Consider the following 230686-nt stretch of genomic DNA (forward strand, 5'->3'; position numbering starts at 1 on the left):
AAAACTTCCTGGATCATTGCTAAAGGAATTGGTTTTTGTGAAATACGATATTTTCTAGGTGTAGTACCAAAGGCTTTTGCGAATGCACGAGTGAATGCTTCTTGAGATGAGAACCCATACTTTATTGCTATATCAAGTATGCGTTCGTCTGTATCTCTAATATCTATGGCTGCGCGACTTACCCTTCGCCCTGTAATATAATCTCTTAAAGTCATTCCTGTAATTGAATGAAATTGATTAGAACAATAATAAGTTGAGTAGCCAATTTGCTTAGATAGGCTTAGCAAGGGTGACCTTTTTTCAATATTTTTCTCGATCCAGGTTATCATTTTTTGAACTGTCTCATTCCATTCATACATTATGGCATTCACTCCTCTCTATTTATATATTCTTCTAAGCTACTTCTGATATTTACTTATGTATTCTTCTATAAGTTTGACTCTTTCAACTCTCCCTCTCCTTCTATTTGCATTTAATTGCAAGTTTACTGGAGGTACTTTTATTTTATAGCTATTCCAAGTTAGATCTTCTAGGTTTTTCTTAGCATAGGGGCCGCAATCTATTGGTTCAGGCTTATCTAAACATTCCTGAGGCTCAGATGCAATATCGATTCTTGCCTTAAGAAATATTACTCCAAAATCCTTTGTTAGCCATCCATTAGTATCAACTATTGGCTCTACTATACAATCAGTAAAAATCTCACTTACTTTATCTATATCTCTTGAATCAACCATTATATCTATATCGTGGGGATTTAGCTTTATCCCTCTTAAGCAAGCAGCGCAGCTCCCCGTTAACCACCAATCTACTCCACTTCCTTCGATCCTTTTCAGAAACTCAAGTAGTGCTTCTTTCCAAGGAATCGGTCTAAAGTATCCAAGCTGGCTAAACATTTCTTCTGCATATCTCTTGTAATTTGATTTTATCTTCTCCAGATTTTCTATATTCTTAGAAAATTTCTTTATATAGCCGTCTTCATCCTTCTGATAAAAACACATTTCTAATACTTCTTCATATTTCTTATCATAATTATAGACCCTAAATATAACGTCGTCACCATATTCTTCAAAAGATATTTTCATATATTATCCCTTCCCTTTCATTCTATAGATTTTTGCTAAAGCTAAAAGTAATAAAGAATCTACTTAGAGAATATCATAGGAAAAGAATTTGGTTTTGATTTGAGTTGTGATATGTTTTTCTTATAATCAATTACATTTATAATATTTTGTCAAAAAGAAAAACCAAGCCTCCTCGGTTCTAATCTGTATTCGAATCTATAGGCAGTTTTTCTTCTATAGTTAATGGAAAATCTTTATCTTCAATGTCATAATAATATTCAGCAACTGTGCTGTAATCAGTTGATTTAACGTCCTTTATATTTAGAGTAATATATATGAACAGTATAAATTGTCCTATAATAGAAAAATGGGAAACCTTTAAGATTCTCCCTTAAACCATCCTTTAGTGCATCGAATCGTTCTGTAGAAGGTTTATAAAAACTTTATATTCATAATCCATCCGAGTATTGCAATTACAAAAATATAACATGCTAATCCTAAAACTAAATTTCTTTCAATTATTAACGTTTTTGTTCCAAGAATAATCAAAATTATTTCAATTGGCAGTGCTACAACCTTCATAAAATTACCTCTTTAAGCATAATTTATTTTCACCATACACAAATGTTTGTTCGTTGTAAATAATGGTAATATTACTATTTTGTCGTATTGCGTCGAATTATGCTATAATATTACATAAAAGGGAGGAGAATTCATGAAGGCAACTGGTGTAGTTAGAAAGTTAGATTCACTAGGTCGTATTGTTATTCCTATCGAATTAAGGCGAGTAATGTCTATTCAATCAAATGATCCTATAGAAATATCTATTGATTCTAATTCTATTGTTATTGAAAAATATATAGACCGATGTTATATTTGTAGTAATACAGAAGATTTGAAAGTCTTCAAAGAAAAGCATATTTGCCATGATTGTATCGATAAGTTATAAATCTCTAGAGTTAGAAAAGGAAACTACTTTCAAAGTAGTTTCCTTTTTTTCTACGTTAAGTTCTGTTTTAGTGTTGTTTAAAGTCCAGACATTTCCGACGTCTCTAAACTGGAGCCAAAAAGAATACTTACTGCCAGTGCTTTGCACCCAATGAAGAGATATCTACTAATCTTTTGTTAGCTGATATCAGACAACGTTAACATCACTGATTTTGAGAATAAAAACTCTTACTATGCTTTTATTCTTCATTTTCTTTACATGTCTGACATTCTCTTAAATACCAAGAGAATTTTGTTCCACACTTACAAGTCCATTTTTCAGTCTGTAATTCCAACCACTTCTCCTCGCAAATGCTTTTTAACAAATTAAGGTTATCTATTGATTCTGCATGATGTGGTTTCCCGTCGCTATTAAATCTTATTAATTTTTCACATGGAAAATCATTGCATTGGCTGCAATATTCAAATCCTTTATTCATTGCACAGTCCCTTATATCACATTCTCCACATTGATTTTCCAGTCTGCATCCAGGGCAAAATCTAAGTGGTTCATTCTTCAAACGGTCATATTGTGTCGGCATATGTGCTATATGCTCTCTATTATTTTCTTCAAAAGCAACTTTAAAACTACACGCTCCACAATAAAGCCCGCAGTAAGCTATTAATTCACTTGCCATAAATTCATACCTCCCAAAATATTAATTCACTACCTTCAGTCGCTTATTAGACTTTTAAAGTTCCTATCCACCCAAAATTTGTGCAAAAAGGCACGATAAATCCGAGTCCGATTTCAGCTAATCTATGTGTTACCGACTACTTTACGGCGATAGTGCTTCGAAATAAGTATATTACACGACTAGTTGTGTCGGTAATACTCTCCTATATATTAGACATTCTTTTTCACATTATATCATATTTTGTAAATATTTGGATTAATAGTATTATTAGAACACATACAAAATAGAATAGAATTTTAACTCTTTTATCATTCTCCGCTAAACTATTATTCTTTTTTTCTGAATATAAAGAAGACCAAGTTTCCTCGGCTAGATGACAATGGGGAGGGAGTTACTGTCATCTTCTTTTCCAAACGTAACCCCTATATACTTTATACCTCATTAACCATATTCACCGTTTTAACCCCATCAATAAACCCCTGTTTGTAGATTATCTTGAAATACTGAATATCCGCTTCATTTATCTTTTCTTCATAGCTAAATATTAGAGACCGATCTTCCTTAGGTAAAGATTTTATTATTTTTCTAATTAAATCGTTGCATTCCTTTTTTAGGTTTTCAACCTCCCTATCATTCCTTATTACCTGTTCGTCTATATCTGTTATTCTGTCGATAATAAAATCATCAAAATAGTTGCTTAGATTTTTTAGCATTGTGTTAGCCCCCCTTTTATAAAAGCATATGATCTTGAGAAATTAAAAATTTAGTCATCAAAACCAAATAATGATACTAGATACTACATTTCATTCTATATTACATTATGTAATATTTACTTAAGTATAAATTACAATTTGGAATGAGTTAAGATTTTTCTATCCATTTTGTAATATTCATCAAAATTTATTACAGTAAGTAGTATAATAACATTAAACACATTACGAGGGGTTATATTTATGCTTAACAATAGATTGCAAAGCTTAAGACAAGAAAGAAAACTAAAACAAAATGATATGGCCAAGAAGCTGGATATGTCTCAAAGTGGATATAGTCATTATGAGCAAGGTATTAGGATACCTGACGCAGTAACACTAAAGAAAATTGCTGATATTTTAGATACAACGACTGACTATCTGCTTGGCAGTACTGATATTAAGGACAAAGGATGTAACGATGTAGCACTGACTGATGATAAAACTGACAACCTAGCTGATGAAATACTAGAAATCTATATTAAAAAGGGCAAAATAAAAAAGGGTGAAAAACTCACTTTGGAGCAAAGAGAAAAGATCTTAAGAGAAATTGAAATTTTTATTGATATGAGTGATAGGCTTGAAGGTAATTGATTGTTTTCAATATTACCTTTGAGCCTATTTTATTTGTTATACTGTGGCATTATTTTCTCCTATAATTGAAAAAATAGAGTCATTCTCTATTCTACTATAAGATACTATTCCTAACTGCGGAATAACTAGTACAACAGCTATTAATTTTTGCCACTTATATTTTACCTACTTCAAAACAATTATTTTCGCTTCTTTAAAATTTCTACGAACCTTTACAAGTCTCATTCATAAAATAGTATTGCAAGTTTTATATATCAAAATCAAAATTAATGTTAGAGATAAGCAACTTTAAGGTTGCTTATCTAAATGATTTGAAGTCTGGCTTTTATAATTTTGTTATCCCAATAAATATAAATAACAAAATTATAAAAGCCAGACCCCTATTCGATCCCAGGTCTCAGTATTGTATCTCCATTTCCCGACTGCCCTTTTTCTTTTTAGTAATTATTTCTAATTTAAAAAGCTATATCATAAGCGCTTATTTAATCACTTATGATACAGCCCTATACTTAATTTTTTTGTTGAATTAGCATGTTTCAAGACTATAAGGACTTTTACCAAATTTCAGTTGCTACTAATCCCATCATCTTAAAACTTTAAAGTTCCATCGCAATTTCGTAGCCATCTGAAACAGCGTCTATTATTTTCCCCACTTGTTTCGCATCTCCAATGCGTGATATGTTATACCCAAGTTTTTTAACCTCTTCATAAATCTCTTGACCCACTGATTTATTACCCACAGCTGTAACAACAATATCAGCTTTAACTTGTTTTTCTTTATTACCAGTTACAACTTTGACGGAGGTTGAAGTGATTTTATTTACTCTCGTATTTGTCATTTTACGAACTTTAGCATCCTTTAAGCTGCCTAATAGACGTTTTCCACTAAGCATTTCTATATCTTTAACAATTTCATCTGCCATTTCGATGATTGTCACTCGATTTCCTTTTTCGGCTAAATATAGTGCAGTTTCTGCACCAACAAGCCCACCACCAATTACAACTACTTTTTTATCTCTTACCAGCTCTACCTCCCCAAGTATATCCCAAGAACTTATCGTTTTTTCTACTCCTTTTATAGGGGGCGTAAATGGTATTGATCCGGTAGCAAGTATCACCTCATCTGGATGGATACCTTTTATTTCTTTGATTGCATTAGTTATATTATATTTAACTCGAATTTGCAGCTCACGGATTCTCTTTTCAAACCACTCTGTAGCCCATGCTATAAATTCCTTATCTGGAGGTATCGTTGCTAATTTAAGTTGACCACCTAATTCACTGGTCTTTTCAAGAAGTATGACTTCATGACCAAGTTCTTTTGCAGAAATTGCGGCTTGCATCCCAGCAGGTCCACCACCTACTACTACTACATTTTTTTTCTTTTTGGGTACAACTTTATCCTCATACTCACGCCCTACTTCTGGATTAACTGTACAACTAAATGATTTTTGTATAGGTCCAGTAAGTGACTTATGACATCCTTCATTACAAGATATACATTTTCTTATTGTATCAGCCCTACCCTCCATAGCTTTCTTAGGCCAATATGGATCGGCGATTAAACCACGACCAATGGATACAAAGTCAGTGACATTATTTTTAATGATATCATCACAATACTCTGGTGTTCGTAGTACACCTGCAGTTGTTACAGGAATATTTAAAGCATCTTTAATTGGCGTTGCCAAGTGGGCTCTAAATCCTTCACTAAATCCTTGTGGCTCAACAATGGCTGCTTTTTTAAATGTTGGATCCATTCCAATACTAACGTCGATTAAATCTGCTCCTTCTTGCTCTAACATTTTAGCTAATTTAATGCCCTGCTTAGGGGACATTCCAAGACCTAAGGGCAAATAATCTCTTGCTCCTATTCTTACAGCGATAATAAAATCTTTACCACACTTTTCCCTAATTCCCCTTACTACTTTTCTTATGAGTCCACTACGTTTATTGAAGCTTCCACCAAATTTGTCTTTTCTGTTATTAAAAATTTTCACTTGTAGCTGAACAAAGATATAAATATGTGCGGCATGTAGTTCTATACCATCACAACCTGCCTCTTGCATATACATAGCTGCCTTAATGAACTTAGTTATCAACGCTTCTAATTCTTCTGTTGTAAACTCCTCTACTAATGATAATTCATTTGGTGCCATACTCATCATACGTTTAACAAGCGGACCATAGGAAACAGCTTTCACAGCTTGACCATCTAAAAGTTTTCCATGTGCTCCAATACCACCATGTCCTAATTGTGGTATTAACAAGGCTCCATGTTGATGGACTCTTTTAGCAAGTTCTCTAAATCCCTCAATATGCTTTTTATCATCCATAGAGGCTTCATGAGCCGATATTCTTCCCTGTTTATGATCAACACTGACCATGCCCGTCATTATTATGCCTGCTCCACCTTTTGCGCGTTCTTCATAGTAGGCTATTGATTTCTCAGTGAGTAATCCATCTTTCGTAGCCATATTGTCTTCCATCGGCGACATTATAATTCTATTCTTTGCTACTCTATTACCAATTTTTATTGGTTGAAATAAATTTGGATATAAATTTGCCACTACAATCTCCTCCTTGACATATCAATTTGACTTTTCGACATGTGTTGATTATAATACAGGTATAGTATATAATTCAATCAGCATTATTGAAGCATACGATGTTTATACAACAGAAATGACAATAATGTCGTAAATATTTTTGAAAGGAGTCTTTAATGTCAGATCGCCGTGTCAGAAGAACAAAAAAAGTATTAAAAGAAACATTCATTTCTCTCTTACAGAAAAAAGATATTCATCGAATCACAGTTAAAGAGATTTCAGATATAGCTGATGTAAATCGCTCCACATTTTACAACTACTACACAGATGTTTATGATATGCTTGACAAATTAGAAAATGAAGCACTTGAATTACTTGAAAAATTGATGAAAAATTATTATACACAAAACGATCGAGATTTATTTTCAAGAGCATGTTTTACTGAATTACTCAGTGTAATCAAAGAGAATTCATCATTGTTCAATCTGTTCTTTCTAGATGAAAATAGGGTCACATTTGCAGTGAAACTGCAAAACTTGATTTTTACAATTCCTTACGATAAAGTTAATTATGATAAGAATGTTGCTAACTATTATGTTTCTTCATACATCGCTTCAGGTACAACAGGGATGATTCAATGTTGGCTTAAAAACGAAATGAGCGCACCTATATCAGATATTGCTGAAATAATGAACCAACTGATGGAAAATAGTTATAATACCTGTTTGCAATTTGAAAGCAGACTATAACCTGAAAGGACTATTAATTCTCCTCTGACTGATGATACAATACATGATGCCGTTTATAGCCGGGGAGGGTCAGGGTAGAAAAGCTTAAGAAAAGAAAGAAAACTAATCCCAGAGCAAAGAGAAAAAATTTTAAGAGAAATTGAAATTTTTATTGATATGAGTGATAGGCTTGAAGGTAATTAATTGTTTTCAATATTACCTTTGAGCCTATTTTATTTGCTATATCTAGGAGTGTTATTTTCTCCCATAATTTTAAAAAATATATCTATATTCTAGTCCCTATAAGATACTATTCATAACTAATGTAACAGCCATTACTCCTTAACTCTTATATTTTACCTACCTCAAAACAATTATTTTCACTTCTTTAAAATTTCTACGAACCTTTACAAATCTCATGCATAAAATAGTATTGTAAGTTTTATATATCCAAATCAAAATTAATGTTAGAGATAAGCAACTTTAAGGTTGCATATCTATAGTTGATTCTAAAAAACTCGATCTACTAAAGGAAAATCCTTCATTACTTTTTTAACATATAAATTTGGATTTGAAGTCTGATGTCTATATTGTAATTTTAGAATCGAATATCACATTAGAGATTTAGGATTTTATCTTTAAGGAGATGAATGCTAATGGCTTACTCGGATAGAGAATTACTTGCTAGAATAATTAAGTGTGAGGCGGGTGGCGAAGGCGATAACGGTATGAAGGCCGTAGCTACTGTCGTAATGAATCGCGTTAGAGTACCTTACGGAGAATATCATAGAGTAAATCAAGGGGATATTAGAAAGGTAATCTATCAAAAAGGTCAATTTGACTGTGTTCGGTCGGTACTTGGAGGAGTAGCTAATCCTCAAACAATATGGGCTAGTCCCCCTGAACAGATACATTATGATATTGCTGATTGGGCTTTATCTGGTAATCGTCTATTTACCGTAGGCTATTCCCTATGGTACTTCAACCCATTTCAGCCAACATGTCCTTACGTTTTTCCTAGAAACGGAACTGGAAACTTGCAGGTTCAAGTAGGTGCCCACTGCTTCTATAACCCTACTGAAAAATATGCTCAAACTTAAGATCACTAAATTGCATAATTCTAACTTGGTAGAGTTGCATGGTAAATAAGGCATAGCTCCAGGGCTTTAAAAACTATCTTTAGATAGAATTTTAGGTGGTAATTATGCAGTTTGCTCTGATAATTTATATATAAATTAGGGAGGTCACGAATAAATGTATTCAAATTATTTTTTTAGAATGCCAATGTACCCAATGTCAAACAATCCTATAGGAGAAAATTCCATGATGGGTATGCCACATTATCAAGAGGATAGACAACAGGATGAGCCGACACCTATAGCAGGCTTTGGTACTTCTGGGGAACCAGATTTTCTGCTTCAGCCAGGCCCACCTGTACAAGATGACGTGAACTATACACAGGGCTATTTAAAGACTAAAATAGGTGAATATGCTAAAATTGAATTCCTGATCGGTACTAATCTTTTTATCGATAAAGAAGGAATTATAAAAGACGTTGGTATTAGTTACATTGTCATTGAAGAGGCCGGTACTGGAAACGAATTAATGGCCGATATTTACTCAATTAAATTTGTAACAATTTTTGAAGATGGTCCAACTAGACCTTAATGAATGTTATTTAGTTATTAAAAATCTAATAAGATCAAATCCCCTAGTCTTATTTCTCCTTTAAAATGATCAACAATGTAAAATGCCAGCACTTGATTTTGTGCTGGCATTTTACATTGCTATTCGTTTAATTCAAGAAACTTCTTTTCTCTTGTTAAAACTCCTCTTGAGTAAGTCGTTGAGTAAGTTTTATGTTTTTGATAATATGCCTTCAGATTGTATGGTCCCCTATTGTATTCAGAGAGAATTCTTTCATAGTTTTCTCCATAGGCTTCCTTTAAGATGCTTAAGTATATTACACCTAAACCAATATTATACTCTGGTTCAAATATTTTTTGGGGATTATATACTAATCCTAATTTATGACCGTATTTCTTGGCCAACCACTTTTCAGTAGAAGGTATGATTTGCATATACCCTCTATCATCATCTTCTCCTACTTCATACTGATTAAAATTACTTTCGAGCTTTATGATCGCTAGTATTAAAGAAGCTTTAATGTTAAACTTTTTAGAGTAAGCAGCCACTATAGCAGCTGTTTCTAAGTCTAAAGGGGTTTTATCAGCGATTTTTTGAACCTTATCCAAATCACTATCCAAATCCAACTCTATGTACTTTTGAACGCTTTGTAGCTCTCCTAAAACCTCTTTCTTTTCCTCGATCTCTTCCACTAATTTCTCTAGATCTTTAATCTTCTCATCAATTTCAACTGATAAAACAGAAAACTCTTTTTTCAAGTTCTCAGTCTTAGAAGTATATACTCTAGAGTTAGCTTTTATTGAGTATTGTGCGTAACTAATATATGCAGTATTTATGATTAGAATTATCAATATTAGTACTTTTACTAGTCTTTTAGTCATAATCAGAATCACTCCTTTCTTAAAAATTGTTTCAATTTATAAGCATCTTAGTTTTTGTCATGGGTTAAAATTCCTATGTATATCAAATACATGGTTCCAAATGTGGACTATTATCTACCATAAAACCCTAGGGTATATACCCCTTTCATTTTGGGTCAAATTTCTCTTAGAGAAATCACTCCAATAAAAAAAAGCATTTCCAAAAATGCTTTTTTCTATACCCGAGAAAAGATTATAATACATTTGGTGAAGCTTTGCAATATATTCCATCAAATTTAGTTAAATTTTCATAGAAATCTAGTAAAAAAATGGAGCTGTCAATATCCATACAAGCGCCTATTTTCAATACATTCATCACACGTTAAATTTCGAATAGAATTAGGAACTTTTTTTTGATTTTTTTACGTCTAAACGCCTATTTTTCATGGAAATTTATCCCAAATAAGTAAATTTGAAAAATAAACTACTGTTCATATTAAATCTATTTATAATCGAGCTTAAAAACACCCTTTACATTCTTTTCATAGTATTATATATTTTTATAGTGAAAATGATTACTTTTATGATCCAGTAAAGATTAGAAGATTTAAGTATTCTTTTTTTATATCTAAATCGGATTTTTTTCTATAAATGACCCATACTAAAAACCTAAGGAAAATCACATTTTCTGAAGCGGTCTATGACAAAGGATGGTTGTATCATGGGAAACAAAAAAATACCTAAAAGGATTTTTTTAATTCTTCTTTTACCACTAGCAATATTAATATCTTACATTGGTTCAAAGTTTCCTTATGCCATTGAAAAACTGTATTCAAACAGTATTTATAAACTTATTAACCAATCCCTTAGCCGATTTACTGGTGTATTTCCTTTTTCCGTGGGAGAGCTTCTGTTAATTTCCATAGTTATTGCATCTATTGCCGCAATAATTGTAATCATTATAAGAATTATCAAGCTTAAAAACAAAAGAATACATTTATGTTTAAATTTTCTCTTAAATACTATTATTTTAATAAGTATTGCATACTTTACATTCATAGTTATCTGGGGACTAAATTATCATCGATTACCCTTTTCAAAAATTTCAAGGCTTGATGCAAGGCCCTCTTCTACAGATGAATTAGTTATGGTATGTAATGATCTTATAGATAGAGCAAACAAGTTAAGAGTAGATATAGAAGAGGATTCATTTGGGGTGATGAATCTTAATTACAGTAAAAAGAAGGTTTTTACAAAAGCTACCGAGGGATATAATGTAGCGTCAAATCTTTATAGTGAGTTAGGAGGTATATATGGTAGACCTAAGGGTATTATCTTATCTAAGGGTTTGTCTATCTCAGGAATATCCGGCATATACTCTCCTTTCACCTCCGAAGCCAACGTTAATATAGAAATCCCTGATTGTATGATTCCTAGCACTACATGCCACGAAATGGCTCATCAACGGGGATTTGCAAGGGAGGATGAAGCTAACTTTATTGCATACCTAACCTGCACTATGCATCCTGATATAGAGTTTCAATACTCAGGAACACTTTTAGCCTTGATTCATTCTATGAACACCCTATATAAATACGATAGAGATGAATTCACCAAGCTTCGAAAAAGATACGGCGATGGAGTCAATAGGGATTTAATTTCTTTAAGTGAATTTTGGAAGTCCTATGAAGGCCCAGTAGAAAGAGCATCTGAAAAGTTAAATAATGCATACCTTAAATCTAATTATCAAAAAGATGGTGTCCGAAGCTATGGTAGAATGGTAGACTTGCTTATTGCTGAATATAGAAGTAAAGAAAGCAAAGACGACTAAAAGCCGCTTTGTAAAGTGCGTTGTTCATAAAAATAATAAGAGGGGTGTCTCACAAGATTTCTTTATGAGACAGCCTCTCTTTTACTTTATAATAATTTACGCCTCGCACAAATTATCTCTCATGCATGGGAATATAATCATTTCCTATATTCACGACCTCATATGCAGGTCTAAGGATTTTCTTATCACTAACAATCTGCTCGATTCTATGGGCACACCATCCTGGTACTCTAGCCGCCGCAAAGAGTGGTGTATAAAGCTCCTGTGGGATATTTAGCATTTCGTATACAAATCCAGAGTATAAGTCTACATTAGAACATATGAGTGTATCCTCGCCCTTTAACTCCTTAAATATCTCAATTGTTAATTCTTCAATGTTTTTATATAGATTAAATTCATCCATGGCACCCTTTTCAATAGCAAGCTCGTAGGCCTTCTTCTTTAAAAGCTCCGCCCTTGGATCTGACTTGGTATATACTGCATGACCCATGCCATATATTAAACCTTCTCCATTAAATACTTCTTTTTTCAGTATCTTTAGCAGATAATCCTTGAGCATACCTCTATCCTTCCAGTTCAGTGCATTCTCTTTGATATCAAGTATCATTTCTCTTACCTTAATATTTGCACCACCATGCTTTGGCCCCTTCAAGGCTCCAACTGCTGATGCTATGGCAGAATATGTGTCTGTTCCCGATGATGACACAACATGTGTGGCAAAGGCTGAATTGTTTCCTCCACCGTGTTCTGCATGTATTACAAGACATAGATCTAGAATTTCAGCTTCTGTTTTAGTATATTTATTATCTTGTCTAATCATGTGAAGAATGTTTTCAGCCGTTCCCATACCTTTTTGAGGTGCATGTATAAACAAGCTTTTTTTGCCAAAATAATGGGCTTTTGCCTGGTATCCATAGGATATTATTGTTGGAAACCTCGCTATTAGCTTTATACTTTGGAGTAAAAGATTTTTCACACTGGTATCATCGGCTGCATCATCATGGGAATATAGCACCAATATACTCCTCTGTAATTTATTCATGATATCCTTGCTTGGAATCTTAAGAATCATATTTTCTGTAAAGCTCTGTGGCAATGTTCTCCACTCATCAAGCATCTCATTAAATTCATCAAGCTTACTTTGAGTTGGAAGTTCTCCAAATAATAACAGATACACACATTCCTCAAAACCATAGCGCCTTTGTTCTTGAAATCCCCTAACAATCTCAGTAAGTTTTATTCCTCTATAAAACAATTCACCTTCAACCGCCATTTTTTCTTTACCTTCAAGCTTATATCCTTGAACATATCCCACTTTAGTAAGCCCTACTTTAACACCAGTTCCATTTCTATTTCTCAAGCCCCTTTTTATGTTATACATTTTATAAGTCTCTGGTCGTATATAGTTATTTTTCTCTGCTGTAATAGTTAATTCATCAAGTAACTTGGCAGAGGTTTCCTTAGTCAATTTTTTTACCCCCTTATTTAAAAGAAATACACTTCATTTTATCCCCTTATTCACTTTCATCTACCTAGATGTTGAGATTTTCAATTATAGCCTTAGTCATCTCAGTAGTCGAAGATGATCCGCCTAAATCCCTAGTAGTATATTTTCCTTCTTTGATGGTCTTATGCACTGCATCAACAATTGCCTTAGATTTCTCTATTTCTCCTAAATAGTTGAGCATCATGGCTCCCGATAATATTACAGCCGTAGGATTGGCTAGATTTTCTCCAGCAATGTCAGGAGCACTTCCATGAACCGCTTCAAAGATTGCCATATCCTTTCCAATATTTGCTCCAGGTACAAGACCTAAGCCTCCTACAAGTCCTGCACATAGATCTGATAAAATGTCTCCATATAGATTTGTAGTAACAATAACCTCATATTTTGATGGGTTCATTACTAACTGCATGCACATATTGTCAACTATAACTTCTTGTAATTCAATATCTGGAAAACTATCTGAAACCATCCTTGCACAATCTAAAAATAATCCATCTGTAAGCTTCATAATATTGGCCTTATGAACCACTGCTACTTTTTTCTTATTGTTCTTTTTAGCATATTTAAAAGCTTCCTCTGCTATTCTCAAAGATGCTTTCCTTGTTATAACTTTAATTGCTTCGGCTGTATCATCGTCATTTTGCTTTTCTATACCACTATATAGGCCTTCAGTGTTTTCTCTAAATATGACTAGATCAATATCCTCAAAGGGTGTGTTAATTCCACTTATTTTTTCTACAGGCCTTATATTTGCAAACAGATCATATTTTTTTCTAAGTAATACATTGATACTTCTAAATCCACATCCTATAGGAGTTGTAATAGGTCCCTTAAGTACAACCTTATTCTTTTCTATACTTTTGTAAACTTCGTCGGGAACAAGTACTCCTTTCTCCTTGTATACATCAGCTCCAGCATTTACAATATCCCAGTTTATTTCAACTCCTGTAGCATCTATAATCTGCTTAGCAGAGTTTGTAACCTCCGGTCCTATCCCATCCCCAGGTATAAGCGTAATATCATACATTTTATTCACCCTCTTTATTATAGTCATGCTATCTTAAAACTTAAGATAGATTTTGCTGAAATAATGAACGCTCATACATTCTTTCAGTGAAATTTATTAATCATTACAATAGCATTACTTTAGTCATTTAATTTTTTAGCGTAGTTTAAATATCCACCACACTTTAGAATTTCTACATCTCTCTTTGAGCCTTCAAATATTAAATCAATAGAAACTGCCTTTGATCTGTTAATTAATTCTACTTCTGTACCATTTTCAAGAGATTCTATAATATCTACTAATTCAATATTATCTAGTTCATCAAACTTATCATAATCATCTTTGTCTTTTAAAACTAATGGTACTATTCCAGAGTTTATTAGGTTTGCCTTGTGAATTCTAGCAAATGACTTAGCGATCACTGCCTTAACTCCAAGGTATAGAGGAACTAATGCAGCATGCTCTCTACTTGAACCCTGACCATAATTTTCACCACCTATGACAAAACCTCCATCGTTTTCCTTTGCTCTTATATGAAAATCATCGACGATAGTCCCAAAACAGTACTTAGATAGTTCAGGAATATTTGATCTAAATGGTAACAACTTAGCATTTGATGGCATTATATCATCGGTTGTGATATTATCTCCGGTTTTTAATAACACCTTTCCACTTATGTTCTTCTTTAAATCCTTGTTAACTGGAAAAGGCTTGATATTTGGGCCCATTGTTACTTCTAGTCCGTCTCTATCAATAGGTGGACATACAAAATAGTTTTCATACACGTCAAATTTATCTGGTAGTTCTATAGCTGGCATATCTCCAACAGTTGACGGATCAATTAGGTATCCTGCAATTGCTGAAACAGCAGCAGTTTCAGGACTGACTAAGTACACATCGGCACTTTTTGTTCCACACCTACCTTTAAAGTTTCTATTAAATGTTCGTAGGGAAACAGCGTCGGTTTTTGGTGCCTGGCCCATACCTATACATGGTCCGCAGGATGCCTCAAGTATTCTAGCTCCTGCTGAAATTAAATCCCCTAATGCTCCGTTATCAGACATCATCCTAAGTATATTGCTAGAACCCGGTGAGATAACTAAGCTCACATCGGGATGTACTCTCTTACCCTTTAGTATCTTTGCCACCTTCATTAGATCGGTATAAGATGAATTAGTACAGCTCCCTATTGCGACTTGATCTACTTTTATTTTTTCTATATCCTTAATTGAGACCACATTGTCAGGACTATGGGGCATTGCAGTCATTGGCTCAATATCATTTAGATCAATTTTTACTTTTTTATGGTATACTGCATCTTCATCAGCAGCAATATTCACAAAATCCTTTTCTCTTCCCTGCTTTATTAGGAATTCCCTTGTTACTTCATCACTAGGGAAGATCGAGGTGGTTGCCCCAAGTTCGGCACCCATATTAGTTATGGTGGCTCTGTCTGTTACGGATAGTTCCTTGACTCCTTCACCAGAATATTCAACAACATATCCTACTCCACCCTTAACACTTAGCTCCTTTAGTACATATAAGATTACATCCTTTGCTGAAACCCATGGCTTCAATTTTCCTACCAGTTCAACATTGAGTACCTTTGGAACCTTGAGAAAATAGTATCCCTTTGCCATGGCAACGGCAACATCTAAACCACCTGATCCAATACTAATCATTCCTAATCCACCACATGTAGGTGTATGGCTATCTGAACCAATTAAAACGTCACCAGGCTTACCAAATCGTTCTAAGTGTAATTGGTGACATATCCCATTCCCAGGTTTAGAAAATATGATTCCATACTTTGCTGCTGCCGTTTTAATAAATTCGTGGTCGTCGGCATTTTCAAATCCTGATTGAAGTGTATTATGATCTATATAAGCTACAGATAAGTCGGTCTTGATGTCCTGAATTCCCATGGATTCTAATTGCAAATAGACCATTGTACCTGTAGAGTCTTGAGTCAGTGTTTGATTAACCTTTATTGAGATTTCACTTCCTTCTATTACTGAACCCGATAATAAATTTTTCTCAAGGATTTTATAAACTAAACTTTTCTTCATTCAAACCACCCTTTCACTTATCCATAATCAAAATTATTGCGTTTTTGTAATGTATTATTGTATACAATTATACTTGTATGATTATTCAGTGTCAAGCAAATTTATTTATAAAATTATTAAAAAGGAGTCATTGGAGAAAGTATAAAAAAAAAGCGTCACAAACGACGCTTCAGATTGTAGATAAAGTCTACAAGATGATAGACTGTTGAGAAAGCTGAAGTTCGAGTCGTGCTGAAAGCAAGAGACCGCAGCGCATACAGACATACGTAAGGGTTCTTGCTTGAGGCAACGACGAAGAAATTCGGGTTTGTCAACAGTCTCAAGCGTCACAAACGACGCTTTTCCAACTCTAGATTATTGCTCTATTTACTTCATAAGTTTACTTTATGATACCCATATATATTTCTATTCACCAAAATTCCTATCGACTAATTCTTTGAGCTTAGCAATGGCTTCTTTTTCATCTGCACCTTCAGCAATAATTGTTAATTTATCTCCCTTTGCAGCTCCCATGCTCAATATACCCATAATGCTTTTTGCATTAAACTCCTTTCCATCCTTTACTATCTTTATATCTGATGAGTATTTTGATGCTACCTTCACAAATAAACCCGCTGGCCTTGCATGTAAACCAGCTTGAGCTCTTAATTCCACTTCTACCTTATACATTTTAATTCCCCCTAAGTTTATATTGTTGTTATCTATTCTTTAGTAAAACTTGTGTGCTAGATTGTATTATAGCTGTACGCTCATAAAGCTCACGAAACGAAAGTAGACTTTGAGGTTTCCTTTTGAGCGATTTTTATGAATCTGTTTTTACCTTGTGCTTCTAATTCAAAACAGGTTCATAGCATGAGCCAAAAGGATTCTCAAAGACTACTTGAGTACATAAAACCTTACAAGCGTACATCTCTATGTCCCTACACACAAAGCTGTATAAATTCAGATACTTTATTTTTCATATTATCCATAATCAAAGGCTCCATGTATTCTATTGCCTCTTCAGTAACATTATTTCCCTGAGGCGTAATCCAGCTGAGTGGAAAATATCTAATATTGTTTGCAACTTTAGAAGCTTGAACCATAAACGTCTCGACTTTATAAGGATTATTTTGCATCCTATTCAATCCAACCATAAAACCTGTATGGCCTTCCATTGAATACTTTACTGCCTCCTTACCAACTAATTCAGCTTCCTCTATGTCTATCTCCGAAACACAGTGCATAGCACACCGCTGAGTCACACCTAGCTCTAATACTTTGACCCTTGTGGTTATCCCACTTTCTATTATTAGATTTTTTAAGTAGCCTCCAACTCCCCCTAGTTGAACATGTGAAAATCCGTCATGCTTATTTGACGAGCTAGTATCAAAGATGTATTTCCCAGTTTCGCCTTTTATACCCTCTGAAGCTACTATATATACCTTATTGTTTTCCTTAAATCTATTCTTTACATCCTCTAAGAACTTCTCCTTTGAAAACTGAACCTCAGGCAGATATATAAAATCAACAACTGATTTTCCGTTTATCTTTGCAAGGGCACTACTAGCCGCTAGCCATCCAGTATCCCTTCCCATGGTCTCTAAAATAAATATCCCATTATTTGTATAGACACTTGAATCTAAATATGTTTCTAATGCTATAGTTCTTATATACTTCGCAGCGCTACCATAGCCCGGTGTATGGTCTGTATGGAACAAGTCATTATCGATGGTTTTAGGGATTCCAATGATTTGCTTATCAATCCCATTTAGCTTAGCGTATTGACTAAGCTTTCCTACCGTATCCATTGAGTCATTTCCACCGATATAGAACATAGTTTGAACATCAAGCTTGTCTAATATTTCGAACAGCTTAAAATAGTCATCGTCATTCACAGTAAAATCCTTCATTTTATATCTACATGACCCCAAGGAGGAGGACGGAGTGTGTTTCAAAAGATCTATTTCATTATTCGTTAACTTAGATAGATTAATAATTTTATTTTGTAAAATCCCTTCTATTCCATTAATCCCTCCATACACAGTATCATAGTGTTTTACTTCTTTATTCCCTTGTATTACACCAACTACACTTGCATTGATTACTGCTGTAGGTCCTCCTGATTGTGCAACTAAACAGTTCTTCATATTATCTCTCCTATTTCAATTTATCATAATTTTAACTATAGAAATCAAAATGTAAATTTATAAGTGCATTCTATATATATGAAATTATTTTCTTATAATAAGATAAATCGCTTTATAACTTCCGCAACTCCTTCATTTTCATTATCATGTTCTGTAATATAATTAGCATGCTCCTTTATATAAGAGCTGGAGTTTTTCATAGCTACCCCAAGTCCCGCAACTTTTATCATACTTAAATCATTTCTGTCGTTTCCAACTGCGATACATTCATCTATAGAATAACCGTAATGATTGGCTAATATTTTTAGGGCATTTCCTTTACTCACATCTTTTTGAGTGATTTCAATATTGTTGGCTTCTGAGCTAGTTATTTCATACTTGTTTAATCTCTTTAATCTGCCTTTTAACCTCTCTAGAACTAAGGGGTTTTCATCTACAAATGATATTATATATGTTTCAATATTATTCTTAGTTATATATCTAATAGGGTCCTTTAATAATCTTGCATCTACTCTAAATTCAGGATAAACCATTTGATTATATTCGTAGCGAATATATCTGGCAAATCCATCGATATTAGTACATATATAGTTTTTTAAATAGCTACCGTGACCAAAGCTAAAATATATGCCTTCCTTTTCCTCCCTAGCAACTGTGATAATTTCTATTAACTCATCTGAAGCTATTGGATATGAAGATATCACTTTCTCGTATTCAGTAATTAGCCCTCCATTGCTAGTAATAACTGGCTGGTGTTTATCGATTTGAACGTTATAGTATTTTGTTGGCAGATACATTCTAGCTGAGCACATAGCAAATTTTACGCCCTTAGCTATTGCTTCCTTTACTAATTCCATGGTTTGCTTTCCGATCTCTTCTTTCTTATTTAATAATGTACCATCTAAATCAACAGCTACTAATTTGAATTTCATATTTATCACCACCTTTACCAGTCAACTTTATAAATTAATTATATTATCTTCCTTTCGCAGCAATCAACAGGTCAACAATAATTATTAGTTCCACAATAATGAGGCAAAAAATATTGCCTATTTTATTAAGTTTTTACTACATCATTAGAGAAGTATAATTATAATTTCAGGCCCGTAAACTGTGATATAATTTAACAAAAATAGAGGGATGGGGAGTACAATGACTAACGATATTTTGCTTAAAAAATATAAATCTGAACTAGAAACATTAAGTTTTAACGAATTCACCAGCGAGACTGCTTTGGCCATCGGAAATCATCTAATTGATATTGCTAAAAACAACGGATACCAAATTACCATTGATATAAGTAGATTTAATCACCAGCTATTCCACTTCTCCTTTGACGGTACAACTCCCGATAAAGACCTGTGGATTACCCGTAAAAGAAATGTAGTGGAACATTTTTTTACAAGTTCAATTTATATGGCCACAAAGCTAGATCGCGACGAGACAACACTTTCTCAAAAATATGGATTGTCCGATGAAAAATATGCAGCTGTTGGTGGTTCTGTACCTATCATCCTCAAAAATGTAGGTGTCATTGGATCAATTACAGTAGCTGGTCTATCACCTGAAGAAGATCATAATTTAGTTATTAGCACTATAAGAAGGTATTTAAAATAAAGGAGATGAAATACATGAATCTAAACTTCAACATGCCTACGAAATTATACTTTGGTGTAGGCCAAGTCGAAATCCTGGGCGATATTGCAAAGCAATACGGAAGGAAATGTTTATTGGTTACTACTGCAAATACGCCTCCCCTTGATTCACTCTATTCTAGGATAAAAGATATTTTAATAAAGAATAATTTCGAAGTTGTACATTTCGACCATGTAATTCCAAACCCAACAACTGAAATTGTAGAAAAAGGTATCAAGTTACTAAAAGATAATAATGTAGATTTTGTTCTCTCTGTTGGTGGTGGTTCCAGTATAGATACTGCTAAAACCATCTGTCTACTGAATGGTCTTGATGAGATTCACTGGGAAGATGTATTCAGCACATATACTAGCCCCCATGCCAATTATGAGCCCTTGTCAGAAAAATATATCCCACACATATCTATACCAACTACTTCTGGTACAGGTTCTGAGGTGACTCAAGCCGCTGTTCTCTCCATGGGAGACGATAAAAATACTATTTTTCATCCATTAAACTATTCCGATGATGCTATTTTAGACCCTAGCCTGTTGTTAACCTTACCAAGAAAGCTTACTGCCTCTACTGGCTTCGATGCATTCTCCCATGCATTTGAAAGTTATATTAATTCAGCTGCTTCACCCTTTAGTGAGTTAGCTTCAATTGAAGCAATAAAAACAATTAAGGATTATCTAGTAAAGTCGGTTAACGATCTACAAAATATAGATTATAGAGAAAAGCTATTATATGCTCAAACCTTAGCTGGTATTGGCTTATCAAATGCCGGTGCATCGGCTCCCCATCCTTTAAGTGAAATTATTGGAGGCATTACTCACATTAGCCACGGAGAAGCCTTAGCCCTTGTATTTCCAGAATTTCTACGTAGTCAACATCATTTAAATACTGCTAAATTTGCCTGTGTGGCTAGAATCTTTGATGAAACTTTAAATACCGTATCCGATGAAGATGCGGCCGCTAAGTTAGGAGATATTATTGAAAAGTTCTTAGGTGATATTGGTCTTTATCTTCGATTTGAGGATTATAATGTCTCAGATGAACAGTTTGATTTAATCGTCAATTGCCCTGTTTTAGGTTTTCTACCCTTTGGTAGTAAAGATGATTTACAACGAATTATATTAAATTCTAAGGAACTAAGATAACTTACTCTAAATACATTTGAATATGTTAATAAAAAGTGATAGGACTATATATAGTCCTATCACTTTTTATTAATTTATCCCCTTATGACAGCAGAATCAAACCCTGAAATTTCAGATACTTAAGGGATATTGATATTTCCTTTTAGTGATTTCAATGAACCTTTTTTCACCTTTAAAATACACAGAAAACAGGTTAATTGCATGAACAAAAAGTAAATATCATAAGACTTCGCTGCAGTATCTAACTTAACGGATTAATTAAAAAAGGGGCTGTCTCATAAAGGTTTCTCATGAGCTCAGCCCTAGTGTGTTTCAGAATGAGTGAAGTTCAAGGTTTTGAAATTTCAACGGTTTGGCTAGTACTAACGTACGTGCCAAGTCGGTGAATATTTCAAATAACGCAGAAATTCGCCATTCTGAGACACCCCATCATTTATTTCTTTACTATCTATAGCAACTCAAATCCAGCTGTAAAATGTCTTAGCGACGTAATAGGTCCTTCATACACAAGTTTCATTCCCTTATATTGATCCCTGTTCTTATAGATTTCTCCAAGGGCATTTGCTATAACATCCATATGACTGTTTGTATATACTCTTCTTGAAATAGCTATCCTCATCGTTTCTAATTCTGGCCAAATCGGCGCTCCTGTTTCCTTATCCTTTGAACCAAAGGCACAAGCCCCTAACTCCACTGCACGTACACCTGCTATCTCATATAATGCACAAACTAATCTTTGAGATGGAAACTCATACTGTGGTATATGTGGGAAGAATCTTGCACCATCTACATAAACTCCATGTCCTCCAGTAGGCTCGATGATCGGAACTCCCTTTTCCTTTAGCTTATCTCCTAGATACTTTACTTGATTTATACGATACTCAAGGTACTGCTCATCACAAACCTCTTGAAGACCAACTGCTAGAGCTTCCATATCTCTTCCTGACATACCTCCATAGGTTACAAATCCCTCATGTACAATTGCTAATTGATTTGCAACGGCAAATACATCTTCATTTCTTGTAACAAATAAACCACCTATATTTACAAGTCCATCCTTCTTTGAACTCATTGTAGCAGTTTCACAATACGAGAACATTTCTCTTGTTATTTCCTTTATTGACTTGTCTTGATAACCTTCTTCTCTTTGCTTAATGAAGTATGCATTTTCCGCAAGTCTTGCACTATCTAATACAACTGGTATGTTATGCTGCTTAGCAAGCTCACTTACCTCTTTAATATTCTTCATTGAAACTGGCTGACCGCCGTTATTGTTGCATGTAATAGTTATAATAACTACAGATATATTTTCTGCACCCTTTTCTGCTATTAAATTTTTCATCTTAGTTATATCTATATTTCCTTTAAATGGATGTGACGCGCTTCCTGCATCCATTCCTTCATCTATAACGTAATCAACCGCTAAAGCACCTAAAACTTCAGCATTTCCTCTAAATGTATCAAAGTGCATGTTTCCAATAGCGTATTTTCCTTCTTTAGCATAGATCTTAGCCATAATATAGTCTGCTGCTCTACCTTGATGGGTTGGCTGTACATATGGCATCCCAAATACATCTTGAACCGATGCCTCTAAATTATAAAAACTCTTGCAACCGGCATAGGATTCATCTCCTAACATTAAAGCCGACCATTGATGTGAACTCATTGCCGACGTACCACTGTCGGTTAAACAATCTATATAAACGTTCTCTGCTCTAAGTCTAAATGCATTGTAACCTGCTTCCTTAAGCAGTTTCTGTCTTTCTTCCGTTGTAGTCTTTCTAATTGGTTCTACCATCTTTATTCTAAAGGGTTCTGCTGTCATAAATTTCATCTTTATTCTCCTCCTAAAATACTAATTAGACTTTATTTCTAAAGCTCAGGCTGCCCGCAAACCCGAATTTCTTCGTTGTCGCTTCAATCAAGAACCCTTACGTATGTCTATATACGCTGCGGTCTCTTGCTTTCAGCACGCCTCGAACTTCAAATTTCCAGGTAGCCTGCCATCTTGTTGACTTTGTCAACAATCTGACTTTATTTCTAAAGTGATAGTATCCCCTTGCTTGGCTTCACCTAGCTTGGATATATCAACCGATTTGTTTTCGAGATTAGTAATAACAACTGCTGTTATTAACGAAGGAATCTTATCCTTTATACTATCGATATCAACTTCAATCAATAATTGTCCTGCTTCTATCTTATCTCCAGTACTGACTAATAGGGTAAAGCCTTCTCCATTGAGATTCACAGTATCAATGCCAAAATGTATTAATATCTCATGGCCTGTATCGGACATAATGCCTATGGCATGCTTGGTTGGAAAAATTGACACGATTTCTCCCTTTACTGGAGAACACACTTTTCCCGATGTAGGATCTACACAAAATCCATCACCCATCATTTTTTGAGCGAAAACTGGGTCAGGTGCTTCAGTTATTAATTTAACCTCACCAGTTAATGGTACTAACCATGATAATTCCTCTTTTTTCTTGAAAATCTTTTTAAACATCTACTACTCACCACCCTATGATATAGTTCGTTGAATTCTTTATCGATAACTATTTTAGGTTATGTTTTTCAGCGGCTTCATCTATAGCCTTTCTACAAGCCTGAACTCCTGCAGTTATACCCTCAGGATATTTAAATATTGCAGAAGAAAGGATTACTACATCTGGATTACAAGCAATAAGAGGCTCCATGTTATTGTGTCTTAAGCCACCATCTATTGCTAATTCACACTTCGGATTCTTTTCATCGATCATTTTTCTAGCTCTTTTAACAAGGTCCACGGCACTTCTACGCCATCCCCAGTTATCTTTACCATCAGTTTCATCAACACCATGAACAACTATATGAAGTCTATCTATATCATAAATCGATTCCTCTACAAAACATAAAGGTGTATAGCATCCGAGTGTTAACCCAATCTTCATTCCAAATTCACGGCAGTAGTGGATAATGTACGCTAATTGAGCCCCAAGAAAATGCTCTGCCGGTAGGATTAACATATCAGTTCCAACATCAGCAAGTTTTTCAATAAATAGTCTGTCACAGGTTTCCGTATAGAAATGGCATTCAATCATTTTATCAGTGACCGGCCTAATCCCTTCTATAATCTGATGTCCACCCATTAATTGAAGATTTTTTAAATCGTGCATATCTGCAGCATCTGAATGTATATAATCTACTCCTGCATCTACTGCTTCCTTTACTACTCCTGCAATATTACCATAGTTAACATGTGCTAATCCTGCTGCAATTTTTATGTGTTTCATATAAAATCACTCCTTCTATTTTCTACATCCATAGTCTAGCATAATAAGCATTTTTCTGTTGTAAAAGTAATTGCCATTAATTATGGAACTTTTTTAAATAAGGAAATTGCATAATTACCATCATCAAAAACTAACTATCATATATAATTTTAAAACCCTAGAGTTTTACCCTATCTATTATGCAACCCTGTCAAGTTGGAATTATCTCATTTCTTCAAATGCTTGTCGTTCTGTGTTTTATAAATTCCCCTAAGAATTTTTCCGAACTTTTGCATATCGTCATCTATTAATACCGTAGGCAAAACTACAGTGTTGGTATCCAATTTTTCCTCCAATTTCTGAGTCGTAATAATAAGATCTATCTCGTCACGATTTATATCATCAATCATAGAAATTGGTATAACCTTTTGAATTCTAAGCTGGTTGAAATTATTTTTTAGTATCTCTATCATCAATTTAATCTCACTATAGCTTGAGTGATATACTACATAGGTAGAAAGGGGCTTCTTGCTGCGCTCAATTGCTGCTGCAATATGCAAGGCTATATAGCCTACCTCTTCTATAGGAATCTCATAGCTATAGTATTCTTCAAAGATCGACTTACTCTTTAGTGCTATCTCAAATGGTTCAGGATAGTTTTTTCTGATTTCATCAACTATTGTATTGTGAAAATCTAGACCATATTTGATTTTATTTGTTACAGACTTCAAATGATGAACTAATCCATTGTAGAAGGATTCTTCATCAGAAATCTGATAGCTCTCCTTTGTAAGTCCTATAATCTCCTGAGTCACTATTTTATTGATTACTAGCATCTTCTCATTTATATTCCAATCCATGTCATCGAAGTGAGTTTTAGATACAATTGTAATCCCAAACAAATACCCAATATCCTCAACAGGAATAGAAATATTAAACTCATCCTCTATTTCCCTAGCGATTTCAACCATCTTTTCATATTTACTTAACTCCTGAAGTTCTTTTAATGTAGATTCCTTCATGTCTGCAAATTTACCGTCCATCATTCTCGATATTGCTATAGAATATTTGATGGTTAATCTAGTTAGATCTGTAACAGTAAACTTAATATTAAATTTGTCCTCAAGCCCTAAAATAATCTTATTTACTCTTTCATAATCAACTCCAAGTATGTCCTCCTTCTGAGAGTAGGAGAAATAGTTTATTGAAGCATAATTAACATCACCAGAGCTATTTATATTTTCCAGCATTTCAATGACCTCATCGTAATCTTCACTTAAAAGGAAGAGATCCAACATGGCCTTTCTAATTCTTTTCTCTCCAGCCTGAAGGGTAATACCCTTCTTTTTATCATAAATAACTTCAATATCTCTTTCTTTAAGCCATTCTTTTACTCTTTCTAAGTCCTTATAAACCGATGGCCTGCTTATAAAAAGCTCATTTTGTAGGCTGGTAGTCGTTACTTTTTTATTATCAGCCAATAGCTGATTGAGAATATACAATTGTCGATCGCTAGATGTATATTGTTTGTTGACTTGGTTATACGATTTAATATTAGAAATCATCCTAAGTTTCGTTTTTTCATCACCTTCAATATATATCCCAACACCAGTTTTCTTAATGAGCTTTAAATTGTTCTCAATTAATATTTTCTCTACGCCCTTCAGATCATTTCTAATGGTCTTGTTTGATACATTCAGTTTATCTGCAATATAGGCAATTGTTTTAGTTTCACTGGCATTAATCAAGATCTTTACGATTTGAAGAATTCGGATATTCACAATATCACCTCGTATAATTATATTCTCAAAATCAGCTTAATAGCTTTATAGCTTCAGCATAAATAAGAAGAGCCTTCATAAAATTTTCTATATTAAGGCATTCATTAGCCTTATGTGAGTTTGCTTTATCAGTGGAAAAGGTGGGTCCAAATGCAACCCCTTGCTTCAACGCTCTTGCATAACTGGCTGCTCCCTTTGAAAATAACCTTGTCTCCTCACCGATAATACTTTTATAGGCCTTTTTCAAGGCTCTTACTAGTTCACTTTCGGGAGATACATAAAGTAATGGCATCTCCTTTATAGTGACTAACACCAATTTCTTTTCATTAGCTATACATTGAAGCTTTTTTACAATTTTTCCATAGTCTACTCCATTTGGATATCTATAATCAAAGGAGACTGTATAGCCTCTATCGTCTAATATGACATATGAAAGATTACTGGTGGTACCTCCAGTTTCTTTATCCTCATGGTGAATACCAAGCTTCTCACCGTATATCGAATCAACGAAATAGAAAGATAGGAATTCTATTAAGTCCCGAGATCGAGAATCTAGACCGGATATCCCTTCGAACTCCTTCACAAAGGTAAAAAGTGCATTCTGTCCTTTATGCGGATTCCTTCCTACTGCAGATACTCCCTCATAAATAATTTGTAATCTATTTTTTTCAATATAAGCTTTTCTATTTTCATTTATAGGCAATAGTTTGACTAATTTTTCTGGACTCTTTGTTGTAATATAAATCTCAGCCCTAGAGCATACCCTGATAATATCCTTATTTGATTTAATGGTATTAATGTTAATAATCCCATCATTTGTGGGGGCTCTCTTTCCACAATATTTATAATAACTAATACCCTTTTCACAGTTTACGATGGGAAAATCACCATCGGGTGAAAAACCATAGATAGGCATTTCATTGTATTTAAAATAATGCTCCATACATTCCCAGGTGGTTTCCTCCGCACCTCCGATAATAAGCCTAATACGTTTACTTGGTTTGACGTTTAACTCCTTTAATATCTTTAAAAGATATAGACAACCTAATATAGGTCCTTTATTATCATTTACACCTCTACCATACCAAAATCCATTATGTTCAAGCAAACTAAATGGATCGCTATGCCATTTCTCAATATTATAGATGCCGACGGTATCTACATGCCCTAAAATAGCAAGGGTTTCTGGACCATCTCCATAATCAATATGGATTGCGTAACCGTCAAAATCCTTAACTTCAAATCCTTCTCTCTCAGCGAATTCAATCATTTTATCAAAACATTTTCTAATCCCTATCCCAAATGGAGCATTACTTCTTTTGGTTGTTAAATCCCTTTCCGAATTAATTTCCACTAATTGAGCAAGGTCTTTTTTAATATCTTCTTTATAATCCTGTAATTTTTGCACTATGATCTCTCTGTTCATACTCCTACCCCTAAAAGTTTAGTTAACAAGGGGCTCTTCCTTAATAAGCCCCCTTGCTAGTAAAACTAGTTAATATTCAATGCCTCTTTTACAGAGGTTGCGATAGACATTACCCTTGGTCCATATATAATTTGTATGGCTTTATTTTTTCTAACGACTCCTTTGGCTTCTAAGTTTTCAATCCAGATTGAATCTTCAGCAACTAAGGACTCATCTTTAACTGTTACTCTAAGGCGTGTGGCACAATTACTTATGCTTTCAATATTCTCCATTCCACCAAGATGCTCAATAATGTTCTCTGTTAGGTTTACAGCCTCTTCTTTCTTATTCTTTTGCTTATCCTTATAGTCACTCTTAGAATATAGCTTGACATTTTCATTGTCATCTTTTCTACCTGGAGTCGGTATATTGAATTTAAGAATTGCCCACTTAAATAGGAAGAAATAAGCTGCAAAGTAAGCCGGTACTAATATAAATAGCGACATTGCATGGACTTTATGGGGTTGAAACAGATTAGGTATCATAAAGAACAATGCATGGCCATTTATAGAAACCTTTGTCATTTCCGCTAATACATATGCAAGTCCTGATAACGGTACATGTATTAGATAATATAATAAAGGATTTACGAATAAAAATGTATATTCAATAGGTTCTGATATTCCAACAAACATTACTGTCAATACTGCTGGAACCACAATTGATGCAACTAGCTTTTTCTTATGTGGTTTAGCCGTTGCATAAATTGCTGCTGCAGCACCAGGAAGTCCACCAAATTGGAAAAGAATCCTACCAGTCGTAAAGTTACGTACTATATAACCCGTTGCCTCTGGGGAACCTGCTTGGCCAACAATAATATTTCGTACTCCTTCGTAAACTATACCACCGATTTCCATTGTTCCACCAACACGGGTGTATTCAATTGGAAAGGCAATCAAGTGGTGAATTCCAAATGGCAACAGGGCCTTATCTGTTGCACCGAATAGGAAGGTTCCAAATAATCCTGAATTAGTAATAAGTTTTGTAAGAGCTTGTAATCCTGCAGCTACTACTGGCCAAACATAGTAAGTCGCTATACCAAGTGGAATAGAAAATAGAGTAATTAATATAATTACATATCTTGGTCCACTAAAAAATGAAAATACGTTTGGTAATTCTTTGTTATACCATTTGTTATGAATAGCAGCAGTAACAATCCCCGTGATAATACCACTGAAGATTCCCATATCAAAGGTGAAAATCCCTGCAAGATCTTTCCATAAAGCATTATAATTTTGAGCCTTCTCCATTGCCCAGCCTAAATTATTAACTAAATGATCTACGGTAGTTGTATCGGCATTCCAACCACTAGCTCCAGCATAGGTACTAATTACCGTATTAAAAGACATAAACATTACAAGTCCTGCAAATGCTGCCCAACCCTTTTCTCTCTTTGCCAAACCAAAGGCAACGCCCACGGCAAACCAGAAAGGTAAATATCTCATAATCATAAAGCCTATGCTTGCAATAACAGAAAATATAGTGTGTAAAAATGTTCCTTCCGTTAAAATATATCCTGTAAATGACATTGCAATACTTACATAAAAACCAACAAGTACAAGTAAAATAATAGGAATCATCATGGAACCAGCAAATGATTGTAGCTTTTCTCTCATAATCTCACCTCAAATATTTAGTTTTAATCAAGATAATGACTTGTAAAAATATTCAATTTTAAAATTTTTCTTAATTATCGATAATTAATAATTTAATTATATCTTGGAAAACGTTATACTTAAATATACAGCTTATAAAACTAATTACCACATTGAAACGGTAAATTCTAACGTTATATCTCAGAAAGTTTAACTTCAAGTGTAGAAAAAAGCTAGTTTTCACCCATAATAAAAGTACCATTTACATATTGTAAATGGCACTTTTTATCTCTTACTTTTTATTTTCTAATTCGATAGTCACACTACCTTCAACAGTGGCTTCACATGCTAACCTATACCCCTTATTAATCTTCTTTTCACTCAACAGCTTTTTTTCTGCTTTAGTTGGCTCAGATACCTTGCCTTCCAATACCCGAACAATGCACTTACCGCATTTCCCCTTACCCTTACAAGGAGCTTTGACCTTGAGCTTGGCTTCCTTAGCAACATCTAATACAGTTTTATCTTTTTTTATTTCTACATCTTTAATGAATTTGACACAATGACTCATATGATGCCTCCTATAAAAGTATATACATTTATACTAGAAATTTATATATAGATTTATACACTTATTTTATTTACTTTAATCATTTAAATTAGTTCAATGTAAAGGAAAAACAGCCCTTTAGGCTGCTTTGCTTATTTAGCTATTACTTTTTCAGCAACTTTTCCCATAGATATACATTCATCCATGCTTTTTTTCCTTAGCATCTTATAGGCATCGTCTTCGGAAACACCATGATTTTTCATTAATATACGCTTTGCTCTATCAATATTTTTTCTATCTGCTATAGTGTCTTCAAGCTTCTTTACCTTTTTTTCCAGTTTGTTTATCCTACTGGAGTTCATTATACTAAATTCTACAATTTGATAAAGTTGGTCGGGGTTGATAGGTTTATTTATATATGCATATACATTCATAGTCTTTAATCTTTCATAAAAGCTTTGACTAGGATTATTTGTAATAAAAACGACAGTAGACAATTTGTCTTCCTCAATGATAGATGCAGCATCATAGGACTTCATTCCCCAGATGTTTTCATCTATTATAACGAGATCCGGATAAACCCTTCTAGCTATTCTTATAACCCCTGCTCCGTCAGTTGCCTGATATATCTTATACCCTTTTTTGGCAAGTAACTTGCAAATCATTTTTCTAGATGTCTCACCACTATCGGCAACCACTATACTAAAATTGTTCATAGACTCACTCCAAATACGGCATATAACTATTATACAATTAATACAGAGATTTAAGTACTGTATATTTCTGATTATCCATAGAAAAATTAGTGTTTAACTTTATCCTTCTAAACTTTCTCTAAATAATCCCTGATGTATTCTTCTAGAATTTTCTTAAATATCTATCTAGCTCCCACTGAGAGATATATCTTGAATAGGCATTCCATTCATATAGCGCCGCGTCGGTAAACCTATTGAATATATGCTCTCCAATTGCATCCTTAATAACCTCATCCTTAGATAGCTCTTGAATTGCTTCATATAGGTTTGATGGTAAGCTTTCTATACCTCTTTCCGTAAGTTCCTCATCACTCATTTTGTATAGATTTTTTGTAACAGGTGCTGGTGGATCTATTTTATTCTTTATTCCATCTAATCCCGCCTTTAAAATAGCTGCTAAAGCTAGATATGGATTAGCCGATGGATCTGGATTTCTAAGTTCTATTCTTGTTGATTGGCCCCTCTTTGCAGGTATTCTAATTAATGGACTTCTATTACTTGCAGACCAAGCAATCATAACAGGCGCTTCATATCCAGGAACTAATCTTTTATATGAGTTAACCGTTGGATTTGTCAAAGATGCAAATGCCCTTGCATGCTCTATCACTCCACCTAAGAAGTTAAATGCTGTTTCTGAAAACTGCATATAATTACTCTCTTCATAGAAGGCATTTTTTCCCTCTAGAGTTTCCAATGACATATTAATATGCATACCTGAACCGTTTATACCGTATTTAGGTTTAGGCATAAATGTAGCATGAAGCCCGTGTCTTTGAGCAATAATCCTTACAACCATTTTAAAGGTCATTATATTGTCTGCTGTTGTTAGAGCATCATCATATTCAAAGTCTATTTCATGTTGTCCCGGGGCTACCTCATGATGTGAAGCTTCAATATGAAAGCCCATTTGCTTTAATGTAGTAGTCATTTCCTTTCTGGCATTTCCGCCTAAATCAATAGGCGCCAAGTCAAAATATCCCGCATTATCATGGGTTTCAAGGGATGGTTCCCCCTTCTCATCGGTATGGAATAAGAAGAATTCACATTCAGGTCCTACATTAAATACATATCCCATATCTGCCGCTTCTTTTATTACCTTTTTTAATACATTTCTTGGACATCCATCAAATGGAGTTCCATCCGCTTTATATACATCACATATCAATCTAGCTTCCTTGGAATGGCTAACCCATGGAAAAACTTCGAATGTAGATACATCCGGTCTTAAGTACATATCAGATTCTTCAATTCTCACGAAACCATCTATTGATGATCCATCAAACATTATCTCATTATCAAGAGCCTTTTCTAATTGTTCTATTGTAATAGATACATTCTTCATTACTCCCAGTATATCGGTAAACTGAAGATGAATAAATTCTACCTCTAACTCCTTAGCTTTTTTCAAAAGCTCTTCTTTACTATAATTGCATGACATTAAAACGCCTCCTTTAAAATAATAAAATTTTTAATAATCACCTTCATTTTGTCGTATTATTCTTCAATAAATACATTAAAATGAAAAAAGCGTCCACAAACAAAGGATACATAATCCTATAGTTGTGGACGCCATTGCCCAATAATTTGTTATTAAATTTATGAAACATATTGTATAACATTTTTAAAAATTTTTCAATAGTAATTTTAAAATTCTTAGATCTGGATTACAATATATTATTCTACTATACTTAAATCTGTGATTACTAATTTCATGATTTTTTATATTTCTATGCCTTTAAAACATTGGCAAATTATCTAAGTTATCATTTTTTGAACCATTGGGATTGCTTCTTAAAAACTCTCGTCCATTCTTAGCACGTCCAACATTTACCCCATCAATAATCCCGTGTTTTGCCATATTTAATGCCTCATCAATGGAATATACATTTCCATTTTCCAGCATAACATCAGTAATATCTCCACTATGATTTTTCTTCACTTTTATAATACTTGTAGTATCTTTCATAAAAATCCCTCCCATTCTATTCTTTGTAATACTATGCTAAATATACAATATTTTATGATGAAATTATTAACTTTTTATACATCTTATTCTAAGATTATTATATAAGAAATGAACTCAAAAAAAATAAAAAATGGAGACTTGGAATCTCCTTGCTTTGGTTAGTTCTTACTAAAGAAGTACTCGCAAAAAATCCCAAGTTCAACAGTTGTTAAACTTGGGATTTTCTCAAAATATACTAATTTATTCACTTTGATTAAATACAAATTTACGCAAAAAATCCTTTTGCAATATCAATAAGCTTTGAACCTGCAAATATACCTACTATACCTGCTATACCTGCCATTGATGGAGGCGCTGGAAGAGGTAACTTTGTCATTGTAAAAACAGCTCCTGTAATAATTCCTACTAGTAAAGCAACGATTTCTATTTTCATTATTTCCACCTCATTATTATTCTAAATATTTTTTTGATTATTTTAATATCACTAGTAAATCACTAGGATTTCTCTATATCATTTTAATTATTTCTTTCATAAGGCTTATGAACTTTTCCCTTGCCATTGCTGACGTTTCCATTACTTCGCTATGATCTAATGGCTGATCTAGTATTCCAGCTGCCATATTAGTCATACAAGAAACACCTATTACTTTTAATCCACTATGAACTGCTACTATTACCTCTGGTACTGTAGACATTCCAACGGCATCTGCACCCATAGTTCTAACCATTCTAATCTCAGCAGGTGTTTCATAGGTTGGACCTGTCATACATGCATATACACCTTCTCTAAGCTCGATATTTAATGAACTTGCAATTTCCTTTACCTTATCTCTTAAGTTAGAGTCGTAAGCGTTAGACATATCTGGAAAACGAGTACCAAATTCACTTAGATTTTTACCAATTAGTGGGTTATCAAATGCCAGGTTAAGATGATCATTAATAAGCATTAGATCTCCCGGTTTATATGCTGTATTTACTGCACCGGCTGCATTTGTAACAATTAATGTTTTAACTCCTAACAGCTTCATTACCCTAACAGGAAATGTAACTTCTTGCATATGATATCCTTCATAGTAATGAAATCTTCCTTGCATAGCAACTACTTTTTTACCTTCAAGAGTTCCAACAACTAATCTTCCAGCATGTCCCTCAACAGTAGAAACAGGAAAATGTGGGATTTCATTGTATGGAAAATACTCTGGATTCTCTATCTGGTCACCTATAGCGCCAAGTCCAGAACCTAATATTAACCCGATCTCAGGTTCTACATTAACTTTACTTAAAATATATTCTGCTGACTCTTTAATTTTCATTTGCAAATCCATAATTATCCCCTTCACTTTCTAAATCTAATTTACCTTAGTATCCGCTAGTACTACCTTTAGTACCCTGAGCTATGGCTATTGAAGAGCTTGCACCTATTCTTGTTGCACCAGCTTCAATAACAGCCTCTGCATCTTCCTTTGTTCTAACACCACCGGACGCCTTTACTCCCATTTCACTTCCAACAGTTGATCTCATTAATTTTATATTTTCAACAGTTGCTCCACCGGTACTAAAACCCGTAGAGGTCTTTACAAAATCCGCACCAGCCTCTTTTGATAACTCACATGCTTTTACAATCTCATCTTTAGTTAGTAAACATGTTTCAAGTATAACTTTAGTTAAGGCCTTTCCCTTTGAAGCATTAACAACTGCTCTTATATCATTTAAGACATAGTCATAATCTTTATCCTTAAGTGCTCCTATGTTTATAACCATGTCTATTTCATTTGCCCCTAGTTCAATAGCTCTTTTGGTTTCAAATGCCTTACAATCCATATCCATGGCCCCTAATGGAAAACCAACAACTGTACATACATCTACATCTGTACCTTCTAGCTGCTTTGCTACTAATTTAGTATATGCACTGTTCACACAGACAGATTTAAAGTTATACTTCTTTGCCTCTTCACAGACTCTTATAATATCTGCCTTTGTGGCGTCAGCCTTAAGTAATGTGTGATCAATCATTGATGCAATATTCATATAACGACCTCCATATTATATCTAAATTTCTTTATGTGAAATATAAAACGCCCCTTAGATAAATTAATACCTGAGGGACGAAGCAATTTTCGTGTTATCACCCTTATCCACGGATAAAAGATCCGTATTCGCCCTTTAACGGTGGCAAGCCGATGATTTAGAGGCTTTCATATTTCTATTTATTCTTATTAAAACTTAACAAATATTAATCATATGAAATCGGTTCCTCCTTTAAATAATATAGTGACTTTTTATATATTTGTCAATAGATAATTTTGTATATTTTTCACAATGTTTTATTTAGAATGTTTACAAAAAGTTTTAAATATGTCTCTAGTTTTGATTTTTCTAGGATTAGACTATGATTATCTTACTATATTTTACTATACTGAGAAAAAAATACTTGTTGCAATGTGTCGATATCTGTAGTATACTTTCATTCGTTAGTAAAAATCGAAGACGTCTTCTTTTCTCTTATCTCTCATTTTGCATTTAATATAACCAACAATTAAAAACATATTACAAGAGTTTAGTCTTGTTCGTAAGACCAAGGTATTATTATTGCCAAATGAGAAAACGGTTCCACATTTTTTTATTCACTGTACTGATTCTTCAAATAAATACTTTTAAGGAGGTTGTAAACAATGGACAAACTGATTAGTTTAATAGGTTTAATGGTTATGATTGGAATAGCTTACTTAGTTTCTGACAACAAAAAGGCAGTTAATTGGAAGTTAGTTGGTATTGGTGTAGCTATGCAGCTAGTTTTTGGTTTACTAATACTTAAGTGGGCACCAGGACAAAGCCTTTTCAATGTACTTAATGATTTAGTTACAAAACTACTAGATTTTACAAAAGAGGGAACCGCTTTCCTATTTGGCAATATGCTTGATGTAGAAAGCTTTGGATTTATTTTTGCCCTACAAATATTACCTACAATAATTTTCTTCTCAGCTTTAATGGCTGTATTATACCACCTAGGTGTTATGGAAAAGATAATAACTGTATTAGCAAAAATTATGTCAAAGTTATTAGGAACTAGTGGTGCTGAATCTTTATCAGCAGCGGCAAATATTTTTGTTGGTCAAACAGAGGCTCCTCTTGTAATTAAGCCCTTTATAAAAACAATGACTAAGTCAGAGCTTCTAACTGTAATGACTGGTGGTATGGCAACAGTTGCCGGTGGAGTAATGGCTGGATATGTATCTATGGGTGTTGAAGCTGGTCACCTTATTGCAGCTAGTATTATGTCAGCCCCAGCGAGTTTAATTATCGCAAAGATAATGGTTCCAGAAACACAGACTCCAGTAACTAAAGGAAAAGTAAACATACAGCTAGATGAACTTGATGCAAATGTTATTGATGCAGCGGCCAGAGGAACAAGTGAAGGTCTAAAACTTGCTTTAAACGTTGGTGCTATGCTTCTTTCATTCATTGCCATAGTTGCCTTAGTAAACGCTGTTATCGGATGGGTCGGTAGTGTAGTTGGTATGGATTACTTAAGTCTGGAATGGATTTTAGGTAGATTATTTGCACCTCTAGCATACCTAATGGGTGTTCCCTTACCAGATGCAGTTGAAGCAGGTAATTTATTAGGACAAAAAGTTGTTATAAATGAATTCTTTGCCTATGCAAACCTTTCTGAGTTAATAAAGTCTAATGCACTTAGTGAAAGAACTGTAATAATTTTAACCTATGCACTTTGTGGTTTTGCAAACTTCAGTTCTATAGGTATCCAAGTTGGCGGTATTGGTTCTTTAGCTCCTGAAAGACGTTCGGATATTGCGAAGCTAGGAATCAAAGCTCTTATAGGTGGAAGCTTAGCTGCATTTATGACTGCAACAGTGGCAGGAATGTTAATATAATTTTTATGATCGTGTCATAATATACATCCCCTGTATATTTAAAACCCCTTGATTAGATTAGTCAAAATGAATTCACCTTTTAGACTAAGTAATCAAGGGGTTCTATATTATTTTAGTAAAGAGTTAAATATTTAGGAAGCCCATTCTCAAGTGTTGGGTCTGGTGTACCCATAATAAGAGGCTGCATATATTCAATTGCATCTTCAGTAATGTTGTTCTTTTCTTTTGTAATCCACTCAGCTGGAAAATATTTTATATTATTGGCTATCTTAGCTGCTTCAATTTTAAAGGTTTCCATAGTATAAGGATTATTTCCTTCCCTCTTCATGGCAACCATAAAACCTGTTTCACCTTCTGCTGAATATCTTACAGCAGCTTTTCCAACCTCATAGGACTCCTCAAGGTCTGTCTTTGATATACAGTGCATTGCAGCTCGCTGAGTAACTCCAAGCTCCATTACCTTAACCCTTGAAGTAATGCCATTTTCAAGAATTAGTCTCTTTAAACAGCTGCCAACGCCTCCTAATTGTACATGTGAAAAAGCATCGTGAGCACATGAAGAATTGCTTTCGAAAAGGTATCTACCGCTTTCACCCTTTATTCCCTCAGAAACCACTATATATACCTTATTCTTTTCTTCAAATCTAGCCCTAACATCGGCTATAAACTTCTCATTGTTAAACTCTACCTCTGGTAGATAGATAAAGTCTGCTACCGATTCTCCATTTATCTTGGCAAGGGCTGCACTGGCTGCTAACCATCCCGTATCTCTTCCCATTGTTTCAATGATAAAAATTCCATTGTTAGTATATACACTTGAGTCTAAATAAGTTTCTAAAGTAGTAGTGGCAATGAATTTCGCGGCACTTCCATAGCCCGGTGTATGATCTGTGTGAAATAAATCGTTATCGATAGTCTTTGGTATCCCAATAACTTGTTTTTCAATTCCCTTTAGCTTAGCATATTCACTAAGTTTACTAACGGTATCCATTGAATCATTTCCACCTATATAAAATAGTGTACTAATGTCTAAGGAATCCATAACTTCAAATATCTTATTATACTCTGTCTCATCATCTCTGAAATCTTTCATTTTGTATCTACATGATCCCAAAGAAGAAGACGGCGTATGCTTTAATACTTCTAGATCCATTTCATTTAAATCTGATAAATCAACAATCTTTCCTTGTAATATTCCTTCAATACCATTGATTCCACCATATACCTTGTTATAACGCTTTATTTCCTTATTTCCCCTAACAACTCCAACTACACTGGCATTTATCACGGCTGTTGGTCCGCCAGACTGTGCTACTAAGCAATTTTTCATAATTTCCTCCTACATATAAAAATTCTGTATTTAGAAAATGATTAATCCAATTACAGAATTTATTAATTATCATAAGTATTCTTATTCTTATATATAGAGTTACAAGTAAATCTTAATTTATACATATCAAAATGTCCAATACTTCAGGGGATTTTTGATGTGTATAAATTAAAGTTTTGACTGAAATCTCTATATTTATATAAGAATATAGTAAAGGATTAATCCATAGTCAGAAGGCTATCGACCTTCTTGTAGATACTCTCGAACCGTATTTTCGAAAATATATAAATATTCGTTAAAAATTTGACTATTTTCTTGATTTCGCCCACTTAATATTACATGATTTCTCGACAATAGTCAACAAAGCAAATGTAGATACTCTCTTCAATTCACACCATAGGATTTTGATATTTTTTAGTTATAATTTTGATCTAAACATTAAAAACTAAGTAATATTATAGTTCTGCTATTAAAAACTTGATTCTAAGATCAAAATTGGAGGGATATATTGTGAAAAAAATAGATTTGACCTGGCATGAAGTGCTATCAAATAAAGGTTTTGATAGTTCAATTTCAGGATCCCTAATTGGCTTTATAGCTTGGGAAAAAGATAATATTTTTCCTAAAATGGGTCAGGAAATCAATGACGCTTTGTTAGGGTATGAAGGGAAGGTGGTTGCGAAGGATGTTATGAATACTAAGTATAATAATATTGGAATTTTATTTGTAAGTAATGACATATCTGATACAACGGCTAGTGAAGTCTTTGATGCAATTTTAGATTATGAGCACAAAGAGGTATACGATTTTCAGTAAATGAAAAAAGGGCTGACTCATAAATGTATCTCATAAGTTTAGCCCTAGGGTGTTTCAGAAATTCGCCATTCTGAGGCACCCTCTTTTCTATTTATTGCGCTTCTATTTCACCTATGTATTTAAATAGAGTTTCATTATTTTCTAAGCATTGAGGACCCATTATACTACCCTTTAGTCCATTTTGTCTCAGCCAGCTAAAGGATAAAGGACTTTCTTTATTTTGATCAAATTCAATTATTGTCTCTAATAGCATAAAACTTTTATTTGGCTTCTCTTTACTCACCTTGGCATATTTCTCCGCTTGATACATTACATCATCTACAGGCAGCCCCACCTCTACAACCTTGCATTTAAACATGATTTGTTTATAGGGTGCCCCCGTATAGATATAAACAAAATCTCCATCTTCTACTTTACTACTTATTGGCCAAGCTGTCTTAGGCTCCTTTGTAAAGGCTGAAATCACATCATAATACTTGGGATTTGCAGGATACAACCAGTGCTTCATATTTGTTCCTCCCCTCTATTCTCCTAGTATTTCTTTCTGCTTTTTCTTAGTAAGCGATTTAAACACTATTTCATAGGACACATCGATTAACTCTTTTACAAGCTTGTCCTCTAAATTCCCATCTAAATACACTGTATTCCAATGGGTCTTGTTCATATGATAGCCAGGTTTGATTTCATCAAATACCTCACGTAACAACTCGTTTTTCTCCTTATGATGCTTTAGGTTTATACTAACTCTGTCCGGTTCATGGATGTTAATCAGTCCAAACATTTTATCTCCCACCTTAAATACTGGAACCGGTATATTAAATGGTTTTTCAACTATTGCACCTGGTTTATTGAGAAAATACTGACGCACTTCTTCAATATTCATCATAATCACCTCATATATATTATAACTTTCTACTATTAAAAAGTAAAATTTCGATCATGGATTTAACTGTTTTTTCAAGAAGCTTTTACCAAAAAAAGTACCTACAAATAACTCCATTGCATAATTTTATAAGTACTTTATATTTTATTTGTATTATTAAAAATTTCAACCTTTTACAAGTTTTTAGATTAATATAAATTTTCAGAAAAATGTATTGACTTATTATTTTTATCTTGCTATAATACATAGAAACTAATAAATATTCATCCTCGCTTTGACGGAGACAGGTATTTTATATGCGCTATTACAGAGAGTCGGTGTTTGCTGAGATCCGATATTGCCTATATCATACAAATCACTCCCGAGCTGTATCTTCGAAAGATTTATCAAGTAGTTGATACCGATTTGGCCCCGATAAAGGCCTTGGTTTAGCTAAACTAGTAAGGGGCATCTTTTTAAGATGCAACAAAGGTGGTACCGCGGGTATAACTCGTCCTTTTAAATTGATTTTTAAGGGCGGGATTTTTTTATAATGAGTATATTTTATTGACGTCAAAATTGCTCATGACATACAAAAGATGATTATTTCGAATAAAAATAAAAAATCAAATTGGAGGGAATTGAAATGACTAAAAAAAGAGTAGAATTTAACAGAGAAGATAATAAGAATGTAAATGGTAATGATAATATGGAGGTTAGTGTTGATACTAGTTTAATGAAGGCTTTAAAGTACCAGGCTATTTCTGTTAATTACTGGGGTGAAGGTCCATCTGATGATGAATTATCATTAGGCTATGATTATTAGTTTGATTTCTATAAAACACAACTGGTAAGACACTTCTATCTTACTATGATACAGATAGAAACGTCTTACCAGTTAATATTTCTTTTTTAATTTTAAAAAATCGTTTTATTCTTTTCTAAAGTTCGTCCGCACCTTCAGAATTCTCTACACTTTTCTAATGCCATATTATGTATAATTATTAATTGAAGACATTGAAACTATAAACTTATCTCTTAATAGCTTATTATATATCAAATTGAGTTATACTATATTTTGAATCTCAGTATAGACTGTAAAAGCTCATTAGATATATGTGCAAGTTGATCTGCTGAAGCTGATATTTCTTCTATTGATGCTGTCTGTTCCTCCATTGATGCAGCCACCTCTTCAGTCCCAGCAGCATTCTCTTCAGTTATGGCGGCAATATTGTTTATCCTCTCACCAGCTATAGAGGATTTCTCATTTAATAATTTGCATGACACTGAAATTTCTCTAATGTTATCAGATACATCTGAAACTGCTTTTAATATGTTTTGAAAGGAATTAGAAGTTTGATACACTGCGTCCTCTTGATCGTCTACTATTATTTTTGCTCCCTCAACACCTTTAACAATATCATCTATTTCCACCGTTATCTCATTTATAATTTCACCTATATCTTTACTAGCTCTACTTGACTCTTCGGCAAGCTTTCGTACCTCTTCTGCAACTACAGAAAATCCCTTTCCTTGTTCTCCTGCTCTAGCCGCTTCTATAGCAGCATTTAGTGCTAATAGATTTGTTTGCTCTGCTATGGAACTTATTAGCTCAACTATACCGCTGATTTGCTTAGATTTTTCAGATAGAGCATAAACGCCATTTCCTACACTGTTTGCAGCCTCTTTATTTTGAATCATTTTATCCTTTTGATATTTTACTACATTCATTCCATTATCAACAATTTCCTTAGCTTGATATGTGAGTTCCTCTGTTTTATTAGTATTTTTAGCTATTTTATCTATTCCTATTATTAGCTCATTAATCATGTTACTTCCTTCTTGTGTAGATTGAGTTTGCTCTGTGGCTCCCTTAGCCAATTCACATATGGTAGTAGCTATCTGCTCCGACACTTTACTTGCCTCTCCTGTTGAAAACTTCATTTCCTCAGATGTAGACGAAACTGTCATTCCCATATCATTCATTTCTTTTATCAAATTCTTCATATTATTAATCATCTTATTAAAGTTATCCGCGAGTACTCCTATTTCATCTTTAGAGTCTATAGTAACTTTCTCTTTAAGATCACCTGATGCTATTACATTCACAACCTTTACCATGTTTTTAATTGGATTTGTAATTAGGTTAGATATATATAATGCAATAACAATAGATATCAAAATAATAGCTGCAATAATTACTATAACCCTAGTTTTTAAGCTTACTACATCCTTTTGTATTAGTACCTGAATATTTTCATGTAATTCCTCAATTAGTGGCTCAAGCTTATGTACTTTGCTTCTGTAACTTCCAGTTAATCCTTCTGTATTTTTCAAACCAATTTTCTTATCTATGGCAACTATTTCCTCAAATTTATTTTCATAATTATCAATAAACGATTCTAAATCGTCTTTCTCATTATCACTTATACCGTCTAATGAATTCTTGAATTCGTAACATATTTCCTTCAAAGCACTTAGATAATTTGTATCTTTCCTTAAGAAATAATCCTTTTCAGCTCTTCTCGCTTTTAACATTAAAATTTGTATGTTTTCACTTTCAGGCATATTTTCTAAAGCTGACTCAATACTGTGGATTTCATTTCTTAATTCACCAAGTAAACCATCGTTTTTGAAACCCCTTCTTCTTATCTGTTCAACCAATTGCATAAAATCGTTATGGTAACCTTGAGCAAATGTCTCTATGTCATCTAGCTTCTTTAGGTTTTCAGGATTACTGATAACAGCATTTTCTTTTCTAAATATCTCTATTGTCTTTTGAAATTCAATAAAATTTGCCTCATACTTATCAAGATATTTACTTTTGCCTGTCCTAAAGAACTCTGAATTAGTTCTTTCCCGTAGTAAAAAATCCTTTTCATTTTTCCTCAATTCCAAAGTAAGCTTAGTAAGTCTTTCATTATTTTCTACCAAAGGTATTCTCTGATCAACTATTCCAGTAATACTTATAAACGACACACTCCCTAAAATAATAATAAATACTATTAGAATCAAAAACCCTGAAAATATTTTTGATTTAATTTTCCAATTTTTAAATTTCATCTTACACCCATCCCCTGTTTAATTAGTTTTTCTATTTTCAGATTGTGCTTATAAAAGCCCTGAGGTATTGCTCCTTATCATTGATTAGATTTTACTTTTCAGAAATGACCTCAATAAAAGTATCCACAATTTGTCCGTCAAACTGAGTATATTTACCATTCTTGAGCTCCTGTACTGCTTCTCTTATACTTAAAGTGGCCTTATATGACCTCGGTGATGTCATGGCATCAAAAGCATCTGCCACAGCGATAATTCTTGATAAAAAAGGGGTTTCTTTCCCCTTTAAACCACATGGATAACCTAAACCATCATATCTCTCATGATGATATAGAATTATTTCTGCTGTATTATCAACTCTTTTTATATTATCAATAGCTTCAAACCCTTTTTTTGAGTGGGTTTTAATCATATCATATTCACTCTTGGTTAATTTACTGGGCTTATTTAATATTTCATCGTCTACAAAAACTTTTCCTATATCATGTAAAATAGATGCATTATATAAATCTTTCATATCCTTTTGGCTAAGGTCATAGGCCTTACCTATTTGAGCAGATAATTCAGAAACTCTTATGCAGTGCTCCGCTGCTTCATATGACTTCATGGCTAGAACATTTAGAAGTATTTCAACTGTCTCGCCCCTAATATAAAATCCATTCTCTATATCATATATCTTTGAAGAGATATTGTTTTTCAACACAAAGTCACCCCTTATTCGACTTTATTCCTATCACAATTTTACATTTTTTTCACTTTTTCCATTTTTATATTATACTTACCATGTAAGTATCTATCAATTGACAAACTAACTTGTCATATATTTGTCATTGACGAAACCCTCTTTTTCCTATAAAATCTTAAATTTAGTGCTTGAGTAGGATTGATTTCAGTACAATTATGTGTTTCTATAAGATTTGACACCATTACAATTTTCGACTTATTTTGAATTACTAAAGGATACGCTGTTATCACACCAATCATCCAATAACCATTTATTCGATAAGCCATAAAGGTAAAAATAGTACTTTTGTAACAAACATTCTTCAAGTACTTATTCCTCAAAATTCAAATTAATGTTTTTTCCAAAATATCCATCATACAAATCTAAAAGAAATGCGGGTGAAATCATGAATAATAAATTAGACTTTGGTAAATGTCTTGAGCAATTACTTGATATATTAAATATTAGTGGAATCAGAATAGCTAAGGCCATTAATGTGGATCCATCCTTAGTAAGTAAATGGAAAAACGGTAAAAGAGTAGTATCTCCTAACTCTAATTATCTTGATAGAATTTCCTATTATTTATCATGCAACGTCACTAATGAATCTCAGGAAAGATCAATAAGAGATCTCGCTACTAGTCTTAACATACCAGCACATTTTGAAAGGTCTATGCACCTAAAGGAATACATATATGAGATTCTGTCGACCGCCAATCAAACCTCTAATATAAAATATTGTAAGCCCAGAGTAGAAAACTTCTCAAGCAAAGTGAATATTGCATCGGAAAATATTGCCGATTTAAAGGTCTACGAAAGCCATCCATTTACCTTCAAAACTCTAAGCGCTAGTTATAATTTTCCCAAAAATTTTGAACTCATAGTTGGCCATGAGAATATTATTAAAGCTGGACTAGACCTTCTAGATTCTGCGGCTGAAAGCGCTTCCTTGATAAAAGACCCTATATATATAACTTTCTATACTAATTTTGATTCATTTTCTAACTTCGAAGAAACTTATTCAGAATGGATTAAAATACTAGATAGAGTCTTAGATAAAGGAAATAGAATAATAAAGATTATACGGCTAAATGAAAGTAATATACGCAATTTGAAAATCATTGATGAAGGAATCAATTGTATTAAGTCTGGAAGATACTATCCATACTATATTAAAAACTATCATTCCCTTAACGGCGCTGTAGAGTTTATAATAGTACCTGCAATAGGAGCCTTGATATGTCTAGGAAGTGATAGCTTAAATAGGTTTAATAATGCTTTTCTTGTAAAAGATAATGATGCTATAAACGTACTTAAGGGTCTACTTGATCAAACCCTTAAGCAGTCACTCCCATTAGCAAATACATATAATAATGGAAAATTAAATTTCTATCATTCTTTAACAAAAGCCGAAGAAAGAATAGGTAATAGATATCTTTATAATAGTAATCTAAGCGATATAACAGTCCCCCATGGGCTTTTCTCGAAGTACTTAAAGAAAAGAATGGATTTGTCTAACAATCAAATCTCAGATAGACTTATTTGCCATAAAAGAAGACTTGAGGCCTTCTCTCGTCAAATTAAAAACTATGTTTACTATGATATTTATTCTAAAAGTTCTATCGAGGATTTAATTAAGACAAGTAGTTATTTTAGATTTAAAACCGAACCTTCTGATGTACTTGAACATCTTGAAAATATAGTTCATATGTTGGAGAAATATGATAACTATAAAATCGGACTAATGACTAATGATTTAGCAGGATATTTCCCCTGTCCTTCATACATGATTAAAGAATCCCATTCTGTATTTTTGCAGTGTCAATCAATACAAAATGATAAAGCTACAGCAGAGGATACTAGATTTAAGAATATATTAGATATTTCTATCACTGAGCCTACACTGGTATTTTCCCATCAAAATCTTTTTATGAACCTTTGGGAGCAAATTCCTCCAATCAATAAAGAGAAAAGCTCAGTAATATCATGGTTTAAAAATCAAATTAAAAGCCTAAAATAAAAGGAAAAAAAACATTCCCGATTTTTATCAAGAATGTTTTTTTCTTTTACTTATTTAGAATTACTCATAGAAAATTTAAAACTCTTCAACAAATATTTTCCCATAATGTGTTCTTCCCATATCGTACTTGCTAAAACCAAACATACCATACTCAAAATATTTATCATTATCAATATACTCTATTACATCTTCGTCATTGATCTTGAAAATAAATCTATTACCTTTAGCTATCAATTCAAATTCATAGTTTTTATTAATCTCCCAATTATACTTAACAGTCAATAGCCGCTTAAGTCCATGATCATTCTTGATTAAAGAAACCCTATTTTCCCCATCAAATCCAATATGATAACCCATCATTGTACCCTTAACTCGAAAAGCTAGATTATGACTGAATCCAAACTGAGGATTAATATTTGCTACAATATGAACATCCTTAGCATAATAATTACCTGTATAAGCTTCTGCAGAGTCTATGGACATTCCCTGCATTATTCCACCTTCTATAGTCCATGCCCCTCTATTATGAACAAATGGTGTAACACATCCAAATTCAATACACTCGTTTTTAAAATCTATGCTATATATCCCTTTACCCTCTACTCTAAACTTGTCGATTATTATTCTTCCTAAATTTTTATTTTTTTGCCTTGTAAAGCTTTCTATAACAATACCTACTTCATCAATCATATGACCATTAGTATCTGGTATTTCAAACTCAATGTCATTCCATTTATTGTTTTGAAGTATCTGATAACCGGCTTTTAAGTCTTCCTTTGTCACAGTATCACGTACATATGTTGCTATTCCAATATCGTCACCATTCCACTTATCGAGATAAAGCTTCATACTAACTTTTTGACCTGGATATACTAATGGAGAAAATCCAGGACTATATCTTTCATCGTCGAAATCGTCCCTACGATAATATGGCTTATAGAATATTTTTCCCGACTTCCCTCTGTAAACCCTATCAAATAAAATCTGTAGAGCACCACTTCCGCTGTAGCTTATCTCATTAGTATGAGATATTGAAAAAAGATTTTCATTCGACGACCTAAATCCATGGGTTGAACCTGGTAAGTTGAAGTCAAAAAATATCTCTCCTTCTTTTCCACTTTCTAATAAATATCCTGGTATTTCTTCTTTAGACAATCCATATCCTAAGGCAGCTATCGTCTTAGCAAATGTCGGTATATCAATAACATTAAGATATCCCGAAATACTAGAAGCAACAACCATGTCATTTACAGGTCTTCTATATTTCCCTTTGATTCCCCCCAGACCTTGAGCAACTCCAAGGATAGTTCCAACGTTTCCTGCGTTACAATCTGTATCCCAACCACACATGGTTGCTATTTCAATTGTACTCGAAAAATCACCTTTACCATACAGTAATGATAGAATGCACACACCAGCATTAGGTATGATATGACAAACCCCTGGATATCGGTCGTACCCCCAGTTTGCAGTGAGATAATCTCTACACTTTCTAAAATCCTTAGGATTCTTTTCATAGAAGTTTATTACTGCCTTTGTTACTCTAGCGTACTCACAATTGTCTGGTATAACCGATAAGCCAGCATCTACAATTTTTCTTACATCATCAGTTTCAAATGCTTTAGATATACATGCTGCTATGAATCTCCCTCCATAAATACCATTTTTATCATGGGATACACTTGCTGCTTTACCAGCATATTCTGCGGCTTTATCAATATTTGAAGGCCAAACTAATCCCCACGAATCAATAAATATCTGTCCTCCTATTTGCTCTGCTAAAACCATTCCATTAAGCTGTGCTGAACCTGATTTAGGCGCCTCTATCCCGCTTTTCAAATTCAAATAAGCTGTATTTTCTGTACTAATACCATATCCACCCCACCAGAACATACCTTTACTCTCGCGAGTATAGTTAAGCCATGCTTTGCCGACATCCTGAGCCTCAAGTTCTCTGTCTTTAGCATAATCTATCAGAGCCCTGATAAAAAATACAGGTCCGTTAATATCATCATCGGCTGCGAAATTTTTATATTCTTTAATATAAGAGTCAATATCGCCATAGGTAGCCTCTATTTTCTCATAGGTCCATATAGTCGGTTCAACCGGCGCTCCAAGTCTAACACCAATTATCTTACCAAGTATCCCTGAATATACTTTTTCTAAATAGTTACTAGGTATAGCAGACATTTATAATCCCTCACTTTAAATCATACTGTCAATATACGCTGATATCTTTTTATTATTGTTTACATCATCACTAATAATTTTAGCTGCTGTTTTGGCAAATCTGCTCGCATTATCAATCAAATTGCATTTATTAATATTTTCTAATGTATCTATGTCTTCCTGTTTTATCATACTGCTTCCATACATCGCTCCCAATATTGACCCTATCATGACACCTATGGAATCGGTATCTCTTCCTGAGTTAACACCGTCAGTAATAGCTGGTAAGAACTCACCATCATGTAGTAAACAATATCCTAATGCTATAGGCAATTCTTCAATACTAAACAATCTGCTCGGTGTATAGTGATTACTTGGAGTACCAACTTTTCCAATCCTTCTAGATACGTCATCACCCATAGGAGAATATGTTTTGATAGTCTTATGAAATTCTCTTACTATTAAATCTTTATCTTCTTTATATTTCCTTAGACTTAGAGCAGTTTCACATATATCTCTTATGGCCATCTTAGTACCGTCCTTAGCAAAGTCTATGGCCGTCTCTACTATCTCTTTTATTGATACCCTTGGAACAAAGGCCTTAGCAACAGCCGCGGCTAAAACTCCTGCTGCCTCTAGACCATAACTCCATTGGTGCCCCATAGCAAATGAAACAGCTTCATCATAGGCCCCCTTAGGATTACATGCATTGACAATACCTATTGGAGATATATACATTGCTGCTCCACAATTGACCATATTGCCAATACCACCTTCCCTAGGATTACAATTTGATAGGGTATGCCTTATAAAAATGTATTTTTCAGGATAAAATAGTCTTTCTATTATACACGCTTCCCTTTGAAATTCTGGAATATATCTTTTTCTAAAGGCAATTTCTTTAACAAACTCATCTGCCATATCGTATGAATCTATATGCCTTTGTAAATTATTATAAACTTCCATCAGCGCAAGGGTCATTAGGGTATCGTCGGTTATTATTCCATGTCCCCTTACTTTATTACTTCTTTCTTCCGGTGGTAAATCATCCTTCCACCACTTAGTATCTAAGCCTTCAACCCTTCCGTACCTTTCTTTAATTTCTTTGTAGGAAAGCTTTTCTACAACTGCACCTAAGGCATCACCATATGCTGTTCCAAGTATTACTCCCTGTACCCTTTCATTAAAGCCTATATTACCCATCTCATCCTCCGAATCATTATTTTAGAACTGTATTTGCATATTCTGTTATCTCTTTTCCACCGGCTTCATACCAATCCTTCACAAAATTATCAAAGTCATCAATAGACTTCTTGCCAGTGATTATATCGGCTGTATATTCCTTATAAAGATTTGTCATGGCATCCCAGCTAGCTGCATACTCTTCTGGAATCAAGAAGTTTACATCTTCTATATAATATTCTTCGGCCTTAGCCATTGAATCTAGTGATGGCTCTGATAATAAAGGAGTTACAATCTCCACAGTTGGTTTCCATGAGTATACTTCAAAGAATTTTGCAAACCATTCTTGAGATTTCTCTGTTAAATGTACCTTATTATCTTTAACTTCAAAATGCTCACCTTCAAATCCTAACCTATCTAACATTTGCCCCTCATTACTTGCAAGAAACTCAATGACTTTAAATGCTATCTCTTTATTAGGTGACAATGATGAAATAGCAACTCCCCTGCTTTCCTTAGTTACATCGATAGGTAAATATCCCTGTCCCTTACCCTTAGCCGGTGGAAGTACTACTAAACTCGCTTCTTCACCATTGGTTTTTTTCATTTTTCCATCATAGATGTCTATTACTTTACCTGTAGAACCAATAATCATACCCACATTATTATCGTAAAATGCTTTTTCCTTCGTATCCCACTTTTTCGTCAGATACTCAGGGTCCAAAATGTTTTCTTTATATAATTTTTGATAAAAGGCAAGCTTCTCTTTTTCATATTCACTAACCTTACCGTAAATAAATTTCCCCTCGGAATTCTTTACCCAAGCCCCAGTAATCCCAAATGCTTGATTAAAAATTGAATCTAGCTCTAGAATTTTACCTGAAACAGTTACTCCATACTTAGGCAGACCATTTCCATCAAAGTTCTTTTCCTTTAATTCCTTTAGAAACTTATAGTAGTTGTCTATTGATGGATCCTCAAGCAATGTCTTTCCCATTTCACTAGCTTCAAACCAATCTCTTCTAACTACAGGTGCCTTAGTCTTAATAGGCTTTAACCAAATTAAGTAAGGGTAATTTTTCATTCTCTTTTTGTTATGGAGCTGCATAGCTTTTTGTACTATTTGAGATTTTTCTATATATGGTGTTAGATCTTCAAGTATGCCTTGTTCTGCAATTTGCTTATCCCCACCTTGGAAATAAATTATATCCGGTATATCGCCACCAAGTAGCAGTAGGTTTAGCTTTTCTGCATAGTTTCCTGATGGAGTTTCCACGATTTCAAATTTGACCTTAATCTCCTGCTTTGCCAAGCTCTTTTCTAATTCTTCTACATATTTTAGGTCTCCTGGATTTGATGGTGACAAATCCTTCATTACCATTCGTAGAGTAACTGGCTCACTACTCTTTTCTTCATTTTCTTTAGTCTCTTTTGATTGATTCTCCGTTTCACTTGTCTCACTAGTTGGCGCCGGTGCTTTTACCTCATTTGGTTTACTGCATCCAATCACTGAAAAAATTAAAGCAATGGATAATAATAAAGCAAACACTTTTTTCATCTTCTATTCCCCCTTAAAAATAATTTGAGTTTAATATTTCACTCCACCATCAAAGGTCCCCTTAGTAAAGTACTTTAATATTAGAGGGTAGAGCAATAGAACAGGAATCATTGCAATAATAATGGTTCCTGCTTGTAACGCATTATAATTCAATTGAGCAGCATCGCTAAATGAAAGTAGTTTGTCTGCTCCTATCATAGATGTCGTATCATCCAATACTACAAATTGCCTTAGAACTACTTGTAGAGGCCATTTTGATGTACTATTTAAGTAGATTGATGCCCTAAAATATTCATTCCAATGAAACACCGTATAAAATAATCCAATAGTTGCTATTGCGGGCTTTGCTAGGGGCAACATTATTCTAAACAAAATTGTAATGTGTGAGGCTCCGTCAATTTTTGCCGCTTCTATTAAGGATTCAGGCACCTCTTCAAAGAATCTCATAAGAATTATTAAGTAGTAAACATTTATAGCCTTATATAGTATTACTGATAAATAACTATCAATTAGTCCTAGTTTTTTAATAAGTAGGTATTCTGGTACCAATCCTGGTTCAAAGACCATTACAACTATTAGTATAGTTATTAATACTTTCCGTCCTATCAAGTTCTTCCTCGTTAGCACATAGGCCAGTATACTTGTCAATAAAATATTAAGGGTCGTTGCTGAAATCGTAATAAATAAGCTATTAAAAATACTTTTTAAGACATTTGGATTTGAAAGTAGTACCTTGTAGTTAATTAAGGAAAAACCCTTTGGTATAATTGTCATTCCCTTAACTTCATTTACCCTTCCTGGATCTGATAGAGATAGTGCCAAAATGTTTAGTATAGGAATCAGCATGACTAAGGTGAGTACAAATAGACCTATTAAAATGAGCAAATAAAGTACATTGGGAATTTTCTTTATCTTCATGGCAAACCTCCTATACTACCATATTCCTTTACCCGTTAATTTTTTTGAAACCAAATGGGTTGATGAAATTAATATGATACCTATTACACCCTTAAATAGACTCGCCGCCGTAGCATATGCATACTGTCCATTTGCTAATCCAACACGATATACATATGTATCTAATATATCTACCACACTGATGACGGAGTCATTCATCATATTGTAAACTTGATCAAATCCGGCATTCATAAAAAATCCTAGATTCAATATAAATACTGTAACTATTGTTGGTCTTAGCTCTGGAAGGGTAATATATATAGTCTGCTGCCATCTGCTGGCCCCTTCGACCATTGCAGCTTCATATAATGAATAACTTATCTTCGTTATTGCAGCTAAATAAATAATAGAATCCCAACCTGCACTCCTCCACATCTCTGAATATAAAAGTACCCATCTAATATGCTCCTTGCTAGTCATAAAATCCACAGGGGTTCCATTAAAAATCTTTATTATTTGGTTTACAGCTCCATTATTAGTTGATAGTAATGAAATCCATATACCGGCTATAACTACCCAAGAAAGGAAATGCGGTAGATATATAACCGACTGGACATATTTTCTATATTTACTTGATCTTATTTCATTAATGAGCAACGATAATACTATTGGCACTGGGAAGAAAATGAACATCTTCATCGAGCTAATGATAATTGTATTCTTAAGTACCTTAAAGAATGCTGGAGATTTAAATAGGACTTTAAAGTGCTTTAACCCCACCCATATGTTATCTCCAATAATCCTGTAATCTTGAAATGCCAATTTCATTCCTATTAGAGGTATGTAGTGAAAAATTATAAAATATAAAATGCAAGGTATAATTAGAAAATATAAAATACTATCTTCCTTTAATCTATTGATTATTCTCTTAATCTTTTTACTTCTGGTACTTAAAATGTCCTGCATCTCCCTGTCCCCCTTAAAGCATATTAAGTACAGCATTGAGTAATTGACAACAACTTTAACTCACCATAATTTTCATAAGAGGTGCATGCTGCTGAGCCCCGTATACATCCCTATCTCCAATAGTCCCAGATGATATATCTCTTAAAAAGGTTATCTTTATACCTAGGGCTTGATCAAAGAATACCAAACAGCTAATACTAGCCTCTTGAATACTATATAGCGATGCAATTTTTTCTTTTGTTAATACCTCTGAGTTTTTTACCTTTTCATACTTACTTTTATCATCGAATAATATATCGAGGGTTATTTTAAAAGGTCCTGAATTTTTACTCCTAATCACCTTAGCCATTTCATATAACTTATCCATTACTCCCCTCCTAAATATTCAATGTTAAATAACTCTGAACCGTCTTCAACCTCTATCAAATGGTATACTGAGAATTCATATACTGCTCCAAATTCGATATCGCTTGGAGAAAATGGAAAGGCTAGATTACCTGCCGTTGACTTCCTTCCTCTATAGGGATAATGTAAAAGAGTAGATCGAAGAGCTGCGCATATTGCGCTCGCCACTTCTTGAGTTTTTGCTAGAACCTCCATGAGTAGCCCTATTTCATAACCACTAAAAACTTCTGGCTCCTTTAGACCCATCACACCATTTTTCCCATAGTTGTAGAAGTTAATTTTATAGTCACATTTAGGAATTTCATTGAAATATTTTTGTACCTGCCCTAATATCGCTTTTTCAATTTCATCAATATTTTCTATCATAATAGGGTCTCTTACTCCTGCAACTACAAATGTTCTATAGGCTACCTTTTTAGCACCCTCTAGTTTTACGTAATATGGTCCGGTATATTCGATTTCACTTCCTGAGACTTTTACTACTCCATTACCTATCTCTTCAAAAGTACATTTTGATAGGTTCAACCTAATCCCTGGGCCAAGGAGAATATATGGGTGGTCCTTTTCATAGAAGGTGTGGGCAGCCACACTTATTGATGTACATCTTCTCTCACTATTTAATGGTCTTACTAAAAAATCATTTTCCCTTAAGATTCCTAAAATACAATCCTTTGTAGTTCCAGGTTCTGCACACAGAGCTCCGCACTCCAGTATCTTTCCTAAATGATAGGCCAATTCAGCCCTAAATCCGTTATGTATTCCAACTGCTGCAAAGGGTGCAGGGTCATAAGCTCTTCCACAGACAATTATCTTTATCCCCTTTTCTAGTACTTCTAAAATAGGCTCTACTCCCATTTGTCCTACAATCCCATTCGTTTCATCTATTAGCTCCTCTGTCAGACTGTGGGAATTATCTATAGTTAGTATTTTCTTATTACTTAACCGGTTTTTAACTATTTCCTTCGAAACATCTGACCATATAACAGCAATTTTTTCATTCATATCATTCTCTTGTAAAATTTCTTTGATTATTTCTAGTGTCCATTCAACATGGGGTCTTGCCCCTGCTCCACCAGCAGACCCTATGATAACTGGTATGTCGTTTTTTACCCCATGTATAAGCATCGGTATCAAGTCTTTTTTTACAGCCAACTTACTTACAATCCCTACTCCAGCTCCAAGCTTATGGGGACCTGCGTCAGTAGAGCCCGCATCAACAACTATTGCATGTGGCTCTAACCTCATACCCTCTAAAAAGGATTCTATTGGATATCCATATCCTAAAATCCCACAAGGAGATAAAATTCTACACTCAACCAATATAATCAACCCCAAATTTAGTTTCTAAATCAATATCTTACTTCAATTTGTTAACAGATTCCTTTACCTTACTTAAGTGGAATTTCATTGCCGACTTTGCTTTTTCAGCATCCCTTTCCTTCAATGCATTCAAAATATCCCTATGTTCCTTTATAAGCTGTTCTCTACGTTTTTCCCTTTTCAATGTTTTGTTTGCCAAGTCATGAATCATATCATAATATATGTACATAAAATTTGTCAGAATCGTATTCTTAGTAAGAGTAGCTATCCTTTGATGAAAATCTTGATCTGCAACTACATTAAAATCCTCCACATCCATTACTAAGCATTTCTCTATTTCTTCAAGTTCTTCATCAGTACATCTTTCTATAGCTAACTCAACAATCCTCGATTCCAAAGTTTCCCTTACTTCTAATAAGTCTAGATACGAAGCTTTTTGGAATGTCTCTAAAATTGATTCATGGAAATCCTTCTTCTCAAAAAACTCTCTGATATAGGTCCCATCCTTTGGTTTTCTGCTAATATAACCTTTACTTTGGAGAATTGTTAAAGCTTCTCTCAGTATTCCCCTACTTACTCCCAATTGCTTTGCAAATTCAGTTTCTGACGGGAATTTATCTCCCGGCTTTAACTCTCCACGTTCTATTAAGCTCAAAATTTGATTTACTACTTTATCTGATAATCTCTCCGATTGCACCTTCTGAAAAGCCATACTCTCACCTCTAGTCTAATGGTTTAATTGTTTAACAATATAACTAATTAAATAGTATTCATAATTTTATAATTTATGTTACTAATTCATTTTTTTATAAATAAAAAAAGAAAGCATCTACACTAACTAGTAGATGCTTTCTCTCTCTTTTTCATCTATATGGTTGGATATCATTAAATCTAATCAATGCTTAATTCAAAAAGATCCTTAATCTCTTCCTCACTTAACTTTGAAACAAGGGTTTCTCCTGGTGTGATTACAGATTCAATCAATTTCCTTTTCTTTTCCTGCAATTTATATATTTTTTCCTCAATAGTTCCCTTAGTTATCAGTTTCATTACATGAACTGTATTTTTCTGACCTATCCTATAGGCTCTATCGGTTGCCTGTTCCTCAACAGCAGGATTCCACCATGGATCGAAGTGTATAACCGTATCTGCACCTGTTAAGTTAAGCCCTGTTCCTCCAGCCTTTAGAGATATCAGAAAAATATTGCCCTTACCTTCATTAAATTCTTTAACGAGCTTTCCTCTTTCCCTGATATTAGTTGATCCATCAAGGTACTTAAACTCTATACCGTTTCTCTGCAGCATTGCTCTAATAATGCTTAGCATCGAAGTAAATTGAGAAAACAGCAGAATTCTATGGCCTCCCTCGATGGCTTCATTAATCAATTCTTCCAGAAGAAGAAGCTTGCCACTTGTTTCTTCATAATCTTCGATAAACATCGATGGATGACAGCATATCTGTCTAAGTCTCGTCAACCCAGCAAGAATCTTAATATGGCTTTTTTCGAAGCCTTTATCCCTGATCTCTTCTTCGATTTCTCCCTTTATCTTCTGAAGGTATGCTAGATATATTTTCTTTTGTTCATTTGTAAGTTGAACTGTTACCTTGTTTTCAATTTTATCCGGCAGTTCTTTAAGTACATCCTTTTTTATCCTTCTTAGAATAAATGGTCTTATGTATCTACTCAATTCCTTAAGCGCAGTATTGTCTCTACTTTTAACTATAGGCCTTTCAAATTTCTTCAGAAACTTGCTATGGTTTAAAAGGTAACTTGGCATTACAAAGTCAAAAATCGACCATAATTCAGTTAATGAATTTTCAATTGGAGTTCCTGTAAGTGCAAAATAACTCTCAGCACTTATTTCCTTTACGGATTTGGCATTCTGAGATTGAGGATTTTTTATGTGCTGAGCTTCATCCAGTATGCAAAATCTAAAATCTATATCTTTATATAAATCTATGTCTCTTCTAATAAGTGGGTATGAAGTGATTACAACATCATAATCCTTAACATTACTTATTATCTTCTCTCTTTCACCCTTTTTACCGGCTATAATGAGAGTCTTTAATTCTGGTGTAAATTTCTCTATCTCAGCTAACCAGTTGTAAACCAGTGATGTAGGTGCAACGATAATCGAAGGGTTATTCCCATTATCATTCCTTTCCGAAAGTAAAAAGGTCAGCACCTGTAGGGTTTTACCGAGCCCCATATCGTCTGCTAAAATCCCTCCAAATCCATATGCATGTAAGGTTTTTAGCCATTTAAATCCAAGTTTTTGATATCCCCTTAGAACATCCTCTAATTCACATGGAATTTTATAATCTATATCTCCAGGTTCCTTTATATTTTGAACCAATTCTTTAAACTTTAGATTTCTCTTAATGGAGTTTATATTTGACTCCTTGAGATGCTCATCTATATACAATGCTCTGAATTTAGGAATATTTATTACATCCTTTTCAAAGTCATTATGCTCTAAATCTAAATATTCAAATAGGCTTGACATTTCATGTAATTCTTTAATGTCCAATGGTAAAAATGCACCGCTTTTTAATCTATAGTATTTTTTCTTTTCTTTTAAAGAATCAAAAACATCCATCAGTTCAGAATTATTTATTCCTTCAACAGAAAAATTAAATTCTAGTAAGCTGTTGTGTGAGTTCAATCTTACTCCACCTGAAAATGAAGTAGAATCTTGAATTCTGACATTTTTAAAGCTATCTGAATAATATACATCTGCTATTTCCTGAATCATCGGTAGCTTGTGATACATGAAGTCAAACATTTTTTCTTCATCATCTAAATATATGTGGTTTTTACTAACTTTGAATTCTGATACTTCAAAAAATCCAAGTACTTCTTTTTCTTTACTAATATCCCTTAGGATTATTCTATCATCTATACGAACATTGTCTCTGTCATTAAATGCATTAAGTGTTATATCCCCATATATAAACTTAATATCTGCTGTAATATTGTTATCTACATTATCAAAATATATCTTTGGCTTAAGTCCCGGGTTGTAAAAGGAATCCTTAACCCTTTCATCTATCTTAATCTCACCAAGTTTTTTAATAACAGGATATACCTCTGAGATAAATCTTTCACTATATTTACTTGGAATTTTTATAAGATTACCATCTTGTTTATTAAGAGCTTCATAGAAGGGCTTTAGATTCCTTCTTTGATACTCAGTGATCCTGTAGATTCCTTCATTTGCAAAGATATATTCTCCTTCTCTATCGAGGGGAATTAAATTGTTTTCTAAATTCACCTCTAATTTGAGATCATTATTTTCCTTAGTCAGGAAAAAATCAACGGGTAAATCCTCGTGGTTTATTTTTATATCTTTATAGGTTATATTATTAATAACGGCATTAAAGTCCCTATCTCCCAGAAGCTGAAAAAGCTTCGTAATAGTACTTTGAGGTAAATTTGCCCTTTTACCGCTTAGAAGGCTGGGATTTTTATAGTGAAAGGACAAATCCCTTAAGGTTTCCTCATTATCATAAAGATTCTTTAGCATGTCGATTATAGGCTTATCTTCTTCTTTAAAGCAATATACATTTGGATCAAAGTTAAATTCCTTACCAAAATATAAAGGCTCTTTCCTTATAGTGCTTTCAATAAGCTTTTTAATACTTTTAACTACATAGAGTTTGCTTTCGCCTATTCTCAGGCTAAGGTATGCATCATTAAAAGCGCTATACCTACTTACCACTAGTTCAAAGGTTATTTCAAGATTCACTGGAATCTTTCTAGCGCTTTCTTGATAGTTAAAAAAATCTAAAATGTTTTTCACATTTTCTTCTTCCCTAAGATAGTCAAGCTCTTTTCTAATTTTCTTTTTTCTTACCTCAAAAAGTACTGCAACAATATGCTTACAATAACCCCAATACTCTTCATAGGCCGGGCAGTTGCAAGCTGCATCACAGAAATATCCATCTTCATCAAATTCGGCTTTTACTGAATAAGGAAATTTTCCTGCCACCACGGCAGAAAATGTATGGGTATTTTGGTCAAAATTGATTATTCGTGCTTTACCCTCTAAAAAATATTTTTCTCCTCTCGCGAAGGTCAGCTCATTCGTAGCAATATCCTTAATTTCTTCCCTTGATATATGTAGCATAGCTCACCTCACTTGTAGATTATCGACTAATTTAAAGCAGCCATACCTATATTATAAACATAATTAGCTCATATTTTAACAGTTTTTATTTAAAAAATCTTTGACAAAGATTCTGAGGGTTAATTTTTTGGGAACACATAACGGAAATTATATTCATCCACATTCATGAGAAGCTTATACTTTCCTGTGTGTCTGAAAAAGTCCCTAAAATTTATTAATAAATTTTAGGGACTTTTTCTTGAAACTCATTATTTATCTTTTTTCTTAGAACTTCATTATGTAATATATCATATCCTGTCATAGCTAATCCTTTCGCTCCCTTAATAGCTATTTCCTTTCCCCGCTCAGATATGGAAGCCTTAGTAAACTCTATTGAGTGGGCATTAACACTATTATCTGCAATAGACAAGTACGAGTGTATGGCAGGGACTTTTAATGTGACATTTCCAATATCTGATGACCCAACCTTTCTATCAGGGTCAGGATACCCCATTTCTTCACCTAGCTCAGCCATATTGTTCTTAAATGCTTCTCCCATAGTTATATTTGGATATCTCTCGGCGTATAATCTTCCTATATTAATAGTTGCCTTTGCTCCTGTAAGGACTTCTGCAGAATCAACTACTCTTTTAATCATTTTTATTAAATTATTCAATTCAGCTAGTGTTTTAGCTCTTACACTAAAATCACATCTTGCATGTTCAGGAATGATATTTGCCGCATCTCCCCCACTAGTTATTATTCCATTTATATTGGATTTCATATCAAATGTCGGTCTTAAAGCATCTATTCCATTAAAAACAGCTATAACAGCACTTAGCGCATTGATTCCATTCTCCGGAGATGAGGAATGTGCGGCCTTACCTTTGAATTCAACTGTAATCCTAGTTGCCGCTAGCCCACCCCTACCAATTATTGAACGATTTGAAGTTGGATGTATCATCAGGACATAGTCAATATCTTCGAACTCATTTTCCTCTAGTAGTATTATCTTTCCTCCACCACCCTCTTCCGCCGGTGTTCCCATTAAAATCACCTCTCCAGCTAAGTCTTCCAAAACCTTGCTTAGTCCAATGGCAGCACCTACTGAACAGGTGGCAATTATATTATGTCCGCATCCATGGCCTATCTCAGGTAAAGCATCATACTCTGCTAAAAAAGCTACCCGTGGACCCGGTTTTTCTGCCTTAAACCTCGCCTTGAATGCCGTATCTAATCTCCCAATCTTTTCACTCACTTCAAATCCATGCTTTCTCAAAAGTTCAATTATCCACTGTGAAGCTTTGTATTCTTTAAATGATAACTCAGGGTTTGCATGGATTTTTTCACATAACTCTAATAACTGATTTTCTATCAAATCGACCTCATTTTGTATAGTCCTCTTTTTCATGATCATTACCACCTTTTTTATAAGATGTGACAAGCTGCTTCGTGTCCATCCTCTATTTCCTTTAGACTTGGACTTACTTTCTTACAGATTTCCTGTGCAAATGGACAACGTTCGTGGAAATAGCATCCGCTAGGCAGATTAATAGGACTAGGAATTTCTCCCTTAAGCTCCAATGAATCAGTTATACTTTCTTCATTTATAGTTGGAACTGCAGAAAACAGAGCTCTAGTATACGGATGTACTGGGTTTGAGAAAATCTGCTCCTTGCTCCCCTTCTCTACGATAGTCCCTAGGTACATAACTCCCAACCGGTCACTGATATGTCTAACTACCGATAGATCATGGGCTATAAATAGGTATGAGAATCCATATTCATCCTTTAAATCCATCAATAGATTCAGTATCTGTGCCTGTATAGAAACGTCTAGGGCAGATACTGGTTCATCAGCAATAATAAACTCTGGTTCCACCGCAAGTGCCCTTGCGATCCCTATTCTTTGTCTTTGTCCCCCACTAAATTGGTGCGGGTATCTGTTTGCTTGCTCTGGCCTCAAACCAACCTTCATCAATATTTCTATACACTTTTCGTATGCTTCATCCTTACTAGAGGCTACCTTGTGGAACAACATCGGTTCCATAATAATATCCTTCACCTTTTGTCTAGGATTCAATGATGCATAGGGGTCTTGAAATATCATTTGTACATCTTTTCTAAGGGGAAGCATCTGGTTTGAATCCCAGTTAGTTATATCCTTGCCCTTATAAATGATACTTCCATCCTTTGGCTCTATTAATTTAATAATAGTTCTTGCTGTTGTAGACTTGCCACAACCACTTTCACCAACTAAACTAAAAACTTCTCCTTCGTTTACGTGAAAGCTTATACCGTTAACAGCATTTACTATCTTACTTTCAATTTTTATTTTCCCATTTCTAAACTTTAACTTATCTAAAAAGTCCGTAGTAAGATTAAACTTTTGAACTAAATCCTTAACCTCTATCAACTTAGTCAATCTTACATCCCTCCTTTAAAGGGAAATGACAGGCAGTACGATGTCCTTCTCCTACAATAATATTTCCTGGTTCTTCATCAAAGCATTTTTCCTTACTATATTTGCATCTTGGAGCAAATTTGCATCCCTTTGGTAGGTCAAACATGTTGGGTACCATTCCTGGTATTTGCTCAAGCCTATCTTGATTTTTGCTTAATTTCGGTATTGAATTTAACAGTCCCTCCGTATATGGATGGGTGGTATTGTTTATTATGTCATAGGTACTTCCTTCTTCAACTATTTTCCCACAATACATAACTACAATCCTATCTGCCATTTGTGATACTACGGCTAAATCGTGGGTTATAAGTATCAAAGATGCATCGTTATTTTTTACTAGTTCCTTCATCAACTTTAGTATTTGTGCTTGTATTGTAACGTCTAACGCAGTCGTAGGTTCATCAGCGATTATTAGTTTTGGGTTAGCTGCAAGTGCTATTGCAATAATAACTCTTTGCCTCATTCCTCCACTGAATTGGTGTGGATAAGACTTCAGTCTCATCTCAGGATTTGGAATCCCAACAAGTCTTAATAGCTCTATACATCTTTCTTTTCTCTGTTTTTCATTTAGATTATCATGTAAGACTAACATTTCTTCAATTTGATCTTGTACAGTGTACAAAGGATTTAGGGATGTCATAGGGTCTTGAAATATCATTGATATTTCCTTCCCTCTTACCTTTATCATCTCCTTTTCAGACTTTTTAACTAAATCTTCACCTTTAAATAGTATTTCATCAGCTTCAACAACACCGGGTTCTTCAACTAACTTTAAGATCGAAAAACTAGTAACTGACTTACCGCTTCCTGACTCTCCTACGATTCCTAGTATTTGGCCATTATCTAAGGAAAAACTAATTCCATCAACGGCTTTAACGATTCCTTTAAATGTATGGAAATATGTTTTAAGCTCCTTCACCTCTAAAAGTTTATTCCCCATGCTTTCACCTCTAAACTATTTTAACTTAGGATTTAACTCATCCCTTAAAAAATCACCAAGTAAATTTATTCCAAAAACTAATAGCATAATATAAAACCCTGGAAATACCGAAACCCACCATAGACCACTAAATAATACATCAAATCCATTTTTCACAAGTAAACCTAATGAAGGTTTTGTTATTGGAACCCCTACCCCTAGGAAGCTGAGAGTTGCTTCAGTTAAAATAAAATCTCCAACCTTAATAGTCGAAATAACTATGACAGATGTAAAAACATTAGGCAATACGTGTTTAAAAATAATTTGATGGTTTGGAAGGCCAATTACCTTAGTTGCTTCTATAAATTCCTTTTTCTTTACCGATAGTGTCTCGCCCCTGACTGTCCTTGCAAAAATAACCCATCCAACAAGGGTAAGTGCAAACACAAGCTTATCTACTCCCCTTCCAAAAGCTGACATGATGAATAGAGCTATAAGCATCGATGGAAATGATAATTGGATATCTGCAATCCTCATTATGAGAGAATCAATTCTTCCACCATAATATCCAGATAATAGTCCCAAGGTGGTTCCAATGATACAGCACAGTATAGTAACAGATAATCCAATAAATAGAGATACTCGACTCCCATATATTATCCCACTTAAAATATCCCTTCCTTGATCATCGGTACCAAGAATGAAACGTGAATCTCCACCTTCCTGCCAAACAGGTGGCTTATATGCATCGGCTAAATCTATTTCAGTTAAGTCATAGGGATTCTGAGGAGCAAATAGAGGTCCAAATATAGCTAGAAATAGGGCTATCAATATGATTATTGATCCGATTATTGCCGGTATATTTCTTTTATAGTTGTAAAAGAATTCTGAGGATCTAATTCTATTTAATTTTTCACCAACAGAAGTTTTTTCATTTGGTTTTGGGTTTTGTGATTTAGTAGACGTTGTCATTTAATCACCTCAATTCAATTCTAGGATCGATTACTGTATAAATGATATCTACAGCAAAGTTTATAACTACAAACATAACTGCTACCATCATTAGATAGGCCACTATTACAGGTCTATCCGCCATATATATTGAATCTATAAGTAGTTTACCCATACCAGGCCAAGCATAAATTGTCTCTGTTATAGTTGTAAAGGCTATTAATCTACCTATTCTTACGCCAAAGACAGTAACAACTGGTATTAAAGCATTTTTAAGGGCATGGCCAAATAGTACTTTTCTAGAGGAAACTCCCTTAGCCCTAGCAAACTTAACGTAATCCAGTCTCATATTTTCCTGCATACCGGCTCTAGTAAGCCTAAGTAGCATTGCAATATTACTTAAAGCAAGGGTAAATGCAGGTAATATAATATGCCTCCATCCACTAACAGAAAAAATGCTCAATCTCATTCCAAAAACTTCTATAGCTTCTCCTCTTCCTGAGGCAGGCATCCACCCCATCATCACGGAAAAAACGTATATCATCATCATTCCAACCCAAAAGGATGGTAAAGATATACCCAATATCGATCCAGCCATTATTACTTTACTACTATGCCTTTTAGGATAAGCACCAGCATAAACTCCTAGGGGTATAGCAAGAACTATGGCCATTATCATTGCCGTCATGACAATTTCTAGGGTTGCTGGAATCCTCTCGACTATTAATCCTAAAGCAGGCCTGCTAAAAACGTATGACTTTCCAAAGTTTCCGCTCAATATATCCTTAATAAAAATTCCATATTGAACATGGAAGGGTTTATCTAATCCGAGACGTTTTATTGCCAATTGTATTTCTTCCTCTGATGCATCTTCTGGAAGAAGCATTGATATAGGATCACCTATATAGTTTGTAAGTATAAATACAACTAGTGAAACGACAAATAATACAACAAACATTTGTAAAAATCTTTTGATGATGTATTTAATCATAAGTCCACCTCAATTCTAACAAGATGAAAAAATCTTTCAGTACTTAAACTTTTACAGATTATTCGCTGAAGAAAGGGGCTGTCTCATAAAGGACTCTCATGAGTTCAACCCCGGGGTGTTTCAGAAATTCGCTATTTTGAGACACCCTATTCAATAATATCCATATCCCAAGTAAGTATGTATTTATTCGGTCTTGGAGTATAGCTTATATTCTTTTTCTTTGCAAATAAGTCTTTTTGGAAATGTAGTGGGATGTATGCTACATCATCGGCCGCTATCTTAGCAGCCTCTGCTACAAGCTTTGCTCTTTCATCAACATCAGATGTCTGATAAGCTTTATCAATTAATTCATCAAGCTTAGGATTAGTGTAATATCCTCTATTAACATTACCATAGCCTTCTTTTAGACCGTATGTGTAAAGTAAATCTTTAAGTAATATAGCGCCTTCTCCACCGCTATCAGCCCAACCTGTCATACAGAAGCTGGTCTTATCCTCTCTTGTAGTTATGTGCTTAAAGAATAATGATTTAGGCATAAGATTCAATTCTAACTTTATCCCTACTTTTTGTAGATAACTTGCTACCGATTGTGCAATTTGCTCGTCATTTACATATCTGTTATTCGGCGCATCAAGGGTAATAGTAAATCCATCTGGATAGCCTGCTTCATCTAAAAGAGCTTTGGCCTTTTCTGGATCGTACTCAAGTCTCTTAATCTCAGGGTTATGTCCAACGAAAACATCAGGTATATATGATGTAGCAGCATATGCCTGCCCATTCATGACATTCTTTACTATTGTATCCTCATCTATAGCATGATAAATTGCCTTTCTAACCCTTATATCCTTCAATGGGTTTGGCTTTTGAACCATCGGAGATTCGTCTCTCCAACCATCAAAATTAAGGTATATAATTCTAAGGCTTGGCTGCTCTATCACATCTATGTCAGAGTTTGACTTCAATCTGTCGACATCTCTTACTGCAACATCTACAGTAAAGTCTACTTCACCACTTAACATCGTAGCCGTTCTAGTAGCTTCATTAGTAATCGGTCTAAATCTAACCTTTTCAATTGCTGGTTTTTCGCCCCAGAAATCTTCGTTTATAGTTAAATCTAAATGATCTTCCTTAACATGCTCAACAAATTTATATCTTCCTGTTCCCATAGGATTTAGAGCTATTTCTTCATCACTCATACCTTCAGTATATTCTTTGTCTATTATCATTACATTTTTCAGGTCTGATAGTAACAAAGAATACGGAAATGGAGTAACTAGTTCAATAGTATGATCGTCGATCTTCTTCATACTCTCAATATTTGCAACATAGCTCTTATTTGATGAAATCTCGTTATTTTTTGCTCTATCATAGGAGTATAAAACGTCATCGGCTGTAAAATCGTTGCCATTATGGAACTTAACACCCTTTCTAAGTTTAAATACCCAAGTCAAGCCATCTTCTTTTATCTCCCAGTTTTCTGCTAAAGCTGGTGTCGTTTGAAGCATAGCGTCATACCCAATCAAGGTGTCAAAAATGTGCATATTGATTGCATTTGTAACTGTTTCATCATAGTCATGTGGATCCATCGATAGTGAATCTGAAGCTAGAGCAATTGTAACCTCTTTCTTCTTCTCTTCAGTTGCCCCTTGCTCTTGTTCAGTCGTCTCACTCTTCGCAGGTGTTTTTTCAGCCGCAGTGTCATTTGTACTTCCGCAGCCAGCAAAAAGTCCTAGTACCATTAGTGATACTAGTATCATTGCTAATACTCTTTTAAACATGGTTTTTCCCCCTTTAAAATATATGTTTAACTTTATGTGCTAGACTACTTTGTAGCATAATAATAAGCATAGTCATGCTACTTTAACACATAAGAATTAAAACCCTAACCCCATCTCGATTTAGTCAAGAAATCTCTCTTCAAACTCCTTTAACTGTTCAATACTGTTTAAAATCCCTTCTTTAGATTCTATTGCCAAAGACGTAAGCAAAATATTTGAAATACTTATTAATCCTGTAATAGTATTAAAAAACAGAACAGAATTAGTCGAACATGTAAAAACAACATTTGCATACTTAGCAACCGGTGATTTCAATGAATCAGTTAATGCAATTACACTATTATTATTCTCTCTAAGGTATTCTACAAATCTTGTTACAAGCTTCGTGTAAGTTGGCAGTGATACAACTATAAACACACTATTTTCAAGTCGCTTGCACATTTGTAGACTTACTAAATTGTACGAGGTTATATTGAATATCTCTGCACTTATTCCCAAATGCTTTAATCTTAACAATAAAAAGTTTGCTACTGCTTCAGATATACCCGCTCCAATTAAGTAAACTTTCGACGCTTCCTTTATTAACTTAGTAGCATTTTTAATGTCGTTTACATCAATTTTATTAATTGCATCTTCAACGCAATTCATTTCTGAGTTTATGATCTCTGCTAAATTACTATCTATGCTCTCTATTTTGCTTAAGGCAGTGCTCAGTTTTTCTGGGTGCACTGACCTGCTTTTAATATATGCCTGAAATTCACTTTTTAAATCTATAAAACTGCTACATCCAATTTTTTTTGAGAAATTTAATATCGTTACCTCTGCTGTATTGACTTCTTCACTCATTTTCCTTAAAGTCATAAATGCAACCCTATTAGAATGCTCAAGTAAATAGTCAGCAATTTTCCTTTGAGTTTTGCTAAGGTTTGTATATTCACTTCTTATCTTATCAATTATGTCCACTTAGGCATCAGTCCTTTTTTGTCTATTGTGAATTTTTTGAAAATTTCGTTATTGAAATTATACTTTAATAGAAGTTTGATGTAAAGCGTATAATTTAATTTTTATATATTATTAAAGTGTTTGCTTTATTTTACTTCTATTCAAACATCATAAATTTTCAAAATAAAAACTCGAGGATATCGAATTCCTTCGCTCGGGTCAGATTTTTCTTCGAGAAATGACCTCAATAAAACAACCCTAAATTCATTTCTGAATCAAGGGTCTGTCTTAAAATATATTAATTTATTAGAATGGTCCAAAATTTATTAATACTGCTCCTATTAATAGTAAAGCTGCCAATGTCCATACCATAATCATAAAAGGAAAAATAAATTTAAACCACTTATTAAAGGATATTCTAGAATAGATTAAGAAAGCAACTAAGCCACCTACTGTTGGGTAACAAAGATTCGATAATCCATCGCCAAATTGAAAGGCAAGTATAGCAATCTGTCTATTTAAATCTATTATATCGGCTACTGGAATCAGTATTGGAAGAGTTACCATAGCTTGCCCACTACCCGAAGGTATAAAGAAGTTGATTAAGGTCTGTACCACGAACATTCCAACTGCTGTTATTGCTGGAGGCATTCCCTTTAGCAACGAAGATATCCCATAGACAATAGTATCTGCAATATGCCCGTCGGTCATTACAACATTTATCCCCCTTGCCAAGCCCACTGCCATAGCTCCAATAAATATCGCCTTTCCACCTTCTAATAGTTCATCTGCTATCTTATCACTGTTGTATCCTGCAAACTTTCCACCTATTATAGCTCCTATTATATAGGTTGCACACATTTGTGGAATTCCCCATTTCCACTTTAGTGCACCAACTACTATAAAAATAATGGTAATGATAAAGGTTAGTAGTACTAGTTTATGTCTTGAGGTAAACTCTATTTTCTCATTATTATTTCCGACCAGATGCTTAGTATCCATACCATATACAATACTCTTAGTAGGATCCTTCTTTATTTTTTTTGCATATCTCAGCACAAAGGCTATTGAAGCCGTTAAAAGTACCCCAAGTACTACCAGTCTGTAACCAAAGCCTGAGAACATTGGAAGTTCCGCTACGGTTTGGCCTATACCAACGGTCCAAGGGTTTGAAGGACCGGCTGTCCATCCAATAGCAATCGCTACTAATGATATAGAGATACCAACCAAGGCGTCATAACCTAAGGTCAGAGCAATACCTATGCATAGTGGAGCAAATGGAATGGCCGCCTCTAACATTCCAGGAAACCCACCTAGAAAGGCGAAGAAAACCATAATCGATGCTAATACCCAGGAATCCTTTTCCTCTCCAATAGTATCTGTTAATTTTAAAATTGCAGCTCTTATAGCCCCTGTTCCGTCAAATAGCTTGATTGCACCACCTATAATCAATATCATGATTATTAGAAATGATCCCGATTGAATACCCTTTGGAATTGCTGTAAAGAAGTCGAAAATTCCTACTGGAGTATTATCGATGAAATGAAAGCTTGTAGGGTCTACAACTTTTCTCCCATTTACTTCGATTCTGTTGTACTCTCCTGCAGGTACGATATAAGTTAATATACCAACTAAAACGATAATAGCGAATAAAAGTACAAATGCATGGGGAAATTTAAATTTTCCACCTTTTTTGGTCTTTGAATCAACCATGAAAGAACCTCCTTGTCATAATTTAATTTTTAGAATATTCCTACATATTTAATGATACAAAATAAAAATGACACAATTATAGTTAAATTGTGTCATTTTTATGACAAATAGGTATCTTAAAGCTTATAGTTGTACCTCTTTCATGTTCAGATTCTATAAAAATTTCTCCCTTATGGGCTTCAATAATGGCCTTAGATATAAAAAGTCCCAAACCATAGCCCTTTATTCTTCGATTTTCATTTACCCTGTAGAACATGTTAAAAATCTTCTCAAATTCATCCTCTTTTATTCCAATTCCATTATCCTTAACGATAAATCTGATGAAGCTTTCATCTTGTATTATTGAGATGTTAATCTTAGTGTCTGGCTTTGAATATTTTATAGCATTTGATATTAAGTTATTCCATACCCTATTTATTTTTATTCTATCTACATTAATCCTTATTGAATCATCTCTAATGTTTAAATTTCCTTCGAACTGTCTATTGGAGTTTTCAATATGAATTTTAGCATTTTTTAATAGCTCCTTAGCAAATTCATTGACATATACAGGAATTTTCGCCAAGATAAGTGACTTATTTACTTCATAGGCAGAATCCAATATATCAGAAGTAATATTTTCTATTTGCTCAGCCCTTAAATGTATTCTGTCTAGATACTCAGCCTTTTTCTGTTCCTCTACAACAATTCCAAGTTTTAGCCCCTTTATATATCCCTTTATTAAGGTTATTGGTGTTTTTAAGTCGTGGGATAACATAGAAATAAAATCTAAGGTACTGTTGTGGGTTTCTTCAAGATGGCCCGACAGCTTTTTAGTATTCATGGCTAAAAGATTACTTTCATACCTCATACTTTGAAATATCTTGTTTAGATTTATTCTCATTTTATCTAGTTCTGTACTTAATATAGCTATCTCATCGTTGGTTTCAATATTTATTTCATTTGAAAGGTTTCCATGTGCTAAAAGAGATATAGATTTTATAAGGGATTCAATTGGTTTCGATATGGATTTACCTAACATAAATCCAGTTAAGGTTATTATAGTTATACATATGAAGAATATTATTGCAAAATAAAACAGCATGTCTCTAATAGGTCTATGGAATTCTGATTTTGGAGCAGTTAATATAATTTTCCAATTATAGAGTTCTATCTCCGCGTATGCAATGAATTGCTCTTTCCCTTCAAATATTATTGTTTCAATTCCAGAACTACTCTTATTAATACTGTTTAGAGTATCCTTACTGACATTATTAAATATAGCACTAATAGATTTCATAATATAATCCTTATTTGGACTTGCTATGACATGACCCCTCTCATCAACTAATATGGCATATCCTGTATTGCCATAGCTTATGTCTCCAATTTGGGTTACAATCTCATCTATTGGAATATTTGCTGCAATTACTCCTTTGGTATTTTGTACACTTAAGGGTATAGCTATTGAAGTTACTAATTGATTTTTGTTTTTATCTATATAAATCGGTGTATTTACTAAAGTACCATCTTTAACAGCTAATTGATACCATGGTCTAGAGGAAACTTGATAATCTCGTGGTGGTTTCCAACCCATTGCATCAATCAATTTATTATTTTCAAAACCAACAAATATGCTATAAAAACTTTCATAGGCCTTACTAGAAGTATAGAGTATTTTTCGAATTTTTTCTTCATTGAACTCTTCTAGGCTTGAGATCTGAGCCGATGTATTTTTTAGTATAGCTGACCTTTCATTTATCCAAGATTCAATAATCTTTGCATTATACTTAGCAGATTCCAGTCCAATCTCACCTGCTTGTTTAGAAGTCGTACTTAATAATACAATCAGGCTAGCTGTACTAATAAAGAGAGCCGTTACAATTCCAACCAACAATAATGTAGTAGTAATCTTTGTTCTGATTTTAATTATCTTTAGCATTATTATCACTCTACCGTCTTATTTTAATTTTGCTTCAAAAACATACCCCACTCCCCAAACAGTCTTGACATACGAAGGATTGTCTGGATAGTCTTCTATTTTTCTTCTAAGTCTTTTTACCGTGGTAGTAACTACATTCTTGTCATAATAATTATTATTCCAAACGTTATCAAGTATTTGATCACGGCTTAAAACCAAATGCGCATTTTCAATAAGATACAATAGCAGTTTAAATTCCTTTGCAGTAAGATTTGTATCAACATCATCTTTTAAAACCTTATAACTATTCTTTAAAACCTTTATATTATTAAAAGAGATAATGTCATCATTTTTCACTACTTCCACTTTATTATAGTCCTTATACCTTCTAATATTAGCCTTTGCCCTAGCTATCAGCTCAATTGGATCGAAGGGCTTTGTTATATAATCATCTGCTCCTACACCAAGTCCAAGTATTATGTCTCTTTGAGAATTTTTGCATGTCAAGAACATAATAGGGACATTGCTTGATTCTCTGATTTTCTTACATAACTCTATTCCCGACATTCCATCCATATTTATATCTATTATCAACATCTTAATCGTTTCATCAAATTTTTCTAAGGCTTCTTCGCCACTAAATGCCTCGATAACTTGAATATCATAGATTTTCGTAAAATCCTTAATCATATAAATAATATCTTTTTCATCATCAACAATCATTATTTTATCCACAGTCTATATCACCTCAATTTATTTCTATGTATAAATCATCTTCAATTTCTTCATCATAATCCTTGTCCTATCTCTTACTAAGTATTACAATAGCTGCAGCCGCTACAAATAGAAAAGAATTTTTTTCATAAATGCCCCTTTCAATATCCTTTTGATACTTTCATTTAAATGTTAAATTCTGGTATGATATAACTATAGATTTTTCTATTTTTTACTAATGTATCATATTTATATAATAGGTTACAATATAACAAGTTAAATTTATTAAGGAGGATTGAGATGAAATCCTATAACAATAACCCTCAAATCAATCAACTATTAAGTAAAAAATATTCTTTGAAAGAGGAAATAGCCAATAGCATTACCCATGGAATAGGAGTTTTATTTAGCGTTGTCACTTTAACAATACTATTGGTCTTTGCCATTTGGAAAAAAAGTACTATCTCAATAGTTAGTTTTAGCATCTATGGTTTCTGCTCAATTTGTTTATATCTTGCTTCAACTCTATATCATAGCTTTCAAAAAGAGAAATTGAAGATGATACTAAGGGTTTTCGATCATTCTTCAATCTACTTGTTTATTGCTGGAACCTATACACCTGTAGCGCTACTTTGTCTCAAGGGATACTGGAGAGTTGGGATTTTAATAACAGTTTGGTTAATTGCAGTCTCCGGCATAGCTTTTAAAATATTTACATACAAGAAGTTTGATAAATACAAGTTTCTTTCTTTAATTCTGTATATTTTAATGGGCTGGTTAGTCGTGGTAGCAATCAAACCAATGCTAGAAGCAGTTCCCTTTGGTTTCTTAATGTGGCTTTTGGCCGGCGGATTATTCTACACTGTAGGTACAGTCTTTTATGCAATAAAAAAAATACCATTTAATCATGCTATATGGCACCTTTTTGTATTAGGCGGCAGTGTAATGCACTTTTTAGGTATATTTATATATCTTAGATAGAGAGGTGTCTCAGAATGACAGATTTCTGAAACACCCCGAGGCTATACTTATTAGATTGCTATGAGACAGCCCCTATTTCTCTATTGGCTCTCCGGATTTTGAGTATTCCAGCCATGACCCATCATATACCTTGACATTTTTATAGCCGAGTAATTGACTTAGTACAAAATATGTATGGGATGCTCTAACTCCCTTTTCACATTGAATAAATATAGACTTTTTGTCTGGAGTAACCCCTTTGGAGTCATAAATTTTTCTGAGTTCCTCAGCCCGTTTAAATGTTCCATCCTTGTTCAACGCTTCTACCCATTCAATCCATATTGCATCTGGTATATGCCCTTCCTTATATTCCTGCTTCGAACGTACATCAAGAACAACATATTCTTTGTCATCAAAACTTTTTTTAATGTCATCCAAATCTGCAATAAGTTTTTCATTTTTAGCTTTGGCAGTATAATTTGATTTTTCTGGCTTTTCTGGTAGTGAAAACGTTCTGTATCCTCTTCTTTTCCATTCTTTAAGTCCTCCATCTAATAATCTTACATCCTTATGACCATAGACCTTCATTGTCCACCAAAGTCTAGCTGCATAAAGTTCATCATTATTGTCATAAATTATAACTGTATCGCTATTTCTTATCCCTGCTTCGGAAAGTGCTTTTTCTATCTGTTTTTTCCCACCTATGAGTCCCTCTACACCATTAACAGTAGTTGTGATATCTGCTATACTCATTTTAATAGAATAGGGTATAAAATCATTTAAGGGTTCCTCATCAACTACTCTAACAACTTTAATATTGTCTCTACCTATGTATTTCGTTAATTTTTCTATAGAAACTATACTGCTTGGATAAGCATATTCTCTATATTTATTATCAAATCCTGCAACTTCATTTAACTCCTCCCTATCTTCTACTTCTGCTTTGTGATTTTCCATATTATAGTTTTGTGCACATGATACTAATAGTAGAATCACTAATACTACCGATAACATATAACTCTTTTTCATCATTCCAAACCTCCAGCTTAATAAATAATTTCTCATTTGTAGTATGTGTAGAGATATTATAAAAATCCAAGTTTTTTAAAACAAAATCCATTAAAAAATAAGTATGCAAATGTTAAGATATCATTTGTATACTTATTTTTTAATATGATTATTTGAGCAAATTGCATAATTACCATCTAAAAAAGCTTTCTATTATATATAGTCTTAAAAACCCTAAAGCTCTACCACATTTATTATGCAATTCTGCCAAGTTAGAATTATGCAATTGCCTCATTTATTAAACCTTACTATAGCTTTAAAGAGATCACCATCAATATTAATCTCCATATTTCCACCTTGAAGATCAACTATGCTTTTAGCTATTGCAAGACCCAAGCCAGACCCTTCAGTGCTTCTGGATTTATCTCCTCTTTTGAATCTATCAAAAATTTCCTCAACTTCAAAATCCATTTCATAGGCAGCAATATTCTTCATAGTTATTTCTATCATACTATCAGTCTCTATCATATTAATGTAAACTCTCGTTCCCGGCTGAGAATATTTTAAAGTATTACTAATAAGATTTTCAAAGACTCGCCAGGTCCTTTTTCCATCCAAATTAACGTATATCTCTTGGTTTGGAATATTCACCTTATAAGTTAATGAGGATTGTTTGATTTTCTCATCAAATTCTCCTAGGGCCTGCCTTAACAATGCAGCTACATCTATTTTTTCTATATTCAGCTCTATAGAACCACTTGATACTTTTGAGGCCTCAAATAAATCTTCTATAAGCACCTTAAGTCTCTCTGACTTTCTGTCTAGAACTGCAATATAACCCTCCATTTCTTCCTCGGACAAATCCTTCTTTTTAAGTAGATTTATATAGTTTATTATTGAAGTAAGTGGCGTTTTTAAATCGTGGGAGACATTTGTTATCAACTCCGACTTAAGCCTCTCACTCTTTATTGCATTTTCTACGGATCTTTTATAGCCTTCCTTCATATTGTTGATATTGTATGCCAGCCTTGATAAGTGACCTTTTCCGCTTTCTTCTATTACATAGTCTAAATTTCCTTCAACAATTTCATCTGTTCCTTTTATTATTCTGCTCAGTAACGCTATTTTTTTGATAATATACCTTGGAATTATAATCAAATACATAATTATATAAATCCATGAGGCTATAAAAGCAAAATCCATATATCCATAACCAATCATCACACCTGCTGGAAATAGGGCTATAGTAGCAGTAGTAATAACAATTACTTTAAAAAGAATTCCCTTTATAGAAAAACTTTCTTTAGACATATTTACTATTCCATAGATTATACCGCTTTTCAACTGTTCATTCAGCTTTTCCTTATCGCCTTTGAAGTTTATTATCTCCCTTATATTAAGAACTATATAAAATACATACACTGCCATAACTGTAAGCTTAAGAATATGATCAATGTTAAATGGCTTATTGAAGAAATTAAGATGAACACAATATTCATTCATTACGATGGTATAAATAATAAATATAAGAATTTTTATATCTATAGGTATCTTCTTATATACTATGTTTAACTTTTCAGTAAGCAAATTTGAAATTTCTGTCTTTTGTTTCATGTAAAACAATATTCCTAAGAATCCTACAATTAGTGTGATTAGTCCAGCTATTCCTTCCTTAACAACTCTATTTTTAAGAGAATTATAGTATTTATAATCGGCATGTACTTGACTAAAACCATCGGATCTGGTTGGAATTATAAAATATCCTCTAAAACCCTCTCGTTTAAAAGTTTCATTTAGATTTCTTAGATTAGTGTTGCCATTGTAACCTAGGGGAAACTTAACGCTATACAATGAGTTTTGTCTTATATAATCCTCAACATTTTCCTGAGATACTTTCTGTAAATTAGTATATAATTCATTTCTTCTAACATCTTTAATAAAGTACTTAATATTTCTCTTTCCATTTATGTATTGCTTTATTTCTGTATATTTTCCAGATATGATCTCATTCCTAAGCTTGGTTTCAGCTTTTACGTTTTCTTCTACAATCTTAGCGATTTCTTGATCTAGCTCATTTTGAAGCCGTTTTGCTTCTACATCGTCTCCCTCCATTGCTTTCCGTATTTCCTTTTTATATTTCCATTCTATTTCTTTCACTTTTTCATTGGTTAGATTTGTGTATCTTTCTCTTAGTAATGCTATTTCTTCATCATCTATTTTATCAGTATTGGAATTATTATTAAAATCCTTATAATCAACGTGGAAAGCCTTTATCATTTCAAAATAATTTTCTAATTCGTTGCTAAAGGACCAACTATTAAAATAAGGCTCTTTATTTACATAATGTCTTTTTATCATGAAATCACATATTGCAACTAAAGAAAAACCCATCATATATATACATAAAACAAAGGCTATTATATGAAAGTACTTATTTTTCAATTTTATATCCAATTCCCCACACCACCTTCAAATATCTTGGTTCTTTGGGATTTATCTCGATTTTCTCCCTTATTCTTCTAATATGTACCGGAACAATATTCTCTGCATTGTAGCAGGGTTCATTCCATACCTTCTCATAAATTTCTTTAATGGAAAATACTCTTCCCTTATTCTCCATAAAAAGCTCCATAAGCTTATATTCTATGGGGGTAAGTCTGACCTCTTCCCCATCAATGACAACCATTTTTGTTTTTCTATCCAGTACAAGACCCCTTACTCTTATCTCGTCACTGCCCTCATTATAGATCCCAAGATTTATATATCTCCTGAGCTGCGATTTGACTCTTGCAATCAACTCTAGCGGATTAAAAGGCTTTGTAATATAATCATCTGCTCCAATGTTGAGTCCTAGTATTTTATCTGTATCCTCAGATTTTGCCGAGAGCATTATTATCGGAATATTTTTCTTCTCCCTAATCTTAAATGTCGCTTTTATTCCATCCATTCTCGGCATCATTATATCCATTATTATGAGGTGTATATCTTCTTCCTCCAAAATCATCAGAGCATCTATTCCATCCTTTGCAGTATATACCTTAATGCCTTCATTTCTTAGATAAATTTCAATAGCTTCTCTTATCTCTTCATCATCATCCACAACTAAAACCCTATATTCAACCATATCTTCCCACCCTTTCTCAGTCTAAATTATATCATTTTTTATCCCTCCTTACCTTGATAACAACATTATTATATAAAGTAATTTTTACAAACAATCTATCGAACTTCTTACAACTTTCTTAAGAAATATCTTACACACGAAAAAACCGCATTGATATGTTTCAATACGGTCTTTTAAATAAAATCTATACATATTTTAAATACGTTCTAAGCATCTCCCATATAATTTTAATGTTTCCTTTAAACAAGAGAGAAAACTCTACTGCAAATAAGTATCCACATTCTTCACACAAGCCTTCTACTTCCACACATCTACCACATACGTATCTCTTTTTATCTTCGGAGACTATACATTGGTAACATGGTCTTTCCCAATTGTTTTTTATATACACATCTAAGGCGCTTTCCAAATTGAAAACTGGGATATTTCCCTTTATCATTTCTTTTATTTTATTTATGGCTACTACCTTTTCATCTCTACTTAAACTTAGATATTCAGTACCTTCGTAGGGAGTATGAAAGTTAAAGGATATAGATTTTATATTAGGATGCTCCTTTGCAAGCCTACCAACGTTTTCTACTTCTAAGTAATTCAGCTTATTTACTGCCATATAGATACATATGTTTGAGTTGTGGGCCCTACTTAGGTTTTTCATTATAGTATCGTAAGTCTCTCCCCTTATTAAATCATGGGCCTTTTTCATACCGTCAAGACTTAAAAATATAACGTCAGCCTCTGGAATATCCAAATCAATAGTCCCATTTGTTACTATGTTTACTATATAAAACCCAATCTCCCTTGCTTCTTTAATCAAATCTCTTATATTTTTCCCTTCATCCTCCCATAGCATTGTTTCACCACCACAGAAGAAAAGAATCCTTATACCCTCTCTAAAAAAGCTCTCCATCTCTTCTTTAATACTCTTATATGAGTACATCTTGTTGTTTATGTTGTTTACTGCACAATGTTTACAAGTTAAATTACAGTGGTCAGTTAATATTATCGTCCCCAAAATTGGCTTTTTCTCATTTAATATAATACTTCTAACCCCAAACCAAGTCAGTGAAATAAAATCCTTTATTTTCATTTTGGGCTCCCTTTATATCCTCAGGCTTTGAATCCATGGTTCCCCCATGGATCTTTGCCAGACATTATTTAAGTAATGAATAGAGTACTGCTTTTCTACAAAATGATATGCAAATCTCCCTAGATCCGTTAATACGAGATTGTTTCCTTGTTTCATTGTCATACCCAGAAGCTTTAGAGAGTTAAATAATAATCTGAATTCCTTCTTCATGTCTTTATGAAATAAAGCTTTGAATCTTTCCTCGTCGATGGCTCCATCATAGCATCTCCAGAAAATCCAAAATATCATTTTTTCCCTCTCAGTCATTAGATTTACTATATTAATCGGCAATCTATTATCATTTAGTGCTTTAATATACTCATCAACATTAAAGGTATTAAGATAAAAATAATTTCCAAAATGAGAGCTTGCTCCTGCTCCAAAACCAATAAAACTCTCTCTAGTTACCGATGTATATCTATTTCCATGATTTTTACCATAGGTCCAAATAGAGCTTCTTTCATACCCATGAGATTTAGATATCTCATCGATTAAATTAAGAATTTTCCTTTCCTCCAACTCATTAAACCTACTTAGCTTCTTCTCTTTGATTACCCTGCTCAGTTTAGTTAATGGAAAAACAATTAGAGGATATATAGAAAGCTGATCTATTTCATAGGAGTATACCTTTTCTAGATCATATCTTATATCATCAATTGATTGTCCTGGTATATTTGTCATTATGTCTACATCTACACATTTGAAATTGTATTTTTTGATAAGGGATAAAGCTCTATCAATTTCGTCTTCCCCATAACCCCTACCTAAAAATCTCAACTTCTCTTCGTTAAAAGTCTGGACTCCTAAACTGATAAGATTTATATTCATTTCCCTCAATTTACTCAATAATATGTCTGTGACCTCGTTAGGATGGATTTCTATCCCTATATCTCCCTTAAATTCATAATTTACTTCTATAAATTCTATTACTTCCTTAAGTTCTGATATTAATAGGGTCGGTGTTCCTCCACCTATATATATTGAGGATATTTTTTTATTACCTAGTTTTTCCTTATATAATGTCAATTCCTTAATAAGTCCATATTTATATGATTCAGCCTTTTCCCTCTTATATACTATCTTATTGTATGGACAATAGGGACATATACTTTTACAAAATGGAATATGTATATACACCCCTATGCCACTGTTTATATCATTAAAATCAATTAGCCCTTCTTCGTAACTCTTAAATGTGAACCTATCCTTCTTTCCCAATATCGTTCTTCTCAAAAGGTCTGTAATCATTGTGATCCCCCATTTTGACAAAGCTCACTTAATCTCTTTTCTATATATTCAATTTCAAAGGAGGAACATACCCTTCTATTTTCACTATCAAGTATTCTGTAATGGTTTGATATGATATTTTTCTGAATTTTGTAGTTACCTTGGTTTTTTATATCTTTCCACCAAATTTTGCCACCCATTGTACTATCATATTTTGCCTCATAATTCTTAAAAGCAAGAGAAAGTATTATATCTTCACCATCTCCCCCAATTATCATCTGAAGGACTTCGCTGTCTCTAAATATTGAACATACTGCAACTGCACCAGTCCATCCTAAGCTTGACCTCCCCTTCTCTATTTGAACTAGGGTTTTTTTAGATATTCCTACGATTTCAGCCATCTTATCTTGGGTAAAGCCCTTCTCATTTCTTATAAGTTTAAACTTCGAGTCAATCCTATCTATGAATTCTTGCCTATTCACACTATCATCTCCAAATTATACTTTAGTGTAATTTTACACTTTTTGAGTGTTTTTGTAAATAGCTCTTTATTAAAAATGTTTATAAATATAGTATTATTCAAAAACGATTAAGACCCTACTATTTTTCAGTAGGGTCTCAAACTGTTGACAACGTCAACAAGATGATAGGCTATCCGGAAATCTGAAGTTCGAAGCGTGCTGAAACCAATAGACCGCAGCGTATATAAACATACGTAAGGATTCCTGGTTGAAGCAACAACGAAGAAATTCAAAAATCTATATATTTCATAACTTTATTTACACACTCCTAGATCATTCATCTTTTCTATACTGGTGTCATAATATTAAAATCGCTATCCATCCTATCTCGTACCAATATGAGCGATTGCCACTTTCTTATATCTCCTACTATTACTATATCAGAACTATCTGGAATACTATTAGTTGTAAGGAATTCATATAGTATTTTCTTCGGCATTGTCACTGTTACAGCTGCATTCTCATCAAGTTGGTCACTTAAGCACCTAAATATTCCACGTTTAATTTCTGTTGAAGCTACTTCTTTTCTGTCAGGTATTATAAAGTTAATTTTGTAATCAAAGTCTCCGGCATTCAGTCCATCTATTCTTATACTAAGAAGATACAATACGTTTTCAAGGGGCAAAGCATTTAGAACCTCATCGGTTATTGTACCCCCTGGCATTGGGATTTTTCCAAAACGTAGCTCCCATGCGCCCATTAAATATTCATTTCTCCATGGACCAGATTCTGCTATATATCCTAATTGCTCAAGGGCATCTGCACAAAGAAGCTTTGCATCTCTATTATTTGGGTTTGCATATATAACCTGTTTAGTCACCTCTGCAACCCATTGATACTCACCTTCTTCAAAGGATTTCTTTGCCTTTTCTAAGACACTATTCTCGCCACCCATATATTTTACATATTTCTTTGCTGATTCCTCTGGGAGAAGTTTATTTAAATCTACAGGGTTACTATTATACCAGCCCATATACTTTTGATAGATAGCCTTTGTATTATGATTTACCGTTCCATAAAATGGGCTATTGTACCATTCTTCACATAGACTCTCAGGAAACTTAACCATTCTTCCCACATCTTCTAAGGTATACCCTTTGTTTATAAGTCTCAGAGTTTGATCATTCATGTATTGATATAGATCCCTCTGTTTTTCTAGATAATTTATACAATACTCATTACCATGGCGTGGCCAATTATGCACTTCAAATACTGATGTTAAATTATCTCCAAACAAATCTATGGCTTGCTGAATATATTTAGCCCAAGCAACGGGGTCCCTAACTTCTGCGCCTCTTAGCGTGTATATATTATGAAGGGTTGCTGTACAATTTTCTGCAATACACAGGGATTTTTCACTTGGCAAATAAATGTTCATTTCCGATGGTGCTTCAGTCTCTGGAGTTAATTGAAACTGCATAGTCACTCCATCAATTACTTTTTCTGCATACTTCCTATTTCTAATAGGTGATATTTCCTTTACCTTGTTTGTAAGAGACATCATTCCTAGGGAAGCATACTTTCCAATTCCAGAATCGATTTGCCCCTTCTCATCACGCGGTAATATCTCACCATACATATACACACCACGCCTTGACATCGCTACTCCGGCGTTTACATTTTCTTCAATCACTGCACTGGTAAACCCCTTTGGAACATAAACATCAACGTCCCTATCTGTACAGTTCTTCATAACACCTAGAACTCCACCATAGTGATCGACATGAGAATGAGTGATAATTATTGCTTTAATAGGTATATATCCGAAATGTCCATTTACTAGATTAATAGCGGCATTAGCCGTTTCTGTAGAAGTTAAGCAACCAATAATAATCCAACCCGTGTCACCTCTAATCAAGCTCATGTTAGCTAGATCAAACCCTCTAACTTGGTATATTTTATTTGTAACTTTAAATATCCCGGCATTTAGGTTTAACTTGGCCTGTTCCCAGAGTTTTGGATTAACTGTATCGGGCATTTCATCTTCTAATAGGAATTCATATCTTTCTAAATTCCATACAGGTATGAAAGAATTCTCCCTTCGAACTACAGGGAATTGTACGGCCTCAACGATATTCTCCTTAGCCAGTATTTCTTCTACTTTTAATTTATTCCAGTCAATATTCCTATACACTTTTTCATTTATCAACTTCGTTTTAGCTGTAGCTTTTTTTCTAAAGGGATTAAGTTCTTCAGTATACTCTTTCTTATTTTCGCAGTTCATAGTAGCACCTCCATTATACTACACTATATTTTATGCGAGATAATCTGCAAATGTGATTTATAGTGTAGTATACTAGTTGAAGGTACCTATGGATTTATATCCTTTAATCAATCTCTATTTCTACAGTTTTTGTTTGTCCATCCCATTCAACATCACAACCTAAGTTCTCTACAATAAATCTAAGGGGGATCATTGTCCTGGAAGTATCTGATATGAATGGTGCAACATCATTATTTCTAGTCTTACCATTTACTTTAGCTGCTTTTTTGCCAATCCAAAGTCTTATCTCTTTGTTATCTAATAAAACCCTAACTTCTCTATTACTACCATTCCAAGAGACTTTTCCGCCTATTGATTCAATAAATGCTCTTATAGGAAGGAATGTTCTTCCATTTTTTATAATCAGTTTTGTTCCCTTTCCAGGATCTATTTCTCGCCTCTTACCGTCAACTGTCATATATTTACTACCTACTTTAAGAATAATCTTTCTTTTTTTGTTACATGAGTTTGAACTTGGTCTAACAACTACCTGATTAGACGCTTGACCCACGGAATTATTTTTATAGACGGCCTTCAATATATAGTAATAGGTCCTATTGTTTTCTACATTTCTATCTGTGTATGAATTTCCTACTATAGGAAAATCAGTAATAGGAGTTTTTGACTGTTTTCCAGATGAGGTTCCTCTATAAAGGTTATAGCCTATCACATTCGATTTATTCGAACGGTTCCAAGAAAACTTAACATAGCCATTTCCTGCTGTTGCCCTTAGATTATACTTCTGGTTATCTTGAGTATCACCATCAACATCCATAAATTTAAATATTGTTCTTTTACTTACTTCCTCAAAGCTAGCTACAAGCTCTTTATCTTCATCCTCAATTCCTAAGAACTCCCCATTGTATGCTCTTAGTGCTATTCTATTGTTTCCAAGGTCAACAACCTGAAATTTACTTGAATCATCAATTCTACTACTATCAGCTTCTATTTCGCCGGATTTTCTATCCTGAACATCTATATATTTCCCATTGTGTACTCTCAAAGCTATCTTGTCATTTGTTGATTGAACTACTCTGAACTCCTCCCAGTTACTAGTTCTACTGCTTGTTGCATAGATTTCTTCCCCACCACCGTCTTCAGCAGATAAATACTTGCCATTATATGCTTGCAACGTTACCTCACTTGGTAATTTTAGCTTTGGAAAACTTATATTACTCTTTACAAATCTAAACTCCTCCCAGTTTCCAATCTTATCTCTATTTGCTACGACTTCTCCTCCGCCTCCATTCTCGGCGCAAAGATATTTGCCGTTATAGGCCTTAATTGCAAATATATCATCCTCTATATATTCTAGTTCAAAGGTTTCCCATTCCCTAACTTCATTTCGATCTGCTACAACTTCCTTTCCACCACCATTTTCTGCACACAAATATTTCCCATTGTAGGTCTTTAAAGCAAACTTACCATCACCTAAATCAATTACTTTAAAGCTCTCCCATTTTCCAATTTTGTCTCGGTTTGCTACTACTTCTCCTCCTCCACCGCCTTCAGCGCATAGATATTTCCCATCATATGTTTTTATTGCTACTATTACTGTATCATCTGATGTTCCATGTGCATGCATTGGAAGGACTGCTAAGACAATTAACATAGCAAATCCTAATAAAAAAATTGTAGCTAGATTTCTCAGTCTTCTTTCTCTCTTCATAAACTCACTCCTTTTAAATATTCTCTATTTCTAGGTATGGTAAATCTTGATTAGTTACCGTTCTTGAAAAAACTTTAAACTCATTATCATTATTAGTAATATTTGCCTGAAAGTATTCTTTTTAGGGCTAAATGTAATGGTAATGTAAGATAGTTACACTATTGTTACAAAAATAAATAAATTATTAACATAGAATATCTTAATCAATTGGACTTATTTTATAGGCATAAAAAAAGGGTGTCTCAGAATGGCGAATTTCTGAAACACCCCGGGGCTGAGCTCGCGAGAAACCTTTATGTGACAGCCCCTTTTCTTTATATTTAGATCTTTATTTATTCTTCCATTGCTTTATTTACATTTGCAAAACAATTTATACAGAAGACCTCGTCTTCAGATGGTTCCTTGCCGAATTTCTCTGAAAACCTTTTAATTGCTTCCTCAGCAGAAGTGGTTTTGCCCACTACTTCTTCTGCTGCTCTTAATTGGCTCCAAAACTCATCCATCTCTTTTTTATCGCATAATTCCTCATGGGATATTATATAATGTTCAGCGTCAAACTCCTCGATTTTCTCTATCATCGGAAATAATTTTTCCTTAGTATATCCATATACACCATTGTATTTAGTTCCATAGACACAGTCTCCTAAAAATACTACCTTTTCTTCTGGAGCATAAACTACTAAAGAATCATCGGTATGGCTTCCTTCGACTCCCTTTATAATACATGTTACACCACCTAGATCTATCTCAATGCTATCCTTAATGATTATATCTAAGTCACCTATGCTTAACTCCTTCCTATCGGGCATCTCTTTTTTTATAAACTCAACAGTAAAGTCTGAAAAAGTTCCATCCTTTATATATCCTTCTAGTGAAGCATCATCCCAATTGTACTTTTTCATCTTTTCAAAGTCTTCTTTTATATTTTCATGGGCAATAGTGACTAAGTCCATTTCTTTTATTCCAAATATATGGTCCCAGTGCCAGTGGGTTATTACTAAGTATCTCACTGGTGGAATGTCCAATGCTTCTATCTCCGACAAAAATTCCCTCGCATGTTTTGGTGAGTTCCCCGAATCCACAATCAAACTGTATTTATTACCACATATAAGCCCTAATGAAGGCCTGTCGGTTTCCTCGCTATGTGGCATATAGAAAACTCTATCCGTTAACTTCTTAATCATAGTATCCCCCTCTTTTAGAAAAAATTAGTTTTTTAATCAATAATTTCATTGTTTAGAATTTTATAGTATTTAGTCCACTATTTTTATTATACACTTTAAAAGCTGACAACGCTATGTCAGCTTTTGTTATAAATTTTATTTTTTTGCATTCTATTACTATATTTTATTAATATTACCATTTCCATTTTGGTTGTGATATAATTATCTCGCCTAGAAAATAACGAAATATTTGGCTACATCCATAGCCAAAGGAGGTAAATATATGATTAAAACGAATAAGGACAAACTAGTTATTCAATCAGTGCAGGGTAAAATTCATCATCCACTTGGACGTAATTACAGGGTTTCCCATGAAGGTGAACCAAGAATATTACCTGCTACCGGAGGTATAACCTATAATGTTCATGTTGGTGATCCGGCCTTTGGTTGGGAGTGTGATCACGTTGAACCAAGCGTTTCCATTCGTAATGAAACGAAGGCTGAAAATGATGCCATGATGAATCTCGCTTGTCCTGGTAACTTCGCAAGGGTAGTATCAGGTGGAGCAAAGGGAGCTGTTGGCTATGTCCTAGGAGGTCATGGCGGTATAGAACACACTATCATAGAGTTTACTGATGAAGACATGGAGAAAATGGCTGTTGATGATAAAGTCCTTATTAAGGCCCACGGCCAAGGACTTAAGTTAATCGACTATCCTGATATAGCTATGACTGGAATTGATCCTAATGTTTTTTCTAAAATACCGATCGAAGAAAAAGAAGGAAAGCTTCTATTTCCAGTAGTATGTACAGTACCTGCTGTGCTTATGGGCTCTGGTATAGGTAGCTCAAATGGTCATTCTGGTGATTATGACATAATGACACAGGATGTGGATTTAATTAAGAATTTAGGAATAGATAAACTTAAGTTTGGAGACTTTGTTTTACTTGAGGATTGCGATAATACCTTTGGAAGAGGATACCTTCAGGGCGCAGTTACAATCGGGCTTGTTATACATAGTGATTGTATTAAAGCAGGCCATGGACCTGGAATTGCTACTTTTATGTCCTGTAAGAAACCATTAATTGAGGCTAAAATTGATAAGAATGCTAATATTAAAAATTATGTAAGTAAATAACCTATAAACTGGAATGGGACTGTCTCATAAATATCTCTTATGAGTTCAGTCTCAGAGTGTTTTAGGATAAATGATTTTTTTGAAACACCCCTATTTCTCTTAACTAAGATCCTCATTTAAAACTTTCTTCTAAATTAAGACCTACCGCTTTTGCAATAGATTTTGCAATATCTGTATTATCTTTATTTCCTACAAACAATTCTGATTTCATACCTATTGCCGTTACTGGAACAGCATCGGCAGTATGCCATGAACTACACCATCCAATATTGGTCATTTTTGAAATAATCTGACTAATAGCTGAGCCAAAATCCCCCAGTTTCTCAAATTTATTATCATACTTTTTAGAAGATATTTGACTCAGTTCTCTTGTTAATTTTACTTTCTCTCCCTTCGAAAGTTTAATATCGTAAACTTTCTCAATATATTCTACTAGACCCTTAATATCATCAGGATTATTTTGATATCTTGGATATATTTCTCCGAACACCGAAGCCGTAACCCCGTCTATAGCATCTAGGTTTATATCTTTTTTCTCTAACCCCAATGTTAATCCCCCTGTTTCATGATCTGCTGCAACAACAATTAAAGTTTCCTTTGGATGTTGTTCATAAAATTTGAATGCCACTTGTATTGCTTCATCTAGGCCAAATACTTCATAAACTAGAGCAGGTAGATCACTAGAGTGACCAGCATAATCAATTTTTCCACCTTCAACTACAACAAAAAATCCTTCTTTTTCTTTAGACAATACTTTAATACCTGCCACTAACATCTCTGCTAAGCTAGGCTTGTTAGACCCCTGTTCATTTTGTCTATCAATGTCCATCGGAAAATAAGATAATGAAAACAGTCCCAAAACTTTATCTATAGAGTTTAAATCCATATCATACAATTCTTCTCTAGTATTAATAATGGTATAACCCTTTGCTTTAAACTCTTTCAATAGATTTCTATTATCCCGTCTAGTGCTTCCTGTCTCACTTTGAGGAATAAAAGATTGTGCCCCTCCACCTGCAATGTATTCTATACCTTTATATAAATACTGTACTGCAATTTCATCCTTCATCTTTCTACTCTTAACATGGGCAGCAAAACTTGCTGGAGTGGCATCCACAATAGATACATCTGAAATTAACCCCGTCGCCATTCCCTTTTTTTCTGCTGCCTCTAGTAAAGTTTTATATGGTGTTTTTCCATCTGGTCCAATTGATATAACTCTATTATTCGTTTTCTTGCCAGTTGCTAAAGCTGTAGCTGAAGCTGCTGAGTCAGAAATCAGCGAGTCTGCACTTTGCGTTGTAACTAAGCTAGTTATCGGTAAGTCATTCATTAATAACTTAGCTGTATCATCACTTTCTATATGTTGCTTATAATACTGACTAATTAATTTTTGATTTGATCCCATTCCATCGCCTATAAAATAAAAAACATACTTTACTGAACTTTGTTTCCCAAAGGCCCCTATCACGTCTTTGTTTAATATATTATATGATCTGACTGTATAGACAATGGATATTAAAATGCATAATACTATTAAACAATACACTTTTAGATATCTCTTTTTAGGCATAATAAGACTCCTTTGGTTTTTTAATTAATTCTAATAAATTATATTTCTTGAGTTATACTAATATACTTATTTTACATAATCTCCATTTCTTAAAGTTAATTTTTCCCACTCAACATTTTTTGTGCCCATCTAAAAACCCATGATTCAGTTCATCAAACCGAATCATGGGCTTTCTTAAATTCTCTTTTTTAAATTAAATACTATATTCCACAAATCCTTTAAGAAGAATTCAATCTCATCGTCCTCATCGTAAATTAGATATTTCTGATCCTTGATCCCTTTATTTTCTACAAAGTATAGTATTTCTTCTGCATTATCATTAACTTGAATTAGTAAAACTACTTGAATTTCTCTTTGATAAAGATTTGAATATTGCTCTAAAATATCATTAGTATTTTTAAAATTATCTTTTGTAAAATCAAGTATAAACTCACTGTTTGAGCTACTGTTTACACAATAGTAACCAGAAACCCTATTTTCAGTAATTTCATCGGTAGTAAATCCATAGCTCTCTATCTGTTTTTTGATATTCTCCATTTAACACCTCGTATGATATTTGACATGTGCTGTTTATAGCAGATTTCTATTTATTTGTCATACTTATCGACTACTTGATTATATCATATTTAATGAATTATTTATACTTAAACCTAGTCGTTTCAATAATGTTAAACTTGAGTTTTCCTTAAAAAACAGACTTGTTCGCTATATTGTTCTAAGAAATAGTAGTCCATTTCCCACAATCCCATACGTCGGTTACAACCTCCTTATAGAATTCAGGCTCATGACATACTAGAAGTATACTTCCTCTATACTTTTTTAACGCTCTCTTAAGTTCATACTTTGCGTCAACATCTAGATGATCTGTTGGCTCATCTAAGATTAGTATGTTAGTTGGTTTATTTATTAACTTACATAATCTTACCTTCGCTTGTTCCCCACCACTTAATGTGCATACATTGCTTTCTATGTGTTTGTCAGTTAGTCCACATTTAGCCAATGCACTTCTGATTTCAAATTTAGTGTACCCGGAGAGTTCATACCAAACTTCATCTATAACGCTGTTAGTATTTAATTCTTTAATTTCCTGTTCAAAATATCCTATTTCCTGATAATCCCCCACCTTCACTTTCCCGTCTAGGGGTTTTATTAGTCCCATTAAACTTTTTAACAATGTCGACTTCCCTATACCATTCGATCCAACTAATGCAATTTTTTGACCCCTTGTCATCTTTATGTTAAGTGGTATGCTTAGTGGCCTATTATATCCTATAACTAAGTCTCTTGTTTCAAAGATCATATGTCCCGATGCTTTGGCTGATTTAAATTCAAACTGAGGTTTTGGATTTTTTTTTGATATCTCTATTCTCTGTATCTTATCCAGCTTTTTTTGTCTAGATCTTGCCATCCCTGCGGTCGAAGCTCTTGCTTTGTTTTTTTTGATAAAGTCCTCAATCCTTGCAATCTCTTTTTGCTGTCTTTTATATGCAATGTTTAATTGATTTTTATTTATTTCATAAGCCTTAATAAAGCTCTCATAATTGCCTATATATCTCGTTAATGACTTATTTTCGATATGATATATTATATTAACTACGTTATTTAGAAATAGTATATTATGGGAAATTAATATGAATGCCTTCTCATAGCTTTGTAGATATCTTTCAAGCCAATCTATGTGCTCTTCATCAAGATAGTTTGTAGGCTCATCAAGCAGTAATACATCCGGCGCTTCTAAAAGAAGTTTAGCCAATAAAACTTTCGTTCGCTCTCCACCACTCAGGTCTGCAACATCCTTGTCTAATCCAATATTTCTAAGTCCAAGTCCCATTGCAACGGCCTCTATCTTTGAGTCTATACTGTAAAATCCATTGTTTTCTAGCGTATCTTGGATATTAGCTGCTCGTTCAAGGCTTTTGTTCATTTCCCTTTCATTCATTAACTCCATTTTATCGTATAAATTCTTCATCTCCGTTTCCATATCGAATAGACATTGAAATGCCTCCTGTAATACATCCCTTATAGATTTTCCTTCCTTAAGCTCCGTATGTTGGTCCATATAGCCAACACTAACTTTATTACTCCAATCTATTTTTCCTTCGTCAGCCATTATCTTATTAGTAATAATATTCATAAAGGTAGACTTTCCCTCTCCATTAGCTCCTACAAGCCCTATACGCTCGCCCCTTAATAATCTAAAGGACGCATTTTTAAATATTACTCTATCACCAAAACTATGGCTCATATTTTCAATCGTTAAAATACTCATTGTATACTTCCTTACTTCCATTTGAATTTGCTTGTCTCAGAATGGCGAATTTCTGCGTTATTTGAAATGTTCACCGACTTGGCACGTACGTTAGTACTAGCCAAACCGCCTAGATTCCAAAACCTTGAACTTCACTCATTCTGAAACAACCCGGGTGCTGCACTCATAAGATTCCTTATGAGACAGCTCCTCTCTTTATAAAATCATAGCATCTTTTTTGTTTGTCCTTCAAGTTCATAAATGATTCTGTATCAAAGTCGACCTTTTTAATAACAAAAACTCAAGGGGAATCGAACCCCTTTCTTTGGGTCAGATTTTTCTTCGAGAAATGACCTCAATAAAAAAATCGGTGTTTTGATTATCAAAGTGAATGATATCAAAATACCGATTAATATTTACACTATTTCTTTTTCTTGTCTAATTATTCTTCTAATGCTATGCTCAGTAAGGTAGTATTGGTTAGCTAGTTCTTTAACCGATATTCCTTGGTTATACCTCTCAAAAATCTCCCTGTTTCTTTCCTTTAAGCTATTCTTTACACCACTACTCTCTCCCCAAGCTTTCCTATTCTCCTGCTTTCTAGGTATATATAAATAACTACCATCTATATATTGTTGAATCAACTTAATCATATCTTCTGGTAATATATTTTGTGCTTTTTCATATTTCATAATCCTTGCTCCTATCTACATTTTAATTTGTAAACATTGAAGCAAAGACTACACAAAAATATTTTAGCCCGGATTATTCATGGGTAATACGGGTTTAGCCTAACTTAATCTAATAAAATCCGGCTCCGAACAAGACCTTGTTCTTTTTTCATGCAGTCTTTGCACGGAGCCTAATTCCGCAGTAAGCTGTATCTTATATTTCATACATAATCCTCCTATCAACTTGAATTCATATTGATAAATAGACTTGCAAGATGATTTTATCATATATACACGTCTATTTACAAGGCCATCAATGTATTGATATATAGCTGTAAAATACAAAGCGAGGCTGTCTCATAAAAGTTTCTTATGAGTACAGCCCCTTAGCAATTTAATACTACAATTCCATATTAATACCTTTGAAAACTTTCTCCGGTGTAATCGGCAAACTTTTTACATACGCCCCTACAGCATTATAAACAGCATGGGCAATTGCTGGAGGTGGAGTATTGATTACAACCTCACCTATAGATTTTGCTCCAAATGGTCCCGTTGGTTCATAACTGGATTCAAACTCTACCCTCATGTTTCCTATATCTTTTCTACAAGGGATTTTATACTGCATAAAAGTATTAGTCTCCATCTTTCCTCTATCACTATATATTACGTCCTCATACATTGCCATCCCAATACCCTGTACCAATCCACCTTCTACTTGAATTCTAGCAAGGTTTGTATTTATAACCGTTCCACAGTCCACAACGGCTACGTAGTCGATCAAATCTATCTCCCCTGTTTCCCTATCTACTTCTACCTCTGCAAAGCCTGCAATAAATGGCGGAGGACTTGTGTCACCACCAAAAAATCCATTCCCAATAAGCTGAGCCTTTCCTCCTCCTGATATTAAGCGAAGGGCAATTTCATCAAGTGATATAGAGCGTTCTTCATTTATGTTTTTTACAGATTCTCCATCAAATATGACATTCTCTTTCGGTGTATCTAACAGTTTTGCACCATATTCCACAATCTGTCCCTTAATATCTTCGGCAGCCTTAATTACTGCATTCCCCGTAACATAAGTTGTACTTGAAGCGTATGACCCTGTATCATAGGGAGAAATATCTGTATCTGCTGAGTTTACTATAATTTTCTCCATTGAAGTTTCTAGAACTTCAGCTGCCATTTGAGCTAGAATAGTATCGGATCCCGTTCCCATATCTGTGGCACCTACTAACAAGCTATAGAATCCATCATCGTTTAATTTGATTACTGCCGAAGCTGTATCTATGCCAGCAATCCCCGACCCTTGCATTGTTATCGCCATCCCTACACCTCTAACCTTTGAATCACTGATGACTTTTCTAGGGTATTTTTCCTCCCATCCAATGAGTTCCTTTCCTCTTTCAATACATCTATCTAGAGTAGAACTCTTTAGTACAACAGGAGCCCCTTCCTTCGATCCATCTAATACAGGATTTGCATCCCCTTCTCTAATTAAGTTTTTCTCCCTAAGCAATGATGGGTCCATATTTAGTCTCTCTGCCAAAATGTTTATTGTAGACTCGACAGCAAATCCTCCTTGAGTCGCACCATATCCTCTCAATGCTCCAGCTGTCATCTTGTTTGTATATACTGCCTTTCCAGTATATCTAACTGCTTTTGCTTTATTATATAGTGGTAGGGTTTTATGTCCTACAAGCATAAACACCGTTGAAGCATGCTCACCATATGCTCCCGTATCAGCTAAGGCATTGATATCAATCGCATTTATATTACCGTCTTTATCTGAACCTATTCTTACTTTTATCTCCATGGCATGACGGTTGGTTGTACAGCTAAAAGTTTCTTTTCTATCGTAAATAATTTTTGCTGGCTTTCCGGTTTTCATAGAGACTATAGCTGGAAAAATTTCTACAGCCGCAGACTGTTTACCTCCAAAGCCTCCACCAATTCTAGGCTTAACTACTCTAACCTTACTTCTTGGAATTTCAAGAGCTTTAGCCAAAATTCTTCGTACATGGAATGGAATTTGTGTTGAGCTCACAACAGACAATCTCCCATACTGATCTATATATGTAAATGCACGATAGGTTTCCATCATGGCATGGGCCTGCCCCTGTGTATAGTAGGTCTCTTCAACCACTACATCACTTTTTTCAAATTCCTTTTCAACATCTTCTACTTCAATCCTATACAAAGCAGCAATGTTTCTGTCCTTATTCATTCCTATATCAAAGTTAATATGAAGGTCATCTTCAGGATGGACTACTGATGAGTGTCCTATTGCCTTTGTAAAGTCTAATACCGGCTCTAAAACCTCATACTCCACCTCAATAAGCCCCATAGCCTTTAGAGCAGTCCTTTCATCCTTTGCTGCTATAATGGCAACTTCATCTCCTACGTACCTAACATATTCATCTAGAATTAGTCGATCATAGGGTGATGGTTCAGGATATGATTGACCAGCAGTGGTAAATCGTATATTAGGTACATCTTTATAGGTTAGTACACATTCAACACCATTAACCTTCTCGGCTTTTTCAACGTCAATAGACTTTATTCTAGCGAAGGCATGGGGGCTTCTTAATATTTTTACCGTCAAAGCATGATGATCATATAAATCGTCTGTATAGACAGGCTTTCCCGTTGCAATATCCATACCGTCAATTTTTGAGATTGGCTTACTTACATACCTCATTTTACTCTACCCCCAAATACTTTTTCACTGCCCTTAATTGTCCAAGGTAACCTGTGCATCTACAAAGATTTCCCGTTAGGTAGTGGATAATATCCTCTTCAGTGGGATTCTCAATTTCTCTCTTTAGCGCTAATACAGTCATTATAAATCCTGGACTGCAAAATCCACACTGCTCTGCACCTTCATTAACTAAAAAATATGCAAATTCACTAGCCTCTTCTTGAACACCTTCTATAGTTGTGATATCTTTTCCATTTGCTCTCACGGAAAGAGTTGAACAGGAGAGCACGGGTTTACTATCTAACCACACTGTACATAATCCACAGGAGCCTGTATCGCAACCCTTTTTAACACTTAAAAATCCATATTTTCTCAATGTATCCGCTAAAAATTCATCGTATGATGCCTCTAGTTCCATTGGCTGATTATTTATTGTAACGTTGATTTTCATGATAAGACCTCCATTATTGCTCTTTTTATAAGGACTTTACAGATAGATCTACGATATTCTTCGCTACCCCTCATATTACTGCCAAAAGTCAATTCATTTACTGCTATCATGGCAGCACGTTCAATCTCTTCCATCGCTTCATTGCTCTCAGATAAATAATAGGATGCTTCCTTTGCAATTTTAGCTCTCTGAGGTCTAGCTCCTACTACTATTCTCCAATCCTCATCTAGCTTTGAAACAGCTACGTTTAAGATGGCATAGTCACTCTTTGAGTTTCTAATCATCTGAAATGCTGCCTTTCTGTTTGTCTTTCGAATAATGATTTTAATCAGAATATCTTTCTCCGAACCATTTTTAAAAAACTCTTCCAGCAAAACCTGTCCACCATTATAAAGCACAACCTCAGCTTCAAGAGATAGAAGTGCTGTAAGGAAATCCGAAAATCCGTACCTAGAGTATACTGTTGCTCCCACAGTAACAATGTTTCTAAGCTGTACACCTACTATATGACCTACGGATTTTGATAATATACCATCAAAATGTCTTTTCAACACAGAACTTGTCTCTACTTGACGGAAAGTGGTCATAGCTCCTATTTCTATTGTGTCTTCACCTTCCCAAATAGAATTTAAATTAAGATTAGATAAATCAATTGCGGTTCCGATTTTTTGTGACCCCATTCTTAAAAATCCACAGCCACCTAGGATTTTATTGTTTCTTTTTTCTATTAAGGCCCTATATGCTTCCTCTAAAGTTTCAGGTAGTAAATAATCCTGTATGGTTAGCACTTGTATTCCCCCTCAAATAATAAGTTCCAATATATGGTTTTACCATATCAAATACATAAAAGGTCATAGATTTTATGACCTTTTCTTCTAGTTCTATCATTTTCATTGACTTATATCATTTTCTTAAGCTTCGATATCGTCAATTGAGCACAAAAAAATCTAGAGGCACCCATGAGAGACCTCTAGATTTAATGAATGTTTTATATATTAATATCAAAAAATCCAATATCTTCTCACCATAGGAGGATAATTTACGGTTATCCAGTAGAGACTCCCAGACCATATTTCTAGGATTATACGAGAGAATTATCATTCTTTTTCTATTTTAAAACTTTTTTAACACAAAACAAATATAACACATAACATAACAGATTTCAATAGATTTCTTGTATTTTCATGCACATAAATCTATTATTGTTCGTATTATTGTAAACAATATGCATATATCACAAATATATAATTCGTAATACTAGAAAACATCCAATTCATTACAATTTTTATATCTATTTATTACTTTTATTTCATATTAGTTATTATTACTACGTTTAAGGGTAAAGAATATTATATAAATATGTAAAATCTATAGGAAAGGAAGACATAAATGTCAAAATTATTTTCTAATATACAAATTAAAGATATGGAATTAAAAAATCGAATTGTAATGGCTCCTATGTGTATGGATAGTGCTGAAAGTGATGGAAAGGCAAATGAATGGCACTATATTCACTACGTGACACGAGCTGTTGGTGGAGTGGGTCTTATACTTTTAGAATCAACTGCCGTTGAAAGTCGTGGTAGAATAACCAATAAGGATTTAGGAATTTGGTCTGATAACCACATAGAGGGTTTAAAAAGAATAGTAAAGGAATGTAAAAAACACGGGTCTAAAATCGGTATACAATTAGGTCATGCAGGAAGAAAATGTGAAGTATCATCTGAAGAAATTATAGGACCTAGCCCTATAGCTTTTAATGAGGAATATATGACACCGAGGGAAATGAGCAAGGATGATATTAACGATGTAATAAGCTCATTTGTAGAGGGTGCTATTAGAGCTGATAAAGCCGGTTTTGATGCCATTGAGCTTCATGGAGCCCACGGCTATTTAATTGGTCAGTTTCTATCTCCTCTTACAAATAGGAGAGATGATGAATATGGAGGCAGCTTACCAAATAGAGCTAAATTTTTGAAAAAGCTTATCTCAGAAGTTAGAAAGGTATGGCCTAATGAAAAACCTATATTTCTCAGAATTTCCGCTGAAGAATATCACGAAGACGGTAATCACCCCGAGGACCTAGCTATGATTTTAAACTTGGTTAAGGCTCAAGGAATAGATGTCATAGATGTAAGCTCAGGTGGTGTAGTGCCGGCTAAAATAGAGACTTATCCAGGTTATCAAATTAAAATGGCTGAAATCATTAGGGAAACTGTTTGTCTTCCTGTTATTGGAGGAGGGCTAATTACTAACTCTGAAATGGCTGAGGAAATTATTACGAGTGATAGATCTGATTTGGTATACCTTGGAAGAGAGCTCCTTAGAAATCCTTATTGGCCTTTACAGGCTTCAAGAAAATCACAATCTGACGTTAAATGGCCTATTCAGTATGAAAGAAGTAAGGTAGTAAGAAAAAATGGCTTTTAAATATTTATATTGATTTGTAGTAAAAGGGGCTAAACTCATAAAGCTTTCTTATGAGTTTAGCCCCGGGATATTTCAGCTTAACTTTTTAATCTATTAATATAACTCTTGCCGGTGCAGCTTCAACATTTCGAATTTTTAGTGGTGGCGCATAGAGAGTATACTCCCCCTCTTCTACTTTATTTAATTTTAAGCCTTCAATAATTATAATACCATGACCTAACAATATTTTATGGGTCTCGTGACTAGGCTGATCTCTCTCTATTCCAAGAGCATCAATACCAACCCCTGTAACTCCTATGTCTTTCAAATACTCTGCCCCACTTTTTTCTAAGTAGATAAATTGAAAATCAAATTCTTTTGCAAAGGAGTTTTTTGTCTTAAACAAAATAAAATCTCCTTTTAGGATTTCCCTTTCTTCTAATACTTCCTTAGTTATCTTATCCACTACATAAGTAAGATCTAATACTTTACAGCTTCTTATAAGGTTCTCTAAGGCTATACTATCTATTGTTTCTCCTCCCTCTAGCATATGAAGCGGAGCATCTATATGGGTTCCTGTATGCATTCCCATAGCTATGATAGATTCATAGGAGTCTGACGCTGAATAATCCTTAGCCACCGTTAGTTTTGGTTTCTTCTCTTGCTTATTTTTATATACTATCATATCCTCAGAAATCTCCATCGAGACATCATATATCTTCAATTCACTCACCTCCCTATGGGTTTATCCAATTTCTATTATCCTTTTCTAGAAGCATATCAGATTCCTTGGGTCCCCAGCTTCCCGGTTCATAGTTTGAAAGTACAGTATCGGTATCATCCCATAAACCTAATGTCTGGTCTACAAATTTCCATGCATATTCAACTTCATCCCATCTAGTAAAGAGAGTAGCATCTCCCCTCAGTACATCAAATAGAAGTCTCTCGTAGGCCTCTGGAGAATTAATACCAACTTGACAATTTTGGCAAAAATCCATTTGAACGGGAATAATGTTCCTATGGCTCCCAGGCTCCTTGGCATTGAATTGAAGAAATATCCCTTCGGTAGGCTGTATCTTTATTACTAACATATTCGGTAGAACTTCCTTTTCTTCAAAATATAATATATTGTGCATAGGTTTAAACTGTACAATTATCTCAGTCGATTTCTTTTTCATTCTTTTTCCTGTTCTTATATAGAAAGGTACACCGCTCCATCTCAGATTTTCTACATCTACCTTAAGTGCTACAAAGGTTTCAGTATTTGAATCCGGCGACACTTTTTTTTCTTCCCTATAGCTTAATATCCTCTCATCCCCCGACCCCTTAGGCCCATACTGCCCTCTAATTACATTACCTTTTATTGCCTCAGGCTCGATTTTTCTAAGGGCTCTTAATACTTTTACTTTTTCATCTCTTATGGATTTTGCTTCTAAATCATTAGGCGGTTCCATTGCAATGAGGCTCAGTAATTGGAGCATATGACTCTGGACCATATCCCTCATCGCTCCTGCTTTTTCATAGTATCCTCCTCTATTTTCCACTCCTACGGTTTCACTAGAGGACATTTGGATATGATCAATATATTTATTATTCCACAGGGGCTCAAATAACATATTTGCAAAACGTATTACCATGATATTTTGCAGCATTTCCTTTCCTAGATAGTGATCAATCCTATAGACATTTTCTTCTTTAAATACACTAACAATTTTATCGTTTAAGTACTTAGCCGAAGTTAAATCTCTTCCAAAGGGCTTCTCTATAACTACTCTACTCCAACTATCGGTTTCTTCAATCATGCAAAAACTACTTATATTTTCCGCAATCGGTTCAAAGTACTCTGGTGCAACGGCCATATAATACATTCTTTTACCCTTTGCCTTGTGTTTCTCATCAATTTCATTTAAGTATTCATTTAATTCTTGGTAGGTCTCTGCTTTTAGAAAATCCATTTTCCTATAGTAGATTCTGTCTTTCAGACTATTCCATACTTCAATGTCTATATCAAATCTCGAAAACTGTTTTATTGAATTATATATTTCTTCCCTATATCCATCATTTGTTTTGCTCTGCCTCCCTATTGCAACAATTGCAGAGTCTTCTGGAAGCATTTTTTCATGCTTTAGATTATAAATAGCTGGAAGCAATTTTCTATGAGCTAAGTCTCCAGTCCCCCCGAATATAACCATTATACAAGATAAATCAAAACCTACATCCATTTATATCACCTACCTTAACTCTGCTACTTTTTTTCTACACTATGTCCTCCAAATTCATTTCTTAAGGCCGACACTACTTTACCAGCAAAGGTATCTTCCTGCTGGGACCTATATCTAATAAATAATGAGCTAGTAATAGTTTGGGCAGGAACCTTAAGTTCTAGGGCTTCTTCAACAGTCCAAAGTCCCTCTCCCGAGGAGTTTACTACACCCTTTATAGAATCAAGCTGTGGGTCCGACATAAATGCTCTTTCCATTAACTCCATAAGCCAACCTCGTATAACTGATCCATGGCTCCATACCCTTGCTATCTCCTTATAATTAAGGTCAAATTGGCTCTTCTCTAAGATCTCAAAACCCTCTCCTATGGCTTGAAGCATTGCATATTCAATGCCATTATGAATCATCTTCACATAATGACCCGAGCCGTTTTTTCCAGTATGTAAATATCCCTTTTCTACACAGATATCCTTAATTATAGGTTCAATGATCTCAAATACATCATCTTCGGCTCCTATCATCATACAAGCACCATTTCTCGCACCTTCCATTCCACCGCTAGTTCCAATATCAACAAATCTAATTTCCTTTTCCTTAAGGCTCTCATATCTTCTTAAGGTATCTTTGTAGTTTGAGTTTCCACCGTCTATAATAATATCTTCTTTATCTAATAGAGGAATCAATCTTTCTACTATCTCATCTACTGCTTTACCCGCCGGTATCATTAGCCAAATAATCCTAGGTGACTTTAACTCTTCAACCATTTCTTCAAGACTGTATACTCCTATTAATCCCTCTTTTTCCGCTTGTTTGGTTTTTTCTTGGGTTCTGTTAAAAACTAGGACCTGATGGTTATGTTCCTTCATATTTAATGCTAAATTATATCCCATTTTTCCCAGACCGATTATTCCTATTTCCATAAATGTCACTCCCTCCTAGATAAATAATACTCCCATACTATATTTATTACATAATATTAATAGAATTAAACATATAATTTCCGATAATCACTTCACATACAAGCATGTTTGTTTACAGTAGTTTTGAATACAAAAAGAGCCATAGCCCATGCAAATTGACTTTCTAATTCCAATTTGCTAAGGTTATAGCTCTATATCTTTTCACCGTATTTTTTATTTGAGTACTTAATTATCAAAATATATATCTGAGAACTCAATATTAATTTTTTCTGCAAAGTCATTGATTTTCTTATCAGCGACTTCATCACTAACGCAGTTTTCCTTAGATATACTTGAAACCGGAAGTTTTATTATAAAATCACTTCCCTTTCCAAGTTCGCTTACACAGGCAATATCGCCTTTATGCATTTCTACTAATGATTTTACCACGGATAAACCTATACCACTTCCTTCGTGTTCTTGTACATCAAAATCATTTATTTGCATGAATCGGTTAAAAATTGTTTTTTGCTTTTCCTCAGGTATTCCTCTTCCTGTATCTCTTACAGAAATAACAATATTTTCTAATCGCTCATAGATATTAACTGATATCATTCCGCCTTCTTTAGTAAATTTTACTGCATTAGAAAGAAGGTTTAACATAATTCTTTCTATTTTATCAGGGTCACAGGCTATAATTTTTTCTTCTATCTCCGTATCAAATAGGAATTTGATACCTTTATGCTCTATATAATCAACAATGGATAGTGAAACATCTTCAACAATTCTAACAATATTATAGTCTTTTAATCTTATATCAGAAAAACCAGAATCAAATTTTGTAATATCAGTAATATTATTGACTAATTTTATAAGCCTATAAGAGTTCTGTCTCATAATCTTTATATACTTATTTGGGTATTGAAATGTATTACGCCAATGTAATTCAACCAGTTGTATAGAAGTAAATATCAAATTTAAGGGCGTCTTCAGATCATGGGATAGGTTTGCAAGAAATTGCGCTTGAGCTTTATTTCGCCAAATGGCTTTTTCCTCCGAGCTCTTTGTAGATGATAAAATACTACAAAGGTTATAAATGAATATGGATGTCATAATTATAAAAAAACTCCCCTTGAAAGTTTGTATCTTATTCAGAAGAGATATATCATCAATTGTTAATAATAAAATTTTATCCGAAGTCATTATCCATAATTGGGATATAAAAATGTAACTAACTACTATTTTTAAAGGAAATATTTTTTCTTTGCCATTCATTTGCTTTGGGGAACAATAATTTGAAAAGAATGATTTTATGGTGCTCGTATTTTTTGTCATAACCAGGTGCCTCCCCTAATCTTTCTCCGTTTTCATTTGCAATAGTAAATTCCACAGTTAGCTTCATTATACATTATTTAAGTTTATATCACAATAAATAGGAATGTAAGATAAAAGATCTTAGCATTTCTTGAAAGCATCAATTAGCTGAATCCCGTCAATTACGCAGTTATGCATACCAATCTCAATACCAGGTTTGTTTTTTCCATGAAAATCACTTCCACATGTTATTAAAAGTCCATGCTCCTTAGCTTTTTTATATAAATGATCAATCTGGTCTTCAGTATGGTAATTATTAAAGATTTCTATTCCTTCAACACCTTCCTTAATAATATATTTAAGCATTTCTATATTACCTTTTAAGTTCATACCTGGATGAGCTATTACTGGTACTCCTCCACTTCTCTTAATGAGATCAATTGCTTCCTCTAAGCTTATATATTGAATTGGAACATGGGCGATTTTACCTTGAGCAAAGAAATCCCAATAGAAGTTTAGATATGGCATATCGCTCCGCTTTCCACCCTTTAAATATGGTTTTAATATTCGATTATTTTTACTGTTTCCCTTGCTAAGAATTACTTCTCCAATAAGCTCTCCTGAGGGGACTTTTCCTTTAGCTTTCCTAAGAACCTCTTCTTCTTCAACCTCAACACCGATTTTTTTCAAATTAGTAATCATTCTAGGAAAAGCATCCATTGATTTTCTAAATATACTCCTATTTAGTTCCTCAAAATCTTTTAAGGTATAGTCAATGTAATACCCTAGCAAATGCAAATTAACACCATTGTATGTGCAATCAATTTCAATACCTGGAATCACATCGATGTCTAGACCTTCACTATATTCAACAGCTTCCACTACCCCTTGTACGCTATTATGGTCCGTTATAGCTATTGTCTTCATACCTCTTTTTTTACTGAGCTGCAATATTTCATACGGGGTGAATTCTCCATCATCACTATAACTAGAATGAATGTGTAAATCAATCTTGTTCATAATTGCCCTCCTTTTATATCGCTCTTTTATTATCAACAGACTTTTCAACGTAAAATCGTCTATTATAGTAAATACTCATAAGAAGTGCAGCTAAACACAATCCACCTTGAATTATTAAGGTATTCTGGATTCCAAGATGGTCTGCCAAGTTTCCTGATAAATTGTAAGTTACGAAACCACTTACGCCTAAATATATCCCCATAGCAATGGTTTGAGCTGATGTTTTTAAGTTCTCAGGACTCACATCGTCAATCAGCCGCTTGGCAGTAAAAGTTGCGAGGGTATATGTAAACATTTGAAATAGACCTATGAAGACTAGCATGCTAACATGTCGAGTAAATGCTGTAATTAACATCTTAATGATAAAAATAAAGCAGCATATAATCAAAAGCTGTGAAGCCTTTAGTCTTTCCAACAATCTTTTTGAGTAGAGAAACATTGGTATTTCGCTAAAGGCAGCAATCATGAAAAATAAACCTATATCGCCTTTGTCTCCACCATACTTCTCAATCAATATCGGGACAAACATTGAGTAGGCCTGCATTGCCATAAACAATAATAGAAAGATAGTAACCACAGTCACATATCTTCCATTGGATAGCATAATCTTGACATGCTTTAAGCTCACTTTATTTTCATCAGTATTAACGGCCTTTTTAACATCATCAACCCTTATAATCATCCATATAAATATAGCTGATAAAATCAAATGAATTGTAATTAAGCTCTCCCAACCAAATTGATCTATGCACCTTCCAATAATTATTGCTGAAAGACCCCAACCCAAAGAACCAAAGGCTCTGACTAAACCGTAACTTTTCTTAACCTCATCATGAGATTCTAATACCCAACTGTCTATTAAGGACATCATACTAGACTGTATAAAACCTATAATCGGTAATATTATCAATTTTATTTCCACTACTTCTATTCTATATATTAGAGATACGGCTATGGAAAGCATAAGAGTGAGAATAAGAAACACCTTTTTAATGGTCTTCTTTAAATCGCATATGTATCCTGTAGTAAATTGACCTAGAATACCGTTTAACATCATAATTGACATGTAAAAACCAACTTGACTATTACTTAATCCAAGTTTTTTCAAATATGGGACTGTAAACCCTGCAAAAACTACAAGTACAGCATCAAAGAAAAAGTACATTCTTTGTAGCTTTCTAATTTTCCCTTTCATTTCTCCATCCCCCTTTCATGTTTGTTCATATTTATTTAGATATGTTAATATTTTCTTGAATTCAAGTTTATATTACCACATAGAATAGGTATATGCAATATTATTCGTTAACATTCATTAATTTTCGTGAACTTTCATGAATTTTACTTTACTGAGATTTTAATAATTGATATACTTATATAATATAAAAACAAATATTTACATTAATGAAGGATTTGGTATTTTTATGTTTATAGAAGAGCGTCATAATAGAATTATGCAGTTATTATCGGAACAGAAAAGGGTTGAGGTTTCTGAATTAAGCTCTTTATTTGACGTCTCCTTGGACTCGATTCGAAGAGATTTAAGAATTCTTGAAAAAAAAGGATTATTGAAACGTACCCATGGTGGAGCTATTTCCCTTGAGGAGAGCAGTGAAGCCCTTAGTTATTCTGATAGGAAAACAATCTATGAATTAGAAAAAGAGGAAATTGGCCAATTTGCTTCCACATTTATTGAAGAAGGTGATACCATACTAATCAAGGGCTCATCGACTTCAGCTGCTATGATTCCGCATCTATGCCAATTCAAGGATTTAACTATCTTCACTAATTCCATTGATATTGCATATCAACTTAATAGCTGCAAAGGTAACTTAAATACATTTATGATCGGAGGGATGATTGATCATAAATCTTCCAATACCTATAGTACTGAAACACTATCATTTATCCAAACTCTACATGTGGATAAAGCCTTTTTGTCTCCCTGTTCCATTTCGATGGAAGCTGGGATTTGTACAGAATTTATACTTGAAGCACATATTGATAAAGCTATTATTAAATCTTCAAAAGAAACCTATATACTTGCTGATCATTCAAAGTTTTTAAAGGAATCGCTTATGCAGATCGCTCCCCTATCCTCGGATTATGCAATTATCTCCGACTCAAAACTGTCGGATGAAGTTATTTCAAGATTTGAAAGCTATACCAATTCGGATATAGAAATTTTACGTGTAAAAAAGAAATGAGTCTAAAGTAAATCCTAGACTCATTTCCTTTTTTATTGTTATCTATAATAAATCTAATCTTCCATAGATTTATAGATTCTATCTCATAAAAATCTCCTATGAGTTCAGCCTCAAGGTAAGAAGCAGTCTCTTATCAGGTCAGTTATAAACTCGAAAAAGAATACACAGTCCCAACTGAGTTTTGAATAAATTCTTCTGGGAAAATCCTTGCGATTGAATGGATATCCCGCCATCCAGTACAGTGAGTTGGAACGATATATTTGGGATTAATATTTTCTAATTCTTTATATATTATTGAGCTATCGGGATTTTGATACAAATGCAATCCTCCGATGACCGCTAGTATTCTTTTCTCACCGGTCAATTTTTGTGCATGCCGTATAATATTGATTATTCCTGAATGTCCACATCCCGTTATTATTACTAATCCTGCCCCTCTAACATTTACTACAACAAACTGATCGTCAATTACATCTGGATCAGGCTGCCACCCACCTAAAGATTTCCTATAATGAAATGGTAATGTATTATCGTACTTAGGATCTCTTGGCACTGCTCCTGAAGCTATAATCATTCCATTGCCTAAGACTATAGGGTTTTCATTTGATTCTACTTTAAAACCCAACTCTTCTAAATCACTTTTCACTAGGGTTTTAAGCATAGTAAAGGGTCCATCCTGTGATTCAGAAAATTTACGTTCATAAAATGCCGCAGGATGTGCTACTACTTTGATGCCTTTTAGATTGAATTTTTTTGATAGTGCTGGCAAACCTAAAAAATGGTCTGCATGTCCATGGGTTATAACTACAGTCTCTATCTTATTAGGATCTATTTTCAAAGCCTTAATATTATTTACAAAACCACCTAGAGTAACTCCTGCATCAATAAGAATACATGCCTCATCTTTTCCAGATTTCGTTTCAATCATCATTGAAAAACCATGCTCTGCAATTGGCAGTACTCCATCATAGGCTTCCTTTGGAAAACTATATCGACGAGCAATTGAGTTTTTCTTTTCTTTAGCAAAGCTTCTATCGGCATTATTATCTACGATACTAGTTACACGTAATGAATCGACGTCTCGTAAGCTTACTTCTTCAAAAACATTCTTCATAAAAATCTACCCTTCTTTTAGTTGTCTCTATACATTATCATAACTATTTTCTTGGTTCTAATCTATACTATAAAAAGGTATGATCAGTTTTTTTATACTTTAATCATACCTTTTTAAGTTAGTTTCAACTACTATCTTAATCTATGGCTTGAGTTTCATTTATTTTATCATTTTTTTTTGCGAAAATAAGACTTATAACTATACCAACTACTATATTAAGAGCGAAAACAACAAATCTACTAGTTATAACCTTTTCAAGACCAGTGCTCATCCAAATAACCGTGGTAGCAAATCCACAAATTATCATTGGAACAATAGCCTTTCCTGATAATTTTTTCCAGAAAAGCGTCAACAGGATAATAGCCGCAAAGGAACATGCCACGCCTGCAGTGTACCAGTTAATAATTGTAAATACAAGTGCATTTGCTGTCATACCTAGAACAAGGCCAAGGAGACCACTACCGATTACAACTAATCTAGATAGTTTTACCAGTTGCTTCTCAGTTAATTTCTTACCAAGTGCAGCATGAACAATATCTTCTGATACAGAAGAAGTAACTACAAGAAGTAAGGAATCTGCCGTTGACATCATTGCCGCTAGAATAGCTGCAAGCATTACTCCAGCTAACCATGGTGGCAATAGGTCAGTTAGCATTTGAGGAACAAGTAGTTCACGATCTGTAATTGTTCCAGGTCCATACAAAACAATACCTAAAATACCTATTGCAAAGACACCCATGTAAGCAAATAGAGACCAACCAATAGCTATATTTCTTGCGGTTTTTTGCTCCTTTTCATTTCGAACAGCCATATATCTAGAATGTAACTCTGGTCGCCCTAAGGCAGATAGGATGAATGAGAAATTCGCAATAATTATCAAGAAAATAGGAAATCCAGATGCACCCTGTGTAATCGTATTATAGGCCGGTCCCGCATCAGCTAGTGCTTGAGATACGCTCAATCCACCAGCCTGAACCTTGATGAAAGCAACTATTGGAAGTCCTATAAATAGACATACCATTAGAAGCGCTTGGACAACATCGGTCCATACAACAGCGAAGAAACCACCTAAGAAAGCATATATAATGGTAAAAACTGCAACTAAGATCATAGCTTTAATAGGATCTACACCAAAGATTTTCATTAGAGTCTTGCCAGCTCCTGAAAACTGAGCTGCGATATAAAATGTTAACATAGCTGAGAATAACACACCGCATAGGAATCGAATCGTTTTAGCATTTTCACTAAATTTGTTTGAAAGTACTGCAGGCACTGTTAGAGCATCGTTCTCAATACTTACTTTCATCATATGCTTAGAGAGGAAAGACCAACCTATACTAGGTCCCAAAATCGATGCAATAACTAGAATTATTGAAGAAACTCCTTTTGCATAGACGAATCCACTTGCAGCAAGCACCATCCATACAGATTCTCCAGTTGCACGTTCTGATAATGCAAGGGCCCATCCAGGAATTTTTCTACCACCTAATAGAAAGTCTTCCTGCTTTGTATTCTTTCTAGAGTAATAAATTCCAATGCTGAGCATTCCCCCAAGATAAATTATAATAGTAGCTAGCATTATAGTATTATTATTCATTCAAAATTCTCCTTTCTTAAGTTGTATAAATTTGCATTTTATTAAACAGCTTTTAGAAATGATATAATGATTTTGATTAAGAGCATAAATATATAATAACATATTCTTTTATAGAAGAGTTTCATGTATATATACCTCTGAAAATAATCACTTAATAGGAAGAATATTTGTCTTTATATGCTGGAAAAGTTTTTCGATTTCTCAGTGGTATATATTAGATCAAATCAGGTCAATATATGCTATTAGAGCTATCGGAAACGATTTTTAAATGCTTTATTGAATAGAGCTTTTCTAGATAGATCTGTCATAGTAAGATTAGTACACAATTCATTTGGTTATTTAGAGTCTATAGAGTCATAAGTAAAAGATAGGGAGATCATGAAAAGTTAAAATGCTTGATCTCCTCAGCAACTGAGATTTTATACGTAGTATCAATATGTCTTTATAAAGAAATGGAAAATATATTATAGAGAGTTCCAAGGAAAACTAAGACTAGGCTTATCTTTGTGCGATTGCTTCTATCTCAACCTTAGCCCCTAAAGGCAGCTTAGCAACCTCATAACATACCCTTGCAGGCATTGCCTCACAATTATTTAAAAACCTACTGTAAATATTGTTTACTTCAGTGTAATCCGATATGTCCGAAAGGTAAATATTCACCTTTACTACATCGTCCCACTTAAGATTTACCTCACTAAGAATTTCTTCTAGATTTCTTAGTGTTTGTTCTGCTTGCGCTACTGTTCCGCCATCTACCAACCCTTTACTGCCTCGAGTCATTCCTATTTGTCCAGATATAAAAAGTAAATCTCCTGCCCATTTTGCTACAGAATATGGTCCTACTGCCTCTGGAATTTTGTCACAAGTTACTACTTTACTCATATACGCCTCCCCTTTCATTAGTTATATAAGTATAGTTAAGAGACATTTAAGAGTACGTGCCTCTTAACCATAACAATATTTTATAATTCCTCTATACGTTGATTACTGTAATTTCCTTAGGTGCCCTTGGAACTGATAATAACTCAGGCTTGCCAGATTCCGAAATAGCCCAGTTATCCTCACAGTTAAACATTCCATATGGCTTCTCTACAAAGTTTGGATTACATGCAAACGTCATTCCAGGCTTAAATACTATATCTTCAACGGCTGCTAAAGAAGGATATTCTGTAGTTTCATATCCAACACCATGACCTACACGACCTACGCCTAGAAGCTTAAGTCCTCTTGCCTTTACCTCAGCATTTACATGATCTATTATCATAGCAGGAGTATTACCTGCAACTAGCATATCGTCACATTCATAACGCAGCTTCATCATCCATCTATAGAAATCTGCCGCTTCTTCCGGTGGCGCCCCTACAAATGCCGTACGACATATATCACAACTAAGTCCACGATACTCTACACCAACATCTAGACATAATGTTACCCCTTCTTTTACAACCTGTGGAGTAGGTACAAGCACACTTCCACCAGTAGGTCCTTCACCTATGGCAACTAATAGGAACGTAACATTTTCTCCGCCCTTTTCAGCTATTTTTCTTCTAAGAATATTACTTATTTCTATTTCACTCATACCTAATTTTACTTCTGCAAAGGTCTCCATTTCAGCTTGTGCTGCGATACTTGCTGCGGTTTTAATATACTCAATCTCCTTAGGTGACTTAATAGATCTAAGTTCAAGGAAAACCTTAGAAGCATCTACAAATTTAGAATCAGACATTTGATCCATTATTTCATTAAAGGTTAGATAGTTTAATCCTAGATATTGTTCTCTACCAAGTTCACAGCCTATAACCTTACCATCAAGTCCCTTTTCCCTAAGGGTTTCAGCTATTAAATCAGCATGATTGATAAGACCAGCTTCCTTTATTTCTTGCACCCAAGAAGTATCATATACTTGCTCTACTTCAAAAGGCATAGTAATAAGCACACCCTCACCCTCTTGAGGCAATATAAATACATATGGTCTTATTTTATCTATACGATTTTGTACAGAGTTGTGTCCTGTGAAGTACATGTAATTAAGTCTCTCTGTAACAAGTAAACCATCAATGCCTTCTCTCTTCATTAATTCTTGTGCTCTACTCCATCTGCCTTGAAATTCTTCCTTTGAAAAATCGGGGTACCTTGGTATCATAACTTTACCTCCTAATATTTTTATATATTTTGATCCCTTAGCTTAGGGATTGAATAACTTAGTTTTTCTTACTAGACAACCTTAATTATTTCCTCAACAAGTTTTGCAGCTTTGCAAAGTTCTTCTTCAAGTATACTCTCCTCTGTAGAATGAGGATTAGTGATTCCACAGGCAAGTATTACTGTGTCTACACCCATGCCATTAAATATATTGCAATCACTTCCTGCTCCTGTACCCTTTATCACAAGTGGCACATCTAGATTTTTTACTGCTTCACTAGCTACCTTGAGTATGGTAGAGTCTTCATCTAAATGAAAGGCCGGATAGTTGATAGATGTTTTTATCTCGCAGGTTGTATTATATTTAGCTGCGGCTTCTGCAACACAATCACACATATGCTTTACCTGTGCCTTCATTTTCTCTTCCTTTAAACTTCTCACCTCTGAAGTAAACACTGCCTTGTCACATACAATATGATTGGGGCCACCTGCATTTATATAACCTACATTTGCAGTAGTTTCTTCATCTATACGAAGTAATTTCATGTTAGATATCGCCTCTGCTGCCACCTGTATTGCACTGATACCTCTTTCTGGCTCAACTCCAGCATGGGCGGCCTTACCGAATACCGTATATTCTGCAACTGTTTGAGTAGGCCCATATGCTATTATTCCCCCTACAGAGCCATCGCTGTCTAGAACATAAATCATCTCTGACTTAATCATATTAATATCTATATTTTTTGAACCAAGAAGTGCCTTTTCTTCACCTATAGTAAATAGTACTTCTATATCTCCATGCGGGGTGTCATCTTCTAGTATTGTTCTAATCCCCTCTATTATTGCAGATATACCACTCTTGTCATCTCCAGCAAGGATCGTGGTTCCATCGGTAAATATTTTACCATCTTTTCTTATGGGCTTGATTCCCTCTCCCGGTGTAACAGTATCGAGATGTGCACAGAAGCAAACCGACTTTTTGCTATCTACTCCCTTAAGAAATCCGTACACATTACCTACATTACCACCGCATTTCTTACCCGCATCATCTACGGTTATCTCGAACCCAAGCTCTTCAATTAGCTTGATTACATATTCTGCAAATTCTTTTTCATTAAGTGGTAGACTATCGATCTGTACCATATCCATAAAGCTCTGAATCAGTCTCTCTTTTTGCATAAGCCTCTCTCCCTTTAACGATTTGCTATCTTAGCTACTTCGGTTAAAAAGTCATCCATATCTTCTCTGGTATGGCAATGTAAAGGTGTGACTCTTACTAGCCCTGTAATACCAAATGATTCTAACATACGCTTGGAGAATCTAGAGTCATCTGTACGAGGATATGTAACTATTCCTACCTTCTCTAATTCCCTAGCAGATTCTTCAATGGTCATGTTGTCAAATCCCATACCTACTAGGAACTCTTTAGTAGTTAGATCTTCTACATCAAGGTAAACTGTTACTCCTGGTATACCTCTGAGTCCTGCAATTTCACTAGTACCATTGAGCATACGGTTCATAAGGGCACGTTCTTGCAGCTTAATCCTCGACATTCCCTCTACAAACAGCTCACGTCTATCATCACTATCTATATACTGGCTTCCTATCCAAGTAACATAATTGACAATCTCCGTAACTGCAGCGAACTGACCTGGTGCAGGACTTCCTACTGCCCAGCAATCCTCACTTACTGCTTCTAATCTGTGGTGAGGCAGGGTTGACAATCTATCGGATACACATCCTATACCTAAACCTCTATTTGAGAAGAATTTATATGGTGCAAAGTTAATCCCATCCACCTGTAGGTCCTCTACATCCATAACCCCGTGGGGTGCAAACTGTACCGCATCTAATAATACATATAAGTCTGGCTTTACCTTTCTAGCTGCTTCTACTATTGCTTTTGCATCTAGTATTGCGCCGGATGTATTAGAAGCATATATAAACGATAACAAGCAGGTATCCTTATCTATGAGTTTCACTATATCTTCTACATCACTTCCCCCAGTAGCTGGATTGGTCTTTGCTACTCTTAACTCTTTACCAGTTTTCTTCGCATAATATACGGCTGCGTCATAGGCTGAAGGATGATCGCCAGCCGTAACAACTACATTTGTACCGGGTACATTCTCAATAACCGCTCCTGTCATTTTAAATATTACCTGAGATGCTGAAATCTCTGTCAAAATACTTCCACTTTTAGCATTAAATATAATTCTTATGTCTTCCATGCCTTTTCTACAAATCTCATCTAAATATGATGCCGATATATCTCCCCTTTCTGAGCAATCTGGGAAAGAATCCATCCTTTTGAAAGCCTCTACTGTACTCTTAAGTCTAAGTGCTCCACCGCCATTATCAAAGAATAATCTACGCCCTTTATGTCTTGGGTCGTTATCTAAATAGAAAAATTTAGATTTAATCTGCTCTTGTAATTCATCCGAGAAGAATTCACCTTTTTCATATTTTCTAGTCACTATAACCCTCTCCAATTCATCTAAATTAATACCCGCGTAGTATTTAATAATATATTATCAAAAAATATAATACTCGAAAAGCTAATATATTTACTATATAATATAAGTATTACTTATATTATATAGCGGGAGGTATCTATGAATTATTATGAAGTCGAAGCTTTCCTTGCAATAGTCAGGACTCAGAGCATTAGTAAAGCCTCAGAGATAATACACATATCTCAATCAGCAACTAGTCAAAGACTTCAATCATTAGAGGATAATTTAGGAGTTACTTTGATCAATCGTAGAAAAGGTCATAGAAATATAGAAATGACTCTCAAGGGAGAAGAATTTCTGCCTATAGCAGAGCGTTGGATGTCTATATATCATGAAGCTCTAGATTTAAAACAAACTCAGTCTAAACTACATCTAGTTTTATCCTGTATGAGCAGTCTCAATATGCATCTATTCCCAAGCTTCTACAAACAGATATCTAATGGTAGTAAAGATAAATCCTTCAGTCTTGTTGTGAGAAATAACTGGTCCGATGAAATATATGACTTATTAAATATGCGGAAAATCGATATAGGATTTGTTTCAGAGCAATTTTCCTACAAAAATATCATTGTAGAGCCAATGTTTAGTGAGAGGTTATATATTGTCCGCTTAAAACATGATGAATATAAGGACAAAAAGTCCTTCCATCCTTCAGAGCTTGACCCTCAATATGAAGTTTTTTTAGAGTGGGATTCACAATATCTTCTATGGCACAACTACTGGTATAGCCCATCTATTAAGCCCTATGTCTATGTAGACATACCTCAACTAATACCAGACTTTCTAGAATGTGAAAAGATTTGGAGTGTAATACCCTCTTCTATCAAAAGTATCTGGGAAAGTAATGAAAGGCTGCAGTTCTTTGAGATAGAAGATCCACCACCGGATAGAATTACCTATAAGGTAACTAATAGATATCCTAAGGCTAGTCGTGTAAATACTATTAGAGTTTTTGAAAATTATCTACATGATTTTTTGAGTGACATAGATTATATAGATTTGATTGAATAGATTTTCTAAGCAAGATACTTCCTCCATATATAAATACAGTGGATTTGCGCTAGTTTCAAATTCAAAAGGGTTACAGGTTTGACTAGTTGACATTCTAATTTTAGTTTGTCAATTTATTGAGCCTGTGACCCTTTATTTTTTACTAGTTCTTTTTATAGCATATAGTATGAAATTATAGTCAAGTCAAAGTCTTTATGGTGTAAATTTAAACATGATTTATGCTTAACACATAGTTTAGTCCTTGCATAATATGTACTGAAAAAAATAGAAGTAAATTTGTTTAATTAAAGAGAAAGGATATGATTTCATGTCTAAATATGTAAATGACAATGATTGCGATTGTGTAATATGCGAACCTAAACATCCACTACCTAAAAAAGTACTCTTTGAATGCGGAAATCCCGGTGGTTCCATGACTTTTACTACTGAAGGTCAAAGCTTTATAGCTTCTTCTGTCGCAATAGATACAGCATGTCTGTGTAGTCCAAAGGTTACTGTTGAGTTTTCTAATATGGTTACTTTTAATATAGTTGATGGCATAGTCTCTCCCTTTGAGACACGTTTACAGTTTGAACTAGTTAAAGTATGCGAAAATGGACAAGAAATATCTTGTGCTACTCATATGTACGAAAAATTATTTTTTGATAATAACCCAATAAATATTCCGTTTACATTAACTGATTCATTCGCCTTCGTTTTCTGCGAATGCAGCACTTGTCCAGGATGTTGTAATTATTTTGTAAGGGTTACTGCCGATGTTATAAGCACAAATATACTAACTATGGAAAACAATGTTACGGCAACTGTTAGTAATGGTAGAATGAGCATATTTGCCTCTGGCTGCTAATATGTGATGGCATTATTGCTATAACTGTATAGTTCTTTTATATGATTTTTGTGAAAACCATTAATTTTTCAATCCATTTTCAACAAATTTTTATGAAAAGGAGTGTATTTACCTATTAAAAAGATTTGGGAAACTAATAGAGCTGAATTACTTAACAATAGAGAAATAGTTATGTCATATCAAGAAAAACAGGATGCAAGTCATTTGATAGGGAAGCACTATATTATTCCAATTAAATATGGTATGGATATTTGTGTTGAATTAACTCTAATATCGATAGAAAAAATAACGAGAACAAAAGAATTTTTAGTGCTAAAAAAACCTATATATAAAGACCTATCAACCCAGGCCCCACCTATCGATGTAATGATTAATAAAGATGGGATGTTTAGGCTTATTAACGGACACAGAAGATTAAAATCAGCAATAGCTAGGGGTGAAAAAAGTATATTCGCCAAAATCCATTATAGAAAAAGTCATAGAGATTTAGTCTTAGAGGCGTATCGTAATGGAAAAAATGTTCCTAAAGAAATTTTAGATTATTACAAGATAACCTTTGAATTGAAAGAAAGGATATGATTTTATGTCTACCTATATAAGTAAAGAGAAATGTGATATTAAAAAAGACAGTAAAAAAGAACAAGATTGCGCAAAGTGCCAACCTAAACACTCGCTACCAAAAAAAATACTCTTTGAATGTGGAATCCCTGGTAGCTCTATAACTTTTACTAGTGCAGGACAGAGCTCTGTAGTATCTTCTACATCAATAGATACAACATGTCTGCGCAAGCCGAATATTAAAGTCGAGTTTTCTAGTATAGTTACTTTCGATGCTGTTATTGGAAGCACGCCTCCACTTGTAACCCGCTTAAAATTCGAATTAGTCAAAATCTGCGACAATAGACAGGAATTAATTTGTGATACTCATATGTACGAAAGATTTTTTGCTGAAACTGGAAACATAGGCACCCCATTTATTTTAAGTGATTCCTTTACCTTTGTTTTCTGTGAATGCAATGCTTTTCCGGGATGTTGTGAATATTTTGTTAGAGTTACCGCAGATGCTATAAGTATAGATACAGTGACTATGCAAAACAATGTTACTGCAACCGTTAGTAATGGTAGAATGGGTGTATTTGCCTCAGAGTGTTAATCTATAGTAATCCTTTGTATTATAAATAATCTTTAAATGAGAGGAGTTCCATTATGTCATCAGCTATAAAAAAAGTAAAGTGCGATTGTAAAAATGATAAAGAAAAAGACTGTATGAAATGCGAACCAAAGCATCCCATACCTAAAGATATATTATTTGAATGCAGCCCCTCTAGCGGTTCCAAGACATTCTCCAGGCCGGATCAAAGTTTTACAGCAGCTTGTGTAACTTTAGATACCACGTGTATTTGTGACCCTAAAGTTAAAATTGAGTTTTCTTCAGTTGTAACCTTAAACATTGACACTACTAGTAGGGTTGAAGTTCGCCTGAAATTTGAGTTATTTAAAGTCTGCGATGATAGACCGGAGCTGTTATGTGGTACTTGGGTATACGAGAAAATACTTCCAGGACCCGTTGCTGAGTTTTTGCTAAACACAACCGATTCATTCAGTTTTATCTTCTGTGAATGTCAAACTTGTCCTGGCTGCTGCCAATATTTCGTTAGAGTTACTGCTGATAGTTTAAATGACATCCTTATAGCACGTGTTTCTGATGGAAGTATTGTTGCTATAGCAGTGTAATTTGATGTTTCTATGTGATTTTTTCTATAGAATCACTAATGTATTGAAAAATGAATTAGTTCAAAAAATTTTGGATTGCATAACATAAACGAAAAACCTTCACAAAGGAGGTTTTTTTTTTAGTCTGTTTAAAATAATAGGGTTGTATCAAGAGGTCTTTGTGATAAAATCTATTTTCGTTTTCACAATATTAAGGCAATCATATTTGCTCATATTATTTGTTTCACCACATATGATAATATCTGCATTTTCACAAGTATTATGGAATTCACTTGATATATATTCATTTTCCTTTGGCATCCATTCGTCTACCCATTTATCCTTCATATCTTCTCCATCTCTATCGATACCTCTTTTAAGTCTTAAATCATAATCGGCTTCAACCCAAATGTTTAAATCATAATAATCCCGTATTTCTTTCCTACCACTATAAATTCCTTCGATTAAAATAATACCCTCAGGTTTAACTTCATATTTTCCAGATACCTCATCTTTTAACCAATCATATTTTTGATAAAATGTTATTGAACCTTTTCTTAACGGAGTTAATACTTCCCTTTCTAATCTACTCCAATCAAAGCTACTTCCAATTTCAAGATTGTTATGATTTTCGTTATTTTTTTCAAAGTAGAAATCATCAAAATGTATAATCTGAGAATTTGACAGATGTCTGCATAAGCTGTCAGTAAAAAATGATTTTCCTGAGCCACCTGGACCGTCTATAGATATAATGATAAAATCTTTTTCTTTCAATTTCTTTTCAAGGAATATAGCCAGATCTTTATATTTAAATTTCATAAGTAGTACCTCCTATACACCATATATCTTATAGTTCTTTATAACATCAGCCCTCTTAGCTTTATACTCCACTTCAGCCGCTAAAATAAGCTAATATGCCTTGACTCATCTATCTAAATCAATGCATATTAGCTTAGTAAAAGTGCTGTTTTTAGCGAGTCGCCTTTAGCTTTTTTATTCCAGCATCTAATCCCTCTAAGGTCAGGTCAAACATAGGAAAAACTTCAGCAATCTTTCTAATTGTATATGTATATGGCCAATGTCTTTTCTGTATTGGATTAAGCCAAATACTTTTAGAATATTTCTTCCTTATTCTATTAAGCCATTCAATTCCTGATTTTTCATTGCTTATATCTAGATATACGTTTCCTCCACCATGGAGAAGCTCACCTTGAGCCATACTTGCATCTCCCACTATTATCACATGATAGTCGCTATCGTATTTCTTAAGTATCCATTCTGTATCAATAGATTTATTTCTTGAGCAAGAATGATCTGAGTAAACGTCGTCATATATACAGTTATGAAAATAGTAGGTCTGCAAATCCTTAAAATGATTAGATTTGTGTACAGCCTGAAATAGTCTGTTACATAGGTCACTATGCATCCACATCGATCCTCCAGAGTCCATTAACAAAAGTACTTTGATTGTATTCGTTCTAGGTCGATCCCAAACCAACTTTAAGTTTCCGGCATTATTTCCCGTTTCTTCTATGGTAGCATCTATATCTAGCTCCGTTTTAGCACCCTCTACTCTGCTAGAGAATTGTCTTAGTTTCCTAAAGGCCATCTGGAACTGTCGAATATCAAGAATTGTATCTTGGCGAAAATCCTTAAAATGTCTTTCACCGGCTATCTTCACAGCTGAACGATTTCTCGATTTACCGCCAATACGAATTCCAGCAGGATTAGTTCCCGAGTGGCCAAAGGGTGTAATCCCCTGTGTTCCAATCCACTTACTACCGCCATTATGCTCGGCATCTTGTTCCTTCAATCGTTCTTCTAATAGCCTCTTTACCTCTTCTAAAGAGTGCTTTACAATATGTCTATCTTCATCAAAATATTTTTCCGGTACCTCTTTATTTAACCATTCCCATACCTCTTCAGGAATCTGCTCAATCGTTTCTATATTATAGAAGTACTCTGCAAATGCCAAATCTAATCTATCATAATCCACTTCACTTTTAACCAGTATTGCTCTACAAAGATGATAAAAGTTCATGAGACTAGAACCACAAAGACCTTTATTTAAGGCTTCTAAAAGATTCATCCACTCATTTAGAGAAACATTTAACCCCTTATCACGGAGAAGATAGAAAAAGGTTGTAAACATGGCTTCCCCTCCTCTCAACTAAAACTTAGTAACATATATTAAAACTCATTCAGCTATTTATCAAACAAGTTTTCTGGCCAAACCATATTGCAACATATCGATGTCCTGATTTTTCTTAAGTAAAACACCTAAAAATGGAATTTCTTTCTCTATGCGCTCAGGCTCAATACCTCCTACTACTAAGGCTTGAATCCAGTCTAATAGTTCTGATGTACTCGGTTTTTTATGAAGATCCCTTAAACTCCTAATCCAATAGAAGGTTTCCATTGCCTGATCAATCAGTTCCTTCTCTAGATTTGGATAATGTACACGTATAATTTCCTCCATACCATCAATTTGAGGGAATTCTATATAATGAAAAATACAACGACGCAAAAATGCATCAGGAAGCTCTTTTTCAGCATTACTTGTTATAATAACAATTGGGCGCTTCTTAGCGGAAACAGTTTCTTTAGTTTCAGGGATATAAAAACTCATTTGATCAAGTTCCCAAAGTAGGTCATTTGGAAATTCTAAATCGGCCTTATCAATTTCATCTATTAATAGAACAACCTGCTTTTCGGAATTAAATGCCTCTCCAATTTTCCCTAGCTTAATATACTTCTTAATGTCTCCAACATTACTTTCTCCAAACTGGCTGTCATATAGACGTTGAACCGTGTCATAAACATAAAGACCTTCTTGGGCTTTAGTAGTTGACTTAATATTCCACACAATAAGCTCCATATCCATTGAGTCAGAAATTGCCTTAGCTAATACAGTTTTTCCTGTTCCTGGCTCTCCCTTAATCAAAAGTGGCTTTTCAAGAGCAATTGAGACATTTACAGCATGTTGTAAAGCTTCAGAGACAATATAATCTTCACTTCCTTTAAAACGGTTAAATTCCTTTACTACTGACATTGTTATATCTCCTCCCCATCTAATTCTATATATACTTACATCAACATATATTCTATCATAAAACTTTCAAACTATTAACTTTTATTAACAATTTCCCCTCCTATATTATTATCCCTTACAAAAATATAAAAGACTTGATCTCTTTATCTAAATCAAGTCTCTCGAAAATCTTATACCAAGAATAGCCCTATTCAACAAACACCTCAACTTTGTCTCCATTTTCATCTTCTACTTCTACAAGCTTGCCCTCAGCTCCGTTCTTGACAGATTTTATTATTTCTGCTAAATCTATGCCACTAAGCTGTTCGTCTAAATCTGCATGAAACTTGGTACCAATCTTTAATCCAATGTCTATTAAAGAAATAGGAATATTTACATTAACCTTTTGCTTTCCATCTTCACCATTAACTCTTACCCTTAACCATTTAGCGCCTTCAGTTTTCACTATTTTTTCCTCTGCATGCTCTAAAGCATTTAATAGCTCTACCCCTTCATCAGCAGTAATTTTACCTTCCTCAATCATTTTTAAAATTTGCAGTTTTTCTTCTCTCATTTTAATTATCCCTCCAAATGATTTCATATTTTTGACTTAAAAGAATGACTCAATCACTTGCTTAAAATTCTTAAATTATCCCTTAAGCAATTTCAATGCTTCTTCAGATGTTATTTCACCTTTACTGAGTTTCTCAAGGATTTCCTTTTTATTTAGAGTTTCTTCAGATGATCCTGGATTATATCCAAGTGCCTGTATTACATTATCAAGGTTACGTCTAACTGTTGGATATGATATGCCAAGCTCCTTTTCTATTTCCTTTATATTCCCCCTATTTTTTATAAAAACCTCTACAAAGTATTTTTGCTCTTTAGTAAGATAGCAAAACTTACAGAGTTCAAACTCTCCCCTTAGGGATGTACCGCACCTTTTACAATCAAGCTCCGTAACCTTAAGGCTTGAAGAGCAAATAGGACATGTTCCTAATACTTCTTTTTTCATTAAACTTCCTCCTCTAAATCGTATAAATTTCTACAAGGTTATCATCCTCATACACTTCTACTAGCTTGCAGGGTGGAGTAAACCTTAAACTTGAAAATATCATTTTTAAATCCTTTACATCAATCTCTTTACCCTTTAATTTCCTACCTGACCTTTCACTTCTCTTTGTTCTCTCTTCATCTCCACTTTTATAATGATATCTAGAAAATTTGACTGCAATGAAAGCAAACTTCTCTATGATCCAAATAGGAATTGCCGGGAGGTTTATTCTAATATTTTCTTCCTTCGAATATATCTTTATTTTTATCTTCTTTGCATATTTTATCTTTCTATTTTCCATTGGTAAGCTTCTCAACATCTCAGCTGCCTCTTTGCTTGTTAATTCTCCTTTTTCCACCTTACGCAGAATTTCTCTTACCACTTCCATATTAACACCTCAAAATCAATTATTAATTTATTTAATTTTATAGTTAATATTTTTGATATTAACTATATATTAATATAATTTATTTATCAAGTCAATTGATTTTTTAATTTTTTTAATGTTTTTATTAATAATATTAATATCATTATTAATATTATTAATATTTACTTTCAAAAACAAAAGATATGTTTTTTAATCGGTATTATTGGGCTGTCTAATTTGGATTCAATACCTATCATATTCTTTCAGATGCCAGTACTATATTCCCCATGAGATTACTCTAACATAATGATAATCATATAGTTTAACTTTCTTTGTAAGTACAATGGCTTGTCCAATAGCAAATAAAGTTTACATATCAAAGTTAATTTATACGCATCAAAGTACTCACCATTTATGAGAGTTTTGATACGTATAAATTATTATTTTTTTCCAGTCTCTATCTCTTATCTCTCTATTTTAGTGACGAATTTGCTCCAATCTTCCTCAGATATTCGTCATCACGAGCTTTGTATTCGATTACTTTATCTCTACTTTTTTTGTACTTCTCAATAAGTTTTTTCTTACTTAATAGCTCATCACCCCAAAATAATCCGCTATCTTGTTTTAATAAATCATAATCCCGGTTCAATATTTTCAATATTCGATCTACTTGCTTAAGGGTTCTCCAGTTACACCACTTTCCAGCTATATCAATATTAACGTCTAATACATAAGATCGAAAGGATTCTAATATATATAATCGCTTTAAACTATCCTCATTAGTTAATCCTAATTCACACCGCTCAATAGCTCTTCTCATCCAGATAATAATATCATCGTTTGCCTGCTGTTCTTCCAACCACCTTAATTTTTTTTCAAAATACTTAAGGGCTGCTTCTTTTTCTACTTTATATTCGGTCAAAACCCTGTCTTCTCCCATATCCTCAACCTTAACTAATAATTCTCCCATAAATGTTCTAGTCTCAAATCTCTCTACGCCATGAAATATGGGTTCCTTTTTTCCAGCGGAATTATATTCTGATAGCGGATTAAACACATAGTTATATCCAAAATCAAATAACTTCACTTGATTTCCATTTACTACTAGTATATTTCCTGGACAAGGATCCCACTCGAAGAAACCATTACATTCCATATGATGAATTGTATCAAATAAATTCTCGTATACCTCTCTTCCATTTACTAAAGTAATATCATCACCATTTATCCATGGCGATAAAATAAAACCGTTGTTTAGGCTTGCATAAATTGTTTTTACAATCCCATCATATAATCGAGGCGCTGTTTTTTTAAGGTTTTCGAAATCTCTTCTTCTTTGTATTTCATTTAAGAAAGATACTCTAGCATCTATATTTCTTATAACTGCTTTTTCTCTTTTCTTTTTTAAGGCATAGGATTTCCCATCTACCTTTATTTTGTATACTATTGAAGTAAACCCCTTAAAGACCTTTTGAACTTCTAGTGAATCTCGATCAATTTTTTTTATATAGTCAATAGATAAAGGTAAATCTTCTATTCTTCCTACTTGGATTTCTTTATTTGAATTAAGAAAAAGTAACTGACTCTTTTTTCTAACATAGTCTTTACTCATATTCATTTTCCCTTCATATATCATAAATCTATCTCTTAAGAATTCTTTATTGGTTTAAACGTGTTACAACTTGCATTTCAGCGCTTTATCAAAATCTCAAAAGCTTATTAGACATTCCTGTCTAATAAAGGAAAACAACGATTGAGTTTGTTAACTCTCTTTCTCCCATTTCATAATATCCAAGTACATTTGTAAGTGTTACAGCTTAACATGACTAAAACCTAAATTTTTTTTAATCATCAATTTACTATAGTTCAGAATGTTTCACGGTAGAAGATTTCATTGACATAAAAAAAAAACTCTTAATTCACGTATAATGAATTAAAAGTCTTTTTATATTAGTAGATAAATATTTATACTCTTACATTCTTCCATTTACCTTTTACATAAAATATTACGACGATAACCATCTCTGCTATTTCGGATATTACAAAGCTTATCCAAATCATCTCAATAGGAAGCTTCAATGCATACACAACTAATAGCAGCAAAGGAACTTGAACTATCCATCTAGAAATCAGGCTTGAAACTAGAAAGGGGAGATTATATCCAGAACCAGAAAACACTGTTCCTAGACCAAATAGTACTCCAAGTGCAATCATACCTGGCATAATAATACGAATCATTGGTATACCTATATCGATAACATTTCTATCATCTACAAAGATTTTCATAATTTGAGCTGGAAAAGCAAGGGCAAATATACTGCAAATACTTACTATTCCTACACATATCTTTGCCGCAATTTTAGCCGTTTTGTCGGCACGTTCTACATCCTGAGCACCTAGATTCTGTCCTACAATAGTACTCCCTCCCATTGAAAAACCTAATAGCGGCATAAAGATAAGTCCCATTAATCTATTACCTATTCCCATAGCTGCAACCGCATTTGTTCCATAAAGAGCTATCATCTTTATCACAATAAACCCAGAAAGGTTTCTCAATAAATTTTCAAACCCAGATGGTAGTCCTATTGTAATTAACTTTTTGTCTAGTTCTTTATCTAGCTTAAATAATCCCTTTATAGATATCTTTATATTAGTTCTCCCTGATAAAAATATCCAAAATCCAAGAGCACATGCCACAGTTATACTTATCACCGTGGCTACCGCAGCTCCAAAAACTCCGAGTCCAAATCCTGGTATCCCTATAAAAGGTACTTTATCAAACATAAAGATTGGATCAAGTATGATATTTAAAAAAGCTGAAATCGCCATAATGTACATAGGTTTTTTTGAATCACCTATACATCTAAGAGCGGTATTTAGTGAAAAGGATGAAAAGAATATAGGTAAAAAGAAAATTCTTATATATCCATAACTTAAGCCACTCTTAACAACCAGCAAATCATCGGTAAAAAAGTTCAGTAGTGGATTCATACTAAAGTAAAGTATAATAGCTGCAATTATTGCTACTATTGCTTTAAAAGTAATTGTTTGCTCAATTGCTTTCTTTGTCTTCTCTAATTCCTTTTTCCCGTAGCTTTGAGATATCAGAGAAATAGAACTAACTCCAATTATTTCATTCAAAACTTCAATCATCCAAAATATTGCTGCAAATATTGTTACACCAGCTACAGCTTCTGCAGATATCCTTCCTATCCAAATCATATCAACTATATCATATAGTGTTTGGGCAATAAATCCAAGCATAGTAGGCATGGCCATATATATCAGGTTTTCCGTAACACTTCCCTTAGTTAAATCTCTTTCCATAAAATCACCTCAAATGTCAAATAAATCTTTAGTCTTCTATATCTTTTCATATTTCATTTGTCAAATCTTTATACAAAGATTTAATTTCCTTTATATTTCTTTATTGAAAAAGTAATGGGTATGTCCTTTGGGACAATCATCCTCAACTGCTATTAGTTTATAATTTAGCTTCTCATAAAATTTTGGAGCTTGAAAGCTAAAAGTATCAAGTCGAATCAATTTATACCCTTTTTCTTTAGCAATCTTCTCAAGCTCCAATAAGAGTTTTTTTCCATATCCTAATCCACGATATTTGTCATCAACCCAAAGAAAAGATATCCATAAATACTCCATAACTCTTTTACTTAGAATCCCAGCAATAAGTCTCTCCTTGTCATCCTTTAAAGTCAAATTTATTTCTTCGCTCTCCTCATCGTGGCCAGCTTTACTTTTATGGAATTCATCTATATACTTTTGTATCAAGTATTTTTCATCATCAGCAGTATATTCTTTAGAAACTTTCAATTCCTCTCGATCTTTTAACTCCACCGATATATATTTCCTTAGATAATAACGCTTGTATCCTCCAGAAAAATTATCTTCAATTCCTATTACTCTATAATCGTGCTTCTTATAAAATTCAGGATTTTTAAAACTATATGGACTAAAATAAATCAATTCACAACCCTTTTCCCTAGCTATTTTCTCAACCGCTAATAGTAGTTTTTCACCATATCCCAGGTTACGATACTCTTCATCAACCCAATGAACATATATCCTTAAACAATTGAAGAACAGACCACTCAGAATTCCTCCGAAAATCTCACCTTCTTCATTTTTTAAAATCAAATTTATTTTCTCTGTTTTTCTTTCCTCTTTTATTTTATTATCATTGAATTCGATTATTTTCCGGGTTATATAATCTGCTTCTTTCTCAGTACTCCCTATTGTAATTTCTATTTCTTTTTTATTGTCTTCTTTCATAAAAGGCTCCTTTCTTATCGTAACCACTCTTATTTTTCTTCGAAAAATGGGGGCCGTCTCATAAAGGCGTTTTATGAGTACAGCCCCGAGGTGTTTCAGAATCAATGAAGTTCAAGGTCTTAAAATTTCAGCGGTTTGGCTAGTGCTAATGTACGTGCCAAGTCAATGAGATTTCAAATAACGCAGAAATTCGTCATTCTAAGAGACCTCCTTTATTATCTATATCAACGTCTTGCCCTGAGCCCTATTTTTTTAGCTTCCATAGACTCATTTATATGCATGAAATGGTGACGAGTAGCCTGCATAAGCAATGTCCCCGATACAGTCTTTTTTCTCCAAAAATCAATCAACCATAGAGCCTTTTCATCATTTACAACGGCACCCAATGCCAAAGCTTTTTCAAGTCCACTCTCTAGAGCATTTATCTTTAAATCTTTATATATAAGTGAATTAACAATCTTACGAGTCTTTTTTCCAACTGCTTTTCGATAATCTCTCAGAGCCTGCATATCTATTGTTCGACTGAATTCCAATATCTCATCTATGTTTAGCGCATTGCCTGTATCATAGATGGACGAATTCATCCTCTTCATCCAGTTCCCCTGGTCTATTATTTGTTCTTCATCAGCTACAAGAAGATTCATTGCAATATCTTCAATACGGGCTGAATGCCACATGCCATATGCAATTGTTCGCCCCTTTTTGCTCTGCCCTCTGCGGAAGGTTACTTCATCAGTATCCTCCCATAGCTTGTCTTCAAATGTCACACATTCGATTCCAGAGACATCAGAGGCATGTACTCTGGCATGTTGATCCATAAACAAGTTTATTGCATTTTCAAATGTAGATTCTTTTTTCAGCAACTCCCTAAGCATTTTAAGGTTATCATTCCATGCTTTTTTAGTAGGATCCATCTCCATTCCCCCATATAATATCTATTTATAATTTCTGAAAAACTTCATATCTTTCACCTTTTTCTTTTAGATCATTATAGCTTGCTGATACTAGGGTTAGTACATTCTAAAATGTCAAATAATACTTTATTTTCTTACATTCTCCATATCCTTTTTATTTCCTCTATTTTTATTTTCTCTACCCGAACAAGCAAAAGGAGGTTTTTATACTCATAGCTAAGGCTTTTGGCAATCAGTTGTTTCGACCATACAAACAATAAGCTGAGGGAATTTACATATAAACTCCTTCAGCTCTAATTGCTGATACTTCTTCTGTTTTATAATCCCTTAATACCGTTTCAAATGTTATATCTTAGGTTCTATTCACTGACTTTTTTAGCAAAACCAATTATATGACCGTCTAAGTCAGACCCGTGAGAAACGTAGTCACCCCATGGTCTTGTAGCTGCTTTGCTTATTCCCTCACCTCCGGCTTCTATAAGTTTATCGTAATAATTTTCTGGACTATCGACATAAATATAAATTTCACTTCTTGGTATCCCATTAGCTCCATGTGGGTGTGGTATCTTCTCCTCCAAAACTTTTACAATTCCATCCTCCGGCATAATGCCTAATATAACATTACGCGAAAGTTTAAACTCAATCATACCTGGAACATCCAAGAAAGGCTCAAAACCTAATAATTCCTTATAAAAATATTTACTCTTTTCTTGATCCCTCACGTATAAAATAAACATAATATCACTCTCTTTACAAATAGTCATAAATACCACCTTCCTATATGTAAAATAATTCTTGTTTTTCTTTGATTCTCCAAATATCTTTCATATCCTCTATATTTAAAAACTTCCGAGAAAATAGATTCCTCAGAAGTTTTTAAATATCCAATTATTATTTTTTATTTATTTTGCTGGTTCATTAGTATTAGGAGGTACAAGAGGCTTCTCAAGCTGTTCCTGGGTCTTTTCATCAATCTTCAATTTCCTTACAATTTCCCTACCGGCTTGCCTCAATAATAACATATAATTATCTACAACCGGTCTTAAGCCTTCGTCATAAAAACTTAGAAGTGGACCTTGACTCCTAAATATCTTTGCGATAACCTCTGTGCCCATATTTTCCGCCATTGTCTCAATCATAAAATCTAATGCTTGAAAGCGGCTTTGCTTTGAATCACCTGAATTACTAAGAATTATTATTTTAGGAATACCTACATGGGTATCACTTTGTTTTTCATCAGGATAAGAACCGAAGGAAATACACCTATCTAAAAACATTTTCATTATTCCAGAAACATTATCAAACTGCAATGGGGTTCCAAGAAGTAATATATCTAAGTCTAAAAAGTGAGACAATGCTTCTTTCATATCATCTTTAATAACACATTTATTCCTCTCCACATTCCAACAGTGAAAACATCCTCTGCAATGACTAAGATTCTTTTCAGCTAATGTATAGTTAACAACTTCTGCCCCTTCTTCCTTAGCTCCTTTTAGAACTTCTTCTATCATCTTATGGGTAACACTATCTTTCCCCTTGGGACTTCCATTGTATGCCACGATTTTCATTTCATTACCTCCTGGTCATATTAATTTCCTCCATTATAATATGACTGATAATGAAAAGTCTTTACTCCGCTTGCGGTAATTTATGAATAGGTAAATACAGTTCAAATCTACCGTTTTTACTAAAATCCTTATCACATATTCGCATAAAAGATATCTCCATTGGCTCTACTTCAATCTTTGAGATTTTCATCCATCTATGAACATCTTTAATAACAGTGTCTCTAATAGATAATATATCTCCCTTATAGCGAAATTTTGCATATAACATAGGCGGAACTACTACAGTAGAAATATTCTCGTTTTCTGACAATCTGAAATCGTCTAAAATCCCAAAGAAAATATTAACCAATCTAGAATTATCCTTATTGGAAAATGTGATACTGTATAACTCTCTATTGCTAAATATTTCTTTAATTTCAGGGCTTTCCTTGATTATGCTCGCATTTTCTTCAAGTCTATTTTTTATATCCTCATCATTCAAATCAATCTTAGTAAAAAATCCAGCAATCTTTATCTCTGGTTTCTCCACAAAAGAAAAGTCTGTAACTATGTCACTCTTAAAATTTTTAAATGCTCTTTCAACTATCCCAGGCACACCCATTGGTTCAGTACTAATTTCACCCTTTCTGATAGTTCCAGGTGTAACACCGTAGTTCCTCTTAAACGCACGGGTAAATGATTGCTGTGACCCAAATCCAACGCTCTGAGCTATTTCAATCATTGGTATTTCTGTAGAATTGAGTAATTCCAAAGCATAATTAAGCCTTCTTTTAATTATATAGTCCTTGGGAGAAGCTCCTATTACTGCCGTAAATATTCTATGAAAGTAAAACTTCGACAAATAAAATCTGTTAGCAAGCATTTCTAAATCTATATCTGTTTCTAAATTATCCTCTATATACTTAACAGTATCTTCAATAATATTAACGTATTTCATTTTTAATTTACACTTCCTTTTTTAGAAGAGCTTTAGATAAGAAATCTGATTCTAAATATTTAATCTTTTCGTTAAACTCAAGAGTTCTTTCAGCATTCATAATGCGACATGTTTTTCTCTTCTCAATACTCTGTCTCAGTTCTATATTATCACACAATTATGTGAAAGCTAATTAAAACCCATATTATTCCTAGAAAACTTTAAAGTCTGCTATGTCCTTTCAATAAAAAGGTATTACCCCTTTCTAAAGCTTTTAGTAAGCTTCTATTAAAGGTAATACCTTTTTATTAGCAAGTATATATTTTACCATGCTTCTCCAGCTAATGCAGCTATACTAGCATCACTAACAGTCCCGACACTTGATATTCCTGGCCCTTCTAATACGTCAACGGCCGTAACCGTTACAAAATAATCACAACAACCAGGGTCTGCCATGCATTCGCAGAAAGTAAAATCGAATGATTCTGAACCTTCTATCGTTCCTCCAACTTGCTCTTCATGTTCATTAGTTACTGAAAATTCCCAGACCCCTAATGAAATAAGACTTTTATTATCACATTTTCTAAATAGTTCATATCGGAATTGAAGAGATACCTCTTGATCTGTACCTGTAGTTACTAACTCAAAACTCACGATATTTGAAAATTCAATATTTACTATAGGCTTACAGAAAAAGGTTGTATCTAATGTAACATGAGCTATTTGGAATGGTACCTCACTTGCTGATGTAAACGTTCTACTTCCCGCACCGCTACCACATTCTAGCAATATTTCTTTAGATTTGTCATGTGATTGCTTACAGTTATTACAGTAACTTTTTTTATTAGATGATTGGGCTACAGCTGACATCCTTGCATTATAGATTGTTACATCATCGTCTTCACTAGCATCTACTTCTATCGGTATAACTCTTACAAAGTATTCACAATGCTTTGACGATGCTTCACATTCACAGAATATAAAGCTAAAAGCTTTATTTATTAGTTCATCAGAATTTCTTGTTTCAAATGTCCAAATTCCACATGATGCTGGCTCACTGTCTCCGCACATCCTAAATAACTCGAACTTAAATAAAGCATTAGAAAGATCTTCTGAAAGCTTAATGATACAAGAGAACTCTATTAAGGCCTTTGGATTAACTAAACGGGTCATATCAATGGTAACATGGGCAATGTCAGCCGGAATCGGTAATCCCATTTCCTTAAAAACTATACCACCATTACCCTGTCCACATGCCAATATAGTGTCCTTCGACTTAATATGTGTAGGTCTAAATCCAGTATTCTCATAGGTTGAATCATATCTTTTACAATCACCTTCTAAAATAGGACATAGTTCCTCCGTTAATGCAGCCATTTGACCAGTGCTAACTGTCGCTGTGGAATTAGTTATCTCAACGGGCGTAACTTTTACAAAATAAACACAACAACCAAGGCAGTTTGATTTTTCACAAAAGATAAAGCTAAAGGATTCTTCTAATCGATTAAATCTATTTTGAAAGGTGTCAGCTTTCTCAAACATCCAAGTTCCTAAGGATATTGGCTCCTCACCATTACAAGTTCTAAATAATTCATACTTAAGCTTAACTGTTCTAGGGTCATCATCTATTAATCTCTCTAATCTAACTAGACTAGAAAACTTTATTAAAATCTCGGTTTTGCTTAAACAAGTAGTATTGACAATAACATGGGCTATTTGGAATGGTACGTCGTCAGGTGATGTAAAGGTTTTGTTTCCAGCTCCTTGACCACATTCTAATAGTATTTTTTGGGGTTTAAGGTGTTTTGATTTGCATTTAGCAAAGTCATCGGCTGCTCCGCAAGATTTATAATCTTGGTAATGACTATTATAGGTCACTGATTTTTAACCTCCTTAATGTTATCTTTAAACATAGATATACTCTATTTTTTATTTCATGTTGCTAAGTGAATGTTTACCATGCTTCCCCTGCTAATACGGCTATTCTGCCATTGTTAACGGTTGCGACACGCACTCCTGATTCTTCTAGCATTTCAACGGCTGTAACCGTTACAAAGTATTCACAAAAACTAGGATATACCATGCAGTCACAGAAAACAAAGTCAAATGACTCTGTACCTTGTACCAATGAATTTGCACTATCATTAACACTTTGGAATTCCCAGACCCCTATTGAAATAGGTCTTCTATTATCACATTTTCTAAATAATTCATATCGTAATTGAACAGACGTATTGCTATCCGTATTTTCATCCATATTCTCCAGTCGAAAACTCACAATACTTGAAAATTCAATATTTACTATAGGCTTACAGAAAGAGGTTGTATCTATTGTTACATTCGCCATTTGAAAAGGAATCTCACTTGCTGAAGTAAATCTCCTGCTCCCTGTACTAGTACCGCACTCTAATATGATCTCTTTAGGTTTAGCATTCGGTGACTTACAATTAATACAATCACTTTTTCCTTCAGATGATTGAGCTATGGCTGCCATCCTTGCATTGTAGACTGTTACATCATTATCTTCATTATCATCTATTTCTATTGGTGTAACTTTTACAAAGTAGTTACAACACTTCGATAAGGCCTCACATTCGCAAAATATGAAACTAAAAGCTTTACTTACTAGTTCATCAGGGTCCATATCAAATGTCCAAGTCCCACGTGATACCGGCTCATTATCATCACACACTCTAAATAGTTCAAATTTTAGTTTAGCTTCTTCAATATCCTCAGCAAGTTTAATTAGGCATGAAAACTCTATTAAAATCTTTGGCTTATTTAAAAGGGTGGGGTCAATAGTAATATGGGCGATGTCAGCTGGAATTCGTAATCCTGTTTCTGTAAAAACTATACCATTATTGCCCTGTCCACATGCCAATAGAGTATCCCTAGACTTAGACGATCCTCTCGTTAACGCTGCCATTTGTCCGGTGCTAACTGTCACTGTAGCATTATTTATCTCAAGGGGGGTAACTTCTACAAAATAGATACAAGATCCAATACGCTTTGATGTTTCACAAAATATAAAGCTGAAGGACTCTTCAATTGCGGAAAAATCACTACCCATAGTATCAATTGCTTCAAATATCCAAGTCCCTAAGGATATTGACTCCTCAGCATCACAGCTTCTAAATAATTCGTATTTAAGTCTAACTGTTTTAGGAGCATTTTCTATTTTCTCTGTTCTTACTAGACTAGAAAACTTTATCAAAACTTCTGGTTTTTTTGAGCAAGTTGTATCGATAGTAACATTGGCTATTTGGAATGGAGTATCGTCCGGTGATACAAAGGTTTTACTTCCCGTCCCTTGCCCGCATTCTAATAGTATTTTTTGCTGCTTCTCTTGTTTACATATATCAAACTCATCGGACGATGTACAAGATTTACAGTCTTGATAAGCTTTATTATAACTCACTAATTTTTAGCCTCCTATCTCAATATTTATTGCAAAATATAGATATCATCTATTTTTCATTACATATTATGTAGCTATGTTACTAATTGATAGTACATAGTTACTATTGGTCACAAATATTTTGTATTATGTCCTTTTACCTTGAATATTTATGATTAACTTACAACTTTTCTACCATGTGACACACTTCATCTCTTTTATCTATCGGAACAACAAAAGGAAGTTTTTTCTACTCATTGCTAAAGCTTTTAGGCACCACGTGTTTCTATCATACAAATAATATGCTGAGGAATTTTCGTGTAAACACACTAACTCCAGTTATTAATACTTTTTCTATTTTTCAATACTAATGATTAATCATACCAAGCAAGACATTACTGAAATACTCACTTGCCTGTAAGAAAACATAATCTTCATTCACTTTTTCTCGAGCTCTCTTACAGGACACTTTTCCTGTCCCCTATCCCTTGTGAGTCACTTTTTAAGCTAGTCTTCATAAAATAATAGTAAGAAGAGACAACTTCTTCTTAAAATAGTTTTTCTAATATAAGGAGGCGATAGGGATGACAAAACCATTAGATCCAAAATGTATCCCTAAATATGAGAATCAATTGTTTATTCCACCTGTATTTAAACCAACCATTGTAAAAGATCCAATTACAGGTGAAGATATAAGTCATAACTATACAGTTAGTATGACTCAATTTATGCAACAGATTCTTCCACCTATGTTTCCTATGACAACTGTCTGGGGATTTGAAGGTAATGTGGAAGATCCGTATCTAGGTGAGATTTCTTGTTTCCGTAGTACACCAAGTCCTACTTTTGAAGCTGTTCGAGATATACCCGTAAATGTGCAGTGGATAAATAATATTACTAAACCAAATTTGTTTGCAGTCGATCCAACTTTACATTGGGCTAATCCTAACAATATGCCTACACCAACACAGCCATTTTTACCATTCCCTCCAGGATATCCTTTAGCTCAGAGCCCTGTTCCTCTTGTTGTTCATTTACACGGGGCTGAGGTTAGATCTGATTCAGATGGTCATCCAGATTCTTGGTTTACAGCTGGTGAGGAGAAAAAAGGCCCTGCATTTTCGAAATCTCGTTTTACTTATCAAAATACACAAGAGCCAACAACCCTTTGGTTTCACGATCATGCATTAGGAACCACACGCTTGGGTGTATATGCAGGGCTTTCTGGATTCTATCTACTAAGAGATCCAAACAATAAAATATCTCCACTTCTTCCAAGTGGCCCATATGAAGTTCCTATAGTTATTCAGGACCGTTCATTTAATGAAGATGGTTCATTATTGTTTCCTAGCAATGGTGTCGTTCCTGATGTTCATCCATATTGGAGACCAGCATTTATAGGTAATACTATTATGGTCAATGGAAGAGTATGGCCCAATTTAGATGTAGAGCGCAGACAGTACCGATTTAGAGTTCTTAATGGGTCAAATACCCGAACCTATAACCTTAAACTTTCAAATGGTCAGTCATTCACTCAGATTGGTTCCGACGGGGGCTTTCTACCTTACCCTGTAGCATTGACTGAACTACTAATCGCATCTGGAGAGCGTGCTGACATCTTGATTGATTTTTCCGAGCTTGAGCCAGAAACAACTATCATTATGACCAATGATGCTCCTGCTCCTTTCCCAAATGGTAGAATACCAGATCCTGATACTGTTGGACAAATTATGCAATTCACTGTACTTGATACACCAGTTATACCGCCAAATAAACTTCCAGCAAAGTTAAATAAGATACCTGTATTCACTCCAGATGTGCCAAAAGAGGTGTTAACTCTGAATGTGGTATTCGAAGTACCTACAATGCCTACCGAATTACTATTAAATGGGCAGGAGTGGGGGGCTCCAATTACAGAATTGCCTATAGTAGGGTCGACGGTAGAGTGGGAAATAGCGAACCTTACCGGTGGTGCTCATCCTATCCACATACACTTGATACAGTTCCAAGTTTTAAACCGTCAAAAATTTGATAGTCGAAAATATCGTGAAGAATGGACCAGACTTAATGGTGAACCTCCTCTGGAGCATCCAACCATAACATTGCCTGTTGAACCTTTCTTGGAAGGTAACCCTATTGACCCACCACCAAATGAGCGTGGATGGAAGGATACTGTTTTAATGCTGCCAGGAGAAGTTACTAGACTTAAACTTCGCTGGGCACCACAGGATGCTAATCAAAATATAGTTAAGCCCGGTGAAAATCTATTTCCGTTTGATCCTATCTTTGGTCCTGGATATGTATGGCATTGTCATATTATAGACCATGAAGACAATGAAATGATGAGACCATTAAAGGTAACCGATTGTCCTATTCTTGCAGCCAATCCTCAGTCTTGTTGCCAAGTTATGGTTGAGAGTAGGACTCAATTAGTTCCTCCTGCTTTAAGAGATGAACCTTTTGCTCATAAAAATGCAGTCTATGCTGAAATTGAAAAGGTATGTCCTGAAAAAGTTATTATCAGTGGATTTGTTCGTAGAACAATCACCTATACTGCCCTTTTGGATAATGGAATTGAACAAGAAAAAGAAATTGTAGATGACATTCCTTTCCAATGTGCGATTGATAGAGAAGATGCTAACGAGGGTGATGTATTTAGAATTACAGGGGCAACCATATTATGTGAAGTTTTTGCCCGACTTGAAAATTTTGGAACACACTCCGGAACAGATGAGCCACTAGCTTATAAATTTGCTGAAAATGATATTGTTAAAGTTTGCATCAGAAAAGGTTGTATGAGATGACACCTCCCAAATAGTGGATCTCTTGCAAAAAGTCTTCTGACTCATCTGAAACTTTGTTTTAAATTTATCTGCAATAACCATTGAGCAAGGATAAACGTATATAGAAAGACCCTTGATTCAGCAATTGAATCAAGGGTCTTTCTATATATTGGTTGAGCCGAAGAGTGGTTATTTAAATCCATGAATAGATATTACAATTCACTTTTTCAATATATCAAATGCTAATTTTATGGATACTTGGAATTTAAAACACTTTTTCATATATGTATTATACTCAGAGTCGTAGAATCGACCCCTCTGTAAAAAACAGAGTACTAATTAAAAAATTCCTGGTATCAGGCGTGCAATATAAAGTCCAACAATAAATGATAATGCATTTGCTGTTAGAGCATATAAAACAACATGCCTTTTTTCCGTGAATTTTCCACTGCTGTACTTGTGTAGAAATTTGGAATATACAACAGCTTCTATGGTGAACACCAGTAATTCCATCCACACATAGTTAAATACAAACATCATATTGCCATGATGGTAGCTACTGATATTAAGTAAAATATTGAGCATCGACTGGGTTATAATATTTACAACGCCTATAATCAAAAGCTGTTTCTTCTCTTTGAAACCAAAAAATAATGCAATAAGAACTTCAATCGCTATGGTTGCAATGATTCTGATAAAGAGGGAAACCATCTCCCAAGTATAATCGTAATTTTTTTCTGCTTTTATGGTATAACTGATTGTATTCGATTGTATATCTAAGCCCTTTGCATCTACCTTATAATAGCTGTCAAAAGCATATCGCTCATAAACATCTTCGCTCACAGCAAAGCTGTCCTGCTTCGGGAAATAAAGTAGTATCTTAAATTTTGGTGGAGGATAATAACCCCAAGTAAACTCGGGAGTATCGGTGCAGTTTTCAAAATACTGTAAAAAGTGAAACCCGTCTTTATCCTCATAGGATAAAAATTTCTGCCAAATTCTATATTCTTCATCGCCTTCGTGATAGCGTTGATTATTGGGGTATTCACCTAACACACTATGCGGTCCCGTAGAAGATACTCCGGACAGCAAAGTCACATAATAACTTTCATCTTCAAGTCCCTCAAAATCAATAACAACCGAAGGTTTTGGGCCTATATCAGCATAAGCTGTTGTCGGCATGATAATAGATATTATTATAAAACATAATAAAATGAATAGTATTTTCCTTTTCATAAACTACACCTCCTCCATTATATAAATTATCTTCATAATTGATCTAGGACGTCACTTTGACATATTGCTGTATTAAAAGTAGCATGTTCAAGTACAGTTCAATATAATTTTAATCAAGCTCTTTTTCAACTTTTTTCTTTAAATCAAAATATAGTTCTGCATCAGTTAAGTTCCTATACGCGGCCAGTGGAATCATTCCAATATTAATACTTAAAATAAGAGGTATAAAGCTAACTAATAACTCCCATCCTATAAAAGACAAATCTAGAACAAAAATTTCGGATTTTTTCTCATATGTATATAAATCACTTTTTTCTTTTAATTCCTTAAAAGTAATTTCTGGATTTTCTATTAATAAATAAGGGATCATTCGTAAACGATATGAGTGTATTATACCTGGTATAATTAATAATAACATTCTAAGAATTATCTCTAAATCTTTCTTAAATAATACTTTTACATAGTGTATATATCTTGGATCTGAAAACATCTCAAATAAAACTCTTATCCTAGAATCGTCTCCTTTTGATTTAAGCATTAAGTATTTTTTTAAACCAAGGAATATAATATTAAAAATAAATACATGAAATAAAATAGTTAAAATAATAGTACCTATTCCCATGATAATCATAATAGTCGGTACTGCATCGAAGCTAGTAAAAGTATAGTTGTAAACAATAAAAGGTAACGGACTAAAATCATAAGTAAATTTATCTCTATCATAAATTTCTTCATGTTCTTCAATATTGTATTCTTTATTTATCTCCACATTAAAAAACTCTTTTTTATTAAACTTAAAATCCGTATCTTTACTAACAACCCCGAATATCATACTTATAACAATTGCTAAAAATATTGATCTCCATCCTTTATACAATACTTTTTTAGCTCTATCCTTTAACTCTTTCCTACTAAAACTACTATTATTTATATTTTCATTATCCATAATCTCTCACGCCTTTTCCTATTTATTATACTCAAAATCAAAAAAGCTGGAACATATTTAAACTTATATCCCTTTTCTTTTAATTCATCTGCAGATATACTGTTTCTGCAATTTTTGTAGAATTCCTTTAGCTGTTTTTGTCGATATTTCACTATTTTTGTTGAGTAAGATAGAGTGATTATTAATCAAAGGTCGAACAAGCATATATAAAAAAACGATGTCAGATACTATCAAACTGATTTATGAACATATGAAAAAACCTTGATTCGTTTATCCCAATCAAGGTTTTATTCTTATATTGGTGGATGCGAGACGTAGTAGGCGAAATCCACTACTGATTATTGCTCCTATAAATCCAGATGTAAATACTACTAACTTTAGTACTCATATCCTGCATTTACACTGCTTCACGAAAGTCTAAATTACTTTTGAGGCAACCTTAAAATTTCTCTAGCTTCATTTGGTGTCGCAATTTCACGCCCCATTTCTTTTGCTATGCGTGCTATTCGAGCTACTAATTGGGCATTTGACTCTGCTAATTGTCCTTTATGATAATAAATGTTATCTTCAAAACCAGTTCTAACATGACCTCCCATGGCAATAGCATGAACAGCTAAAGGCAACTGGTATCTTCCTATTCCTGCAACGGTCCAAATACTTCCTTTTGGTATGCTATTTACTAAGAATACTAAATCTTCAATATTTCCAGGCATAGCACCAGGAACACCAAGAACAAAATCAAAGTATAAAGGTTCTGTAACTAAACCTTTTTTTACTAAACGTAAAACATTTTCTATCATTCCTCTTTCAAAAATTTCAAATTCAGGTTTTATGTTTCTTTTCTTCATTTCTACAGCAAAATTATGAATATACTCTGGAGAGTTCATAAAGACCCCATCTCCAAAGTTGCATGTACCTGCATCTAAAGTTGCTATTTCAGGATCTAATTTTAAAGGTTGCATTCTTTCTTCAAATGTATGCCAAATAGACCCACCTGTTGATGGTTCAAATATAACGTCGCATTTTTCTGCTATCTTTTCAGCAATTATTCTGTTTGTTTGATAATCTTGAGTAGGTTCACCATTTTCATCTCTTGCATGAACATGAACAATTGAAACCCCAGCTTTATAACATTCATAAGCAGCATTAGCTATTTCATCGGGAGTTAGAGGTAAATTGGGTTGTTGTTTTCTAGTTACCTCTCCTCCAGTTAGCGCAGCAGTTATTATTAATTTTTCCATCTCTAAATTCCCCCTTATAAAAGATTTCCCTAAAACGAAAGAGGAGCAGGAATTTGTTAATCCCAACTCCAACTATTGATCTACCTAATAAATACAAGTGATAGCCACGGTATATAGGTTATTAAGCCTAATCCAATTAAGCCTACTATAAACAATGGCACAATATGCGCAAACATATTTTCCATTTTTATCTTAGCAACAGCTGCACCTACAAATAGATTACATCCGTAAGGAGGTGTACACAAACCTAACGCTAAGTTTACAGCCATCAATACTCCAAAGTGTACAGGATTAATACCCAATGCTTTAACTGTTGGCATTAACATCGGAGCCATAACAATAATAGCTGGAACCGTATCGAGGAATAAACCTACAGCTAACAGTATTAAGTTAACAAATAGCAATACAATTAAAGGATTGGATGATACACTTGTCAAAAACTCTGTAATCATCTTTGGAATTCTCTCATAAGTCATAAATGTAGAAAACACAGTGGAATATCCTAACAAAAATGAGGTTATACCGTTCAATACTGCTGTATCTAAAAACACTTTTTTCAGCCCTGTCCATGTTAAATCTTTGTATACATATAAACTTATTATAATTGAGTATACAACAGATATACATGCCGCTTCCGTAGGGGTGAAAACACCTGAATAAATACCTCCTAGAATGATAACTGGAGATAATAACGCCCAAAAACCTTCTTTTATACTTTTAACAATTTCTGAAAATCTATATCTCATAGCTTCGCCCAGAGGTACTTTTTCATCCGCCCCATTACCTCTTTTTTGTTTTAAATCAACTCCGTTTTTAGTGCAAATTACAATGTTTGCCACTAGAAACAAAATACCCATTAATATTCCTGGCAATACTCCTGCCAAGAATAATTGTGAAATCGATACCCCCGTTGACGCCCCATATAATACAAAGGATAAACTCGGAGGAATGATTGGTCCGACAATACCCCCAAAGCAAACTATTGTAGCTGCATAAGCCGGATCATATCCCTTCCTTTTCATCTCTGGAATCATCATCCCACCTATTGCTGATGTTGTCGCCATTCCAGATCCTGATAAAGCACCAAAGAACATACATGCAATGATTGTTACACAACCGATGGCTCCATTTACAAAGCTTATTAATGCAGATGCAAAATTGACAATTCTTCTAGCTATTCCACCGGTTGACATTATAAGACCAGCCAGCATAAAAAAAGGTATTGCCATTACAGTAAATGAGAATATCCCGCTATAACAGTATTGAGCGTTGATAGCCATGTTTAAGTCTGAATAGGCAACCATTGATACCATAGTAGCCCCACCTATTGCAAATCCAACAGGAACGCCTATCAATAGCATCACAAACAATGCAATAAATAATACAGGTACTGCCATTATAGCTCCCTCCTTATGTAATTATTTCATTCCTCAGAATACATTTGACTGCATCTAAAAAGTATGCAACTGCCCTGATTATAAAGATTCCGCATCCAAGCACAAGAGACAAATATCCCCATGCTGTACTGATTTTAATTCCTGCATAAGGGACATTCATTTGTATGTTCATCATTATAACTCCGTAATACATTGTAATACCACAAATAACAATTAAGATCAGTTCTGTTATTGCTTCTGCTGATTTCTTTAACTTATATGGTAATTTATCAACCAGCAATGTAATTTTTATATGTTCCTTTCTTCTGTGACCTATGCTTATTCCCAGCCACGAAAGCCATACAAATAAAAATTTACCTAGTTCTTCTGACCAAGATAGTGAATTGTTGAAGACATATCTCATAATGACTTGAAAAAAGATTACACCCACCATCGCAATAAACATAGTTATCAGGACAGTATCTTCGATTTTCTCCAAAGCTTTCAAAACTTTTTTTCTCATATCTATACCATTACCCCGGTAAAGGAGTAATGAGCTACCTCCTTTCATACTATATTAGAAAACACCTGACTTCTTAAAATGCCTCATTAGCCAAGGGGATTTTTCTCTTGGCCTTCCAAGCATTTGCATAATAAATACAAGAGGCAATTGCTTGCCTCAATATATCTATATTAATCATTTTGTAATTTCTCTCATTAAGGACGTGTATTTAGCCATTTCTCAATCATTTCATCTCCAACTATTCCACGTTGATAATCATATACTGGCTGTACAGCTTCTTCAAATGCCTTTATTTCATCAGCAGTTAATTCATAAACCTCTGCGCCTTCATCTATAAATCGCTTTATGTAGCCTTGCTCTTTAGCAAACTCTTCTGCCCTTTGACTCTTGGCAACTTCTTTAACGCCTGCTTCCAATACTTCTCTATCTGCTGGATCTAAAGCTTCAATCCATTCTCTTGAACAGATAATCGGAAATGGAGAGCTAGCATGATTTGTTAATGTTACATATGGAGCAATTTCATGTAGATTAAAATCATTAAACACACCTAAGGAGTGGTCCAATGCATTAATCTGTCCTTGAGACAATGAAGTTACAACTTCTCCCCAAGCCATAGGTGTCGGATTGGCTCCCATAGCTTTCCAAATTTCAATATTTAAGTCATTCTGTGCAATACGAACTTTCTGCCCTTTTAAATCATCTTCTGTACTATAAATCTTATCTCTACTGATCACTTGTCTCATGCCGTTATAGTACATATCTATACAATAGTAGCCTGAATCTTTTAGAGTTTCATTGAAAAGCTCTAGTCCACCATTTTCAAATGTACCCTTTTCCCAGGCTTCAAAGGAAGGATATAAATAAGGTAAATCGATACAAGTTGAATCTGGACCTGATGCTGACGTAATTACTGATGATAAGTCAAACATCATTGTAACAGTTCCAATTTTAATACCCGATACCAAATCTGGGGTATCTCCCAATTGTCCATCTGAATAAACCTCCACTTTGAACTTACCAGGAGCTTCTTTTTCTAAATATTCTCCTAAAGCTTCACTCCATTTGTGAGTCGATCTTTGCGACGAGTCAGTATGTCCAATTTTGATAACAATTGGTCCATCTTCCGATACAGTTGCCTTCTTACTTGCACAACCTCCGATAAAACTCATTACCAACACCAATGTTAATATAATAGCCAACACTTTCCCCTTTTTCATGTTTTTCAACCCTTTCTCATAATTTTTAACATCAATGATGCTATCGTTATTCTATATAAGCAACTGTCATGCCAATTATTTGAAATCAATTAACAACCTTTTGTCTCAGTACAATACTCATTTACTAATAATTGATATTTATATATAAACAAAAAGTGCGAACTATTCTTCACACTTTCTTACTTAACACTGAAAATTTATTCACACTTTTTTAAGCTCCATCTTATATTTATTAATCTTATTCCATAGTTGTCTTGAACTTATTTCTAATTCGTCGGCTGTTCTTGTGACATTCCAATTATTATTTTTTAAAGCCTCTTCAATAAAATTCTTTTCAAAGTCTGATCGAGCATTCTGCAATGACTTTTTGCAATCGTTAACTTGTGATAGATTTTCATTAACACAGCCTATAGGCATTAATATTTCATTGACCGTAACAATACCAGCTTTACTTAATGCAATCATTCTTTCAACTATATTCTTAAGCTCTCTGATATTTCCTGGATAATTATATTGCAGTAAAAAATTCATTACATTATCATCGACATACTTTATTTTTTTCTTTTGGTCCATCTCAGTTTTTTTAATAAAAAAATTAATAAGTGCAGGTAGGTCTTCTCTTCTTTCTCTTAAAGGCGGTATACGTAGAGTCAGTGTATTTATTCTGTATAATAAATCTTCTCTGAAATCTCCCTCAAGTATTTGCTGTGAAAGGTCTTTATTTGTAGCTGAAACAAACCGTACATCTAAGTCTATTGTTTTATTACTTCCAAGTCTCTCTATTCTCCTGCTTTCTATAGCCCTTAGTAATTTTCCCTGTGTCACAATTGGTAAGTCACCAATTTCATCTAAGAATAATGTCCCATGGTTGGCTTGTTCAAACTTCCCCACTCTAGTATCAATAGCTCCTGTAAATGAACCTTTTTCATGTCCAAATAACTCAGATTCTATTACTCCCTCAGGAAAAACTTGACAATTGACAGGAACAAAGGGCTCTTGCCTTCTATTACTTAATCGATGAATATAATTGGCGATGACTTCCTTACCAACTCCAGATTCTCCTAACAGTAAGATATTAATGCCTGTATCAGCGGCCCTTTGGCACATTTCCAAAAGCTTTAAATACTCGTCGTTCCTAGATTCAATAAATAATTCAGTTCCATTCTGATTCTCAAGCAAAAAGTTGCTTCTCCGCTCTAATCTATGTATCTTAGCCAATCGATCAACCTTCATAACCAATTCTTTCATCTCACCGCTTTTGACGAAATAATCTATAGCACCATATTTCATTGAGTCAACTGCACTCTCAATACTCCCAAAGGCTGTCATAACTATTATATCAACATCATCGTATTTTTCTTTTATTCTCCTTATCAGTTCAACTCCATCCATGACAGGCATTTTTAAATCAGTAAGCACAAGATCCACCACATTATTATCAATATGCACAAGAGCTTCATTCCCATTGGAGCAAGTTGCTACATCATATCCAACATCTGAAAGTATGAAAGATAGAGCTTTCTGATACTCTATTTCATCATCTACAATTAATATTTTATACCCCTTTTTCTCAACCATGTACATTACTCCTTTATTTTCTTAATAGGTAGAACTATATCAAACTTTGTACCTTCGCCAAAATTACTTTCTACTGTTATCATTCCATCATTATTAGATATTTCTGTACTGATAATATATAGACCGAGGCCCGTGCCATTTTCCTTGGTAGAGTAAAAAGGATCAAATACATTCTCAATCTTTTCCTTTTCAATTCCACAGCCGTTATCCATAACCTCTATCTTTAAATAGTCCTCTTCAATAATTATCGTTAAATAAATTTTCTTTTCTTCTCTCTGAACACCCTTAAAGGAATCAATACTATTGTTTATAAGATTCAGTAATAGCATCCTTAATACATCTTCATTAATCAAGACTTCCCTTGAATATTCACCTTTGATATTACTAATAATCCTTATTTCGTTCTGTTCTATATTCTTTTTTTCTAATTCTAATATTAAGCTTAATAAATTTTCTATATTTACCGATTTGGTTTCGTCATTTGAAAGCTTTGAAAATCTCAATAGATTTTCTATCAGCTTATTAATTCTTGCAACCGAATCATTTATAACTAGGATAGCATGATCACAAATTTCATTAATCCGGTGTTTTTCAATGATATAACTGTAGGTTTTTATTAATCCTAATGGATTCCTTATTTCATGAGCAAGACCAGCAGACAGTTGCCCAACAGCTATCATCTTGGATTCCTGTCTGGCCCTCTTTTCATTAAAATACTTTTCTGTATAGTCATCAATTATAATCATACTCTTACTATTTGCAATTTCTTGAGTGGTAACATAATAATAAGATCTTCCCACATTAAATACCTGATTCATATTGTCAGTGTTAACAAAGGGCTCCAAAGCTTTGATATCGTTGTAATCAGATCCTATTAAATCTTCTCTAGGGATACCTGTTATACCAGTAACCGTATCATTACATTCTACAATCATAGAATCACATTCTATAACCATAATACCGCTATGCATTGTATCAATAATAAGACGCAATTCTTCTTTACTTTCAGATAGCTCTCTGGTCTTCGTATTAACTCTTTGAGTTATAAGATAATTCCAGCTTGAAAAAAAAGCTATAATAGATATGCCTGCAATTAATATTTTATAAGCTAACTCAATATTATTTAAGTCAATACCATCGGTATCGAAATTTCCAAGCCATTTGTATTGAGTCTGTGCTATCAAATTCTTTTTCTTTAGCCCAATTATGCCTTTATTTAATATATCAAGTAAATAGGGATTTTCTTTCTTTACGGCCAAGCACATTTCTTTCTCATATAGAGTAGGCTCTAGAAACCTAAAGCTTCCCCCTCTATTAGTTACATTAAGGAAATGGGCAACCTCCATATCATCTCCTGCAAATCCGTCTACTAAATTATTATTTATTAAAGCAAAACACTGGTATATATTATCCACTTCAAGGATTTTGACATTTATATTATCTTCAAAGTATTTATTTATACGCTCATCTTCATTATCTCGCTCCAATACCACTAAGGTTTTATCCTTTATGTCTTCTATCTCCTTAATAACGGAATTATTCTTTACTAGTATTTTACCCTTAATAACACATAGAGACTGACTTATATCAAACTCTTTTCTATTCTGATATGTATTTTCCATAACCATGACATCCAAATCATCACTTCTCATTGCATCGATTAAAAAGTCCTGCGATCCTACTTTTAGATGAATATTACTTCTTAATTCAATTTCTAACTGGGACAAATAATCCACCATAATCCCAGTATTATAATTATTAAATTCATTAATAAATGACAAGGGTGGATCATTATAAACCCCCACAAGAAAGTGCTTTTCCTTCAACAACTCTTTTTCCTTTTCGGTTAATTCTGTGTTATATTTGTAATATTCACGCATCCCCATATTATATCTTAAATTTATGTCTAACTTTCTCATCCCGATGCCGCAAATAATTAGAAGTGTAATTAAGACTAATATCTTTCCCCTTTTCATAACTCCTCCACGATTTACTAAATAATGTTTTTATATAATTCTCTTACTTTTATTGGATTTCCTTCAAAGTTTTACTTAATAGTTTCAAAATTTTAAGATATTTCTCTAGAAGTACTTAATTAATCTATGAGCTTTTACCCACTTTCAAAATTATATTAGCATATAAATTCTTAGCTGTAGGTGAAACATATCATCTAATTCTTCTATAAAATGTTTACGGGCATATAAAAAACCTTGATTCATTAATTTGAATCAAGGTTTTATTCTTATATTGGTGGAGGCGAGGGGAATCGAACCCCTGTCCGAAAGCACTTTACTATAAGCTTCTCCGAGCGCATTCATTGTTTTAAAGTCTCGTCTTCCGGAGCGCCCAATGACAGGCTATCCTTCTGACCAGTCTCAATTAGTCGCTAGTAGGTCGAGACAACCCTAATAGCGGTTCCCGGCATAGTGACGTCCAGTCCTAAGCGGCCGGTAGGCCTAGGAGGGACGAGCAGCCCTTAGGCTGCTAAAGCGTAATTATTATCTGCGTTTATATTTAAGTGCCCAGTTCTTTAACGTGTACCCCAAGCAAAAAACACGGCTCGCTACTTATAGCTCCATACCCCCGTCGAAACCAGTACGCCCCCAGGTATATGAAGGTACTCAGAGCACCTTTTAAGAGCTGTTTGTAACTTATATATTAAATTTTAGTAGTTCTTTTGTCGTTGTCTTAATTCTTTTTGTATCCTTCTATCTGAATCTCTTTTTGCTATGGTATCTCTTTTATCATGCAATTTTTTACCTTTACAAACACCAAGCTGCAGTTTAACTAGACCTCTATCATTAATGTATAGCTTCAGTGGTATTAGAGTTAGACCTTTTTGATTGATATAACCTATAAGCTTTCTAATCTCCCTTTTATGAAGTAATAATTTTCTAGGTCTTGTAGGCTCTACATTAAATATATTTCCCTTTTCATAGGGACTTATATGCACGTTTTGCAGAATAACTTCGCCATTTTTAACCTCAGCATAGCCATCCTTTAAGTTTACCTTACCAAGCCTAATGGATTTTACTTCAGTTCCCTTTAAGGAAATACCGGCTTCGTATGTTTCTTCTACGAAGTATTCGTGTCTTGCTTTTTTGTTGTTTGCTATTACTTTTCCTTTAGCCATACTCAGCACCAACTTCACTTTCTATTTTGGATGCGAATAATATAATATCATATTTCCAAACCCTTGTCAATATCTTTTATAGTTCTTAAAGCATAAACTCTCTGATTACCTTTGCTACACCATGATTATCATTGGTATCTGTTATAAAGTTGCTTACTGCTTTAACTTTATCCTCTGCATTCCCCATGGCAACTCCTAGACCTGCATACTTTATCATACTTATGTCATTCTCATTATCACCAATGGCAATAACCTCTTCCTGCTTAACCCCTAATGACTCAGCAAGGTTTTTAATTGCATTACCCTTAGTAACCCCTTTACTCATTATATCGAGCATATTTGATAGTGATTTATGGGCCTCACAATTTAAGGTGGAATTGATTTTTTCTCCAACAATATCTAAAAGCTCTAAATCTTCAGTCTGTATTCCAAACTTATAGATAGTTTCTCTTTCAAAAACCTCGTTAATATCCTTAACTATTTCAATCTTTATTCTATCCTCTTCCTTTAATGTCTTAGCCCATTCAGAAAAGTAGAGCATCTTGTTCTTAAGTTGTTCACCGAATATTGTGTCATCACTATAAAAATGAAAATATAAATCATGTTCTCTACATATCTCTACTATCTTTAAGCAGTCTTCTTTAGGGATGGCCTTGCTATATATTTTTTCATTATTCTCTAGATTTTTAACCATGGCTCCATTGCAGCAGATTATAGGGGTTACTATACCTAAGTGCTTAGCATATACCTTTGCTGTTGTATATATTCTACCAGTAGCTATCGCAACATGAATCCCTCTAGATTGCAATTCCATTAATGCTTCTTTATTCTCCGTAGATACTTCACCTTTGCTATTTAGTAAAGTCCCATCCATATCTGTGACTATTAATTTATATTTCAAGTTACATCCTCCTTTGCTATCAATAAGTATAATTTACTAAGATTAATTATGTATTGTAAAAATGTAAACCTATATAGTTCTTACATCTAGTTTTCAAAAGTCTTCCTTCATCCATCTATCTTACCATAATTAACGGCATGTTTAAAGCAATCGCTATACACTCCCAGATTATCCATAGAAAATTTAAAACTATCTGTACCGTTTCAAACTTTCTATGATTAATCTGGGATAATATCGATTGCTAATAATAATTTATTTGGTATACTATTTATTTAATGCCCTAACATTAGATTATTACAAAATCAACTTCTTTCTGAGATACATTTACATTAGAAACCTTAATTCTTACTTCGTCACCTAGTCTAAAGACTTTATTGGTTCGCTCTCCTCTAAAAAGGTGATTTTCTACATCAAATATATAGTAGTCGTCTACAAGAGTACTTATCCTTACCAAGCCTTCAATAGTATTTTCTAGTTCAACAAACATTCCGAAGGATATTACACTTGATATTATACCATCGAATTCTTCTCCAACATGATATGACATGTATTCAGCCTTTTTAAGGTCGTCTGTCTCCCTCTCAGCTTCTACTGCTACCCTTTCTCTTTCTGACGAACGATCAGCAGCATTTGCTACTATTCCTTTAAGTTTTGATATTCTATTTTGATTTAGTTTGTCATTTAGCATATCCCTAATAATTCTATGAATCTGTAGATCAGGATATCTTCTTATCGGTGATGTAAAGTGACTATAATAGTTTGAAGCTAAGCCAAAGTGACCTAGGTTTTCTGGTGAATACCTTGCCTGTCTAAGAGATCTAAGCATAAGGGTACTGATAATATGCTCTTCCTTTTTACCTTCGATTTTTTTGAGTAGATCCTGTAATGCCTTTGGATGTACTTCCTCGGAGGTTCCCTTAAGATGATATCCAAAATTGTGTATAAACTTATTGAAGCTTGATATTTTTTCAGCTGAAGGCAACTCATGAACTCTATAAACAAATGGAATCTTTAGCCAATACATGTGTTCAGCTATAGTTTCATTACAAACAATCATAAATTCTTCAATTATTCTATTAGCTATTCTTCTTTCAGCTTTCTTTATCTCAACTGGTTTACCTTCTTCATCTAGTATTATTTTGCTTTCAGGGAAATCAAAATCAATACTTCCCCTTCTGTTCTTGCGACTAGATAGAATCGTAGCAAGCTCCTGCATTGCTTTGAAATCTTCTACTAAATAATCATATCTTTTCATAAGCTCTGGATCTTCTTTTTCCAATATATCTGAAACATCGGTGTAGGTCATTCTTTCCTTAGTTTTAATTACACCTTCAAATATTTCATGGCTAACTACCTTACCGCTTTTATCTATCTCCATAAATATAGACATTGTCAATCTGTCTACTTTAGGGTTTAAACTACAGATACCGTTAGAAAGCCTCTTAGGAAGCATTGGAATTACCCTATCTACTAAATATACGCTGGTTGCTCTTTTTAGTGCTTCCTTGTCTAAGGCACTTCCTTCTTTAACGTAATATGTAACATCAGCTATATATACTCCTAGCTTATAGTTTCCATTTGGTAGTCTTTCTACAGAAATAGCATCATCAAGATCCTTTGCATCTGCCCCATCTATGGTTACGATATTCATATCTCTAAGGTCTCTTCTTTTAGCTATTTCTTCCTCAGAAACCTTGTCCGGAATACTATCTGCCTCATTTAAAACCTTTCTTGGAAAAGCCTCAGGCAACTTGAATTTTCTAATTATTGATACAATATCAGTCCCAGCATCATCCTTATGACCTAGAACTTCAATGATTTTCCCTTCTGGATTTCTTCTAGATTCTGGCCATCTAGTTATAGCGGCCACAACCTTATATCCATCCTTAGCACCATTTGTCTCGCTTTTAGGTATGTATATATCATAGTTTATTCTTTTGTCATCGGATACGACAAATCCAAAGTTTTTACTACTCTCATAAGTTCCTACTATTTCTTTGTTTGCTCTGTATAATATCCTGATTATTTCCCCTTCTGCTCTTTTCCCCTGTCCTACACTTTTTGACATTCTTGCTATTACTCTGTCATTGTGCATAGCTCCATTTAAGTCACTAGCCGGTACAAAGACATCACTTAGCTCAGTATTGTCTGGAATGATAAATCCAAACCCCTTCTGAGTGCTTTGAAGTCTTCCTACAACCAGATTCATTCTTTCGGGAACGGCAAATCTTCTTTTCTTTGTTTTTATAACTGCTCCTTCATCTTCCATTGTCTCAAGGAGGTTTAAAAACTCTCCCATCTCAATGCTTTTTATATCGAAAACATTTGCAAGTTCACTATCTAACATAGGATTATAGGCTTGTTCTCTCATAAACTCGAGGAGTATTTCTTTAGATACCATATCAACACCTCCTGTTTTAATATTATAGAAATCGCAATAAGTCTTTTATAACACATAGGAAATTATAAACTGCTTAAAGTTATAGATAAATATAATTTACGTTGTGTTTTTCAACAAAGTTGACTTTGAAAATCTTTATAGAAGACTTTGTTACATTTTGATTCCTTAAAAAGCCTTGAAACGTTAGCTATTTAAGAAATCAAAATCTAGACTTATAAGTGCGTTCTATATAGTAAAAAATACCATCTGTTATTATATCATATATGATATTTTCTTGATACTTAGTTTAGGTTAACTTATTTAAAATCTTCATGATATCATCAATATTTGTTGTAGCTGCATTGATTTTTAATACCTCATAATCGTTCTTCTTTAAAATCGAATCTATCGTCTCATCATTTTGAGATGAATTCTCTTTGTCATTGTAGTATATAATAGCGTCGAACTCTCTATTTTTATCATTCATATCTGATACATCAAAACCATTTACTGTAAGTGCCTCAGCTATTTCATTCAGTTTAGTCTGAATTCCTATTGTTTTTCCCATTTTATTCACCTCCGTTATATTGAGATTCCAGTCAAAACTTTAACTTATACACATCAAAACTCACAAGAAGCATCGGATAATTTGATATGTATAAATTGAGATTTGCTTGGAACTCTTTATATATAGTTTTTCAAGAATTAATATATTTATACCCAATAAGCATTTACTTAAGAATTGACTTTGACTCCAAATTCAAGCTTCAATTAAAATTTATAATAATTAGCTATAACAAGTAGTCATTTTTATGCATATTATATTAGGAAGAAATTTTTTTGGTGGTGAAGAGAAGTGAGTACAATAAAAGCAAAGAAATTTGATTTAAGAGATGTAAAAGGAATATCTATGAATCAATTATCACAGCATTATAAGCTTTATGAGGGATATGTAAAGAAAATAAACGAGATATGGGGCATACTAGAGAAGAGAGAAGATTATCCGAGCCCAAATACAACCTATAGCTCCATGAGAAGCTTAAAATTAGGAGAAAGCTATGCCTTAGATGGTGTAAAGCTTCATGAACTTTATTTCGAAAACCTAGGTGGCAATTCTAATAAGCCTTACGGTCCTATTTTAGATCTTATTGAGAGAGACTATGGTTCATATTCCAATTTTGAAGAGCGTTTTAAGGATGTTGGGTTAAGTATGAGGGGCTGGGCAGTACTTGCCATAGATCCGATAGACAACAGACTCCATATATATGGCCAGGATTCCCATGACCAAGGTCTTGTTTGGAATGCTTTTCCGTTGCTTGTTTTAGATGTTTATGAGCATGCATATATGATAGATTTTGGAATCGATAGAAGCAAGTACATCGATGTCTTTATGAAGAATATTAACTTTGACGTAGTAAATACACGATTGGCGCTCTATAATATGCTAATGAGTACATTGCCTACTATGAATTTCATGCCAAGATACTATCCTGTTTTTATGTAGTAAAGTAAATAGACATCGATACCTCGATAAAAAAAAGCTAGGCAATCGCCTAGCTCAGATTGTTGACAAAGTCAACAAGATGACAGGCTGTTGAAAAAGTTGAAGTTCGAGGCGTGCTGAAAGCAAGAGACCGCAGCGTATAAAGACATACGTAAGGGTTCTTGATTGAAGCAACAATGAAGAAATTCAGGTTTATCAACAGCCTGAGCTAGGCATCTGCCTAGCTCATTTTATCTAACCCATCAAGTGCATACTGACCTCTAAAACTAAGAATATCTTCTAAGCTAAGTCCAGCTTGAATTATTCCCTTTGAGTCCTTTCTGGAAATACCAACATACTTAAAGTATTTATCATCTAAATCTCTCTTCATTATTCTTTGAGCTACCTTTAGGCCTGAGTCCTTTAATATCTGATAAAACTCATAGGTCTGTGCTTCTATATCATCTCTAAAGGCAAATCCCACTGCTTCAGAATTATTTGAATAAGTAACTACCCCGTTATTATCAGTCACATAAATTTCGGAGACACCTATCCCTTTAGACAGCCTCTGCAATGCCTCATTATTTAGTTTACTCTTATCAAAATGGGAGGCAAGTTTTTCACATGTTGCAATCAATTCATTATCGATTTGCTTTTCCAATGACGATATAAACTTATCAAATTGCACGGATATATCTGTAATGTTACTTGATATTTCAGTATTTTCTTCTATTTTCTCAACTTGGCTAATTATTTTTTCATCAATTACCCTTGTTATTTTATCTGTTTCGTATGTAAATTTCGCAATGCTTTCAATATTTTTAGCTAAAGACTCCGAAGCCCTCGTTTGTTCATCAACACTACTTGAAATATTACTAATCAACTCTACCATTTCTAATATTTTGTCACTGATATTCGATAGATTTTTCGTAGCATTCTCACTGACGCTTTTTACTCCTTGAGATTTTTCTACTCCTGTATCCATAACATCCGTAACTTCATTCATCTTTTCTTGAATATATACTATTTTATTATTAATTTCCTTTGCCGTCAGTGCACTTTGATCAGCAAGCTTCTTTATTTCATCAGCAACAACTGCAAATCCTCTTCCTGATTCACCAGCTCTTGCTGCCTCAATCGAAGCATTTAATGAAAGTAAATTAGTCTGCTCGGCAATCTCTGTAATTGCATCTGACATACTAGATATTGATAATAAAAACTCCTTTAAAGAGTCTACATGACCAGAAGAGTTTCTAATTATTTCTCCAATCTCTACTACATTATCCAAGGCTTCTTCAATAACTTTAATGTCCTTTTTTATTACATCAACTGATTCTAAAGCAAAATCCTTAGCATTATTGCTATAGGATGATATCTCCGTATTCGTTCCAACTAGTTCTTCTGAGATAGCTGCATTTTCAGAAGAATCACTGGCTGCTCTTGCAGATCCTTCTATAATATCAGAAACATTTTCCGATATATCTCGCATACTAACATAGGAATCCTTTGAGTTCTCACTAAGCTTTGTAGCCATATCCGCTAAATGTACTTCAGCATGTATAGTATTATATAACCATTCTTTCATTTTCTCTCTTAGCTTTGCTATGTTCGTCTCGATGCTTTTAAACTCTTTAAATTTCAGATCTGTTCTAAGCTCAACTAGAAAATTTCCTTCGGAGTAGGCTTCTAAAAATTCTTCAATAGTAGTTATAGATTTAGTAAATTGCTTCTTCACAATCCCACCATATATACTTACTAAAGTAAATAGTAATAATGTTAAAACAAGTGCATTAGTTATATTTGAGTCTATTGCTGGAGATACGTAAACATTAAATAATATAATAACTGCAAAAATGATACCTAAAAATATTAAGTTTATATGCCAAATCCTCTTCATTGCTTCTCTCCCTTCTTTTAGTCTGATACTTACACTGTTTTTTTGTGATATATTTCACCATCATTAAGTATTATTCTACAAAAATTTGGTATATCCTCTTTATTTTTTTAAAATTCATAATAGTCTGTAAGGACTATTTTTTTTGTATTTTCTGAAAAATATTAAATACCCATCTCTTCTGACGAGATAGGTATTTAATATTTTGACTAACTACGATATATCATTTCTTATTAGAAAAAATAAAACCCTACTCTTCTCAAGAGTAGGGTTATGTATACATTTTAGACTATATTAGAATAATCCACCGATTGCATTAAATAATGGTGCAAATACTAATGCAACTATAGTCATAAGCTTTATAAGTATATTGATTGATGGTCCAGAAGTATCTTTGAATGGGTCACCAACAGTGTCACCAACTACCGCTGCCTTATGAGGCTCGCTACCTTTTCCACCGTTATGTCCTTCTTCAATGTACTTCTTAGCATTATCCCATGCTCCACCTGCATTTGCCATGAATATAGCCATAAGTACACCAGTTACTAGTCCACCAGCTAATAGTCCACCTAATGCTTCTTTTCCTAATATCAGTCCAGTAGCAATAGGTGCAAGAACTGCTGTTATACCAGGTACTAACATTTCCTTTAATGCTGATGCCGTACTAATATCAACACACTTAGCATATTCTGGCTTTGCCTTACCTTCCATAACTCCAGGTATTTCTCTAAATTGTCTTCTAACTTCTTCGATCATTTCATTTGCTGCTTTACCAACAGATTCCATTGTCATTGCAGAGAATAGGAATGGAAGCATTCCACCGATTAATAAACCTACAACAACCTTTGGATTAAGAATATCTATACTACTTATTTGCGCAACCTCTGAATATGATGCAAATAACGCAAGTGCAGTAAGTGCTGCAGAACCGATTGCAAAACCTTTACCAATAGCTGCAGTTGTATTTCCAACAGCGTCAAGCTTGTCAGTAATACCTCTTACTTCTTTAGGTAGTTCACACATTTCAGCAATACCACCTGCATTATCAGCTATAGGTCCATAAGCATCAACTGCAATAGTTATACCTGCAGTTGAAAGCATTCCTACTGCTGCTAGAGCTATACCATAAAGTCCCATAAAGTTATATGCTAAAAGAATTCCACCAGATATGAAAAGTATTGGATATGCAGTTGAAAGCATTCCCACTGCTAAACCACTGATTATTGTTGTAGCTGGTCCTGTTTCTGATTGCTTAGCAATCTTCTTAACTGATCCAAACTCACCTGATGTATATATTTCTGTAAGCTGTCCGATTATTAATCCTACTATCAATCCTGAAGTAATTGCCCAGAATGCGTTCAGACTACCAAAGAACATTCTACTTAAAACTAATGCACTAATAACAACAACGATACCACTTACGTATGTTCCAAGCTTAAGAGCTTTATGTGGGTCAGAGTTTTCATCACCCTTTACAAAGAACGTACCTATTATTGATGCAATGATTCCTATAGATGATAATACTAAAGGAAATACTGCCCCATTAGTTCCCTCAGCAACTAAACCTAATGTGATGGCTGCTATAATAGATCCTACATAGGATTCAAATAAGTCAGCACCCATTCCTGCAACGTCACCAACGTTATCACCAACGTTATCGGCGATAACTGCCGGGTTTCTTGGATCATCCTCTGGAATACCTGCTTCTACTTTACCAACTAAGTCAGCACCAACGTCAGCTGCTTTAGTATAAATTCCACCACCAACACGTGAAAACAATGCTATAGATGAAGCCCCTAATGCAAATCCTGTAATTATTTGTGGATCTTTAAGTATTAAGTACAGCGTACCAACACCTAATATTCCTAAACCAACCACAGACATTCCCATAACTGCTCCACCTGAAAAAGCTACAGAAAGAGCTTTGTTCATCCCACTCTCTTTTGCAGCATTTGCAGTTCTTACATTTGCCTTGGTAGCAACTTTCATACCAATGAATCCAGCTAAAGCTGAGAATGATGCCCCAACTAAGAAACATACAGCCGTTAGCCAGCTTTTTAATCCTATACCAATTACAACAAAAAGAACTGCTGTAAAAATTCCTAATGCTTTATATTCTCTTGTTAAAAATGCCATAGCACCTTCTTGTATGTATGAAGATATTTCCTTCATTCTTTCGTTACCAACGGCAACTTTGTTAATTCTAGAAGTCAATACAAAAGCAAATATTATTGCGATTATTCCCACAATAGGTGCTAAAAATAAATAGTTCATTAAACTGCCTCCTCACATTCCAAATAAATATTCAATTTTTAATTTTACTTATTTAAAGAGAATAATGTGATTATTATTCTCTTTAACATCACTACAATTAATTTTTTTATTTTTGCAAAAATACTAACGCTAAAGAACAAACTATGAATGCTGTTGCTCCTATTTTTGTAACCTTTGAAAGCATTTCATCATAACCTCTACCTTTTTGCTTTCCTAAAAGTTGCTCTGCACCACCAGCTATTGATCCTGACAATCCAGCACTTTTACCCGATTGTAACAATATACTAATAATTAAAATTAAGCTAGCTATAACTTGCAGTACCATAAAAACCATTTTCATCCCATCCACCTCCTATTCTCAAGCTTAACACAATAATTTTAACATAGGAGTTTTTCAAAATCAACACAATAATAAGAAAGTATTTTTGTGAAAACCTTTGCCTATTAAAATCATAATTTAAGAGGGTATAAATTACCCTCTTAAATATTATTACTATTATTTACTAGTTTATACACTTCTATTACTTTTTAATGTTATAAAATGCATTTCTACCAGCAAATTTTGCAGATTTATCAAGTAAATCTTCTATTCTAAGTAATTGATTGTATTTAGCAACTCTATCTGTTCTAGAAGGTGCACCAGTCTTTATTTGACCACCGTTTACAGCAACTACTAGATCAGCTATTGTTGAATCTTCAGTTTCTCCAGATCTGTGAGAAATTACTGAAGTGTAACCAGCTCTCTTAGCCATTTCTATAGCATCTAATGTTTCAGTTACTGTACCTATTTGGTTTAACTTTATAAGAATAGAGTTAGCTGTATCATTCTCGATACCTCTTGAAAGTCTTGTTGTGTTAGTAACGAATAGGTCATCACCAACTATTTGGATTTTGTCTCCTAACTTTTCAGTCATTAGCTTCCATCCATCCCAATCTTCTTCATCAAGACCGTCTTCGATAGAAATAATTGGATATTTTTCTACTAGGTCACTGTAGAACTCTACCATTTCTTCAGAAGTTTTAACTAAGCCTTCTCCCTTTAATTCGTATTTCTTCTCTTCTTTGTTGTATATCTCTGTAGCAGCTACGTCTAGAGCTAACATAATGTCTTCACCTGGTGTGTAACCAGCAATCTTGATTGCATCCATGATAACTTGTAATGCTTCTTCATTTGAAGTTAGGTTAGGAGCAAATCCACCTTCATCACCAACAGATGTGTTTAATCCCTTATCCTTTAATACCTTCTTTAAGTTATGGAATATCTCAGCACCCATTCTTAAAGCTTCAGCGAAGGATTTAGCTCCAACTGGCATTACCATAAACTCTTGAATATCAACGTTATTGTCGGCATGCTCTCCACCGTTTAATATGTTCATCATTGGAACTGGTAAAGTTTTCGCATTTACTCCACCTAAGTATTGATATATAGGTAAACCTAATGTACTTGCAGCAGCTTTAGCAATAGCCATTGAAACTCCAAGTATTGCGTTTGCACCTAATTTACCTTTGTTATCAGTTCCATCTAATTCAATCATTAATTCGTCTAAACCTACTTGATCAAATACTTCTTTACCTACTATTGCAGGAGCAATAATTTCATTTACATTTTGCACTGCTTTAGTTACACCTTTACCTAAAAATCTTCCCTTGTCACCATCTCTAAGCTCAACTGCTTCAAATGCTCCTGTAGATGCACCTGATGGTACCGCAGCTCTACCCATACAACCGTCATCAAGGTATACCTCTACCTCTACTGTTGGATTACCTCTAGAATCTAAGATTTCTCTACCATAAACACCAATTATATTAGCCATGTTAATAACCTCCTAAGTTTTTATTTATTTTTAAAAGTTCACTATTTGTGAAAAACTTTCTGCCTCTAAGCTTGCTCCACCAACTAATGCTCCATCAATGTCGTCCTGCTTCATTAATTCTTCTACATTGGCTGGTTTAACACTTCCACCGTATTGAATTCTTATTTCCTCGGAAATAGTGTCATTGTAAAGCCCTTTGATTACTTCTCTTATGTAAGCGATTGCGCTATTTGCCATTTCTGGTGTAGCTGTTTCGCCAGTTCCTATGGCCCAAATAGGTTCATATGCTATAACAATGTTTTTTGTGTCTTCAGCACTGATTCCTTTAAAAGCCTCGGTAACTTGTTCTTTAAGTAAGCTTTCTGTCTTTTCTTCTTTTCTTACTTCAAGAGTTTCACCTACACAAACTATTGGTTTAATACCATGGTTCAATGCAGATTTAATCTTTTTGTTTACTGTTTGGTCAGTCTCACCGAAATACTGTCTTCTTTCAGAGTGACCAATTATACAAAAATCTATACTTAGATCCTTTAACATTATAGGAGAGATTTCACCTGTAAAGGCTCCCTTCTCTTCAAAGTGCATATTTTGTGAACCAATTTTTATGTTAGTACCCTCAGTTGCTTCCTTTAATATACTTAGCAATGTATACGGAGGACATATAACTACTTCTACATCTGTTCCCTTAACCTTTTCTTTCAGTTCAGAAACGTATTCTAATGCAGCATCCTTAGTCATATGCATCTTCCAGTTTCCTGCGATAATTGGTAATCTCATGTCTTCACCTCACATATTTATCTTCATTATTATATGTTATTTACTTTAAACAATCGATTCCTGGTAAAACTTTACCTTCTAAGTACTCTAATGAAGCTCCACCACCAGTTGAAATATGAGTGAACTTGTCAGCATAACCTAAATCCATAGCTGCTGCTGCACTGTCTCCACCACCAATGATAGTAGTAGCACCTTCAAGGTTTGCAATTGATTCACAAACACCAATTGTACCCTTTGCGAAGTTTTCCATTTCGAATACGCCCATTGGCCCATTCCAAACTACAGTTTTTGCACCTGCAAGCTCATTGGCAAATAACTTAACTGATTCTTCGCCAATATCAAGACCCATTTCATCTTCAGCTATTGCATCAACGCTAACTGTTCTATAGTCAGTATCATTCTTAAACTCCTTAGCAGCCACTGTGTCAACTGGTAGTACTATTTTGTCTCCAGCCTTTTCTAATAGGCTTTTAGCTAATTCTATCTTGTCTTCTTCTACTAGTGACTTACCGATGTTCTTTCCTAGTGCTTTAAGGAATGTAAACATCATACCTCCACCAACTAATATCTTATCTGCCTTTGCGATTAGATTCTCAATAACTCCGATTTTGTCAGATACCTTTGCACCACCAAGTATTGCAATAAGTGGTCTTTCAGGATTACTAACGGCTCCTCCTATGAACTTAATCTCTTTCTCTAGTAGATACCCTGCAGCAGATTCTAAATGCTGTGCTATTCCAACATTTGAAGCATGGGCTCTATGAGCCGTACCGAATGCGTCATTTATGTATACATCACCTAATGATGCCCAGTATTTACCTAGTTCTGGATCATTTTTAGTTTCACCCTTCTCAAATCTTGTATTTTCAAAAAGTAAAACTTCTCCTTCTTTCATATCAGCTATAGCATTTTCTAACACTTCGCCTCTAGTAGCTGGAACAAAGTTAACACCTTTACCTAAAAGTTCTGCAAGTCTGTCAGCAACAGGTTTAAGAGTTTTTGTTAATTTATCCTCTTCAGTCTTTATTCTACCTAAGTGTGAGAATAATATAACCTTTCCACCTTGCTGGGCAACATAGTTTATTGTTGGAAGTGCAGCCACTATTCTATTGTCATTTGTAATTTTTCCGTCTTTAACAGGAACATTAAAGTCAACACGAATTAATACCTTTTTACCCTTTAATTCTAGGTCCTTTACAGTCTTTGCCATTTATATAACCTCCTATGTTTTTCACATGATAGGTTCATGTCAAAAAATAGCGGAACTAAAATGCTCCGCTATTATATTATTATAATCATTTTGATTTATGAATATTACTTGTTCATTAAGTCTACGAAATACTTAGCAGTTCTTACTAATTGTGCAGTGTAAGACATTTCGTTATCGTACCAAGTAACAACTTTAACCATTTGCTTTCCATCTATTTCTAATACCTTAGTACACCCAGCATCAAATAATGAACCATACTCTGTTCCAATGATGTCAGATGAAACGATTGGATCTTCTGTGTATCCTAATGTTTCGTTTGAAGCTTCCTTCATTGCTGCATTGATTTCTTCAGCAGTTACGTTCTTTCCTAATTCAACTGTTAAGTCAACTAGTGAACCTGTCATAGTAGGAACTCTCATTGCTCCACCATCAAGTAAACCGTTTAATTCTGGTAGTACTTTACCTACTGCAACTGCAGCACCAGTAGTAGTTGGAACGATGTTTTGAGCTGCTGTTCTACCTCTTCTTAAATCCTTATGAGGACCGTCTAATGTATTTTGGTCATTTGTATATGCATGAATAGTAGTCATTAATCCCTTTACTAAACCAAACTTATCATTTAATACCTTTGCAACTGGAGCTAGACAGTTAGTTGTACAAGAAGCACCTGATAATACAGTTTCACTACCGTCTAAGATTTCATGATTTACGTTGAAAACAACTGTCTTCATGTCGCCCTTAGCTGGAGCTGAGATGATTACTTTCTTAGCACCTGCTTTGATGTGCTTTTCTGCTAATTCCTTTGTTCTGAAGAATCCTGTACACTCGATTACAACATCAACGTCATGCTCTCCCCAAGGTAAATCTTCTGGATCTTTTTGAGCGTAGATTTTGATGTCCTTACCATCTACAGATATAGCTCCCTCTTTAGCTTCTATTGAGTCTACTTTGTATGTACCTTGAGCAGTATCATACTTTAATAAATGAGCTAAAGTATTTGCATCAGTTAAGTCATTTAATGCAACAATTTCAAACTCTGGGCTATCAAACATTAGTCTGAAAGCTAATCTCCCTATTCTACCAAATCCATTAATCGCAACTTTTACTGCCATTTTTATTCCTCCTTATATTTATAAATAATTTTTTTAGCTACACTTTCATCACAAACTAAAGTAAGATTTTTATTTAGTTTAGATATTGAAACTATTGCCTCTGCCTTATCACTACCTCCGGCAACAGCAATTAGGTTTTCAAGCTTTTTAAATGTTTCAAGTTTAATACCAATGGTACTTATCTCATGGACTATTTCTCCGGATTCATTGAAGTAATATCCGAAGGCCTCTGATACAGCACCCTTCTCAATAAGCGCTTCTATCTCTTGACCACTTAGTCCTCTTCTGCCTGCCATTGCATCTGCTCTACCAATTCCAAATGTTAATATATCTATATCTTCAATAAGCTCAACTATTTCCTTTATAGAAGGCTCTTTAAGCAGACTTTCTATAGTATCCTTTGATAAGAAATCTGGAGTATACAGGGTTTTGTAATTGCAATCTAATTTATTAGCCAAGTTTTGAACTAAAGTATTAGCTTGATACTCCACTCTTTTACCTAGTCCCCCTCTAGCGGGAACTATTGTAATATTATCAAATCTAGTTTTGTCACTTCTATATTCCATAACAAGCTGTGATATAGTAGTCCCACCAGTCAGCCCAATTATTGAATTGTCTTTGATTCTAGTCTTCAAGTAATTAGCTGCTGTTTTACCCATTTCTTTATCCATAAAAGGATCATCGTCAGAAGAATTTGGGACAATTATAACTTTCTTTATTTTTAATATGTCTTTAAGCTGATCTTCTAAAACTTTTAGTCCCTTTAGAATATGGAATACATACTTCAATCTATCTAATGTATTTTTTCCCCTTGTTGTAATATTCATACCTTCTTGAGTAATATTTATTAGACCCTGTTTTTTTAAGGCAGTCGACGCAGTTCTAATATTCCTTTCAGTCAAATCTAGTTTGTCTGAAAGGCTTCTTCTACCAATTGGTCCAAGAAAATTTATTACTCTTAAAACACTATATCTTATTTCAATAACATCCATAAAATCTGGAACCATGTTATTTAAAACACCTATTAACTCGTCTAGTTCAAAAATATCCTTTTCATTTCTCTTATTTTCCAAGTCAGCACCCCATTCTATTATAGAATGATGAAACATCGGGTCGAATGATGTCCGCATGTATTCTTTTCGTCCCGACCCCTTCAAAAAAATATCTAAATTAATTATACAATTAGTACCAAAAAATTTCAATAGTAAAAATCGTATTATTTTTCATTTTAAGCACTAATTAACAAAATAGAAGCTTCAAGGCATTGAAACCTTTCGCTTTGGTCAAAATTTTCTTCAAGAAGTGACCTCAATAAAAGTTGCCCTAATGACAGAATACCTTTCTTTTAGCTTAAAAAGTAATGCTCGACCTATATCGCTATACTCTTCTTACACTTACAAAATTTCTGACCTTAGGGCAACATATTCTCTTTTTCATATGATTATGAATAATAATTGCAATATGGTATATAATTATAATTTAAACAATTTTGCAAATAGCATTTACTTAAAGTAAATCTGTATCAATACCTTCTTCTTTTAGAGGATGATGGTATATTAAGTTCATCTCTATACTTAGCCACTGTTCTTCTAGATATCTTTACGCCTGTCTTATTAAGCTCATTTGATATAGCTTGATCGCTAAGAGGTTTTTTAGAGTTTTCATTTTGAATTAAATCCTTTATTATTGATTTGATACTTTCAGCGGAAACTCCTTCTCCTAGAGAGCTAGAAACGCCACTTTGGAAAAAGTACTTTAATTCAAATATTCCCCTTGGACATTGCATATACTTTCCATTTATTGCTCTACTTACAGTCGATTCATGAACTCCAACTTCGTCGGCTATCTCTCTAAGTGTCAATGGTTTAAGATATACTACCCCATTTTCAAAGAAATCCATTTGATAGTCAATTATTGCCTTTACCACCTTATATATTGTATTTCTTCTTTGTTGTATACAGCGTATTAGCTTTAGCGCTGAATTCAATTTTTGATTAATATAGGTGGATGCATTAGCCTCCATCTCGTTACTTAAAAGAAGCTTTCTATAATAGTGATTTATACTTAGCCTAGGAGCCGTTGAATCCCTTACTATAACAATATATTCGCCATTTACTTTTTCTACTGTTATATCTGGAGTAACATATCTAGTGTCTCTGCTAGATGCAAATCTTCTTCCTGGCTTAGGTTCCAAAGTCCTTATGAAGTCGCCAATTTCTTGAACCTTTTCAATACTTACATCTAAATGTTTTGCAATATTATTTATTCTATTATTGCCTAAATCATCTAGATGGTCCTCTATGATTTTATATATTAGTTCGTCAGTAACATTGTTCTGTCTAAGTTGGATAACTAGACACTCTCTTAAGTTTCTTGCTCCAACACCAACGGGATCAAATGTTTGAATGATTTGGACTATATCCTCAACTTCTTTATCAATTGCATTAAATTTTTTGCATATTTCTTCATTAGTAACTTTTAAATATCCATTGTCTCCAATGTTCTCAACTACGTATTTTCCAATAGTTTTACTTTTATTTTTCAAAAGTGTAAATTGAAGCTGAAATAATAGGTGATCTGTTAGCGTAGTCTCTGTTGAAAGATAGTTTTCAAAGGATGTTTCTTCCTTTTCCTCATAGTTTGATACTCTGCTCTTATACCTAGAATTTTCGTATTCGGAAAAGAGTTTTTTCATATCAATAATATCTTTTTCTTTCTGATTACTATCCTCTTTATTTGCTTGATTATCAACCTCACCTTTAGTTTGCTGAGGCTCTAATACAGGGTTATTTATTAATTCCTGTTGGATAAAATTATTTAGTTCCACGGAATTATATTGTAGTATCTCTATTGCTTGTTTTAGTTCTGGTGTCATGACTAACTTCTGAGTCTGTTCTAAATTTAAATTGTAAGATAACCTCATCTCAATCACCCTAAACATTAAAGTATAAATATTTTTAACAAATATTTTACAATACAATTATACCAAAAAAACGTTATCAAACAAAGTGCCAGAATTGATAAAATCGACAAATATCGCTTTATTTTTTAAGAATATAGTAAAATTCGACTAAATTAGTACCTATTTTTTATATTTTGCAGACTATTTTGCTTAATATTTATATGTTTTTTTCCGAATTCAGTATATTTTTTTAATTTTCTGACCAAATATTTTCAAAAAAAGAAAGCATCTCAAAATATTGAAATGCTTTCCAATTTACTTGTATATTTATAAACTGTTATTATCTTTCACCCTTCTCATATGGTTTACCAGCAGCTCTTGGCCCTACAGACTTACCAGAGAAAGCAACTAAGGCTACAACAGTAAGTAAGTATGGGAAAGCCCAGAAAAATTCTTGCGGTAACTTGCTTAGGAACTTTATCTGATAAGCAACTATACCCAAGGCTTGAGAAAAACCAAAGAATAGGCCAGCTCCTAGTACTCCAATAGGGTGCCACTTACCAAATATAAGTGCTGCTAAGGCTATAAATCCAGTACCATGGATTGTTGCATATGTATACTGGATATCTTGAGTCAATACCATTATAGATCCACCAAGGCCAGCAAACATTCCCGATAGGATAACGCCTATATATCTCATTCTATATACATTTATCCCCATAGAGTCAGCTGCTCCTGGATGTTCTCCAACAGCCCTTAATCTTAATCCGAATGGTGTTTTATAAACAACATACCAAACTATTATTACTATTAAGACAACCAAATACGATGTGATGTGAACTCTACTAAAAAGAAAGTTTCCTAATACTGGTATCTTTGAGAATACAGGAATGTCTTGCTTCTTTATTCCCGTTAAAAATGCCAATGTTCTTTGCTGCTTAAATATAATCTGACACAGGTATATTGTAAGACCTCCGGCAAGTAGATTGATAGCAGTACCACTAATAACCTGGTCTGCTCTTAGGTTTATACTTACGTAAGCATGAATTATAGAGAATAACCCACCTACTATTATTCCTGCCAAAATACCAAGCCACGGACTTGCAGCCCCAAGTGTTCCCTCAACCAATACAGTAACCGTTGCGGCAGTAAAGGCTCCAATCATCATAAGTCCTTCCAGACCTATGTTTACGACACCTGATCTTTCACTAAATAATCCACCAATGGAAGATGAAATAATAGGCGCAGCAGATGTTAATGTTAAAGGTATGATTATACTAATAAACTGCATAAAATCCATATTATTTCCCCTCCTTTCTTAAACGAAGTAACAGTCTCTTAAATCCATAGTTCATTGCAGCAAAAAGTACTATAAATGCCATTATTATATCAGCTATTTCTTTAGGAACTTTAGCTAGTGCCATAGCACTTGATCCAGCCTTTAATGCTCCAAATAGTAAACCGGCTATAACTATTCCAAAACCTCCGTTATTACCTAGTAGAGCAACAGCTATACCATCAAAACCGTACCCTTCTGCCGCACCAATAACCCTTGCATAGTCAAAGGTACCAATTGAAATCATGGCTCCAGCTAATCCTGCAAATGCTCCAGATATCATCATGGACAATACTATGTTTCTATTCACCTTCATACCCGCATATTCTGAAGCATGTTGATTGAATCCAACGGAACGTAATTCATAACCAAAGGTTGTTCTTTCAATTATGTACCAGAATATGAAAGCTGCTAACAGCGCTACAACAAAGCCCCAGTGTAATCTTGAGTGCTTAGTTAAGTTAGATAAAAACTCACTGCTAAGGCTTGCTGATGGGAAAATATCTACAGTTCTTGTATTAGAACTGCCCGGTAAAGCCTTGATTGCGCGATTGACCAAGTGTAGTGCCGTATAGTTGAGCATTATAGTAACAACTACTTCATGTACTCTAAATCTAGCCTTTAAAAATCCTGGTATGAATCCCCAAAGTGCTCCAGCTAAAGCAGCTGCTAATAGTACCAATGGTAAATGGATAATCTTTGGAAGTTCTATCAGAACACCTACTGCTACTGCGGCAAATGCTCCAACGATCAACTGTCCTTCTGCTCCGATATTGAATAGGCCTGTTCTAAAACCAAATGCTAATGCTAGACCTGTCAGTATTAGTGGAATAGATGCAACTATCCATTCTCCAAACTTCCTAGGGTTTCCAATAACTCCTTTGACTAAGGCTCTATAACCATCTATGGGATTGATTCCAGTAATCATCATAATGATTGCCCCTGCTAAAAATCCAAAGAATACCGATAGCAAAGGAACAATATATCTTTGATTCTTCTCATCGGTTAAAAACTTTACCATTATTGATCACCTTCTTCCTTGTCTTGATTCGCTCCCGCCATCATTAGCCCTAGTTGACTCTCTGTAGCGTTTATTGAATCTACTATACCAACTATCTTGCCTTCAAATATAACGGCTATTCTATCACTTACGTTCATAACCTCATCAAGTTCAAGAGATACTAGCAATACGGCTCTTCCCTTATCACGCTCTTCAATAAGCTTTTTATGGATAAACTCAATTGCACCTACATCAAGTCCTCTAGTAGGCTGTCCTGCAATCAACAATGCCGGACTTCTGTCAACTTCCCTTGCTATGATGGCTTTTTGTTGATTACCACCTGACATAGCTCTAGTTTCTGTATCTATCCCTTGACCACTTCTAACGTCAAATTCCTCAATAAGCTCTTTAGATTTTTCATTTATAGCCTTCTCATTTAGTAATCCGTTTTTAGAATAAGGCTGTTTATAGTATGTCTGTAAAACCATATTTTCAGCTAATCTAAAGTCAAGAACTAACCCGTGTTTATGCCTATCCTGCGGTATGTGACCGATTCCAGTTTCAGTTCTATTTCTTACCGCCATGTTAGTAATATCATTACCTAATAATTCAATTTTACCTGATTCTACTTTTCTTAAACCTGAAATAGCTTCTAGTAGTTCAGACTGTCCATTGCCATCGACACCTGCTATACCTAGAATTTCGCCTTCTCTTATCTCTAGTTCTAAACCATCTACTGCTTTTAATCCTCTAGTATCCTTCACAACTAAATCAGAAATCTTAAGTATAGTCTTTCCTGGCTTTGCCTCATCTTTATCTACTTTAAAGCTTACTTCTCTTCCTACCATTAGAGAAGCTAATTGCTCTTCTGATGTTGTAGCTACGTCCACTGTATCAATATACTTACCTCTTCTTATAATGGTACATCTATCTGAGACTTCCTTTATCTCCTTCAATTTATGAGTTATCAGAATTATAGATTTACCTTCCTTAACCAGCCTTTTCATTATTTCCATAAGTTCTGTTATTTCCTGAGGTGTAAGAGCTGCTGTTGGTTCATCGAATATAAGTATTTCAGCATTTCTATAAAGCATTTTTAGAATCTCTACACGTTGCTGCATACCTACCGTAATATCTTCGATTACTGCATGTGGGTCTACTTCAAGACCATATTTCTTTGATAGTTCTTGAATTTCTTTCGCAGCCTTTTGGATGTTTATCTTCCCATTTTCTGTAGGCTCTTTACCTAATATGATGTTCTCTGTTACTGTAAAATTATGTACTAATTTAAAATGTTGGTGAACCATACCTATTCCTAGTTCATTAGCTATATTTGGATTTGATATATTAACCTTTTTGCCTTTAACCTTTATTTCTCCAGCCTCCGGTTGATACAATCCAAATAGCACACTCATCAATGTAGATTTACCTGCCCCATTTTCACCTAATAGAGCATGAATCTCTCCAGGCTTAACTTGCAAAGTTATGTTATCGTTTGCAATTATTCCGGGGAACTCTTTTCTGATGTTAAGCATCTCAATTACATATTCCATCTTTGCAACTCCTCACTTTTAATAAATATAGCTTTAGTTTATTATATCAAAAACTTGGACCATTTAACTAGTACAATTTAATTATAGTTGCAAATAATCACTTTTTTTTTATTATTTTTATTATAATATAAATTCCAGATATTAATACAATAATAATTATTTCTATTTTTTTACAACAATTATAAATAACTATAGCTCATGCTTAGGTTAACCAAATAATTTAATTCTGCTTTGAAAAAAATAAGCCCATTTAAGAATGGGCTTATTTTAGAAAGTTACTTAAAGATTGTCTTGGAAAGTTTTTAAATCGTCCATTGTAGCTGGAACAGCAATTTCACCTTTAACAATCTTCTCTTTATAAGCTTCTATTTCTTTAACAACTTCTTCAGTTAAGTTTGGATTTTCTGCAGGGATTCCTACACCATCTTCAGCTAAAGTTAATGCAGTTATCTTTCCACCTGGGAATTCTCCTTTTTGAGCAGCTTCTATCATGCTGTAAGCAGCAACGTCTACTCTCTTCATCATAGAAGTTAAAACAACTGACTTGTTATTGTCTTTATCATATATACCGTCTGCATATTGATCTTTGTCAACACCAATTACCCAAACGTCTTCACCATTTTCAACTCTATTTCTAGCTTCATTTATGACACCGTTTCCAGTTCCACCAGCAGCATGATAAATTACATCTACTCCTGACTCGTACATAGTTGAAGCTATTTGTTGCCCTACTCCTGGGTTACCAAAGTCACCAGCGTATTGATCAACTACTTCGATATCTTTGTTTACTGAATGTACACCAGCTACAAAACCAGCATGGAATTTTCTGATAAGTGGGAAGTCCATTCCACCAACGAATCCAACTTTGTTACTCTTAGTTTGCTTAGCTGCTGCTACACCTACTAAGAATGATCCTTGCTCTTCTGCAAATACTACAGACGCAACGTTAGGTTGATCAACAACCATATCGATTATAGCGAAATTGCTTTCTGGATATTGTGGTGCAACTTCCTTCATAGCGTTTTCAAATAAGAAACCTGCTGCTATAACTACATTGTATTCATCATCACCAAATGCACTTAAGTTAGGTATGTAATCTGCTTCTTCATTAGATTGGATGTAGTTATACTCAGTTCCTTCTTTCCATCCTTTTTCGTCTGCATATCTTACTAGACCTTCCCAAGTTCCTTGGTTGAACGATCTGTCATCGATTCCACCTGTGTCAGTAACAAATCCTACTCTAAAGTCTCCTGCTTCTTCCTTTGGAGCTTCTGCTTCCTCTTTTGGTGCTTCTTCTTTTGGAGCCTCTGTTTTTGGCTCTTCCTTTGGAGCACAGCCAGCGAATACACTAACTGCTAAAAGTGCTACTAATAGTAGCGATAATACTTTTTTACTCATTTCATTTTCCTCCCTTATTTTATATATGTCCTATTTAGTGTGACTATGTAATATTCTACAAAAAATTAGAAATTCCTTTTTAAAATTTTATTTTTTTAGATTTTTTTTTAAAACTTAAGAAATATCAAGTATATAAAATTGTTGATACATATAATTTTCATTATTTTACTTGGATGCAATTTCTTCAAAGAACATATTCTTCTATGTTGTATTTCTTTTAGCAGAAGGACTATTGCTATATGATATGCAATTCCTCTTTAACATATACTATATGCATATAAAAGCAATTTATTCTTACATATGAAGTATGGTCAATTATGCAATCTTTTAGTCCAATTTTCTTAAAATAGAGCATAATGTAAACCCGTGGGCTACGAATTCCCACGGGTTTGAGGCTGTTGACAAACCCGAATTTCTTCGTTGTTGCTTCAATCAAGAACCCTTACGTATGTCTATATACGCTGCGGTCTCTTGCTTTCAACACGCCTTGAACTTCAGTTTTCTCAACAGCCTACCATCTTGTTGACTTTGTCAACAAAATGAAACCCGTGGGATATAAATTCCCACGGGTTCAATATATGATTTAATGAAGTTTTGTTTTTAGCAAGGATTACCTTCACCAGCAACAAACCCAGCCTTAGCAAGGGCCTTAGTTGCCACCTCAAGATTTGCTTCACTTACAAGTACAATAGGACCAGTACAACCCATACCACTTTCAGCATAGATGCCTTCCTTCCAAAGTACTCTAACAGCATCCTCTAGATCCATAATATCTATACCAGATATAGAACCAGTTACAACTTCCTTAGGAGGAGCCGTTACCTCTTCCTCAGAAGCAGCTGCTTTTTTATTATCCTTTGTAAGACCTTCTAATATAGCCTTAAGACCAGCCTTGTTAGCCTTTTCAAACTCTCTCTTTGCAACTTCTTTCAGATTACCCTTTGCTAGAGCAGCTCCATACTGAAGAGCACCCGCAGCAACCGGTACACCAGATGCTCTAGAAAGGATTAAGATAGTTCTATCGTATCCCTCTCCAATTCCTGGACCATATCCATAACCTAGGGCTTCATAACTTCCGCCCGTTGCATAGGATGAGAATACCTTCATCATAATATTACCAGTTAAAGTATCAGTAACCATTACATCAACGGCACCCTTTAAAAGGTCGTTTCCTCTCATAACGCATCCGCCATCGGCACGGGTAGATTCACCAAAATTGATTTCATACCCACCGCTGCTTAGCTCCTTAAGAGCCCTCTCAACCTGTCTTGCACCATCAACATTTAGGATTCCAATCGTTGGTTTTTCAATCCCCATAGCCTTAGCAGTGATGATTCCATAAAGAGCATTCTTCACCATAGCCTCAGTTCTGTGGGCAGAAGAAGTTCCAGTAGTAGTAGCAAGGTACATTTCCTTTCCAAGACCAGGAGTAATAACCTTACCTACAGTGGATACCCCTATCGGGAAATTATAGTGCATAGTAACACAAGCACCAATATAACCACTATCTAAAAGTTCTTCCATCTTCTTATGCATTTCGTCCTCAGAATTTACCTCAACTATCTCAAGATCAGTCTCTACCTTTGGACCTATTAATACTATCTCAAAATCACTACTTCTTTTAGCAGCAAGCTCAGCACCCTTTACAAGATTCTCAGTTCCGTGCTCACTACCAAGAGTAGTAATACCTACCCTTACCTTATTTCCAAACTGTCCAGTTTCAATAGCATCAGCTATTTCCATGAACATATTTCCAAGCATATTCTTCATAGCCTTTTGATCGCTCATTCTAGACCCTCCTATTCGCTTAACAAATGGGACGCAAAGTCTCTCATAGCTTCTGCTATCATAGTTTTCACTTCTTCTTTGCTAGCAGCACTCTGCTCATCAGCTTTTCCTGGATTTCTTTCCACAACTATTGATACACCATCAAATAGGTTAGTCATTCTACCTAGGAATAAACTTCCCTTACCAACTATCATAGCTCTATTTAAAGTACCTTCAGTTAAGTCCTCACGAGCAAAACCTAAATATGGAACACCAGAAGGAATATGACCTTGAGTAGGAGCCCAACCTGGCATACCATGCTTTTCTACGAAGCTTCCAAGTTCTTTTCTCTCAAGTTCCTTTCTCTTAACACCAATAGCAGCAATCATCTTGTAGTTAGAAGTAGGAACATCTCCAGCTCCCGCTGGCTTAGTAACATCTGGGTTTTGCATCTCAACAGAATACTTATCAATATCAGTAATCTTAAGGCCACCCTTATCAAGAGGAGCAGTAATTAAAGAAGTAATAACAGCCTGTGGAGAAGAACCAGTACCAACAGTATGTCTACCAACAAGGTCAGTTCTTAAAATAGGATTAACACCGTCATTCTTGCTAACTAAAACAGCAAAACCACCTAAAACGTCCTCAAGAATAGGAAGTTCCTTCTTAACATGGTCCTTACCATTCATACCAAGCTTAGCAGTAGCACCACCAGCAACAATAACAACGTTCTCATAAACACCAGCCTGAACTAAAGCTGCCGCTTCAATTAAAGCATGAGTAGGAGCAGCACAGAAACCTCTAGTATCAGAACCAGTAGCATTAACAGCTCTTCCCATCTCAGCGATAGACTTAGCGAAGTTTCCTCCACCTCTTTGATTCATATCACCGCATGCCTCTTCAGAACACTCGATAACGTACTCAACAGCAGCTGGGTCAATCTTGTTATTATATAATAAATGTTTAAAAGCAAGGAATCCAGAAGCCTTAACAACTAAATTCTCATACATAACATGGGCATTAAGATTAACATCAATCTCATGAGCCTTCTTAACACAACCAATTAACTTACCATCATGGTAAATAGCCTCTGCATGATGCTCATTAACTTCCATCTCGATCTCAGAAAGCTCTACGCCTTCTTTGATCTTAGCAAGATCTTCTTCATCAAATAGAGGATGAGAAGAAAGCTTTCCTTTAACAGACTCTGCAAAACTCTTTTCAAGCTGTACAAGATCAAAAGCATCTGACATCTTTAAAAGACCGATGAATTCATCCTGTGGCATAATCTCACCGAACTTACCATATCTATCTGAATTAGCTACATCCTTGTCACACCAAGGCATTTCGTAGTTCTTTAAATCCGCTGGAGCAAGGTTTCCAATGTATACCTGATTAGGAGCATAGTTTACAACATCTGCATAAGGTCTTATATGCTCTGGAAGTTTCTTAAGATATTCTGAATCAGGGTTAGTTATCTTTTCTGTTGTTTGAGTTGTACCATTGTGCATTATCATGTCTGGGGTATGAACCAATACGTATCCTGCAGCCTTAACTACTGAATAATTCATTTTTTCTGCACCTCCAAAATATTTTAACTTAATTATCTTAATAGCTACTAGCTATTAGCTATTAACTACTAACTTAGTTTTCTATCTAGTAGCCATTAGCTAGCAGCTATTAGCTTATTCAATAAAATGGGGCTGCCTCACAAAGGCATCTCATGAGTCCAGCCCCGGGATATTTATTTTTAATTAATCTTCAAATACAGTTTGTCCATCAACCTCTGTTTCAAGAGCCTTAAGACACTTTTCAACTAATTCTCTTCTAAGCTTCTTTTCGTCTGCTGCTTCTAAAGCAGGGTTTCCTAATGGATGAGGTATAGCTATAGCAGGTACAATTCTGTTTGCACCAACTGTTAATGAAATAGGTACTACTGTACAAATATGAACAACTGGGATTCCAGCTCTTTCAATTTCCTTAACCATCGTTGCACCGCAACGAGTACAAGTACCTCAGGTAGATGTTAAGATAACAGCATCTACTCCATCAGCAATAAGCTCTTTTGCAAATTCAGCAGCGAAAGCTTTTGAGTTAGCAACTGATGTACCATTTCCTGTAGTTGTATAGAAATATCTGTGAAGGTTTCCAATAACTCCTTCTTTTTCCATATCTCTTAATACATCAACAGGTAATACTCTATCTGAATCTTCGTTTGCATACACAGGGTCATAACCACCGTGAGCAGTTTCATAAGTTGCTTCAGTTAAATCTGCAACTCCATCAATATCGTACTTTCCGTATTTAGAAGCACTTGAAGATTCTATACGATCCGGATTTCCTTTAGGTACCGTACCACCAGAAGTTACTAAAGCTATTTTAGCCTTTGAAACATCCTTAACTGCAGGGTTCGGATCTACGTTATCGAAATCAGGCATTGGATATTCCGTAACAAACTCTTCACCTTTAAGCTTCTTAATCATCATTTCAACGGCTCTAGTAGCTCCTCTTTCCTCACGGAAAAGATTTCTTCTAACGCCTCTAGCGATGTATCCTTCTGCTTCTGGAGAACCAATCTCTTCCTTTTTAGCAATCTTAAGTGCTAACTTTGCTAAAGCAGGAACTGCCTTTCTCATTGTAGCAGCTGAGTTTCCAGTAGATACTATGTGTAAATCTTTCTTGTACATATCAGCACCTGGGTTTTCAATGTACATTGCAGTTACAACAGGGATACCTAATTCGTCCTCAACGATTTTACATATAGTACCACACGCTGTACCATATCTACCAGCATTGAATGCTGGACCTGCAACAAATAGGTCTGGTTTTTGTGACTTAACCATTTCTAAAACTTGAGCTTTAGCTTCTTTTAAGTTTTCATTGAAGTATGAATCACCACAGATAACCGTAGCAACTATTTCCGCTTCACCATTGAAAGCTTTATTTAATGCCATACCTGGACCAACAACGCCTTCTCTTAGCTCAGGTGGAATATCAGCTTTTTCTTCTCCACCAATTCCAGCAAAGAACTGATTTATATAATGAACAACTCTAATTTTGCTCATGCTTTCCCCCCTCTCATATTTTAAAAACCGGGAAATTAAAACTTTATACACATTAACTATTCGTTATTTCAACCTGCGAGTCCAAACTGGACTCTATTCAATGGACTTTCTTAATCAAAAGGGTTTTACTTTTTTTAAAGGGTTTTGTTAATAATTAATATTTAGAGAATTGATCTCTTATTGAAGACATTTCTTCAACGATTTCATCAACTTCAAGAACCATTTCCATCATGCCAACTTGCTCTTCGTATACATCGGCATCAACAGCTTCTTTGAACTGTGGCTCTACTGCGTGATATACAGCAAGTCCTAACTCAACATTTGCTAGAGGTCCAGCAAACGTTGGATCACCAGCTGTTACAGTTTCAGCAGAAAGTCCTGCTGATTCTGCTTCTGCAGCTCCAAATATTACAACTATATTTTCTGCTCCATTTTTCTCCGTTAATTCTTTAACCCTTTTTTGATTTTCTAAGTCCATTGCTCCTGCAGCCGTTCAGACAAAACACTCTGTAGATGAGAAGATAACTTCTGCGCCATCAGCAGTCTTAACACATTCTTCCATAGCTGGGCCTGGAATACCGTCTCTATCGCCAATAATGATAACTTTCTTATTTGCTAAGATACTCATTATAAGACACATCCTTTCATTTTTTTAGTTTCTATTTTAATTATTTCCTTTTATCTCAACATATATTAATAAGTTGTAGCTGACATTTTGTTGAATCCAAGTTCATTTGTTGCTCCAGTTATTACTTGGATCTCAGCTTCGATGCTTCCATCAGGTCTTAATGAACCGTCGAAACCACCAGCAATCTTGTCAACATAATCAAGTGTACCAATTACTTTTTTCATAGGTGGAAGTACGATAACTTCATTAGCATTACCACCAGTTACAACAGCATCTGCTTTAGGATCAGCATCAGCTAAAGATTGAGATGCTCCATCTCTACCAGCGTATTCGTCTGTTACGATAACAGTCTTTACACCTTCGTTTTCAATCTTCTTACAGTTCATGATAAGGTCAGTATCTGGGTTACCAAAACCTTCTTGTGAAATAATAGCACCGTCTAATCCTAAGAACTTAGTGAACTTTGCAGTCCAGTTAGATGATCTTTCTTTGTCAGCAAGGTAAACATTTTCATTAGTTATGATAACACCCATGAAGTTAATGTCTTTACCGTGTCTTTCATATAGATCATGTATAATAGGATTGTTTAAGTGATGGTATGTTGTATTCTTGTCACAAGCAGATACACAGTTTCCACTTAATATTGCTCCATCCATAATTTCTGTTGGATAAAGAACAGTTGGAACGATTTTCTTAGCGTCAACTCCATAAACGTAAGTGTCATGAAGTAATCCTTGAGTTTGAAGCATATACACATATCCTACCTTTGGTAGTTCTGGGTATTCTGCTGCTTGCTCAAGTAAAGGCTTAGTTTCATAAACTTTAACTTCATCAGGCTCTACATCTTTACCTGCTTGACCAAGATAGTCTGCAGCCTTTAAACCAGCCATTCTTGCAGCTGCTTCGTAATCATACTGATTTAAACCTTCTGCAGGCTCGATTACTAAGCAAACATTATTTAACTTTGAGAATGGTGTGTAGTCAGCACCTGGTCCAGTCATATCAATGATACCTTCCTGGAAACCAACTATTTTACCGCATGTAACAACTGCAGCCCCACTTAACACATGTGTACGCCCAGCTCCCACTGTTGTAACCTTGTTGATTACCCCTGGGAAAAGTCCACCAGTACCCTCAACTTTTACTCTAGGTTCAATAACATCCTTTACAGGAGTAATTCTTACTTCTTCACCAGGACGAGCCAACTCCATAGTCACACTTTTGATATGGTCGTCTTCCATAATTAAGTCGATTAGTTCTTGCTTGTTTACGTATAATGTTCCAGCTTCAACCTTTGTAGATTCTCCAAATTGAACATCTGTAATCTTAATTTTTCCAAGCTCTAAACGCACAACCTTCACCTCCCTTTATATTTAACAGCTCGTGCTAATCAATAGTCTTTGATTAGCACAGCTGCTTATAGCTACCCAAGGTGTTTTTCAATCATCGCCTCAATATTAGCCTTGTTTGCATCATCTTTAGTAACTTCACCAAGCTTCTCTCCATCTTTGTAGATAGCTATAGTTGGAAGTCCTAAAACTCTTTGTGATATTGCAAGTCTTCTTGCCTTTGTAGTGTTTAATTTACAGAACTTAACCTTACCTTCATAACTTTCTGCAAGTGCCTCAATATCAGGCATAAGAGCCTTGCATGGCTCACAGCCATCACTCCAGTAGTCTACAAGTACAAAGCCATCAGCCTTTAGTACTTCTTCTTCAAAAGTGTTCTTATCAACTGCTAACATTCTAAAAACCTCCCTGTAATTTATTTGGGGATATTCGCTTTTTATTTTTAGTAATTCCAAGGGGACAAAGCGATTATCTGTATATAATACGATAGTCATCTTACATTCTGGAGATTTAACAGCCAACATTTTAGGGATGTTAAATCTTTGGAATGTAATAGATTTTTCGTAATTTATATATTATTCATGAAAAGCATTTTCAATATATTTTTCAGCTTGAACTGCTGCTATTGCTCCATCAGCTACAGCTGTTACTACCTGACGAAGTGACTTTTGTCTAATGTCTCCAGCTGCAAATACTCCACCGATGTTTGTCTTCATGTCATCATCTGTTATTATATATCCTCTATCATCCATATCTATCATATCCTTAAATACATCGCTTAGAGGTAGATATCCAATGAATGGGAATATTCCAAATGTACCATCATCTTCGTGAGCTTGATATTCTGTTAATTCACCAGTTTCTCTATTCTTAAGAACTATTGATTCTACAATTCCTTCACCTTTAATTTCTTCTGGTGCTGAATTCCAGATCCATTCTATCTTGTCATTCTTAAATGCCTTTTCTTGGATAGATTTAGCTGCTCTTAATGTATCTCTTCTATGAACAACTGTAACCTTTCTTGCAAACTTAGTTAAGTACATTGCTTCTTCGATAGCCGAGTCTCCTCCACCGATTACAAATACTTCTAGGTCTGTAAAGAAGTCAGCGTCACATGTAGCACAGTAAGAAACTCCCTTACCAGTTAATTCTACTTCACCTGGAACTCCTAATTTTCTTGGAGTTGCACCAGTTGCGATAATAACTGTCTTTGCGCGGTACTCTTCTTTTTCACCCTTAACAACCTTAATTTTACCTTCTAGGTCAACTGAAACTACAGCGTCTATCTTTCTTTCTGCTCCAAACTCTTCAGCTTGCTCTACCATTCTAGCTATAAGGCTTGGTCCAGTAGCCTCTCTGATTGAACCAGGATAGTTTGCAACCTCATTTGTAGTTACAATCTGTCCACCAGTCTTACCTTTTTCTAAGATTAGAGTTTTCATTTTTGCACGGGCAGAATATAGTCCTGCAGCAAGACCAGCTGGCCCACATCCAACGATCAACACGTCATATAAATTCTCCATAATAGAACCTCCCTCTTTAATAATTAATGATTAAAATTCCTCTGTAATTTTTTAGGTTAAGTTGATTCTTTGAGTTTATTAATGAAATTTCATTTAACTGTCTAATATTTATTTAATACCTTTATATAAGGTTTAACCTACATTTCTAATAAAACTGATCCATACTTTGGATCGCTCCATCAATTAAGTTGAAATCAATAAGCCTAAAATCCTCTAAGATCTCCTCAGTCCATCTTGGCGTCTTTTTACCTTCGATGAATTTTCTTGCTGTATTCCCACTAGCTTCAATAATTTCCAAGGATTCAATATCTAGTTTTCCTTTTTCAGCGCTGATTGCCACCGACTTAAATGGTGTCTCATTCGGCTTTATACTGCCCGACAAAGGATGGGTTAAAAGCTTGTATCCTTCATGTATTTTATTTCTGACAAAAGATAATATTTCTAAGTAACTAGCTTCCTTCAAATAGATTATATCCATCTTTTCATTATATTTATCATAAACCAAAACGTTATTTGTTATTATTGTTTTTTTCAAAAATTTCACCTCCCGCATTTTTACATATACAGGTTTCAAGGAAAACGTTTTTCTAGCCTTGTTTGCTAGTTCCTGATTATTTGATTTATTAGGGGTGTGTCAATTTTACAAATTATATACTGTATCGAAACTTTATCCGCTAATGTGAATTCAACTCTATTCCAAAGCTGAAAACAATAAATATGTACTATTATCCTTTAGCCATTTTTAGATATATTATTCACAAAATGGCAACAAAAAAAGGAGCAATGGCGAATAATGTTTGCCAGTTGCTCCTCTGTCTTATACCTGAGAGTTTCTTTCAAATTCAAATAGAAATCGAAATTGCCCCTTCGGTGCCATATATAAATAGCATACATGGCTTTCCAGAGATCTGTCTAGGTACGGTCCTTTTGCCTGAGAATTTCACTATGACGGGCATTGTCATAATTTACACCTTCGGCGGCCAATATATATTGGCTCTCTCCCGAGCCCTTCATCCAGTACTTATATTCAATTTTTTTATACTTTTTAAATTGCTATAACTTTCTTCTATAGCCATTATATAATATTGTCAAAAGTTTTACAATATAATTTTTTAATAAATTTATAATTTTTATTAGAATTTATCTTTTTTTGTTTGAATCTGTCGAACACTTTTGCTTAAATCGCATTAGATTTTACTCTGTAATAAAGAATATTGCTAGGACTCCGGCTCCGGTGTGTGTGCCAATAGTACATCCTATATCTGCTTCAACTATTTCCGATGGTTTAAATTCTTTTATTACTAACTCCTTCAGATTCTCCAACCCTTCTTTGTTGGCAGCATGACCCATAGCAATTCTAGTTCCTTCTTTTAAGCCACTTTTTCTACAGATCTCTACCATTTTTTTATACAATTTCTTGTTTCCTCTTACCTTATCAATAGGTTCAACCTTACCATCAATAATTCCTAAAATAGGTTTTACATTTAACAAAGTACCTAGAGCCATCTTTCCAGTGCTCAATCTTCCATTTTTATGTAAGTATTTCAAAGTATCTACTGAAAAGATTTGCTGAGCTCCTTCAATCATTTCTCTTATCTTTTCTAATATTTCATCGAGTGGCTTACCTAACTCGTCCATTTCAGCTGCTCTTGTTACAATCATTCCACATCCATATGCCAAGGATCTGGAATCGAATACGTAAATATTCTCTCTATTCATTTCTTCTTTAGCCATTACTGCAGATTGATGTGTTCCACTTACTCCCCCTGAACCGTTTATAATTATAATGTTCTCATATCCGTCTTCAAGAGCTTCTTCAATAGCTTTTTTAAAGTCTATAGGTGTTACTTGAGAGGTTTGAGGTATTTCTTCAACAGTCTCAAGCTTTTTATAAAATTCTTCAGAACTTAAATCTACACCGTCTCTATATTCCTCTGTTCCAAACCTAACCGTCAATGGCAACACATTAATATTGTATTTATCCGCTATCTGCTTAGGTATATCTGACAAGCTGTCCGTAATAAACTTAATCTTCTTCATAAAAACACTTCCTTTTCATTTAAGAACACAGAGGTTCAATATATATATTCTTACTTCACAAAGGCTATTGCAATGCAACCTGGTCCTGCATGTGTAGCAACCACGGCCCCTACCTTCGACTCAATAATTTCTTCTGCACTAAAATTCTCTGTAAGCTCCTTATGTAAATCCATAAGGTACTTATTATTATTCGAGTGAATTAAACCTATAGTTTTTTTATCTAGATTAATCTCATTAGTCTTTAGCCAATTTATAATCCACTTTATTGCCTTTTTATTGCCTCTAACCTTGTTTTCAAATATTACTCCTCCATCTTCTATAGTCAATATCGGTTTTATGTTTAGAAGCTTACTAAGCAAGGCTTGGCTAGGTGTTAGTCTTCCACCCTTTTTCAAATACTCAATGTCCTCTATAATAATTTTACATACTGTATTTTCCTTCATATAAGTTACTCTATCCATTATTTCAGATTTTGAACAGCCTTTTAATGCCATTCTTGCAGCCTCTATGACCATAAGACCTTGCGCAAATGTCACAAGTTTCGAGTCAACAACTGTGATTTTTTCATTGTTTAGATGGTCCTTTGCCGTTACAGCAGCATTATAGGTTCCACTTAGTCTAGATGATATCAATATAGCAATTATCTCATCACCATTTTGGGTTAATCTTTTGAAGGCTTCTATAAAGTCTCCAGGAGGAACCTGTGATGTTGTGGGAAGCTTTTTAGCTTTACTAAGCTTTTCATAAAATTCTTCCTTTGAAATTTCTATACCATCCCTATAGGATCCATCTTCAAAGTTTACAGTTAAAGGTAGTACCTCTATGTTCAACTCTTTAGCAATCTCTTTTGGTATGTCAGCAACACTGTCCGTTAATATTCTTATTCCCATTTTATCACCTTTCAAAAACTGATTAGAAAAATTTATTTATAAATGTCTTTTAGATAGTATTTTTTTCCTACCAAAATAATACAACTTATTTAATAATTTTACAAGAACCAAAATGTCAAAGATCTCTTTAATACATCATTTGAATGAGGAAATTGCATAATTCTAACTTGGCAGAATTGCATATGCGAATATCATCCTTAACTTAATCATTTAAAATAGAGCATATTTTGGTGGTATAGCTCTAGGGAATTTAAGACTATGTATACTAGAAAGTTTTTTTTAGATGGTAATTATGCAATTTGCTCTAATAAAAAAAGACAAGGAATTTAATTAAAAATCCCTTGTCTTTCATTTATTATTATTTGTCAAGATCTGTAACAGCTAAAGCTATATTTGATGCATGATCAGCTATTCTCTCAAGGTTACTTATAATATCCAAGAAAATTATCCCCGCTCCTGGGTTACATTGCTGATTGTTTAATCTACTTATGTGGTTTGCTCTAAGAGTTTTTTCCATAAGATCAATTTCGCCTTCTCTTTCGATAACTCTTTGAGCTGTTTGCATATCTGCATTTCTTAGTGCTGTTAAAGCTTCTCTATAGGACTTTTCAACTCTCTCATGCATAACCCTCAGTTCTTCTAGGGCTTTCTCAGAAAAATTCAATTTATTTTCTATTCTATAAATAGCCAATTCAGCTAAATTATCTGCATGATCTCCTACTCTTTCAATGTCATTTATTGTATTAAATAGTCCTTCAATCATTTCTCTCTGTTTACCGGAAATTTCTGTATTTGATACTTTTAATAGATAACTTGCAATTTCTCTTTCCATTTCGTTGACTATTTTTTCAACTTTAAAGGTTTCTTGTGCTAGCTTTGCATCGGTCTTGAAGAAAGCATCAATGGAGTATTTGTATGATTCCAGTGCAACATTACCCATATGCAGCACTTCCCTTGAAACCTGACCGATAGCTATGGAAGGAGTTTCTAGAATTCTATCGTCAATATATTTTATTCCTCTGATTTCTTTTTCTTCTGTTCCATCATAAGGAATTATTTTCTTAGCTGCATAGACAAATAATGGAACAAACCAAATTAATAACAATGTATTTGAAATATTAAATAATGTATGAGCATTAGCCAATTGTCTAGCTGGATCATCTGACCACTGAGTTACGAAGTGTATAGTCGGTTTAGCAAGTAAGACAATAAATAGAACAGTACCTATAACGTTAAACAATAAGTGCACTAATGCCGCTCTCTTCGCAGTCTTATTGGCTCCAATACTGGAAATCATTGCAGTAACACATGTTCCAATGTTTGTACCTAATAATACCGGGAAAGCAGATTCAATTGGTAGTAACCCTTGACTTGCTAAAGCAATAAGAATTCCCGTGGTAGCACTACTACTTTGAACAATTGCTGTTATACCAAAACCTGTAAGTATTGCCAATACCTTATCTGTAATATTTGGCTGACCAAAGCTTAAAAGAAGGTTAGTAAAGCCTTCATACTCTCTAAGTGGCTTTACAGCATGCTTCATCATGTCCATACCTAAAAATAATATACCAAAACCTATAATAATTTCTGCAAAATTCTTTAATTTTCTGTTTGATGTAAATAACCAGATTCCTACACCTATACCAACTGCTATAGGGGCAATAGCTGTCAAATTGATAGAAACTAATTGTGCAGTAATAGTTGTACCAACGTTAGCACCCATTATAACTCCAACTGCTTGAGTAAGTTTCATTATACCTGCATTTACGAAACCAACAACCATTACTGTCGTTGCGCTACTACTTTGTACAACCATTGTAACTAAAGCTCCAACTACTACACCCATAAAGCGATTACTAGTTAGAATCTCAATAAACCTTTTTAATTTGTCACCGGCAGATTTTTCTAAACCTGCAGCCATAACATTCATTCCGTATAGAAATAGGCCCAATCCTCCAATGAGACCGAATGCTATATCCATTTGGCAACCTCCCTTTCCTTTTTAAGTAATCTGTTTAAAAGCACATAATATATAATACATCAATCGACATATAGTTTTGTTAAATCCATGTTAAATGTTAAGCACAGGTTATTTTTTGTTAAATTTCGAATCTTCTTTTACAAAACATAGGAAGTTTTAAACTTCTCAAAATTGCTGATAAATATAATTTCCGTGAGTATTTTGATATGTATACATTAAATTTTCCTATACGATCTCTATATTGTTGGAATTTTCAAAATATATCAACCTGAAAAAATGTAGATACACTTGTATTTCCTAAATCAATCATTTAGAAACAAAGTCGTTATCTACATAATTCTTTTAATCACTAAAGAGTCATTCATCATAACCCTCAATATTATATTATGCTAATTTACCTAAATCATACCCGGAAAGTTAAGTTGTCTTAAAATTTCATACACTACAATAGATACTGTATTAGAAAGGTTTAAGGATCTTGCATTAGAATCAGAAATCATTGGTACTTTTATACCTTTATCCTTAAATCTTTCATGTATTTCCTTTGGAAGGCCTGCTGTTTCCTTCCCAAATATTATAAAGCACTCATCCTCATAGTTCATCTGAGAATAAACCTTGCTTCCCTTTGTAGTCGATATGTAAAAGTCACCTTCTGGGTTCTTAGCAAAGAACTCTTCGCTATTTTCATAGACATGTACATCTAAAAGATGCCAATAGTCTAATCCCGCTCTCTTTAAGTGTTTATCCTCAATAGAAAAACCTAAGGGCTTTATTAAATGTAGCCTACTGCCAGTTATAGCACATGTCCTAGCAATACTGCCAGTGTTTTGGGGTATTTCAGGCTGATAAAGTACTATATTTATAGCCATTAATCCTACTCCTTTACAAAGATATTCAATTCAATCTTATTACCTTCAGTTTCTAATGGAACACATATTGGTTGTAGCTGGTCTGATGAAATAGACAGATTAGTCCCCATCATAAGGGTAGGTGGTGTAATATCAACCTTTACCCCTGCATTAAATAGCAAAGTGGCAGAATTTCCTAAAATCATGTTCCCAAGCTCTGATAACGCACTTTTACTAATTTCATCAAGTTCCTTAATTTCCATACCACCCATCATCCTTGACACAATGTTCAATGCCATTTTCTCATCAAAGCTCAGCATTGCTTGTCCCTTAATTTCACCGGTAATTCCTATTAAGATAACTATATTGTTAGCACTACATGGAGAACCCTTAATAGTCGGTCTACCTACGTTAATTTTGAGTTGTGCCATTTGACTTAGAATATCTACGCTTGCTTTTATAAACGGATTTATATACTCAGCCTTCACCCATATCCCTCCAATATATATTTTTTGCATAACCTAAGAACATCCTATGACATTCTCAATCCCCTTTTTTAGTTATGCATTAGATATACCCTATTTAATTGTTACTTTATCAAATTTCTTGTCTTTTTTGTACCGCTTCTGTTATTATACCATAAAACTTTCAAATAGATATTAATTGATATGATTATATTCCATAAATATCTCTAATGGTTACCATGTATATCCTTTATTTCTCCCTTATCTAATACAATTTCAGTCTTGTAAGCTGACATACTAAAAAATCTTTCTGCTTCCTCAAGCATCAGACCCTTTAATTCCATGTTCTCAGGCCTAGCTTCTCCAATTCCACTCTTATATGCTTGATATAAATAATAAACAGCTTGAGGTAAAAAGCCAAGTAGCCTTGCACCAATTGTATCCACTGCAACCGGATCTGTGCCAGCAATTACCAGACCTTGTCCATTTACTGTCATACCTGAAGAAGGGCCTGTTCCAATCATTGCCTTATCTGCACTTACAATAGTTAAATCGATGGGTATTTTTTTCGCCATCGAAAGTATAAATCCATGTAAATCCTCATGTATTCCTAAATTTTTCTTTGGAAAGCCATGTATTTCAGCAGGCGGCCAACCAAGAGCAATATTTTTTATTCCTGCACTCATCGCGGCTTCTTCATGGTGTTTAAGTTGCGTGAAAGATACAAGTACATCAATATCATTAATCAAATTATTAATCTTTGTTTGTCTAATATAGCAGTGTTCAAGTTTTAAGTCAATGTAAGGGCCATAATTAAGATCCACAAATTCAACCATTTCTTCTTCTATTACTTTATTATATCCTACTGAGTTCATAACAGTTGGTGTAGGATCTCCACCAGATCCTGTAGCGATAGTAATTCTTGAAGGCTTAAAATTTTTAACATACCTTATTAGTCTCTTCAAAGTATTAGGACCCACCACAGAACCAGTAACTGGAGGTTTGTTCTTAACCCAGTTAGGAACTATTACTACTCTATCTCCTTCTCTAATTATTTCTTTAATTGGTAGTAAATCTAAAGCTTTAGTTAGTGAGTCCTCTTCTTTTCTATCCTTCATAATAGCTACAATTGGTTTCGTCACTCTTCTGTCTGCCCTCATATAAACACCACCTAAATCTTTTTATAGAAATCGCAATAAATCCTTCACATTTCAAGTTTTCTAGAAACATTGGCTATTCGAGAAAGTGAAATGCAGGTTTATAGGTGCGTTCTATATAGGTGATAGTATTTCCATATTACCAGATTTCTATAGCTTAGACAGCAATTTCATCAATAGCGGTCTATGAATGTCAACAGCCTTTACAGGGCATAGCTCCTGACAGCAGAAGCATCTTATGCATTCTTCTAGATATACTTCAGGTTTATTATTGACCATCTCTATAACCCTAGGTGGACAGTTTTCTGCACAATCACTGCAACCTACACACTTGTCATGTAAAAAGACTGGCTTTGGCTGCATTAGCCCATTTAAAATATCTCTTAAGAATTTAGGGATTTTGCCCTCTAATAAATCAATACCTCTTATTTCAGGAACAACAAAATCTTTTATAATAAACTCCTCTATATTATCCCCAAAGAGTTCTATATCCTCAAAGTTCCCCTTACATAGACCCCTTTCAACGCACCTCTTCACAGTTGGTATCTTTTCAGGGTCAAGCCCTATAATATGTGCTGCAGCTACATCTAAATGGTATGGACTTTCCGATGCAATTACTGCACCTACATGTCTCGGATCACCTGCGCTTGGTCCTGCTCCTTCCATACCAACTATTCCATCCATAAAGGATAAAACAGGCTTTGCTGCAAGACAAATATCAACTAAGGCATTAGAAAAATCAATGTAATTTGGCATCCTTACATGATATTCTGCTTTTTCAAGGCCAGCGACGATGCCAAACATATTCTTTACTGCTCCAGTAAATAGCATCATACCATGGGTTTTCAGTTTAGATACAGATATAACCTTATCAACTTCTTCTAAAATTTCAATAGCCCTTATCTTTTTTAAAATCAATCCATCTACATTCTTTATCTCTACTGAATTAGTATTATAATTAAGTGTAGCTCCAACCTCATCAGCAATTTCTTCAATCCCACATGCTTTATATACACCCTTTAGTACCGAGGTGTTAAAGGGTCCGCCTGGACTGTCTCCTATTATTACTTCAGCTCCATATTTGATTAATACTTCCGCTAAAGCTTTAACAAATACTGGATGTGTGGTAGTGGCTTCTTCGGGCCTTTTTTTCATAAGTAGGTTTAGCTTAAGGAGAACTTTTTCTCCAGGAGCAATATATTTTTCTATTCCACCTAAGTTGTTAAAACTCTCTTCTACAGCACTCTTCACCTTAATATAGTCATATTCATCACACTTAATCAGTGATACCTTTTCCATTTATCCACCTCGTTTGTTACACGGCTTCCTCATAGCAAGCCCTAACACTTAATATGTAGAATATTATAACATATACCATAATCACTAATACAGAAAATCCTTCTACTTTACCATTTAGCGCTATTGCTCTTAAAATTCTAGTAGAATGAGTAAGTGGCAAAAACTCTATGAAACTCCTCACAATATAGGGCATCTTCTTTAAAGAAAAGAAAGTACCACATAAAAATGACATAGGATTGATAACAAAGCTAGTAAATCTGTTCATGTCATAGTGGGTATTTATCATCATCGCAGCAAAAAAACCCAGTCCTGCAAACATTAAACTATTCAAAAAGCATACAAGTATAAAAAGAAAATTTATTTTTACTGCAACCCCAAAGACAAAGGACACACAAATTATTATAAATGCTGAAAATAATCCTCTAAGAGCACCTGCCAATATGTGTCCTAGGGTTAACAAATACATACTTGTAGGAGAAATAAGATAGTACTCGAAGCTTTTTTCGTGTAGCCTTGATACACTTACGCGCATAGATATAGCTCCAAAGCTTGATCTCATTGTGGTTAATGCCACTATACCCGGTATAATATATAACATATACGAGTTTCCCTCTACTACGACATTCTCACCTACACCCCATCCAAAGGCAATTATATATAATAAAGGAGATACGATTAATGCACTGGTTATTTTCCAGAATCGCCTTTTAAAAAATACAAACTCTCTCCATAATATCGTCAAAACTTCCACTTATTTCACCATCCTGTGAGCAAAACTATAAAATACATCCTCAAGGGTAGTATCTCTTATAGTATACTTGTCATTAATCCCATCAGCAAAAGCTTTAGCTGATTCAAGGGTCTTAAAGTATTTGAATTTAGTTTGTACTAAATTTTCAAAATACTCAACGGTATATCCTCCGATCATATTAATTAAATTGCTTGGTGTATCGCAATAAAATATTTTCCCCTCGTTCATTAGTGAAACTTTATCACATAAATATTCTGCTTCCTCAATATAGTGGGTGGTGATCAGAATCGTCTTTCCATCACTATTCATTCTTTTTAATATGTCCCATATTTCTCTTCTAGCTTTTAAATCGATTCCCACAGAGGGTTCATCCAGAAAAATAATTTGAGGGTCATGTATTAATGCTTTGGCAATCATTAGCTTTCTCTTCATTCCGCCTGACAAACGCTTACAAATTCTATCCTTTGCCTTAGTTAGATCCATGACATCAAGTAGCTCATCTACCCTTTTCTTAATCATCTTTCTATCCATTTTATAAAGCATTCCAGAAAAAATTAAATTTTCTTTAACCGATAGTTCTTTATCTAAATTAATATGCTGAGGAACAACCCCTATTTTCTTCTTCAAAGACTGATTATCACGGCTTACATTCATGCCATCAATAGTTATTTGTCCTCTATCACTATCAATTAAACCTATCAGCATTCTTATCAGGGTAGTCTTACCTGCTCCATTAGGACCTAAAAGCCCCATAAATGTGGCATCTGGTATTGTAAGGGACATATTATCTACAGCTTTAACATCTCCATAACTTTTACTTACAGATTTTATCTCTATCATATTAAACCTCTTTCAGCTTTTTCAAGACCTTAATGACTTCATTTACCGTTACATACTCTAGTGGGTTGAAATATCCATCTTCAAGCTCAAATATTTCATTATCTACTAGGGTCTGAACTATCCTCTTATTTTCTATTTGATCTATATCCTTTATCTCTTTGTGTACTTCTTTTCTTGAAATATCACCTAAAAGATAAACCGTTTTTGCAAATTCGTCACGGGTTACTTTATTTTCTGGATAAAACAGCTCTATATTGTCAACCTTAAAGCTGTTAATATACCCTGCTAAGACTGCTGTCTCAATGAAATCGAAGCTTTTGTGATCCAAAGGTACATCTTGAAAAAAGCCATAGGTGTGCCCTTTACGTTCACTTTTATAGTACCTTGAACTAGGTACGTAAATGCCTCTATGGGCATATTTAACACTTATTTCCGCCAAAAGTTCTCTTGTAATCTCATCTTCTGACTTATAGATGGTAATATCATCAACTATATTGGGATAAAAAATTCTATATAGTTCTTTAATACCCTTTATATATCTTAAAGTAGGCTGTGATACTAGCCTCTCATTTACATTATAGACACGATCATCCTTAACAGCTTTGATGTCTTCAAAGCCTGGTCTTATCACTATAGAATGAATATTTCCTCCAGAGTTTGTTCCACCCCTTTGCGAAAGGTAAACATCTATTCTTTCTGCCTCTTGCTTCAGTTTTTCTATTCCAAAATCAGCTATGTAGCTCTTATCGTCAATTTTTTCAACATTCTTAGCTACATTAGTCCCACCAGCTAACTTAATGGCATTTGAGGCAAATGAATCAGGCATTGTTGTCTTATATCCAATTTCTTCAGACTCAAAAAAAACATTGACCTTATTCTCAATATTTTTTGTCATTTCATTGACTTCTTCTATCTGCTGATAGAAATTTTCAAGAAATATTTTAGAAGTATTCTTCTTTCCAGTTAATATCCCAAGCTTTTCTATATAGTCAGAAAAATCTTCGTAGCTGACAGGATACAATGAAACAACATTAATGCCTGTCCTTCTTAAAGTCTTAACAAAGTCCGGACTTTCCTTTTCTATAGAAGGTGTTATTAATACTAAATCTGGTGCCGCTGAAATGATTTTTTCTGGCTCCTCTATATAGTCATAAGCCTTCTTATTTAAAACCCCAAGGGGGTAGTTATCTACTTTGCTAACTCCAATGATCTCATTTTCTAAGTTTAGTGAAAAAAGATTCTCTGTATGGGCCGGTGCAAGGGATATAATTCGCCTCGCATAGCTCTTCATTTTGATTCTCACATCTGAGTCATCGGTAAAATCAACTAAATAATCTCCACTGTCAAATAAGCTTATTTGGTCAATCTTCCTTTCAAGATAGGGTCTAGCACTAAAAAGTACTATTAAAACCCCTAAGCAAATTAACATTAAATTTCTTAACCTGATGTTTTTCATACTTAACTATCCTTCCATAGAGCAAATGCGTCTTTAAGACGCATTTATTCTAAGTTTTCTGTTATTCTTATAGAGTTTACATAGTAAACCTTAATTTATACATGTCCAAATACTCAGGGTTTCTGGGAATTTCGGATGTATATAAATTAAAGTCTTTACCTAAATCCCTATAAAGTATTTCACCAATTTCTTATCTCACTTTAAACTACCAAAAGAACTATTACCCCGAGAATTATTCTATAATATGCAAAGGGTACAAGCTTTTTTCTTTTTATGTAGTTCATAAAGAAAGCTATTACGAAGTAGGCTACTACAAATGAAACAAAGGTCCCTATTGCTAGTATGAACCATTCATATACTGAAAAATCTAAACCCATTTTAAACAGCTTGAGAATTGCAGCTCCTATTAGTGTAGGGATAGCTAAAAAGAAAGAAAACTCCGCAGCAACCTTTCTTGAGAATCCAACAAACATTCCTCCGATAATTGTAGAAGCTGAACGCGACATTCCAGGTACAACAGCCATACACTGAACTACACCTACTACAAGTGCCTGACCATATGATATATGATTTTCAGATACCACCTTGGCTTTCTTTTGCTTTCTTTCTGCTAAAAGCAACAAAATTGCGCCAAAGATTAATGCAATAGCTACAACTGTCGGATTGAAAAAGTGCTTATCAACATAATCATCAAACTTAAGTAAGCCTAGGATAACCGCTGGTATAACCCCTACAGCAACCTTTGTCCACAGGGAAAAGTATTCTACAAGTCTTCTTTTATTATCAAATTTAGGAAAAACCTTATCTTTAAAATAAAGTACTACCGCAAATATGGCCCCAACTTGAATGATAACTGCAAATGAATTAGCAAAGTCCCCTGTGAAGTCTAGATACTTATTTGCAATAATCAAGTGACCCGTAGAAGAGACTGGTAAAAACTCAGTCAGTCCTTCAATAATTCCAAGAATAATCGCCTTAATAATCATTTCATCCCTCCACCCTTTAAAATATTCCCTTATAATTATATTTCTTAGACAAGGATTTTACAACAAAAAAAGGGCTGTCTCATAAAGAAATCCTACGAGTACACCCCTTCAGATTGTTAATCTAACTTCTTTAGTGCTGTATAGTTTGCTTCGATTGTTTTTTCTATATCTTTCATTGTGTGGGCAGCTGAAATAAATGCGGCTTCAAACTGTGATGGAGCCAAATATATTCCCTCGGCTAACATGTTTTCAAAGTACTTTGCAAATCTTTCTGTATCACTTTTTACGGCTGTATCATAGTCATAAACTGCTTCACTAGTAAAGTAGCTGCATACCATAGAACCAACTCTATTTGAAAACACATCTATGCCAAGTTTCTTCGCATTCTCTTTAAAACCATCCTCAAGCATCTTTGCTTTTCTTTCTAGTTCATCATATATAGATGGATTTTCACTTAAAATCTTTAACGTCGTAAGACCAGCGGTCACAGCTAAAGGATTTCCAGATAGGGTTCCTGCTTGATAAATAGGACCTGCTGGAGACATAGAAGACATGATGTCCCTTCTACCACCATAGGCACCTACTGGAAGGCCTCCTCCAATTATCTTTCCAAAGCATGTAATATCAGGTTTTACGTTATAGAGACTTTGTGCACAGTTAAGTGCAACTCTAAATCCTGTCATAACTTCATCGAATATAAGAAGTGCACCATACTCATTAGTTACATCACGAAGGAAGTCAATAAATTCTTGTGTTGCAGGCACAACTCCCATATTGCCTGCAATAGGTTCAATTATAACTCCAGCAATTTTATCTCCATAGTTCTTGAAAATCTCTTTCATACCTTCAATATCATTGAATTTCGCCGATATTGTATTTCTAACGATATCAGCAGGTACACCTGGGCTATCTGGAACTCCATGGGTTAGGGCACCAGATCCAGCTTTAACAAGTAGACTATCAGAATGACCATGATAGTTACCAACAAACTTTACAATCATATCTCTTCCAGTAAAGCCCCTTGCTAATCTTAAGGCACTCATAGTAGCTTCAGTACCAGAGTTAACCATTCTAAGCATTTCAACGGACGGTACAAGTTGACAGACTAATTTCGCTAGTTCTGTCTCCTTTTCTGTAGGTGCTCCAAAACTCGTCCCAGTTTCTAAGACTTTTCTAAGCTCCTCCATAACAGTCTCATGACAATGCCCTAAAATTAACGGCCCCCATGAACCTACATAGTCAATGTATTCATTTCCATCAATATCATATATCTTTGATCCCTTTCCACTTTTTATAAATGGAGGATCTACCGTAACCGATCTAAAGGCTCTTACTGGGCTATTTACACCACCAGGTATATATTCTTTTGCTTCTTCAAAGGCTTTAGAAGATTTTTTCAAATTCATTAATATCCCTCCCTTATCCATTTTGCTAGCTCTTTAGCATAATAAGTTATTATTATATCTGCACCGGCTCTTTTCATACTAGTAATTTTCTCAATTACTATTGCTTTTTCATCTACAAGACCTGCTTTAACTGCCGCCTTAATCATTGCATATTCACCACTCACGTTATATGCTGCGATAGGAGCATTAAAGTTATCTTTTATTCTTCTTATTATATCTAAATAGGATAGAGCTGGTTTTACCATTACTATATCTGCACCTTCAATAATATCTAATTCCGTTTCACGAATAGCTTCATCGGAATTACAAGGGTCCATTTGATAGGTTCTTCTATCTCCAAACTGTGGAGTTGAATGGGCCGCTGCCCTGAAAGGACCATAAAATGCTGATGCATACTTTGCACTATAGGCCATGATTGACACATTTCCAAAGCCATTTTCATCAAGGCCTTTTCTAATAGCCATCACTCTACCATCCATCATATCCGATGGGGCCACCATATCAGCTCCAGCCTTTGCATGGGATACGGCAATTTTTGCAAGATATTCTAAGGATACGTCATTGTCAACTCCATGCTCTTCGATAATTCCACAGTGTCCATGGTCAGTATATTGACACATACATACATCTGTAATAACCATAATATTGCTTTCAATTTTCTTAATCTCTCTTATACCTTTTTGTACAATTCCATCTTCACTATATGCTTCACTACCAAATTCGTCCTTTTTATCGGGTACACCAAATAATAGTACTGCCTTTATTCCAAGCTTGATTAGTTCACCAATCTCTTCCTCTAGCATATCAACAGAATAGTGATAACATCCAGGTAATGTAGAAATCTCTTTCTTAATATTACTTCCCTCCACTAGGAATAAGGGATAGATCAAGTCATTTATACTAAGGCTCGTCTCTCTGACAAGACTTCTGATTTGCTCATTTGCCCTAAGTCTTCTAGGTCTACTGGTTAGCAATAGTTACACCTCCTAAAAACTATCTTACACTTGTATGTTTTTTAGCTATTAGCGTTGAAAGATAGTTGTTTTTTATACCTCTTCTTTTTTCTATCTTATCTTCAATAACTTCGTCATCTAATCCTAGCCTTGAAACAAATATAGATCCATCTTTATGGCCTGTAGTCTCAAGCTCGTCTATTAATTCATCGATATATCCGCTAGCCTTCATAAATACAATGTTATCGATGTTTTCTATTATACTATCTAATTTTTGATCACCTTTTCCATAGTACACTGAAGGAACTATAGCTATAGTTTCTTCGTTTTCTCCTAGAGGAATTCCTACCTTACTTGCAATAGCACAGAAAGACGTTATCCCAGGAATTGTTTCCATTTCAACATTTTTGATTTTTAGTCTTTTAAACAAATAGATATATGTACTATAAACCATAGGATCACCTAAGGTTAAAAAAGCAACTTTCTTATCTTTGTTTACAAGCTCTTTTACAAAGTCTGCTATCTCGTCGTATGAGTTATTAAGTACTTCAACATCATATGTCATTGGAAATTTCTTCTCTATTATTTCTACATTTTCACTTAAATGCTCTTTGGCAATATTAAGGGCAATGCTTCCTTTTCCATCTTTAGTCTCAGGAGCAAGGATTATGTCCACCTTATCAAGTACTTTCTTTGCCTTAATCGTTAGTAAATCTGGATCTCCAGGTCCAACTCCTATACCGTAAAACTTACCCATCTTTAAAAATCCCCCTAATCTAATCTTTTATTTACACATGATTAATAATTGCATCTACTAGTCCATCAATAGTATATTCCTTGGCCTCTATATCTACTTTTACACCTATTTCATGGGCAGTCTCAGCAGTTATAGGCCCAATGGCCGCAACTAATACACCTTTAAGTAATTCTAAATTTTCCATACCAAGTATTTTACAAAAGTTTTTCACTGTAGACGAGCTTGTAAATGTTACTATATCTATTTTCTTTTCTTCAAGAAGACTAATAAGCTCGCTACTCTCATGTTCTGGTACTATAGTTTTATAAACATGTATATTATCAACATCTGCACCAAGTTTAATAAGCTCTTCTTCTAAAACTTTGCGGGCTATATCGGCTCTAGGCAGTAATATCTTATCTCCTGCATTAATCTTATCCTTTAGATCATCTATTATGCTTTCAGCTCTATATTCCTCGGGAATACTGTCAACCACGAAACCTTTGTCGCTTAGTTCCTTAGACGTTGCAGGCCCGATTGCACAAAGCTTTGCATTTTTTAAAAGTCTTATATCAAAGCTGAGCTTCTGCATCCTATCGAAAAAGAATTTGACTCCATTGACACTTGTAAAAACAATCCATTTATATTGTTCTATCTGACCAATAGCCTTGTCAATATCTGTATGATCGTCATTTTCAACTATTTTTATGGTTGGATACTCAATTGCTTCTCCCCCAAGCTCTTCAATTTTCTCACTTAACTTACTGGCTTGAGTTCTAGTACGAGTTACCAATACTCTTTTACCAAACAGCGGCTTTTTATCAAACCAGCTAAGGCTCTCAGCTAGATTTACTACCTCGCCAACAATTATAATTGCAGGATTCTTGAAGCCATGTTCAGTCACCTTCTGCGAAATGTTTCCTAATGTTCCAGTCAATATTCTTTGGTCTGCTGTTGTTCCTCTCCTTATGACTGCTACAGGTCTTTCAGAGCTTTGTCCATACTTCATTAAATTGCTAGATATGCTTTCAATATTTTTTACACCCATTAAAAATATAAGGGTTCCCTTTAATTTTCCTAAAGCCTCATAATCTAAAGAGGATTTATTCTTCAATGGATCTTCATGCCCAGTTATAACGTGAAATGATGAACTCACATTTCTATGGGTAACGGGAATTCCTGCATATGCCGGAACAGAAATAGCTGAGGTTATCCCCGGTACAATCTCAAAGGGTACATTATGTTCTAAAAGCAATAACGCTTCTTCTCCACCCCTACCAAATACAAAGGGATCTCCTCCCTTTAATCTTGTAACAACATTACCTTCAAGAGCTTTTTCTAATATAAGCTGACTTATTTCTTCTTGAGTATAGGAATGGGCATTTGGAGCTTTTCCTACATAAATAATTTCTACATTTTCCTTAGCATACTTTAAAAGCTTGGGATTAATAAGTCTATCATATAATATCACATCTGCCTTCTCTATGCATTCTAATCCCTTTAGAGTTATGAGCTTATAATCTCCAGGTCCAGCACCGACTAAATATACTTTACCACTCATTTAGTTATCACCCTCTATTGCATTTAATATGTCTCTACCGCCTCTGTCTAATACTTCTTCAGCTATCATTTTACCGAGCTCTTCATAACCCGAAATCTTCTCTTCTCCTGAAACCTTTATTTGCTTTTCTCCGTCAATAGAAGCAACGGTTCCAACCATTTTTAGTTTCTCTTCTTCTATAAATGCAAAGGCTCCGATAGGAACATGACAACCTCCATTTAATATTTTCATGAACATTCTTTCTGCCTTAATCGCTAAGCTTGTTGTCTCATCATTTATCTTTGAAGTCATTTCCTTTACAAAATCATCGTCTTCCCTTGTCTCTATACCTAGAGCCCCTTGACCAACGGCTGGAATTACGTCCATTATGTTAAAGTAATATGATATCTGGTCTTCTAATCCTAATCTGCTGAGACCTGCGGCTGCTAATATAACACCATCAAGATCCAATTCTTCTATTTTCCTTATTCTCGTCTGGACATTACCCCTTACAGGAACTATTTCTATATCATTTCTTAAATTCTTTAATTGGGCTCCTCTTCTCAGACTACTTGTTCCTATCCTAGCACCCTTCTTAAGACTATAGAAATCTGTATTTTCCTTAGTTATAAGTATATCTCTCATGTCTTCTCTCTTTGTTATCGCTGAGATCTCTAACCCCTTAGGAAATTCACTAGGTACATCCTTCATACTATGAACTGCTATATCAATTTCACCCTTTAGCAGGGCAGTTTCTATTTCCTTAACAAAAAGACCTTTTCCACCTATTTTATCAAAGGTTTTATCAAGGATTTTGTCACCCTTAGTCTTTATCTCTTTTATCTTAAATTCAATGTCAGGGTAATGTTTCTTAAGCTCGTCTATAACTAGATTACTTTGCACAAGGGCAAGTTTACTCCCTCTGCTACCTATTATTATTTCTTTTCTCTCCATCAATTTCAGCTCCTTGCCTCCTACATAAGCTTAATAGCTCATCTCTTAAATCCATATCTTCTCCATTCAAATATCTATCAAATACGTCTGAATAAACTACAGCTTTAAATATCTCTCTTCTCTTCTCTATATCCTGTACCTCAGCTTTTACCTTTTCTCGTATTTCGCCTAATATCTCTAAGTACTCCTCATATTCATCAGTAAATAGTTCTTCTAGCCCCTTTCTGATTTTTCTAGAAAGCATAGGGCTTTTTCCATTTGTAGATACAGTTATACTTAGATCTCCCCTTGTGATTCTTGCTGGAACAATAAAATCACACATACCGGGTTTGTCAACGACGTTTAACAATATTCCCTCTTCTCTACATTCCTTCAAACAAGTTTCATTAACTTCCTTATCATCAGTAGCAGCATAAACTAGATAACTATCCTTCAAGTCTCCGTATCTGTACTCTCTTAGGATCAAGTTAATTTTTCCGTCGTTATAATATTGTAAAAGCTTCTCTGTGGCAAACGGGCTTATCACAGTAACCTTGGCATCAGCTTTTAGTAAATCAGTCACTTTTCTCTCAGCAACTCTTCCTCCACCAATCACCTTGCATTTTTCATCTTCTATATTTAGCATAATTGGATAGTATTTACCCATACAGTTCACTCACCTTAAGTGTTAATTCGTCTATATTGTTTAGGACAGTACTTTCATTCAGCTCAGGTCTCGAAATTACTATAACAGGTATTCCCATTTCCTTAGCAGCCTCGAATTTTTCAATTGTTCCACCAACTTTTCCGCTATCCTTAGTAACAAGTATATCAATATTATACTTTTTTATTATCTCGATATTCATCTCTTTTGAAAATGGCCCCTGCATTGCTATAATATTTGATGGCTCTAAACCTATATCCTCACATTTTTTTAAAATGCTACTGGTAGGAAGTAATCTAGCATATAACCTTTCCACCGATAGTTTACTCGAAAACACCTCAAGTGTTTTACTACCTGTAGTCAAAAGCACATTTCCACTAGCTTCAATTAATTTTTCAGCAGCCTCGTTATAATCCACAGCCCATTCAATAATATCTGCATAATTATCTAGGATACTCTCTTGTCTCTGATATCTAATATATTCAATCTTTAAGTCATTACAAGCCTTATGAATGTTGTCGCTTACCTTATCAGCATATGGATGAGTAGCATCTATAGCAAGCTTTACAGAATTATCATTTATCAATTTTATCATTCCGTCATAATCGAGTCTTTCACTAACAACCCTTAATCCATTTTTTTCTTCATAAAGGGATTTCCCATATCCCGTTGCTGTAGTAACTATTAAATCGTAGCCTTTATCCAAAAGCCCGTATACTATTTCTCTGCCATCCTTTGTTCCGCTTAGGACAAGAATCATTTAAAATAGCCCCTTGGAGTAATCATCATGTTATTTGCCTCATAGGTATTTGTATTACCTATTATCACCATAGTAAACATGTTAATTTCATGGTTAAGCATCTCTTCAAGGGTTGTAACCACAACTTCTTCCCCTTGTCGTTTTGCGTTTCTTACGATACCTACTGTAGTAGAAGGATCTCTGTATTTTAATATTATTTCTCTAGCCTCTTCAATTTGAGTAACTCTACCCTTACTCCTTGGATTATATAAAGATATTATGAAATCACCTGCTGCAGCGCAGTCAATTCTCTTTTTTATTACGTCCCAATCCGTAAGCAAATCACTTAGTGAGATAACAGCATAGTCATGCATAAGTGGAGCTCCTAAGGATGAAGCCGCTGCATTTGCTGCAGTAATTCCTGGAACGATCTCAACTTCTACATTGCTGTTTCTTTTATGAACAAGTTCTAGTATAACACCGGCCATACCGTATACACCAGGGTCTCCACTACTAACTATTGATACAACCTTACCCTTTTCTGCTTCATCAATAGTCAGTTCGCATCTTTCTACTTCCTTTTTCATCCCAGAGTTTATAACCTCTTTACCTTCAAGAAGGTCTTCGATTAAGTTAACATATGTTTTGTATCCTACTATAACATCAGAGTTTTCTATAGCCTTTAAAGCCATCATACTCATTTGATCTCTATTTCCTGGTCCAATTCCTATTACATATACTTTTCCTTTTGTATCCATCTTTTTCACCTTCTTTTATTATTTTCAGAGCAAATTGCATAATTACCATCTAAAAAAACTTTCTACTATATATGATCTTAAAAACCCTAAAGCGATACCACATTTATTATGCAATTCTGCCAAGTTAGAATTATGCAATTGCCTCTATTTTCTGCATGATGAGTCCATTAAGCCGAACAATTCCTTAGTAATCTTAGCAAACAACTCGCCCTGTCTGTCTTCACCCGCTCTTTTAAGTTCATGTAGTGGTGTTCTAAATAGCTTCTTTACTAGACTTTTTGTAAAAAGCTCTATCTGCTTTTGATCTCTTTCATCTAGATGATTAAGTCTTGATAAAAACCCTTCTAATTCTTCATTGACAATCGAAGTACTGTATCCCTCCAATTCCTTTATCACAGGAAATACAGGCAAGCAATTATACCAGTTTTCGAACTTTATACAATCTTCAATTATAATTTCCGAAGCAATCTTAGCGGCCTCTAACCTTGATTTAAAGTTTTCATCTGCCACACTTTTTAGCTCATCAAGTTCATATAGAGATACTCCCCTTACTTTATCTATTTCTGGATCGACATCACGGGGGAGGGCTATGTCGATAATGCAAAGTTCATTTTCTTTGTTATAATGCTTTGTGAATTCTTCTTTCTTTAAAACAAAGTGGGGTGCACTTGTAGAACTGATTACTATATCAACTGCCTGGAGCATTCTATATCTATCCTTGAAGTCAATTATTCCTACTTCATCATATCGTTTTGATAAATCTATAGCATGACCCTTAGTTCGATTTGTAACGTATATCTCTTTTACCCCTTTATAAATAAGATTTTCAATTGCAATCCTACTCATCTTTCCTACACCAATTACCAAGACCTTTTTATTATTCAGGTCTGTAAATTTCTTCTCTATGAACTTTACTGCAATGGTGCTTATGGATAGGGATTTTTCCGATATTCTTGTTTCTCTTTTAATCTTCTTCGCCGTTGTGATAGACTCTCTAAAGAGTTTATTTAATACAGTTCCCGTTAATTTTCTTTCAAATGAATATCCATGGGCATCCCTAAGCTGCCCTAATATTTGATCTTCACCAATAACCAATGAATCTAATCCTGCTGCTACATTGAAAACATGTTTTACAGCATCATCTGAACATAGAGAAATAAAATAACTTTCTATACTTGTATCCTCTAGCTCAAAAAATGTTTTATAAAACCTCTTAAGTGCATCTGTTCCTTTATCTATATCAGATGCAACAGCAATAATTTCGCTTCTATTACATGTAGAAACAATTACAAACTCCTTAATGTAATGGGTTTTACTTATTCTTTCATAGGCCATTTCCTTTTTGCTTTCTGTAAAGGATACCTTTTCTCTTATATGAATTGGAGTTTTTTTATAGTTTAATCCGACTACAATAATGTCCATCTAAACAACACCTTCTTCTACAATAGCTATGGTAATCCCACCAAATCGAGTCTTTTTCATAATCACTTCACCGTCTTCGGAGGCTATGAAGGCTACAGGTTCAGCAACGGCACCAACACCTATAGCGTTTCTAACAAAATCCGATGTTTCAAAATCTTTTTCTATCTTTCTTACTTCTTCTCTTTCAATAACAGACAAAGGAACTTTATAGTAACCTGCTGCTTCTATTATGCCCTCTTCATCCTTCTTCACGTCAATAGTCGCTATTTCCTTTATAGATGCTTCACTTTTCCTTACTTTATCTAATGAGACTTTTATAGCCTCAATAATTTCCTCTGCTGGTTTCCCTTTTCGGCATCCAACGCCTATAATAAGGTTCCTCGGCCTTAAGACCACCTTATCTAAATTGTGTTTAAGAATTTCCATCTCGTTAGTGATGTATATAATTCCCTTTAAACCTTCTGAATCTTCATCTTTTTCAAGAACCGTAATGTTATCTGGTAGTTTTAAATTTATTTTTATTTGACTCTGAATACCTACACTCTCACCGTTAACTATATGTGATGTAATCTTAGTTGCATCCTTGAGGTTATCAATACTTAGCCCGAGTTCCATTGCAAGCGTGTCTACTGCTAAGGAATTATTTACATCGGATGCTGTTGTTATTACAGGATTACTTTTTAATCTTCTCGCTATGTCCAGAGTGATTTCGTTTGCTCTACCTAGATGTCCAGATAAAAGAGAGATTACGTTTCTTCCCTTTTCATCCATAACAATAACAGCAGGGTCCAAGGCTTTACTCTGTAAGTATGGAGCTATAGTTCTTACAACTATTCCAGTAGCCATAATAAATATTAAGCACTTATACTCATGAAATATTTCTTCTATTAACTCCTTTATACTCCCCTTAATTATTTCTACCCTTTCTCCTGTAGGTTTGAATCTCTTGTTTATAAAAAGCGTAGTATCTTCGTACTCCTTAAGGAGCTTTAAACCAAGATCCATTCCACCCTTTGTGAGAGTAATAATTGCCCTATTGGCTTTTTGCTTTTCTAAATTCATGACTGAAGTTTTTATCGTATAATTTTGAAAGCTCATATTTATCACCTAAGAAATCTCCCACAAGTATTTGGGCAGTTTTAGTAATTCCTTCACCTTTAACCTTCTCAGCAATGTCTCCTAAAGTTCCAATAACAATTTTTTGATCTTCCCATGATGCTTTTTGAATTACTGCAATTGGTGTATTTATAGTATAGCTAGTTAGTAGTCTTTCTACTAATTTTTCTATCATATGTACTGAAAGAAAAAGACACATTGTAGCTCTATGCTTCGCTAATTCTTCTATACTTTCCTTTTCAGGTACAGGTGTTCTTCCTTCCATTCTAGTAAGTATTACTGTCTGAGTAACTCCAGGTAGTGTAAACTCTTTTTTAATTGCCGCAGCTGCAGCCACAAATGAACTAACTCCCGGTATTACTTCATATTCAATCTCTCTTTCATCCAACATGTCCATTTGCTCTCTTATTGCTCCATATATACTTGGATCTCCTGTATGAACCCTCGCAATTAACTTTCCTTCCTTTATACCTCTTTCCATAACCTCTATAACCTCATCTAGTGTCATAGAAGCACTATTATATACTTCAGCACTTTCTTTTCTATTTGCTATTACTTCTTTATTTACCAGCGATCCAGCATATATTATTATATCTGCCTCAGCTATCCTTTTTGCACCTTTAATTGTAATCAGTTCTGGGTCCCCTGATCCAGCCCCTATAAAATATACCTTCATTTTATCTCCTCTTTTCTCTGAATTCTATTTTCGTCCTGATACTATATAAATAGGATTTAATCCTTCCATTAAAGTGTAATTACCAACGCTTCTACCCTTTGCAACTGACATGGATGTAACATCTATATCAGAATAATTTAATTCCTTTAGTAGTTTCGTGGATTCATATACTGTCTCTATGGTTATAGAGTTTATAACCACGATACCCTTGTCATTTAATTTTTCTTTACAAAGGGTTAAAATTTCTCTAAGCTCTCCTCCACTGCCTCCAACAAAGGCCCTATCGAAGGAGTCAATGCTTCTTAATGCTTCAGCAGCTTTGCTATGAATAATCTCAACATTATTTAAGTCAAACTTCTCTGCATTCTGCTTTATTAGCTCTACACCCTCTGGATTTCTCTCTATAGCCGTTACTTTGCCTAAGGAACATATTAATGCCGCTTCAATTGAGACTGAGCCAGTTCCAGCACCGACATCAACTACATGTAAATCGGCTTTAAGTCTCATCTTCGAAATCGAAACCGCTCTTATTTCCTCCTTTGTCATAGGCACTTTGCCCCTTATAAAAAGATCATCGGGTAAGCCCGGTGTATTAAACTCCCAAGCCTTCATCATTTTCAATCACCACCACAGACATTTGAATATCTATCATCTTTGAAACATACTCGCAAGAATCAATAATGATCCTTTCGTTTTCATATGATAAATTCTCTCCAACTATTATTTTCTTGTTTTTTATTCCTTCTTCCATTAACATACTGGCAATTTTTGAAGGAGAATTCTTATTATCGGTGAGTAACACCACGCTATCATATTTCTTTACTATACTTATAATATCAAGTTCTCTGCCGTGTACACTTCCTACAAAGGAATTGTGCCAGGTTCTATTAATTTTGCCCATTAGATATTGAAATGAGCTTATTCCCGGAATCACTTTCATCTCATCTTCCTTAAAGTGCTTTTTCATATATCCAAGCATACTGTAAAAGCCTGTGTCGCCCGACAATAGTAATGATATGTTTTTTTCTTCTTTATTTTTTTTAATGTACTCAATAATTTTACTGAGTTTTGAATCTATGTAAATAAGCTCTTTTCCTGTATTTTCAAAATCCTTCAGAATTCTTTTTCCACCTATTAGTACGTCACTTTCTTCAATAGTTCTTGAGGTAATAGGTAAAACATAGTCTCTATGACCAGGCCCCATACCCAAAATATTAATCTTATTCATTAGAACTCCTCCAAAATCGCCTTAGCACTATCACCTATTGCTAAAAGTCCCTTTTCCATAGAGAACATTATTACTCCTATTTCAAGCTCACCATGGGTATGAGATAGGCATCTTTCTTCAGCCTTCTTGCAAAGAACCTTATATATTTCATCATAATCATAGGCCTCTAGTATATTAACTACGCCTTCGGTAGTAACACATTCAAAGACTTCTTCTATTATTTCTTTTTTTGCTCCCATTAAAGCTAAATTAGCAGCAATTATTTCTAGCCTTGCATCGGCTACTTTACTATGGGTATGGAATATCCCTCCAGCCACTTTAACAAGCTTACCAATATGTCCGATTATTAAAACCTTTTTCACATTGTTCTCTATGCATTTATTAAGCATGAATCCAATGAAATTACTGGTCTTTAAAATTTGTGATTTATCTATCCCAAATAGTTTTATGGCGTATTCCTCTCCATAGTTTCCAGGTACTAACGCCACTCTATCAAGTCCATCCTTAACAGCCATATTTAATTCAATAGCAAGGGACTCCTTAAAGGCATCATCGGACATTGGCTCAACTATACCGCTTGTTCCTAGGATTGATATTCCACCTAGTATACCTAGTTTGGGATTAAAGGTCTTTTTTGCTATTCTTTCACCTTCTGGTACGGAAATAGTAATAATTGCACCCTTACCTTCTGGTAGAACCTTCAAAATTTCATCCTTTATCATCTTCCTTGGAACTGGATTGATAGCCGGTTCTCCTACGGGAACGTATAATCCCGGCTTAGTGACCTGCCCTACACCTTTACCGCCTCTAAGAATTATATCGGCGGTATCGGTAATTTCAACCTTCGCACCTATTAAAATCCCGTTGGTTATGTCTGGATCATCACCTGCATCCTTTTTTATGTAGCAAGATGCAGTCCTGCTATCTCTATCGATTATGGGCTCTATAACCTCTAAGGTCAAATCCCATCCCTTAGGGGTCTCTATGTCTATATTTTTTATGATCTCATTATTAATAAGCATATAAGCAGCAGCCTTAGAAGCAGCTGCAGCACATGATCCAGTGGTATATCCGTATCTCATTTTTTTGCCGTTTTTTACAACATATTTATCTAACACGATATTACCTCTTTTCACAACTATAACATATATAAAATAGCATTTATTATTGCTGCGGCTACGTTACTTCCTCCCTTTCTTCCCCTTGTAAGGATATAAGGAACATCAACATTTAATAGTTCTTCCTTTGATTCAGCAGCTCCTACAAACCCTACAGGAACCCCAACTACTAGTGAAGGATTCGCTTTTCCCTCTTCTATCTGCTTTATTAACTCAAATAATGCCGTTGGTGCATTACCTATTACAAAGATACCATCAGGATTTTCTTCTACGGCTTTCCTCATGGCAACAATTGATCTTGTAATTCCCTCTTCCTTAGCTTTCTTTGCAACATCCTCATCGGAAACGAAGTTTAAGACCTCTCCACCGTATTCTGCTAATCTTCTCTTGTTTATACCTGACAATGCCATTTTAGTATCGGTATAGATATTCTTTCCAGCCAAGATTGCTTCTTTAGCTTTATCAATGGCTCCCTCATTAATGATTGTAATATCTGCAAACTGAAAATCCGCTGTAGTATGTATAACTCTCTTAACTACTTTCCCAATATCTTCTGGAAATGTTTTGTCTCCTAATTCTTCAGTTATCATTTCAAAGCTTCTTTTTTCAATTTCGTAAGGGTTCTTTATATAATTTTGCATGGTATCTCTCCTTATTTAAATTATTTTAACTCCGCCCTTTATCATATTAACTGTATAGGCCTTAGTATATTCTTTAGTTATCCTACTTTGATCAAATAAATCTTTTAACTTATCAATATCAAGTCTTTTCTCATCATATAGTATACCTACAACAGTTCCACTATGGGCTACATTTACGCCATAGGCTCCCTGTCCTAAGGAGATATCTATTATTTCGTGGAGCATAGGTTTGAATAGAATTCTTTGGTTAGCCATTGAACTTAAAGTAACAACTTCACCCAAGAGTTTCCTATCCTTCTTGTTACATGACATCTCAAATACTTTATGGGCCTTCTCTATTAACTTCTTGTTCTCATATCTAATCACAGAATAGTCATTTTTTCTAAACTCTTGTGTGTTTACAATATCCTCAAGTTCTAAGACTAACACCTTCATCTCGGGCATCCAATCATAATTCCCGATAACCCTTCCATTTATATGATCAAATAATGTAAGCTTATCAAATATAGTGCTATCGGTTGGCTCTATTTTGCAGCATAACTCACCAAGCAATTCAGGTTTCATTTCCTTTCCTAAAAGCCTAGCTGTAGCAACTATTGTTGCTGCAATATCTGCTGTACTGCTAGCCATCCCCTTTGCTATTGGTATATTGGAATTTATGTCAATAGAGATACTCTCTATGTAGTTATCCTGCACCTTAAAGTGCTCAAGGGTCTTCTTAAGAGCCAATAATGCCTTTGGCCTGCTTATATTTGATTTCCCATGTTTTTTTTCCTCCAAAGTAACCTCCGAAAAAACATCTACAGGAAGAGAAATTAGCTTCTCTCCATCTCCAATCACACCTTGAATCAACTCTCCGCAGGAAGCAGGACATATAGCTTTAACCTTCATATAGTACCTCTCTTAAAGCCTTAATCAGTCTTTCATTAGATTTTCTATCCTTTATAGCTACTCTAAAAAAATTATTATCTAGATTTACGTAATTATCACATTGCCTGATTAGTATTTTCTCACGAATTAGCGCTGTCCTTAGATCCATTATCTTTTCATTCATTAGCTTAAAGAAAACATAATTCGCGTATGGTTCATATGCTTTTATTCCTTTAATCTCCTTAAGTCTTTCATACATATATTTTCTTTCAGTTTTAAAAAATTCTTTACTTCTATTGATATAATCTTTATCTCCCAGTAAAACCTCTCCTGAAATAGCTGCAAAGCCATTTATTGTCCAAGGTTCTTTTCTATTTATTATACTTTCTCTTATTTTTGGGTTTGACATCAATCCATATCCTAATCTTAGACCTGGTATTGCAAAGAATTTGGTTAATGCCTTTATTATGAATAGGTTATCATAATCCTTCAAGTATTCCATTAGACTATTTTCATCTTCATTATCAAGAAATTCAATAAATGCTTCATCTAGCATGAGCTTTATATCTTTGTTTTTGCATTCGTTCAATATTTCAAATAATACTTTCTTTGAAGTAATTTGACCCGTTGGATTATTTGGATTGCATATCACTACCAAATCTATATCATCATTCAGTTTCTCAAGAAAGTCTTTTTTGTTAATCCTAAAGTCATCATTCTCTTTTAAAAAGTAATACTCTATTTCACTTCCAACTCTCCTTAAAGCCCTTTCGTATTCCAGAAATGTTGGAGCTAATAGTAATGACTTATTAGGCTTTACAGCCTGAGCTATTTGAAAAATTATCTCCGTAGCTCCATTCCCCGGTATAATAAATTTTTCATCTATATCATTGTATCTGGCTATGGCAGATACAAGATCCTTATAGTCGGGATCAGGATAATTCTCAATTACATCTATCCTAGAAATTATTGTTTCTTTGAATTTACTAGGAATTCCAAGGGGGTTGATATTTGCACTATAATCAAGAATTTCATTTTCATCTATACCATATTGTTTTGCAATTTCATATATGTTTCCCCCGTGCTTTGCCTTCAAGGTTATCTCTCCTTTTGTTGAATTAATGTTAATGTATTAAGTTAACTATAGTGAATTTCATTGAAACAACTGGATTTCATAATTAAAGTTATACATCAACTTTAACACTATGCTAAAAATACAATGTTAATAAAATACTTAACTGCTCCCATCAAACATACTCCCAAAAACGATGCGACATACATTATCCTTATGGTTCTATTTATATCTTCAAAGTCTAATTCCCTATTTTTATCTCCAATGGTAGGCTTATATACTGCCTTTCCAAAGTAAATATTCGTTCCACCGAGCTGGATGTTTAAAGCTCCTGCTACGGCTCCTTCTGGATATGCACAATTTGGACTGCTGTGATTCTTTCTATCTCTTAATAATATTTTAAAGGAATTCTTATAATCATGGTTTAATACAGCTGATGCAAATACTATTAATATCCCAGTTAACCTTGCTGGTATAAAATTGGCTAAATCATCTATCTTTGCTGATGCCCATCCAAAATCCTTATACTTTTCATTTTTATATCCAACCATTGAATCTAAGGTATTTATTGCTTTATATGCCATGCCTAGAGGAGCACCGCCTATAAATATATAGAATAATGGTGCTATGATACCATCAGCAGAGTTTTCAGCTACAGTTTCTACAGTTGCCCTAGTAATTTCATCGGCATTTAAGCTGCTTGTATCTCTTCCCACTATATAGGAAAGGAACTTTCTAGCCTTTAGGATATCACCTTCCACTAGTGGATAATATACCTTTCTACTTTCCTTTGCCAAGCTTTTAGAAGCTAATATTTGAAATATCATAAATACCTCAACTACATTGGCTAAAAGAGTAGAGTATTTCCTTAGAATGTACAGTATTGAAAATGTAATGAGGTATGTTCCTACTATCATAACAAGGGCTAATATTACTCCACCAATTCTAGCTTTTCTGTCCTTGTCAAAATACTCTCTTAAGAGTTTTTCCAATCTGCTTATACTTTTACCTATGAATATGATGGGGTGAGGTATCCAATAGGGATCTCCGAAAATTATATCTAAAACATATCCAATAAATATAAGTTCCATATTTAGTCCTCATTTACAATTTCATATATTTTGTCCATATCTACACTTTCTCTTACAATTTTAGCTAGCTTCTTATATTCTCTTTCCTTAAACTCATCAAAGCTATTAATACTACTATTTATATTTCCGAGACCTTTTTCTTCTCTGATTCTATTTAAGATTTCTCTTGTAAAACCAATGTTATCAAAAACACCATGGATATAGGTACCAAATACGTTTCCTTTTTCATTTATTCCACCGTCTAAGACTTCTACATCATCCTCTAGCCTTTTTGTAATTTTTAAGAATGGAGAGGTTCCGTCTAGAAGCTTCGTTTGGCCCATGTGGATCTCATATCCCTTAACTGTATGATTGGCTATTTTACTTAGGAAGCCATGCTCGAACTCTATAGTTTCACCTTCTATTTGGGTTGTTGTCTTTATTTCTTCGAAAATCGTTTCGGCATTTAATAGACCTAATCCATTTATCTCTTCTACACCACTTTCAGTCCCATAGGGGTCCTTTATGCTTCTTCCAAGTATTTGAAATCCACCACAAATACCAACTATGATTTTCCCAGCTTTATGTAGTCTCAAGATTTGCTCTTCAAGCCCTGAGTTTCTAAGATACATTAGATCTTCAATAGTATTCTTGGACCCTGGAATTATTAGTATGTCAGGATCACCTATACTTTCTCCCCTCATAACATATCTTAGGCTAACGTCCTCCTGAGTTTCGAAAACGTTAAAATCTGTAAAGTTTGAAACGTGTGGTAAGTATAAAACCTCTACATTGATTTCTTTTTTACCTTCTTCTTTCTTTCTAAACCTTTCTGCTAAACTATCCTCATCCTCTATTTGAACATCGGTATATGGGATTACACCTAAAACAGGAATATTAATTAAATCCTCTAACATTTTGATTCCTGGCTTAAGTATTTCCACGTCACCTCTAAATTTATTAATTATAACACCTTTAACTCTTTTTCTCTCCTCTTCACTTAGAAGCATTATAGTTCCATAGATGGAAGCAAAAACACCTCCACGATCTATATCTCCAACAATTACAACTGGAGAATCTGAAATTTCTGCCATCCCCATGTTTACTAAATCGTTCTCTCTAAGGTTTATCTCAGCCGGACTACCAGCCCCCTCTAAAACAACAATATCATTCTGTAATGAAAGCTTTTCATATGTCTCTTTTACAAGATCTTTCAATTTAGGTTTAAAATTATGATACTCCATGGCAGAAAGATTATCATAAACTTTACCATTTAAAATAACCTGACATTTTTTATCGGTAGTTGGCTTAAGTAGTATAGGATTCATCAGTACAGATGGCTTTATCCCACTAGCTTCTGCTTGAACTACCTGCGCACGTCCCATTTCTAGACCTTTTTCAGTTATAAAGGAATTGAGGGCCATGTTTTGAGATTTAAATGGGGCCACCTTATAACCATCTTCTTTGAATATTCTACAAAATGCAGTTGTCAATATACTCTTTCCTACGGATGAAGCTGTTCCCTGCATCATTATTGATTTACTTTTCACCTTCAGCACCGCCCTTTTCTTTGAATATTAGACAATTGTTAATAAAGTTTTTTGCCAATGCCTTATTAGCATAAAAATGAATATGGGCATATGCCCCTAGGGTGTTATTCTTTACAAGTCCACACTCCCATGTTTTTTGAAGCTTCTTTTCCCTTATCTTATCTACTTTGTATACGCAGTTTTCTTCCTCTACTTCATCTAAAGTCGATCTATGGAACTCATGGGCCTTTACTACATCATTTCCTTCTGAAATAGCACACGGCTTATTTATATTTACATTAACATATCCAAATCGTTGCAACCTTTTTGTCATTCTTGACTCTCTATCAAAGACTCCAACCATTTGGAATTTGTCTCCCTCGAAATTTTCAATGCTCTTTGTCAAATACATTAGTCCCCCACACTCGGCGTATATAGGCATTCCCTTAAGGGATTTATTTAAGATATCATTTCTCATTTCACTATTATCTTCAAGCTCCTTTGGGAAAACCTCTGGAAAGCCTCCTCCTAAATACAAGCCATGTATATTATCTGGAAGTTCCTTGTCCTTTAACGGGCTGAAATATATTAAGTTGGCACCGAGTTCTTCAAGCAGATCAAGATTATCCTGATAGTAGAAGTTAAAGGCCTTATCTAAAGCCACTCCAATATTTACAACCTTTTCTCTGTTGATATCACTATCATATTTTCCATCTAGAGATTCGGCTTCATCAGCCAATTGTAAAATTCCTTCGATGTCTATTGTTTCCTCTACCATCTGAGCAAGCTCATCAAGCCTTTTTTCAAGACCATCTATCTCAACGCTAGGAACTAATCCTAAATGCCTACTTTCTAATTTTATATTTGCATTTTTCTTTAAAAATCCTAAACATTTAATTCCCGTATCTCTTTCTATTACTTTTCTAATTATTTCGTAATGTTTTTCTCCCGAAACATTATTTACTATGATACCCTTTAATTCAAGCTCAGTATCATACATTTTATAACCTAAAACCTGTGCTGCGGCACTGGAGGACATTCCTCTTCCGTCGATCACCAAAATAACTGGGGCTTTTAATATTTTAGCTAGGTGGGCTGTACTTCCCATATCCTTTTCTATCCCAAAACCATCGTATAGACCCATTACCCCTTCTATAACCGATAGGCCTTTCCCTAGAGCGTTTTTTGTAAACAATTCCTTTATGGTTTCTTCACTAAGCATCCAGCTGTCTAGGTTTCTCGATTTATTTCCAGTTACAAAACTGTGAAAGGCTGGATCAATATAATCAGGTCCTACTTTGAAAGGCTGTATGTTGAGCCCTCTTAAGGTCAATGCCCTCATTAAACCCGTTGTGACAGTGGTTTTCCCTACACCACTTTGTGTTCCAGCTATGACAAATCTTGATAACTTCATCTATTCCACCCACTTCCTTAGAAGATTGTATTTCAATTTTCCTATACATTAAAACGAAAAAATCCTGACCTTTAATAGGCCAGGACAGAATATATACACATATGGTTCATAAATATGCATACTTTCCTTCCCACCGAAGGCAATTTACGTAGCTATTAATAGGCAGTTCTCCTGACTCGTGAATCAATTTACTCCCAGACCCTTCCCTAAGCACAACGCTTAAGTGGTTTATTTCTGGTTTCATCCTCACACACAGTAGCGGGGGCTGTGACGGATTTGCACCGTCTTCTCTTTTAAGTAATTACAACACCTATTAAATCAATATTAACTTCTAGAACTATTTTATCAAAATAGTTCTAGGTTCACAATAGATTATACAACAAATTTCAATATTATAGCTATAGCATTTTAATAGTGACTTATGAAAAAAGCTATCTGAAACACTTTTATTGGTTAATTCCTATGATTATTGGAAAATCATGTGAAATTTGAAGTCTTGTTATTCCGCAATTATCTATTTTGAATTTCCAAACACCTTCGACACCACCACAAATTTGCTGTGCTAAAATGCTTCTAATGGCACCGGAATGACTTACGATAAGTATCTTTCCTTCACTAAACTTACTAATGATCTCGTCAAACCTTTTATTTACCCTATCATGCATTTCTAATAAACTCTCACCATTTGGTATTTTAAAGTTAACATAATCATTCTGCCATAACTTGGTTTCCTTAGGATAGTTCGTGCATATATCTTCGTAATTGCAGCCTTCCCAATCACCAAAGTTTAATTCCTTAAGGGCCGTTTCTTTAACAATCTCTTTCCCATGAGATCTGTTGATAATTTCCGCAGTCATCAAGCATCTATCTAAGTCACTGCTAATAATAATATCAAATTCTTCATCAGCCAGTTTTTTTCTTACTTCTTCAGCTTGCACTAAACCTTTTTTAGTTAACAGTGAATTTGACCATCCGCAATAAACACCTTTTTTGTTCATATCAGATTCTCCGTGTCTCACAAAAGTTATATCAAGCATTTTATCAACGTCCCCCTATCTTTTAATCCTCTTTAATACACCCAGGATTATCTAATCAACGTAACTGCTCCTAGAAGAAAGACTAGTTCCGATAATTCACATAGTGCGCCTAAAGTGTCTCCAGTCATTCCATCAATTTTATTACTTATATGCCTTACGTACCACAAGGCAAATATCATCAACATACCTATAGCAGGAATTATTCTAATAAATACCAAGGACGGTATAACTGCAATTATTATAGCTGTTATAAGCTGTCTAGTCTTAACTCTTCCAATAAACAGGTTTCCCATTCCTTGCTTTCTTGCGTACGTCGATATTCTTGATGCAAATACTACATTCAGCCTTGAAAATACAGGCATTAAAAGTAGAATAGGATAGGCATTTGGTATTGTTAGATCATTTATCAATACTACCTTTAATAGTAGTAGTACAAATAGAGCTAGAGCCCCATTAGTTCCTAATCTACTGTCCTTCATTATTTCGAGAATCTGATCCTTTGGCCTATTACTGTATATTCCATCAAAGCTATCTGCTAGTCCATCGAGATGCAATCCACCGGTAATAAATATTTCTGTTACTACGGCAAATACAGCCCCTAACAACCTACCTGATAGCTTAAATCCTAAATAATAAGAAGAAACCACAAACATTCCAATTATAAGTCCTACAAGGGGAAAATAGATAATTCCCTCAAAAAAATCCTCTTCATCAACCTCTAGATTAATGTTTATTGGTATCCTAGTTAAAAATTGAAGCATAAGTACAAATCTTTTCATCCTTAAATTCTCCTCTGTATCGTCATATTCATCCTACTTAATCTTCATTGGTATTCCGGAAACTGCAAAGTAAACTTCATCGGCATTAGCAGCTACAAGTTGATTAATTCTACCTGCTATATCTCTAAAGATTCTAGATAGCCTATTTTCAGGAACTATGCCCATACCTAATTCATTTGTAACTAAAACACATTTCATTTTCTTTTCTCTTATTTCTTTCATTAACAGCTCCACTTGTTCCTTTATACTGTCTTCTATTTCATCAATTTTATCTCTAGCGATCTCATCCCAGTTAATTTCAGTATTTTCAAACATTAGATTAGTAACTAAGATTGTTACACAGTCTAATAGTATAGTGTCATGGTTTTCTGATATCTCACCAATTGATCTATATACATCCTTGTAGATTTCATATGTTGTCCACTCACCAGGCCTAGACTCTCTGTGTTTTTTTATTCTATCCTTCATTCCTTCATCAAAGGGAATAGCTGTTGCTATGTATGCAATTTCTTCTCCTATGTCAGCCACTAGTTTTTCAGCAAAGGAACTTTTCCCACTTCTTGCCCCACCAGTAACTAGTATTATCCTTGAATTATATTCCTTTAATTCACAATCTTTATAGTATGTCATAACCATTCCTCCATATATAGCTAGATAACCTTCATACTCCTAAAAAACTCTGAAACATCTAACCCCTTCATTTTAGTTAAACTTTTCTTCAAAAATTGACCTCAAAAATAAATGCCCTTTATTAAGGACATTTTTATTATATCAGATTATTCATAATTTCAAAGATTATTGAGGTCATTTCCTGGAGAGAAATCCGACCAAAACGAAGGGGTTCTATGCCCTTGAGTTTTTATTTAATTTTCACTGCCGTACCATAAGCTAATAGTTCGGCAGCACCCTGCATAATAGCCGACGTTGCAAATCTTATATTAACTATAGCGTTTGCTCCCTTGCTCTCAGCATCATCTACCATTCTTTTAATTGCTATTTGCCTAGCTTGATCCAGCATTTTTGTGTATTCATTGATTTCTCCACCAACTATTGTTTTTAACCCTGCTAATATATCCTTGCCAATATGCTTTGACTGAATAGTGCTCCCTTTAACTAATCCAAACACTTCAACAATTTCCTTTCCTGGTACCTCATTAGTATTTACTAGAATCATCTTCATCCATCCTTTCCTTTCTTCTTGTAAATATTAAATTTATGATTATTATAACCACACCGATTATAATTGCTAAAAAAGCAATTTTTATTGGCATCGGTATAGAAGAATCGAAGCTTACTACATAAATACCATAACCTATTAATAGTAAAATTCCAAAGAGAATAAGTATATAACCTATCTTACCCATATTATATCACCTCCATTTCATTCCCCCTTTTCATATAGACATCCTTCGTATTTTTAACACCTTTATATGATTTTATCTGCCATTCAACAACTTCATCTTCAATGGAAGTGTATTTGAGTTTTACTTTTTTTAATTTATCTCCTTTTAACAATAACCACTTTAGATTATTCTGAAAGCTTTCATAGTACAGCTCTCCCGATCCAAAGCTGGTATTTTTATCTATCTCTACCCATTTACCGCCTTTATCTTCCTTTAGTAAAATTTTACCCGTACCATCTATCTGTAAATTAATAAAATTAGGTGAGTTGCTTTCCAGTTTTGCTGATGCCGTTGCCTTTAATTTGTAGTTTCCAAGTAGCTTTCTTCTAAGTATGTATTCACTTCTTAACAGAATATTTGAATGGCTGTCATGAATAGTGTATTTATCTCCTGGAGCAGAGAAGGCACTCTCTAGCATAACTGTACCATCTCCATCCTTGGAGTACTTTTCTCCAATTGTACTCCTATCTGTGGGCAATTCATAAACTCCCCACTTTTCAGTCTCTAAATACTTAACCGTTCCCTCTCCTGTTCCTCCTATTATGGTAACATCTATTTCTCTTTCTTCAATCCTTTCTTTCTCTTCATCTAATCTATCTAAAAATTCATTTTTGCATTTCATCTGAGAATATGCTTTAAATATCATAGAGCCATCGTTTTGCTTATAGAATAAATAGTTACCATATCGTTTATTAGGCAGTAAATCCACTATTCCTATAAATTGATTTTGTTCTAGCTCCATTTCTTCTTTCTTTAGTAATTTCCCAAACAGCCATAAATATCCTTCTACAAAAAGTTCTAAAGTACTATTCTGATAAGATTTCTCTTTTTGTGCATCTCCACCGGTTAGAAAATAATATGCATCGGTAGTTCCTGCGTTTGGTGTTCCAAAAAGAATCATTTTACTAACGTCATAATCATAAAAATCACTTTGGATATATGCCCTGGCAACAAGACCTCCCATACTATGACCAATAAGATTAACCTTGCTACTTTTTGTTTTTCCTTTTACATACTTTATGGTTTCTAGCAAATAATTTTTAGCAGAATCATCGCAGCTTTTTCTCCAATCATAAAAAGAAATAAATAGAGTCCTATTAAGTTTATAGCCTATTTTCTCTAAAATCCTTATAAATGGACCATAGATTAGTGTTGATACACCAAAATGCCATTTTCCCGTTCCAGGAATTATATCATCTCCCATAGATCCAAACAATCCTGGAACGAAAATTACCGGTATTTCATCCTTCCCATTAATAAGCATATCATTGATATCCAAATTCTCTCCCCTCCTTTAACCCGTATTATTCATGGAAAATTCAAAACTCTGCTGCGTCCTTTTGATTCTAAGACATCCATCAAATTCTCGACGTACCGTTTGGGTATGCCTTCGAACTTGATGAAAGTCTTAGAAATCAAAATGACTTGCATTCTTCCAAACTTTCCATGAATAATACGGGTTTAACCTTGATACTTCTCACCGATAAGTTTATATCTTAAACTTAGACACAAAAAAGAGCTGCTACTTTGTAACAACTCTTCATTAGTTAAGTAAATCTTCACAACATCCTTATGTTTTTTATGAAATCTCAGCAGTTTTCTTGTATGCCTTGTATTGATCCCTAGCTACACTCCATTGATCTCTAGCCTTTATCTTGATGTGTCTTTTCTTATTTATGTGTTCATGACTTAAGACTTTATCGAACCACATTATAGCTTCATTGTATCTATCTATTCTTCTATTAAGTTCTCCTAATAGATAAAGCTTTACTATTTCATCGTATTCATCGTCATTTCCTCTTTCTCCAGTAAAGGCCTTATCAAAGGAACTAATCGTAAACTCAATGAACTTTTTCTCTTCTTCATCAGCCTTATATCTAGAAAACCATGCCAACCTCAAGCATATTTTTCCTATTACGCTGTTCTTTTCTTCTAGTACATTACAGCATAATAGTGCCAATTTATACGCCGCTATGGCTTCATCGAGTGTTCTTTTTTCACCATAACTTCTCGAATGCCACCTTGGAGTTATTAAATCTATAATTCTTTTCTTGTCTTCTTGAGTCTTTTTATTAGTAAAACTACTTTCTAATGCTGCATATCCACAATGAATGCACACAAACACTCCATAGAATAATGGATTATCACCTTCATAATACGGGCAAAAATCCTCATCTCTTTTTGCAACCCTTACTGCTGAAGTTCTCATTTTCTTAGTTGTAAAATCCCTATTGCATATTGGGCAATGAATAGTTTTTTCATATAGTTCTTCTACCATTAAAAACACCTCGTATATTAGTTATTTGTATCTATACCACTCATTTTTTCTTCATCCTCTGGTTTGTCTTCAATTCTTTTTTTGGTTCCCTCTTTTATAATTTCTTTTCTTGGTCTATAATAGTCCTTTGATAGTAGTTTTTTCTCCAGCAGTTTACCATTCTCATATATATGCATATATGCTGATACCTTGTATCCATTTCTGCCCTTTTCTTCTACTTGCTTTTCTCCTTCAAAAATTGTATCGTCAAATAATATCTCAGTATCCTTCTTTATAACCTTATCAATATTACTTGATAACTTTATTGTTCTGTTAGTTGCTTTTCTTCCATAGATATTAATTGTAATTCTATTTCCCTTAGTAATTGATTCTATATAAATAGGAATATCTAAGGTATTTTGAAATTTAAAATCTAAAACTCCATATGAAACAGTTGCATCAAACCCCTTCGGAACATATGTAGAAGGTATAGTATGATTAACCCTTTCTACAATTCCAAGTTGACTCATAAGAACGGTATTATATAGAGTACTTGAAACTTGGCAGACACCGCCTCCAATACCATCTACGAGCTCACCTTTAAAAATTACTGGTGCGGTTTTATATCCATTCTTAACAGTTCTAGGACCCACAATATTATTGAATGAGAATATCTCACCAGGCATTAGGAGAGTTCCGTCAATTGATTTAGATGCTATGTTAACATTATAGCTTCTACCCCATAATTTTGTATTAAATTTTGTACTATAAGTTCCCATCAGGTCTTGAATTTGATTAAGCTTTTCAAATGTATACTTAGGGGTAACATTTTCTATGAGCAAATCCATCTCAACGACATCATAAAATCCACTGTTCAACAACTGTTCTTCAATAGCTGCAGCAGTCTCATCCTTTTTCAGCCTTAGGCCCAGTTCTTCTTTCGTAATTATAAACTTTTCATTTTCCCTTGTAATTTTAGCATCTAAACTAGGTCTATTTACCTCATTCTCAATTTCAGCTAATATTTTATTTATTATTTCTTTGTTAACAGACGACTTTAAGGAAATACTATATGGCCTTCTTACAAGGTCAATCATTGTTTGAGCCCTATCCATCAAGGTCCCTCTTCTACCTATCAGATAGGCATCGTTGACAGCCTTTAAAAAGTCATATTTTATATCTAAGTCTTTAGAGTTAAAACTCCATGAACGCCCATTATATTTAAGAATCAATTTATCATTTTCTAAATCGTCAAGCAAGTCACCCTCAATCCTACTATTAGCTTCTATTACCGAAAGTCCACCGATGTCAATATCTTCTATAAATATTCCACTATGAATAGAATCCTTATAAATTAATGCTAATGATACAACCGCAGATAATAAGCAAAAAAGAATCAGAGCGGCGACAATCGCTAGAATATACAATAACTTTTTTTTGCTACCATTTGTGTCTTTATTTTTATTAGTTGCCATAATTGCCTCCATAATAATAGTCAACTTTAAAGATTTATACTATAATTTATTAGATTAGATAAAACAATATGCCTATGTATATCTGCTTTTAAAATTTAGTATTTTTATAGAAAAACATAAAGTCGTTCATTATTTTCTTCGAAAAATAGATTAGGGTTTAAAAGCAAATATGTTTCACATGGTTTAACAATGAATTCATTACCTATCTCCAATATATTTCTATTACATCACCGGTTTTCAGAACGTCCGTATAGTTAGCTCTTTCTCCGTTTAGCTTTAAAACTAATATTCCATTTGATTTTTTAATATCAAAATCTATGTGATTAAATATCTCAACAAAAATTGGCTTCTTGCCTCCACAATCTAGTTCTACAATCTTTCCGTTCACATTCACTTCAAGAATTCCATCTGGCTTCGATGGCTTTATTTCTTCTTGCTTTTCTTGTATTTCCTGAACTGTATTATTTCTAATCTCAATAATATCATTTTTCTTCAATACATAGTCTTCATTAACTAGAGCGTTATTCACAAATACCCTAGCTCCATCAAGATTGACATTATTTGTTTCTAACAATTCACTTACTTTGCTAATTCTATGGATATTTACTTTGTCCATATCAGTTAACACATAGTCACCATTAGTAGATTCTCCGTTGACGCTCAGGTGATTAAGTACATTCAATTCTTTATCGTTAAAAACAACCTTTTCGTTAATATTAACAATCTCACTCAGCTTAACCGCTGCATCATCTCCATGGGTAGCTTCCACAATGGTAATAGAATCATCGTCATTTAACTTAGTGTCTAAACTTGCAGACTTTCCATTGACCATAATTTTAGCCGGTTCTCCATAACCCCCATTAATCACCCTCTGTTCTCCGTTAATTTCGATAGTAATAGATTTTCCTTTTTTGGCAATCAGTCTTCTAGCATTAAATCCTATTAATACTAGTGCATCGGATACAGAAAGCTCCTTTGAGTTAAACAGCCTTATTGGTTTACCATTTACACTAACCTTTAGAAAATCCTGTTCCTTATCTTTATGTGATGTATAACCAATACCAAGTGGTGTTATATACTCTGGTCCTCTAAGCTCTTCACATAAAAACTTAAGGTTTTCTAAGGTTTCAGTTCCTCGTACCACTACTCTTTCCTTTGGTATCTGAAGCTTTTCAGCTAGGTATTCTCTAAACTTAGGTATCTGACTTCCACCACCAATACAGAAAACAGCACTTGTTGCTTTTCCATTATATTCGACTATTTTATCGGCCACTCTATCACTAAGTTCATTTATTACATCATCGACTCTCGAAACTATTTCCTCAGTTTTTAAGTCATACTCAATGCCAACAATATCGTTAAATCTGTGATGCTCTTTGTTATTTAGTCCTAACTTTACCTTTTCCGCTGTAACAAAGTCTAAAAGAAAAGCATTTGAAAGAGACTCTGTTATCTTATCACCTGCAAAGGAAACCATGGCATATGATGTGATAGTACCGTTTTGCGTAATAGCAATATCCGAGGTCCCAGCACCAACATCAACAAGTGCAAGGTTAAGTAATCTAAATTTCGGTGGAATTGCAATATTTATAGCAGCAATAGGCTCGAGTGTCAGGCTAGTTACCTCTAGACCAACATTATGTATCACTGTATACAGACTATCCACAACTACATGAGGTAAAAACGTTGCCAATACCTCTGCACCAATTTTATTTCCTTTGTGACCTTTAAGATTTCCCATTGAAGCTTCGTCTAAATAATAATTCATTACTGTATAGCCTACACAATAGTATTTTGATTCTAAATCACTACATGTACTTTCCAATTCTTTTTGTGCCATTTGGATTCCATGTAATTCAAGACTGTTTATCAAAGAGCTATCTATAGGTTTTGTTGAGTCTATATCATTTTCGGCAAAAACCTTCTGTGTCTTTAATGCTCTACCGGCCGCAGCAATAGAAACATGGTCAAGACTTATTTGATTTCGCTCTTCTAGTCTTTCCTTTACCACCCTTACAACGCTTGAAACCTTCTCGATGTCATGTATCTGACCGTCATACATTGCTCTGTCAGGGTGTTCTATTATTTCATAGTCAATTACTTTATAAGTTTCGTCTTCCATTTCAGCTAGTATACCAACAACGTTCCTAGTACCAATATCAAGCGAAAAGATATTGTCCCCCATTTTTTCCACCCTTTCAGTTTTATAATAATACCTTGTTTTAAAATATTAACGACTTTCTCAAAAAATATTTCTATAATATAAACAGATCTCAGTTAATGGACATTCCTCGCACATTGGCTTTCGAGCCTTACATACTCTTCTACCATGGAGTAGAATCCAATGATGGGCTGTTGACCACAATTTTTTATCAATATTTTTCATTAATTGTTCTTCCGTTCCAACAACGTCCTTGCTATTGGCTAGTCCAATTCTATTTGAGACTCTAAAAACATGTGTATCAACTGCAATAGCATCCTTTCCAAAGGCATTGCTCACTACAACATTAGCAGTCTTCTTACCTACACCAGGAAGCTCCATCAGTTCTTCAATGGTGTCAGGTACCTTTGAATCATGTTTCTCAACTAAGATTCTACATGTATTTAATATATTTTTAGACTTCATTCTATAAAATCCACAGCTTTTAATCATAAGACCTAGTTCTTCTTGACTCAATTCAAGAAATTTTTCTGGGGTATTATATGTCTTATATACTTCTCCCATAACTTGGTTTACTCTCTTATCTGTACATTGAGCCGCCAAAATCGTTGAGATTAGGAGTTCAAATGGCGAGTTATAATCAAGCTCAGATTCTGCTTGTGGATATAGTCCTTCTAATATCTTCAGTGCCTCTTTCATTTCCTTCTTTGAAAGAACCTTACTTTTCCTAGGCATAAAAAAATCCTTTCTTACTTATTTTGCTACTAACTTACAATAGTTCCGTCTCACAATTAACGATCTCTACTCTATTGTCGTTTTCTATAAATCTAATAACAGTATTAATCATTTGATTTGCATGCTTTGATGAAGTAGTTACACATGCAAATCCAACTACCGATCTTCTCCATATATCATTTAAGTCTACTTCAGCTATAGAAACATTAAATCTAGATTGTATTCTTTGTATTAAACTTTTGATTATCTGTCTTTTTTCCTTTAAGGAATTAGCACTAAAAATTATCAATTCCACTTCACAACTACCTATAATCATCTAAATCCTCTTTCATCATTTTATTATCAAAATTCCCCATATAATACAATTATATTACAAAAAAAATGCTGCTTCAATCTTAATAGACTTATATTTTCATTTGTGTCATAAAAATTAAACCCATAGGACTAGTTTAACATTTTTGATAAACTAATCCTATGGGTTTTATATACAGTATACATTCTCAAGATCATACAATCCAGAAGTATAGGAGAGTTTTTTTAATTTCAACGTTCAATATATGAAATTTTATTTAATATATTGAATATTATGTATTTGTATAGTATACTGAATATAAGTTTAATATATTAAACATTCAAAATATGAAAGGAGAATTATTATGCAAAACTCATTTATCAGCCCAGATAATACATGGCTTTTATGGGCATTTCTAACAGGTTGGGCAGCAATAAGTATTTTTTTGGAGCAAAAGTATCAATGGGCTGCAAAAGTTTCTGGAGCAATTATAGCACTTGTTGGAGCACTTGTTTTATCTAATCTTAAAATCATTCCAACTGACGCTCCTGCGTATGACCAAGTATGGGGGTACGTAGTTCCACTTGCAATTCCTTTACTTCTTTTTAAATGTGATATAAAGAAAATTTGGAGAGAAAGCGGTCGAATTTTAATAATTTTTCTAATCAGCTCGGTTGGGACAATGCTTGGTGCTACTTTGGGGTATATTTCGTTGAGTAAATACATACCCGATTTAACAAAAGTTGCAGCTATGATGTCAGGATCATATATTGGTGGCGGTGTAAATTTTGCAGCAATGGCTGGTTCATTTGAAGTTCCTGGCGAACTTGTTTCAGCAGCCGTCGTAGCAGATAACTTGTTAATGGCACTATACTTCTTTGTTCTTATAGCAATTCCCTCAATAGGATTTTTCAGAAAACACTTTTCTCATCCTCATGTTGATGAAGTAGAACGTGTTGGTACTAATGATAATAAAACATTAGCCGCAAATTACTGGGGTAGAAAAGAAATTTCTTTAAAAGATATTGCCTTTGCAATTTCTACTGCATTTGCTATCGTTGCCGTATCCGCTGAAATTGCAAAGTGGTTTGGTTTAATAATTCCAACAACAAATCCCGTATTAAACGTTCTAAATAGCTTATTGTCAAATAAGTACTTATTAATAACAACACTTACAATGCTTGGTGCCACGCTTTTCCCGAATTATTTTAGTAATATCAAAGGTTCTCAAGAAATTGGTACATTTCTAATTTATATATTCTTTGTAGTTATTGGTGTCCCAGCTTCAATTTCATTGATTCTTCAAAGATCACCATTGCTATTGCTTTTCTGTGCTGTCATGGTAGGTATGAATATGCTAGTAACATTTGGTATGGGTAAACTTCTTAAATTTAATTTGGAAGAGATTATATTAGCCTCTAATGCTAATATTGGCGGACCAACTACAGCTGCTGCAATGGCAATTTCAAAGGGTTGGATTGAATTGATTGGCCCTATAATGGTGGTAGGAACGTTAGGCTATATTATAGGCAATTATTTCGGAATAATTATTGGAAATATACTTATGTAACAATATATATTAGGAGGAAACACAGTGATATTTGATGGACATGCTGATATTTGGACAGATATAACTAATAAATACATAGTTAAGAATATGAGAGATGTATTTAGAGAAAATCATTTAAAAAAATTTGAGGCTGGAAATGTTGATGGAGGCATTTTTGTCATCTGGGTCGATCCTCCTTATGATGAAGATCCTGTAGCTAGAGTAGCTCAAATCGTTGAGTGTATGCAACATGAAATTAAATCTTCTAAAGACATTTTAAAGGTTATAAAAAATCACGAGGATTATGCTAATGTTGAGGACACTCGAATCAAAGTACTTATCGGGATGGAAGGTCTTAGTCATATCGATACAAACATAATTTTGCTACAGCAATATTATGAGCTTGGTGTACGACACGCATCACTAACTTGGAATGAAGAAAACAAATTAGCGACTGGTATTCTTGGCAATAGAAAAAGAGGTCTTACCCCTTATGGGCGCTCAGCTATAAAAAAAATTGAGGAATTGGGTATGCTGTTTGATGTTTCACACCTAAATGATCGCTCTTTTTGGGATGCTGTAGACATTGTTTCAAAACCCATAATCGCATCTCATTCAAATGCTCGTGCTCTATGTACTCATGATAGAAATCTTGATGACCTACAACTGAAATCCATTGCAGATTCAGGTGGTATAATTGGAGTAAATAGTTTTAGGTCATTTGTTCATGAATCCAGAAGTAAACAAAATATCGACGGACTTGTGGCACATATTAAATATATAGCAAATTTAATTGGAATCGACCATGTAGCCTTTGGCTTTGATTTCTGTGATTTCATTAATGACACAACTATGAATCACTTTAATGATCCAGCATCCCTCAAACCAGGAGCAGGGGTTGATGGTCTCAATGATGTATCGCAAGTCAATCAATTGATAACGGTATTAAGAAATTCTGGATTTTCTAAAAATGAAATTGAGAAAATCGCTTATAAAAATTATGATCGTGTAATCAAAGCAGTGTTAAAACAATAGATAAGGTTCACCATATAAAAAAGGGTCTTTACTGATGCATTGCCAGTAAAGACCCTTTTTACTTACTCCATGTTATATTTACCATGAAGGAGGTGTCATCGCCCATATTGAGATACATTTTCCTTCACCAGCATTTTCATAATAATGGGGAATGTCACTGCTAAAAGAAATACTATCACCTTCAGATAAAAGGTACTCTTTATCCCCCAGATAAACTCTAAGGACACCTTCAATTACATATCCACATTCTTCTCCTTCATGATGGACAAAATCAGTAGTTGTTTCTGACTGATCTTCTAAGGTAATGAGAAGGTACTCGATTTTTCTATTTAAATCAGGAGTCAACATCTCATATAGACATTTTGAGTTACCTATAAGCATTTTTTTTCTTTCATCTTTACGCACAACTGGATTAGGTAACGGTTCAACTATTTCATTAAAAAAATATCCAATATTAACATCTAATGCTTTTGCAATTTTCCACATCACCGTAACAGTTGGAACTACTTTTCTGTTTTCAATTTGACTTATCATTCCTGAGCTTACTCCCGTTTGTTTTGCCAACGTTGCAATACTCATTTTCATTTTTTTTCTAATTTCTCTAATTTTTGAACCAACATCTATATCCATTATATACTTGCTCCTTTATCAAGTTCCATTTTTTACATTATAATTACAATTTTACCCAAATTCAGATTTCATCTTCATTATATCATAATTATAACATCTTGTGATAGAGTATATTATTACAATGTTTACATTCATATTTTATCAGACATTCAACACAATCAATTTTCCTAGCTCTGCATATCCTTCTTCAATTCCATTGAAAAAAAATGATGTGCCATATTCCAATACTCTTTAGATATTGCCTTTTGAAGCGATGGCTCAATTTTAAGTACATCATCAAGCTTTGCTAATCCTATCCTAGTTGTATATTATAAAAATAAAAACCATAGGACTAGTTTAACATTTTGCTAGACTAATCCCATAGCTTTTCTTACACAATCCAATGTTTAATTAGTATACAGTCTAATTCCACCTATAAATCCATACAAATTATTTAAGTATTTCTCATGCTTTTCTGGTTCTTTTTCAACTAAATCTATAATAAAATCTCGTATATGGTTCAGCATACTGACGTTATTGTCCTTAATACAATGGTCTATTAGCGTTTTTATTGCTTTCATTTTAGTTTGGTTATGTACGAAATTATCCTCTATACCCTTTATCAATTCTTGTAGTTTTTTTATAGCCTTCTCATAATCTCCTCTTAGTATCTGTATCTGAGAATAAGTTTCATAATATAAAAAGAGCCTGGTAATGTTACTCTTTCCAATACACTCAAAAGCTTTTTGAATGTAGATTAAAGCCCTATCGTATTTGCCTAAACACTTATATGCTTCAGCAATGTTATTATATGCTGCAGCCTTATCTAGATCTTTCTCAAAAATATCTAATGCTTTATTATAATATTCTATAGCTTTATTGTATTTTCCACGCCATTTATAAGCTAAACCTATGTTCACTATAGAATCGCCCTTATCAATACTTGATTTTGCATATTCTAAAGATTTCACAAATAGCTTTTCTGCTAATAAGTAGTTTGTAATCTTGTGTTCCACAATTCCGTATCGATAATAATGTAAATATATCGTACTATCATTAACCCCATTAGCTTTATTTAGTAACTCCTCAACTTCTTCATGTATTTTTCTTGACTTTTTATAGTTGCATCTCAAATAATGCATGAGTCCCAACTCAGATTTCCACTTTATTAATAACTTAAGATTTTTTGTTAAGCTAATGGTATTTTTCATAAAATCTATTCCTCTATTAGGAATACCAGTGTAAAAGTAATACATAGCAATATTTCTTCTCATTACTAAAGCTTCTTCTTCTAAATTATTATCTATGCACAAGCCTTTAATTGCTCTAAGTAGATGAATATCTTCATCATCCCGATATGACTGAAGATTGTCACTAGTACTTTGAACCATATACTTAATCTGCTCTTTATTCGATTTTATTAATTCATTAACCTTCATATTAAGTACTTCGCACAGTTCATCCACAAACAGTTTTGAACCTAGTTCTATTTTATTAAGATTTTGATACACGCTCTCAGTATCCATATTGATTTGTTTTGCAAAACTATCAATATCACCAAATCTCTCTATTACTTTTTTCTCAACCTGCTCTTCCGGTGACAGTATCTTTATGTGACTAAGGTTAAATTTTTTCACACTTATCATCCGCTTTCCCTGATATAATCCGACCTTCTTACACATAATCTATCATATACTTATTATTTCTACAAGATTTTTACAATTCCTCTATTAAAATGAAAAATTTCCACCTACAGTTTAACAACATTTTCTTAGTTTCAAACTCGAAATGTATACTTAGTATATTTCAGTTTACTTCTCTCAGATTCTTTACTGTATTTTCAATAGAATTTTCAAAAAAAACAAGCTTTTACTCCACAACTGAAATCATGAAATAAAAGCCTGTTAACGACAAATTTCAAACTAGACTAGATAATCTCACCTTACTTATTTGGTGTTAATTTATACATTAAAAATATTGGTTTTATGGATTTTGGAATATCATCATCGGTTGCAAAGGAAATCACAGTCGTAGTAGCGACTAACGATAATGCTACTATTAGAGTTAAAATTTTATTTTTCATATTTCCACCTCCTCTTTATCTAGTGTGAAGTCTAATCTCCCCGATAAACCCATACAAGACATTTAAATATTCCTCATCGTCTTCGGTTTTCTTTTCAATTAGACTAATAAGAAAGTCTCGTACATGTTCCAGCATATCAATATCATCGGTTTTAATGCAATAGTCTATCAATGTCCTTATCCCTTTAATTTTAACTTGATCATATACAAAATGATCCTCCATACCCATTACCAATTCATATAGTTTGCTTACGACTTTCTCGTGATCACCTTTTAATATTTGTATCTGAGCATAAGTTTGATAATATAAGAAATGTCTGGTAATGTTATTCTTGTCCATGTTATCAAAGGCTTTTTGAATATAAAGTAAAGCCTTATCATATTCTCCTAAACACTTATATAGTTCAGCAAGGTTATTATACGCCTTACTCTTATTTACACCCTCCTCAAAAACATCTAAAGCTTTATTATAGTGCCCTATAGCTTCCTGGTAATCACCACGCCGTTTATAACTCAATCCTATATTCACTATGGAGTCGCCCTTATCAGTGCTTGATTTAACATATTCTAAGGATTTCTCAAATAGTCTTTCTGCTGATAAGTAGTTTGAAGTATTACTCTCCAATAGTCCATATCGATAATAGTGTAAATATTTTGTTCTTTTATCAACTCTATTTGCTTTATTTAGTAATTTTTCAACTTCTTCATGCACTTTTCTTGACTTTTCATAATTACACTGCGAAAAATACATGAGTCCAAGCTCAGACTTCCACTTTATTAATAAATCACGATCTTTCACTAAGCTAATGGTATTCTCCATTGCACCTACTGCCCTATTAGTAATGCCAGTATAAAAATAATACATAGCAATATTTCTTTGCATTACTAAAGCTTCGACTTTCAAGTTATTATCAACGCACAATACTTTCAAAGCATTAAGGATATAAAGATCCTCATTACCTTGGTATGTTTGAAGATTATCACTGATACTTTGGACCATATTCTTAATCTGTTCTTTATCAGATTTTATTAATTCATCACTCTTCATATTAAGTGCTTCGCATAATTTATCTTTGAATAAATTTGACCCTTGTTCTAATTCCTTAAGATATTGGTATACGGTCTTTGTATCCATATTTATTTGCTTTGCAAAACTATCAACATCTCCAAATCGCTCTATTATTTTTTCCTCAACCTGTTCTTCCGGTGACAGTATTTTTATGTGACTAAGGTTAAACTTTTTCACATTTATCATCCACTTTCCTGATATAATCCGACCTTCTTACACATAATCCAACATTTATTTATTAATTCTACAAATTATTGACAATTCCTCTATTAATATGAAAAAAACTCACAAATATTTCCTTGCATACCTGAGTAGAGGCCCGCTTTACCTTCACTCCTTTTTTTCCCACGTTTGTTTATGTAATCAAAACATAATGCTATTATTAACAACCTGATAATGTTGCAATGTTTGTTGATTTTTATCTATTGTAAGACTGATAGACTTTCCTCCTCTCTTTTATTGAAAACTATGTCTTTTTTTCCATTATATCCTATTCCCCAAAGTTTTCAAGCATTTTTTATGTCTTTAGCATGTTTTATTTGTATTTATTGTTTTTAGCATGTTGCGAATTGACATCTTTCAAGGTAGTTTGACTTAAAAGGAGGTAATGTCTTGAGTGATTTATCAAAAATAATAGGAAAAAGAATAAAATCTCTACGTAAAGATAAAGGTTTCAGTCAAGAAGAATTAGCTCATCTAGCTAATATAAATCGGTCATTTATGGGTGAAATTGAACGTGGTGAAAAAAGCCCTACACTTGGCAGTCTTGAAAAAATTACAAATGCTCTTGAGATATCATTTGAAGAATTATTTAGATACATACAACCTTGTCAATCTAACAAAGATAAAACTAAGAATTTATCGGTTATTATAGAAAAACTATACTCTTTAAACGAAGCTGACCAAAAGATTATCTTAGATATTATTGATAATATTTTGTTAATTTCTAAAAAAAATAAAGCACGCTGATTAGTATCAGTGTGCTTATCATCAATTCTTTACTTTTCAAATACATATCTTTGCAATTTGATTATATATTTTTTTCCATCATACTCATAAAGTCAAGTTCATTAAACCCGTTCTTCCTGTAGAATCTATCAGTATGGCAATTTTTTTCAGTAAACAGAATAATAGTATTTACCCCAAACTCCTGAATTCTTTCTTCTAATGATTTCAGCATTTTGCTACCTATTCCTTTTCCTTGTAGCTCATTTGTTACAAACATTTCTCTAATATTAAAATGCATCCCCTCATACCATTGCTCACAGTTTCCAAAGACCGCACCTTTTATGATGCCTTCCTCTACATACTTAATGCCAGCAAATTTAGGAGATACATAAATATCATGTAACCTGTTATATGCTGTTTCAATAGTCCACTTGTCATTCCAAGGCTCTGCATTAAAAACATTTACATATAACCTAGCACATTCTTTTAAATCCTTGTCTTCAATATTAAATATACATGTATTCATCTATTTCCTCCCCCCTTAAATATTAATATACTTACTTTTCTTATTATAATGTAAGTATAAATTTTTAGAATATGTTTCTATAGTATTTACATTCTTCTCTTATAAAACACTCACCACAATTAGGTTTTCTAGCTTTACATACCCTTCTTCCATGCCATATTAATAGATGATGTGCTAGACTCCAGTATTCTTTGGGTATTGCCTTTTGAAGCTGTAGCTCCGTTTTTAACACGTCATCAGCTTTTGCCAGTCCTATCCTATTAGATACTCTAAAAACATGGGTATCTACGGCTATAGCTGGCTGATTAAATGCATTACTTATAACTACATTTGCTGTTTTTCTTCCTACTCCAGCTAAGGTAATTAAATTGTCAAATTCTCTAGGCACTTGGCCATCAAATTTCTCCTTTAAAGCTATACACATATTCATTAAATGTTTTGATTTACTTCTATATAGTCCTATTGATTTTATCTTATTTTCTAATTCTTCTCTCGATAATGTTAAGAAGGAGTCTAGGTCTGGATACTCAACAAATAGAGTTTTGGTAACTGCATTTACATTTTTGTCTGTAGTTTGAGCCGATAAGACAGTTGCTACTAGTAGCTGAAAAGGTGTATTATAGTTAAGCTCACATTTAGCATTTGGATACTCTTTTTCTAGCAATTCTATAACTTTTAATACTTCTTGTTTATTCATATTCGTCACTTCCTATATGAAAATTCTCTATAAAATTTCTGCTTCTAAACCTAATCCCATTATACCCAAATGCTCTAATATTCAATCTAACTTCTAAAAAAAATGAACCCATGGGATTGCTATAACATTTTTGTTAGAGTAATCCCATGGGTCTTATACACAATATATAATGTTTTCTAGATTCCTAGTTCTTCCTTCGCCTCTTTAAATGCATTTATTGCAAAGTCTAAATCTTCCTTTGAGTGAGCTGCTGAAATTTGTGTTCTGATTCTTGCTTTACCCTTTGGAACTACTGGATAATAGAAACCAATTACATAAACACCTTTTTCAAGCATTTTTTCTGCCATTTTCTGTGAAAGTACTGCATCACCAAGCATTACTGGAACTATTGGATGTTCACTTTCTATAATTTCAAGGCCGATATCCTTTATTTTTTCTCTAAAGTATCTTGTGTTTTCTTCAAGCTTATCTCTGTGTTCTGTACTTTCTGTAAGTATCTCTAAAACCTTTAATGATGCTGTAGCGATAGCTGGTGCTAATGTATTTGAGAATAGGTATGGTCTTGAACGTTGTCTAAGTAGGTCTATTATTTCTTTTCTACCACTTGTGTAACCACCACTAGCTCCACCTAGAGCTTTTCCAAGTGTTCCTGTTATTATATCTACTCTTCCCATTACATCTCTGTATTCATGAGTTCCTTTTCCGCGCTTTCCTGTAAATCCAACTGCATGGCTATCATCTACCATTACAAGTGCATTGTATTTATCAGCTAGGTCACATATTCCCTTTAGGTTAGCTATTATTCCGTCCATTGAGAATACACCATCTGTTGCTATAAGCTTGATACGTGCTCCATCCTTGTCTGCTTGGATAAGTTGAGCTTCTAAGTCAGCCATATTGTTGTTTTTGTATCTATATCTTTTAGCTTTACTAAGTCTTACTCCATCGATTATACTTGCATGGTTAAGTTCATCACTTATTATAGCGTCTTCGGATGTTGTTATAGTTTCAAATAGTCCACCATTTGCATCGAAGCATGATGAGTATAAAATAGTGTCTTCAGTTTCTAAGAATTCTGTTAACTTGTCTTCTAACTTTTTATGTACTTCTTGTGTTCCACAGATAAATCTTACTGATGATAATCCATATCCCCAGTTGTCATAGCTTCCCTTTGCAGCTTCCTTTACTAATGCATTGTTAGATAATCCAAGGTAATTGTTTGCACACATATTAAGAACGCCATCTACCTTAGTTGTGTCTATTTTGCTTTTTTGTGGTGTAGTTATTATTCTTTCATCTTTCCATAATCCGTTATCTTTGATTTCCTGTAATTGTTCAGTATAAATCCCTTTTGCTGCTTTAAACATTTCTTCACTCTCCTTTTAAATAAAAAATTAGATAATTACTAGGCAAAGCTTCTAAGTCTTTTTATATCTATATATGCGTGGCTGAGAAGTTCGATAACCGAAATCAGACTTCTCAACCCCACATACCTAATCTAGTCCCAGTTAAGTATTACTTTTCCTGACTGTCCACTTTTCATTGCTTGGAAACCTTTTTCAAACTCTGTATAGTGGAAGTTGTGAGTTATTACAGGCTCTATATCTAAACCTGATTGAAGCATAGCAGTCATTTTGTACCATGTTTCAAACATTTCTCTTCCATAAATCCCCTTAAGGAAAAGGCCATTAAATACTATCTTATTCCAATCTATTTGAGTTTCAGGTCCTTGTATTCCTAATAATGCAATCTTACCACCGTGGAACATTGCATCTATCATATCATTAAATGCCTGTGCATTTCCTGACATTTCAAGACCTACGTCAAACCCTTCTTTCATTCCTAATTCGTCCATTACGCTTCTTATTGTTTGCTTTGTTACATTTACTACTCTTGTAGCTCCCATTTTCTTTGCAAGTTCTAATCTATAGTCGTTTACATCAGTTACAACTATATATCTTGCTCCTGCTTGTTTAGCTATTGCAGCTGCCATTATTCCTATAGGACCTGCTCCTGTAATAAGAACATCTTCTCCTAATAAGTCAAATGATAATGCTGTATGGACAGCGTTTCCAAGAGGATCAAAAATACTTAATACATCCTTTGGTATTGTTGGGTCACAAAGCCATATATTTGTAACAGGAATAGCTGCATATTCAGCAAATATACCTGTTCTATTTACACCAATTCCTTCAGTATCTTTACATAAATGTCTTCTACCGGCAAGACAGTTTCTACACTTACCACAAACAATATGTCCTTCTCCTGAAACTATATCTCCTACTTTAAGATCCTTTACCCCTTCTCCAACTTCAACTATTTCACCAACAAATTCATGTCCTATTGTCATCGGTACAGGAATAGTTTCTTGTGACCATTTGTCCCAATCATATATGTGTACATCAGTACCGCATATAGCAGTTTTATGCATTTTAACAAGTACTTCTCCCTCTTTTATCTCTGGAAAAGGAACTTTCTCTAACCATAAACCAGGCTCCGCATATTTTTTCACTAACGCATCCATCATTTTTGACACAAAGCATCCCCTCTTTCTTTTTTGAACATATTTTTAAGTCAATTTTGTATTTGATAAGATTTCTTTTATTGTTTGTACGCTTTTCAAACATATTGTACTAATTTGATTAACTAATATAACGTTTTCTATAATTCCTCACTAAAAAACGTTTGTGTTTGTATCAATTACATTTCCGCTATCAAAAGCCGTTTATGTTTCCACTTCGCGTACATATCTGATAAATTTATTATACTATAAAAAAGTAAATAATCAATAAGTTTCTGATAATTTCATTTTTTTTTATAAGCAAATTGATATATTTATAATGCATAATTTTCATATACTAAAAAACAAACCCATAGATCAATCTAATAATTTTCACTAAACTGATTCCATGGGTCTTTATGTCTGTTATATATTATATTTTATTTAAACAAATTCATTTCCTTACCAACCTTCTCAAATACTGCCACTGCTCTTTCTAACTGCTCCTCGTCATGTCCAGCCGTCACCATGCATCTTACTCTTCCGGTTCCCTTAGGTACTGTAGGGAATACTATACCCGATGCAAACACTCCATTTTCAAATAGCTTCCTAGAAAATTCCATGGTTTTTGCTTCGTCACCGATAATAACAGGTGTAATTGGAGTCTGGCTATTTCCAATATCAAACCCTAATTTACCTAGCTTTTCTTTGAAGAACTTAGCATTAGACCAAAGTCTGTCTGTATACTCGCTAGATTCCATGAGCATCTTAACAGCTTCAATTATTGCACCTACAGCTGCTGGAGGCAAAGATGTACTGAATAAAAGTGGTCTGCCTCTATGGCTTAACCAATCTTGCATAGTCTCACTTCCCGCTACATATCCACCAATAACACCTATAGCCTTTGATAATGTACCAATGCTGAAGTCTACTCTACCGTGTAAGCCAAAATGATCTACTGTTCCACGGCCATTTTCACCTAAAACTCCTGATCCATGGGCATCATCTACATATGTCATAGCTTCATATTTTTCTGCTAAATCAACTATACTAGGTAGGTTAGCAACGTCACCATCCATACTAAAAACACCATCTGTTATTATAAGTATATTACTGTATTTATCTCTATTTTCTTTCAGAACCTTTTCAAGACTGTTCATATCATTATGTCTATAAATAGTCTTATCGGCCTTTGAAAGTCTTGCTCCATCTATAATGCTTGCATGATTTAATTCATCGGATACTATTAGATCCCCTTTTTCAGTTATAGCCTGAATAGTCCCAGCATTACAGTTGAATCCCGACTGAAAGACCATTACGGCTTCTTCTCTTTTAAATTCTGCTAATACGGATTCTAACTCTTCGTGAATGTCCATATTACCAACAATGGTTCTTACTGCACCAGCTCCAACACCGTATTTCTCTACTGCATCTATGGCTGCTTTCTTTATTCTAGGATGATTTGCAAACCCAAGATAGTTATTGGAAGATAGGTTGATAACCTTTTTTCCATTTAAGGTTATTTCTGCTTCATTAGCTCCACCTAGAACAGGTAATTTTCTATATACACCCTGATTTTTAAGATCTTCAATTTTCTCTTTCAAGAATTTTAACTCATGAACATCTGACATTGTAAAACCTCCTTATTTCTAATTAGGCTTACATAAAGGGGTATTTTTTATCCAAGTTTTACTTTTAATTTTTCAATCATATCCACTGTCATTGTCTCAAGATTATATTTTGGATTCCATCCCCACTCATCACGAGCCGCAGTATCATCTAATGAATTTGGCCATGACTCAGCAATTTTTTGCTTAACAGGATCAACCTCATACTCAATCCGAAACTCTGGTATATGCTTTTTAATTTCTGCAAAAACCTCTTCTGGTCCAAAGCTCATAGCTGTTACATTAAAGGCATTTCTATGCTTAAGTTTAGCTGAATCTGCTTCCATTAACTGAACTATACAGTCTAGTGCGTCTGGCATATACATCATGTCCATCTTTGTTCCTTCTTTTATGTTGCATATAAATTCCTTCGTTTTTAAAGCTTCATAGTAAATATGCACGGCATAATCTGTTGTTCCTCCACCGGGCAAGGCCTTATAGGAAATTAAACCCGGGAATCTAACGCCTCTTGTATCGACACCAAATCTTTCATGATAATAATCACATAGAAGTTCCCCAGCAACCTTCGAAACCCCATATATTGTTGTAGGTCTTTGAATTGTATCCTGTGGAGTTAAGTCCATCGGTGTACTTGGTCCAAATGCTGCTATTGAGCTTGGGACAAATACACCACACTCCTTCTCTCTAGCAACTTCTAAAACATTGTATAGACCGTTCATGTTTACATTCCATAGTAGATGTGGTTTTGCTTCTCCTACCGCCGAAAGAATAGATGCTAAGTGAATAACCATATCTACATCATACTTTTCTACTGACTCTGCAATCTGCTGTGGATTTAAAACATCTACTACTTCAAAGGGCCCTGACTCAACTATTTCTTTTCTTCCATCATCGCCTCTGCTTCTACTACTAGCCACAACATTATTTTCACCATAAATCTCCCTAAGCTTTAAAACTAGTTCTGAACCAATTTGACCTAAAGCTCCAGTAACTAAAATCCTTTTCATTTAATCACCTCACATTATTATTAAACCCGAATTATCCATAAAAAATTTAAAACTCTGCTGCGTCCTTTTGACTCTAAGACCTCCATCAAATGTCAGGCGTACAGTTCTGGTATTCCTTCGAACTTGATGAAAGCCTTAGAATTCAAAATTACTTGCAACCTTTCACACTTTTCATGAATAATTAGGGTTAAAATTGCCAATTTATATAACTTGAAGCAATATTAAGAACTTTATTTCGGTTGCCATAATAATCATTTTCTATATAGGGTGTAACTTTATTTCAATTGGTTTGACCGCCTACGAAAGCAATATGTTTTCTTATAGCGTACACTTTTAGGGTTATCGCCGCGCTTTGTACCTTTATCACGTACATCTTTTAATTTTAGTATACTACAAAAGATAAATAAGCAACAGATAAAAAAACAAAATTTTCAGTCTATTTCGCAAAAACTAATGACAGACTTAAAATTAGTCTGTCATATCGTTGCAAATTTTAGTTTTCTTTTTTATTGGCTGCTTTGCTATATGATTCTAGTTTCTTTTCAACAGCATCTGATATTTCCTTAAATTTTCTATCTGTTAATATCTCCATACCTTCTTCAATGGATGATACAGAATATATACTAAACTGTCCAGTCCTAACTGCTTCAATCACCTCATTATTCAAAACTAAGTCATCAACATTTTGAGCAGGAATTATTACACCTTGTTGACCCGTTAATCCAAAGTATTTACATATATTATAGTATCCTTCAACTTTTTCAGTTATTCCTCCTACAGGTTGAATCTCACCTTTTTGATTCACTGATCCAGTTACTCCAAAATTCTGCTTAATTGGTATATTGGAAATACTAGATAGTATTCCATATAGTTCTGTACTTGAAGCACTGTCACCGTCTACCCCATTATAGGATTGCTCGAAACAAATTTTCGAGGTTATGTTTAAAGGTTTGTTCTTACCAAACTTTTCGTTTAGATATCCTTCTAAGATCATAACTCCCTTGTCATGTATATTTCCGCTAAGCTCCACTTCTCTTTCAATGTTAATGATACCCTTAGTCCCGGCGTAGGATGATACCGTAATAACAGTCGGCCTTCCAAATACATAATCACCAGTATCAAGTACCGAGAGACCGTTAATCTTTCCTACTTGACTACCTTTTACATCAATAATAATTTTCCCATCCTGATATAATTCATCTATTCTATCTTCAATTCGGTTATTTCTCTTTCTTTTTTCCTCTATTGCTTTCTGTACATTTCTTTCTGTGATATACCTGTTTCCTTCATAATTTGCCCATGCATCGGACTCTA

General features: G+C 34.1%; 205 protein-coding genes, 1 other RNA gene, 4 riboswitches and 1 other annotated feature (2 of these 211 cut by a window edge). Of the genes, 26 read left to right on the forward strand and 180 right to left on the reverse strand.

Translation table 11 applies throughout. The annotated features are described in order from the left end of the window. The 3 genes from R9X47_RS04490 to R9X47_RS04500 all read right to left on the reverse strand — a co-directional run. Nucleotides 1-359 carry the start of a helix-turn-helix transcriptional regulator gene (locus R9X47_RS04490; protein ID WP_432665525.1) on the reverse strand. 547 nt of this gene lie to the left of the window's left edge, so the window shows 359 of its 906 coding nt (coding positions 1-359); the start codon lies at nucleotides 357-359; the stop codon falls past the left edge of the window. A 39-nt stretch (nucleotides 360-398) separates the two neighbouring features. Next, the gene (locus tag R9X47_RS04495; protein ID WP_432665526.1) at nucleotides 399-1082 is read right to left on the reverse strand and encodes a nucleotidyltransferase domain-containing protein; all 684 of its coding nucleotides are present in this window, start codon (nucleotides 1080-1082) and stop codon (nucleotides 399-401) included. Between the two features lie 411 nt (nucleotides 1083-1493). Then, nucleotides 1494-1643, reverse strand: a complete 150-nt coding sequence (locus R9X47_RS04500; RefSeq protein WP_432665528.1) for a hypothetical protein — start codon at nucleotides 1641-1643, stop codon at nucleotides 1494-1496. A gap of 133 nt (nucleotides 1644-1776) precedes the next feature. Between R9X47_RS04500 and R9X47_RS04505 the strand changes: the two genes are divergently transcribed. Then, nucleotides 1777-2010, forward strand: coding sequence for an AbrB/MazE/SpoVT family DNA-binding domain-containing protein (locus tag R9X47_RS04505; RefSeq protein WP_432665529.1), 234 nt, complete (start codon nucleotides 1777-1779; stop codon nucleotides 2008-2010). A 238-nt stretch (nucleotides 2011-2248) separates the two neighbouring features. On the opposite strand, the gene R9X47_RS04510 is transcribed toward R9X47_RS04505, so the two are convergent. After that, on the reverse strand, nucleotides 2249-2686 hold the full coding sequence (locus R9X47_RS04510; RefSeq protein WP_432665530.1) for a DUF3795 domain-containing protein: 438 nt from the start codon (nucleotides 2684-2686) through the stop codon (nucleotides 2249-2251). A 431-nt stretch (nucleotides 2687-3117) separates the two neighbouring features. Then, the gene (locus R9X47_RS04515) at nucleotides 3118-3399 is read right to left on the reverse strand and encodes a hypothetical protein (RefSeq protein ID WP_432665531.1); all 282 of its coding nucleotides are present in this window, start codon (nucleotides 3397-3399) and stop codon (nucleotides 3118-3120) included. A gap of 240 nt (nucleotides 3400-3639) precedes the next feature. Between R9X47_RS04515 and R9X47_RS04520 the strand changes: the two genes are divergently transcribed. Next, a complete protein-coding gene (locus R9X47_RS04520; RefSeq protein WP_432665532.1) occupies nucleotides 3640-4029 on the forward strand; it encodes a helix-turn-helix domain-containing protein in 390 nt (129 codons plus the stop codon). Nucleotides 4030-4625: 596 nt separating this feature from the next. On the opposite strand, the gene R9X47_RS04525 is transcribed toward R9X47_RS04520, so the two are convergent. Further along, nucleotides 4626-6599 carry an FAD-dependent oxidoreductase gene (locus tag R9X47_RS04525; RefSeq protein ID WP_432665533.1) on the reverse strand — a complete coding sequence of 658 codons (1974 nt, stop codon included), beginning with the start codon at nucleotides 6597-6599 and terminating at the stop codon, nucleotides 4626-4628. Between the two features lie 155 nt (nucleotides 6600-6754). Between R9X47_RS04525 and R9X47_RS04530 the strand changes: the two genes are divergently transcribed. The 3 genes from R9X47_RS04530 (at nucleotide 6755) to R9X47_RS04540 (ending at nucleotide 8974) form a co-directional block, all read left to right on the forward strand. Beyond that, nucleotides 6755-7327 (forward strand): TetR/AcrR family transcriptional regulator, encoded by a 573-nt coding sequence (locus tag R9X47_RS04530; RefSeq protein WP_432665534.1) that lies wholly within the window; start codon nucleotides 6755-6757, stop codon nucleotides 7325-7327. A 635-nt stretch (nucleotides 7328-7962) separates the two neighbouring features. Then, nucleotides 7963-8406 (forward strand): cell wall hydrolase, encoded by a 444-nt coding sequence (locus R9X47_RS04535; protein WP_432665535.1) that lies wholly within the window; start codon nucleotides 7963-7965, stop codon nucleotides 8404-8406. Nucleotides 8407-8560: 154 nt separating this feature from the next. Then, nucleotides 8561-8974, forward strand: a complete 414-nt coding sequence (locus R9X47_RS04540) for a hypothetical protein (RefSeq protein WP_432665536.1) — start codon at nucleotides 8561-8563, stop codon at nucleotides 8972-8974. A 119-nt stretch (nucleotides 8975-9093) separates the two neighbouring features. Here the strand turns inward: R9X47_RS04540 and R9X47_RS04545 are convergent, their stop codons facing one another. Next, nucleotides 9094-9834: a lytic transglycosylase domain-containing protein gene (locus tag R9X47_RS04545; RefSeq protein ID WP_432665537.1), complete on the reverse strand. Its 741-nt coding sequence runs from the start codon at nucleotides 9832-9834 to the stop codon at nucleotides 9094-9096. A gap of 700 nt (nucleotides 9835-10534) precedes the next feature. On the opposite strand from R9X47_RS04545, the gene R9X47_RS04550 reads away from it, so the two are divergent. Then, a complete protein-coding gene (locus R9X47_RS04550; RefSeq protein WP_432665538.1) occupies nucleotides 10535-11644 on the forward strand; it encodes a DUF3810 domain-containing protein in 1110 nt (369 codons plus the stop codon). Between the two features lie 112 nt (nucleotides 11645-11756). Here R9X47_RS04550 and R9X47_RS04555 read toward each other — a convergent pair whose 3' ends face one another. From R9X47_RS04555 to R9X47_RS04580, 6 genes are all read right to left on the reverse strand, one after another. Then, the gene (locus tag R9X47_RS04555; RefSeq protein WP_432665539.1) at nucleotides 11757-13112 is read right to left on the reverse strand and encodes a citrate/2-methylcitrate synthase; all 1356 of its coding nucleotides are present in this window, start codon (nucleotides 13110-13112) and stop codon (nucleotides 11757-11759) included. A 64-nt stretch (nucleotides 13113-13176) separates the two neighbouring features. Then, nucleotides 13177-14178, reverse strand: a complete 1002-nt coding sequence (locus tag R9X47_RS04560; protein WP_432665541.1) for an isocitrate/isopropylmalate dehydrogenase family protein — start codon at nucleotides 14176-14178, stop codon at nucleotides 13177-13179. 119 nt (nucleotides 14179-14297) lie between these two features. Continuing rightward, entirely contained in the window at nucleotides 14298-16226 is a 1929-nt protein-coding gene (locus R9X47_RS04565; protein WP_432665542.1) for an aconitate hydratase, read from the reverse strand. A gap of 405 nt (nucleotides 16227-16631) precedes the next feature. After that, complete coding sequence (locus tag R9X47_RS04570) at nucleotides 16632-16895, reverse strand: HPr family phosphocarrier protein (RefSeq protein ID WP_432665543.1); 264 nt, start codon at nucleotides 16893-16895, stop codon at nucleotides 16632-16634. Between the two features lie 251 nt (nucleotides 16896-17146). After that, nucleotides 17147-18355 carry a 6-phosphofructokinase gene (locus R9X47_RS04575; RefSeq protein ID WP_432665544.1) on the reverse strand — a complete coding sequence of 403 codons (1209 nt, stop codon included), beginning with the start codon at nucleotides 18353-18355 and terminating at the stop codon, nucleotides 17147-17149. Between the two features lie 92 nt (nucleotides 18356-18447). Continuing rightward, nucleotides 18448-19287: a Cof-type HAD-IIB family hydrolase gene (locus tag R9X47_RS04580; protein WP_432665545.1), complete on the reverse strand. Its 840-nt coding sequence runs from the start codon at nucleotides 19285-19287 to the stop codon at nucleotides 18448-18450. A 220-nt stretch (nucleotides 19288-19507) separates the two neighbouring features. Here R9X47_RS04580 and R9X47_RS04585 point away from each other — a divergent pair, with 220 nt between their 5' ends. Together R9X47_RS04585 and R9X47_RS04590 are read left to right on the forward strand one after the other, a co-directional pair. Then, nucleotides 19508-19972: a heme-degrading domain-containing protein gene (locus R9X47_RS04585; RefSeq protein ID WP_432665546.1), complete on the forward strand. Its 465-nt coding sequence runs from the start codon at nucleotides 19508-19510 to the stop codon at nucleotides 19970-19972. 14 nt (nucleotides 19973-19986) lie between these two features. Next, a complete protein-coding gene (locus R9X47_RS04590; RefSeq protein ID WP_432665547.1) occupies nucleotides 19987-21150 on the forward strand; it encodes an iron-containing alcohol dehydrogenase in 1164 nt (387 codons plus the stop codon). Between the two features lie 448 nt (nucleotides 21151-21598). Here R9X47_RS04590 and R9X47_RS04595 read toward each other — a convergent pair whose 3' ends face one another. From R9X47_RS04595 to deoC, 13 genes are all read right to left on the reverse strand, one after another. Next, nucleotides 21599-22984 carry a tryptophanase gene (locus R9X47_RS04595; protein WP_432665548.1) on the reverse strand — a complete coding sequence of 462 codons (1386 nt, stop codon included), beginning with the start codon at nucleotides 22982-22984 and terminating at the stop codon, nucleotides 21599-21601. A 186-nt stretch (nucleotides 22985-23170) separates the two neighbouring features. Continuing rightward, entirely contained in the window at nucleotides 23171-23659 is a 489-nt protein-coding gene (locus tag R9X47_RS04600) for a PTS sugar transporter subunit IIA (RefSeq protein WP_432665549.1), read from the reverse strand. Between the two features lie 49 nt (nucleotides 23660-23708). Beyond that, nucleotides 23709-24425: a ribulose-phosphate 3-epimerase gene (locus tag R9X47_RS04605; protein WP_432665550.1), complete on the reverse strand. Its 717-nt coding sequence runs from the start codon at nucleotides 24423-24425 to the stop codon at nucleotides 23709-23711. A 206-nt stretch (nucleotides 24426-24631) separates the two neighbouring features. After that, nucleotides 24632-26185, reverse strand: a complete 1554-nt coding sequence (locus tag R9X47_RS04610; protein WP_432665551.1) for a BglG family transcription antiterminator — start codon at nucleotides 26183-26185, stop codon at nucleotides 24632-24634. Nucleotides 26186-26216: 31 nt separating this feature from the next. After that, nucleotides 26217-27611, reverse strand: a complete 1395-nt coding sequence (locus R9X47_RS04615; RefSeq protein ID WP_432665552.1) for a Sapep family Mn(2+)-dependent dipeptidase — start codon at nucleotides 27609-27611, stop codon at nucleotides 26217-26219. A 65-nt stretch (nucleotides 27612-27676) separates the two neighbouring features. Beyond that, the gene (locus R9X47_RS04620; RefSeq protein WP_432665553.1) at nucleotides 27677-29266 is read right to left on the reverse strand and encodes a PTS transporter subunit EIIC; all 1590 of its coding nucleotides are present in this window, start codon (nucleotides 29264-29266) and stop codon (nucleotides 27677-27679) included. 271 nt (nucleotides 29267-29537) lie between these two features. Then, entirely contained in the window at nucleotides 29538-29816 is a 279-nt protein-coding gene (locus tag R9X47_RS04625) for a 2Fe-2S iron-sulfur cluster-binding protein (protein WP_432665554.1), read from the reverse strand. A 131-nt stretch (nucleotides 29817-29947) separates the two neighbouring features. Beyond that, the gene (locus tag R9X47_RS04630) at nucleotides 29948-30511 is read right to left on the reverse strand and encodes an ANTAR domain-containing response regulator (RefSeq protein ID WP_432665555.1); all 564 of its coding nucleotides are present in this window, start codon (nucleotides 30509-30511) and stop codon (nucleotides 29948-29950) included. Between the two features lie 142 nt (nucleotides 30512-30653). Continuing rightward, complete coding sequence (gene glnA / locus R9X47_RS04635; RefSeq protein ID WP_432665556.1) at nucleotides 30654-31988, reverse strand: type I glutamate--ammonia ligase; 1335 nt, start codon at nucleotides 31986-31988, stop codon at nucleotides 30654-30656. Nucleotides 31989-32285: 297 nt separating this feature from the next. After that, nucleotides 32286-32516: a DUF3892 domain-containing protein gene (locus R9X47_RS04640; RefSeq protein WP_432665557.1), complete on the reverse strand. Its 231-nt coding sequence runs from the start codon at nucleotides 32514-32516 to the stop codon at nucleotides 32286-32288. Between the two features lie 265 nt (nucleotides 32517-32781). After that, a complete protein-coding gene (locus tag R9X47_RS04645) occupies nucleotides 32782-32949 on the reverse strand; it encodes a XapX domain-containing protein (protein WP_432665558.1) in 168 nt (55 codons plus the stop codon). A gap of 73 nt (nucleotides 32950-33022) precedes the next feature. Further along, nucleotides 33023-33841: a purine-nucleoside phosphorylase gene (locus R9X47_RS04650; RefSeq protein WP_432665559.1), complete on the reverse strand. Its 819-nt coding sequence runs from the start codon at nucleotides 33839-33841 to the stop codon at nucleotides 33023-33025. Nucleotides 33842-33875: 34 nt separating this feature from the next. Beyond that, nucleotides 33876-34544 (reverse strand): deoxyribose-phosphate aldolase, encoded by a 669-nt coding sequence (gene deoC, locus R9X47_RS04655; protein WP_432665560.1) that lies wholly within the window; start codon nucleotides 34542-34544, stop codon nucleotides 33876-33878. A 644-nt stretch (nucleotides 34545-35188) separates the two neighbouring features. On the opposite strand from deoC, the gene R9X47_RS04660 reads away from it, so the two are divergent. Then, on the forward strand, nucleotides 35189-36409 hold the full coding sequence (locus R9X47_RS04660; RefSeq protein ID WP_432665561.1) for a NupC/NupG family nucleoside CNT transporter: 1221 nt from the start codon (nucleotides 35189-35191) through the stop codon (nucleotides 36407-36409). Between the two features lie 112 nt (nucleotides 36410-36521). Here R9X47_RS04660 and R9X47_RS04665 read toward each other — a convergent pair whose 3' ends face one another. Next, nucleotides 36522-37739: a 6-phosphofructokinase gene (locus R9X47_RS04665; RefSeq protein ID WP_432665562.1), complete on the reverse strand. Its 1218-nt coding sequence runs from the start codon at nucleotides 37737-37739 to the stop codon at nucleotides 36522-36524. A gap of 206 nt (nucleotides 37740-37945) precedes the next feature. Further along, a riboswitch (purine riboswitch) is annotated at nucleotides 37946-38047 on the reverse strand. A 202-nt stretch (nucleotides 38048-38249) separates the two neighbouring features. On the opposite strand from R9X47_RS04665, the gene R9X47_RS04670 reads away from it, so the two are divergent. Continuing rightward, on the forward strand, nucleotides 38250-38555 hold the full coding sequence (locus tag R9X47_RS04670; protein ID WP_432665563.1) for a hypothetical protein: 306 nt from the start codon (nucleotides 38250-38252) through the stop codon (nucleotides 38553-38555). Between the two features lie 91 nt (nucleotides 38556-38646). Here R9X47_RS04670 and R9X47_RS04675 read toward each other — a convergent pair whose 3' ends face one another. Both R9X47_RS04675 and R9X47_RS04680 read right to left on the reverse strand, forming a co-directional pair. After that, the gene (locus tag R9X47_RS04675) at nucleotides 38647-39063 is read right to left on the reverse strand and encodes a hypothetical protein (protein ID WP_432665564.1); all 417 of its coding nucleotides are present in this window, start codon (nucleotides 39061-39063) and stop codon (nucleotides 38647-38649) included. Nucleotides 39064-39078: 15 nt separating this feature from the next. Then, nucleotides 39079-39441, reverse strand: a complete 363-nt coding sequence (locus R9X47_RS04680; protein ID WP_432665565.1) for an MmcQ/YjbR family DNA-binding protein — start codon at nucleotides 39439-39441, stop codon at nucleotides 39079-39081. Nucleotides 39442-39703: 262 nt separating this feature from the next. Next, nucleotides 39704-39939: a binding site (T-box leader), on the forward strand. A 124-nt stretch (nucleotides 39940-40063) separates the two neighbouring features. On the opposite strand from R9X47_RS04680, the gene R9X47_RS04685 reads away from it, so the two are divergent. Beyond that, a complete protein-coding gene (locus tag R9X47_RS04685) occupies nucleotides 40064-40243 on the forward strand; it encodes a hypothetical protein (protein ID WP_432665566.1) in 180 nt (59 codons plus the stop codon). A 245-nt stretch (nucleotides 40244-40488) separates the two neighbouring features. Here R9X47_RS04685 and R9X47_RS04690 read toward each other — a convergent pair whose 3' ends face one another. Both R9X47_RS04690 and R9X47_RS04695 read right to left on the reverse strand, forming a co-directional pair. Continuing rightward, the gene (locus R9X47_RS04690; RefSeq protein WP_432665567.1) at nucleotides 40489-42480 is read right to left on the reverse strand and encodes a methyl-accepting chemotaxis protein; all 1992 of its coding nucleotides are present in this window, start codon (nucleotides 42478-42480) and stop codon (nucleotides 40489-40491) included. Nucleotides 42481-42571: 91 nt separating this feature from the next. Further along, nucleotides 42572-43180 carry an HD-GYP domain-containing protein gene (locus R9X47_RS04695; protein WP_432665568.1) on the reverse strand — a complete coding sequence of 203 codons (609 nt, stop codon included), beginning with the start codon at nucleotides 43178-43180 and terminating at the stop codon, nucleotides 42572-42574. Between the two features lie 427 nt (nucleotides 43181-43607). Here R9X47_RS04695 and R9X47_RS04700 point away from each other — a divergent pair, with 427 nt between their 5' ends. Further along, nucleotides 43608-45221: a hypothetical protein gene (locus R9X47_RS04700; RefSeq protein ID WP_432665569.1), complete on the forward strand. Its 1614-nt coding sequence runs from the start codon at nucleotides 43608-43610 to the stop codon at nucleotides 45219-45221. Nucleotides 45222-45296: 75 nt separating this feature from the next. Here the strand turns inward: R9X47_RS04700 and R9X47_RS04705 are convergent, their stop codons facing one another. The 19 genes from R9X47_RS04705 to R9X47_RS04795 form a co-directional block, all read right to left on the reverse strand. Then, nucleotides 45297-47411: an ADP-ribosylglycohydrolase family protein gene (locus R9X47_RS04705; protein ID WP_432665570.1), complete on the reverse strand. Its 2115-nt coding sequence runs from the start codon at nucleotides 47409-47411 to the stop codon at nucleotides 45297-45299. Between the two features lie 15 nt (nucleotides 47412-47426). Continuing rightward, nucleotides 47427-48593: an ADP-ribosylglycohydrolase family protein gene (locus R9X47_RS04710; protein WP_432665571.1), complete on the reverse strand. Its 1167-nt coding sequence runs from the start codon at nucleotides 48591-48593 to the stop codon at nucleotides 47427-47429. A 16-nt stretch (nucleotides 48594-48609) separates the two neighbouring features. Then, a complete protein-coding gene (locus R9X47_RS04715; protein WP_432665572.1) occupies nucleotides 48610-50130 on the reverse strand; it encodes an extracellular solute-binding protein in 1521 nt (506 codons plus the stop codon). A gap of 30 nt (nucleotides 50131-50160) precedes the next feature. Next, on the reverse strand, nucleotides 50161-51048 hold the full coding sequence (locus R9X47_RS04720; protein ID WP_432665573.1) for a carbohydrate ABC transporter permease: 888 nt from the start codon (nucleotides 51046-51048) through the stop codon (nucleotides 50161-50163). Nucleotides 51049-51063: 15 nt separating this feature from the next. Continuing rightward, on the reverse strand, nucleotides 51064-51993 hold the full coding sequence (locus tag R9X47_RS04725) for an ABC transporter permease (protein ID WP_432665574.1): 930 nt from the start codon (nucleotides 51991-51993) through the stop codon (nucleotides 51064-51066). Between the two features lie 55 nt (nucleotides 51994-52048). Continuing rightward, nucleotides 52049-52360 carry a DUF4387 domain-containing protein gene (locus R9X47_RS04730; protein WP_432665575.1) on the reverse strand — a complete coding sequence of 104 codons (312 nt, stop codon included), beginning with the start codon at nucleotides 52358-52360 and terminating at the stop codon, nucleotides 52049-52051. After that, nucleotides 52360-53718: an acyclic terpene utilization AtuA family protein gene (locus R9X47_RS04735; RefSeq protein WP_432665576.1), complete on the reverse strand. Its 1359-nt coding sequence runs from the start codon at nucleotides 53716-53718 to the stop codon at nucleotides 52360-52362. Before R9X47_RS04735 ends, R9X47_RS04730 begins: the two co-directional genes overlap by 1 nt. Before the next feature lie 37 nt (nucleotides 53719-53755). Then, nucleotides 53756-54430, reverse strand: a complete 675-nt coding sequence (locus R9X47_RS04740; protein WP_432665577.1) for a FadR/GntR family transcriptional regulator — start codon at nucleotides 54428-54430, stop codon at nucleotides 53756-53758. A 179-nt stretch (nucleotides 54431-54609) separates the two neighbouring features. Continuing rightward, nucleotides 54610-57849, reverse strand: coding sequence for an SNF2 helicase associated domain-containing protein (locus R9X47_RS04745; RefSeq protein WP_432665578.1), 3240 nt, complete (start codon nucleotides 57847-57849; stop codon nucleotides 54610-54612). Nucleotides 57850-58063: 214 nt separating this feature from the next. Continuing rightward, nucleotides 58064-59239, reverse strand: a complete 1176-nt coding sequence (locus tag R9X47_RS04750; RefSeq protein WP_432665579.1) for a M20 family metallopeptidase — start codon at nucleotides 59237-59239, stop codon at nucleotides 58064-58066. A gap of 17 nt (nucleotides 59240-59256) precedes the next feature. After that, nucleotides 59257-60252, reverse strand: coding sequence for an ABC transporter ATP-binding protein (locus R9X47_RS04755; protein WP_432665580.1), 996 nt, complete (start codon nucleotides 60250-60252; stop codon nucleotides 59257-59259). After that, nucleotides 60245-61231, reverse strand: coding sequence for an ABC transporter ATP-binding protein (locus tag R9X47_RS04760; RefSeq protein ID WP_432665581.1), 987 nt, complete (start codon nucleotides 61229-61231; stop codon nucleotides 60245-60247). Before R9X47_RS04760 ends, R9X47_RS04755 begins: the two co-directional genes overlap by 8 nt. A 15-nt stretch (nucleotides 61232-61246) precedes the next feature. Continuing rightward, nucleotides 61247-62182, reverse strand: coding sequence for an ABC transporter permease (locus R9X47_RS04765; RefSeq protein ID WP_432665582.1), 936 nt, complete (start codon nucleotides 62180-62182; stop codon nucleotides 61247-61249). Nucleotides 62183-62186: 4 nt separating this feature from the next. Continuing rightward, a complete protein-coding gene (locus R9X47_RS04770; protein WP_432665583.1) occupies nucleotides 62187-63152 on the reverse strand; it encodes an ABC transporter permease in 966 nt (321 codons plus the stop codon). A 146-nt stretch (nucleotides 63153-63298) separates the two neighbouring features. After that, the gene (locus R9X47_RS04775; RefSeq protein ID WP_432665584.1) at nucleotides 63299-64930 is read right to left on the reverse strand and encodes an ABC transporter substrate-binding protein; all 1632 of its coding nucleotides are present in this window, start codon (nucleotides 64928-64930) and stop codon (nucleotides 63299-63301) included. Nucleotides 64931-65050: 120 nt separating this feature from the next. Beyond that, complete coding sequence (locus R9X47_RS04780) at nucleotides 65051-65893, reverse strand: MurR/RpiR family transcriptional regulator (protein WP_432665585.1); 843 nt, start codon at nucleotides 65891-65893, stop codon at nucleotides 65051-65053. A gap of 285 nt (nucleotides 65894-66178) precedes the next feature. Beyond that, nucleotides 66179-67585 (reverse strand): YfcC family protein, encoded by a 1407-nt coding sequence (locus R9X47_RS04785; RefSeq protein ID WP_432665586.1) that lies wholly within the window; start codon nucleotides 67583-67585, stop codon nucleotides 66179-66181. 82 nt (nucleotides 67586-67667) lie between these two features. Further along, nucleotides 67668-69506: an ATP-binding protein gene (locus tag R9X47_RS04790; protein ID WP_432665587.1), complete on the reverse strand. Its 1839-nt coding sequence runs from the start codon at nucleotides 69504-69506 to the stop codon at nucleotides 67668-67670. 18 nt (nucleotides 69507-69524) lie between these two features. Beyond that, complete coding sequence (locus R9X47_RS04795; protein ID WP_432665588.1) at nucleotides 69525-70220, reverse strand: response regulator transcription factor; 696 nt, start codon at nucleotides 70218-70220, stop codon at nucleotides 69525-69527. A gap of 279 nt (nucleotides 70221-70499) precedes the next feature. Here R9X47_RS04795 and trhA point away from each other — a divergent pair, with 279 nt between their 5' ends. Then, a complete protein-coding gene (gene trhA / locus R9X47_RS04800; RefSeq protein WP_432665589.1) occupies nucleotides 70500-71180 on the forward strand; it encodes a PAQR family membrane homeostasis protein TrhA in 681 nt (226 codons plus the stop codon). 72 nt (nucleotides 71181-71252) lie between these two features. Here the strand turns inward: trhA and R9X47_RS04805 are convergent, their stop codons facing one another. From R9X47_RS04805 to R9X47_RS04845, 9 genes are all read right to left on the reverse strand, one after another. Then, on the reverse strand, nucleotides 71253-72191 hold the full coding sequence (locus tag R9X47_RS04805) for a sulfurtransferase (protein WP_432665590.1): 939 nt from the start codon (nucleotides 72189-72191) through the stop codon (nucleotides 71253-71255). A gap of 267 nt (nucleotides 72192-72458) precedes the next feature. Beyond that, complete coding sequence (locus tag R9X47_RS04810) at nucleotides 72459-74621, reverse strand: histidine kinase dimerization/phospho-acceptor domain-containing protein (RefSeq protein ID WP_432665591.1); 2163 nt, start codon at nucleotides 74619-74621, stop codon at nucleotides 72459-72461. Then, the gene (locus R9X47_RS04815; RefSeq protein WP_432665592.1) at nucleotides 74599-75291 is read right to left on the reverse strand and encodes a response regulator transcription factor; all 693 of its coding nucleotides are present in this window, start codon (nucleotides 75289-75291) and stop codon (nucleotides 74599-74601) included. The genes R9X47_RS04810 and R9X47_RS04815 overlap by 23 nt, the downstream gene beginning before the upstream one ends. A gap of 184 nt (nucleotides 75292-75475) precedes the next feature. Continuing rightward, entirely contained in the window at nucleotides 75476-76378 is a 903-nt protein-coding gene (locus R9X47_RS04820) for a radical SAM protein (protein ID WP_432665593.1), read from the reverse strand. A gap of 12 nt (nucleotides 76379-76390) precedes the next feature. After that, complete coding sequence (locus tag R9X47_RS04825) at nucleotides 76391-77665, reverse strand: coproporphyrinogen-III oxidase family protein (protein WP_432665594.1); 1275 nt, start codon at nucleotides 77663-77665, stop codon at nucleotides 76391-76393. Next, a complete protein-coding gene (locus tag R9X47_RS04830) occupies nucleotides 77662-78126 on the reverse strand; it encodes a helix-turn-helix transcriptional regulator (protein ID WP_432665595.1) in 465 nt (154 codons plus the stop codon). The genes R9X47_RS04825 and R9X47_RS04830 overlap by 4 nt, the downstream gene beginning before the upstream one ends. Before the next feature lie 325 nt (nucleotides 78127-78451). Next, the gene (locus R9X47_RS04835) at nucleotides 78452-80389 is read right to left on the reverse strand and encodes an alkyl/aryl-sulfatase (RefSeq protein ID WP_432665596.1); all 1938 of its coding nucleotides are present in this window, start codon (nucleotides 80387-80389) and stop codon (nucleotides 78452-78454) included. Nucleotides 80390-80492: 103 nt separating this feature from the next. Continuing rightward, nucleotides 80493-82097, reverse strand: a complete 1605-nt coding sequence (locus R9X47_RS04840) for a stalk domain-containing protein (RefSeq protein WP_432665597.1) — start codon at nucleotides 82095-82097, stop codon at nucleotides 80493-80495. A gap of 332 nt (nucleotides 82098-82429) precedes the next feature. Further along, nucleotides 82430-83281, reverse strand: a complete 852-nt coding sequence (locus R9X47_RS04845) for an MBL fold metallo-hydrolase (RefSeq protein ID WP_432665598.1) — start codon at nucleotides 83279-83281, stop codon at nucleotides 82430-82432. 262 nt (nucleotides 83282-83543) lie between these two features. On the opposite strand from R9X47_RS04845, the gene R9X47_RS04850 reads away from it, so the two are divergent. After that, nucleotides 83544-84398, forward strand: a complete 855-nt coding sequence (locus R9X47_RS04850) for a DUF4438 domain-containing protein (RefSeq protein ID WP_432665599.1) — start codon at nucleotides 83544-83546, stop codon at nucleotides 84396-84398. A gap of 112 nt (nucleotides 84399-84510) precedes the next feature. On the opposite strand, the gene R9X47_RS04855 is transcribed toward R9X47_RS04850, so the two are convergent. From R9X47_RS04855 to R9X47_RS04885, 7 genes are all read right to left on the reverse strand, one after another. Next, a complete protein-coding gene (locus R9X47_RS04855) occupies nucleotides 84511-85971 on the reverse strand; it encodes an alkaline phosphatase (protein ID WP_432665600.1) in 1461 nt (486 codons plus the stop codon). A gap of 174 nt (nucleotides 85972-86145) precedes the next feature. Next, nucleotides 86146-86508 (reverse strand): hypothetical protein, encoded by a 363-nt coding sequence (locus R9X47_RS04860; protein ID WP_432665601.1) that lies wholly within the window; start codon nucleotides 86506-86508, stop codon nucleotides 86146-86148. Nucleotides 86509-86686: 178 nt separating this feature from the next. Continuing rightward, nucleotides 86687-88240: an ABC-F family ATP-binding cassette domain-containing protein gene (locus tag R9X47_RS04865; protein WP_432665602.1), complete on the reverse strand. Its 1554-nt coding sequence runs from the start codon at nucleotides 88238-88240 to the stop codon at nucleotides 86687-86689. Nucleotides 88241-88635: 395 nt separating this feature from the next. Next, complete coding sequence (locus R9X47_RS04870) at nucleotides 88636-88911, reverse strand: CD3324 family protein (protein ID WP_432665603.1); 276 nt, start codon at nucleotides 88909-88911, stop codon at nucleotides 88636-88638. Nucleotides 88912-89290: 379 nt separating this feature from the next. Further along, nucleotides 89291-91591 (reverse strand): xanthine dehydrogenase family protein molybdopterin-binding subunit, encoded by a 2301-nt coding sequence (locus R9X47_RS04875; protein WP_432665604.1) that lies wholly within the window; start codon nucleotides 91589-91591, stop codon nucleotides 89291-89293. A 1-nt stretch (nucleotide 91592) separates the two neighbouring features. Next, nucleotides 91593-92042, reverse strand: coding sequence for a (2Fe-2S)-binding protein (locus R9X47_RS04880; protein WP_432665605.1), 450 nt, complete (start codon nucleotides 92040-92042; stop codon nucleotides 91593-91595). Next, on the reverse strand, nucleotides 92039-92830 hold the full coding sequence (locus tag R9X47_RS04885) for an FAD binding domain-containing protein (protein WP_432665606.1): 792 nt from the start codon (nucleotides 92828-92830) through the stop codon (nucleotides 92039-92041). The genes R9X47_RS04880 and R9X47_RS04885 overlap by 4 nt, the downstream gene beginning before the upstream one ends. A gap of 218 nt (nucleotides 92831-93048) precedes the next feature. After that, nucleotides 93049-93151, reverse strand: a riboswitch (purine riboswitch). A gap of 280 nt (nucleotides 93152-93431) precedes the next feature. Here R9X47_RS04885 and namA point away from each other — a divergent pair. Beyond that, the gene (gene namA, locus R9X47_RS04890; RefSeq protein ID WP_432665607.1) at nucleotides 93432-94472 is read left to right on the forward strand and encodes an NADPH dehydrogenase NamA; all 1041 of its coding nucleotides are present in this window, start codon (nucleotides 93432-93434) and stop codon (nucleotides 94470-94472) included. 85 nt (nucleotides 94473-94557) lie between these two features. On the opposite strand, the gene R9X47_RS04895 is transcribed toward namA, so the two are convergent. From R9X47_RS04895 to R9X47_RS04920, 6 genes are all read right to left on the reverse strand, one after another. Next, nucleotides 94558-95184: a cyclase family protein gene (locus R9X47_RS04895; protein WP_432665608.1), complete on the reverse strand. Its 627-nt coding sequence runs from the start codon at nucleotides 95182-95184 to the stop codon at nucleotides 94558-94560. Between the two features lie 4 nt (nucleotides 95185-95188). Then, nucleotides 95189-96673, reverse strand: coding sequence for a glucose-6-phosphate dehydrogenase (gene zwf / locus R9X47_RS04900; RefSeq protein ID WP_432665609.1), 1485 nt, complete (start codon nucleotides 96671-96673; stop codon nucleotides 95189-95191). Nucleotides 96674-96696: 23 nt separating this feature from the next. Further along, nucleotides 96697-97593 (reverse strand): phosphogluconate dehydrogenase (NAD(+)-dependent, decarboxylating), encoded by an 897-nt coding sequence (gnd, locus tag R9X47_RS04905; protein WP_432665610.1) that lies wholly within the window; start codon nucleotides 97591-97593, stop codon nucleotides 96697-96699. A gap of 225 nt (nucleotides 97594-97818) precedes the next feature. Beyond that, a complete protein-coding gene (locus tag R9X47_RS04910; protein WP_432665611.1) occupies nucleotides 97819-98907 on the reverse strand; it encodes a sensor histidine kinase in 1089 nt (362 codons plus the stop codon). 120 nt (nucleotides 98908-99027) lie between these two features. Continuing rightward, the gene (locus R9X47_RS04915) at nucleotides 99028-99906 is read right to left on the reverse strand and encodes a PHP domain-containing protein (RefSeq protein WP_432665612.1); all 879 of its coding nucleotides are present in this window, start codon (nucleotides 99904-99906) and stop codon (nucleotides 99028-99030) included. 13 nt (nucleotides 99907-99919) lie between these two features. Further along, nucleotides 99920-101101, reverse strand: coding sequence for an MFS transporter (locus tag R9X47_RS04920; protein WP_432665613.1), 1182 nt, complete (start codon nucleotides 101099-101101; stop codon nucleotides 99920-99922). 226 nt (nucleotides 101102-101327) lie between these two features. Between R9X47_RS04920 and R9X47_RS04925 the strand changes: the two genes are divergently transcribed. Further along, on the forward strand, nucleotides 101328-102110 hold the full coding sequence (locus R9X47_RS04925) for a DeoR/GlpR family DNA-binding transcription regulator (protein ID WP_432665614.1): 783 nt from the start codon (nucleotides 101328-101330) through the stop codon (nucleotides 102108-102110). Between the two features lie 142 nt (nucleotides 102111-102252). Here the strand turns inward: R9X47_RS04925 and R9X47_RS04930 are convergent, their stop codons facing one another. The 6 genes from R9X47_RS04930 to R9X47_RS04955 form a co-directional block, all read right to left on the reverse strand. Continuing rightward, on the reverse strand, nucleotides 102253-103224 hold the full coding sequence (locus R9X47_RS04930) for an MBL fold metallo-hydrolase (RefSeq protein WP_432665615.1): 972 nt from the start codon (nucleotides 103222-103224) through the stop codon (nucleotides 102253-102255). A 136-nt stretch (nucleotides 103225-103360) separates the two neighbouring features. Next, the gene (locus R9X47_RS04935; RefSeq protein ID WP_432665616.1) at nucleotides 103361-104821 is read right to left on the reverse strand and encodes a sodium/proline symporter; all 1461 of its coding nucleotides are present in this window, start codon (nucleotides 104819-104821) and stop codon (nucleotides 103361-103363) included. Between the two features lie 498 nt (nucleotides 104822-105319). Further along, nucleotides 105320-105703: a Rid family detoxifying hydrolase gene (locus R9X47_RS04940; protein ID WP_432665617.1), complete on the reverse strand. Its 384-nt coding sequence runs from the start codon at nucleotides 105701-105703 to the stop codon at nucleotides 105320-105322. A 91-nt stretch (nucleotides 105704-105794) separates the two neighbouring features. Beyond that, a complete protein-coding gene (locus R9X47_RS04945) occupies nucleotides 105795-106964 on the reverse strand; it encodes a M24 family metallopeptidase (protein ID WP_432665618.1) in 1170 nt (389 codons plus the stop codon). Nucleotides 106965-107035: 71 nt separating this feature from the next. Next, on the reverse strand, nucleotides 107036-108142 hold the full coding sequence (locus R9X47_RS04950; protein WP_432665619.1) for a M20/M25/M40 family metallo-hydrolase: 1107 nt from the start codon (nucleotides 108140-108142) through the stop codon (nucleotides 107036-107038). A gap of 14 nt (nucleotides 108143-108156) precedes the next feature. After that, nucleotides 108157-109440: an aminotransferase class V-fold PLP-dependent enzyme gene (locus tag R9X47_RS04955; RefSeq protein ID WP_432665620.1), complete on the reverse strand. Its 1284-nt coding sequence runs from the start codon at nucleotides 109438-109440 to the stop codon at nucleotides 108157-108159. Between the two features lie 138 nt (nucleotides 109441-109578). Here R9X47_RS04955 and R9X47_RS04960 point away from each other — a divergent pair, with 138 nt between their 5' ends. The 5 genes from R9X47_RS04960 (at nucleotide 109579) to R9X47_RS04980 (ending at nucleotide 113071) form a co-directional block, all read left to right on the forward strand. Next, the gene (locus tag R9X47_RS04960) at nucleotides 109579-110490 is read left to right on the forward strand and encodes a LysR family transcriptional regulator (RefSeq protein WP_432665621.1); all 912 of its coding nucleotides are present in this window, start codon (nucleotides 109579-109581) and stop codon (nucleotides 110488-110490) included. Between the two features lie 307 nt (nucleotides 110491-110797). Beyond that, nucleotides 110798-111337, forward strand: coding sequence for a DUF4489 domain-containing protein (locus tag R9X47_RS04965; RefSeq protein WP_432665622.1), 540 nt, complete (start codon nucleotides 110798-110800; stop codon nucleotides 111335-111337). A 171-nt stretch (nucleotides 111338-111508) separates the two neighbouring features. Beyond that, nucleotides 111509-111916 carry a ParB N-terminal domain-containing protein gene (locus R9X47_RS04970; RefSeq protein ID WP_432665623.1) on the forward strand — a complete coding sequence of 136 codons (408 nt, stop codon included), beginning with the start codon at nucleotides 111509-111511 and terminating at the stop codon, nucleotides 111914-111916. A 4-nt stretch (nucleotides 111917-111920) separates the two neighbouring features. Then, nucleotides 111921-112490, forward strand: coding sequence for a DUF4489 domain-containing protein (locus R9X47_RS04975; RefSeq protein ID WP_432665624.1), 570 nt, complete (start codon nucleotides 111921-111923; stop codon nucleotides 112488-112490). 53 nt (nucleotides 112491-112543) lie between these two features. After that, nucleotides 112544-113071, forward strand: a complete 528-nt coding sequence (locus R9X47_RS04980; protein WP_432665625.1) for a DUF4489 domain-containing protein — start codon at nucleotides 112544-112546, stop codon at nucleotides 113069-113071. Between the two features lie 147 nt (nucleotides 113072-113218). Here the strand turns inward: R9X47_RS04980 and R9X47_RS04985 are convergent, their stop codons facing one another. The 15 genes from R9X47_RS04985 to R9X47_RS05055 form a co-directional block, all read right to left on the reverse strand. Continuing rightward, nucleotides 113219-113869, reverse strand: coding sequence for a uridine kinase family protein (locus R9X47_RS04985; RefSeq protein WP_432665626.1), 651 nt, complete (start codon nucleotides 113867-113869; stop codon nucleotides 113219-113221). Nucleotides 113870-114020: 151 nt separating this feature from the next. Then, nucleotides 114021-115202 carry a vWA domain-containing protein gene (locus R9X47_RS04990; protein WP_432665627.1) on the reverse strand — a complete coding sequence of 394 codons (1182 nt, stop codon included), beginning with the start codon at nucleotides 115200-115202 and terminating at the stop codon, nucleotides 114021-114023. 60 nt (nucleotides 115203-115262) lie between these two features. Further along, the gene (locus R9X47_RS04995; RefSeq protein ID WP_432665628.1) at nucleotides 115263-116102 is read right to left on the reverse strand and encodes an AAA family ATPase; all 840 of its coding nucleotides are present in this window, start codon (nucleotides 116100-116102) and stop codon (nucleotides 115263-115265) included. A gap of 187 nt (nucleotides 116103-116289) precedes the next feature. Further along, nucleotides 116290-116655, reverse strand: a complete 366-nt coding sequence (locus tag R9X47_RS05000) for an SHOCT-like domain-containing protein (protein WP_432665629.1) — start codon at nucleotides 116653-116655, stop codon at nucleotides 116290-116292. Nucleotides 116656-116730: 75 nt separating this feature from the next. After that, nucleotides 116731-117096, reverse strand: a complete 366-nt coding sequence (locus R9X47_RS05005; RefSeq protein ID WP_432665630.1) for a DUF2089 domain-containing protein — start codon at nucleotides 117094-117096, stop codon at nucleotides 116731-116733. A gap of 13 nt (nucleotides 117097-117109) precedes the next feature. Beyond that, a complete protein-coding gene (locus R9X47_RS05010) occupies nucleotides 117110-117523 on the reverse strand; it encodes a hypothetical protein (RefSeq protein ID WP_432665631.1) in 414 nt (137 codons plus the stop codon). Nucleotides 117524-117974: 451 nt separating this feature from the next. After that, nucleotides 117975-119114 carry a hypothetical protein gene (locus R9X47_RS05015; RefSeq protein ID WP_432665632.1) on the reverse strand — a complete coding sequence of 380 codons (1140 nt, stop codon included), beginning with the start codon at nucleotides 119112-119114 and terminating at the stop codon, nucleotides 117975-117977. A gap of 353 nt (nucleotides 119115-119467) precedes the next feature. Continuing rightward, nucleotides 119468-120829: an MATE family efflux transporter gene (locus R9X47_RS05020; RefSeq protein WP_432665633.1), complete on the reverse strand. Its 1362-nt coding sequence runs from the start codon at nucleotides 120827-120829 to the stop codon at nucleotides 119468-119470. A 90-nt stretch (nucleotides 120830-120919) separates the two neighbouring features. Further along, nucleotides 120920-121792 carry a GNAT family N-acetyltransferase gene (locus R9X47_RS05025; protein WP_432665634.1) on the reverse strand — a complete coding sequence of 291 codons (873 nt, stop codon included), beginning with the start codon at nucleotides 121790-121792 and terminating at the stop codon, nucleotides 120920-120922. Between the two features lie 224 nt (nucleotides 121793-122016). Continuing rightward, a complete protein-coding gene (locus R9X47_RS05030; protein WP_432665635.1) occupies nucleotides 122017-122706 on the reverse strand; it encodes a DinB family protein in 690 nt (229 codons plus the stop codon). A gap of 359 nt (nucleotides 122707-123065) precedes the next feature. Then, nucleotides 123066-123470 carry a VOC family protein gene (locus R9X47_RS05035; RefSeq protein WP_432665636.1) on the reverse strand — a complete coding sequence of 135 codons (405 nt, stop codon included), beginning with the start codon at nucleotides 123468-123470 and terminating at the stop codon, nucleotides 123066-123068. A gap of 138 nt (nucleotides 123471-123608) precedes the next feature. Continuing rightward, nucleotides 123609-124274 carry a flavodoxin family protein gene (locus tag R9X47_RS05040; protein WP_432665637.1) on the reverse strand — a complete coding sequence of 222 codons (666 nt, stop codon included), beginning with the start codon at nucleotides 124272-124274 and terminating at the stop codon, nucleotides 123609-123611. Nucleotides 124275-124335: 61 nt separating this feature from the next. After that, the gene (locus R9X47_RS05045; RefSeq protein WP_432665638.1) at nucleotides 124336-125211 is read right to left on the reverse strand and encodes a helix-turn-helix domain-containing protein; all 876 of its coding nucleotides are present in this window, start codon (nucleotides 125209-125211) and stop codon (nucleotides 124336-124338) included. A 303-nt stretch (nucleotides 125212-125514) separates the two neighbouring features. After that, entirely contained in the window at nucleotides 125515-127068 is a 1554-nt protein-coding gene (locus R9X47_RS05050; protein WP_432665639.1) for a DUF4489 domain-containing protein, read from the reverse strand. A gap of 76 nt (nucleotides 127069-127144) precedes the next feature. Continuing rightward, the gene (locus R9X47_RS05055; protein WP_432665640.1) at nucleotides 127145-128608 is read right to left on the reverse strand and encodes a DUF4489 domain-containing protein; all 1464 of its coding nucleotides are present in this window, start codon (nucleotides 128606-128608) and stop codon (nucleotides 127145-127147) included. Nucleotides 128609-129171: 563 nt separating this feature from the next. On the opposite strand from R9X47_RS05055, the gene R9X47_RS05060 reads away from it, so the two are divergent. Continuing rightward, nucleotides 129172-131391, forward strand: coding sequence for a multicopper oxidase family protein (locus tag R9X47_RS05060; RefSeq protein ID WP_432665642.1), 2220 nt, complete (start codon nucleotides 129172-129174; stop codon nucleotides 131389-131391). A 318-nt stretch (nucleotides 131392-131709) separates the two neighbouring features. Here the strand turns inward: R9X47_RS05060 and R9X47_RS05065 are convergent, their stop codons facing one another. The 13 genes from R9X47_RS05065 to R9X47_RS05125 all read right to left on the reverse strand — a co-directional run bounded on the left by R9X47_RS05065 (nucleotide 131710) and on the right by R9X47_RS05125 (nucleotide 146469). Further along, nucleotides 131710-132606 carry a hypothetical protein gene (locus R9X47_RS05065; protein WP_432665643.1) on the reverse strand — a complete coding sequence of 299 codons (897 nt, stop codon included), beginning with the start codon at nucleotides 132604-132606 and terminating at the stop codon, nucleotides 131710-131712. Nucleotides 132607-132715: 109 nt separating this feature from the next. Continuing rightward, a complete protein-coding gene (locus R9X47_RS05070; RefSeq protein WP_432665644.1) occupies nucleotides 132716-133552 on the reverse strand; it encodes a DUF975 family protein in 837 nt (278 codons plus the stop codon). Nucleotides 133553-133974: 422 nt separating this feature from the next. Beyond that, entirely contained in the window at nucleotides 133975-134793 is an 819-nt protein-coding gene (locus tag R9X47_RS05075; protein ID WP_432665645.1) for a 3-keto-5-aminohexanoate cleavage protein, read from the reverse strand. A gap of 80 nt (nucleotides 134794-134873) precedes the next feature. Further along, nucleotides 134874-136190, reverse strand: a complete 1317-nt coding sequence (locus R9X47_RS05080; protein ID WP_432665646.1) for a TRAP transporter large permease — start codon at nucleotides 136188-136190, stop codon at nucleotides 134874-134876. Between the two features lie 13 nt (nucleotides 136191-136203). Continuing rightward, the gene (locus R9X47_RS05085; protein WP_432665647.1) at nucleotides 136204-136692 is read right to left on the reverse strand and encodes a TRAP transporter small permease; all 489 of its coding nucleotides are present in this window, start codon (nucleotides 136690-136692) and stop codon (nucleotides 136204-136206) included. Nucleotides 136693-136886: 194 nt separating this feature from the next. Beyond that, the gene (locus R9X47_RS05090) at nucleotides 136887-137909 is read right to left on the reverse strand and encodes a TRAP transporter substrate-binding protein (RefSeq protein ID WP_432665648.1); all 1023 of its coding nucleotides are present in this window, start codon (nucleotides 137907-137909) and stop codon (nucleotides 136887-136889) included. 201 nt (nucleotides 137910-138110) lie between these two features. Continuing rightward, nucleotides 138111-139487 (reverse strand): sigma-54-dependent transcriptional regulator, encoded by a 1377-nt coding sequence (locus tag R9X47_RS05095; RefSeq protein WP_432665649.1) that lies wholly within the window; start codon nucleotides 139485-139487, stop codon nucleotides 138111-138113. A gap of 5 nt (nucleotides 139488-139492) precedes the next feature. Continuing rightward, entirely contained in the window at nucleotides 139493-141463 is a 1971-nt protein-coding gene (locus tag R9X47_RS05100) for an ATP-binding protein (RefSeq protein ID WP_432665650.1), read from the reverse strand. A 272-nt stretch (nucleotides 141464-141735) separates the two neighbouring features. Beyond that, nucleotides 141736-142092, reverse strand: a transfer-messenger RNA (tmRNA) gene (ssrA, locus tag R9X47_RS05105). A gap of 60 nt (nucleotides 142093-142152) precedes the next feature. Continuing rightward, on the reverse strand, nucleotides 142153-142626 hold the full coding sequence (smpB, locus tag R9X47_RS05110; protein WP_432667583.1) for an SsrA-binding protein SmpB: 474 nt from the start codon (nucleotides 142624-142626) through the stop codon (nucleotides 142153-142155). A 79-nt stretch (nucleotides 142627-142705) separates the two neighbouring features. Continuing rightward, nucleotides 142706-143521 (reverse strand): Cof-type HAD-IIB family hydrolase, encoded by an 816-nt coding sequence (locus tag R9X47_RS05115; protein WP_432665651.1) that lies wholly within the window; start codon nucleotides 143519-143521, stop codon nucleotides 142706-142708. 286 nt (nucleotides 143522-143807) lie between these two features. After that, the gene (gene rnr, locus R9X47_RS05120; protein WP_432665652.1) at nucleotides 143808-145922 is read right to left on the reverse strand and encodes a ribonuclease R; all 2115 of its coding nucleotides are present in this window, start codon (nucleotides 145920-145922) and stop codon (nucleotides 143808-143810) included. Between the two features lie 286 nt (nucleotides 145923-146208). Continuing rightward, nucleotides 146209-146469: a YkuS family protein gene (locus R9X47_RS05125; protein WP_432665653.1), complete on the reverse strand. Its 261-nt coding sequence runs from the start codon at nucleotides 146467-146469 to the stop codon at nucleotides 146209-146211. A gap of 288 nt (nucleotides 146470-146757) precedes the next feature. Here R9X47_RS05125 and R9X47_RS05130 point away from each other — a divergent pair, with 288 nt between their 5' ends. Beyond that, nucleotides 146758-147405 (forward strand): superoxide dismutase, encoded by a 648-nt coding sequence (locus R9X47_RS05130; RefSeq protein WP_432665654.1) that lies wholly within the window; start codon nucleotides 146758-146760, stop codon nucleotides 147403-147405. Between the two features lie 220 nt (nucleotides 147406-147625). On the opposite strand, the gene R9X47_RS05135 is transcribed toward R9X47_RS05130, so the two are convergent. From R9X47_RS05135 to R9X47_RS05445, 63 genes are all read right to left on the reverse strand, one after another. Next, a complete protein-coding gene (locus R9X47_RS05135; protein WP_432665655.1) occupies nucleotides 147626-149281 on the reverse strand; it encodes a methyl-accepting chemotaxis protein in 1656 nt (551 codons plus the stop codon). 291 nt (nucleotides 149282-149572) lie between these two features. Next, a complete protein-coding gene (locus R9X47_RS05140; RefSeq protein WP_432665656.1) occupies nucleotides 149573-151552 on the reverse strand; it encodes a sodium-translocating pyrophosphatase in 1980 nt (659 codons plus the stop codon). 106 nt (nucleotides 151553-151658) lie between these two features. After that, the gene (gene secG / locus R9X47_RS05145) at nucleotides 151659-151892 is read right to left on the reverse strand and encodes a preprotein translocase subunit SecG (protein WP_432665657.1); all 234 of its coding nucleotides are present in this window, start codon (nucleotides 151890-151892) and stop codon (nucleotides 151659-151661) included. Nucleotides 151893-152073: 181 nt separating this feature from the next. Then, nucleotides 152074-153366: a phosphopyruvate hydratase gene (eno, locus tag R9X47_RS05150; protein WP_432665658.1), complete on the reverse strand. Its 1293-nt coding sequence runs from the start codon at nucleotides 153364-153366 to the stop codon at nucleotides 152074-152076. Between the two features lie 30 nt (nucleotides 153367-153396). Next, a complete protein-coding gene (gene tpiA, locus R9X47_RS05155; protein ID WP_432665659.1) occupies nucleotides 153397-154143 on the reverse strand; it encodes a triose-phosphate isomerase in 747 nt (248 codons plus the stop codon). A gap of 40 nt (nucleotides 154144-154183) precedes the next feature. Then, entirely contained in the window at nucleotides 154184-155353 is a 1170-nt protein-coding gene (locus R9X47_RS05160) for a phosphoglycerate kinase (protein ID WP_432665660.1), read from the reverse strand. Between the two features lie 104 nt (nucleotides 155354-155457). Then, complete coding sequence (gene gap / locus R9X47_RS05165; protein WP_432665661.1) at nucleotides 155458-156465, reverse strand: type I glyceraldehyde-3-phosphate dehydrogenase; 1008 nt, start codon at nucleotides 156463-156465, stop codon at nucleotides 155458-155460. A gap of 2 nt (nucleotides 156466-156467) precedes the next feature. After that, nucleotides 156468-157538, reverse strand: coding sequence for a sugar-binding transcriptional regulator (locus R9X47_RS05170; RefSeq protein ID WP_432665662.1), 1071 nt, complete (start codon nucleotides 157536-157538; stop codon nucleotides 156468-156470). Between the two features lie 449 nt (nucleotides 157539-157987). Further along, a complete protein-coding gene (gene rpoN / locus R9X47_RS05175; RefSeq protein WP_432665663.1) occupies nucleotides 157988-159388 on the reverse strand; it encodes an RNA polymerase factor sigma-54 in 1401 nt (466 codons plus the stop codon). A gap of 319 nt (nucleotides 159389-159707) precedes the next feature. Continuing rightward, nucleotides 159708-160667, reverse strand: coding sequence for an ABC transporter permease (locus R9X47_RS05180; protein ID WP_432665664.1), 960 nt, complete (start codon nucleotides 160665-160667; stop codon nucleotides 159708-159710). A 1-nt stretch (nucleotide 160668) separates the two neighbouring features. Beyond that, nucleotides 160669-161724: an ABC transporter permease gene (locus tag R9X47_RS05185; RefSeq protein ID WP_432665665.1), complete on the reverse strand. Its 1056-nt coding sequence runs from the start codon at nucleotides 161722-161724 to the stop codon at nucleotides 160669-160671. Then, nucleotides 161724-163256: an ABC transporter ATP-binding protein gene (locus tag R9X47_RS05190; protein WP_432665666.1), complete on the reverse strand. Its 1533-nt coding sequence runs from the start codon at nucleotides 163254-163256 to the stop codon at nucleotides 161724-161726. Before R9X47_RS05190 ends, R9X47_RS05185 begins: the two co-directional genes overlap by 1 nt. A 279-nt stretch (nucleotides 163257-163535) precedes the next feature. After that, nucleotides 163536-164654 carry a BMP family lipoprotein gene (locus R9X47_RS05195; protein WP_432665667.1) on the reverse strand — a complete coding sequence of 373 codons (1119 nt, stop codon included), beginning with the start codon at nucleotides 164652-164654 and terminating at the stop codon, nucleotides 163536-163538. A 600-nt stretch (nucleotides 164655-165254) separates the two neighbouring features. Then, nucleotides 165255-166442, reverse strand: a complete 1188-nt coding sequence (gene grdD, locus R9X47_RS05200) for a glycine/sarcosine/betaine reductase complex component C subunit alpha (RefSeq protein WP_432663034.1) — start codon at nucleotides 166440-166442, stop codon at nucleotides 165255-165257. Between the two features lie 11 nt (nucleotides 166443-166453). Continuing rightward, nucleotides 166454-167992, reverse strand: a complete 1539-nt coding sequence (grdC, locus tag R9X47_RS05205; protein WP_432663033.1) for a glycine/sarcosine/betaine reductase complex component C subunit beta — start codon at nucleotides 167990-167992, stop codon at nucleotides 166454-166456. 183 nt (nucleotides 167993-168175) lie between these two features. Next, nucleotides 168176-169486 carry a glycine reductase complex selenoprotein B gene (grdB, locus tag R9X47_RS05210; protein WP_432665668.1) on the reverse strand — a complete coding sequence of 437 codons (1311 nt, stop codon included), beginning with the start codon at nucleotides 169484-169486 and terminating at the stop codon, nucleotides 168176-168178. 154 nt (nucleotides 169487-169640) lie between these two features. Further along, nucleotides 169641-170114: a glycine/sarcosine/betaine reductase complex selenoprotein A gene (gene grdA, locus R9X47_RS05215; RefSeq protein WP_432665669.1), complete on the reverse strand. Its 474-nt coding sequence runs from the start codon at nucleotides 170112-170114 to the stop codon at nucleotides 169641-169643. Between the two features lie 65 nt (nucleotides 170115-170179). Continuing rightward, nucleotides 170180-171466, reverse strand: coding sequence for a glycine/sarcosine/betaine reductase component B subunit (locus R9X47_RS05220; protein WP_432665670.1), 1287 nt, complete (start codon nucleotides 171464-171466; stop codon nucleotides 170180-170182). A gap of 71 nt (nucleotides 171467-171537) precedes the next feature. Further along, nucleotides 171538-171858 (reverse strand): thioredoxin TrxA, encoded by a 321-nt coding sequence (trxA, locus tag R9X47_RS05225; RefSeq protein WP_432665671.1) that lies wholly within the window; start codon nucleotides 171856-171858, stop codon nucleotides 171538-171540. A gap of 180 nt (nucleotides 171859-172038) precedes the next feature. Continuing rightward, complete coding sequence (trxB, locus tag R9X47_RS05230) at nucleotides 172039-172986, reverse strand: thioredoxin-disulfide reductase (protein ID WP_432665672.1); 948 nt, start codon at nucleotides 172984-172986, stop codon at nucleotides 172039-172041. 145 nt (nucleotides 172987-173131) lie between these two features. Continuing rightward, complete coding sequence (locus R9X47_RS05235) at nucleotides 173132-173521, reverse strand: GrdX family protein (RefSeq protein WP_432665673.1); 390 nt, start codon at nucleotides 173519-173521, stop codon at nucleotides 173132-173134. Nucleotides 173522-173895: 374 nt separating this feature from the next. Beyond that, a riboswitch (glycine riboswitch) is annotated at nucleotides 173896-174000 on the reverse strand. Between the two features lie 180 nt (nucleotides 174001-174180). Beyond that, entirely contained in the window at nucleotides 174181-175026 is an 846-nt protein-coding gene (locus tag R9X47_RS05240) for a DegV family protein (protein ID WP_432665674.1), read from the reverse strand. Between the two features lie 50 nt (nucleotides 175027-175076). Next, nucleotides 175077-175916 carry a DegV family protein gene (locus tag R9X47_RS05245; protein ID WP_432665675.1) on the reverse strand — a complete coding sequence of 280 codons (840 nt, stop codon included), beginning with the start codon at nucleotides 175914-175916 and terminating at the stop codon, nucleotides 175077-175079. Between the two features lie 358 nt (nucleotides 175917-176274). Beyond that, nucleotides 176275-177897 carry a Na/Pi cotransporter family protein gene (locus R9X47_RS05250; RefSeq protein ID WP_432665676.1) on the reverse strand — a complete coding sequence of 541 codons (1623 nt, stop codon included), beginning with the start codon at nucleotides 177895-177897 and terminating at the stop codon, nucleotides 176275-176277. 398 nt (nucleotides 177898-178295) lie between these two features. Then, on the reverse strand, nucleotides 178296-178766 hold the full coding sequence (locus R9X47_RS05255) for a tRNA (cytidine(34)-2'-O)-methyltransferase (RefSeq protein WP_432665677.1): 471 nt from the start codon (nucleotides 178764-178766) through the stop codon (nucleotides 178296-178298). A gap of 5 nt (nucleotides 178767-178771) precedes the next feature. After that, a complete protein-coding gene (locus tag R9X47_RS05260) occupies nucleotides 178772-179263 on the reverse strand; it encodes a chemotaxis protein CheX (RefSeq protein WP_432665678.1) in 492 nt (163 codons plus the stop codon). Between the two features lie 173 nt (nucleotides 179264-179436). Further along, entirely contained in the window at nucleotides 179437-180369 is a 933-nt protein-coding gene (locus tag R9X47_RS05265) for a DUF362 domain-containing protein (RefSeq protein WP_432665679.1), read from the reverse strand. Nucleotides 180370-180516: 147 nt separating this feature from the next. After that, a complete protein-coding gene (locus R9X47_RS05270) occupies nucleotides 180517-181665 on the reverse strand; it encodes a DUF362 domain-containing protein (RefSeq protein ID WP_432665680.1) in 1149 nt (382 codons plus the stop codon). A gap of 16 nt (nucleotides 181666-181681) precedes the next feature. Then, nucleotides 181682-182416 carry an ABC transporter permease gene (locus R9X47_RS05275; protein ID WP_432665681.1) on the reverse strand — a complete coding sequence of 245 codons (735 nt, stop codon included), beginning with the start codon at nucleotides 182414-182416 and terminating at the stop codon, nucleotides 181682-181684. Beyond that, the gene (locus R9X47_RS05280) at nucleotides 182417-183256 is read right to left on the reverse strand and encodes an ABC transporter ATP-binding protein (RefSeq protein ID WP_432665682.1); all 840 of its coding nucleotides are present in this window, start codon (nucleotides 183254-183256) and stop codon (nucleotides 182417-182419) included. Nucleotide 183257: 1 nt separating this feature from the next. Further along, entirely contained in the window at nucleotides 183258-184712 is a 1455-nt protein-coding gene (locus tag R9X47_RS05285; protein ID WP_432665684.1) for an ABC transporter substrate-binding protein, read from the reverse strand. Nucleotides 184713-184912: 200 nt separating this feature from the next. After that, the gene (locus R9X47_RS05290) at nucleotides 184913-185698 is read right to left on the reverse strand and encodes an undecaprenyl-diphosphate phosphatase (protein ID WP_432665685.1); all 786 of its coding nucleotides are present in this window, start codon (nucleotides 185696-185698) and stop codon (nucleotides 184913-184915) included. Between the two features lie 116 nt (nucleotides 185699-185814). Next, complete coding sequence (gene hemL / locus R9X47_RS05295; protein WP_432665686.1) at nucleotides 185815-187104, reverse strand: glutamate-1-semialdehyde 2,1-aminomutase; 1290 nt, start codon at nucleotides 187102-187104, stop codon at nucleotides 185815-185817. After that, nucleotides 187104-188078: a porphobilinogen synthase gene (gene hemB / locus R9X47_RS05300; protein WP_432665687.1), complete on the reverse strand. Its 975-nt coding sequence runs from the start codon at nucleotides 188076-188078 to the stop codon at nucleotides 187104-187106. Before hemB ends, hemL begins: the two co-directional genes overlap by 1 nt. Before the next feature lie 19 nt (nucleotides 188079-188097). Then, complete coding sequence (gene cobI / locus R9X47_RS05305; protein WP_432665688.1) at nucleotides 188098-188814, reverse strand: precorrin-2 C(20)-methyltransferase; 717 nt, start codon at nucleotides 188812-188814, stop codon at nucleotides 188098-188100. Between the two features lie 31 nt (nucleotides 188815-188845). Further along, the gene (gene cobA / locus R9X47_RS05310) at nucleotides 188846-190354 is read right to left on the reverse strand and encodes a uroporphyrinogen-III C-methyltransferase (protein ID WP_432665689.1); all 1509 of its coding nucleotides are present in this window, start codon (nucleotides 190352-190354) and stop codon (nucleotides 188846-188848) included. Beyond that, a complete protein-coding gene (gene hemC, locus R9X47_RS05315; protein ID WP_432665690.1) occupies nucleotides 190355-191287 on the reverse strand; it encodes a hydroxymethylbilane synthase in 933 nt (310 codons plus the stop codon). Further along, entirely contained in the window at nucleotides 191259-191933 is a 675-nt protein-coding gene (locus R9X47_RS05320; RefSeq protein ID WP_432665691.1) for a precorrin-2 dehydrogenase/sirohydrochlorin ferrochelatase family protein, read from the reverse strand. Before R9X47_RS05320 ends, hemC begins: the two co-directional genes overlap by 29 nt. Further along, on the reverse strand, nucleotides 191926-192690 hold the full coding sequence (cobK, locus tag R9X47_RS05325; RefSeq protein WP_432665692.1) for a precorrin-6A reductase: 765 nt from the start codon (nucleotides 192688-192690) through the stop codon (nucleotides 191926-191928). The genes R9X47_RS05320 and cobK overlap by 8 nt, the downstream gene beginning before the upstream one ends. Continuing rightward, complete coding sequence (cobJ, locus tag R9X47_RS05330) at nucleotides 192687-193427, reverse strand: precorrin-3B C(17)-methyltransferase (RefSeq protein WP_432665693.1); 741 nt, start codon at nucleotides 193425-193427, stop codon at nucleotides 192687-192689. Before cobJ ends, cobK begins: the two co-directional genes overlap by 4 nt. Before the next feature lie 144 nt (nucleotides 193428-193571). After that, the gene (gene hemA / locus R9X47_RS05335) at nucleotides 193572-194849 is read right to left on the reverse strand and encodes a glutamyl-tRNA reductase (protein ID WP_432665694.1); all 1278 of its coding nucleotides are present in this window, start codon (nucleotides 194847-194849) and stop codon (nucleotides 193572-193574) included. After that, a complete protein-coding gene (gene cbiG / locus R9X47_RS05340; RefSeq protein ID WP_432665695.1) occupies nucleotides 194850-195947 on the reverse strand; it encodes a cobalt-precorrin 5A hydrolase in 1098 nt (365 codons plus the stop codon). Beyond that, on the reverse strand, nucleotides 195883-196641 hold the full coding sequence (gene cobM, locus R9X47_RS05345) for a precorrin-4 C(11)-methyltransferase (RefSeq protein ID WP_432665696.1): 759 nt from the start codon (nucleotides 196639-196641) through the stop codon (nucleotides 195883-195885). The genes cbiG and cobM overlap by 65 nt, the downstream gene beginning before the upstream one ends. 24 nt (nucleotides 196642-196665) lie before the next feature. After that, nucleotides 196666-197256 (reverse strand): precorrin-6Y C5,15-methyltransferase (decarboxylating) subunit CbiT, encoded by a 591-nt coding sequence (gene cbiT / locus R9X47_RS05350; RefSeq protein ID WP_432665697.1) that lies wholly within the window; start codon nucleotides 197254-197256, stop codon nucleotides 196666-196668. Further along, nucleotides 197234-197869 (reverse strand): precorrin-6y C5,15-methyltransferase (decarboxylating) subunit CbiE, encoded by a 636-nt coding sequence (cbiE, locus tag R9X47_RS05355; RefSeq protein ID WP_432665698.1) that lies wholly within the window; start codon nucleotides 197867-197869, stop codon nucleotides 197234-197236. Before cbiE ends, cbiT begins: the two co-directional genes overlap by 23 nt. Then, complete coding sequence (cbiD, locus tag R9X47_RS05360) at nucleotides 197869-198987, reverse strand: cobalt-precorrin-5B (C(1))-methyltransferase CbiD (protein WP_432665699.1); 1119 nt, start codon at nucleotides 198985-198987, stop codon at nucleotides 197869-197871. The genes cbiE and cbiD overlap by 1 nt, the downstream gene beginning before the upstream one ends. A 20-nt stretch (nucleotides 198988-199007) precedes the next feature. Then, nucleotides 199008-199628 carry a precorrin-8X methylmutase gene (locus R9X47_RS05365; RefSeq protein WP_432665700.1) on the reverse strand — a complete coding sequence of 207 codons (621 nt, stop codon included), beginning with the start codon at nucleotides 199626-199628 and terminating at the stop codon, nucleotides 199008-199010. Nucleotides 199629-199643: 15 nt separating this feature from the next. Next, entirely contained in the window at nucleotides 199644-200519 is an 876-nt protein-coding gene (locus tag R9X47_RS05370; RefSeq protein ID WP_432665701.1) for a hypothetical protein, read from the reverse strand. Then, the gene (gene cobD / locus R9X47_RS05375; RefSeq protein ID WP_432665702.1) at nucleotides 200509-201594 is read right to left on the reverse strand and encodes a threonine-phosphate decarboxylase CobD; all 1086 of its coding nucleotides are present in this window, start codon (nucleotides 201592-201594) and stop codon (nucleotides 200509-200511) included. Before cobD ends, R9X47_RS05370 begins: the two co-directional genes overlap by 11 nt. A gap of 107 nt (nucleotides 201595-201701) precedes the next feature. After that, nucleotides 201702-202661: an adenosylcobinamide-phosphate synthase CbiB gene (cbiB, locus tag R9X47_RS05380; protein WP_432665703.1), complete on the reverse strand. Its 960-nt coding sequence runs from the start codon at nucleotides 202659-202661 to the stop codon at nucleotides 201702-201704. Nucleotides 202662-202663: 2 nt separating this feature from the next. Continuing rightward, nucleotides 202664-204172, reverse strand: a complete 1509-nt coding sequence (locus R9X47_RS05385) for a cobyric acid synthase (protein WP_432667584.1) — start codon at nucleotides 204170-204172, stop codon at nucleotides 202664-202666. Between the two features lie 7 nt (nucleotides 204173-204179). Then, nucleotides 204180-205583, reverse strand: coding sequence for a cobyrinate a,c-diamide synthase (locus tag R9X47_RS05390; RefSeq protein ID WP_432665704.1), 1404 nt, complete (start codon nucleotides 205581-205583; stop codon nucleotides 204180-204182). Nucleotides 205584-205727: 144 nt separating this feature from the next. After that, a riboswitch (cobalamin riboswitch) is annotated at nucleotides 205728-205912 on the reverse strand. 117 nt (nucleotides 205913-206029) lie between these two features. Then, nucleotides 206030-206620, reverse strand: a complete 591-nt coding sequence (gene cobC / locus R9X47_RS05395) for an alpha-ribazole phosphatase (RefSeq protein ID WP_432665705.1) — start codon at nucleotides 206618-206620, stop codon at nucleotides 206030-206032. Between the two features lie 47 nt (nucleotides 206621-206667). Continuing rightward, on the reverse strand, nucleotides 206668-207399 hold the full coding sequence (gene cobS / locus R9X47_RS05400; protein ID WP_432665706.1) for an adenosylcobinamide-GDP ribazoletransferase: 732 nt from the start codon (nucleotides 207397-207399) through the stop codon (nucleotides 206668-206670). Between the two features lie 33 nt (nucleotides 207400-207432). Further along, nucleotides 207433-208029, reverse strand: a complete 597-nt coding sequence (gene cobU / locus R9X47_RS05405) for a bifunctional adenosylcobinamide kinase/adenosylcobinamide-phosphate guanylyltransferase (RefSeq protein ID WP_432665707.1) — start codon at nucleotides 208027-208029, stop codon at nucleotides 207433-207435. A gap of 229 nt (nucleotides 208030-208258) precedes the next feature. Further along, the gene (locus tag R9X47_RS05410; protein WP_432665708.1) at nucleotides 208259-208573 is read right to left on the reverse strand and encodes a YbjQ family protein; all 315 of its coding nucleotides are present in this window, start codon (nucleotides 208571-208573) and stop codon (nucleotides 208259-208261) included. Further along, nucleotides 208554-208763: a hypothetical protein gene (locus R9X47_RS05415; RefSeq protein ID WP_432665709.1), complete on the reverse strand. Its 210-nt coding sequence runs from the start codon at nucleotides 208761-208763 to the stop codon at nucleotides 208554-208556. Before R9X47_RS05415 ends, R9X47_RS05410 begins: the two co-directional genes overlap by 20 nt. Before the next feature lies 1 nt (nucleotide 208764). Next, nucleotides 208765-210081, reverse strand: coding sequence for an esterase/lipase family protein (locus R9X47_RS05420; RefSeq protein ID WP_432665710.1), 1317 nt, complete (start codon nucleotides 210079-210081; stop codon nucleotides 208765-208767). 300 nt (nucleotides 210082-210381) lie between these two features. Next, a complete protein-coding gene (locus tag R9X47_RS05425) occupies nucleotides 210382-211080 on the reverse strand; it encodes a DUF2225 domain-containing protein (RefSeq protein WP_432665711.1) in 699 nt (232 codons plus the stop codon). A 17-nt stretch (nucleotides 211081-211097) separates the two neighbouring features. Then, nucleotides 211098-212534, reverse strand: coding sequence for a VanW family protein (locus R9X47_RS05430; protein ID WP_432665712.1), 1437 nt, complete (start codon nucleotides 212532-212534; stop codon nucleotides 211098-211100). Between the two features lie 202 nt (nucleotides 212535-212736). Next, nucleotides 212737-214719, reverse strand: coding sequence for a cell division FtsA domain-containing protein (locus R9X47_RS05435; RefSeq protein ID WP_432665713.1), 1983 nt, complete (start codon nucleotides 214717-214719; stop codon nucleotides 212737-212739). 57 nt (nucleotides 214720-214776) lie between these two features. Continuing rightward, nucleotides 214777-215430: an endonuclease III gene (gene nth / locus R9X47_RS05440; protein WP_432665714.1), complete on the reverse strand. Its 654-nt coding sequence runs from the start codon at nucleotides 215428-215430 to the stop codon at nucleotides 214777-214779. A gap of 34 nt (nucleotides 215431-215464) precedes the next feature. Next, a complete protein-coding gene (locus R9X47_RS05445) occupies nucleotides 215465-215746 on the reverse strand; it encodes a DUF503 domain-containing protein (protein WP_432665715.1) in 282 nt (93 codons plus the stop codon). A 340-nt stretch (nucleotides 215747-216086) separates the two neighbouring features. On the opposite strand from R9X47_RS05445, the gene R9X47_RS05450 reads away from it, so the two are divergent. Then, nucleotides 216087-217292: a DUF819 domain-containing protein gene (locus R9X47_RS05450; protein WP_432665716.1), complete on the forward strand. Its 1206-nt coding sequence runs from the start codon at nucleotides 216087-216089 to the stop codon at nucleotides 217290-217292. A 24-nt stretch (nucleotides 217293-217316) separates the two neighbouring features. Further along, nucleotides 217317-218306: a dipeptidase gene (locus R9X47_RS05455; RefSeq protein WP_432665717.1), complete on the forward strand. Its 990-nt coding sequence runs from the start codon at nucleotides 217317-217319 to the stop codon at nucleotides 218304-218306. 78 nt (nucleotides 218307-218384) lie between these two features. Here R9X47_RS05455 and R9X47_RS05460 read toward each other — a convergent pair whose 3' ends face one another. The 4 genes from R9X47_RS05460 to R9X47_RS05475 all read right to left on the reverse strand — a co-directional run bounded on the left by R9X47_RS05460 (nucleotide 218385) and on the right by R9X47_RS05475 (nucleotide 222243). Next, nucleotides 218385-218936, reverse strand: coding sequence for a cupin domain-containing protein (locus R9X47_RS05460; RefSeq protein WP_432665718.1), 552 nt, complete (start codon nucleotides 218934-218936; stop codon nucleotides 218385-218387). Between the two features lie 386 nt (nucleotides 218937-219322). Continuing rightward, nucleotides 219323-220552 carry a tetratricopeptide repeat protein gene (locus tag R9X47_RS05465; protein ID WP_432665719.1) on the reverse strand — a complete coding sequence of 410 codons (1230 nt, stop codon included), beginning with the start codon at nucleotides 220550-220552 and terminating at the stop codon, nucleotides 219323-219325. A 305-nt stretch (nucleotides 220553-220857) separates the two neighbouring features. Next, nucleotides 220858-220998 (reverse strand): hypothetical protein, encoded by a 141-nt coding sequence (locus tag R9X47_RS05470; RefSeq protein WP_432665720.1) that lies wholly within the window; start codon nucleotides 220996-220998, stop codon nucleotides 220858-220860. A gap of 15 nt (nucleotides 220999-221013) precedes the next feature. Next, nucleotides 221014-222243 (reverse strand): tetratricopeptide repeat protein, encoded by a 1230-nt coding sequence (locus R9X47_RS05475; RefSeq protein WP_432665721.1) that lies wholly within the window; start codon nucleotides 222241-222243, stop codon nucleotides 221014-221016. 435 nt (nucleotides 222244-222678) lie between these two features. Here R9X47_RS05475 and R9X47_RS05480 point away from each other — a divergent pair, with 435 nt between their 5' ends. Continuing rightward, complete coding sequence (locus R9X47_RS05480; protein ID WP_432665722.1) at nucleotides 222679-223035, forward strand: helix-turn-helix domain-containing protein; 357 nt, start codon at nucleotides 222679-222681, stop codon at nucleotides 223033-223035. Between the two features lie 61 nt (nucleotides 223036-223096). Here the strand turns inward: R9X47_RS05480 and R9X47_RS05485 are convergent, their stop codons facing one another. The 7 genes from R9X47_RS05485 to R9X47_RS05515 all read right to left on the reverse strand — a co-directional run. Further along, complete coding sequence (locus R9X47_RS05485; RefSeq protein ID WP_432665723.1) at nucleotides 223097-223540, reverse strand: GNAT family N-acetyltransferase; 444 nt, start codon at nucleotides 223538-223540, stop codon at nucleotides 223097-223099. Between the two features lie 64 nt (nucleotides 223541-223604). Then, nucleotides 223605-224237, reverse strand: coding sequence for an endonuclease III (nth, locus tag R9X47_RS05490; RefSeq protein ID WP_432665724.1), 633 nt, complete (start codon nucleotides 224235-224237; stop codon nucleotides 223605-223607). A 176-nt stretch (nucleotides 224238-224413) separates the two neighbouring features. Then, entirely contained in the window at nucleotides 224414-225604 is a 1191-nt protein-coding gene (locus R9X47_RS05495; protein ID WP_432665725.1) for a glycine C-acetyltransferase, read from the reverse strand. Nucleotides 225605-225735: 131 nt separating this feature from the next. Then, nucleotides 225736-226764, reverse strand: coding sequence for an L-threonine 3-dehydrogenase (gene tdh, locus R9X47_RS05500; protein ID WP_432667585.1), 1029 nt, complete (start codon nucleotides 226762-226764; stop codon nucleotides 225736-225738). A gap of 413 nt (nucleotides 226765-227177) precedes the next feature. After that, entirely contained in the window at nucleotides 227178-228368 is a 1191-nt protein-coding gene (locus R9X47_RS05505; protein ID WP_432665728.1) for a glycine C-acetyltransferase, read from the reverse strand. Nucleotides 228369-228415: 47 nt separating this feature from the next. Continuing rightward, nucleotides 228416-229372: an L-threonine 3-dehydrogenase gene (locus R9X47_RS05510; protein ID WP_432665729.1), complete on the reverse strand. Its 957-nt coding sequence runs from the start codon at nucleotides 229370-229372 to the stop codon at nucleotides 228416-228418. Nucleotides 229373-229865: 493 nt separating this feature from the next. Beyond that, on the reverse strand, nucleotides 229866-230686 hold the 3' end of the coding sequence (locus tag R9X47_RS05515) for a Lon protease family protein (RefSeq protein ID WP_432665730.1). The gene runs 1525 nt beyond the window's last position; the window shows 821 of its 2346 coding nt (coding positions 1526-2346); its start codon lies off the right edge, out of view; it ends in the stop codon at nucleotides 229866-229868.

The sequence above is a fragment of the Wukongibacter baidiensis genome, from assembly GCF_050888315.1.
GTDB classification, from domain to species: Bacteria; Bacillota; Clostridia; order Peptostreptococcales; family Caminicellaceae; genus Wukongibacter; species Wukongibacter baidiensis.

What these genes read in the sequence shown, in the direction of transcription:
- R9X47_RS04495 (WP_432665526.1), bottom strand. Translation starts at nt 1,082, where the DNA reads ATGAAAATATCTTTTGAAGAATATGGTGACGACGTTATATTTAGGGTC.
- R9X47_RS04500 (WP_432665528.1), bottom strand. Translation starts at nt 1,643, where the DNA reads ATGAAGGTTGTAGCACTGCCAATTGAAATAATTTTGATTATTCTTGGA.
- R9X47_RS04505 (WP_432665529.1), top strand. Translation starts at nt 1,777, where the DNA reads ATGAAGGCAACTGGTGTAGTTAGAAAGTTAGATTCACTAGGTCGTATT.
- R9X47_RS04510 (WP_432665530.1), bottom strand. Translation starts at nt 2,686, where the DNA reads ATGGCAAGTGAATTAATAGCTTACTGCGGGCTTTATTGTGGAGCGTGT.
- R9X47_RS04515 (WP_432665531.1), bottom strand. Translation starts at nt 3,399, where the DNA reads ATGCTAAAAAATCTAAGCAACTATTTTGATGATTTTATTATCGACAGA.
- R9X47_RS04520 (WP_432665532.1), top strand. Translation starts at nt 3,640, where the DNA reads ATGCTTAACAATAGATTGCAAAGCTTAAGACAAGAAAGAAAACTAAAA.
- R9X47_RS04530 (WP_432665534.1), top strand. Translation starts at nt 6,755, where the DNA reads ATGTCAGATCGCCGTGTCAGAAGAACAAAAAAAGTATTAAAAGAAACA.
- R9X47_RS04535 (WP_432665535.1), top strand. Translation starts at nt 7,963, where the DNA reads ATGGCTTACTCGGATAGAGAATTACTTGCTAGAATAATTAAGTGTGAG.
- R9X47_RS04540 (WP_432665536.1), top strand. Translation starts at nt 8,561, where the DNA reads ATGTATTCAAATTATTTTTTTAGAATGCCAATGTACCCAATGTCAAAC.
- R9X47_RS04545 (WP_432665537.1), bottom strand. Translation starts at nt 9,834, where the DNA reads ATGACTAAAAGACTAGTAAAAGTACTAATATTGATAATTCTAATCATA.
- R9X47_RS04550 (WP_432665538.1), top strand. Translation starts at nt 10,535, where the DNA reads ATGGGAAACAAAAAAATACCTAAAAGGATTTTTTTAATTCTTCTTTTA.
- R9X47_RS04560 (WP_432665541.1), bottom strand. Translation starts at nt 14,178, where the DNA reads ATGTATGATATTACGCTTATACCTGGGGATGGGATAGGACCGGAGGTT.
- R9X47_RS04565 (WP_432665542.1), bottom strand. Translation starts at nt 16,226, where the DNA reads ATGAAGAAAAGTTTAGTTTATAAAATCCTTGAGAAAAATTTATTATCG.
- R9X47_RS04570 (WP_432665543.1), bottom strand. Translation starts at nt 16,895, where the DNA reads ATGTATAAGGTAGAAGTGGAATTAAGAGCTCAAGCTGGTTTACATGCA.
- R9X47_RS04575 (WP_432665544.1), bottom strand. Translation starts at nt 18,355, where the DNA reads ATGAAGAACTGTTTAGTTGCACAATCAGGAGGACCTACAGCAGTAATC.
- R9X47_RS04580 (WP_432665545.1), bottom strand. Translation starts at nt 19,287, where the DNA reads ATGAAATTCAAATTAGTAGCTGTTGATTTAGATGGTACATTATTAAAT.
- R9X47_RS04585 (WP_432665546.1), top strand. Translation starts at nt 19,508, where the DNA reads ATGACTAACGATATTTTGCTTAAAAAATATAAATCTGAACTAGAAACA.
- R9X47_RS04590 (WP_432665547.1), top strand. Translation starts at nt 19,987, where the DNA reads ATGAATCTAAACTTCAACATGCCTACGAAATTATACTTTGGTGTAGGC.
- R9X47_RS04595 (WP_432665548.1), bottom strand. Translation starts at nt 22,984, where the DNA reads ATGAAATTTATGACAGCAGAACCCTTTAGAATAAAGATGGTAGAACCA.
- R9X47_RS04600 (WP_432665549.1), bottom strand. Translation starts at nt 23,659, where the DNA reads ATGTTTAAAAAGATTTTCAAGAAAAAAGAGGAATTATCATGGTTAGTA.
- R9X47_RS04605 (WP_432665550.1), bottom strand. Translation starts at nt 24,425, where the DNA reads ATGAAACACATAAAAATTGCAGCAGGATTAGCACATGTTAACTATGGT.
- R9X47_RS04615 (WP_432665552.1), bottom strand. Translation starts at nt 27,611, where the DNA reads ATGAACAGAGAGATCATAGTGCAAAAATTACAGGATTATAAAGAAGAT.
- R9X47_RS04620 (WP_432665553.1), bottom strand. Translation starts at nt 29,266, where the DNA reads ATGAGAGAAAAGCTACAATCATTTGCTGGTTCCATGATGATTCCTATT.
- R9X47_RS04625 (WP_432665554.1), bottom strand. Translation starts at nt 29,816, where the DNA reads ATGAGTCATTGTGTCAAATTCATTAAAGATGTAGAAATAAAAAAAGAT.
- R9X47_RS04630 (WP_432665555.1), bottom strand. Translation starts at nt 30,511, where the DNA reads ATGAACAATTTTAGTATAGTGGTTGCCGATAGTGGTGAGACATCTAGA.
- glnA (WP_432665556.1), bottom strand. Translation starts at nt 31,988, where the DNA reads ATGTCATGCAATTATAGTAAAGAAGAGCTTTTGAAAAAAGCTAAGGAG.
- R9X47_RS04640 (WP_432665557.1), bottom strand. Translation starts at nt 32,516, where the DNA reads ATGAAAGATACTACAAGTATTATAAAAGTGAAGAAAAATCATAGTGGA.
- R9X47_RS04645 (WP_432665558.1), bottom strand. Translation starts at nt 32,949, where the DNA reads ATGAAAATAGAAATCGTTGCTTTACTAGTAGGAATTATTACAGGAGCT.
- R9X47_RS04650 (WP_432665559.1), bottom strand. Translation starts at nt 33,841, where the DNA reads ATGGATTTGCAAATGAAAATTAAAGAGTCAGCAGAATATATTTTAAGT.
- deoC (WP_432665560.1), bottom strand. Translation starts at nt 34,544, where the DNA reads ATGAATATTGCATCAATGATTGATCACACATTACTTAAGGCTGACGCC.
- R9X47_RS04660 (WP_432665561.1), top strand. Translation starts at nt 35,189, where the DNA reads ATGGACAAACTGATTAGTTTAATAGGTTTAATGGTTATGATTGGAATA.
- R9X47_RS04665 (WP_432665562.1), bottom strand. Translation starts at nt 37,739, where the DNA reads ATGAAAAATTGCTTAGTAGCACAGTCTGGCGGACCAACAGCCGTGATA.
- R9X47_RS04675 (WP_432665564.1), bottom strand. Translation starts at nt 39,063, where the DNA reads ATGAAGCACTGGTTGTATCCTGCAAATCCCAAGTATTATGATGTGATT.
- R9X47_RS04680 (WP_432665565.1), bottom strand. Translation starts at nt 39,441, where the DNA reads ATGATGAATATTGAAGAAGTGCGTCAGTATTTTCTCAATAAACCAGGT.
- R9X47_RS04685 (WP_432665566.1), top strand. Translation starts at nt 40,064, where the DNA reads ATGACTAAAAAAAGAGTAGAATTTAACAGAGAAGATAATAAGAATGTA.
- R9X47_RS04690 (WP_432665567.1), bottom strand. Translation starts at nt 42,480, where the DNA reads ATGAAATTTAAAAATTGGAAAATTAAATCAAAAATATTTTCAGGGTTT.
- R9X47_RS04700 (WP_432665569.1), top strand. Translation starts at nt 43,608, where the DNA reads ATGAATAATAAATTAGACTTTGGTAAATGTCTTGAGCAATTACTTGAT.
- R9X47_RS04705 (WP_432665570.1), bottom strand. Translation starts at nt 47,411, where the DNA reads ATGTCTGCTATACCTAGTAACTATTTAGAAAAAGTATATTCAGGGATA.
- R9X47_RS04710 (WP_432665571.1), bottom strand. Translation starts at nt 48,593, where the DNA reads ATGGGTAATATAGGCTTTAATGAAAGGGTACAGGGAGTAATACTTGGA.
- R9X47_RS04715 (WP_432665572.1), bottom strand. Translation starts at nt 50,130, where the DNA reads ATGAAAAAAGTGTTTGCTTTATTATTATCCATTGCTTTAATTTTTTCA.
- R9X47_RS04720 (WP_432665573.1), bottom strand. Translation starts at nt 51,048, where the DNA reads ATGAAGATAAAGAAAATTCCCAATGTACTTTATTTGCTCATTTTAATA.
- R9X47_RS04725 (WP_432665574.1), bottom strand. Translation starts at nt 51,993, where the DNA reads ATGCAGGACATTTTAAGTACCAGAAGTAAAAAGATTAAGAGAATAATC.
- R9X47_RS04730 (WP_432665575.1), bottom strand. Translation starts at nt 52,360, where the DNA reads ATGGATAAGTTATATGAAATGGCTAAGGTGATTAGGAGTAAAAATTCA.
- R9X47_RS04740 (WP_432665577.1), bottom strand. Translation starts at nt 54,430, where the DNA reads ATGGCTTTTCAGAAGGTGCAATCGGAGAGATTATCAGATAAAGTAGTA.
- R9X47_RS04745 (WP_432665578.1), bottom strand. Translation starts at nt 57,849, where the DNA reads ATGCTACATATATCAAGGGAAGAAATTAAGGATATTGCTACGAATGAG.
- R9X47_RS04750 (WP_432665579.1), bottom strand. Translation starts at nt 59,239, where the DNA reads ATGAAAAAGAGGACTATACAAAATGAGGTCGATTTGATAGAAAATCAG.
- R9X47_RS04760 (WP_432665581.1), bottom strand. Translation starts at nt 61,231, where the DNA reads ATGGGGAATAAACTTTTAGAGGTGAAGGAGCTTAAAACATATTTCCAT.
- R9X47_RS04765 (WP_432665582.1), bottom strand. Translation starts at nt 62,182, where the DNA reads ATGACAACGTCTACTAAATCACAAAACCCAAAACCAAATGAAAAAACT.
- R9X47_RS04770 (WP_432665583.1), bottom strand. Translation starts at nt 63,152, where the DNA reads ATGATTAAATACATCATCAAAAGATTTTTACAAATGTTTGTTGTATTA.
- R9X47_RS04775 (WP_432665584.1), bottom strand. Translation starts at nt 64,930, where the DNA reads ATGTTTAAAAGAGTATTAGCAATGATACTAGTATCACTAATGGTACTA.
- R9X47_RS04785 (WP_432665586.1), bottom strand. Translation starts at nt 67,585, where the DNA reads ATGGTTGATTCAAAGACCAAAAAAGGTGGAAAATTTAAATTTCCCCAT.
- R9X47_RS04790 (WP_432665587.1), bottom strand. Translation starts at nt 69,506, where the DNA reads ATGCTAAAGATAATTAAAATCAGAACAAAGATTACTACTACATTATTG.
- trhA (WP_432665589.1), top strand. Translation starts at nt 70,500, where the DNA reads ATGAAATCCTATAACAATAACCCTCAAATCAATCAACTATTAAGTAAA.
- R9X47_RS04805 (WP_432665590.1), bottom strand. Translation starts at nt 72,191, where the DNA reads ATGATGAAAAAGAGTTATATGTTATCGGTAGTATTAGTGATTCTACTA.
- R9X47_RS04815 (WP_432665592.1), bottom strand. Translation starts at nt 75,291, where the DNA reads ATGGTTGAATATAGGGTTTTAGTTGTGGATGATGATGAAGAGATAAGA.
- R9X47_RS04820 (WP_432665593.1), bottom strand. Translation starts at nt 76,378, where the DNA reads ATGAAAATAAAGGATTTTATTTCACTGACTTGGTTTGGGGTTAGAAGT.
- R9X47_RS04825 (WP_432665594.1), bottom strand. Translation starts at nt 77,665, where the DNA reads ATGATTACAGACCTTTTGAGAAGAACGATATTGGGAAAGAAGGATAGG.
- R9X47_RS04835 (WP_432665596.1), bottom strand. Translation starts at nt 80,389, where the DNA reads ATGAACTGCGAAAATAAGAAAGAGTATACTGAAGAACTTAATCCCTTT.
- R9X47_RS04840 (WP_432665597.1), bottom strand. Translation starts at nt 82,097, where the DNA reads ATGAAGAGAGAAAGAAGACTGAGAAATCTAGCTACAATTTTTTTATTA.
- R9X47_RS04845 (WP_432665598.1), bottom strand. Translation starts at nt 83,281, where the DNA reads ATGATTAAGAAGTTAACGGATAGAGTTTTCTATATGCCACATAGCGAG.
- R9X47_RS04850 (WP_432665599.1), top strand. Translation starts at nt 83,544, where the DNA reads ATGATTAAAACGAATAAGGACAAACTAGTTATTCAATCAGTGCAGGGT.
- R9X47_RS04855 (WP_432665600.1), bottom strand. Translation starts at nt 85,971, where the DNA reads ATGCCTAAAAAGAGATATCTAAAAGTGTATTGTTTAATAGTATTATGC.
- R9X47_RS04860 (WP_432665601.1), bottom strand. Translation starts at nt 86,508, where the DNA reads ATGGAGAATATCAAAAAACAGATAGAGAGCTATGGATTTACTACCGAT.
- R9X47_RS04865 (WP_432665602.1), bottom strand. Translation starts at nt 88,240, where the DNA reads ATGAGTATTTTAACGATTGAAAATATGAGCCATAGTTTTGGTGATAGA.
- R9X47_RS04870 (WP_432665603.1), bottom strand. Translation starts at nt 88,911, where the DNA reads ATGAAATATGAAAAAGCACAAAATATATTACCAGAAGATATGATTAAG.
- R9X47_RS04875 (WP_432665604.1), bottom strand. Translation starts at nt 91,591, where the DNA reads ATGAGGTATGTAAGTAAGCCAATCTCAAAAATTGACGGTATGGATATT.
- R9X47_RS04880 (WP_432665605.1), bottom strand. Translation starts at nt 92,042, where the DNA reads ATGAAAATCAACGTTACAATAAATAATCAGCCAATGGAACTAGAGGCA.
- namA (WP_432665607.1), top strand. Translation starts at nt 93,432, where the DNA reads ATGTCAAAATTATTTTCTAATATACAAATTAAAGATATGGAATTAAAA.
- zwf (WP_432665609.1), bottom strand. Translation starts at nt 96,673, where the DNA reads ATGGATGTAGGTTTTGATTTATCTTGTATAATGGTTATATTCGGGGGG.
- gnd (WP_432665610.1), bottom strand. Translation starts at nt 97,593, where the DNA reads ATGGAAATAGGAATAATCGGTCTGGGAAAAATGGGATATAATTTAGCA.
- R9X47_RS04910 (WP_432665611.1), bottom strand. Translation starts at nt 98,907, where the DNA reads ATGACAAAAAATACGAGCACCATAAAATCATTCTTTTCAAATTATTGT.
- R9X47_RS04915 (WP_432665612.1), bottom strand. Translation starts at nt 99,906, where the DNA reads ATGAACAAGATTGATTTACACATTCATTCTAGTTATAGTGATGATGGA.
- R9X47_RS04920 (WP_432665613.1), bottom strand. Translation starts at nt 101,101, where the DNA reads ATGAAAGGGAAAATTAGAAAGCTACAAAGAATGTACTTTTTCTTTGAT.
- R9X47_RS04925 (WP_432665614.1), top strand. Translation starts at nt 101,328, where the DNA reads ATGTTTATAGAAGAGCGTCATAATAGAATTATGCAGTTATTATCGGAA.
- R9X47_RS04930 (WP_432665615.1), bottom strand. Translation starts at nt 103,224, where the DNA reads ATGAAGAATGTTTTTGAAGAAGTAAGCTTACGAGACGTCGATTCATTA.
- R9X47_RS04935 (WP_432665616.1), bottom strand. Translation starts at nt 104,821, where the DNA reads ATGAATAATAATACTATAATGCTAGCTACTATTATAATTTATCTTGGG.
- R9X47_RS04940 (WP_432665617.1), bottom strand. Translation starts at nt 105,703, where the DNA reads ATGAGTAAAGTAGTAACTTGTGACAAAATTCCAGAGGCAGTAGGACCA.
- R9X47_RS04945 (WP_432665618.1), bottom strand. Translation starts at nt 106,964, where the DNA reads ATGATACCAAGGTACCCCGATTTTTCAAAGGAAGAATTTCAAGGCAGA.
- R9X47_RS04950 (WP_432665619.1), bottom strand. Translation starts at nt 108,142, where the DNA reads ATGCAAAAAGAGAGACTGATTCAGAGCTTTATGGATATGGTACAGATC.
- R9X47_RS04960 (WP_432665621.1), top strand. Translation starts at nt 109,579, where the DNA reads ATGAATTATTATGAAGTCGAAGCTTTCCTTGCAATAGTCAGGACTCAG.
- R9X47_RS04965 (WP_432665622.1), top strand. Translation starts at nt 110,798, where the DNA reads ATGTCTAAATATGTAAATGACAATGATTGCGATTGTGTAATATGCGAA.
- R9X47_RS04970 (WP_432665623.1), top strand. Translation starts at nt 111,509, where the DNA reads ATGTCATATCAAGAAAAACAGGATGCAAGTCATTTGATAGGGAAGCAC.
- R9X47_RS04975 (WP_432665624.1), top strand. Translation starts at nt 111,921, where the DNA reads ATGTCTACCTATATAAGTAAAGAGAAATGTGATATTAAAAAAGACAGT.
- R9X47_RS04980 (WP_432665625.1), top strand. Translation starts at nt 112,544, where the DNA reads ATGTCATCAGCTATAAAAAAAGTAAAGTGCGATTGTAAAAATGATAAA.
- R9X47_RS04985 (WP_432665626.1), bottom strand. Translation starts at nt 113,869, where the DNA reads ATGAAATTTAAATATAAAGATCTGGCTATATTCCTTGAAAAGAAATTG.
- R9X47_RS04990 (WP_432665627.1), bottom strand. Translation starts at nt 115,202, where the DNA reads ATGTTTACAACCTTTTTCTATCTTCTCCGTGATAAGGGGTTAAATGTT.
- R9X47_RS04995 (WP_432665628.1), bottom strand. Translation starts at nt 116,102, where the DNA reads ATGTCAGTAGTAAAGGAATTTAACCGTTTTAAAGGAAGTGAAGATTAT.
- R9X47_RS05000 (WP_432665629.1), bottom strand. Translation starts at nt 116,655, where the DNA reads ATGAGAGAAGAAAAACTGCAAATTTTAAAAATGATTGAGGAAGGTAAA.
- R9X47_RS05005 (WP_432665630.1), bottom strand. Translation starts at nt 117,096, where the DNA reads ATGAAAAAAGAAGTATTAGGAACATGTCCTATTTGCTCTTCAAGCCTT.
- R9X47_RS05010 (WP_432665631.1), bottom strand. Translation starts at nt 117,523, where the DNA reads ATGGAAGTGGTAAGAGAAATTCTGCGTAAGGTGGAAAAAGGAGAATTA.
- R9X47_RS05015 (WP_432665632.1), bottom strand. Translation starts at nt 119,114, where the DNA reads ATGAGTAAAGACTATGTTAGAAAAAAGAGTCAGTTACTTTTTCTTAAT.
- R9X47_RS05020 (WP_432665633.1), bottom strand. Translation starts at nt 120,829, where the DNA reads ATGGAAAGAGATTTAACTAAGGGAAGTGTTACGGAAAACCTGATATAT.
- R9X47_RS05025 (WP_432665634.1), bottom strand. Translation starts at nt 121,792, where the DNA reads ATGAAAGAAGACAATAAAAAAGAAATAGAAATTACAATAGGGAGTACT.
- R9X47_RS05030 (WP_432665635.1), bottom strand. Translation starts at nt 122,706, where the DNA reads ATGGATCCTACTAAAAAAGCATGGAATGATAACCTTAAAATGCTTAGG.
- R9X47_RS05035 (WP_432665636.1), bottom strand. Translation starts at nt 123,470, where the DNA reads ATGACTATTTGTAAAGAGAGTGATATTATGTTTATTTTATACGTGAGG.
- R9X47_RS05040 (WP_432665637.1), bottom strand. Translation starts at nt 124,274, where the DNA reads ATGAAAATCGTGGCATACAATGGAAGTCCCAAGGGGAAAGATAGTGTT.
- R9X47_RS05045 (WP_432665638.1), bottom strand. Translation starts at nt 125,211, where the DNA reads ATGAAATACGTTAATATTATTGAAGATACTGTTAAGTATATAGAGGAT.
- R9X47_RS05060 (WP_432665642.1), top strand. Translation starts at nt 129,172, where the DNA reads ATGACAAAACCATTAGATCCAAAATGTATCCCTAAATATGAGAATCAA.
- R9X47_RS05065 (WP_432665643.1), bottom strand. Translation starts at nt 132,606, where the DNA reads ATGAAAAGGAAAATACTATTCATTTTATTATGTTTTATAATAATATCT.
- R9X47_RS05070 (WP_432665644.1), bottom strand. Translation starts at nt 133,552, where the DNA reads ATGGATAATGAAAATATAAATAATAGTAGTTTTAGTAGGAAAGAGTTA.
- R9X47_RS05075 (WP_432665645.1), bottom strand. Translation starts at nt 134,793, where the DNA reads ATGGAAAAATTAATAATAACTGCTGCGCTAACTGGAGGAGAGGTAACT.
- R9X47_RS05080 (WP_432665646.1), bottom strand. Translation starts at nt 136,190, where the DNA reads ATGGCAGTACCTGTATTATTTATTGCATTGTTTGTGATGCTATTGATA.
- R9X47_RS05085 (WP_432665647.1), bottom strand. Translation starts at nt 136,692, where the DNA reads ATGAGAAAAAAAGTTTTGAAAGCTTTGGAGAAAATCGAAGATACTGTC.
- R9X47_RS05090 (WP_432665648.1), bottom strand. Translation starts at nt 137,909, where the DNA reads ATGAAAAAGGGGAAAGTGTTGGCTATTATATTAACATTGGTGTTGGTA.
- R9X47_RS05095 (WP_432665649.1), bottom strand. Translation starts at nt 139,487, where the DNA reads ATGGTTGAGAAAAAGGGGTATAAAATATTAATTGTAGATGATGAAATA.
- R9X47_RS05100 (WP_432665650.1), bottom strand. Translation starts at nt 141,463, where the DNA reads ATGAAAAGGGGAAAGATATTAGTCTTAATTACACTTCTAATTATTTGC.
- rnr (WP_432665652.1), bottom strand. Translation starts at nt 145,922, where the DNA reads ATGGTATCTAAAGAAATACTCCTCGAGTTTATGAGAGAACAAGCCTAT.
- R9X47_RS05125 (WP_432665653.1), bottom strand. Translation starts at nt 146,469, where the DNA reads ATGGGAAAAACAATAGGAATTCAGACTAAACTGAATGAAATAGCTGAG.
- R9X47_RS05135 (WP_432665655.1), bottom strand. Translation starts at nt 149,281, where the DNA reads ATGAAGAGGATTTGGCATATAAACTTAATATTTTTAGGTATCATTTTT.
- R9X47_RS05140 (WP_432665656.1), bottom strand. Translation starts at nt 151,552, where the DNA reads ATGAACTATTTATTTTTAGCACCTATTGTGGGAATAATCGCAATAATA.
- secG (WP_432665657.1), bottom strand. Translation starts at nt 151,892, where the DNA reads ATGAAAATGGTTTTTATGGTACTGCAAGTTATAGCTAGCTTAATTTTA.
- eno (WP_432665658.1), bottom strand. Translation starts at nt 153,366, where the DNA reads ATGGCTAATATAATTGGTGTTTATGGTAGAGAAATCTTAGATTCTAGA.
- tpiA (WP_432665659.1), bottom strand. Translation starts at nt 154,143, where the DNA reads ATGAGATTACCAATTATCGCAGGAAACTGGAAGATGCATATGACTAAG.
- R9X47_RS05160 (WP_432665660.1), bottom strand. Translation starts at nt 155,353, where the DNA reads ATGGCAAAGACTGTAAAGGACCTAGAATTAAAGGGTAAAAAGGTATTA.
- gap (WP_432665661.1), bottom strand. Translation starts at nt 156,465, where the DNA reads ATGGCAGTAAAAGTTGCGATTAATGGATTTGGTAGAATAGGGAGATTA.
- rpoN (WP_432665663.1), bottom strand. Translation starts at nt 159,388, where the DNA reads ATGAGGTTATCTTACAATTTAAATTTAGAACAGACTCAGAAGTTAGTC.
- R9X47_RS05180 (WP_432665664.1), bottom strand. Translation starts at nt 160,667, where the DNA reads ATGGATTTTATGCAGTTTATTAGTATAATCATACCTTTAACATTAACA.
- R9X47_RS05185 (WP_432665665.1), bottom strand. Translation starts at nt 161,724, where the DNA reads ATGGTAAAGTTTTTAACCGATGAGAAGAATCAAAGATATATTGTTCCT.
- R9X47_RS05190 (WP_432665666.1), bottom strand. Translation starts at nt 163,256, where the DNA reads ATGGAATATGTAATTGAGATGCTTAACATCAGAAAAGAGTTCCCCGGA.
- R9X47_RS05195 (WP_432665667.1), bottom strand. Translation starts at nt 164,654, where the DNA reads ATGAGTAAAAAAGTATTATCGCTACTATTAGTAGCACTTTTAGCAGTT.
- grdD (WP_432663034.1), bottom strand. Translation starts at nt 166,442, where the DNA reads ATGAGCGATCAAAAGGCTATGAAGAATATGCTTGGAAATATGTTCATG.
- grdC (WP_432663033.1), bottom strand. Translation starts at nt 167,992, where the DNA reads ATGAATTATTCAGTAGTTAAGGCTGCAGGATACGTATTGGTTCATACC.
- trxA (WP_432665671.1), bottom strand. Translation starts at nt 171,858, where the DNA reads ATGTTAGCAGTTGATAAGAACACTTTTGAAGAAGAAGTACTAAAGGCT.
- trxB (WP_432665672.1), bottom strand. Translation starts at nt 172,986, where the DNA reads ATGGAGAATTTATATGACGTGTTGATCGTTGGATGTGGGCCAGCTGGT.
- R9X47_RS05240 (WP_432665674.1), bottom strand. Translation starts at nt 175,026, where the DNA reads ATGAAGAAGATTAAGTTTATTACGGACAGCTTGTCAGATATACCTAAG.
- R9X47_RS05245 (WP_432665675.1), bottom strand. Translation starts at nt 175,916, where the DNA reads ATGGGAATAAGAATATTAACGGACAGTGTTGCTGACATACCAAAAGAG.
- R9X47_RS05250 (WP_432665676.1), bottom strand. Translation starts at nt 177,897, where the DNA reads ATGGATATAGCATTCGGTCTCATTGGAGGATTGGGCCTATTTCTATAC.
- R9X47_RS05255 (WP_432665677.1), bottom strand. Translation starts at nt 178,766, where the DNA reads ATGGCTATAAATATAGTACTTTATCAGCCTGAAATACCCCAAAACACT.
- R9X47_RS05260 (WP_432665678.1), bottom strand. Translation starts at nt 179,263, where the DNA reads ATGCAAAAAATATATATTGGAGGGATATGGGTGAAGGCTGAGTATATA.
- R9X47_RS05265 (WP_432665679.1), bottom strand. Translation starts at nt 180,369, where the DNA reads ATGAGGGCAGACAGAAGAGTGACGAAACCAATTGTAGCTATTATGAAG.
- R9X47_RS05270 (WP_432665680.1), bottom strand. Translation starts at nt 181,665, where the DNA reads ATGGAAAAGGTATCACTGATTAAGTGTGATGAATATGACTATATTAAG.
- R9X47_RS05280 (WP_432665682.1), bottom strand. Translation starts at nt 183,256, where the DNA reads ATGATAGAGATAAAATCTGTAAGTAAAAGTTATGGAGATGTTAAAGCT.
- R9X47_RS05285 (WP_432665684.1), bottom strand. Translation starts at nt 184,712, where the DNA reads ATGAAAAACATCAGGTTAAGAAATTTAATGTTAATTTGCTTAGGGGTT.
- R9X47_RS05290 (WP_432665685.1), bottom strand. Translation starts at nt 185,698, where the DNA reads ATGATTATTAAGGCGATTATTCTTGGAATTATTGAAGGACTGACTGAG.
- hemL (WP_432665686.1), bottom strand. Translation starts at nt 187,104, where the DNA reads ATGAATTTGAAAAAATCTTCTAAAGCCTTTGAAGAAGCAAAAGAATAT.
- cobI (WP_432665688.1), bottom strand. Translation starts at nt 188,814, where the DNA reads ATGGGTAAGTTTTACGGTATAGGAGTTGGACCTGGAGATCCAGATTTA.
- cobA (WP_432665689.1), bottom strand. Translation starts at nt 190,354, where the DNA reads ATGAGTGGTAAAGTATATTTAGTCGGTGCTGGACCTGGAGATTATAAG.
- hemC (WP_432665690.1), bottom strand. Translation starts at nt 191,287, where the DNA reads ATGGAGAGAAAAGAAATAATAATAGGTAGCAGAGGGAGTAAACTTGCC.
- R9X47_RS05320 (WP_432665691.1), bottom strand. Translation starts at nt 191,933, where the DNA reads ATGGGTAAATACTATCCAATTATGCTAAATATAGAAGATGAAAAATGC.
- cobK (WP_432665692.1), bottom strand. Translation starts at nt 192,690, where the DNA reads ATGATTCTTGTCCTAAGCGGAACAAAGGATGGCAGAGAAATAGTATAC.
- cobJ (WP_432665693.1), bottom strand. Translation starts at nt 193,427, where the DNA reads ATGGATACAAAAGGAAAAGTATATGTAATAGGAATTGGACCAGGAAAT.
- hemA (WP_432665694.1), bottom strand. Translation starts at nt 194,849, where the DNA reads ATGGACATTATTGTAGTCGGATTAAACTATAAAAAAACTCCAATTCAT.
- cbiG (WP_432665695.1), bottom strand. Translation starts at nt 195,947, where the DNA reads ATGAGCTTTCAAAATTATACGATAAAAACTTCAGTCATGAATTTAGAA.
- cobM (WP_432665696.1), bottom strand. Translation starts at nt 196,641, where the DNA reads ATGAAGGTATATTTTATAGGGGCTGGATCAGGGGACCCAGAACTGATT.
- cbiT (WP_432665697.1), bottom strand. Translation starts at nt 197,256, where the DNA reads ATGATGAAGGCTTGGGAGTTTAATACACCGGGCTTACCCGATGATCTT.
- cbiE (WP_432665698.1), bottom strand. Translation starts at nt 197,869, where the DNA reads ATGAATAAGATTAATATTTTGGGTATGGGGCCTGGTCATAGAGACTAT.
- R9X47_RS05365 (WP_432665700.1), bottom strand. Translation starts at nt 199,628, where the DNA reads ATGCAAAATTATATAAAGAACCCTTACGAAATTGAAAAAAGAAGCTTT.
- R9X47_RS05370 (WP_432665701.1), bottom strand. Translation starts at nt 200,519, where the DNA reads ATGAAGGTTAAAGCTATATGTCCTGCTTCCTGCGGAGAGTTGATTCAA.
- cbiB (WP_432665703.1), bottom strand. Translation starts at nt 202,661, where the DNA reads ATGGAACTTATATTTATTGGATATGTTTTAGATATAATTTTCGGAGAT.
- R9X47_RS05385 (WP_432667584.1), bottom strand. Translation starts at nt 204,172, where the DNA reads ATGATGCAGGGAACAGCTTCATCCGTAGGAAAGAGTATATTGACAACT.
- R9X47_RS05390 (WP_432665704.1), bottom strand. Translation starts at nt 205,583, where the DNA reads ATGAAGTTATCAAGATTTGTCATAGCTGGAACACAAAGTGGTGTAGGG.
- cobC (WP_432665705.1), bottom strand. Translation starts at nt 206,620, where the DNA reads ATGCTTGATATAACTTTTGTGAGACACGGAGAATCTGATATGAACAAA.
- cobS (WP_432665706.1), bottom strand. Translation starts at nt 207,399, where the DNA reads ATGAAAAGATTTGTACTTATGCTTCAATTTTTAACTAGGATACCAATA.
- cobU (WP_432665707.1), bottom strand. Translation starts at nt 208,029, where the DNA reads ATGACATACTATAAAGATTGTGAATTAAAGGAATATAATTCAAGGATA.
- R9X47_RS05410 (WP_432665708.1), bottom strand. Translation starts at nt 208,573, where the DNA reads ATGATTCTAGTAAATACTAATGAGGTACCAGGAAAGGAAATTGTTGAA.
- R9X47_RS05415 (WP_432665709.1), bottom strand. Translation starts at nt 208,763, where the DNA reads ATGGGTAAGATAGGTTATATACTTATTCTCTTTGGAATTTTACTATTA.
- R9X47_RS05425 (WP_432665711.1), bottom strand. Translation starts at nt 211,080, where the DNA reads ATGGTAGAAGAACTATATGAAAAAACTATTCATTGCCCAATATGCAAT.
- R9X47_RS05430 (WP_432665712.1), bottom strand. Translation starts at nt 212,534, where the DNA reads ATGGCAACTAATAAAAATAAAGACACAAATGGTAGCAAAAAAAAGTTA.
- R9X47_RS05435 (WP_432665713.1), bottom strand. Translation starts at nt 214,719, where the DNA reads ATGGGGGACAATATCTTTTCGCTTGATATTGGTACTAGGAACGTTGTT.
- nth (WP_432665714.1), bottom strand. Translation starts at nt 215,430, where the DNA reads ATGCCTAGGAAAAGTAAGGTTCTTTCAAAGAAGGAAATGAAAGAGGCA.
- R9X47_RS05445 (WP_432665715.1), bottom strand. Translation starts at nt 215,746, where the DNA reads ATGATTATAGGTAGTTGTGAAGTGGAATTGATAATTTTTAGTGCTAAT.
- R9X47_RS05450 (WP_432665716.1), top strand. Translation starts at nt 216,087, where the DNA reads ATGCAAAACTCATTTATCAGCCCAGATAATACATGGCTTTTATGGGCA.
- R9X47_RS05460 (WP_432665718.1), bottom strand. Translation starts at nt 218,936, where the DNA reads ATGGATATAGATGTTGGTTCAAAAATTAGAGAAATTAGAAAAAAAATG.
- R9X47_RS05470 (WP_432665720.1), bottom strand. Translation starts at nt 220,998, where the DNA reads ATGAAAAATAAAATTTTAACTCTAATAGTAGCATTATCGTTAGTCGCT.
- R9X47_RS05485 (WP_432665723.1), bottom strand. Translation starts at nt 223,540, where the DNA reads ATGAATACATGTATATTTAATATTGAAGACAAGGATTTAAAAGAATGT.
- nth (WP_432665724.1), bottom strand. Translation starts at nt 224,237, where the DNA reads ATGAATAAACAAGAAGTATTAAAAGTTATAGAATTGCTAGAAAAAGAG.
- R9X47_RS05495 (WP_432665725.1), bottom strand. Translation starts at nt 225,604, where the DNA reads ATGTTTAAAGCAGCAAAAGGGATTTATACTGAACAATTACAGGAAATC.
- tdh (WP_432667585.1), bottom strand. Translation starts at nt 226,764, where the DNA reads ATGATGGATGCGTTAGTGAAAAAATATGCGGAGCCTGGTTTATGGTTA.
- R9X47_RS05505 (WP_432665728.1), bottom strand. Translation starts at nt 228,368, where the DNA reads ATGTCAGATGTTCATGAGTTAAAATTCTTGAAAGAGAAAATTGAAGAT.
- R9X47_RS05510 (WP_432665729.1), bottom strand. Translation starts at nt 229,372, where the DNA reads ATGAAAAGGATTTTAGTTACTGGAGCTTTAGGTCAAATTGGTTCAGAA.